Raw genomic sequence first — 163,644 nt, 5'->3', positions numbered from 1 at the left:
TGCTCTCCCAGGCCCCTTACCGCACAACGGACATGACGCCACGTCACTCACGAGACCGGCGAACCGGACCAATCCCAATCACGCAATGCCCCTGGGGACGAACTACCCGAGGGTTTCGTCCACGATCCCGAAGGTGTCGAAATCCATTTCGGCCAGGGCGTCTTCGGTCCATATTTGACCAACTCGCCTGCGCCGTCGGCCCTGACGCGACCCTCACCCGCCTGCACGACCGGCACGGGAGGCTCAGGTCCGAGACCGTAAACGGACGCACACTGACTTACGGCTATGACACGTTGGGGCGACGGATCTCCCGAACAACCCCATCCGGCGTGACAAGCACGTTGGACTACGATGCCGCCGGGCGATGCAGCAGCCTCAGCAGTTCCGGCCGAACCGTTGCGTTCACACGGAACGCCGCCGGACAGGAGAGCGCCCGGCACATCGGGCAATCGATCAGCCTCACCCACGAATTCGACACGGCGGGCCGTCTCGCCAGCGAGCAGGTATGGGCCCAAGGACAGAGCCTGAAGCACCGCGCCTACACCTACCGCGCAGACGGCAACCTCATCGGAATCCACGACAGCGATTCCGGAGCCCGCCACTTCGAGCTGGACGCCGTCGGCCGGGTAACCGCGGTCGACGGCACGCACTGGACCGAGACCTACGCTTATGACCAAGCGGGCAACCAGACACAGGCAGCGTGGCCTGTAGGTCACCCCGGTCACGAGACCACGGGCGAACGTACCTACACAGGCACACGGCTCACCCGCGCCGGCCGCGTCCGCTACGAGCACGACGCCCAGGGTCGCATTGTCCTCCGTCAGAAGACCCGCCTCTCCCGCGCACCGGAAACCTGGCGCTATACCTGGGACTCCGAGGATCGACTCACTCAGTCACCACTCCTGACGGAGCGCACTGGCGCTATCTCTACGACCCTCTCGGCCGCCGCATGGCCAAGCAACGCCTGCAAGCCCAAGGCGACGCAGTGACAGAGGAAGTCTCATTCACCTGGGACGGAACCACTCTGTGCGAACAGATAACCTCCGCCGAAGCTCTGGCCAACCCGGTTGCCCTCACTTGGGACCACGACGGGCTCCGCCCCCTCACCCAGACGGAACGCATCCTCTCGGCCAGCGCCCTGCAAGACACCGTCGACGAGCGATTCTTCGCCGTAGTCACCGACCTCATCGGCACCCCGACCGAGCTCATCGACGAGTCGGGCAGTCTTGCCTGGTATACCCGCAGCACCTTGTGGGGCACTACCACCTGGTCCGCCACCAGCATCGCCTACACACCGCTTCGCTTCCCCGGCCAGTACTTCGATCCGGAAACCGGCCTCCACTACAACTTTCACCGCCACTACGACCCGGAAACCGCCCGATACCTCTCTGTCGACCCACTGGGTATCGCACCGTCACCCAACTCGGATGCCTACGTCGTAAATCCTCACACAGGGGCAGATCCTTTTGGGCTTTCCCCCTGCCCTGAAGTCAACCCGAGAAAGTTGGATTACCTGTTCAATAGGGATGTGAAGCCGGATCCTCACAACACGCCGAGGGCGATACAAAATGCTAATCAACTCAAGAGTGTAGGATTCCATGACACTCCGGCCTCTCGTCAATTCCTGACCGAACACTTGGAGGAAGCAACCGGCAATGGATTCTCAGAACATTTCACCAACGAATGGGGGAATTTCGGGAAAACGAAATCCGTCCTATACGGCCCACATGGAATGCTCGGCGTGGAGAGCACCTGGCAGATCATGCCAGACGGCGGGTACAGGCTATCGACGGTAATATTTCGCAGCTGAGGGACCCGTCGACCGCTTGCAGTTCGAGCAGGAAGTTACACGCGAAATCCAGGAGGAAATTCCTTGCCATCTGAATTCGTCACACCTGACCCCCAGGAAGTCGTCAACGCGCTGGGAGTCGAGCCAGAGATCACTGGGGAGACTCAGAGGACCGTAAATCTCGTCGACGTCACAGGCGAAGACTTGGCATTCTCGTACGACGCGGTCGGACAGTCGGTGGCCGTACGCTGGTGCGCGCCATCCGGCAAGGTCATGTTGAATCTGTTCAGAGAAGGTGCGATTCTACTCCGCGTCCAGGAGGGAGATGGCGGGACTCAACTCATCGTGGAATTCGAAACTAGAGACACCGCAGGAGAGCTCAGATTGCAGGTATTTCCAGAAGTATCTATCACCGAAACATCACTCTTCTCGTGAGTCGCTCGTGAAGAAAATAGGGTTTCCTCTCCGCACTCAAGTCAGGGCGGCTCCACTCTCTTCTGAAGCTCGCCGTTCCTTGACCACTGCGAATCAGCAGAAAAGTCCCAGGGGCTGTCCTGTGATCCTGCCCGAGTAACCCGGCGTTGATTGGATCGTGGAGTTCAACGTGGGCATCCCCGATGAACATCTTTGCAGTTTAGGGGAGTTGGCCGCGTCGCGTCACGTGTCAGCTGACGTGGCCCTGCGGACCCCAGGTCGGCGTCGGGCTCCGACCACCAAGGCCATTTGTGGATGCACCTTGGGATGCGTCAAACGGCGCCCCTCCCGTCACAGTGCCGCGACGCAGTCCGGTTGGAATGTTCTTTCTGGCATGGGGCGGTGCGCCTGACCGCCCGCTCGCGAACAGCTTGATTTCCCGGGCCAGTTCATTGACGTGGCCGAACTCGATGGAGGGCAGTCTGCTGGCCTATCCGCATCCCGCGCCCGGCGTTCCCGTCATGCCGACGTATGGTCGGTGCTGGCCCCTGGACCGGGTGGACGACGGCTACACCGTCACCGACCCGGAAACCGGCCGGGTCCGGCACTTCGTCGACCATGCGGGCGGGGAGCTGGCACTCCTGGCCCAGATCGACGACCGCAACGGCCGCTGGATCACCTTCGAGTACGACGACACGGGTGCTCCGACGTCGATCGTGCACCACGGCGGCTACCACCTGAAACTCACCACGAACGAGGGCAGGATCACCGCCCTGCACCTGGCGGGCGCCGCACCGGACGGCACCGACCAGGAGATCCTCCGCTACGGCCACACCGACGGCCACCTCACCGAAGTCACCAACTCCTCAGGCAAGCCCTTGCACTTCGGCTGCGATGAGCTGGGCCGCATCACGTCCTGGACGGACACCAACGGCAGCCGGTACGAGTACGTCTACGACGAGCACGACCGCTGCGTGTACCAGACAGGCACCAACGGCCACCTCGAAGCCCGCTTCACCTGGGACGACACCGACCCCGACACCGGCCTGCACATGACGTCCATGACCGACGGCTTGGGCCACACAAAGCGCTACGCGGTCAACGACCGCTCCCAGGTCGTCGCCGAGATTGACGCCTTGGGTGCGGTCACCCGCTTCGAGCACGACCGCTACCACCGACTGCTGTCACGCACGGACCCGCTGGGCCACGTCATCCGCTCCACCTATGACGAGCACGGTCGCAGGACGGTGGTGGAGCGCCCGGACGGACGGCAGACGCGAACCGAGTACAACGAACTCGGGCTCCCGATACGCATCATCGGCACAGACGGCAATGTCACGCGCCAGACCTTCGACGAGCGCGGCAACCGCACGTCGGTAACGGAATCATCTGGCGCGACCACCGCGTTCACCTACGACGACACAGGCACGCTCACCTCCGTCACGGATCCACTCGGGCACACCTCGACGGTCGCCTCCGACAGGGCCGACCTCCCCCTCAGCATCACCGATCCGCTGGGGGCGGTCACACGGTACGAGCGCGACGCATTCGGCCGACCCGTATCCACCACCGATCCGTTGAGCGCCGTTACGCGGCTGGAGTGGACAGCCGAAGGCAAGCTCGCCCGCCGTATCGAGCCCGACGGCAGCACACAGGTGTGGACGTACGACGGCGAAGGCAACTGCCTTTCCCACAAGGACGCCATGGGCGGAGCGACCCGCTTCGAGTACGCGGTCTTCGACCTGCTGACGGCCCGCACGGGCCCGGACGGCGTGTGCGGTACGAGTTCACCCACGATACGAATCTCTGCCTGACGGAGGTGACCAACCCGCAGGCGCTGGCGTGGACGTACACGTACGACCCGGCAGACCGCCTGGTCGCAGAGACTGACTTCGACGACCGGACGCTGACCTACGTGTACGACGCGGCCGGGCGCCTGACGTCCCGTACGAACACCCTGGCCCAGACCGTCACGTACGAGCACAACGCACTCGGCCAGGTCGTTCGCAAGGACGCGGCGGGCGCGGTCACGGCGTTTGAATACGACATCTTCGACGAGCTGGCGGCGGCCACCGGCCCGGACGGGACGCTGGTACGGCTACGGGACCGCTTCGGCCGCCTCAAGTCCGATACGGTGAACGGCCGTACGCTCTCCTTCACCCACGACGCACTGGGCAGGCGAACGGGCCGGACGACCCCGGGTGGGGCGGCGAGCAGCTGGTCGTACGACGCGGCGGGCCGCCGGGCCTCACTGACGGCCTCCGGCCGGACACTCACTTTCACGCACGACGCGCTCGGCCGCGAAACATCCCGTACGGTGGGTGGCTTCGCGTCTCTGACCTCCTCGTTCGACGTGATGGGTCGCCTCACGGCCCAAGAGATCACCGCGGGTGGAGGCCGTCGTCTCCAGCACCGCGCGTACGCCTACCGTCCCGACGGCAACCTCGTCGGCGTCGCCGACGCGCTCTGCGGCACCCGCCGCTTCGACCTGGACGCGGCAGGCCGCGTGACGGCCGTACACGCGACCGGGTGGACGGAGCGGTACGCCTACGACGAGGCCGGCAACCAGGCGGAGGCTTCCTGGCCGCCCACCCACCCGTCACACGAGTCGACCGGCCCCCGCACGTACACGGGCACGGGCATCACGCGCGCGGGCTCCGTCCGCTACGAGCACGACGCCCAAGGCCGTACCGTCCTGCGCCAGAAGACCCGCCTCTCGCGAAAGCCGGAAACCTGGCGCTACGCGTGGGACTCCGAGGACCGCCTGGCGTCGGTGGCGACGCCGGACGGCACGGTCTGGCGGTACGCATACGATCCTCTGGGCCGCCGAATATCCAAACAATCCCCCTTGGAGACAGTCCACTTCACCTGGGACGGCGCGACCCTCTGCGAGCAGACGACAGAGGACACGACCCTCACCTGGGACTACGCCGGCTTGCGCCCCCTGACCCAGACGGAACGCCGCCACGGCTCCACCGACGACCGCTTCTTCGCCATCGTCACGGACCTGATCGGCACCCCGACGGAACTCGTCGACGAATCGGGCGCCTTGGCCTGGCGCACGCGCACCACCCCCTGGGGCACCACCACCTGGACCCGCGACGCCACGGCGTACACCCCGCTCCGTTTCCCGGGCCAGTACTTCGACCGCGAATCGGAACTCCACTACAACTTCTTCCGCTACTACGACCCAGAGTTGGCCCGCTACCTCACCCCGGACCCCTTGGGCCTGACCCCAGCCGACAACCCGGTCACGTACGTCCACAACCCACACACGTGGAGTGACCCGCTCGGGCTCGGTCCCTGTCCGCCCCGGATCCAGGGTGGAGGCTGGGACCTCAGTGGGGATGCGAACCCGCTGAGCATCATTCCGAAGGACGCCGTTCAGGAACCTTGGAAGCCGATCCCGGGTGGTGTCGAGCACGGGCGAACAGCGACCTGAGCCGGCTGCTGCACCTGACGATCTACCTCACCGACATCGAGGACCGCGGCATCTTCGACGAGGTCTACGCCGAGGTCGTACCACGGCCTTATCCGGCGCGGTGTTGCGTCGCAGTCGCCGCACTCGCCATCGAGGGAATGCGCGTAGAAGTGACCGCTCTCGCCGCCCAGGCGCACGGGGCCGCAGCCGCTTACGAGGACAGTTCTGCCTCGGCGACATCGCCGACGCGAGAGTGCACAAGCTCTCCGGTGGCCAAGCCCGCCACGTCGCAGCCGGCCGCGCCCTGATGTATCTGCCCGAGGAGTTCTTGCTCGACGAACCGACGGCCGGCGTCCCAGTGCGGCCTCGCGCTGAGAAGGAAGGAGAGTAATTGCCACATGTAGGCGGAGCCCGCACCTGGGAATCGGATGCTCTGGCAACAGTGGCCGCCGCAACCGCAACAGATCCGCCCTGGCTGCAACGTCAAGCAGCTATCAACAACGCGCGCGACCAAGACAAGTGACCACCCGAACGTGAATAGCCACCTTCAGAATGTGGAACAGCAGCCGCTGTCCCGGCGTCGGTCAGCCATCACCAATCGCCGATCTCCTCGACCACGCCTCAGGCCATACAAGTCGGCTGCTACGAAGCGCGGGGGCAGCTCACTGCTCAGATCTTGATCACGGTGGCGCGTGTGCCGCACAGTGTGGCGATGTCCTCCGGGTCGGAGGTGAGGATTGTGATGGGGCCGGGTGCGGCGAGGGCGGTGGCGCTGAGCATGGCGTCGATGGCGTACTTGTGCCCGTGTAGTCCGGCATCGGCGAGTAGTGTGCCGGCGTGGCGGGCGATCGGCTCGGTGACCGGCTCGACCACGAGGCGGGACAGTGTCCATTCCAGGGCCGGGCGGTTAATCCGGGGGTGGACCACCTCGACGAGGGTGGCCGCGGACGTGATCACCCGCAGGTCGTCGGTGCGGGCCAGGGCCAGCCACGCGGTGACCGTGCGGTCACGCAGCACGGCCTTGGCCAGCCCTTCGCTGTCCAGGACGAGGGTGCCGCCCGGCGCTGGGGCGGGGGAGCGGGTCACGCGGCGTTCGCCCCGCCCTGTGCCTGTGCCTGGTGGAGTTGATCGCGCAGAGCCTGGATCTCCTCATCGGTGATGGCGCCATGTTCGGCCTCGGCGACGTTGATGAGTTCGTTGAGGTTGTCGCGTTCGATCTGGCGGGCGACGGCGGCGGCGACGTAGGCGGACAGGCCGGAAGGGCCGCCGCGAGCGCGGGCGGCTTCCGCGATGTCACGGGGCATCGTGATCGAGTACTTCCCGGTAGTCTCACTCATGCTACCTATCCTACCTCTCATCCCACTTCTGGGTGTGTGCCACGTGGGCGCCCTCGAGCTCGGCACCCAGTTTCACTGGCTCGAGAGGCGCTCGCGGTGCCCAGCGCCGGCCGACCACACTGGCGGCCGAGGGCCGACATGACGCGGGAGCGCCGCGAGGGCGCCCGTAGCGCCCACTCTGTACGTAATGCACGGTCGAACCCCGTATTTTCATTTCGAAGGACCAACGGGGCCAGGCGTAATCGAGAAGATCAACGAATGCGGCCGACGGTACGGAATCGAGCCCGTGATCGACGTGAAACCATTGGAGTGAAGTAATGTATGAATTTCACGGTTGGTTCGGGGTCGCTGAATCTACCGAAGAGTCGGACGCCGGTAGTCTCGACTCCGGTATCGCCGAGCTGAGGGCGAGGATCACCGAAATCAATTGGGCAACTGGCGAAGTGGAATTGAAAGTCCACAATGGCGAGTTTTTCGTCCTCGCCAATGGCCTGATGAACCGGCGCCGCGACGAAGCCACGGACCTGGACGATCTTCTGCATCACATCGCGATTCGTTTCCCCGGCTCATGGGGGCTCCTTTATGAGCGATCTTCCGATATGGACGTACCGCCGGGCCAAGGGGCGTTCCGTGTTCGCGTGATGGCCAGGGGCGAGATCAGCGTGCGCTTGGATCCCTTCCTCTCCCCGGTCCGGCCAATCATCGAAGACTGAACTCGCATTGGTGCCGGCATCGAAGGGATCGGGTGTGCGATGCCCTACCGCGTGCCCGCCCTCGGAAACAGGTGTGGTGGGAACTTGACGGATCCGAACGTCGCCCCAAGGTGCTGAATAGTGATTATGGGGACGAGACGACCCTCGCCCGTGGCTGAAGCCGTCCTCGGGTGAAGAACCGCATGGATTCTGGCTGCGCAAGCCTCGTAATCACCCCTGGTAGACCGCAAGCCCGCCTCCTGGTGGGGGAAGAGATCGCCCTGTGGCGTAAGGGACTCACCACGTCCCGTGGAACGTCTCCGCGGAGCCGTCGGCTGGCGGGGACGCTGCCGCGCGTTCGATGCCGAAAACCAAGCGGTAGGCGTCGGGCAGGTCGATCGCAGTGTCGGTGTGCCGCGTCGTCGGTCCCGGTTCGATGAGCTCCCGGAGCAGAGACGCCAGGTTGTCGACCCCCTGGGGGTTGCTGCCCTCGCTCTCGTTCTCGTTCTCGTCTTCCAGCTCTTTCGAGGCGAGTCGTATGACAGCGGTGTCGGAAGGCATGCCCACGCGTGCCGGTGGGCCCGGGCACCCGCGTTCCGGCTCCCGTACAACTGGGCACCGCTGAAATGCTCCAGGCCGGCGACCGTCGATGTCGGTCGGCTCGGCGAACAGGTTCGCAAGCCAGAGCCAGCCGCCGTGAGTGTGGCCGGAGGTTGCAGGTCGACGCTGTGGCAGACGGCGTCGTGGACGACGATGGGTGGTGGGCGAGGAGGGCATCTTCGTGCGGGTGTTTTCCACCGGACGCAGCCCAGGTCCCGTACCTGCGGCGAGCCACTGTGTCACGGGGACACGTCTGTACGCACCGACGGCTACCCGTGCCGACTGCTCGACAACCCCGCAGTGCGGGCATGCTTCGACGGTGGCCGGCGCCCGGGGGTGAGCACCGACCGGTGATACTGCACATCTGACGCCCTTGTTTCCGGCAGTGTGCGGGACTGCCGTCGACACCCGTCGAGCAGGGCCGACCCGTCTCGGCCGTGACGCTCGTTTGACGCTCCGGGCACATGCAGGCCGCGTCTCGGGAGCGGTCACACTGCATCGGACCTCCAGGTTCTCTGAATGTCACTTCCGGTGACGTCTTTCCGATGACGTATCACGTGGAGTGCGTTGTCATCCTTGAACCGGCCGCGAAGGGTGCCTGAGCTGCGGTTTTGTCGATGCGCATTATGTGCGGTGTGGGCGTTACCGGCGATATCTTGACGCTGGAATGACGCTCGTGATGCTCATTTGACGCTCGTTCTGATGGGTCGTCGGCATCCTGTGTCGCTGGTCAGGCGGCCTGCTGGCTGCTCGGACGTGGCCGGTTGCCGGAAATTTCGTGGTATCAAGCGGTCTTGCGCAGCCTCACATTTGGGGTACCCGGCAAGTTCTTGTCTGCTGGTGGTATGCCGGTGTGGAGCTGACCTGCAATGCGTTGCGAGCGCCGCGGCAGGGCCCTGGATTTCGGGCGTCCGCCCGAGCACGACCTGCGCGAGATCCTGGGCGCGATCTTGTACGTGAACCGCACCGGGGTCCAGTGGCGCTACCTGCCGCACGACTTCCCGCCCCGGGAGACCGTTTACGGCTACTTCGCCAAGTGGCAGAAGGGCGGCGTGTTTGCCCAGCTCGACGACCTGCTGCGGGAGTTGCTTCGGCAGAAGGAGGGCAAGCGCGCACAACCGTCGGCCTGCGTGATCGACGCGCAGAGCGTGAAGACCTCCACCAGCGTCCGTGCGGCTTCCGGATGCGGGCTGAGCCGGTCAAAGGCACGACAGGTCAGGGATGATGCGTCGGCAGACACGGGCTTCCCATGGCCACAGAGCGTCGAGAACTCCATGATCACGGACACCCGTGCCTGCTCCGTATCGGATCCCGCCCAACCCCACCGTGCGTCAGCAACCGGGCGTCAGCAACCGGGCGTCAGCCGACTGTGCCGAAGCCCTGGCCCAGGACCTGCGGCACCATCACCGTGGACAGCAGCTGCGGCGGACAACTCGGGCGTCCGTCGGCCGACGGGTACATGTCCGCGAACATCCCCGCCGGGAACAACGTCTCCCGGTGCCCGGCCAGGAGCGCGAATATGTTCCCCTCCGGGATCAACTCCCGAGAGACTTCCTATACATCAGGCCCGCACGGCCCGCTGGCCTCGTTCCCCTGCATACCTACGAGCCCGGCCCCGGCCCAACCGGGCCGGGGCCGAACCCCAAAATTTTCATCAGCCTTCTAGGCGTCGACTACTTCCCCCGACCACCAGGCTCCGGGAACTCGGCTACCAGATCACTGCCGAACTTCCCGCAGCCTGACGATCAGCTGCGGAAGGTTTTCATCTCAGCGTCAGCATGCTCCCGGGCCCCGCCGCCTGGGTCCGGCCTCAGATCGCCGCATCAACGCACACGCGCGGCGGAGCGAGGGGCTACCACCTGGTCGACAAGCCCGAACTCCAGGGCCTGTTCGGCGGTGAGGAGATGGTCTCGCTCGACGTCCTCGTGGATCTGTGAGACGTCCCGCCCGGTGTGCTTGGCGAGGAACCCTTCGATCAACTCCCGCTGGCGCTGCACCTCACGGCCCTGGATCTCCAGGTCGGATATCTGGCCCTGGGCGCCGGGGCTGTGCGGCTGCTGGAGGAGGACCCGGGCGCCTGGCAGGGCCATGCGCTTGCCGGGCGTGCCGGCCGCCAGGATCACGGCGGCCACCGAAATGGCCTGCCCCAGGCAGACCGTCTGGATGTCGGGCCGCACGAACTGCATGGTGTCGTAGACCGCGGTGAGCGCAGTGAGGTCGCCGCCGGGCGAATTGATGTACAGAGATATGTCCCGGTCAGGGTCCTGGGACTCGAGGCACAATAGTTGGGCCATGACGTCGTTCGCCACGACGTCGTCGAGCTCGTTGCCGAGGAAAATCACGCGTTCCTCGAAGAGCTTCGCGTAGGGGTCGTACTCCCTGGTGCCCTGCGACGTGCGTTCCACGAAGCGCGGCACGACATAGCGGTTCTCCGGACGCAAGGTGCCGGATCCGAACGGGGGCGATGCTGAGGTGGGCATGGACGTGCTCACTAGGCGTGGTCCTCCGAGGTGGATGGGTGTGCTGGTCCGTCGGGAAGGAGCGCTAGGCGGCAGCGCCCAGGTTCGGATGATCCGCCGACGACCTCAGGACTTCGTCGATCAGGCCGTACTCCTGGGCCTCCTGGGCGGTGAACCAGCGGTCCCGGTCGGAGTCACGGGTGATCGTCTCGGTGTCCTGGCCGGAGTGGTGCCCGATGAGCTCAGCCATCTCCCGCTTGGTGCGGACCAGCTGGTCCACGTAGATCTTGATGTCCGAGGCCGAGCCGGCGAAGCCGGCCGAGGGCTGGTGCATCAGGATCTTGGTGTGCGGCAGCGCGAAGCGCTTGCCCTTCGCGCCGGCAGTGAGCAGGAACTGGCCCATGGAGGCACAGAACCCCATCGCAATGGTCACGACGTCATTCTTGATGTATTGCATGGTGTCGTAGACCGCCATGCCGGCGGTAACCGAACCGCCCGGTGAGTGGATGTACAGGTAAATGTCACGGGTCGGGTCCGTGGCGAGCATCAGCATCTGCGCGGTAATGCGGTTAGCGATGTCGTCGTCGACTTCCTTGCCGAGGAAAATGATGCGGTCGTCGAGAAGGCGGTTGTAGACCGCATCCACGCTGGCGGCATCACCGGCACTGCCACGGGCGTAAGGCATCGTCTGCCGTGCTTCGAGAGGTAACTGCCGAGGGCTCATGCGATTTCACTCCTCTGTCCTTGCGCGGCCCCCTGGAGGGCCCGGACTCCGTCCGTTCAGCCGGTGTCCAACCAGTCGGAGAAGCGGGAGCATTCACTCCCACCCTCCCACATAGCGAAGCTAACACGCGCTCCGGCCCTCACCAGTGGGAGTTGCGGAGCCGTTCGCTGAGAGCGGAGGATGCGAGTGGCAGTCAAGTGGCTTGAAAATAGACGGCATTCCAGCATGGTGACGGTCATGGGAGTGGTTGCACTCCGACGGCGTCTGCAAAGAATTGGTGCATAAGGAAGTAACGGGCGCTTGAATCCAGCCAAGCACGAAGTGGCCATCCTGGCACCGGGGATGGCAGCACAGGCGGGAGCTGGAAGTACTGGCCCCTGTCGGGGCAGCTGACCGGAGGCCGCCATCCGGGCCCAATGGCAGCATCCTGTCGCCGGACTGGCCGGCGGCCAGCCGACCGGCGGCCAACACGCGGAACTCGAAGGGGCATCGATTGATATTCGGTGTGCTCGAACGTTGGTGGTCCGCGGCCTCGGGGGCGATGCCTTGGTGAGCTCCGGCAAGGATCAGAAGGTCCACTTTTCGAAAATGATCGTGTGGTTCGAGGTTGGTGGGCATGAACTCCGCCTGAAGGCGGGAGAGATGGGGCAGTTCGCCAGCTCGTCTCGTTCGTGGAGGTGGCTGTGCCGTCGGTGCTCGGAATGCTGGAGGCCCGGGAGAGGTGCGGGAAACTGGCGACCTCGCGTAATCATGAATCGCGTATTCCTCAGCTGTTGTGTGCTCGTGGTGGCCGTGAGTGATCGCCAGGGGTGTAGTGCCGCCAGGTTCCTCCGGCCTCTTCGGCGAGGCGGGCGGTGGTGTCGTCGTTGTAGTCGAGCATCCGGGCGACTACCGGGGCCGGGGCTCGGAGGACGAGGTGACGGATCGCTGCGGTGCGTCCTTGCTGGGTGGGGAAGCCCAGGTGGTGGAAGCGGAGTTGCAGAGTTTCCGGGGCCATGGGCTGTCCGGCCGGCGGCCGGGGAAGAGCCATCGGGTGTGGGGGTTGGTTGCGGTCGTGGTGTTTGGTCGCCGGCCCAGGTAGTCCAGCAGCATCCCGGCGAACGGGGCTGGGACGGGTGATGGCGGGTCGCTGAGCCGGACGAGGACTTCGCCGTCCTTGTGCTGGACGTCGTCGACGGCGAGCCGGGTGATCCGGGTGAGCGGTTGCGCATAGAGAAGGACGCGCACTGCGGCGACGCGGGCTTGGAGTGGCACGTCGTCGTGGTTCACGAGCTGGCGCAGCAAGGTAAGCCGCTGGTGCTGGGAGATCGGGGCGGGGTTGCTTGTGGAGCGGTGTGGGACGTCAGCCTTCGGCAGGTGCTTGGACCGCATCGTCCAGCGGAGGAAGGCGTGGGTGAGGCGTCGGGCGGTGTAGCCGCCCGCGTACCAGGCATCGGCATCGGCCTGGGTGCAGAAGTGGGTGGTGTCTGCGCGGGAGCTGGCGGAGGCGTTCACGCCCACCTCGGACGAGGCCGAGTGGGCTCGGTCGAGGACCACGACCGAGCAGCACTTCTTGGCCCGGGTGGTGCTGCTGAAGTGCTACCAGCGGCTGGGATGCTTTCCGAAGCCGGCCGACGTGCCGGCGGTGGTGGTCGACTACGTGCGCGGCAGGCTGGAGCCGGCCGAAACCGTGGAGGCGGTGCACGAGTCGGACCGCACGCTGTGGCGGCACCGGGACTTCGTACGCACGCGGATGAGCGTGACGTACACGCCGGCCAAGGTGCGGGCAGTGGCCGGGGCGGCGATCCGCAAGGCGGTGCAGTCCAAGGACAACCCGGCGGACCTTATTGACGTGGCGTTGGACGAGTGGTGCGGCAGAGCTGCGAGTTGCCCGGCTACACCACGCCGGACGCGATGACCGCCTCGATCCGCACCGAGGTCAACAGTGGCATGTTCGCCACGGTGGCGGCCCGACCGGGCCGGATGCGACGGCTTGTGAGCCTTCGCCGCATTTCAGAGGCACAAATATGCTGTTCTGTCAGCGGTGTACACCGGCCCTACCGGGCTCGACGATCACTACAGTCCAGTCTCATGACGACGGTTACAACGCGCACGGTCGCGTACCCGGCCGACGGCCTGACGATGATCGGGCACCTCGCGCTCCCGGCTGGTGTCGACCGCCGGCCCGCGGTCCTGGTCGGGCCCGAGGGGCCGGGGCTGAACGACTTCCAGCGCCGCCGGGCCGACACCCTGGCTGAACTGGGGTACGTGGCGCTGGCCTTCGACATCAACGGCGGGCGCTGGTTCACCGACCCCGAGGAGATGCTGGCGCGCGTGACCCCCTGCTCGCCGACCCCGACCGGATGCGGGGCATCGGCCACGCGGCGCTCGACGTGTTGCGCGCCGAACCACGGACCGACCGCGACCGGATCGCCGCCGTCGGCTACGGCACCGGGGGCGCAATCGTGCTGGAACTCGGGCGCGACGGCGTCAACCTGCGCGCGATCGGGACAGCCAACGCACTGACCACGGGCCGACCGGGCGAGGCGGCGCGCATTCGCTGCCCGGTGTGGGCCGGGGTCGGGTCGGAAGACCCGATCATGCCGCCCGCGCAACGGGACGCGTTCACCGCCGAGATACTGGCCGCGGGCATCGACTGGCGCCTCGTGGTCCACGGCGGCGCCTTGCACGCCTTCCACCACCCGCCGGTCGACCAGACCGTGGTCCCCGGCGTCGGCTACCACCCACGGCACGCGCAGCGAGCCTGGCGCGACGTCGTCGACCTGCTCGCCGAGTGCCTGCCCGTGACGGAGTGATCTGGTCAGCAACCGCGATTCGGGGCCGCGAACCAGGCCAGTCGACCGCCACCGGCTCCGGTCTGTGGGACATCACCGCACTGTTGCTGGTGGAGGGGCGGGGGAGCGGTGTGGCCGTGCCCAGCTGACTGGCGGGTTCGTCGGTGCCATCTGGAAGCAGGGTGGCAGGGGTGGGGGCGATGATGCCGAGTTCGCAGTTGCCCCCTTGCCCTGGGAAAGCAGCAGTTGCGTATCGCGGCCGACAGCGACGGTTGCGACACGAAGCAGGCGGCCGCCGCCCGGGCGAAGTGCCTCTCCCGGGCGAGGGCGACCGGATACTCCAGCTGACGTAGCAGCACGTTTCGCTCCCCTGCCCTTCGGATGCTCGCTGGTGGCCAGCCGTCCGGTTCGTCTTCGACGGGATCGGCTCAGAGGGCGACGACGGTTGCTTCTGTGGCTTTGACGCTGGTCCAGACGGGAGTGCCTTCGGCGAGGCTCAGTTCGGCGACAGCCTGAGGGGTGATCTCGGCGACGAGGTCCGGTGCTTGGTCCGAGGTGATCAGGACGCGTAGTCGGCTGCCGCTGGTGGTGATCTCCCGTACGGTGCCGGGCCAGACGTTGCGGGGGCTGCCGGCCGGCTTGTCCCGGTGTACGGCGACGGCTTCCGGAGCGATGATCGCGAGGGAGTTCGTGCCGGGCGGGAGCGGGTCCGCGACGACGAGGGTGCCGCCGCCGGTGAGTTGGATGCCTTCTTCGGTGGCGGTGCCGGGCCAGGCGTTGCGGCCGAGCATGCGGGCGACCCAGGGAGAGCGGGGGTGGCGGGTGACCTCGGTGGGCGGGGCGTCCTGCAGGGCCCGTCCGTCGTCGAGGACGAGGACCCGGTCGGCGAGCGCGACGGCTTCGACGGGGTCATGAGTGACGATCAGGCATACGCCGCCGAAGCCGTCGAGATGGCGGCGAAGGGTGTGCCGGACGTGAGCGCGGGTGGTCTGGTCGAGGGCGGCGAGCGGTTCGTCGAGCAGGAGCAGCCGGGGGCGGGCGGCAAGCGCCCGGGCGAGTGCGACACGCTGGGCCTGGCCTCCGGATATCTGAGCCGGTCTGCGGTGCGCGAGATGACCCACGCCGAGGCGGTCCAGCCACTGCTGGGCGCTGTGACGGGCTTCGGCGCGCGGCACACCGTGAGCGCGAAGCCCGTACGCGGTGTTGGCCAGCGCATTCATGTGGGGGAAGAGAGCACCGTCCTGCGGGACCCAGGCAACGCCCCTGCGGTGCGGGGGGAGCGCGGTGACGTCTGTGTCGCCGAGCCGGAGTTCGGCGTGGGCGCGTGGAGTGAGGCCGAGGAGTGCGCGCAGCAGTGTGGTCTTGCCGGCACCGTTGGGGCCGACGACGGCGATGGTCGTTCCGGCAGCCGCGTCGAGGGTGAGGTTGTTGAATCCCGTGACTGTGGCGTGGAGCGGCCAGATGCCCTCAGCGCCGGCGGGGTCGCACGAGACCTCCGGAGCGGCATGTGCGTCCTTCTGCGGAGCGGGCCCGGAATCGTCTGCCGGAGTCCGCGGCTGTGCCGGGGCGGTATTCGGGGTGCCTGTCCAGCGTCCGCGCAGTGCGATGAGTACGACCATGGCGATGACGAGCAGGAGCAGGGAGACCGAGGTGGCGGCTTCCGGGCTGTCCTGGAGCAGCAGGTAGACCTGGAGCGGGAGGGTCTGGGTGGTGCCGGGGAGGTTTCCGGCGAACGTGATGGTCGCCCCGAACTCTCCGAGTGCTCGTGCCCAGGTGAGCGCTGCGCCGGCGGCGAGTCCGGGGGCGACCATGGGCAGGGTGACGGTGAAGAACACCCGTACCGGTGAAGCCCCCAGCGAGGCTGCGGTTTCCTCGTAGCGGGGGCGCAGCCCGCCGAGGGCTCCTTCGAGGGTGATGATCAGAAACGGCATCGCGACGAAGGTCGCGGCGAGGACGGCGCCGGAGGTGTGGAAGGGCAGCGTGATACCGAACGTGTCCTCCATCCACGGTCCCAGCAGGCCGCGTCGGCCGAAGGCCAGGAGGAGTGCGACGCCGCCGACGGTGGGCGGCAGCACCATCGGCAGGAGCACCAGGGAGCGGACGAACGCCTTGCCGGGGAAGTCGACGCGGGCCAGCAGCCATGCCAGTGGCACACCGAGGACGACGGAAAGGCCCAGCGCCCAGGCGGACACGATCAGGGACAACGACAGCGCTTCGGTCGTCCCGGGGCTGGTCAGGTGAGCGCCCAGGTCGCCCCATGAGGTGCGGGCGAGGATCCCGATCAAGGGGAGCAGCAGGAAGGCGATGGCCAGCAGTGCGGGGATCGCCAGGGCGATCGGGGCGCGGGGGCCGACGGCGCGGCGGCGAAGGCGTGTCATCGAACGTCCCTGATGCTGGAAGTGCCGTGGGGGGGGGGCCCGGCCGGGGGGCCGGGCCGCCCCCCCCGGGGGGGGGGCGGTTTAGGGGTTGGGATGGCGCGCGGGGGGGGGTAGTATGGGGGGTTGGGGGGGGGGGGGGCGGGGGGGGGGGGGGGGTGGGGTTTACTGCCCCGGCCCGTTTGGGGGTTGGGGGGGGGGGGGGGGCGGGGGGGGGGGCCGGGGCCCCCCCGCACGGGTCGGTGGCCTGTTACGGCTTCTGGAAGCCGGCGTCGGCGAGGATCTTCTGGGCCTCGGGGGTGGACAGCCACGCCACGAACGCGGTCGCGGCCTCGCTGTTCTTCGAGGCCTTCAGCGTCGCCGCCGGGTAGGAGGCGACGGCGTTCTGGGCATCCGGGATGTCGATGGCGTCGACCTTGTCGGTGGCCGTTGCGGCGTCCGTCTTGTAGACGAGACCAGCGTCGGCCTCGCCGAGTTCGACCTTGCTGAGGACGGCGCGGACGTTGGGCTCCTGGGAGACCGGCTTCACGTCGATCTTCTGTGCGTCCAGGATCTGCTGGCTGTAGCGCCCGACCGGAACCTCAGGTGCGGCGAGTACCACCTTCAGCTTGGAGTCGGCGAGGTCCGTCAGGTTCTCGACCTTCTCCGGGTTGCCCTTGCCCGTGGCGATCACCAGACGGTTCTTCGCGATGACGGTCGGCGCTCCGGTGTCGGACTTCAGGCCGTCCATCGTCCTGGTGTCCGCAGTGACCAGAGCGTCAGCAGGTGCACCCTGCTTGACCTGGGCGGCAAGCTCCTGCGAGCCGGCGAAGGAGAACGTCACCTCGGTACCGGGGTGCTCCTTCTCGTAGGCCGCACCGGCCGTCTTGAAGACATCGGTGAGCGAGGAGGCGGCCAGAACCGTCAGGTCGGCCTTCGGCGCCCCCGAGGCCGAGGCGGTGGACTTGGCGCCCGAGTCCTTCTTGTCGTTGTCGCTGCCACAGGCGGCCAGCGGAACGAGGAGAGCTGCCGTGAGGATCGCGGCAGCGGTACGCCGTCTGGTGAAGGTGAGAGACATGAGGGTGGGACTCCTGGGGGACGCGGTCGGCTTGTGCCGCCCGAGCGGGTGATGGTGAGCCGCGCCGGGGACGGGCGACGCCGCTGGGTGGAGCAGTGGTTCAGGTGCGGTCGATGTGCACGCTGGTCGACTTGACGCGGGCGGTGGCCTGCATGCCGACCTCCAGTCCGAGTTCCTCGACGGCTTCCCGGGTCAGGAGCGAGACGAGCCGGTGCGGACCGGCCTGGATTTCCACCTGGGCCGCGACGTCGCCGAGTTTGACGGCGGTGACGATGCCCGGAAAGGCGTTGCGGGCCGACGTGTAGGACGCGTCGTCCTCACCGGCGCCCCCCTGGGCGACTTCGATGGAGAACGCTGCCAGGTCACGTCCGTCGATGAGGCGGCGACCGCTCTCCTCGCGGTGGGTCGCGACCCGTCCGGCATCGGCCCAGCGGCGGGCTGTGTCGGGGCTGACGCCGAGCAGACGTGCGGCCTGTCCGATGGTGTAGGACTGCATGTGCCACACATTAGAGGAACTGAGCTTGTATTTACACAGTTTAATGCGAAGCTCCATGGTAAATGCGCTACGGCATGGAGGATGGTCCAAAGGTAGGAGTGATCTGGTCGGGGGTGTGGTCGCGAAATCGTCGTCCCTGCTTTACCGGGTGGCGTCCGGGATCGTCCTCGCGTCTGCGACGGGTGGCCGGACGGCTGTGCCGGGGGTGTCTAGAGTGAAAATGCAGACCAGAAAATACCTGGCATTTCGGCATGAATTCGAGGCGCCATTTCATGAGCCTGAGCATCCGCAACCAGATCCCCGGCGCCGTCACCGCCGTCACCCCGGGCGAAGTCATGGCCACCGTGAAGGTCCGCCTCGCGGGTGGTCAGGAGATCACGGCGGCGATCACGCTCGAAGCCGTCAAGGAACTCGGCCTCGTCGAGGGGGCCTCGGTCCGCACGCTGGTCAAGTCCACGGAGGTGTCCCTGGCCACCGGTGCCGTCGAGGGGCTGAGCATCCGCAATCAGATCCCTGGCACGGTCACCGACGTCGCGACCGGCGGCGCCATGGCGAGCGTCAAGGTGTCCGTCGAGGGCGGCGAGCTCACCGCCGCGATCACCAAGGACGCGGTGACCGATCTTGACCTCGCCCCTGGAATGTCCGTCGTCGCCCTGATCAAGTCGACCGAGATCTCCCTGGCAGCCATCTGACCTCCGGTCCGGCCGCGCCGCCTATGCCGCCTGTGGCCACGCACCGACCCATACGCGGGTGATGGCGCTGATGTAGCGCGCTCCGCACCGGTCGACGGGCACCACCAGCTGGCTGCCGGACGCGTCCAGATCCTCGTCGTCCATCCGGGTGGCCAGGAGAACAGGGGCGTTTGCGAAATCGGCATCGATCTCCGCCCAGGCCAGCACCGTGTGGTGCCCGTCCCCACCGGCGACCGACAGAACGAAGCGCGATCGGTCCTTGCGCCGACGGGCGTCGAACAACGGATGCGAGTCCAGGACCACCTCACGCAACAGCGGCCCTTCGAACCGGTGCCGCTGCGGGCCGTTGGTGGCGCAGTCGAAGACCACCTCGGCCCGGTGCTGCTCCCATCCGGTCCGCAGGTCACCCACCGTCAGCGTGGCCGGACGGACGACATCCCCGAGCACGGCCAGCGATGCGAACTGAGCGGGAGACGTGCGGGGTTGCGCACGGAGTCGGCTCATGGTGATCCCCCAGTCGAACGGCCCGCGGGGCGGCTGTCAGAAGGTATGCCCAGCAGCCACCCCGCGAAATCGTGGCTGCGAGGCAATATCCGTTCCTGGCCTGGCGTATGTGAACTCCCGCAAGGGTTTTCTGTCGCATTCGGCGGCCAACGCCCGTCAACGGCCGGCAGATCAGCCGGCTCGGTTCTCCGCGTGCTGGTCCAGGGCGAGCCAGACACGGTCGCGGGTCAGGGGGAGTTCGGTGAACCGGATTCCGGTGGCGTCCCGCAGGGCGTTCGCGAACGCCGGCGCGACCGGGTTGAAGGGGCTCTCGCTCATCGACTTCGCCCCGAGCGGCCCGATCGCGTCGGAGGTCTCCATGAAGTGCACCTCGGTGCGAGGGATGTCGGCGTACTGGGGCAGCCGGTACTGGCGGAACGCGGTAGTGGTGACTTCGCCGCGATCGTTCAGACGGACGTTCTCGAAGAGCGTGGCACCCAGGGCCTGCGCGATGCCGCCCTCGACCTGGCCACGGCACTGCATCGGGTTCATGACCTTGCCCGCATCCGCCGCATGCACACTGCGCAGAACCCTGATCTCACCGGTCCCCGGGTCGACGGCCAGCCGGAACCACTGCGCGTTGAAGGCGACGGAACGCGGCGTACCCCCGAAATGCCCGTCCGCCGCGAGTTCCTGACCGGCTGCTTGCGCCGCCGCGTACAGCTCCTTCAGCAGGACGCGCTGGTGCCGGTGCTCGACCGCATCCTTCATGAGGTGGCACTCCTCGCGGCTTGCCCCGAGGTGCCCGGCCGCGAAGCCCAGGATCTTCTCGGTGAGGGCTTGGGATGCGCGGAGGGTTGCCTTGCCCGCCACCACAGTTCCCGTCGATCCGAAAGCCCCGGTGTCGTGCTTCACCACGTCGGTGTCGGACTGGCGCACGGTGATCCGGTCGACGGTGGTCCCCAGCTCTCCGGCCGCAATCTGCCTGTGGACCGTGGTGGTGCCGTTGCCGAACTCCGCCGTCCCCACGGCCAGATCGTAGGTGCCGTCCGCCAGTAGACCGATCCGGGCATCGGCGATGTGCCCGCCGGGCGGCCCGGTCGCGATCATGGACAGCGCTGCCCCTTCACCCACGAGCCAGCCCTGGGGCGCCACTTCCGCGGGCTTTCTCCGCGCGCTGCGTACGATGGCCAGGCACTGGTCGAGTCCGTAGCTGGCAATGTGCAGGTCCTCCTCCTCACCACCCGGGCTGATCATGGCTTCACCGGGACCGATGATGTTCCGCTCCCGGAGTACCAGAGGATCCATGCCGAGCAGGCGGGCCAGTTCGTCCATCACCGACTCCATGGCGAAGACGACCTGCCCGAGCCCGTATCCGCGGAAAGCCCCCGCCGGCACTGCGTGGGTGTAGACGGAGTACCCGTCGGCCTTCTTGTGCGGAGCGCGGTAGACAGCCATCGACTCACCGACACTGTGGAACATCACCGCCGGACCGTGATTGCCGTACGCCCCTGTGTTGGACACCACCCGTAGCTCGATCGCGGTCAGGGCGCCGTCCTTTCGGGCACCGGCCTTCACGCGGACGGTGAACGGGTGCCGAGTGGTGGCCCCGTAGAACTGCTCGGCCCGCGTGTACTCGAGTTTTACCGGACGGTTCAGGCGCATCGCGGCAAGGACCACGATGTCCTCGACGATCATTTCCTGTTTCCCGCCGAAACCACCGCCCACGCGCCCGGCCAGGACGCGGACCTTCTCCATGGGCAGGTCGAACAGCGCGCACAGGGCCCGCCGGGTGAGGAACGGAGTCTGTGTGCTGGAGCGCACGACGATGCGCTCGGCCCCCTCCTCCGTCTGCTCGAACCAGGCGACGGCGCCGTGCGTCTCCAGGCTTGCGTGCTGGACCCGCTGGGTACGGAATGTCTCCTCGTACACCACGTCAGCCTCGGCGAAGCCCACTTCCACGGACCCGATCTCTCCGTGGACCTCGCCCACGACGTTGTTCTGCGGCCGGGAGATCCGCGCCGTACGTGCGTCCTTGGCGTGCACGACCGGTGCACCGGGAAGCATCGCCTCCTCCGGGTCGAGGACCGCGGGCAGCACCTCGTACGTCACCTCCACACGTCGGCAGCCTTCTTCGGCTGCGGCCTCGCTGTCGGCGACGACCGCGGCCACCCGCTGGCCGACATAGCGCACAGTGCCGTCGAGGAGCCGGGTGTCATCGGGGTCCTCGGTGGGGTGCTCGTGCCGGGCGCTCGAGTAGTGACGCTCCGGTGCGTCGCGGTGCGTGAGGACCAGGTGCACACCCGGCACCCGCAGCGCGGCGGCCGTGTCGATGGCGGTGATGCGGGCGTGCGGGTGCGGGGAGCGCAGCAGCTTCATGTGCAGCAGACCGGGAACGTCGATGTCGAAGGTGTATCGAGCCGCTCCGGTGACCACCTCCGGGCCCGCCGGCGCGGGAAGGTTCCGACCCACCGTGGCACCCGCGCACGGAGCCTCGACGTGCTTCACACCGCGTACGGCGTCTTCGATGGCGCGGTATCCGGTGCAGCGGCAGAGATTTCCCTTGAAAGCGCGCGGCAGGTCACCGAGCTGCTCGTCGTCGAGCGCCGCAGTGGTCATCAGATATCCGGCGGTGCAGAAACCGCACTGGAATCCCTGGGCGTCAAGGAACTTCTGCTGCACCGGGTGGAGTTCGCCATCGGTGGCCAGACCTTCGACGGTGGTCACCGACCGGCCCCCGGCGCGGACGGCGGGGTAGAGGCAGCTATGCACTGGCTTCCCGTCCACATGAACCGTGCAGGCCCCGCAGTCACCTGCGTCGCATCCCTTCTTCACGCCGAACCAGCCGCGCTCGCGCAGATAGGTCCGCAGACACTGCCCCGGCCGAGGTTCGGCGTCGAATGGCTGCTCGTTGACGTGGATCTCGTAACTCATCGGGCACCATCCGTGGTCAGCTCGCGGCGGATCTCTTCGGCCAGGCGGAAGGCCATGTGGCGCCGCCAGGCGGGCAGTCCATGGATGTCGTCGAACCAGTCGGCGGTGCCGATTGTCCCGTCGAGTGCACCCCTCAGCCCCTGCGTATCCGGCGGCAGCGGGAACCAGAGGCGGAAGGGGCGGACCGTGGCCGCGGTCACCGTCACGGCCAGCGAGCCGTCCTGCGGGTCGAGCACCCCGATGACCAGTACGCCGGAGCGGCCCAGCCCGTAGAGGGAAGCCTGACGGAAGGCGGTGCGCGAGGCCATGGACCGGGCGGGCAGCGTGATGGAGCGCAGCAACTCACCCTCGTCCAGGTCCTTGAGGCCGGCACCGATGACGAAGTCGGCCACCCGTACACGACGGAGCGAGCCGTCCTGTGCCTGGAGCAGGCACTCGCCGTCGAGGGCGGCTGTCAGGGAGATCATCGGTCCGGCCGGCAGGCCGTTGCAGAGGTTCCCGCCGACCGTGGCCATGTTCCAGATCTTGAACGAGGCCAGGAACGCCCGGCAGCACTGCTCGAACAGCGGCGCCGCCTGTGCCCCGCTCTGCCGTCCGTAGCGGGACAGCTCTGCGATGGTGCAGGTCGCGGCGATCTCCACGGAACCGTCGGAAGTCTGCTGGACCGGCCCCCAGCCCATCCTGCTGAGATCCACCAGCCGACGCAGGTGTGGCTGGGGCTCGGAGAACAGGTAGGTGCCGCCCGCGAGCCAGGCGTCGCCGGGCTGCCAGGGTGCACGGATGCGGGCATCACGTACTTCCCGCACGGTATTGAGATCCATGTCGCACTCCGCTCCGGCCGCTGCGTTTTCGGCCACCGACGAGCTCAGTGAAGCAACGGGGCGGCTTTGCGCACGACTGGTGCACCACACGAAAAAGCACGAGTCCCTACCTCGCATGCTAGAGGATCAACCAAGAGACATACCGCTTACATCACCTGGCATTTACGATGACTCAACTCGTATTCGCCTCGTGAATGTGAGATGGCGGGTTCAAGGCCGTCAGCCGCGCAAGGAGCAAGACCATGCACGTCGAAAACCTCCTCCAGCTCGAAGCCCTCGACCTCACCCTGGTGTGGGGCGACGGCCGGCTTCTGGCCCGGGAGATCAGCGGGGTCACCGCCACCGACCTGGAGGACCCCACCCGCTTCCTCCAGCGAGGCGAGGTCGTCCTCAGCGGCCTGGTCTGGTGGAACCCCACCGACCACCCCGAGAAAGTGGACCGGTTCGTCGCCGCGCTCCAGTCGACCGGGGCCGCAGCCCTGCTCGCCGGCGAGGAAACGCACGGCACCGTCCCCGACGTCCTCGTCGACTCCTGTCGCGCACGCGATATCGCGCTCATCGCCGTACCCGCGCACACCAGCTTCCGGGCCATCACCGAGGCGGTCTATCTCAGGCAGTGGGGTGACCTCAGCCGCCGCCCCGCCCACCACCATGCGCTGCCCGAGAACGTACGCAACGAACTCAGTCACCTGCTGGCGGGCGGCGCAGACCTGGACAGCCTTCTCGACCGCGCTTTCGCCCACCTGGGAACCCCGGCCACCTACGTCCTCAGCGCGACCGGCCGAACCGTCGCACGCACCTCGTCCACTCCGCCCCTGACCGCGGAACAGGGCGAGAGACGCCTGCGGGGCTCCACCGGAATCACGTTGCGCGTCGAATCGGACGGCTCCCCCTACGACGTCTGGCACCTCCACATGCCCGGCCCCGCCGACGCCCCGCCGCGTGTCCTCCACGAGATAGCCGACGTGCTCGCCCAGCACCAGTACCGCAGCATCCGCAGCGAGAGCGCAGCACGCAACAAGGCCCACACCCTCATCTCGCTGATTGCTGCCCCGGGCACGGGCGGAACGTCACTGGGCCCCGCACTCCATGACTGCGGCCTGCCTGCCCACGGCCCGTACCAGGTCATCACGGCTCGGCTGGCCCACGACGACGACGCCCGCACAGCGGCAGACGCCCTGACCGAGGCGCTGCGCCACAACCCTGACCGCCCCTTCGCCGTAGGCGGACTTGAGGGAGGCGAAGCCGTGGCGGTCATCCAGGGCGAACCCGGCATTCAAGGAGACCGACTCCAGGCCGTTTGGCCCGTACTGCGGTCCTGCCACCCCACCGCGGCACTCCACGGCGGCACGGGGGCGGTCGTCGCAGAGCCCGGGGGCCTTCGTAGCAGTCTCGCGCAAGCCCGCTACGCACAGGCCACGGCCCGTGCGACCGCACCTGTGGCAACCCAGCTGGCCTCCGTGGACGACCTCACCACTCTGCACGCCCTCCTCGCCGGAATCCCTCAAGCCGTACGCGAGGTCTACAGCACCCGCGCCCTGGGTCCACTGATCGAAGGGGACGGCCCCTCGCAGCGAATGCTCCTGGAAACCCTTGAAGTCTTTCTCGCGCACAACGGCTCCTGGGCGCGCACCGCCGAAGCCCTTCACCTGCATGTCAACACCGTCCACTACCGGGTGCGGCGCATCGAGACGCTTACCGGCCGCGACCTTTCGCGCCTCGACCACAAACTTGACCTGCAAGCGGCTCTGCTCTGCCGCTGACCGCGTCAGGCGCGGCTCAGCTCCGGCTTCCTGGGCGGTCGATGTGCACGTTCGTCGACTTGACCCGTGCCGTCGCCAGGACCCCTACCTCCAGGCCGAGTTCCTCTACGGACTCGCGACTGATCAGCGATACCAGCCGGTGCGGACCCGACTGGATCTCCACCTGCGCCACGACGTCGTCGACCGTCACGGCGGTGACGATGCCGGCGAAGGAATTCCGCACCGATGTCAGAACCCCACCGGGCACCGGATGCAGACCTGCCGCGCGCTCCGTGGCGAAGCCCGCCAGGCTGACGCCGTCGATCACCCGATTCCCGGACCCGTCCCGATCCATCGCGAGGTGACCGCCGTCCGCCCATCGGCGAACGGTTTCCGGACTCACAGCCAGCAACTCCGCGGCCTGGCCAATGCTGTACGAAGGCACCCCGGCACTCTAGGCCAACGACAAGGGGCACCACCGCACCGCCTTTGACCCGAAGACCAACACCAGGTACCTCCCTCCCACAGGGCCTACTCCTTCACCTCCCGATAGCCGAACCGGCACCCCAGGCCCGAGCCGATCCGCAGTCCGGCCCCACGAGCGCCCTCGTCATCGACAAGGAGTACGGCAGCCGCGTCCGACGCGCCCGTCGGCGGGGACGCATGCTCCCCTACGCACAGCCTCAGCCCCCGTGAACCGCTGGCCTCGAGATGACCTCGGAGATGCTCCGTGCTCGGTACGCCTGTCCCGGCGCGAGATGGTCGAGTGATCTGCTTCTCGCGTCGCTCCCGCAGGACACGGTGGCCATGCCTGCGTGCACGACCGGGTTGAGCCTCTGAGCGGATCAGTGCACGGTCAGGATGATCTTGCCATGGGCCTGATGGCTGCGCATGCGGTCGGCGGCTTCGTCGGCCCGGCCGAGTGTGTGCACGCTGTCGATGACGGGGTGGATGCGGCCGTCGGCGACGGCGGGGATGACCTCGTCGAAGAGCGCGGCAATGACCTGGCCGAGGGCTTCGGGGCGGCTGAAGCCGAAGGAGACCCCGCGTACGTGCAGGTGCCGGTAGGACAGGGCGTCGAGGTTGATGGTGGATTCGGCCTGGCCCAGGCGTCCGATGTCGACCACGTGGCCGTCGACGCGGGTGGACGGCAGACAGTCGGCGAAGGTCTGTCCGCCGACATGGTCCAGGACCACGTCAACGCCTTCGCCGCCGGTGGCATCCAGTACCGCCTGAGTCAGGTCCTGGTCGTCGGTGGCGACGACTGTGTCGGCTCCGGCCCTCTTCAGCAGTGCTTCCTTCGATCAGCGTTCTCACGGGGCACAGTGCGGCCGTCGGGGCTACGGGGCGGCCCCGCGCAGGGCTCGGGCCCGGCCTCTGGGGGTGAGGCCGGGCCGGGAGTATGCGTGCGGGTCAGCGGGCGTTGATGCGGGGGCCGTTGTACTGCTCTTCGGCGACCGGCTCAAGCCAGGTGGTCTCGGGGGTGCCGTCGCCGCGGCCCTCCCACATGGCGAGGTGCTCCATGAAGAGTTCCGGAGCGGCGCCGTGCCAGTGCTCCTCACCGGGAGGGCACGTGACCGTCTGGCCGGGGTGGGCCTGCAGGATCGTGCCGTCACGGGTGCCGATCAGCGCGATACCGGAGGTGACGTGCAAGGTCTGGCCCAGAGTGTGGGAGTGCCAGTTCGTCCGCGCGCCCGGGGAGAAGCGGACCATGTTGACGCGCATCCGCGACGGCTCCTGACCGGCGTAGATGACGTCGAACCACACGTCGCCCGCGAACCAGTCGGCCGGGGCCTTGGTGGTGGGCTGCTTCTTGACGAGTTCCATGAGGGTGTTTCTCCTTGCTGCACTGCTCGGAAGTTCTTGACGACGCCGTCGGTCGTGCGGGGCTACCTGTTTCAGGCCGTGGTGACATCGTCGTGGGCCAGGTCCTCGCCCAGTTCCCGCGACGCGTCCACCTGTGCCAGGAGTTCCTTGGCCTTGGACTCCGCACCCTGGATGGCGTCGGCGCCGGCGACGAAACGCAACGGCGGCTCCTCCATCGTGGAGACCGTCAGCAGGGCGGCGGCGAGCTTGGCGGGGTCGCCGGCCTGCTGGCCGTTCATGCCCTGCCAGACGGCCTTCGTCGCGGCGGTGCGCTCGGCGTAGTCGTCGACGGACAGCTCTGCCCAGCTGGTGGAGGTGTCCACCAGCAGTTCGGTGCGGAAGAAGCCCGGCTCGACGATCGTGGTGTGGATGCCGAACGGCTCGACGTCGAAGCGCAGGGATTCCATCCAGCCCTCGACGCCGAACTTGGCTGCGGCGTAGGCGACGCAGAACTCCTGCCCGACCAGGCCGGCGATCGAAGAGATCGTGAGGACGTGGCCGGAGCGCTGCTTGCGCATCACCGGCAGGACGGCGCGGGTGACGTTCATCGGGCCGAACAGGTTCGTCTCGATCTGCTGGCGCATCTGCGCCGACGAGATCTCCTCGAAGTAGCCGGCGTAGAAGTTGGCGGCGTTGTTGACCAGGACGTCGATCCGGCCGAACTTCTCCACCGCGGCCGCTGCGGCAGCCCGGGCGTTGTCGAGGTCGGTGATGTCCAGGGCGGTGACCAGCAGGTTGTCCTGCTCGCCGCCGAGTGCCGCGGCGACACTCTCCGGGCGGCGGCCGGTGGCCACGACCTGATGGCCCGCCTTCAGCGCCGCGCGGGCAATGTCGGTGCCCAGGCCACGGCCTGCCCCGGTGATGAAAAAGACCTTGCTCATGTGTGCTTCCTTCGCGGCGCCCGAGGAGGGCGCAAGTGGGGTGCGCGAGGGCGGGTCAGGCGTCCTGGCCTTCCGTCTCCTCGACGATCTTCTGCAGCTGGGTGATGGCGCTCATGGCGTTGGGCCAGCCCGCGTAGAACGCGAGGTGGGTGATCGCCTCGGCCAGCTCCTCCTTGGTGAGACCGTTGTCCAGGGCGGTTTCGAGGTGGTAGCCGATCTGCTCGGTGCGGTAGAGCGCGGCCAGCGTGGTGACGGTGATCAGACTGCGGTCCCGCGGGGAGAGCTCCGGGCGCTCCCACACGTCGGCGAACAGCATGTTGTCCGTCAGCTCCACGAGCTTCGGTGCGATACCCGCCAGGCTCTGCGGTGCACTCTGCTCAGCCATCTCGTACTCCTTGCAACGGGGCCGCAATTCACTCCGGCCGGTGTTTCTTTTCCCTGCTGATATCGAGACTCGCACGGGCCCGCACACGCGAAAAGGGAGGAATTTCTTCCTGGGATAAGAACATCCAGGGATAGATTCCTCCCCCTCACAGCGGGTGCGTCAGGTGTCACACTGGCTGGCATGACTGGAAACGCGCACCTCAACGAATTGGGGGAGTTCCTCAAAGCCCGACGGGCCGAGCTGAGCCCCCGTACCGTGGGCCTGCCCGAGACGGGCGGACCGCGTCGGGTCGAGGGTCTGCGCCGTGAAGAAGTCGCCCAGCTCGCCGCCATCAGCACCGACTACTACACCCGCCTCGAACAGGGCCGCATGCCGGCCTCCGGGCCGGTGCTGACCACCCTGGCGCAGGTACTTCACCTGGATGACGACCAGCGCGACTACCTCTTCGAACTCGCCGGGAAGGATCACGCCCGCCCCCGCCGCCGCACTCTGCAGACGGTCCAGCCGCAGCTGCAGCGCCTCCTTGACGACCTGACCGCGACACCGGCTGTCGTCATGGGCCGCCGCATGGACATTCTTGCCTGGAATTCACTGGCTGCCGCGCTGATGACCGACTTCGCGCACGTCCCGGAGAAGAAGCGAAATTACACGCGGATTCTCTTCACCGACCCTGCGATGCGGACGCTGTACGACGACTGGGAGAACGTCGCCCGCACCGCCGTATCCCAGCTCCGCATGGAAGCCGCAAAATACCCCGACGACTCCCGGCTCACCGCCCTGGTCGGTGAATTGTCCGTGCAGGACGCGGACTTCCGCCAGTGGTGGGCCGCCCACAACGTCGCCGCCCGTACCGTCGGCACCAAAGTCCTCCACCACCCCGTCGCCGGCGAACTCACTCTCGACTGGGACACCCTCACCGCCAGCACCGACCCCGACCAGCAACTCATCGTCTGGACCGCCGAACCCGGCACCCCCACCTACGACGGTCTGCGTATCCTCGCCTCCTGGGCCGCCGGCCGAGAGGAGCCGGCCTCCGGCCTCTCCCAGTGAACTGAGCGCCGTCATCGAACCCTCAGGTACCGCGGCGGTGCCCAAGCAGACGCGAGCCGGGTTGCCGCTCCTCCCGAACTGACCGAGCGCCGACGTAAGCCTCGTCTCAGTCGCGGGTGTCGCCGGCCCCGTTCTTCAGCCATTCCGGGGTGCGGAAGGTGCCGCCGTACATCGGGAGTTCAATGGCTTCTCCGTAGTCGGCGAGCTGGCTCCAGGGGCGGTTGATCCCGGAGGAGCCGTAGCGGCGGACCCGGGTGACGGTGTCCAGGTCCAGGACGTCGACGAGGATCTCCTCGCCGGGGCCCGCCTGAACTATCCGCGCGTCGCGAGTCCGCACATGGCGCACCCAACGCACATCGCTCGCATCGTGTGAGCAAGCCTGCGAAGCTCGGACCTGCTGTTTCTCTCCACCTCTTTTGGCTGCACGTGTTGCGCGCGACGCATCATGCGGAGTGCGTGGCGATTTTGGAGCCGGTGAAGAAGGGCGACTGACCTGAGGTTTTGTGCGTGCGCACTATGTGCGGTGTGGGCGGCTCGGCGCGTGGGAACGTCTGGAGGCTCCGCTGACGATTGCCGCGTGAAGGTAGCTCCGCCCTGTTTTCGACAGGGTGAACGAGAGCCACTCGGGCAACGGGAGTGAGAGCCAGGTTGCTCTGTCCGTGCAGGAGTTGGACTGCAGCAGAGGTCCATGATCGGCAATGAGAATGGGAGCCACCCCTATCGGGTGACATCTGACTGTCCCGTGACAAGGCGGGAGTGTCCGCAGTAGCGACGAGTGCCTGAACCGATAGCTTTGGTGGTCCCGGGCCCTTTTGCTCGCGTCCCTGACAGGCGCGGTTCAGAAGGGCTCAGCCCCGTTGGGTGCGTCCCCGACCGGAGGCAGCAGATAGATCGAAGCCAGGGCCTGGCGCGCGTCAGCTGCCGGATGCTCACGACGATCGAGAGCCCGTTGCGGCTGCAAGTGCTTTCCCATGGATGCCGGATCGGTCCGTCATGGTTGGGAACGACTCTGGATCTTCCGTCGTTTCCCGGCTGTCAGCTGTGCTGAGGATGAAGGGGTGACCGGCCGTGGCGATGTGGGCCATATCCTTCCCAGCGTTCGCGTGTCTACTGGTCCTGTTCGCCCTGGCAGAGAGTGCATGGCGATGGTTTACGGGGCTGGGCCTGATCCCGTGGCTGCGCAGGCGCACGGGCCGGTCGTTATCCAACACGGTTTTCGATGAGTTCACGGCGGTCGTGAACGGAAACAAGACGGTGGAGCTGGAGCAGCGGCGGGTGGAGCTGCTGCGGCGGGACCACGAGGGCGACGGTGCACCGCCCCGCTCCAGTGTCGACCTTGCCAAGGGCACCGCGTTCATAGTGTTGCTGCAGGAAAAGGATGACCCGTGCGCTGACGGGCACGGTGTTCCCGAGGGCCACCGATGAAACGCCAACGAGAAGGAATAGGAATAAAGCAGACCTCGGTATGGGGGCATAGCGCGTGCCTGTGGGCGATCGCCTTTGCCGGGTTGCACTTCTACTGGGCCGTAGGCGGCGACGTGGGGCTGAGCGTCTCCGCCGGCTCACTTGCCACCGATCGCCCGCTCTGGTTCGTCGTGGCCGGTCTGTGGGGTGTGGGGGCCCTCTGCCTCATCGGTGCCCTGCTGGCATGGCTGCTCACCCATTGCCGGCTTCGGGGCGTTCCCGGGCTGCTGGCGAAGTGGCTGGGGTGGGGAGCCGGCTTCCTGCTGCTGGCCCGGGGCATCGGTATCGAGGTGCTACTGCTGACCAATACGACACACCTGGACGCCTCCGTGAGCGCGGGGCAGCGGGCCTGGACGCTGGCCCTTTGGAATCCCTGGTTCATCGTCGGAGGGCTGGCCTTCGTTCTCACCACCCTTCGGTTCAGCAGGCGTACCGTCGCAGAGCCTGCGCCCGCGTCCAGACGCTGAGTTGCCCCGCCGTCACCCGAAGGACGCCAGGAACGGCTGACGGCCGGTTACTGCCGGGCCTGGGCTTGGCGTTCTGCTTCGGTGGCCTGGCATCGGTAGGATTCGGTGCCGGTCTGAATCAGTGTGCAGCGGAAGATGATCCGGTCGGCGATGGCCGCGCACAGCCTCGGGTCGGCGAGGATTCTGTCCCACTCGGCGAACGACGAGTTGGTAGCCACCGCGGTCGCCTTGCACTCCTCGCGCTCGGTGAAGATCTGGAACAGCAGCCGAGCGCCCTTCTTGTCCAGGTCCAGGTAGCCGAACTCGTCCAGGCAGAGAAGATCGACCTTGCTGTAGCGGGCGATCACGGAAGACAGCCGCCGAGCCGCGTCGGCCTCAGCGAGCTCGTTCACAGGGCGGAAGTGGTGGTGTAGCGGACCATGAGACCCGCTTCGGCGATCGCCATACCGACCCCGATCAGCAGGTGCGATTTGCCGGTGCCGGAGTCACCGATCAGCACCAGGGGACGCCCCCTCGCGCACCCAGGACGTGGACTTGAGGCCACCGACCGTCTCGGGCAGCACATTCGGGTTGCGGTCGAAGTCAAAATCCTCCAGCCGCTTGGGCCGCGGGAACCGCGCCGAGCGGACCAGCCGCTGCTGTCGGCGGACATCCCGGTCCGCCCGCTCGACCTGCAACAAGTCGAGCAGGAACCGCTTGTAGGAGGACTGCTCGCGCCGAGCGGTGGCTGACAGCTCCACGAACCGCTCCCGGAAGGCGGGCAGCCGCAGGTCCCGGCATGCCTCATCGATCAATGTGTCCTCTGGGTCGCTCTCGGGCAGCGGCATCCGGGTGGGTGGGATCTGCTCGGCAGTCTGCTTGGCGGCGGCGGTGGCGGTGGGACTCATGCGCTGGTGCCCTTTCTCGTCTTCGTGGTGTCGGTCACCGGCATCAGCAGCCGGTCGTACTTGCTCATGTCCGGCAATGCCGGGCGGGGATCGGGCGGCAGACGCCGGGTGTGCAGCGAAATCACCTTCGCCCCCGCATCACTGCGTGAGTCCTTGATGGCAACGTACTCGTCCTCGTCGTCCAGGGCGGTGTCGTCAACTCCCTACATGCCCAGGTGCGGCACACAGCCCGCACGATGCCGCCGGAGGCCCGCGAGCGGGTGCGGGCGATCACGGAACGCCTGATCGCTGCACTCGCCGACGGCAACCAGCGCTACCTCTTTTGCGAGGGAGCCGACCGTGACACGGCCGTCCGTGACCTGTCCTCGCTCGTTGCTGGCGCTCTACGCCACAGCTGCCGTCCGCGTGCACAGCGCGACAGTCTGGTGATCGTCGATGCCGTACTCCTGGCGGAAGCACCGGAGCCGGACCCGATGGGCACGGCGACCGAGCCGCTCAGGAGCCGGCTGCTCGCGGGGGCGGGGAGGATCGCGGTGGCCGTCGGTCTCCTCGCCGAGGCACCCTCTTCCCCGGTGAGGGAGCCGTTTCGGCGTGACTTCGGGAGCCGTTTTGCGGCGAGCATCAAGATCAATGTCAGTGACTTTTGATCTCAGAAATTTGTTCTGTCTCGCTCTCCGGCTCCACCGCGTCTGGGCCTGACGTCCGTGAGAGGTGCCCTTGGCTTCTGAGGCTCGCCCGATCTGAGCAGAACACCGCGTCATCCGAGGGCGCGCGGCCCCTACCGCGCGCCCGCCGCGGCGGCTGTGAAAATCGCTGTCCGATTGTCGGAACGCGGCGATAGAGAGTCAGTGTGACAACAACACTTGAGTTCGCCGTCCTGCTGCGACTGATCGACGAACGCTCGACCGCCTTCCGCGCCGCGGTCGCCTCCGCGCCCAGCCTCGACGTGCAGGTGCCGACCTGCCCCGAGTGGACGCTGTTCGACCTGGTGCAGCACCTGGGCGAGGGGCGCCGCTCCTGGGCCGCCACCGTCGCCGCAGGGCCTGCCGCCGCCAAGTCCGCATCGGAGGGCGCCCCGGCTGCGCCTCGGGAGCGCGAGGCCCTGCTGGCCTGGTTGGCCGCATCGATGCAGCAGCTACTGGACGCACTGCAGGAGGCCGGCCCGGATCGCGGTTGCTGGACGTGGTGGGGTGACTCGGAGTCACCACAGACCTCCGGTGCCGTCGCTCGGCACCAACTCCAGGAGATCGCGGTGCACACGTACGACGCCCAGATCACCTTGGGTGCCCCGCAGCCGCTGCCGGACGAGGTGGCACTCGATGGTGTCGACGAGTTCCTGTCCACCTGCTGTGCAACGACGAGTGCCTGGCCGCACAAGCCCGCTGCCGTCGACTTCCACGCCACCGAGGGCCGCTCCTGGCGCCTCTCGGTCTCCGCCGACGGCGCACGGATCACCCGTCTCCCCACGCCCGGCACAATGCCCGCCACCGCTGCCGGCGAGGGCCCGGACACGGTCGCCGCCTCTGCCCGGGGCACGGCCGGTGAGCCGGTCCTCACCCTGTACAGCCGTATCCCGATCGACTCCCTGCAGCTCGACGGCGACCGACGTCTCTTCGACCAGCTCAGCGCCTGGGATCCCGATGAGTAGGACGTGACGATGCGCCACCTCGTACGCCCCGAGGCATGCCTTCCGCGAACGGCTACAGCCACGCCGTGGTGGCCTCGGGGCCGCTGAGGGAGCAGACCGCCACGGCGTCGCAGCGGCTGACCAAGGCGACGGCCCACAAGCTGATCGGCGCCCTGGTCGGCACCTGACGCCGTCAGTTCTCCGCGCTGTCCTCGTCGTCATCGAGTCCGGCCGCGTCCGGGTCACGCAGCGGGCGCAGGGTGCCGCCCGTCGGCTGGGTGGCGGTGAAGCTGCAGCGGCCCAGGACGTTGAGGTTGCGGTGCTTGAGCGGGGACAGCCGGGCCATGTCCTCGTCACGGATCTCATGGCCCTCCGCGCGGAGCTGGGCGACGGCGGCGTCGATGTAGCGGGCCGTCCAGAGCACCACGGCGTTCAGGACCAGGCCGAGTGAGCCGAGCTGGTCCTCCATCCCGTCCCGGTAAGCCTGGTGGATGGTGCCCTTCTTGCCGTGGCAGATGTCGCGGGCGAGCTTGTGCCGGGACTCCTGGACGGTGAGCTGCTTGTGCATCTGCCGCCGGTAGGTGTCGTCCACGGGATCTACCACCGCCAGCAGGTGGAGGGTCTTGGCGATCCGCCCGTACTCGGCGAACGCCTGCCCCAGCGGGGTGGGGTGGCCCTCGCGGCCGAACATCCGCAGCAGGTCGTACGCCCTCACCTGGTTGGTGACCAGGGAGCCGGCCACCCGCAGCATGTCCGGCCAGGCCGTGAGCACCTTCTTCACGTTGACCTTGTTGCGGGCCGGCCTGGTACGGACCGTGTCCACCGGCCAGGTCGACGAGGTCATGAACTGCTGCAACTGCTGATGGTCCACACCGAGCCGTTCGGCCATCGGCTGCATCGACTTCCGACGCCCGTCCAGCAACAGGCCCCGCAGATACAGCCCACCCTTCACCCGCTGGTCAGCACGCACCAGCGGCGCGAACACCTCCCCAGCGAAATCCTCCAACCGGCCCCGGAACTCCGCGAGTTCATCCGCCCTCATACCGGCAGGAAACCACCAGAACGACCACCTGCCCAGAGACGTAACAAAGCCCTGCGAGGGCCTGTCCGGCGGATCTTGCCGGACAGGCCCCTGGTCCCGAGGAGGGCTCAGCGCTTGAGCATGAAGGTGAAGTCGCCGGAGAGCTTGCCGCTCAGCCGGACTGCCGAAACGAGTTTCCCCTCCGTGATCAGTCGCTCGACCTCGGCCCGCGAAAGACCGCAACCTTCAGCGATCAGTCGTACCGGCCGGACAGGGATCCGCGCGGCAAAACGGACCGAGACGTCGATCACCTCGCGGTCCAGGTGATCCGATCCGCCGGTGTCGAGGCGCCAGGCGTTGTCCCAGTCGAGGGCGATGCGGTTACGGCGCCGCACGACCGGATCCTGGAGCAGCTCAGCTGTCAGGCCGGCGTCGTTGTCGTGCAGCCGGTCCAGCAGCTCAGGTCGTATGGAGCGCACATTCATCCGCTCCAGGACCGTGAGCTTTGCAGTTTCCCCGCAAGCGGTACAGAGCGCGAGGAGCCAGGCGTCGATGAGCTTGTGGTTTGCGTTGACGCGAAATTTACCGCTTGCCCGGAAGCGCTCGGACGCGCACGCGTGGCATCGGCGGAGAACGAGCGGCAGGCAGGTGGGCACGACCACCCAGTTTTTGAGCACAGAAGTACACCGGTTTCAGTGAGAAGTCCGCAGCAAAAAGGAGCGCGGCGCACATGCGCGACGCGCGACGATTCAGAGCTCGGGAGGTCTCACAGGGTGTACAACGGGACGTCCTTGACTAGACGACTTGGTTCGGCAGCACGGTAATGGCGCACAGCGGCGCTGTTCCACTGGTTTTCGAGCGCCCCACCGCCAGGTTCTGTCCGGCGGATCATGGACGAAGCCGGAGCCGGATCGTGGCGACGGTGACGGTGCCGTGGAAGATGTGGGCCCGCTTGTCGCACCTCGTGGCCACGGCCCGGAAGTTCCTGAGCCTGTTGATCATCCGCTCGACCTCGCTCCTACGCTTGTAGATCGTCTTGTCGAAGCCGGCGGGCCGACCGCCGTCGCTGCCCCGGCGCTTGCGGTTGGCCCGCTGGTCCTTCGGCTCGGGGATGGTGTGCTTGATGTGGCGTCTGCGCAGGCAGCGGCGGTTACGGCGGGAGCTGTACGCCTTGTCGCCGCCGAGGTGATCGGGGCGGGTGCGAGGACGCCCGCCGCCCAGGCGGGCGACGCGGATGCCTTCCATGACTGGAATGAGCTGGCCACGCTGTTCCTGCCGGCCTTCATTCTTCTGACGGCCATCAGCGACAACATCCACCTGGGCGCGGTCATCACCGACGCTCTGCCGTTCCGGGCGTGGACCCGTCTGATCCTGCAGGGCACGATCGACGGCCAGCTCTTTGCCTCCACGATCGGCGGGGCCTGGACGGTCTACGCGGTCTGGACGGCGGTCGCGGTCTTGCCGGTGCCGGCCATCCTGCCGAGGCGGGACCAGTGACAGCCGCGCAGATGACGGCCAATCTCGCCGTTGACCGCTGTATGGCTACTACTCAGGGCCGTCGTTGAGATCCCCAAGAATTCGTACATATGGCGCAATTGTTTCACGGCGTTCGGTGGCTGTTCACTCAAGGCCGGAGACCTTGAAAACTGTCTGGGTGCTCTCGCCGTCGATCCGCCGTGACAACTGTTCCAGTGCGGTCGCCCCGCACAACAGCGTCCCTCGGCCCAGGGAGACGCGGGCGCCCGCGTCCAGCAGGCGCCAAAGCCGCGGGTTGGCGACGAGCACCTGCGGATCCAGCTCAACCCGTCCGCCGTCCAGATCGCGCAGGATCAGGCGCTGCGCGACACCGTCGGACCAGCGGACGGCTACCAACTGGTCGGTCCTTACGCGCCGCTCCCGCAGGAGTCTGTGCGAGGCGAGCCAGCCCTCGCCGGCTGTCACTCGTGGCGGCAGCAGCACCACGAACAGCAGGGCGGCGAGTCCCGTCCACAGGGCCGCCCTCGGGGCGGTGAGGCCGCCGGAAGCGCCGTCGAGCAGCAGCAGCGTCGCGAGGAGCAGCGTGGCGCAGCCGATTGCGGATCGTAGTTCACCGGCTCGCCCGGTGTTGGAAGCGTGCGTTCCGGGGGGCTCCACACGGTCGGCCCCGCGCCCCGGAACGGGTCTCGTGCTCCGTCCCATGCAACCGACGCTAGGCGCGCCGAGGGCTTGCGCCCGGTTCATTGATGAACCGCTGACGTGGTGTCGGCCGACTTTGACGTCCTCATGACGGTGCTCGTCAAGAACGCGTGAAGGTATTGCCGTTTCACGCCAAGAACGCGCCAGCGACGGCCATGGCCGGTCGGATGCGGCACACCCTGAGCGGACCTGGAACAAAGGAGTCCGACCTGATGTCCGTCCAGTCCACCGAGACCTGCGTCGCCCCCGGCGCAGAGGAACCCCCGGATACCGGTGCCCGTCACAAGCTCACCGCCCTGACCGGCCTGGCTGCGCTGTCGCTCGATGCGATGGCCTCGGTCGCGTACGGGCCCGAAGCGATCGTCCTGGTCCTGGCCGCAGCGGGCGGCTACGGGCTCGGCTTCACCCTTCCGGTCACCGTGGCGATCGCCACGCTGCTGGCCGTCCTCGTCGCTTCGTACCGGCAGGTGATCGCCGCCTTCCCGGACGGGGGCGGGAGCTACGCGGTCGCAAAGACGTATCTGGGCGGTCGTACCAGCCTGGTAGCGGCCGCCTCCCTGGTCCTGGACTACGTCCTCAACGTGGCAGTGGCCGTCACCGCGGGAGTGGCCGCGCTGACCTCGGCGTTTCCTGAGCTGTATGGCGACCGGCTGTGGCTGTGTCTCGTCGTGCTGGTCCTGATCACCGCGGTGAACCTGCGCGGGATCGTGGACTCGGCCCGTGCGTTCATCGTGCCGACTATCGTCTTCATCGGCTCGATCCTGGTACTCATCGTGGTCGGCCTGTTCCGCGCCGCTCCGGTGAGTACCGAGACGGCCGCCGGCCATGCCTCCGTCCTCGCCGACAACGCCACCACCGTCGGCGCGCTGCTCCTGCTCAAGGCTTTCGCAGCGGGCTGCTCGGCGCTGACGGGCGTCGAGGCCATAGCCAACGCCGTCCCCTCCTTCCGCGCCCCGGCCGCCCGCCGCGCCCAGCATGCGGAGGTCGCGCTCGGCGCCCTGCTCGGCGTCATGCTGATCGGCCTCTCCGTCCTCATCTCCCGCTTCGGTCTGCAACCGGTCGAGGGCGTGACCGTGCTCGCACAGCTCGCCGATGCGTCCTTCGGCCACAATCTCGCCTTCTACGTGGTCCAGTTCGCCACCATGGTGCTGCTGGCCCTTTCCGCGAACACGTCCTTCGGTGGGCTGCCGGTCCTCCTCAAGCTGCTGGCCCGCGACAACTACCTCCCGCACGTCTTCGGGCTGAAGGCCGACCGGCAGGTCCACCGCCACGGCGTCCTTGCCCTCGCGGGTGTCTCCGCCGCGATGCTGGTCTTCTCCGGCGGCGACACCAACACGCTGGTACCGCTCTTCGCGATCGGTGTCTTCGTCGGCTTCACCATCGCCCAGACCGGCATGGTCCTGCACTGGCGCCGGGTACGCGGCCCGCAGTGGGCGGGCAAGGCACTCCTGAATGGTCTGGGCGCCGTACTCACGGGTGTCAGCGCGGTCGTCGTCACCGCCACCAAATTCCACGACGGCGCCTGGCTGATCGTGGTCGCCCTGCCGCTGCTGGTCGCCGGCTTCGAGTGTGTCCACCGCGCGTACGACCGGATCGGCGAACGTCTCGGGGTCGGCCGCATCCCCGAACCCCCGCACCACGACCGGTCCTTGGTCCTGGTCCCGGTCTCCTCCCTGACCCGGCTCACGAGTGAGGCCCTGACCGCGGCGGTGTCACTCGGCGACGAGGTGCGCGCGGTGACGGTCTGCCACCCCGATCCCGAGGACCGCGCGCAGACCGAGGCCCTGGAACGCGACTGGGCACTGTGGAATCCTGGCGTTCCACTGGTGCGCGTCTCCTCGGCCCGCCGCACCGTCGGCCGCCCGATCGCCGCGTACATACGCGAGCTCTCGGCAGCCGATCGGGACACCCGGATCACTGTGCTCATCCCCGAGATCGAGCCGGCCCGTCTGTGGCAGCGCGCGCTGCAGAACCAGCGTGGCGCAGTCGTCGCACACGCCGTCCGCCGCGACACGAACGCCGTGATCTGCCGACTGCGCTTCCGGCTCTCGGATCTGCCCTGACGGGTTACGGCCGGGGCAGTTTCAAGTCGTACGGGAATTCCTCGCTGCCGCGCAGGAAGGTGATCCGTACGAGCAGGGCGCTCGCCCCGGCCGGGACGGCCGGCCGTCCAGTGAGACTTCCGTCGGTGTGCGTGCCGCCAGGGGCGGCTCCGAAGGCGCCGCCCAGGACCGGAAGGAAGCACGTCGGCGCCTCGACGCAGTTGTCGGCGAACTGCGTCATGAAGGCCGGGGCGCGGTGGGAAACCAGCGGGCGAGGGCGGGGCGGCCGGACGGCTGAAGCTGGATCACGGAAGAGAACATCTGACTTCGGGTGTGGAGCGGCTCCGGTCGGGATGCCGTTGGCGAAGTGCTGCCCGTGAATTGGAGATGCATTTCACCGACACGGAATCAGAACGGCTCGGAAGCCTGCTCGGGGTGGCAAGGTGCAGGAGCCGCACTCGCGATGGGGCTGTGGTCGGCGCGGCGAGGTCGTGCCGTGGCATGGAACAAGGAATGAACTGATGGCAACAGGCACCGTGAAGTGGTTCAACGCCGACAAGGGCTTCGGTTTCATCGCGCAGGACGGGGGTGGCCCAGATGTGTTCGTCCACTTCTCCGCCATCCAGACCCAGGGCTTCAAGGAGCTCTCGGAGGGCGACAAGGTCGAATTCGAGGTCACCCAGGGGCCCAAGGGGCCACAGGCGGAGAACGTCACCGTGAGGTAGCGCTCCTCCGGGCGCCCGGTCCCACCGGATGAACCGATGGGACCGGGCTCAGGCTCCGGCGCGCAAGCGCCCAGCAAGGCCGGACAGCGAGGGCCATCGCTGTCCGGCCTTGCTGGGGAGAGCGACGGCCGTCACCCGCGGGTCGGCGGCGAAGACGGTCAGCGCCGGCTGGGACCGGGTGAAAAAGAAGCGGCCGTCGTCAGGAGGCCGTGGGCGAACGGTGCGTCACCGCACCGGCGGGTGAGCAGCGTCCGTACGCGCTCGGCGCAGGGATTCCGCTTGTGCCTTGCCACGGCCCTCGGCGACGGCCTCGGGGCGAGGTTGGCGAAGATCACCGTCAGCCGGAGCCAGACGCTGATCACCCAGGTGAAGACGGACGGGTGGATCAGCGCCGAGAGGGTCATCAGTACGGATCCCGCCGCGACCACGAACAGCATCGGGTTCCTGACCAGGGCTCGCGGGTGCAGTTTTCGGATGGCCTCCGGGATGGACCTCAGCAGCTGTACGGGATCGAAGAGCCCGCCGTGCCGGGTACGGCGACGGGGTGGCCGGTTGCTCGCGTCACTCCCCGGGTTCCAGCCTTCCGGAGTCGTCTGAGCCTGCTGAGGGGCGGCGGGAAGCATCGCTGAGACCTTCTGATGGGTCCGGCCCTCCGCATGGCAGGGCCGGGCGAGCCGATAAAGGGGGAGCCGATCGAGCCTTGCCGGTGCCGGGATCCCGGCACCGGCAAGGCCGTGTGCGGACGCGGGCGCGGGGAGGCGCCGCCGCGTACCCGCCGCCGAAGACGCGACCCGGGAGGAACCCCGGGGCGCTGTCATGCCACTGACGTCCGCGACCTTGAGCGGCCACAGCAGTCTTCTAGGGGCGGCGATGCCGCCAATTCGCCTATATCCTAAGGTATTTACGGTCCTCTGACAGTTCTCCGATACCCGGCGTCAGGCGGGTCTCAAGAAGTGCTGAAAGAGCGTCAGGTTGATGTCGACGCCCGCCTTCCATGGCCGGAAACCGGCTGAGAGTGACCGGCACGGGGGAACCGGACGACCGGTCCATGACGTCGGCTGGAGGGCGCGTGACCAGCACCGCCGGTATCGCGCACAGTCCGGAGGCGGCGGGCCGGACCGAAGCCGAAACACGTCACATCCCGGTCGTACGACACTTCTGCCCCTGACGGCAGGACTCACGGCCTCCGGAACCCGGGACGCCGCCTACCGCGACGCTCCCCGTACCACCAATGCCGCCGGCCTCGATTTCGCCCTGAACGATATGGACGCACAGGTGGCCAACGCCCTGCTGTCCAGCGGCAACGCCGGTGAGGGCCGCATGTCCGTCCCGTACGACAAGGCCATCGGCTTCTACGACGATGCACGGCATACCGTCTCCGGGCTGCTGCCCGCAGCCGACGGCGCCCTGACCGTGCTCGGGCTGCGCCCGCGGCTGGCCGAATTCCGGGTCTAAAGCGGTCTACGGCAGCTTGGGCCGGCCGGGTGACCGCGTGGTCCTGGCGAGCGCGCGCCGCGGTCCGGACGCCCTTACGGGCGGGGGCCGGCCGCAGCGGACGGACACTCCCCAGTGACCGAAAAACGCCGTGGTCAGTGGGCCGCACTCCCTCGTTCGGTGTAACGCGCACCGGATTCTTCGCAGGTCGGACGGGTGGGCGTAAGAAGGTCGTCAAGAGCGCGCCAATGGCCGTAAGAGGCCCGTCAACGGCGCGAGTATGCGCTTGATGGGGCGCTTTCCTGGTCAGGTCCGTTCACATCCGAATCTCTTCCAGGAGTTCACGATGGCCGATGTGGCCTTCGTCGTCACCACGATCGCGGTGTTCGCGTTGGTGGCTCTCATTGCCAGGGGGGTGGCGAAGCTGTGACTGTCGAGAACGTTGTCGGTCTGATCGTGGCTGTTGCCCTGTTGGGTTATCTCGTCCTCGCCCTTGTTTACCCGGAGAGGTTCTGAGCCCCGATATGAGCCCTGTCCTTGCTGGTGTGCTCCAACTCCTTGCGCTCATAGCGGCGCTCGCGCTGGCGTACCGTCCGCTCGGCGACTACATGGCCGGTGTCTACTCCTCGAAGAAGCATCTTCGGGTCGAGAAGTGGATATACAAGGCCATCGGCGCTGATCCGAACACGGAGATGCGCTGGCCCGCCTACCTGCGCGGTGTCCTGGCCTTCTCCGCCGTGAGTGTCCTGTTCCTCTATCTGCTGCAGCGTGTCCAGGGCGGTCTGCCCGGCTCGCTGGGTTTCTCCTCGATTGATCCGGATCAGGCGTTCAACACGGCGGCGTCGTTCGTGGCGAATACCAACTGGCAGTCGTATTACGGCGAGCAGGCCATGGGTCATGTCGTGCAGACCGGTGGCCTGGCGGTGCAGAACTTCGTTTCGGCCGCGGTGGGTATCGCGGTGGCGGTGGCGCTGGTGCGGGGTTTCGCCCGCTCTCGCACGGGTGAGCTGGGCAACTTCTGGTCCGACCTGGTGCGCGGCACCGTCCGGATCCTGATCCCGATCTCGGTGATCGGTGCGGTCGTCCTGGTCGCCTGCGGTGCCATCCAGAACTTCTCCGGCGTTCATGAGGTCGGGCAGTTCATGGGCGGCTCGCAGCAGTGGAACGGTGGCGCGGTCGCCTCGCAGGAGGCGATCAAGGAGCTGGGTACGAATGGCGGCGGGTACTTCAATGCCAACTCGGCCCACCCCTTCGAGAATCCCAACGGGCTCTCCAACCTTCTTGAGATTTTCCTGATCCTGGTCATCCCGTTCGCGCTGACCCGCACGTTCGGCCGGATGGTCGGCTCCCTCAAGCAGGGTTACGCGATCCTCGCCACCATGGCCACGATCTGGCTCGGGTTCACCGCGCTGATGATGTGGACGGAGTTTGCCCACCATGGGCCTGCTTTCGATATTGCGGGTGGGGCGATGGAGGGTAAGGAGACGCGGTTCGGGATCGGTGGTTCGTCGATCTTCGCGGTGGCCACGACGTTGACGTCGACGGGTGCGGTGAACTCGTTCCACTCCTCGTTCACCGGTTTCGGTGGTGGGATCACGATGCTGGGCATGCAGCTCGGTGAGATCGCGCCGGGTGGTACGGGTTCGGGTCTGTACGGCATGCTGATCATGGCGATCATCGCGGTGTTCATCGCGGGTCTGATGGTCGGCCGTACCCCGGAGTATCTGGGGAAGAAGATCGGTACCCGTGAGATCAAGCTTGCGGCCTGCTACATCCTGATCACCCCGGCGCTGGTGCTCATCTTCACCGCCGCGGCGATGGCTCTGCCGACCCCGGGCAACTCGATGACCAACACCGGTGCGCATGGTTTCTCCGAGATTCTGTATGCGTACACCTCGGGTGCGAACAACAACGGTTCGGCGTTCGCCGGGCTGAATGCGGACACGCAGTGGTTCAACACGACGATCGGGCTCGCGATGCTGCTGGGCCGGTTCCTGCCGATGGTGTTCGTCCTGGCGCTGGCGGGCTCGCTCGCCGAGCAGAAGCCCGTACCGGCCACGGCGGGCACGCTTCGTACCGACAAGCCGCTCTTCAGCGGGCTGCTGGTCGGCACGATCCTGATCATCACCGGGCTGACCTACTTTCCGGCCCTCGCGCTGGGGCCGCTGGCCGAGGGGCTGGCGTCATGACTACTCGTACGAAGCAAGAGGACTCGATGTCCACTGTCATCCCCACCCGGGCGCCGCACCAGGACGTGCCCACGGGTCACCAGAGCGAAGGCCGTGTCGGCGGGGGTCTGTTCGACCCCAAGCAGTTGCTCAGGTCGTTCCCGGACGCTGTCCGCAAGCTCGACCCCCGGGTGATGATCAAGTCGCCTGTGATGTTCGTGGTGCTGGTCGGCTCGGTGGTCACGACTGTGCTGGCGTGTCTGGACCCGGGCGACTGGTTCGGCTGGGCGATCGCGGTCTGGCTGTGGCTGACCACGGTCTTCGCCAATCTGGCGGAGGCGGTCGCCGAGGGGCGTGGCAAGGCGCAGGCCGACACGCTGCGCAGGGCCAAGAGCGACACTGTCGCGCGCCGTCTGTCCAAGGACGGCAGGACCGAGGAGCAGGTGCCCGGCACCGAGCTGCGCATCGGTGATCTGGTGGTCTGTGAGGCGGGTGACATCATTCCTGGTGACGGGGATGTCGTCGAGGGCGTCGCGAGTGTGGATGAGTCGGCGATCACGGGTGAGTCGGCTCCGGTCATCCGTGAGTCGGGCGGTGACCGCAGCGCGGTCACCGGGGGTACGAAGGTGCTTTCCGACCGGGTCGTCATCAAGGTCACGACGAAGCCGGGTGAGACGTTCATCGACCGGATGATCGCTCTGGTGGAGGGTGCGGCCCGGCAGAAGACGCCCAACGAGATCGCGCTGAACATTCTCCTCGCGTCCCTCACGATCGTTTTCCTCCTGGCGGTTGTCACCCTGCAGCCGTTCGCGATCTACGCGGGCGCCAAGCAGTCGATGATCGTGCTGACCGCCCTGCTGGTCTGTCTGATCCCGACGACCATCGGTGCGCTGCTTTCCGCGATCGGTATCGCGGGCATGGACCGGCTGGTGCAGCGCAACGTGCTTGCCATGTCGGGCCGGGCGGTCGAGGCGGCGGGGGATGTCTCGACGCTGCTGCTCGACAAGACCGGCACGATCACGCTGGGCAACCGGCAGGCCGCCGAGTTCGTCCCGGTCAAGGGCACGACCGAGGCCGAACTGGCGGATGCCGCCCAGCTTTCCTCGCTCGCCGACGAGACTCCCGAGGGCCGCTCCATCGTGGTTCTGGCCAAGGAGAAGTACGCACTGCGCGAGCGTCACCGGGGCGAGCTGCGGCACGCCGAGTGGGTGGCCTTCACCGCACAGACCCGCATGTCAGGTGTGGACCTTTCCGAGAACGGCGAGGCCCGCAAGGTCCGCAAGGGCGCGACCGGTTCGGTGATCGCCTGGGTCAAGGAGCGCGGCGGCAGCGTCTCGCAGGACGTGCAGGCACTCACCGATCAGATCTCCCAGGCCGGCGGTACGCCGTTGCTGGTGGCGCTGGAGGATGAGAGGGGTGCCCGTGTGCTGGGTGTCATCCACCTCAAGGATGTTGTCAAGGAGGGCATGCGGGAGCGGTTCGACGAGCTGCGCCGCATGGGTATCCGCACCGTCATGATCACGGGTGACAATCCGCTGACGGCGAAGGCCATCGCCCAGGAGGCGGGGGTGGACGACTTCCTGGCCGAGGCGACGCCCGAGGACAAGATGGCTCTCATCAAGCGGGAGCAGGCGGGCGGCAAGCTCGTCGCGATGACGGGTGACGGCACGAACGACGCACCGGCGCTGGCCCAGGCGGATGTCGGGGTGGCGATGAACACCGGTACCTCGGCCGCGAAGGAGGCCGGGAACATGGTGGACCTGGACTCCAACCCGACCAAGCTGATCGAGATCGTCGAGATCGGCAAGCAGCTCCTGATCACGCGTGGTGCGCTGACGACATTCTCGATCGCCAATGACGTCGCGAAGTACTTCGCGATCATCCCGGCGATGTTCGCGGTGGTCTATCCGGGTCTGGACAAGCTGAACATCATGCAGCTGTCCTCCCCGGAGTCCGCGATCCTGTCCGCGGTCATCTTCAACGCGCTGATCATCATCGCGCTGGTGCCGCTCGCCCTGAAGGGTGTGCGCTACCGGCCCAGCAGTGCCGACTCGATGCTCCGGCGCAACCTCGGGATCTACGGACTGGGCGGCCTGGCCGCCCCGTTCATCGGCATCAAGATCATCGACCTGATCATCTCCCTCATCCCCGGAATCGGCTGACCTGCCATGAACAACTCCGTAGGAAACACCGCCCGGCTGCTGTGGGCCGGACTGCGCGCCCTGCTCGTCCTGACCATTGTGTGCGGCGTGCTCTACCCGCTCGCCGTCACCGGTGTCGCCCAGGGCATCTTCCCCAACAGGGCCAACGGCTCCGAGATCACCGCGAACGGCAAGGTCGTCGGCTCCGAACTCATCGGCCAGCGCTACGACCTGCCACTGAAGAAGGGACAGGAAACCGCGGCCCCGGACCTCAAGTGGTTCCAGCCGCGCCCCTCCAACGGTCTCGGCACCAACAGCGTCAACACCCAGTACAAGCTGATCCTGTCCGGAGCGACCAACCGCTCCGGCGACAACAAGGAACTCATCGACTGGGTCACCGCCGCCAAGGCCGCCGTCGTCAAGGACAACTCTGTCCCCGGCCACCCCGTCAGCCCCGCCGATGTGCCGGCCGACGCCGTCACCTCCTCCGGCTCCGGCCTCGACCCCGCCATCTCCCCGGCATACGCACAGCTCCAGATACACCGCGTCGCCGAGCGCAACCACCTCGACGTCAAGCAGGTCGAGAAACTCGTGGCGGACAGCACCGACGGCCGGATCCTCGGCTTCATAGGAGAACCGAGGGTCAACGTCCTCCAGCTCAACATCGCACTCAAGGAACTCACCGAGAAGTGATCGCCTTACACCGGTGGGCGGGAGTCCGAGGCCCGAGGAGTGTCCTCGGGCCTCGGACTCCCGCCCCAGCCCATGACGAGAGGCTTCTCGGGCACAGCAGAAAGGCGGCACGCCGATGACCCGGGTGCTGGTGGTGGAGGACGAGCCACAGCTCGTACGCGCTCTCGAGATCAATCTCAAGGCACGCAAGTACGAGGTGGACGCCGCGTCCGACGGAGGCACGGCTCTTCGGCTGGCCGCCGCGCGCCCACCGGACGTCGTACTGCTGGATCTCGGCCTGCCCGACATGGACGGCATCGACGTGATCAAGGGGCTTCGCGGCTGGACTCGTGTACCGATCCTGGTGGTCTCCGCCCGTCGGACCTCGGACGAGAAGGTCACAGCACTCGACGCGGGGGCGGACGACTACATCACCAAGCCGTTCAGCATGGCCGAACTCCTGGCCCGGCTCAGGGCCGCATCCCGCCGAACGGCGGCTGCGCCGCCCACTGATGATTCGGTGATGGTCGCGACCGCGGAATTCACGGTCGACCTGCTCGCGAAGAAGGTCAGGCGGGACGGGCGCGACGTCCGCCTCACCCCGACCGAATGGCACCTGCTGGAAGTACTGGTCCACCATCGCGGGCGGCTCGTCAGCCAGAAGCAACTGCTGCAGGAAGTATGGGGCCCCACCTACGGCACACAGGGCAACTACCTCCGTGTCTACATGGCCCAGCTGAGGCGCAAACTCGAACCCGACCCTTCGCACCCCCGGCATCTCATCACTGCCCCCGGTATGGGCTACCGCTTCGAGATGTGAGTCGCTCCGCGGTCCGGCAGGCCGCTGCGGGCGCGGACCTGTAAACCAGCCCCTTGACTGCAAAGATCGGAACCATGGGACGCGGCAAGCTCCGGATCTACCTCGGCGCGGCACCCGGTGTGGGCAAGACATACGCGATGCTTTCCGAGGCGCACCGCCGGATCGAACGTGGCACGGACTGTGTGGTCGCGTTCGTGGAACATCACAACCGGCCCCGTACCGAAGTGATGCTGCACGGCCTCGACCAGATTCAGCGCCGTGAGATCGAGTACCGCGACACCGTCTTCACCGAGATGGACGTCGATGCGGTGCTGGAGCGCCGCCCGGCCGTCGCCCTCGTCGACGAGCTCGCCCACACCAACGTGCCCGGTTCCCGCAACGCCAAGCGCTGGCAGGACGTCGAAGAACTGCTCCAGGCCGGTATCGACGTCGTCTCCACGGTCAATATCCAGCACCTGGAATCGCTCGGTGATGTGGTGGAGTCGATCACGGGCGTACGGCAGCGGGAGACCGTCCCCGACGAGGTCGTTCGCCGCGCGGACCAGATAGAGCTGGTCGACATGTCGCCCCAGGCACTTCGCCGCCGAATGGCTCACGGGAACGTCTACAAGCCGGACAAGGTCGACGCCGCCCTGTCCAATTACTTCCGGCCCGGCAACCTCACCGCGCTGCGCGAGCTGGCGCTGCTGTGGACGGCGGACCGGGTCGACGAATACTTGCAGGAGTACCGCACCGAACACCGGGTCTCCAAGATCTGGGGCTCCCGCGAGCGCATCGTGGTCGGTCTCACCGGCGGCCCCGAGGGACGTACGCTCATCCGCCGCGCCGCCCGGCTCGCCGAGAAGGGCGCCGGCGGCGAGGTGCTTGCGGTCTACATCGCCCGCAGCGACGGCCTGGCCTCCGCCTCGCCCAAGGAGCTCGCGGTCCAGCGGACCCTGGTCGAGGACCTCGGCGGCACCTTCCACCACGTCATAGGCGACAACGTCCCGTCCGCTCTGCTCGACTTCGCGCGTGGGGTGAACGCCACCCAGATCGTGCTCGGCGTCAGCCGCCGCAGGACGTGGCAGTACGCCTTCGGCCCCGGAGTCAGTGCCACCGTCGCCCGTGAGTCGGGACCCGACCTGGACGTCCACATCGTCACCCACGAAGAGGCGGCCAAGGGCCGGGGCCTGCCGGCGGCCCGCGGGGCCCGCCTCGGCAGGGCCCGGATCATCTGGGGCTGGCTCGTCGGCGTGTTGGGCCCCGTCCTGCTGACTCTCCTGCTCAATGGCGTCGCCCCCGACGTCGGCCTGGCCAACGACATGCTGCTGTTTCTGACACTGACGGTGGCTGCGGCGCTGATCGGCGGGCTTCTCCCGGCACTGGCCTCGGTCGCCTGGGGTTCGCTGCTGCTGAACTACTACTTCACGCCTCCGCTGCACAGGCTCACCATCGCGGACCCCAAGAACATCGTCGCCATCGTGATCTTCGTCGGGGTGGCCGTCTCGGTCGCCTCTGTCGTGGACCTGGCCGCCCGCCGTACTCATCAGGCCGCCCGGCTGCGCGCAGAGTCCGAGATCCTGTCCTTCCTCGCGGGCAACGTGCTGCGCGGCGACACGAGCCTGGAACCGCTCCTGGAACAGGTTCGCGAGACCTTCCATATGGATTCCGTGGCGCTGCTGGAGCGCGACAGCGACGTCGATCCCTGGACCTGCACCGCCGCCGCAGGGACGGCCCGTCCGCTCACACGCCCCGAGGACGCGGACGTGGACATGCCGGTCGGCGACCACATGGCGCTGGCCCTCTCCGGCCGCGTACTGCCCGCAGAGAACCGTCGGGTGCTGGCCGCCTTCGCCGCCCAGGCCGCCGTGGTACTGGACCGGCAGCGCCTGGTCGGGGAGGCCGCGCAGGCCCGCGAACTGGCCGAGGGCAACCGCATCCGCACCGCCCTGCTCGCCGCCGTCAGCCATGATCTGCGAACGCCGCTGGCCGGTATCAAGGCCGCCGTCTCCTCCCTCAGGTCCGACGACGTGGAGTGGTCCGATGAGGACGAGGCCGAGCTCCTCGAAGGCATCGAGGAGGGCGCGGACCGGCTCGACCACCTTGTCGGCAACCTCCTCGACATGTCCCGCCTCCAGACCGGCACCGTCACCCCGCTCATCCGTGAGATCGACGTGGACGAAGTCGTCCCGATGGCGCTCGGCGGCGTACCGGCGGACAGCGTCGTCCTCGACATCCCCGAAGACCTTCCGATGGTCGCCGTCGACCCGGGCCTGCTGGAACGCGCCGTTGCCAACATCGTCGAGAACGCGGTCAAGTACGCCCCCGACGGCGAGCCCGTGGTGGTGTCGGCCAGCGCGATCGCCGATCGTGTGGAAGTCCGGGTGACAGACCGCGGCCCCGGCGTCCCCGACGAGGCGAAGGACCGGATCTTCGCACCGTTCCAGCGCTACGGCGACGCCCCGCGCGGCGCCGGGGTCGGCCTCGGGCTCGCGGTCGCCCGCGGGTTCGCAGAGGCGATCGGCGGCACGCTGACCGCCGAGGACACCCCGGCAGGTGGCATGACGATGGTCCTCACGCTGCCCGCCGCGGTCGGCCATCCGCCGGCCCGCCCTGACCTCCCGGCCACAGCCACGTCCTGAAGGGGGAGACGCCAGTGGCTCGTCCCGGAACCGTCACCCGGTGGTCGGCTGAGCGCTGTGAGAGGTTTTGCCGAACGGTCGATCACCTGTTGTTCCTGCTCGGGTAGCTTCCAAGCATCCATTGATCGCGATGTGCGGACTTCTCCCGGCATGACCGGAGGGGCCCGTTGGGAGGCATGTCATGAGTGTGGTCAACCTGTTCCGGACCGCGGCCGCTCTGCCGGACGCCTGGAGATCTCGTCCACTGGGCGAGGTGGGGACGGCCTGCGTCAAGGTGCTGCGCATGGACGAACTGCCGGTTGAGGAGGAGACACACGGCACCGCTGAGGTGCTGCTCGTAGTCGATGGCAGGCTGGAACTGACGGTGGAAGATACCGAAGTGACAGTGGGGCCGGGTGAGATGTACGTGGTGACGGCGGGTGCCCGGCATGCCGTTCGCACAGGGAGCCAGGGCACCCTGGTGATCGTGGAAGTGCCCGAGGGGTGAGGGGTACTGCACGCCGGCGGTCAGGTCCAGGGCGGCGAGCATGTGCATCGCGGTCCGGCTGACCGCGTCCACGCATCGGGATGACGGGCTGGGACCTGGGCGCTGTCCCCCGTTGTCACCGCAGTTCGGCCGCGATCAGGGGGAATCGACGGACTCAGCCGCTGAGTGGGAGCGAGCAGCCGCCGATGCACTTTGGCTCGGTGCACCGGCGGCCGCGTCGGCAGGGCCGTTACGAAAGCTCCCGATCGATCTGGTTCTCGTTGATCTTCTCTTCCCGCATGGTCTTGTCGTTCTGGATGGCATAGCGAGTCTGTGCCCCGCTGCCCTCGGTCTGCCGGATCTCGCCCTGCTGCTTGTGGTTTTGCTGGTCCCGGTACTCCACGCGCTGTCCCTGGCGGTATGACATCGGGAATCTCCAAGTCTCGTGTAGGTCGGTGGAGGGCCCGCCCCGCTCGTTCGGCGGGGGTGCCTCTCCTCTGCGCCCGCGTCTGTCGCTGGGCGCATGTGACAGCCCACCCCCACCTCCGCGCCACAGCAACCACTACGGGGCGAATGGGGTACGCCTCGCCCGCCCGGCCGATGCCGCGCCAGTGGTGATCAGCGTTCGGTGACAACGGCCGCCCTCTTCGGTTCCGTAGCGCGCGACAGCGAAACTCTCACGCTGCACATTCCCAGCGGCGGCAGCATCCCCAACCTGCGGGCCGTCCTGGACGTCCCGGACAACGCATCGGTTCAGGCCTCACGGGGTGCTGGACTCGCGGAATCCCGCCGCTTTCCGACCTTCGCCAAGGTGGTCGGAGCCTTCGACGACGGCTACGACCTGCATCTCGGAGGTCCGCGTCCTCGCCGAACGTGCCGTTGATCCGTGACCAGCGCGGCTCGGTGGCCAGGTCGATCTGCGGGCGCAGCGCGACCCGGATGCCCACCGCCAGGTACTCCTGGCGGGCGATGTCGGCGTGCTGCCACACCGTTTTCTCGCTGCCGATCGCCGCGAGACCGGTGGTCTCCGGCCACTGGGCCCGTCGCCGGGGGCTTGAGCTCGGGCATGTCTCCTCCTGGGCACCGTTGCGCCAGTAGCGACCGCATGTCGCCGGGGTGTGGAGACGTTAACCCGAAAATTGGTTGTCGTGCAGATTTGGCGTGATGGAAATCCGGCAGCCGCCCGCCTCAGTGCGAGGAGGTGGGGCGCGCCGCCCGGTCGAGGAAGGTCTCGATGTCGCCACCCGCGTCGAGGCCGGGTTCGTAGAGCCACTGGAGCTGAAGCCCGTCGGCCAGTGCGAGGGTCGCCCGTGCCAGCCAGGCGGGGTCCGCGTCGGCGTCGATGACGCCGGCGGCCTGCCGCTGCCGGAACTCGTCCGCGAGGGTGTCGCGCAGGCGGGCGTAACGCGCCATGAAGAAGTCGTGCCCGTCGTGCGCCTCGTCCGTGGCCTCGGCGCTGATGTTCACATAGAGCTTGACGAGGCCCGGGATGCGGTGCAGCTGCTGCAGCAGGCGCCGGACGTCCCCGCCGGCGGCCGTGCGGGCCGGTGCGTCCACCATGTCGCGGGCGTCCACGATCGCCGTCATCAGGTTCTGCCGCGAGCCGAAGTAGTGGGTGATCACGCCGGGGCGCACGCCGACCCGCTCGGCGATCTCCTGGAACGTGGACTGGTGGTAGCCGCGCTCGGCGATCGTTTCGAGAGCGGCGCTCAGGATCTCCGCCCGGCGTACGACCCCCTTGGCGTACGGGCCGCGCTTGCGCTCGTCTGCCCCCTGGGCCTCTCCGGCGGCCCCGGTGTCTCCGTTTTCTGCGCGCGTCGAAACGGCTGCGCTTGTTCCGCCGGGCGGCGTCGACCCGGTCGATCGCCCGGCTTGGTCCAGCAACTGGGCCATCAGAACCGGCAGTCGAAGGTTCAGGTGGGCCAATGCCTCACGCGATTCGTCCCCCGCCGGTGAGTCCAGCTGCGAGACGAAGGAGTCGACTTCCTTCCCGATCAGCTCCGCCAGTTCCAGCACTGCGTCGGTCCCCGCGTTCGCCTGCCGGGGCAACCTCTGTGGAGGTGCGGTTTTCGCGTTCCGGGCCCGGAAGGCCTTCGACTGGCAGGCACGGCCGCAGTACACCGGCGGCCGCCCCCGCGCCTTGCTCTCCAGCTGGGCTCCGCATGTCCTGCAGTGCCGCTCGGCCGAGTCGTCCGGAATCTCTCCCATCCGCCAAAGCTACCATTTCGACGCGCGCTGAAAAGTGGGTCAGTGGCGTGGCGGTGGAACATGTACGGCTGCTTCCCGTCGGTGAGGGTGTCCAACCGGGCGCACAAGCAGGGTCGCGCCGCCACGCAGCGTGCAGTCCAACGGCGGGTGTCGGGCGCCTCACGGGCCGTCGGTACGCACCTGGCGGCCATCGCCGGCTGGGTGCGCCGGCACGTGGTCAGTCGAACAGGTCGGGATCGGATGCCGTGATCTGGTCCCACAGCGGACGGGCCTGGAACCAGCCCGCCAGATGGGTGCCGACCTGGCCGCGGGTCAGCAGTGCGGTCTCCCGGTCGATGAGCTTCGGTGTGCCGGCCGCCATCGCCAACAGCTGTGCCTGGCAGGAGCGTTCCATGGTGATGAACCACCACACGGCCTCGGCGACCGAGTGGCCGACGGTCAGCAGGCCGTGATTCTGAAGGATGACGGCCTTGTGTCCGCCGAGGGCCTCGCCGATCCGCTTGCCTTCCTCGAGCTCGTCGACCACGCCCTGGTAGTCGCTGTAGAGGCAGTGGTCCTCGAAGAACGCGCAGGCGTCCTGGGTGATCGGGTCGAGCGGGATGCCGAGGCTGGAGAAGGCCTTGCCGTGCAGGGAATGAGAATGCGCGGCGGCCACGACGTCGGGGCGGGCGGCGTGCACCTGGGAGTGGATGACGAAGGCGGCCTTGTTCACCAGGCGGTTGCCGTGCAGCAGGGTGCCCTCGTGGTCGACCAGGAGCAGGTCGGACGCCTTGATCTGGTTGAAGCTCATGCCGAACGGATTGACCCAGAACCGGTCCGGGTTCTCCGGGTCGCGCACCGTGATGTGACCGGCGACGCCTTCGGAGAAGCCGAACCTGCCGAACAGACGGAATCCCGCAGCGAGTTGTTCCTTCCGGTACTGCCGCTCGGCCTCGACGGAGTCGAACGTCGGTGGCATGGGGATGGTGACGCCATCGGGCAGCGGGCCTGCGGCGGAAGCGATGGCGGAAGGCGTGGTGTCAGTCATGGAGTGCCTCCAGGACGAAAGGGGTGGCAGTGCGGGCCCCAGACGATACGCTTCTGTATCGGATACGTAAATGCATCGGATTCAAGGCCTCCCGCAGCGCCGCGAGCAGGATGCAGACCTGTATCGGATACGTTGGGACATTGGATACGGGCCGGTGCTCTGCCGGATGCCGACGCATGCAACGCGAGGAGGGTCAATGCCCAAGGGTGTGACCAAACGCCGCCCGCGTACCCGGGCCGCGCTGTTGCAAGCGGCGTTGGAGACCTTCGCCGAGCACGGATTCCACGGCACCTCCATCGAGCAGATCTGCGACCGCGCCGGCTACACCCGCGGCGCGTTCTACTCGAACTTCAGCAGCAAGGAAGAGCTCTTCTTCGCGCTCTTCGACGCACACAGCGAGCGAATCATCAGCCGCCTGACGGAACTCGTCGACTCGATCGACGGCGAAGACTTCTCGCTCGACCGCTTCGCCGAACTCCTCCCCGAACTCGAAACCGACGAACGGGACTGGTTCCTGGTCACCACCGAGTTCACGCTCCACGCCATCCGCGACCGCCAGGCCGCCTGGATGCTCGCACGCCACGACGCACGGCTGCGCGCGCAGATCGCCCGCGCTCTGACTGAATGCGTGCGCGGTGCGGGCCTCGCCCTCACCGTGGATCCCGAGGAGCTCGCCCGGCTGCTCATCGCCGTACGGGAAGGCGAACTCGCCCAGAGCTATGTCGAACCCGACCAACTGCCGCCTGGGGAGCTCGGGCGCCGCTACCTCGTCCCGCTCCTGTCCGCCGTGACCGTACCCGCTGTCGAGGGGCCCCTCGCAGGGGAACCCGGACCCGGTGCGAGTTCCGCGAGCGCGCACTCGTAACGGCCCGCTCCGGCAGGCGCCGGAGCCGACTTCCGTAGATCTGCTTCTGGAGATCTACGGTGTGGCGGTGGTGCTCTGTGCCTGGTCGTCGTTCGTGAGCATGCGCCAGACGCGGCGGACACGGTTCGCCATGTCGATGCTGGGGTCGCTCAGCCACTGGAGCTGGATGCCGTCGGACGCCGCGTGACGGCTGAGGCGGTGTGGTGCGGGTCGAGGCCGGGGTTCGCGCGGCCCGCGCGGCAGGGCAGACCCAGGGCCAATACGGCGAAGACCGTTCCAGCGGTGAACGCGCTCGACATGCCGTCGGCCTCGGCGATGTGGGCGTGGACGTGGGCGTGGGCCCGCAGGCTCTGGCCGACGCCCTTCGGCTTCTCAGCCCAGTCGCGGCTCACCGAGCCGAAGACAGTCACCAGTACCGCCAGGCCCACCGGGCCGCCCGTCTTCTGCATCGGCTGGAGCATGCCCGATGCGGCGCCCGAAGTGCCCGTGCGCTGCTCGACCGGTAGGCACGCGACAAATAGGGACATGTTGCGGAGTACTGTGCTGGTCTCGTATCCAGCCCTCTCGTCGCCCGACCCGCCCAAGTGGTCGTGACCATCCGGAATTCGGAGCCCGCCTCCGAGCATTGACCGTGAACGCCCGCCCAGGTTGCGGCTGAGCGACGAGAGCGAAGCCAACATGTATACCCGGCAAGGGAGTTGGTCCGTTCAAAGCGCTGGTCGAAGCACTTCTCGAGCGCCTCGCGGGGCGCTTCTCGGGGCGCTTCTCGGGCGTGAATCTAACAGGCATTCCGGCATCATGTCTAGACCAACTTTGATCGCCGAGTGCGCACGATCGCTCGCGATGAGTGATGGGAATGTGGCCTGGGGCACAAGATCCTTGACAGTCGCCGGGCGGTTGCCGAAAGCTCGTTCATCATTGGTCTGGACCACGATGAATGGGCGGGGTCGATGTTCAAGCCGTCACATGCCTCCGCCATGGATGTGCTGTTTTCGCGAGGCGAACGCTGGTTCAGGGCAAGGCAGTTGCTGCTACGGCGTACCGCGCCCGGAGTGCCGATGCCTGCAGCCGGCAACGCGCTCGGTCTGCTCCCGCCGGGCCGCATCGTCAAGACGGTTGTCCTGGTGTACGGCGGCGGGGAGAACTGATGAACCGACAGCCTCCGGACGTGCGCCTGGCGTTGTGCGAGCTGTGGCAGGCGTTCGGTGGAATCGCCCTGCTGAGTCGATACGGCCCCGACGTGCCCTGGCCGCATTCGTCCTGGTCCCGCGACGCACATGGAGCGCTGACGCCCCGTCTGAGAGCGGTCGTTGCCCTGGCTCGACCGCGAGGGCGCATCCCCTCGTTCCTGACCGCGGGCGTCACTTCGCGCAGGGCGAGCGTCGCCGATGGGCTCGACGAAATGATGCGCACGCCGCCCGGACTCGTCCGCGATGAACTCGCGCGGGAGTACCCCCTGGCGTTCGCCGACCCTCTGATCGCCGCGCTGATCCGTGACCCGGAAGTGCAACTCAACTACCTGGCCGTTGAGTTCGCCAACTTCTGGCGGGCCGCGATCGAACCGCGCGGGGCCGGTCTTGCGCGTTCCCTGGAGGAGGAGATCCTCTTCCGCTCGCGCACCCTGGCGATGAGCGGGGGAGCGGCGCTCCTCCACGACCTCGGGCTCCCGTCCGAGCGCACGGGCGGAGCGGACCGCCTCACCGTTGTGCCGATGCTGTTTGCGGACGGCACCCACTGGTGGTCGGTCGCCGACGGCCGGACCGTGGTCTCCTTCGCGGCGAGGGGAGCGGGCCTCCTGCACCCCGGACCGAAGCGGGACGGCACCGCCCAGCCTCAACGCGCGGACCGTCTGGCGATCCTGCTGGGCAGGGGGCGTGCCTCCGTTGTCCGTGAGCTGGCCGTACCGATCACCACGTCCGCTCTCGCCGACCATCTGGGACTCGCCGCGAGCACGGTCTCCCAGCATCTGGCGGCTCTCGTCTCCGCCGGTGTGGTGCAACGCCACCGGGCCGGCACCCGCGTCCTTTACGAGCTGAATCGTGAGGGCGTGACGCTGACGGAGTGCCTCATGAATCAACAGCCGGCAGACGCCGTGGAGCTGACGCACGGACGCGGCATCCGATAGCGCAGTCTCCTCGGATCCCCGTATCGGATCAGAGCCGTTGGGCCGGCAGGAGCACGCCACCGTGCCACCGGGAGTGACAGCTGACGGACAGCCAATTCATGGAAAATGTGCGCCCTCTCCGGGCCGAGGCTCGATCATGGCCTGACCCGTCGTAGCACTTGCCGGCCAGAAGAGCGGTCCTGCGCCCCTTCACCAGGTCATACACCGGGAATCGCCCGGCGCCGTGGAGCGCAACTGCGACGATTCGGCATACGCCGAAAGGCTTGTTCCATGCCCTGCGGTCGACAAAAGTCTAGGTGGGAACTGCTCGACCGGAGGACCGCAAAGACGTGAGCAAGACACCTGGAACCGTCAACTTCCTGACATCCGAACTCGGCGCCGGTGAACGCGACGGTCGTGGAGCCCCGGCGGTGCGCACCCGCCGGCCCACGACGAAGGCGCGCGAACTCGACACCGTACTGACCTGACACGGCGCCTGCCGCGTGGTCGGCACAGTCGGAGCACTCGGCGTCTGTCCTCGGCCCCGCGGTCGTCGTAGCACTTTCCGTGTCGGCGTTGTGATCCCGGACAACGGGGCGGCACGACCGTCACACGCTGTGGTCCCGCCATCGCCTTGCGACGCGGTGCCACCCTCCCCATGACCTCCCACCCCTTCTGCGGAGTCGGACTCGTGAGGCCGGCGACGACCCGGCCCATGGACCGGGTAACCGAGCCACGTCAGTCACTTGGTCCGGGCGCGCTCCCCGCGTGATGTGCCCCGTACAAGTACCGCTGGGGGAGCGGTCGGTCCGCTTAGCCACTGAGAACTTGAGCCCTGGAGTGATTGCATGCCGACGCCTGACCGATATCTGCATCGAGCCCCTTCGGACCTCCCATATTTCAGCTCGGACGGTGAGGCGTATCTGGCGCAGACGCCGTTGAGGGACATCCGGAAGTCGCGAGCGCTCCGAGTGCTGTCCGAAGAGGACTTCGCCTTCTGGCAGACCTATGGCTACGTCATTGTCAAGGAAGCGATTCCCGCTGCTGCGGCGGAACGTCTGCTCGATTTCACCTGGGATTTCCAGGGGCTGGATCCGGCCCGGCCCGACAGCTGGTACGAGGACGAGCCGTTCCGGTCGGATCTGGACAGAGAACTGCATGTCTATGGATTCGTCGAGGCATACCACCACCAGCTCATATGGGACAGCCGCCAGGCGCAGCGAGTCTATGACGCGTTCGTCGACGTGTGGGACTGCGAAGAGTTATGGGTGACGCTGGACCGGCTCAATCTCAACCCGCCCAACATAAAGAACCGCGATCGCGCGCTCATCGCGCCCACGGACAAGGGTTTTGACATCGAGCTCCACTGGGATGTCGACACCACGCTCAGTGTTCTTCCGCAGCGGGTCCAGGGGATTATCGCGCTGAATGACACCCGGCCGGAGCTGGGTGGTTTCCAGTGCTCGCCCGAGTTGTTCCGTCAGTTCGACCGGTGGAAGGTCGCTCAGCCGGCGGACCGCGATCCGATCAGGCCGGACGTCGACCGGGCGGAGTTCCCCGTGGTCCGACCGGAGCTCAGGGCCGGCGACCTGCTGATCTGGAACGGTCTGCTCGCGCACGGCGTGGCACGCAACACCTCGGAGAACGGTGTCCGTGCGGTTCAGTACCTCTCCATGATGCCCGCCCTGGAGTCTCACGATGAGCTGAGGCAGTCCCGGGTCGAATCGTGGCGCCATCTCAGCACACCGGACTGGAACAAGACGCTGGTCGGCGACGCCACGAAGCATGAATCCCTCAGGTACGGCACTGCCGCACTGAGCGGCCTCGGCGAAAAGCTGCTGGGCCTCACATCCTGGAACGGGCAAGAACTCGAACGGTCAACCGGAGAATCGGCATGCGTAGAATCTGCCTGACCCTTCCCACGAACAGGGCATGCGCCGCAACGATATCGGCCATAGGTGAGGAAGCGGATTACGCGGCCGACCACTTCGATGTAGAGGTGCACCTGCTGATCCTGGACTCCTCCGACGCGCAGGCATTTTCTGAGCATGCCAGAGTCGTCAGCGAGTCGCACCGGGCACCGAATGTGATCGTGCATCATCTCGGCGAGGCGGAGCAGAGGGACTTTCTGCAGCGGCTGATCGAGCGTTCCGGCGTCATCAAGCCGGATCTGATGCTCGACCTCATGCTTCCGGCCGACATTTCCTACGGTGCCTGCACCAATCGCGCATTCCTGATCGGCAGCGCGCTCGGATGCCGGTCGATACATCGCAGGGACTCGGACAGCAACTATCAAGTTCTCAACGGTGAGCCTGTCTTTCCCATTCACCACGAGCTCACCTCACTCGGAAAATCCGCGATCGACGCAGCAAGCGGTGTGTCCGAGACCACGCTGGACCCGGAGCACGCACACAAGCCGGTGGTGATGGTGGGCAGCTCCTTCGTCGGTGAGCTGTCGGTGGACATCAGCGAGATCTCTCGGCTCGACCGAGACATCTACTGCGACGTCGTCAGCCTGTGGGCCCCTCGCCATTGGTCGGACGAGGAGAAGAGGGAACTGGTCGACGAGTCCTTCAGGGGGGCGGGCACCGACTCGTTCGTCCGGGATCACTCGACCCTGACCAATGTCGACCCCATGCGCGTGGACATGTGCAACATCAGTTTCCAGCGCGAGGTGTACGAGCGCGTACCGCTGCCGCCCGCGACCGACACCATCGGCAGCGACTACTTCCTCATGCATCTGGTGTACGACGGCACATTGCCCGGCGTCCTGCACAACCGCAACATCGTCAACTTCTACACGGCCGAACGTAGAACCGACGCCGGGTTCATGTCCTACCAATTGCGGTTGACGAAGTTCTTCCTGTCGATGCTCTACTTCAATTTCATCTACGACAGGATGGCGACGGCCGGTGCATCGCTGCTCGACGACCGGCATCGCGTCCGGCCGGCCACGGTCGTCGAACTCGTCAGGGAAAGCGCCCGGTTGGACCGGGACGAGAACGTACACCGGCTGAACGTCCTCGATCGTTCCTACCGAAAACTGGGCGGCAGATACGCCGAGTTCGCCGACATCCTGGCATCGCGCAGTCGGAGACTGCTCGAAGAAGCCCAGGAGGACATCGAGGACTTCGCTCTGCTGATCGAAGCGTGGGGCCCGCTGATGCAGGCGAGCAAGTCCACCAGCATCCACCAGCCGCGCCGGTAGCCGGACCCGGAACATCATCATGCACCTGAACGCACATATGCGCGCCGCCCTGGCTGCCGCCACCGAGGACCGGATCGTCTTCGATCTCGCAGGAATCGAAGCGCAATACGAATCACTGTTGCTGGAGCTGCCGGACATCTCCGTCCGTTTTGCCATGAAGGCCTGTCCTGTGGACGAGGTCCTTGCCTGTCTGGCGAAGAAGGGGTCCGGTTTCGACGCGGCAAGTCCCAATGAAATTGAGCAAGCCATCAGAACCGGCGTACCGATCGGCAAGATACATTACGGCAACACTATCAAGTCCGACCCGAATATCGTCGATGCGTATCGTCTGGGTGTCCGGGACTTTGCGACCGACAGCCTGGAAGACGTGGCGGCCATAGCGGCCCATGCTCCTGGTGCTCGTGTCTTCTGCAGGCTGGCGACCAGTGGTGACGGAGCACTCTGGGGTCTCAGCCGGAAATTCGGATGTTCGGGAACCGACGCGGTGCTCGTGATGGAGGCCGCGCGGTCGGCCGGCCTGACACCGTCCGGCCTGTCCGTTCATGTCGGCTCACAGCAAATGACATCCGAAGCCTGGCAGGACACCTTCGAATGCCTTGCCGAAGTGATCGCGGCCCTGAACCAGCGAGAGATCTTTCTGGACCACATCAATCTCGGTGGAGGTCTGCCCGCTCTCGGATATATCGACAACCGGGGCAGGCCGTTGGATCCTCCGGTGGACAAGATATTCGCCGTGATCCGAGAGGGCATACAGCAGCTCAGAACGGTGTCGGAATCCCCTCTGGACTTCCTCATGGAACCGGGGCGTCATCTGGTCGCCGACCATGGAGCAATCAGGGCACATGTGTCACGACTGTCATCCAGGCAACTCGTGGACGGTGAACGTCAGCACTGGCTGTACCTGAGCTGTGGAAAGTTCAACGGGCTTTATGAGATGGACCAGTTGCAGTACAGGATGCTGTTTCCCTCTCATATTGACGCGGAATACGTGCCGGCTGTTGTTGCCGGCCCTACTTGCGACAGCGACGACGCCTACACCCATGAGCACAATCTTGTTTCCGTGCCCAAATCGGCTGATTCAGGGGATCCGGTCTGGATACTCTCCTGCGGCGCCTATGCCACCAGCTATATGACGCAAGGGTTCAACGGCTTCAATCCACTTCCGTACACATGCGATGTCGACGAACCCCTGGAAGGGCTGGAGTAGATGGGGCGCGACGTGCGCATACGGCAGATCTCCGACGGCGACTGGGACGGCATCGCGGCGCTGGAAGCCGGTGTGTACACCGCCGACGGGCTGTCGGAAGGACGGGCCGCGCTGCAGTCCAGAGCTCACGCCTCGCCGGCCACATGCTTTGTGCTGGATTTCGAACAGCAGGTAGCGGGCTACCTGCTGGCACTGCCCTACCCGATGTTCGAGTATCCGGATCTGAACCGAATGGAGGACATCATTTTCCATTCGCGTAACCTGCATCTGCATGATCTCGTCATCGCCGAAGAATTTCGCGGAAGGGGCTTGGCGAAGCGTCTCCTGCGTCACTTCACCGCAACGGCCGGATCGAAGGGGTATGACGAGATCTCATTGATCGCCGTTTCAGGCAGCGATACCTTCTGGTCGGCCAACGGTTACAAAGCCCATCACGAGGTCGCACCCCCGAGGAATTACGGCACAGATGCGGTGTATATGTCCAGGTCGGTGCCAGACAGCCGCACCAGGAAAACGAACCTCGCCAATGAGCCATTGCACGGGACACCTCTGGAAGACGAAGTAGGCTGATTTCATATGTTTGGCGTTCGTGATCAATTCCGCCGAGCACAGCTGGCGATCGCAGCGTTGTTCTGTTTTCTTGGGTTTCAGTATGCCACCTGGGCATCGCGGCTCCCCGCACTCAAGGCACGGCTCGACCTGACAGAGGCGGAACTCGGCCTGTTGCTGATGGTCTGTGGTGCGGGCGCGGCAGCGTCGTTCCCCCTGGTGGCGATGCTGATGAAGCGGCTGGGATCCCGGCGCCTCGCCTTTCTCTCAGCCCTCTGTCTGAGCCTGCTCCTGCTTGCGCTGGCTGTGGCACCGAACTATCCGGTCGCTCTTGTGATCATTTGCTGTGACGGTGTCGCTGTCGGGAGCCTGAATGTCGCGATGAATGCGCAAGGGGCCGCTCTCGAAGTCAAATACCAGCGCACTGCCATGGCCAAACTGCATGCGACGTTCAGTGCCGGTTCCTTGTTCGCCGCACTTCTCGCGTCCGGTATGAACATGCTGACCCCGGCCGTTGCGGCACATTTCGGTGTGGCCACCGTCATTCTGTTGCTGCTGGTCGGACTCACTCGGTCGGGATTGCTGACGGAGGATCAGCAGGCTCCGAAGAAGAGCCGTCGCAAGTTGACCATGCCGTCTCGCGTGACGATATGGATGGGTTGCGCAATGGTGTTCGGCACGGTGACCGAAGGCGCCATGAACGACTGGTCCGCGCTCTATATGAAGGATGTCGTCAACGCGGCATCGGAACTGGCGCCCCTGGGCATCGCGGTCGTCTCGGTCATGATGGTGCTGGCCCGCATCTTCGCCGACGGCTGGCGCAGCCGCTGGGGCGACGGACGCATCGTCAGAGTGGGCAGCGCGGTGGCCGGTGCGGGGCTGGCGTTGGCCCTGCTGGTCGGCGGCGTGGTGCCGACGTTGATCGGGTTCGCCTGCGTCGGGCTGGGTGTCGCAGCTGTGACACCGTGCATCTATGTGGCCGCCGCAGGACAGGGCACGGACACACTGGCCCTGGTCGCCGCCATGGGAACAACGGGCTTGCTGGCGGGCCCCGCGGTGATCGGCTTCATAGCGAGCGCCAGCAGCCTGGTGTGGGGCATGGGTGCCGTTGCCGCCTCGGCCGTCCTCGTGTCCCTGTGTGCCACACAGATCCGTTGGCCGAGCCTCGACGAGACGAAACCCGATCCCTCGGTCCTGACGTGACAGTTGCCACACAGGTCCGGTTCGCCACGAGCTGGACCGGTGATGACCGTTCCTCGCCATGAGAACGTTGTCCGAAGCGCAGCCGGCGCGTCAGAAAATTCTTCAGTCTTTGGGCAGGGGCTTCAGAGACGATGCAATGGATGGATCAACAGCCGGTACGAGGGGGGAACATGATCGAGAAGATTCTGCCGTCCCAGGTGGCCGTGGCCGAGGCGCTCTCGGACCCGCCCGACGCTGCTCTCTTCCCCGGCGAGGAAGAGCTGATCCGTAAAGCCGTGGAGGGCCGGCGCAAGGAGTTCACCACCGCACGCTGGTGCGCCCGCCGCGCGCTCGGCGAGCTCGGTATCGCACCCGCCCCCATCCTGAAGGGCGAGCGCGGTGCGCCGATATGGCCGGGAGGAGTCGTCGGGAGCATGACTCACTGCGTCGGCTACCGAGCCGCCGCAATCGCCCGTCGGGCGGATGTGGTCACCGTCGGCATCGACGCCGAACCGCATGAGCCGTTGCCCGACGGGGTGCACGAGACCATCGCGCTCGCGACGGAACAGCAGCGCGAGCTCGATCTGCGCCGGGCGTCTCCCGAGATCCACTGGGACCGGCTGCTGTTCAGCGCGAAGGAGAGCGTCTACAAGGCGTGGTTCCCGCTCACCCACCGCTGGCTCGGCTTCGAAGAGGCCGACATCGTCCTCCATTCGAACGGCAGCTTCACCGCCGCTCTGCTGATCTCCGCCACGGGGCCGGATCCGGCCGCCGGGGCGACGGCAACCCCTACGGCTTTCAGTGGCCGATGGATGGTCGCGGACGGCCTCGTGGTGACCGCGATCGCCGTCGAGAACGCACCGAGCGCGCCCACCGGGTAGCGGGCGCCGCAAGGGGGCACCACGGCAAGGAAGCCCGATACGGCGAAGCGTCTGCTCACACCTCGTCCGACGTGCGGGTGCACCCGTACTCGAGTGGGTGCGCGCCAACCGTCGCGGCAGGGCGCCGAGTGGCTGCTGCCGGTGGTCAGGGAGACCTGGGACGGCCACTTCAACGACATCCATGGTTCGGCCGTGGAGTCCCGCCATGCGGCGGACGCGATCGAGGCGGCGGCCTCCGTCGGTGATCGTGGTCGTGGCGACCGACGCACCCCTGCTGCCGGTGCGGGCGAGGCCCGCCGGGTGACACCGGGCCTCGCCCGCACCGGCACCACCGGAAGCCACTTCTCCGGGGACCTCTTCCTGGTTGCAGCCGAGGGAGACAGGCGCGGGGCGTGGCGGTCACTGGTCTCGTACAGGTTCGTCGGCCATACTGCCCGCCGTGGAGCAGCGCATAGATCCGAAGACTCAGCCCGGGTACGCCGCAGGGACAGACCCGGCGTACATCCCTGGTCTCACGGCCCCCGCTACTGCCGGGAAGCCGGATACGAGCCAGGAACAGACGGACCAGGAACAGACGGACCAGGAAAGGACAGAGGAGCGGGCGCCCGGCGCCGTCGCCCCCGACGATGCCGTTGCGGAGGCCGTATCCGAGGATGCGGCAGCCGACGGGGAGGCAGCCGCCGAAGCCGCGGCTGACGACAAGGAGGCAGAGGACGGTCCGGTATTCGAGGTGAGCGACCGTCGTGGGTCGATCACCGCGGACCGTGACGGCGTCCGGTTCCGGCTGGACGACCAGGAGGCCGAGTTCCGCTGGGACGAGGTCGGTGCGGTTGAGGTGAAGACCCCTCGGCTCGGCCGCCGGTTCACCGTCACGGTCCATATGTCGACCCGTCGATGGTTCAACGCCGAGGTCGAGGCACCGGCCAGGCGCAACCTCAAGCAGTGGGCGGAAGAACTCGACGCGGTCCTGGACGTCTACTTCGAGGAGTCCTGACCACGGCGGTGTCGTCCGAGAGGCCGGGCCGGCGGCCGAAATGACCGCCGGCCCCCTCGCGACCGCAGGTATTGTCCCGCCCCCGACCCGCCGACCGCGTGGATGCCCGGCGGCGGATGACTCCTACCAGCCGTTGCCGAACCGGGTCATCGGCTCGATGAGTTCACGCTCCTCGTAGGCCAGATGCGAGACGAGAGCGTCGGCGAGCAGACCCAGCGCCGAGGGCAGCTCTTGAGCTCCCGCCTCGGCCCCGGCCCCGGTCCGATCCTCGTCGCTGCCCGCGACCCGGGCGACCTGGGCCCGGTCGATGCGCTCGATGACACCGTGAATGGCGTGGTGTTCCTCGACCAGCCGGTCCAGCACCGGGCCCAACCCCGGTCCGGAGCGTCTCAGATACGGGAAGAGATCCTGATCCTCTCGCTCATGATGTGCCGTCGCCAGCCGACAGTACGAGGCACAGTAGGCGCCCAGCCCCCATGAGTTCTGCCGCAGGCTCAACTCCTGCAGCTAGGAACGGGCCGCGCCCGGTGCCAGTGTCTCCCCGAGCACCTGATCCACGATCTCTCGCAACTGCTCCAGATCGGCGCGCAGTTGATCGTGAGCGGCGACAAGATCGCGCGCGGGCTCCTGCTGCTGTCACGTGTAGCGCCGCTCCGGTGGCACTGGAGGTCCGACGGGGCGGGTGGACTCGTCCCACACCTGTATTGCGCCCTGCCGCGTCGCGGGAGCGGGGGTGGGGCGGACGAGGAGCGGCCCGGCGCCGCGCACCGTTCCTCCGGCTCCGTCCGTCGACCGAGGGGCCTGTGGCGCTCTGTCCTGGGTGCGCCCCGCGGCGACCAGTTCGCGGACTGCCGGTGCCACCTCCGCGCCGAACACCAACAGTTGGTCGGGCGAGTGCGCGGGCAACAGGAAGGCGCTCGTGCCGTGTTCCAGAGCGAGGTCCGCCAACTGCTTGGCCCAGCCGTCGGGCGGCCCTTGGGGGAAGCTGCCGGGGGACAGGTTGTAGAGACGGCGTACGGCTGCGGGGGAGCGGCCCGCACCCTCCGCGGCCTCGTCCACGATCCGGTGGCCCGCCGCCAGCTGCCCCGGCGGTACATGCGGCACGCTCGGCAGCCAGCCGTCTCCGACGCGCCCGATCAGCCGCAGCATCCGCGGCCCCACCGCACCGACCCAGATGGCGATGTCATGCGCCGGTACGGGCCCCGGGGCCGCGCTGTACAGGCCGTAATGTCTGCCGTCCAGCCGTGCCTCGCGGCCCGGGCGCCACAGAGCACGCAGGACGTCGATCGCCTCGCGCGTCGCTCCGACCGCCTCGGCAGGGGTGCGCCTGGGCCCGCCCTCGGCGCCGATGAGGTCCCAGTACGCCCCCGCTCCCAGGCCGATCTCGACCCGTCCGCCGCTGAGCAGGTCCAGGCTCGCGGCACTGCGGGCCAGGGCGGCGGGCGGGCGCAGCGGCAGATTGGCGACGTTCGGGAACACCCGGACGCGAGTGGTGGCGGCGGCAACGACCGCGAGCGTCGTCCAGGCGTCCAGCAGACCCGGCCGATACGGATGGTCGGGCACGCTCACCAGTTCGAGTCCGCCCTGCTCGGCCGCGACCGCCAGCTCGATGACCTTCTGCGGGCGGTCGGCCGGAGGCATCAGGATGGCGCCGAAGAGCAGGTCATGTCCGTAGTCCGTCATAGGGAGATGCTCCTCGGATCAGCCGGTTGCCGAGTTGCCGGGCGCCTGACCCGTGCTCGGCCTGCGGGGTTCGGCGCCGGGTGCGGGGACGGGTGCCGGTTGGGGCAGTGGTCCGGCTCCGGGCACGGGTTCAGGTGCCGCCCTGCGTAGACCGCCGGGGCCGGCGAGCGAGGCCAAGGTGGCCACGCCCAGCGCGATCGCGGACATGGTGAACGCCGTCGTGTAGCCGGACTCCGCGGGCACCCGGGTGCCGGTGATCACGTGGGATGCCACGACGGTGGCCGCTATCTGCGCTCCGAGCGAACCGCCGATGGTCCGCATGATCGTGTTGATTCCGGTCGCCTCTCCGGTCTGCCGCGGGTCGACAGCACTCACCACGAGGTTGGCGAGCGCGGCGAAGGCGAAGCCGACACCGATCCCGAGGACCGCGGACCCGACGTACATCGTCCATTCCGTGTCATGTGCCACGGCGTAGATGACAAAGCCCGTCAGGCCGATCAGGCACGCCAGCACGAGCGGCAGCTTCCAGCCGAGGGCCGCGCCGAGCCGTCCCGCCACCGGACTGGCGAACAGCATCGTCACTGCCATGGGCACCATGAACAGGCCCGACTCGGTAACGGATGCGCCGAATCCGTACCCCACTTTCGAGGGCGTCTGGGCCAGCAACGGAACCAGGGTGAACGCGCCGTACATGCCGAAGCCGATGATCAGGGCTGCGACATGCGAGGTGGCGACCGCAGGGCGGCGCAACAGCTCCATGTCGATCAGTGGTTCCTGGAGACGGCCCTCCACGACGGCGAAGACGCCGAGGAGAACCACCGCTGCCGCGAACAGACCGATCACGCCTGTCGAGGCCCAACCCCATGACTTTCCCTGGCTGATGGCCACCAGCAGCGCGACGATGCCACCGCTGAGCAGGACCACGCCCAGCCAGTCGATCCGGCCGGGGGAGCGCGTGGGCGACTCCTCGATGAACACTGCCACGGCGGCGATGCCCACCAGGATCACGATCAGCCCGAGCCAGAACACCCAGTGCCAGCCGAGCGCGTCGATGATCGGTCCGGGGATCACGAGTCCGACGCCGAATCCGATCCCGAAGGTGGAACTGATCATCCCGATCGCGACCGGCACCCGCTCACGCGGGAACTGGTCCCGCACAATGCCGAAGGCGAGCGGGAAGGCGGCGGAGCCCACGCCCTGCACGGCACGGGATGTGATCAGCATGCCCATCGACGTGGACAGGGCGGCGAGCAGTGTCCCGATGGCGAAGACCACCAGGCTGGCGAGCAGAACTCTGCGTTTGCCGAACATGTCGCCGACCCGGCCGAGCAGCGCGGTGGCCACGGAAGCGGTCAGCAGAAAGGCGCTCAGCACCCACGAAATAGTCGTCGTGGAGGTGTGGAACTCCCGCTGGAGGTCGGGCAGCGCCGGCACGACCATCGTCTGCATGAGGGAGAAGGAAAGCACCGCGACGAGCAGAGCCGCGAACGGCGCCGCGGTGGAGCGCGCCCCCGCGGATGCCTGCGCGGGCGCAGACGCGGGGCAGGGGGCCGTTTTTCGGCGGGTCATGAGGCGGTCCTCCCGGGAGCGGTCCTCCCGGGAGCGGTCCTCCCGGAAGTGGGCAGCACGGCACGGCGGACGGGGGCATACCCCGCCGGATTTAATGTCATAAGGGAATCGTTACACAGTGACATCGTTACGTCCAGGGTGAAAAATCGCTATGCTGGCGCCATGAACGAAGCCGAGAAGTGTCGCCCCGACGGGCCCAACGGACCCGAGGGATCCGATGGCCCGGCTGACGGCGAGGCGCTGCGTCCGCCGAGCCTGCTCGCCCTCCCCACCTATCTCGTGAGCCATGTCGCGCGGATCGGACACGACGCGCTGGTCTCGGGCATCGCCGAACACGGCCTGCGGCTCCCGCACTTCGCCGCGCTCACCGCGCTGGCGGACTTCGGCCCGCTGCCCCAGCACGAACTGGCCGACCGGCTCGGTCTCAACCGCAGCCACCTCGTCGGCTATCTCGACACCATTGAGAAGCGGGGTCTGGTGCGCCGCGACCGCGACCCGGCCGACCGTCGCAGGCAGGTCGTCGCGCTCACGCCGAAGGGGGAGCGGCTCCAGCGGATACTTCAGGAAGTCGCCGAGCGCTCGCAGGAGACATTCCTCGCCGACCTGTCCACGGCCGAACGGGCAGTGCTGGCCGCACTGTTGCGCAGGGTGCTGGTATCGGACGACCGAGCGAGCGCCGCAGCGGACGTCTGACGCTCAAGCACCGTCACACGCGCCGCAGCAGACGCCCGACGCGCCCAGGTGCCGTCAGGCGCCGCCCCCACGCGCGCCGCGAAGCGCGTCGAGTATGTGGGGCCAGGCTGCCGCCCCAAGTGCCGCGTCCGCCGCGGGTGAACCTCCGTACAGGAAGTGCGCGGAGGCGGGAGCCGGGCCCTCGCCCGGAAGCCGCGGGCGGTGACCTGCGTCGGGGCTGCTGATCACCCGTACGGGCAGGCCGGCCGCCCTGCGACGGGCGGCCAGTTCCTCGGCGTAGGGCAGCGAAGGCCACATCGCGTCGTCCCCGCCGGCCACAAGCACGAATTCGGCGGTGGACTTCTCCACCGCGATCGTCGCCGCGTCGACGCGGTCGGCGAACGTCTGCCGGCTGTGCTCGTACCAGCCACGGACGGCGACGGGATCGCCCTCCGGCTGTGCGGGCGTCGGTGCCCAGGAGTCGTCATAGGGGACGAACGGCAGCGGCTCGCCCCGCCAGGTCCAGGAAGACCGGCAGGGCCGGGTCCGTCCATCCTGGCCGGGGCCGACGTTCGCCCAGGTCATGGGTGTGGGGGAGACCGCCACCACCGCATCGATAGCGGGCAGCAGCGCGGACAGGTGCAGGGCGGCTTCCGCCCCCTTGGACACGCCCAGGACGCCGATCCGCCGGGCGCCGCCCGCGCGGAGCACCTCGATCGCGGACCCGAACGTCTCCAGCGGGACTTCACAGATGCCGGGCGGCTGCCCGACCCCGCCGAACCAGCGGATCGACAAGGCCGTCATGCCCTCCCGGGCCAGGATCCGGCACCGCTCGTCCTCGATGCGCCCACTGGACCCGGAGAGGACGAGCACCCCGATATCGCCGCCACGTACGCGGCCGCGCGCGGGCATGGCCAGAAACCCCTCGCGAACGCCCGGATGAGGGACTTCGTGAGGGGTTCCGTGGGCAGCCTCACGAGCGCCCCTGCCCGGACCGTTGAACGTGCGCTCGACGATGTCCATCGGTCGGTCAGGCGTCCGCGAGCACCACCGAGCGGGTCAGGTGGCGCGGGCTGTCCGGGTCCAGACCGCGGGCGGCGGCGCGGGCGATCGCCAGGCGCTGGACGCGTACCAGCTCGGCCAGCGGGTCCAGGCCGCTCTCCACCCAGCGGGCGCCGGTCGCGAGCACCTGCTCCGCAAGCCCCTCGGGGGCGGTGCCGAACATCCAGGTCGCGGTGCCGGTGGTGGCGATGCTGATGGGACCGTGGCGGTACTCCATCGCGGGGTACGCCTCCGTCCAGGACAGCGACGCCTCCTTCATCTTGAGTGCGGCCTCGTTGGCGAGACCCGCCGTCCAGCCACGGCCGAGGAAGGTGAACTGGGTGCAGTCCAGCAGGCCTTCGGGCAGCGGCTCGGCCAGTGCGGTCTCCGCGTCGCGGACCACGGCGTCGGTGTGCAGACCGAGGTGGGCGCGGAGCAGCGTGAGCAGGGTGGTGGCGAACCGGGTCTGCACGACGGACTGCTCGTCGGCGAAGTCGAGCACGACAACCTCGTCGGCGGACGTCATGACCGGGGTGTCCGGGTCGGCGGTGATGGCCACTGTGCGGGTGACACCACGAAGCCGGTTGAGCAGTTCCAGTACCTCGGTCGTCGTCCCCGAGCGGGTGAGGGCGACGACCCGGTCGTAGCCGCGGCCGAAGGGGAACTCCGAAGCGGCGAAGGCGTCGGACTCGCCCTGCCCGGACTCCTCGCGGAGCGCGGCGTAAGCCTGAGCCATGTAGAAGGAGGTGCCGCAGCCGACGACCGCGATGCGCTCACCGGTGGCGGGCAGAGCGGCCGCCTGCGTCTGGGCCAGCTCGGCGGCGCGGCGCCAGCACTCCGGCTGACTGGCTGTCTCGATCTCGACAAATGACACTCTTGCACTCCGTACTCGTAGTGTGATGCTCGTTTGCGCACGCTATACGCGATGTACGAGCATTATCAAGCATTCTGCTTGCAGGAGGCTTGACTGGGCGGAGCCTTGTGCGACGCTTGCGCGTGTCCGGTGACCGTACCCAAGGGGATGGGTGCCCGAAGCCCGGGCTCGTAAGGAGAGTTCTCTTGTCCAGGGATGCCCGGTGGAACGCGCTGCTGGAACTTGTCGGTAAGAACGGCCGGGTGGAGGTCGAGGACGCCGCCGCGACGCTGGATGTCTCGGCCGCGACCATCCGCCGTGACCTGGACCAGCTCGCCGAGCAGCAACTGCTCACGCGTACCCGCGGTGGCGCGGTCGCGCACGGTGTCAGTTACGAACTGGCCCTGCGCTACAAGACCGGCCGCCACGCCCCGGAGAAGCAGGCCATCGGCCGCGCCGTCTCCGAACTGGTGGCGGTCGGCGAAGTGGTGGGACTGACCGGCGGTACGACACTGACCGAGGTGGCCCGTTCGCTGGCGGTGCGCCCCGATGTCGTCGGTGACACCGCGGCAGGTATGAGCGGTCAGCCGACCCTGACCGTTGTCACCAACGCCCTCAACATCGCCAACGAGCTGGTCATCCGGCCGCAGATCAAGATCGTGGTGACCGGCGGAGTGGCCAGGCCGCAGTCGTACGAGCTGACGGGCCCGCTGGCCAGTGGGGTGTTGGGCGAAATCACGCTGGATGTCGCCGTGCTGGGCGTCAACGCGATCGACACCGAGCGCGGTGCATACGTACACCACGAGGGTGAGGCCAGCATCAACCGGCTGCTTGCCGAGCAGGCGCAGCGGGTGGTCGTGGCGGCCGATTCCTCGAAGATCGGCAAGCGGGCCTTCGCCCGGGTCTGCGATCTCGGACAGGTCGATTTCCTGGTCACCGACAAGGGGATCACGCCCGAGGCGACCGCCCGCTTCACGGAGGCCGGCGTCACCGTCATCGCCGTCTGAACCGTCTGAACCGTCTGAGCCGTCTGGACCATCTGGACCACCATCCGAACCGTCTGAACCAGTTGTCCGAACGGCGGGTCGCCACCATGGGGTGGCGACCCGCCGTTTCCGTGTCTGCCTGACCGAATCCGGGTGCGGCCGCGCGGGAGGGCGCATGGATGGCGTATGGACGGCACCCCCGGGCCATGCTTGAGAATGTCGGCAGGAGCGATCTTGAACGCATGATCAAGCACGATCGAGCAACGGAGACCGACTCAGGGCTTGCCCGCGAGGCTTCCTGACGGTCTCTTCGTGCCGGTGCCATGCCGCTTCTGTGTCCTTTTCGGGTCTTGGGTAACTCCAGAGGGGTGCTCATGGGGTCCACGTAGAAACTTTTTCTGTGTCAATAGATGTTCGTTACCTCTGCGAAATGAACAAGTCTTGCCATCTGGGTGCACCGTCGTGAACTATGTGCCTGTTGCCGCGAAGGAGCGCAGGCCGCACCCATGGTGGTGCGGGCCGACTCCGTGGATGCGGGACACTCCCTTGCTCCATCAGCCCTGGAGGTGCCTGTGACGATGGCAGATGCGCCGGTCTCGGCCGTGCGGTCGCCTGTGCCGCAGCCCCGTGATCCCGACGACGCGGATCGCTCCGCCGGGAAGAAGCGCAAAGACATACGAACAAAGCAGCCGCTCCGGCACCGCCTCAAGCGGGACAGGGCACTTCTGCTGTTGTGCCTGCCGGGTGTGCTGTACTTCGCGCTCTTCTTCTACCTGCCGCTCGCAGGCAACGTCATCGCCTTCCAGGACTACCAGCCGTTCCTGGGCTTCAAGCAGAGCCCGTTCGTCGGCCTCGCGAACTTCACCGCGCTGCTCGGCGAACCGGACTTCTGGAGCGCGGTCTCCAACACCCTGCAGATCACCGCGATCCAGCTGCTGCTCTACTTCCCCGCACCGATCGCCCTGGCGCTGCTGCTCAACTCACTCATCAGCGAGAAGATCAAGCGGTTCATCCAGACCGTCGTGTACCTCCCACACTTCCTGTCCTGGGTCGTCGTGGTCGCGATGTTCAAGCAGGTGCTCGGCGGCGCGGGTTCAGTCACCACACTCCTGATGGAGCACGGGGTCAGCATCGGCAATGTGATGACGGACCCCGGCACCTTCAAGCTGCTGATCACCGCCCAGGCCATCTGGAAGGACTGCGGCTGGGGGACGATCATCTTCCTGGCGTCCATCGCCTCGATCGACATGGCCCAGTACGAGTCCGCCGCCATGGACGGAGCCGGCTGGCTCCGCAGGATCTGGCACATCACCCTGCCGGGCATCCGGCCGGTGATCCTCATGCTGCTGATCCTCCGGCTCGGCGACATCCTCTCGGTCGGCTTCGAACAGATCATTCTGCAGCGCGACGCCGTCGGCCCGGACGCCTCCGAAGTCATGGACACATACGTCTACTTCCACGGCGTCATCGACGGCGACTGGGGGATGAGCACGGCCGCCGGCCTCATGAAGGGCGTCATCGGATTCGCCCTCATCCTCGCCGCCAACAAGCTGGCCCACCGCTTCGGTGAGCAGGGAGTGTACCGATGAGCCAGCAGACCCTTGCGTCACGGCTGCGAACCGCCCGCTTCGGCCCCCGTGGCGTCGAGCGCCGCCGCGCCTCGTCCGGCCGCCCGCCGTGGATGGAGCGGCCCCACTGGTACGGGCAGGGTGCGAAGGCAGCCGCCCTGGTCGCCCTGACCGTGATCGTGCTCTACCCGTTCGTCCTCGCCATCGGCACCAGCCTCGCCGGACGCGAGGAGCTCAACGCCAACGGCGGCTACGTCCTGCTGCCCAAGCACCCGACGCTTGAGGCGTACCGGGTCATCCTCTCCGGCGGAGTCGTCACCCAGGCGGCCGTGGTCTCCATCTTCATCACGCTGATCGGCACCGCGCTGAGCCTGGCGTGCACGGTGATGATCGCGTACGGCACCTCGCGGCCGGGCACCGTTCTCGGCAAGCCGATCCTGCTGCTGGTACTGGGCACCTTCCTCTTCGCCCCGGGCATCATCCCCACGTACCTGGCCGTCCAGCAGTTCAAGATGCTCGACACCTACGCCGCGCTGATCCTTCCCGTACTGCTCAACGCGTTCAACATCGTGGTCGTGCGCTCGTTCTTCCAGAGCATTCCCGAGGAGCTGTACGACGCCGCGCGGATCGACGGCGCGGGTGAGGTGACCGTCCTCTTCCGGATCGTCCTCCCGCTCTCCAAGGCGGTCCTCGCCGTGGTCGGCCTCTTCTACGCGGTCGGCTACTGGAACAGCTTCTTCAACGCGGTGCTCTACCTCAACGACTCCAGCAAGTTCCCCATCCAGGTGATCCTGCGCAGCTACGTCCTCAACGGCCAGAGCATCAACGCGCAGGCCATGGGCGTTCACGCGGTGCCGCCCGCGACCTCCTTGCAGATGGCCGTGCTGATCATCGCCATCGTGCCCATCTTCTGCGTCTATCCCTTCCTGCAGAAGTTCTTCGTCAAGGGCGTCCTCACCGGGGCGATCAAGGGCTGATCCGCCCGCCCGGACATCGCCCCACGCACTTCACACACTTCAAGGAGCACCCATGTCCACCAACTTGTCCAGGCGCGGTTTCATGGGCGCGGCGGGGATCGCCGGCCTGACCGCGGCCGGTCTGACCTCCCTGACCGCGTGCGGCAGCGGCGCCACCATCAGCAAGGGCGGAGCCAAGGCGTCCGCCAAGCTGAAGCTCCCGACGTACGTCGCCGCGCAGACCGCCCCCGCGGACCTCGCGGGGAACGCGGCCGGGCTGGACGCCACGTATCTGCGCTACCCGAAGAAGCTGACCAGGTCCGTGGCCAAGGCGCCCGGCGACGGCAGCCGGATCACGGCCCTCACCGAGACGTTCACCACGCCCGCCCCGCCGCAGGGCAAGAACGGCTACTGGCAGGAGCTGAACAAGCGTCTCGGGGCGCAGTTCGACATGACGATCGTCGTCGACCAGGGCGTCGACGCCTACCTCACCAAGTTCAACGCCATGATGGCCAGCGGTGACATCCCCGACCTGGTCTGGTTCCCCCCGAACCAGGGCATCCAGCGGGTGCCCGAGCTGCTGGACGCCAAGTTCCACGACCTCACGCCGCACCTGTCCGGCGACGCGGTCAAGCAGTACCCCAACCTGGCGAACCTGCCGACCACCGCGTGGAAGACCGCCGTGATCAACGGCAAGATCCGCGGCGTCACCGTCGCCTACGGCTCCATGGGCCAGGTCTACGTCGTCAACCAGGACTTCTGGAAGCCGGTCGGCGGCGCCGAGTTCACCAGCGCCGAGGACTTCCTCGCCAAGGGCAAGGAGCTCCTCGACGCCAAGCGCAACAAGTACGTTCTGGAGCCGGCGTACGTGAACCACGTCGGCATGTTCGGCCAGTGGTTCGGCGCACCCAGCAGCTGGCGGCTGGAGGGTGGCAAGCTCACCCACATGTACGAGACCGAGGAGTACCAGGAGGCCCTGGCGTTCGGCGTCAAGGTGGCCAAGGCCGGTCTCTTCTGGCCCGACCCCAACCTCTCCACCACCATGGAGAAGATGGCGCAGGGCACGCTGGGCGCCTATGTGCAGTCCTTCCCCAGTTTCCTGGTGGACGTCAAGAACTACGACTTCCCGTTCGGCGTCATCGTGCCGTTCGCTGCCGAGCCCGGCGCGAACCCGCGGTACACCATGGGCTACGGCTCCGTCGGCTACACCGCCATCAGCAAGAAGGCCGACGACAAGCGGGTCAAGATGCTGCTGGGCGTGCTGGACTACCTGGCGGCTCCCTTCGGCACCGAGGAGCGGCTCTTCCTCGACAGCGGCATCGAGGGCAAGCACTTCACCCACGCGTCGAACGGTGACATCGAGCTCACGCCGAAGGGGACCGCGGAGGCGGTCACCACCGCCATGCCGCTCGCCTTCCTGGCCGCCGGCCCCGAGTACATCTACCTGCCGGGCAAGGCGGAGCTGGCAGGCCGGATCCACGGCTGGCAGCAGGAGCTCCTCAAGATCAACCAGACGAACCCGACGAGCGGCCACTTCTCCGACACGTCCACCAGCAAGAGCGCCTCCCTCACCACCGCCATGAGCGACTGCCAGAAGGACATCGTCGCGGGCCGCAAGCCGATCTCCGCCTACAAGGAGGAGCTGCGCAAGTGGCGCTCCGGCGGCGGCGACAAGATGCGCGCCGAGTTCGAGGCCTCGCTCGCCGGCAAGTAGCCTCCGCCGCACCACCCGTACGGACACGCCCGCACCACCCGTACAGACACGCCCGCACCACCAGTACAGACAGAAGGGACCACCGTGTCAGACCTGCGACTCGGCGTCATCGGGCTCGGCCTGCGCCGTTCCATCGCGATGTCCGCCCACCACCCCGGACAGGGTTCGGCGATCACCGCCGTCTGCGACCTCGACCCCGAGGTGCGCCGGCGTGAGGCCGAGCGCTTCGGCACCGATGTCGCGGTCGAGGACTACAAGCTGCTCCTCGACCGGGACGACCTCGACGCGATCATCATCGCCACGCCGGACGACACCCACGAGACCATCGCCATCGATGCGCTCCGGGCCGGCAAGGCCGTCTTCGTCGAGAAGCCGCTCGGCATCACCGTCGAGAGCTGCGACAACGTCCTGCGTGCCGCGTACGAGACCGGGACCAGGCTGTACGTCGGACACAACATGCGCCACATGGGTGTCGTGCGGCTGATGCGCGACATCATCGCCCGCGGCGACATCGGCGAGCCCAAGGCCGTGTGGGTGCGGCACTTCGTCGGCTACGGCGGTGACTACTACTTCAAGGACTGGCACGCCGACCGGACCCGTACCACCGGCCTGCTGCTCCAGAAGGCCGCCCATGACATCGACGTCCTGCACTGGCTGGCCGGTGGCTACACCCGCCGTGTCAACGCGCTCGGCGACCTCCTCGTCTACGGCGACCTGCCACGCCGCGAGCCGGACACCCCGCGCCCGGCGAACTGGCTGCGCGAGTTCGACTGGCCGCCGACGGCCCGCAAGGACCTGCACCACATCGTGGACGTCGAGGACGTCTCGGTGATGAACATGCAGCTCGACAACGGCGTCGTGGCCGCCTACCAGCAGTGCCACTTCACCCCGGACTACTGGCGGAACTACACCGTCATCGGCACCGAGGGCCGTCTGGAGAACTTCGGTGACAGCCCCGGTGACGAGGTCAAGGTCTGGAACACCGGCCCCAGCGGATACCGCAGCGACGCCGACATCACCTACCGGGTGCCGGAGGCCGGCGGTTCGCACGGCGGCGGGGACACCCGGATCATGGAGGAGTTCTGCCGGTTCGTGCGCGACGGGGGCGTCACCGACACCTCGCCGGTCGCCGCCCGGATGAGCGTCGCCGCCGGTGTGCTCGCGACCCGCTCCCTGCGCGAGGGCGGTGCACCGTACGACGTACCGGCCCTCGACCCGGAGCTGATCGCGTACTTCGAACGTGGTCAGGTCCGTTAGGGAACCGGCGCGAGACGTTTCGACGACCTCCGGTGACACCGCTGTCCGGCGCCGTCACCGGAGGCCTTGGTACAGCTATTTTCAGCCATGCTCGGTGGGTAGTCGACTCATTCCGGTTTGGCGACGGCTCAATGGGGGTCGGCCGCGACGCGTGTCCCTGTCGGGTGAATTGTGGGTGATCATCCAGAAGGTGCCGTATGGGGGTGCGGGGCGCCGGTCTCGTAGGGTCACCGAGCCGTCGGCATCGGCGGGTATGAGCGGCGATTTTGCGCCAATGGGATCTCATGGTGGCCGAGTTCGAACGCGTGGCCGGATTGTGGTCGGCATAATCGCGTCCATGTCGATCACGGGTGGAGACGTCGTTGACCTGGGGCGGGGCCTGTACGCATGGCTCCCGCCGAAACGGGGCTGGGGGCTGGCGAACTGCGGTCTCCTCGTTTCGCCCCGTGGCGCGCTCTGGATCGACACCCCGTACGACGCCGTGCTGGCCGGCCAGTTCCTGGCCGAGTCCACGAAGCGGCTGCCCGACGGTGTCTCCATCGACCGGGTGATCGTCACCCACGCGAACGGCGACCACTTCTGGGGCGCGGGCGTACTCCCGGACGCGGAGATCATCGCGACCCGCGAGGCCCGCGAGCACATCCATTACGAACCCACGCCCAAGCAGCAGCACGCGCTCGTCGCCACCGGCGATCCGGCCACCGCGCTCGGGGCGTACCTCGGACGTCACTTCGGCCCCTTCGACTGGTCGCAGACCGAGCCGGTGCAGCCGACGACATACTTCACCGGGGAGCGCGAACTGACCCTGGGGGAGTACCCGGTCCAGCTCTCCGCCCTGCCGTCCGCGCACACCACCGGCGACCTGATGGTCCATCTGCCCGCGCAGCGTGCCGTGTTCAGCGGGGACGTCATCTTCTCCTCCACCCCCGGTCAGCCGGGCGACCACCCGGTGCACTGGGCGGGACCGCTGAGCAATGTGATCGCGGCCTGCGAACGGGTTCTGGCCACCGGCGCCGAGATCATCGTCCCGGGGCACGGACCGGTCCTCGACCAGGCCGGGGTGCGCGATCACATCGTGTATCTGGAGTACGTGCGCGAGCGCGCCCACGCCTTCCACACAGCCGGAATTACCGCCCTTGAGGCGGCCCGTCGGGTCATCGCCGAGGGACGCTACCCGGAGCTCGGCCTCCCCGAGCGGCTGGTGGTGACCATCGGAAGCGAGTACCGGCAGCTCGACGGCTCCGAACTGCCCGGAGTGCTCCAGGTGATGACCGATGTCGCCGTGGTCGCTCAAGAAGTGGAGCAGGCCCGTGAGTCGGCGGGCCCGGCGGAGAAGTAAACAGGCCCGGCGGAGAAGTAAGCGGAGCTTCCGCCGCCGCTTCGGCCGGAAGGCCGATCCGACAACAGAAATGCGGTGACGGCATGGGATGGATCGTGGCGGTGATCGCCGTCGCTGCTGCCGTGGCGGCAGCTGTCCGCGCACAGAACGCGGCGCGCTCGGAGCACTTGGCCCTGGCCCGCGCCGAGCTGGCCGAACGGCAGTCGAAGGCCGCCGAGGCCCGTACCGCCGCCCTCACCGATGAGATCCGGCAGCTGGCCCGCAAGCGGATACCCGCCGCCGCGCTCGCCCTCTCCCACCCCACCGCCCAGGTACCCGGACTGCGGGAGGCGGCCGAGGTCGACGGCGATTCCGCCCGGCTGCTCACCGAGGCCGTGCAAGCCGCCCGCACGGCGGTCGTCGAGGAGCGCGGGCGTGTCGACGCGGCCGCCCGTGCGGCGATGCGCGGCACCTCGGCCAAGATCCAGTCCCTGCTCAACCAGTCCCAGCAGCTGCTGCACGAGCTCCAGCACGAGTACGACGACCCACGGATCCTGCAACTGGACTTCCGTAACGAACTGGCCTTGCGGCGCACCCAGTCCACCGCCGTGCTCTGCGACGCCTGGCCGGGGCTCGCCCGCCAGAACTCGCCGCTCGTCGAGATCGTGCTCGGCGCCCAGTCCCGGGTCGCCGGCTACGAGCGGATCAAGGTCGCCAACCATCTGCGCGACGAACGGCTCGCGCTCGTCGCCCGCGCCGCCGAACCGCTCGCGATAGCGCTCGCCGAACTGCTGGCCAATGCCACGGCCTACTCGCACCCCGACACCGACGTACAGGTGACCATCCAGCAGAGCGGTGGTCGTGGCGCGTTCCTGGTCGTCGACGACGCGGGCATAGGCATGGACGACGATGCGCTCGACCGGGCCCGCGCCCTGCTGGCGGGCCCGTCCGAAGTGCTCCTGACCGAGCTGGGCGACCCACCGCAGACCGGGTTCGCCGTCGTCGGCCGGCTCGTCGTGCAGTACGGCTTCAACTGCCACATCGAGGCATCGCCGTTCGGCGGAATGCGTACGATCCTGCGCGTCCCCGCCCATCTGCTCACCGTGATGGAGGACGACCGCAGGCTCTCCGCCCTCGCCCCGAAGCCGATGCAGGCGCACGCCGCTCCATCCGTTTCCGCCCCCGTCGAGCCGGAGCCCGCCCCGGCACCGCAAGCCGCCGGCGGGCACCCTGCCGAGCTGCCCAGCCGGCGCCGGCGGTCACCCCGCCCGGCCGCCGCCCGGTCCGCATCTGCCGCCGTCACCCGGGACCGGGAACAGGTGTCCCGTACACCCGAGCAGGCCGAGGCTTCCTGGGCGGCACTCCAACAGGGCACCCTCAACGGCAGGAGCGTCGCCGGGCGGCCATCCGCACCGGCAGCGGACGACCACCAGCCGGACGACCAGGACGACCAGGACGACCAAGGAGACGACGAGAAGTGAGCGCCCCCACTCCCACCACCGGTGACCTCGCATGGGTGCTGACCCCCCTGCTGGAGCTGCCCGGAGTCCAGCACGCCGTGGTCGCCACCGGCGACGGCCTCGTCGAGGGCGCGTCGCCCGGCCTGGACCGGGCGTCCGGCGAGCGGGTCGCCGCCATGACCGCCACGCTGCACGCCGCGGCCCGCGCGTTCACGACGGCCTTCACCGACGTCGAGGCGCCGCGCCTGGCCCAGACGGTCGTCGAGTCCGACCAGGGCTTCGCCATCGTCGTACCGGCCGGGAACAACACCACACTCGCCCTGTTCGCGGAACCCGGAGCCAAACTCGGCGACATCGCCTACCAGATGCAGGTTCAGGTCACCGCCCTGACCCGGGCGATGAACGCACCCGCCCGCCAACCGGACACCGCCGCCCGGCCATGACCTCCGGCCCCGGACGCCGTCTGATCCCCGCCTATCTGGTCACCGGCGGCCGGACCCGGCCCGCCGGTCCCGCGCTCGACCGGCTCGCCGTACTCGTACGCACCGACACGGACCTGCCTGCGGACATCGGCTCGGAACAGCGCAGGCTGTGCGAGCTGCTCGAACCGGGAGCGCTCACCGTCGTCGAATCCGCGGCCCATCTGGATCTGCCGGTCAGCGCCACCGTCTTCCTGGCCACGGACCTCGTGGCCGCCGGACATCTGCACACCCGACCGCCCATCCCCAGCGCCGGGGAGATCGACCGGTCGCTCGTCGAGAGGCTGCTCGTTGGACTCCGCTCCCTCCACTGACCGGACCGGCATCGGCTATCTGCCGCCTGCCGCCCGGACCCTGATGAAGCTCGTCGTCACGGGTCCCTTCGGCGTGGGCAAAACCACCCTGATCCGTACGCTGTCGGAGATCGCCACGCTCCACACCGAAGAGGCGATGACCCAGTCCAGCACCCGGCTCGACGACACCGCAGGACTGCCGGACAAGACGACGACCACCGTCGCCATCGACTTCGGTCGGCTCACCGTCCTCGACGACCTGGTGCTCTACATGTTCGGCACGCCGGGCCAGCAGCGGTTCCTCCCGCTCTGGGAGGACATCGCGCGCGGCGCGCTCGGCGCACTCGTCCTGGTCGACACCCGCAGGCTCGCCGACTCCTTCGCGGTCATGGACATGGTCGAGGATCAGGGACTGCCGTACGCCGTCGCCGTCAACCGCTTCCCCGACGCCCCCGCCCACACCGACGAGGTCCTGCGCAAACACCTCGACCTCGCCCCCGAGACTCCGCTGGTGCAGTGCGACGCCCGCGAACGCCGCGGCAGCATCGACGCACTGATCGCGCTCGCCGAGCACGTGCTGACCCGAATGCCCCGGCCCGAGGACCCGTCATGACACCGCCCCTGCAGCCGCCGCAGCCCCTCGCGCTGTACGGTCCGGACTTCGCCGCCGACCCGCAGAGCCACTACCGGCGGCTGCGCGAACACGGCCCTCTCGCTCCCGTACGGCTCGCCCCCGGCATCGACGCCCTGCTGGTCACCGACTACCAGGCCGCCGTCGACCTGCTGCGCGACACCCACACCTTCACCAAGGACCCGCGCGCCTGGCAGGCCACCGTCCCCGACGACTCGCCGGTCCTGCCCATGCTCGGCTACCGGCCCACCGCACTCTTCAGCGACGGCGACGTACATGCCCGTTACCGCGACGCCATCAACGACAGCCTCGCGCTGATCGAGCCGCACATCCTGCGGGCCGAGGTCGCCCGGGTCGCCCAGCGGCTCATCGGCGAATTCGCCGCCACCGGAAGCGGCGACCTGATCGCCCAGTACGCCCGACGACTCCCGTTGCACGTCTTCGTCACCTGGTTCGGCGTACCGCCGGGCGACAGCGGACGCATCGTCAACGGCATCGCCGGCATGTTCAATTCCGCCGAGGACGCCGCCACCGCGTACGCCGACCTCGTCGAGGTCGTCACCGATCTGGTCGCCGACCGGCGCGCCCGGCCGCGCCGCGACCTCACCTCGTACCTCCTCGCCCATCCGGCCAATCTCGACAACGACGAGACTGTGCGTCAGATCACTCTGATCATGAGCGCGGGCCACGATCCGACGACCAATCTGATCGGCAACGCGCTGCTGCACATGCTCACCGACGCGCGTTACGCAGGCTCGCTGCACGGCGGCGCGATGACCGCACACGAGGCGATCAACGAGGTCCTCTGGCAGGACCCGCCGCTGGCCAATTTCGCGGCCCACTACCCGCGCCGCGACACGGAGTTCCACGGTGTCCGGCTGCGCGCCGGACAACTGCTCCTGATCTCCTATGCCGCGGCCAACACCCAGTCCGCGCCCGGCCTTTCGGACCCGGGGGTCCGCTCGGGAGCCAGTGCCCATCTGGCCTGGTCGGCCGGTCCGCACCGGTGCCCGGCGAAGCAGCCGGCGCTGCTCATCGCCATGACCGCGATCGAGCAGCTCACCAGTCAGCTGTGCGACGCAGAACTGGACGTTCCGGTCAGTGGACTGAAGTGGCGGCCGGGACCTTTCCACCGTGCTCTGGTGCGGCTTCCGGTACGTTTCACCCCCGTCGACATGACTGCGGAAACGGACCGGCACGAAGCCGGCGAGGGTGCGCCGGACGCGCCGTCAGCGGTGTCGATCAGCCCGTGAACCGTGTCGGTGGTACGCCGAACGGGTGAGGGGCGAGAGAATTGCCCGATGAACAGCGAGCGCAGCGGGCGCAACGCCGACCGAAGCACAGACGGGGTGGTCCGGTGAGCAGGTACGACAGGTACGACGTCACGGACGAGCAGTGGGAGGGGCTTGCCCAGGTCGTGCCTCTGCGCAGCCGCAACGAGTGGCCGTCCAGGGTCGATCACCGTACGGTCCCCGACGAGAGCGCGGAAGCCGAACAGCGGCGCCTCGTCGTGCTGCGGGTCCAGGTCTTCGCGGACGCGCGGGAGGTGGCGGAGTACCTGGTCGCACAGATCCCGGTGCTGCTCGATCTGACCAGCGCGGAGACGGATGTGGCCAAGCGCATCCTGGACTTCACCAGCGGAGTCGTCTTTGGTCTGGGCAGCGGAATGCACCGGGTCGACCGGAATGTCTTCCTGCTGTCACCGGTCGGCATGGAGGTCGAGGGGGTCACGGCGGCGGGCGTACCCGGTTCGTAGGAGGGCCTGCCCGGGCGGGTGATGGCCGGGTGGGCGTGGCGGTGGTCGTCCCCCGATCGTGGGAATGCGGTTCGGGCGGGGTTGCCGCGGTGGGCGTAGCCCGATCGTAGGAAGGTCGTTCAGGCGGAACGGTTCGCCGCTCCGCGGTCTGCGTACGGTCCGCCCATGAGTGCACTCCGCCCGGGGACCACCCCGCCACTGCCCGCCGGTACGTCCGTGCCTGGTGATGCTCCTGCGTCCGAGTTTGGTGAAGCGTCTGCTGCTGCTGGTACGTCCGTGCTTGGTGAAGCGCCTGCCGCTGCTGGTACGTCTGTGTTCGGTGATGGTCCCGTCGCTGCGGGTACGTCGGCCCGTCCGGAAGCCGCGTGGCGTTCCGGGGGTCCTGTCCGCTTTGCCGGACCCGTCGTCACCGAACTCCGGTTGTCCGCCTTCGCCTCGCACCGGGGTGCCAACTTCCCCATCGGCCCGATCACGCTCTTCGCCGGGCCAGGCGGCAGCGGCAAGTCGAGTGCGTTGCGGGCGTACGAGGCGCTGGCGCGGCTGGGCAGCGGAGACCCGCTCGACGAGGTCTTCCCGGACCCGGCGGGGTGCGTACCGGAAGGCGCCGCGGCCGATGCGCAGGGCCGCCGCGGATTCCGGATCGGCTGCACGACGGACGGTCCGGCAGGACCGGTACGGCTCGACGTGGCCGTCCAGGCGGAGCCCACCCTCCGTATCGTCGGCGAACGGCTCACCGGCGGTGGCGAGACCCTGTTCACCACCGCATTGCGCGACCCGGGGCGCTCGACGGTCCAGGCGGCCTGGCACACCGCGGGCGCGGTCCCGGTGACGCGTGCGCCGCTGCCGGACGACCGTCTCGGAACGGCCCTGCTGCCGTTGCGGGTGGCGGGCAGGACCGAGGGGCAGTTACAGGTCCTTGCCGCCGCCGAACAGATGGTCGTGGCCCTGCGGTCGGTCTTCGCCTGTGAACCGCAGCCGTCGCGGATGCGTGCGCCGGTGCCGGCGGGCGACGGCCGGCTGCGCCGCGGCTGCGACAACCTCGCGGCGGTGCTGGACCGCACGCACACGCAGTGCGCCGGGCGCCACGCCCGGCTGGTCGCGGCCGCTCACGCCGGATGTGCGGGGCCGGTGACCGCGCTCGGTGTCGAGCGGCTCGCGGACGGGTTGCTGCGCGCGACCGTCGGGCGCGGCGGCGGCGGGGGACACGCCACGCCGGTCGGCCGGCTCGGCGACGGTGAGCTGAGGTATCTCGCGCTCGCCCTGGTGCTGCTTACCGGACCCGGGGTGCTGGCGGTGGACACCGCGGGCGAGGTGCCGTCGGCCATGCAGACCCTCACCGTGCTGGCAGACGGACTCGACCGGGACCTGGACGGACGGCAGTTGCGCGAACTGCTGGATCTGGCGGTGTCGATCGGGGCGGCCGGGCACCTCAGGCTGGTGGGGACGGTCACGGAGTCGGGCGCGGTACGGGCCCGGGAGACGGCCGGGGTGACGGTGGTAGACCTGGAGCCGTGACAGAACTTGATGTACGTGCCCTGCAGCAACGGCTCGCCGCGTTCGCGTCCGCACGGGACTGGGAGCAGTACCACACCCCGAAGAACCTGGCGGCGGCCCTGAGCGTCGAGGCGGCCGAACTGGTCGAAATCTTCCAGTGGTTGACGCCGGAGCAGTCGGCGCGGGTGATGGAGACTCCCGAGACGGCGCACCGGGTGGCGGACGAGGTCGCGGATGTTCTCGCGTATCTGCTGCAGTTCTGCGAGGTGTTGGGGATCGACGCGCTGGCGGCGCTGTCGGAGAAGATCGACCGGAATGAGAGCCGATTCCCGGTTCCGGAAGGCCCGGACACCCCTGAACCCCGGGATCGTCACTCTTCGGAGTGATCAACTTATTCACAGTCGACTTCGTGTCCACAGATTTCCGAATTCCCCTGGCTTTTCGGTACCTAAGCCCTCACTGTGGGTAATGGATGAGTTGAGCGGCTTTTCGTACGGACGGGGGTAACGCATGGAAGCGGAGCGGCTTGTAGGAGTCAGTCGGCGTGCTCTGGCACAGAGCCGCGGCACGCCGGACATCATCGCCGAGGCATGGCAGGCCCAGGCGCTCGCTCAGGCGATCGGCAGCCGGCTGGCGGCGGACGGGCCCAAGGAGTTACGGGGAGAGGCGCGCGGGCTCAGCGAGATCGGCGGGAGGAGTGGCGGGGCACTGGACCACCCGGCGGCGCGGGCCTCAGTGGCGCGGGCCGCGCAGCTCTCCGAGCTCGCCGAACCGAGGGCGACGCTGACGCGGCTGGGCACACTGCTCGGGGAGGTGGGGATGGCTCTGGTCGGGGTGGCCTGTGAGACCGACGAGCAGGGGCTCTACTGGCAGTGCATGGAGGCGATCGACGCGGCCGACGAGTCGATGGACCGGGTGCACGGAATGCTCCGGCGCCTCGACGAGCAGGACCGGGAGCGGCGGCAGGATCTGGAGCGCGGGCGGGAGCGGGACGGCCCCTACGGTGCGGTCCGCGGACCGGCGGGCTCGGCGGCGGGCCAGCCGTGACCGCACAGGACTCCGGAAGTGACGAGGGACGAGGAACGGGACGGTGGACTGGACGGCCGTGACCGTAAAGGACTTCGGCAGTGGCGGCGCGTGGGAGGAGGAGGGGAATGACCGGCGTCCAGAGGTGCAGGATGGATGCATGGATCTTCGAATCTTCACCGAGCCCCAGCAAGGGGCGAGCTACGACACCCTGCTCACCGTCGCCAAGGCGGCCGAGGACCTCGGGTTCGACGCCTTCTACCGCTCCGACCACTACCTCCGCATGGGCCCGGGGGACGGGCTGCCCGGCCCGACCGACGCGTGGATCACTCTGGCCGGGCTGGCGCGCGAGACCAAGCGGATCCGGCTCGGCACGCTGATGACCGCGGGGACCTTCCGGCTCCCCGGAGTGCTCGCCATCCAGGTCGCGCAGGTCGACCAGATGTCCGGCGGACGCGTCGAGCTCGGCCTCGGCGCAGGCTGGTTCGAGGAGGAGCACAAGGCCTACGGCATTCCGTTCCCCAAGGAGAAGTTCGGCAGGCTGGAGGAGCAGCTGGAAATCGTCACCGGGCTCTGGGCGACCGAGATCGGCAAGACGTTCAGCTTCGACGGCACGTACTACCAGCTGACCGATTCGCCCGCGCTGCCCAAGCCGGCGCAGGCCAAGGTGCCGGTCCTGATCGGCGGTCACGGTGCGACGCGTACACCGCGGCTGGCCGCGCAGTACGCGGACGAGTTCAATATCCCCTTCGCGTCGCTGGAGGACAGTGAGAAGCAGTTCGGCCGGGTCAGGGAGGCGGCCAAGGCGGCCGGCCGCGGACCGGACGACCTGGTGTACTCCAACGCCCTGGTGGTCTGCGTCGGCAAGAACGACGCCGAGGTGGCGCGGCGCGCCTCCGTCATCGGCCGTGAGGTGGCGGAACTGAAGGCGAACGGGCTCGCGGGCTCGCCCGCCGAGGTGGTCGACAAGATCGGCAGGTACGGCGCGATCGGGTCGTCCCGGATCTACCTCCAGGTCCTGGATCTGGACGACCTGGATCACCTGGAGCTGATCTCCTCCCAGGTCCAGTCCCAGCTCACCTGAGCCGGGATCGGTTCCGGCTCACCTGGACCGGGAGCCCTTCCGCCTCGCCTGAGCCAGGGATCGGTCCAGCTCACCCGGGCCAGGCCCAGCTCGCCCGAGCCAGGCCCCGCTCACGAGGGAGTCGCCCGTGCAACCCGTCCGGTCAGTCAACGGTCCGCCCGCCCGTGCGCTCGATCGCGCCCTCTTGGAGGGGACGGTCCTGCTCGACGGTGGTCTCTCCAACCAGTTGGAGGCGCAGGGCTGCGACCTGTCCGACGCTCTGTGGTCGGCCCGGCTGCTGGCCGAGGGGCCGGGGCAGATCGAGGCTGCGCACGCGGCCTATGTGCGGGCGGGTGCACAGGTGCTCATCACGGCCAGTTACCAGGCGACCTTCGAGGGATTCGAGCGGCGGGGGATCGGACGGGCTCGGGCGGCGGAGCTGTTCGCCCGGAGCGTGCGGCTGGCGCGGCGGGCCACGGGTGCGGTGGAGCGGGAGGTCTGGGTCGCCGCCTCGGTCGGCCCGTATGGGGCGATGCTGGCGGACGGCAGCGAGTACCGGGGCCGCTACGGGCTCTCCGTCCGGGAGCTGGAGCGGTTTCACCGGCCGCGGGTCGAGGCGCTGGCCGCCGCAGGGCCCGATGTGCTGGCGCTGGAGACGGTGCCGGACATCGACGAGGCCGAGGCGTTGCTGAGGGCGGTCGAGGGGTGCGGGCTGCCTGTTTGGCTCTCGTACAGCGTGGCGGGGGACCGGACCAGGGCGGGGCAGCCGCTGGAGACGGCCTTCGCCCTGGCCTCGGGGCACAACAATGTGCTGGCCGTCGGGGTGAACTGCTGTGATCCGGCGGATGCGGACCGGGCGGTGCGGGTGGCGGCGGAGGTGGCGGGGAAACCGGTCGTCGTCTATCCGAACAGCGGTGAGCGGTGGGATGCCGGCGGCCGGCGGTGGGCCGGCGACGCCACGTTCGATCCGGGGAGAGTACGGGCCTGGCAGGACGCCGGCGCCCGGCTGGTGGGCGGCTGCTGCCGGGTCGGCCCGGACATCATCGCGGAGCTGGCCGGGCTGCTCGGCGCAGCGACGGGAGGCGAAGGGGAAGGAGAGTCAACAGCGCTGTAGACACATGAAAATACCTGGTGGGGGGCGAGTGAAGCAGACCATACTCGGACGTGTGTTCCTGACAATCAGCACGACCGGCAACCCGGAACGTCCCGCGACCGATCTCGGCTTTCTGCTGCACAAGCATCCCGAGAAGGCGCAGACGTTCTCCACCTCCCATGGCACCGCGCATGTCTTCTATCCCGAGGCATCCGCCGAGCGCTGCACAGCGGCGCTCCTGCTGGAGGTGGATCCCGTGGCGCTGGTGCGGCGCGGCAAGGGCAAGGGCCGGGGCGGCGCCCCCGATGCGGCGCTCGCGCAGTACGTCAACGACCGCCCGTACGCGGCGTCCTCGCTGCTCTCCGTCGCGATGAGCACGGTCTTCAAGACCGCGCTGAGCGGTGTGTGCCGCGCACTGCCCGAACGCGTACAGGCGCCGCTTCCGCTGCGGATCGAGGTGCCCGCACTGCCGGCGCGCGGTGGTGCGGAACTGGTGCGCAAGCTCTTCGGGCCGCTCGGCTGGACGAGCGTGGACGCCGTGGCCGTACCTCTGGACGAGCAGTTCCCTGAGTGGGGAGACTCGCGGTACGTACGGCTGGTGCTGGAAGGCGAGTTGCGGCTGGCGGAGGCGCTGCGGCAGCTGTACGTCCTGCTGCCGGTGCTCGATGACGCCAAGCACTACTGGGTCGCACCGGACGAGGTGGACAAGCTGTTGCGGGCCGGTGAGGGCTGGCTGGCCGACCACCCCGAGCAGAAGCTGATCACCAGCCGTTATCTGTCCCGGCGCTGGGGGCTGACCCGGCAGGCGATGGAGCGGCTCGAACTGGTGCGGCTCGCCGAGTCGGACGACCTCGATGTCGAGAGCATCGACAACGCGGTGGACGAGACGACCGACACCGAGGAGAAGCCGGTGCCGCTCGCCGAGCAGCGGCGCACCGCGATCCTCGACGCGCTGCGCGCCGCCGGGGCGAGCCGGGTCCTCGACCTGGGCTGCGGCCAGGGCCAGTTGGTGCAGGCGCTGCTCAAGGACGTGGGCTTCACGGAGATCGTCGGCGTCGATGTCTCCATGCGCGCCCTCACCATCGCCTCGCGACGGCTGAAGCTGGACCGGATGGGGGAGCGGCAGGCCGGACGGGTCACGCTTCAGCAGGGCTCGCTCACCTATACCGACAAGCGGCTCAAGGGGTATGACGCGGCCGTGCTCAGCGAGGTCATCGAGCACCTCGACCTGCCGAGGCTGCCCGCGCTGGAGTACGCCGTGTTCGGTTCGGCCCGACCGCGGACCGTGCTCGTGACGACGCCGAACGTCGAGTACAACGTCCGCTGGGAGACCCTGCCGGCCGGGCATGTGCGCCACGGCGACCACCGGTTCGAGTGGACCAGGGCCGAGTTCCGCGACTGGGCCCAGGATGTGGCGCAGCGGCATGGATACGGGGTCGATTTCGTCCCCGTGGGGCCCGACGACCCGGAGGTGGGGCCGCCCACGCAGATGGCGGTGTTCACGATGACCGCAGCCGATGAGACGAAGAACGAGACCGAGACCGCCAACGAGACCGAGAAGGAGGCGAAAGTCGCATGACCAGTACTTCGCGCACGCTGCCGGTGACCGACCTCTCCCTCGTGGTCCTCATCGGAGCCAGCGGTTCCGGCAAGTCCACCTTCGCCCGTAAGCACTTCAAGCCCACGGAGATCATCTCCTCGGACTTCTGCCGCGGCCTGGTCGCCGACGACGAGAACGACCAGAGCGCCAGCAGTGACGCCTTCGACATCCTCCACTTCATCGTGGGCAAGCGGCTCGCTGCCGGCCGGCTGACCGTCGTGGACGCCACCAGCGTCCAGTCCGAGAGCCGCAAGCAGCTGGTCCAACTGGCCCGGAGCCACGACGTGCTGCCGATCGCGATCGTCCTCGACCTGCCCGAAGAGGTCTGCATCGCACGCAACGCGGCCCGCCCCGACCGTGCCGACATGCCGCGGCATGTCATCCAGCGCCACCGCCGTGAACTGCGCCGCTCGCTGCGCGGCCTGGAGCGCGAGGGCTTCCGCAAGGTGCACATCCTGCGCACCGAGGAGGAGGCGGAGCACGCCGAAGTGGTGCTTGAGCGCCGCTACAACGACCTGCGCCACCTCACAGGGCCCTTCGACATCATCGGCGACATCCACGGCTGCAGTTCCGAGCTGGAGGCCCTGCTCGGCAAGCTCGGCTACGTCGACGGCGCGCACCCCGAAGGGCGTACGGCGGTCTTCGTCGGCGACCTCGTGGACCGCGGCCCCGACAGTCCCGGGGTACTGCGCCGCGTCATGTCCATGGTATCGGCGGGCAACGCCCTGTGCGTGCCGGGCAATCACGAGAACAAGCTCGGCCGCTACCTCAAGGGCCGCAAGGTCCAGCACACCCATGGACTCGCCGAGACCATCGAGCAGCTGGACCAGGAGGACGTCAAGGACCCGGCCTTCCGCGAGCAGGCGCGGGAGTTCATCGACGGGCTCGTCAGCCACTACGTGCTCGACGAGGGCAAACTCGTCGTCTGCCACGCCGGACTGCCCGAGAAGTACCACGGGCGCACCTCCGGGCGGGTCCGCTCGCACGCGCTGTACGGGGACACCACCGGCGAGACCGACGAGTTCGGCCTGCCCGTGCGCTACCCGTGGGCGGAGGAGTACCGCGGCCGTGCCGCCGTGGTCTACGGCCACACCCCGGTGCCCAGCACCTCCTGGGTCAACAACACCATCTGCCTGGACACCGGTGCGGTCTTCGGCGGGAAGATGACCGCGCTGCGCTGGCCGGAGCGCGAGCTTGTCGACGTACCCGCCGAGAAGGTCTGGTACGAGCCGGCCAAGCCGCTGACCACCGAGGCGCCCGGGGGCCGGGAGGGCCGGCCGCTGGACCTCGCTGATGTGCACGGCCGCCGGATCGTCGAGACCCGGCACATGGGCCGCATCTCGGTCCGCGAGGAGAACGCCGCGGCGGCGCTCGAAGTCATGAGCCGCTTCGCCGTCGACCCGCGGCTGCTCGGCTACCTCCCGCCGACCATGGCGCCCACCGCCACCTCGCACGAGGACGGCTTCCTGGAGCACCCGGCCGAGGCCTTCGCCCAGTACCGGGCGGACGGTGTCACCAAGGTCGTGTGCGAGGAGAAGCACATGGGCTCGCGTGCGGTGGCGCTGGTCTGCCGGGACGCGAACGCTGCCCGTGAACGGTTCGGCGCAGGGGCCACCTCCCACGCTTCCGGCGGTGGGGGAGGTCCGACCGGGGCGCTGTACACCCGCACCGGAAGGCCGTTCCTCGACGACGTCGCACTCACCGAGGCGATCCTCGGCAGGCTGCGCACAGCCGTCACCGCCGCCGGACTCTGGGAGGAGTGGGACACCGACTGGGTGCTGCTCGACGCCGAGCTGATGCCGTGGTCGTTCAAGGCGGCCGGGCTGCTGCGCTCTCAGTACGCCGCGGTCGGTGCCGCATCCGGGGCCGTCTTCCCGGAGGCCAACGCGGCCCTCGCGGCAGCGGTGGCCCGTGGGGTGGACGTGGGCGCTCTCGCGGACCGCCAGCAGGGACGGGCCGAGGACGCGGCCGCGTTCACCGAGGCGTACCGCCGCTACTGCTGGAGCACCCAGGGCCTGGACGGGGTGCGGCTCGCGCCGTTCCAGATCCTCGCCGTGCAGGGCCGCTCGCTGGCCTCCGTACCGCACGACGAGCAGCTGGCCTGGCTCGACCGGCTGGTCGAGCACGACCCGACCGGGCTGCTCCAGGTCACCCGCCGACTCGTCGTCGACACCGGTGATGAGACGTCGGTGCGCTCCGGTATCGACTGGTGGCTGGAGATGACCGGCCGCGGCGGCGAAGGCATGGTCGTCAAGCCGCTCGCCGCGCTCGTACGGGACGGCAAGGGCAGGCTGGTCCAGCCGGGCATCAAGGTGCGCGGCCGGGAGTACCTCCGGATCATCTACGGCCCCGAGTACACCCGCCCGGAGAATCTGGAGCGGCTGCGCGGCCGGTTCCTCGGCCACAAGCGGTCGTTGGCGCTCCGGGAGTACGCGCTGGGGCTCGAAGCGCTGGACCGGCTGGCCGACGGGGAGCCCCTGTGGCGGGTCCACGAGGCGGTGTTCGCGGTGCTGGCCCTGGAGTCGGAGCCGGTCGACCCGCGGCTGTAGACCGTGGCGTCAGCGGGTTTTCCGGTGAGATCAACGGAAAACCCGCTGGCGATTCGCCGGGTGAACGGCGCTCCGCACGGTGAGGATGGAGACATGGGATTCCATGTCGACTCCGAGGCCGGGCGGCTGCGCCGCGTCATCCTGCACCGCCCCGATCTGGAACTGAAGCGCCTCACCCCCAGCAACAAGGACGCGCTCCTGTTCGACGACGTGTTGTGGGTGCGCCGTGCACGCCAGGAGCACGACGGTTTCGCGGACGTGCTGCGCGACCGTGGAGTGGAGGTGCACCTCTTCGGCGATCTGCTCCGTGAGTCGCTGGACATCCCGGTGGCCAGGCGGCTCGTCCTGGACCGGGTCTTCGAGGAGAAGGAGTACGGCCCGCTCGCCACCGAGCATCTGCGGGCCGCCTTCGAGGAGCTGCCCAGCGCCGAGCTGGCCGAGGCGCTGGTCGGCGGGATGACCAAGCGGGAGTTCCTGGAGCGGCACAGCGAGCCGACCTCCGTCCGCTTCCATGTCATGGACCTGGACGACTTCCTGCTCGGCCCGCTGCCGAACCATCTCTTCACCCGGGACACCTCGGCCTGGATATACGACGGGGTGTCGATCAACGCGATGCGCTGGCCGGCCCGGCAGCGCGAGACCGTCCACTTCGAGGCGATCTACCGCCACCACCCGCTCTTCACCGGCCCCGACGCGGGCGTCTTCCACCACTGGTCGGAGGGGCAGGACGACTACCCCTCCACCATCGAGGGCGGCGACGTACTGGTCATCGGCCACGGCGCCGTACTCATTGGGATGAGCGAGCGCACCACCCCGCAGGCGGTGGAGATGCTGGCCCGCGGACTGTTCGACGCCGGCTCGGCACACACGATCGTGGCGCTCGACATGCCCAAGCGCCGGGCGTTCATGCACCTCGACACGGTGATGACGATGATCGACGGCGACACCTTCACCAAGTACGCGGGCCTGGGCATGCTCCGCTCGTACACCATCGAGCCCGGTGAAGGGCCGAGGGACCTGAAGGTCACCGACCATCCGCCCGAGCACATGCACGACGCGATCGCGCACGCCCTGGGCCTGGACTCGATCCGGGTCCTCACAGCCACCCAGGATGTGCACGCCGCCGAGCGCGAGCAGTGGGACGACGGCTGCAATGTGCTGGCCGTCGAGCCGGGTGTCGTCGTCGCGTACGAGCGCAACGCCACCACCAACACGTATCTGCGCAAGGAAGGCATCGAGGTCATCGAGATCCGCGGCAGCGAACTCGGCCGGGGCAGGGGCGGCCCCCGCTGCATGAGCTGTCCCGTGGTGCGTGATCCGGTGTAGCGCGGTGTGCGACCCGGTGCAGCGACGCGTGGCCCGGTGCAAGGGACGAGCCTCCGTATAGCGATGCAGAGCGTCGTATAGACTTCCAGGGTCACTGTATGCGCGATCCTCGCCCGACCCAGGAGCAGTCCCATGGCCATAGACCTCGCAGGCCGCCACTTCCTCAAGGAGCTGGACTTCACGGCCGAGGAGTTCCGCGGCCTGATCGACCTCGCGGCCGAGCTCAAGGCCGCCAAGAAGTCGGGGACCGAAGTGCAGCGCCTGCGCGGCAAGAACATCGCGCTGATCTTCGAGAAGACCTCGACCCGCACCCGCTGCGCCTTCGAGGTGGCCGCCGCCGACCAGGGCGCGTCCACGACGTACCTCGACCCCTCCGGCTCGCAATTGGGGCACAAGGAGTCGGTGAAGGACACGGCCCGCGTCCTCGGCCGGATGTTCGACGGCATCGAGTACCGCGGTGACAGCCAGGCAGCCGTCGAGGAGCTGGCTGTGTACGGCGGCGTTCCGGTCTTCAACGGACTCACCGACGACTGGCACCCGACCCAGATGCTCGCCGACGTCCTCACCATGGCCGAGCACAGCGAGAAGCCGCTGGAGAGGGTCACCTTCGCCTACCTCGGCGACGCCCGCTTCAACATGGGTAACTCCTACCTGGTCACCGGCGCCCTGCTGGGCATGGACGTGCGGATCGTCGCGCCGAAGTCGTACTGGCCGGCCGAGGAGGTCGTCACCGAGGCCCGCAGGCTGGCCGGGGCCAGTGGCGCGACCGTCACTCTCACCGAGGACATCGCCGAGGGTGTCAAGGGTGCGGACTTTGTCGTCACCGACGTCTGGGTCTCCATGGGTGAGCCCAAGGAGATCTGGGGCGAGCGCATCGAGGCCCTCGCGCCGTACGCCGTGACCATGGATGTCCTGCGCGCCACCGGCAACGCCGACGTGAAGTTCCTGCACTGCCTCCCGGCCTTCCATGACCTAGGCACCAAGGTCGGGCGCGAGATCGAGGCCGCCTACGGGCTGACGGAGCTGGAGGTCACCGACGAGGTCTTCGAGTCCGCGCACTCGGTCGTCTTCGACGAGGCCGAGAACCGGCTGCACACGATCAAGGCCGTTCTGGTGGCAACCCTGGCAACCACGGCGGCCACAAGCTGATAGCCGCATGATCATGCGCCCGATTGGGTGAACATGCGCGAAGGCGACTAATATGTTGTCTCTTGGTGGGGTTCGAGCTCGCACGCTCGAACCCCATTTTCGTGTGTGTCACCAGAGGCCAGAGGCCAGAGGCCAGAGGCCAGAGGCCAGAACCCGGAGCCCAGGCCCAGAGCTCAGAACCCACAGCCCAGAGCCCCCCACAGGCCCCGGGCGCACATTCCCCCCACATGCTCCACCAGAGAAGAGACCATCCCCGTGAGTCCGCTGCGCCCACCGAGCTCCCTGCGTCCCTCCGGGCCACGCATCAAGAATCCCCACCAGCTGATCGCCGAGTCCGGCGCCGACCTGGAGGGGCACGGCCTCAAGCGCACCATGGGGCTCTTCCAGCTGGTGTGTTTCGGTATCGGCGCCGTCGTCGGCACCGGCATCTTCGTCGGCCTCTCCGACAGCGTCGCCGAGGCGGGCCCAGCGGTTGTGCTGTCCTTCGTGCTCGCCGCGATCACCTGCATCTTCACCGCGTTCTCCTTCGCCGAGCTGGGCAGCGCGATCCCGGTGTCCGGCAGCTCGTACTCCTTCGCCTACGCGACCCTCGGCGAACGCATCGCGTTCCTCGTCGGCTGGTGTCTGCTGCTGGAGTACGGAGTCTCGGTCTCCGCGGTTGCCGTCGGCTGGAGCCAGTACGTCAATGAGCTGCTGAACAGCCTGTTCGGCTGGCAGCTGCCCGCGGCCCTCTCGGCGGGGCCCGGCGACGGCGGAGTGATCAATCTGCCCGCGGTCCTGGTGGTCATGATGGCCGCCACCTTGCTGGTGCGCGGCGTACGGGAGAGCGCGGGGGCCACCGCCGCGATGGCGGTCCTCAAGATCGCCATTCTGATCATGTTCTGCGTCATCGCCTTCACGGCCTTCGAGCACGGGAATCTCACGCCGTTCGTCGCCCACGGGGCGGGCGGGGTCACCGCCGGTGCGTCGCTGGCGTTCTTCTCGTACATCGGCTTCGACGCCATCACCACCGCGGGCGAAGAGGTCAAGAACCCGCGGCGGAACATCCCGATCGCGATCATGGTCTGCATCGGCCTGGTCACCCTGCTCTACTGCGCCGTCGCGCTCGCGGCCATCGGCGCCCTCGGCCCGGAGGCCGTCGCCGACAAGCCGGCCGCCCTCTCGATCGTCGTCGACCAGGTCACCGACTCGACCATTGGCGGTGGAATCATCGCCTTCGGAGCGGTCGTCGCGATCGCATCCGTCGTGCTCGCGGTGATGTACGGGCAGACCCGCATCCTGATGTCGATGTCCCGCGACGGTCTGGTCCCGCGGGTCTTCGAGCGGGTCTCGCCGCGGACGGCGACGCCGGTCGCCAACACCTGGATCGTGGCGGTCGTCTTCGCGGTCCCGGCGGCCTTCTCCTCGCTCGACGTGGTGGTGAATCTGACGACCATCGGCACGCTGGGCACCATGGTCGCGGTGAACATCGCGGTGATCGTGCTGCGCCGCCGCAACCCTGAGGTGACGGGCTCGTTCCGGGTGCCGTTCTACCCGGTGAGCCCGATCCTGGGCGTCATCTTCTGCCTCTATCTGATGTACGGGACGGGCTGGGCGACCTGGGTGCAGTTCGCCGTCTTCCTGATCGTCGGCGCGGCGGTGTACACCTTCTACGGCCGCAGCCGCTCCCGGCTGGCCGCTGCCGACGCGGGCTGATGCGGGCGGCGGCCGGTCAGCCCTGAGATGTCCGGTCAGCTCTGAGGCGTACGGGACGGCAGGGTGAACCACACCGCCTTGCCGTGCTCCGTCGTGCGGTGACCGCAGGACGAGCTGAGCGTGCGGATCAGCAGCAGACCCCGGCCGTGTTCCTGCCAGGGGTCCGGCGCGCTGCCGGGCTGCGGATGGGAGAGATCGCCCGGCGGGGCCGGGTCGCGGTCGTGCACCTCCACCTGGCAGCCGGTCGGCAGGAGCTCCACCACCAGCTCGATGGGCTCGTCGCTGCGGGTGTGCTCCACGGCGTTGGCGACCAGTTCGGCGGTGAGGAGCTCGGCGGTGTCGGAATCGGCCGGTGCTTCGATCTCCGCCAGTGCCGTACGGATCAGGGCGCGGGCGACCGGTACGGCCACCGTCGAATGCGGCAGGGCAATCCGCCAGGAGGCAGGGAGGGGGACATCGGAGGGCACGGCACGGTTTCCGTTCCGGAGTTCATGAACTTTCTGGAGGTCAAGACTTCTCGGTTTCAACCTTACGAAGCGCAACGACACAGGCAAGGGATCGCCGACCGGTACGAACGAGACGTTCGGCACTTAGTTCTCACCTTCCACCTATCGCGTGCTCGTGACGGGAGTCACGTACGAGTGATAAGTTCGGTGCAGGTAGCAGCCCGACGGCTGAAGGGGAGCCCCCTCCATGAGCCCGTTTCCCAGCTCCGCCCCCCGTACGGATGACTGGCGCCATCTGCGGCTGACGACGGACGACGGAGTTGCCACCGTCACCCTCGCCCGCCCCGAGAAACTCAACGCGCTCACCTTCGGTGCCTACGCCGACCTGCGCGACCTGCTTGCCGAACTGTCCCGCGAACGCACCGTGCGCGCTCTGGTGCTCGCGGGGGAGGGCCGCGGTTTCTGCTCCGGCGGAGATGTCGACGACATCATCGGCGCGACACTCGCCATGGACACCGCCCAGCTCCTCGATTTCAACCGCATGACCGGGCAGGTGGTGCGGGCCCTACGTGAAACCCCCTTCCCCGTCATCGCCGCCGTACACGGGGTGGCCGCAGGTGCCGGCGCAGTTCTTGCGCTGGCCGCCGACTTCCGGATCGCCGACCCGTCCGCCCGCTTCGCCTTCCTCTTCACCAAGGTCGGCCTCTCCGGCGGCGACATGGGCGCCGCCTATCTGCTGCCGCGCGTCGTCGGCCTCGGTCATGCCACCCGGCTGCTGATGCTCGGCGAACCGGTCCGCGCACCCGAAGCGGAACGGATCGGACTGATCAGCGAGCTGACCGAAGACGGCCAGGCGGATGTACGCGCGGCAGCGCTGGCCCGCCGCCTCGCCGACGGACCGGCCCTTGCCCTCGCCCAGACCAAGGCGCTGCTCACCGCCGAACTCGACATGCCGCTCGCTGCCGCGGTCGAGATGGACGCCGCGACCCAGGCCCTGCTGATGCACGGCGAGGACTACGCCGAATTCCACGCCGCCTTCACCGAGAAGCGGCCACCGAAGTGGCAAGGCCGGTAGCACGATGCCACCCGTGAAGCGGATCGCGGTCATCGGAGGCGGACCCGGCGGGCTTTACGCCGCGGCCCTGCTCAAACGGCTCGATCCGGAACGCGACATCACCGTCTGGGAGCGCAACGCCCCCGACGACACCTTCGGCTTCGGCGTCGTCCTGTCCGACGAGACCCTCGGTGGCATCGAGCACGCCGACCCCGTCGTTTACCGGGCCCTTCAGGACGAGTTCGTACGGTGGGACGACATCGACATCGTCCACCGCGGCGTGACCCAGACCTCCGGCGGCCACGGCTTCGCGGCGCTGGGCCGGCGCAGGCTCCTGGAGATCCTGCACGAACGCTGCGACTCCCTCGGCGTACGGCTCCGCTTCCGCACCGAGGCCCCGCCGGCCGCCGAGCTGACCGCCGCGTACGACCTGGTGATCGCCGCCGACGGCGTGCACAGCCTCACCCGAGCCGCTCACGCCGACACCTTCGGCCCCCGCCTCACCACCCATCGCTGCCGCTACATCTGGCTTGCCGCCGACTTCGCCCTCGACGCCTTCCGCTTCGAGATCGCCGAGACCGCGTACGGGGTGATGCAGCTCCACGGCTACCCCTTCTCGGCCGACGCCTCCACCGTCATCGTCGAGATGCGCGAGGAGGTCTGGCAGGCCGCCGGATTCGACACCTGCGACGTCGAGCACTCGACCGTACGCTGCGCCAAGATCTTCACCGAGGCGCTCGGCGGCCGGCCGCTGCGCTCCAACAACTCCTCCTGGCTCACCTTCCGTACCGTCGTCAACGCCCGCTGGTCGCACGGCAACACGGTCCTCATCGGCGACGCCGCCCACACCGCGCACTTCTCCATCGGCTCCGGCACCAAACTCGCCGTCGAGGACGCACTCGCGCTCGCCGCCTGCATCGAGGAACAGCCCGACCTGCCCGGCGCACTGGCCGCGTACGAGACCGAGCGCCGGCCGGTCGTCGAATCGACCCAGCGGGCCGCCGCGGCCAGCCTGCGCTGGTTCGAGGAACTCGGCACCTATGTCGACCAGCCGCCCCGCCAGTTCGCCTTCAACCTCCTCACCCGCAGCCGCCGCGTCACCCACGAAAATCTGCGACTGCGCGACGCCTCCTTCACCGCCGCAGTCGAGGAGGAGTTCGGCTGCGCACCGGGCACCCCGCCGATGTTCACCCCGCTGCGGCTGCGCGGCCTCGAACTCCGCAACCGCGTCGTCGTCTCGCCCATGGACATGTACTCGGCCGTCGACGGTGTCCCCGGCGACTTCCACCTCGTCCACCTGGGCGCACGCGCACTCGGCGGCGCCGGGCTCGTCATGACGGAGATGGTGTGCGTCAGCGCCGAGGGCCGCATCACCCCCGGCTGCACCGGCCTCTACACGCCCGAGCAGGCCGCCGCCTGGACCCGGATCACCGACTTCGTCCATGCGAGCGCCCCCGGTACGGCCATCGGCATCCAGCTCGGCCACTCCGGGCGCAAGGGCTCCACCAAACTGATGTGGGAGGGCATCGATCAGCCCCTCGACCACGACAACTGGCCCCTCACCGCCGCCTCCCCGATTCCGTACACCGACGGCGTCAACCAGGTACCGCACGCCCTGGACCGGGCCGGACTCGACGCCGTACGCGAACAGTTCGCAGCGGCGGCCCGGCGCGCCGACCTCTGCGGCTTCGACCTGCTCGAACTCCACTGCGCCCACGGCTACTTGCTCTCCGGCTTCCTCTCCCCGCTCACCAACCACCGCACCGACCACTACGGCGGATCGCTGCGCCACCGGCTCCGCTTCCCCCTCGAAGTCTTCGACGCGATCCGCGCCGACTGGCCCGACGACCGGCCCATGACCGTCCGTATCTCCGCCACGGACTGGGCCGAGGGCGGCACGACGGCCGAGGACGCCGTCGAGATCGCACGCGCCTTCGTCGCCCACGGGGCCGATGCCATCGACGTCTCCACCGGTCAGGTTGTCCCCGACGAGCGCCCCGAGTACGGCCGCTCGTACCAGACCCCGTACGCCGACCGGATCCGTAACACGCTGTGCGTGCCCGTCATCGCGGTCGGTGCGATCTCCTCCTGGGACGACGTCAATTCACTGCTGCTCGCGGGCCGGACCGACCTCTGCGCCCTGGCCCGCCCCCATCTCTACGACCCGCACTGGACTCTGCACTCGGCGGCCGACCAGGGCTACAGCGGACCGGGCGCGCCCTGGCCGCTCCCGTACCGCGCGGGCAGCCGCACCCCGCCGACGGGCCGCACGGACGCACCGAAGCCCCGGCTCACCCTGGGATGACGGGACGGAGCTCCTGGCCGAGGTCCCCGTACTGCCGCCACAGCACCACGTTCACCGCGACCAGCGACACAGGTTCCGGCGGTTCGTTCACCGCTCCGCCGCGCTGATCAGCAGCCGGTCCGAGACCGCCCGGTAGCCGATGCGCCGGTACACGCCGTTGCTGGTCGGGTTCGCGAGGTCTGTGAAGAGCAGCACCTCCTGCGCGCCCGCTTCCCGTGCCGCCCGGCTGACCTCCGCCGTCACCGCGGCCGCGTACCCCCGGCCGCGGTGCTCGGGGGGTGTGTAGACCGCCGCGACCCGCACCGTGCCCGCGATCTGCGGGGAGACGCCCGCCATCGACACCGGGACGCCGCCGTCCTCCCAGAGCGTCAGCCCGCCGGACGCCGTGCGCTCGTCCACCACCCGTTCGGCGCGGGTGGTGGGCTGGCCGACCTGCTCGGCGAAGCTGAGATGCCAGCGCAGCAGCAGTTCCCGGTCGGCGGTGGTGGCGGCCCTGGGCCGGCCCGAGGGGGCGGGGGACGGCGGGATCAGCGTCCCCAGCCGGTAGAGCCGCTGCTCCTGGTCGACCCGGTGGCCGGGCCAGGTGGCGGCCAGCGCCTCGGCGGTGGCGCGGTCCGCGTTGATCCCGGTCAGGGGGAGCGCGGCGGCCAGCGGACCGACTGCTTCCGGGGCAACGGCTCCCAGCACCGGCGGATACGGCGGGGTCTGCACCAGCGTCCCCGCGACCTCGCCGTCCGCCCCGCGCCACCAGCCCAGCAGCGGGGCGGCGTCGCTGTAGGCGTGCGGGCCGCTGCGCCGCAGGGTCGCGGTGACGGTCAGAACCAGGGTGTTCTCGGCGGGCCGGGCGGCGAGCGAAGCGCCGGCCGCGTCGAGAAAGACGTCGACGTCATCAGTGAAGGTCCAGGTCATGCCTCATCCTGCCGGGTGCGCGTGGAGCGAGGCACCCGGATGTCCGGGGTCAGTCGTCCCGCAGCCGGAAGCGCTGCAGTTTCCCGGTGGCGGTCCGGGGGAGTGCGGGCAGGAACTCGATGACGCGCGGGCACTTGTGCGGGGCCAGCTCGCTCTTCATGTAGGTGCGCAGCTCGTCGGCCGACAGTTCCGCGCCCTCGCGCAGCACCACGTACGCCGCCACGATCTGGCCGCGCAGCTCGTCCGCCCGTCCCACCACCGCGGCCTCGGCCACCGCGGGGTGGTGCAGCAGGGCGTCCTCGACCTCGGGGCCCGCGATGTTGTAGCCGGAGGAGATGATCATGTCGTCGGCGCGGGCGACGTATCGGAAGTAGCCGTCCGGGTCGCGCACATAGGTGTCGCCGGTGAGATTCCAGCCGTGCGCCACATAGTCCCGCTGGCGTTCGTCGGCGAGATAGCGGCAGCCGACCGGACCGCGTACGGCAAGGAGTCCGGGCTCCCCGTCCGGCACCTGCCTGCCCTCGCGGTCCAGCACCCGGGCCTGCCAGCCGGGCACGGGGACTCCGGTGGTGCCGGGGCGGATCGCGTCGTCGGCGGCGGAGATGAAGATGTGCAGCAGCTCGGTGGCGCCGATGCCGTTGATGATGCGCAGACCCGTCCGCTCGTACCAGGACCGCCAGGTGGCGACCGGAAGGTTCTCACCGGCCGAGACACAGCGCCGCAGCGCGCTCAGATCGTGCACGTCGATGTGGTCGAGCATGACGCGGTAGGCGGTCGGCGCGGTGAACAGCACCGAGACACGGTGGGCGGCGAGCGCGGGCAGCAGCTGCGCCGGGCCGGACTGTTCGAGCAGCAGGGCACTGGCACCGGCCCGCAGCGGGAAGACCACCAGACCGCCGAGCCCGAAGGTGAAGCCGAGCGGCGGACTGCCCGCGAACACATCGTCGGACGTGGGGCGCAGGACATGGCGCGAGAACGTGTCGGCGATGGCGAGCACATCCCGGTGGAAGTGCATACAGCCCTTGGGTCGTCCGGTGGTGCCCGAGGTGAACGCGATCAGTGCGACATCGTCCGCCGCCGTGTCCACGGGACGGTACGGCCCCGTCCTGGCCTCGGCCAGGTGCAGCAGATCGTCCGGGGCGTCACCGCCGTACGCCGTGATCCGCAGCCCCACCACCTCAGCCTTCACCAGGTCGTCGACCGCCCGGACGTCGCACAGCGCGTGGCTCACCCTGGCGATCGAGCAGATGGTGGCGAGCTCGGCGGACCGCTGCTGCGCCAGCACCGTGACGGCGATCGCGCCCGCCTTCAGCACCGCGAGCCAGCAGGCGGCCAGATGGGGTGTGGTGGGGCCGCGCAGCAGGACACGGTTGCCCGGTACGACCCCCAGATCGGAGGTGAGGACATGGGCGATCCGGTCCACCCGGTCCCGCAGCTCCCCGTAGCTCCAGACTCCGCCGTCGGGCGTACGGAAGGCGGGGCGGCCGGGGCCGAAGCGGTCGACCGCACGGTCCAGCAGTTCGGCCGCGCAGTTGAGGCGGGCCGGATAGTGCAGTTCGGGAAGGTCGAAGAGCAGTTCCGGCCACTGGTCCGGGGGTGGCAGATGCTCCCTGGCGAAGGTGTCGAGGTGCGCTGAGGTCTTCGGGTCCATGACGGATCGCCCCCTTGTCGCCTCTGGAGCGTATCGTTTGGGTGACGGTAGTCAACGGTCCGCGATAAGACGGTCGGTCCAAGACGAGAAGAAGAGAAGACAAGACGCGACAAGAGAGGCGCCGGTATGACGGCATTCTCGCTCGATCCGGCACAAACCGCCTGGTGTGAAGAGCTAAGAGCCCTTGCCGAGCAGCAACTGCGCCCCCTCGCCGAAAAAGGCGAACCCGGCCACGTCAACCGCCCCCTGATCGCCGCACTCGGTGAGTCCGGCCTCCTCGACCGTCTGCTGAACTCCGGCGCCCTCGACCTCTGCCTGCTCCGCGAGTCCCTGGCCCGCGGCTGCACGGAGGCCGAAACCGCACTGGCCCTCCAGGGCCTCGGCACCCACCCCGTGCTCCAGGCAGGCACCCCGGCCCACCGCGAACGCTGGCTCCCCGAAGTGCGCGCGGGCCGTGCCGTCGCCGCCTTCGCGCTCAGTGAACCGGGCGCGGGCTCCGACGCGGCGGCCCTCGCCCTGAACGCCGAACACGCCCCTGGCGGCTGGCGGCTGACCGGCGAGAAGTGCTGGATCTCCAACGCGCCCGAGGCCGACTTCTACACCGTCTTCGCCCGTACGACCCAGGGAGCCGGATCCCGTGGCGTCACCGCGTTCCTGGTCCCCGCCGACCGCCCCGGGCTGACGGGCACCGCCCTCGACATGCTCTCGCCGCACCCCATCGGGGCCCTGGTCTTCGACGGCGTCCCGGTCGCGGCCGACGACGTGCTCGGCGAACCTGACCGAGGCTTCCGGGTCGCCATGAACACCCTCAACCTGTTCCGCCCCAGCGTCGGCGCCTTCGCCGTCGGCATGGCCCGCGCAGCCCTCGACGCCACGGTGGCGCACACCGCCGAACGCACCGCGTTCGGCGGCCCGCTGAAGGACCTTCAGGCCGTCTCCCACCAGGTCGCCGAGATGGCCACCCGCACCGAGGCCGCCCGCCTCCTGGTGTACGCGGCCGCCGCCGCGTACGACGCGGGCGAGTCCGGCGTACCGCGCCGCGCGGCCATGGCGAAGCTGTACGCCACCGAGACCGCGCAGTACGTCGTCGACACCGCCGTCCAGCTGCACGGCGCCCGCGCCCTGCGCCGCGGCCACCTTCTCGAACACCTCTACCGGGAGGTCCGCGCCCCACGGATCTACGAGGGCGCCAGCGAGGTCCAGCGCACGATCATCGCCAAGGAGCTGTACGCGAACCGGGAGGCGTCCGCATGAGTCCGGTTTACCGGATCAACCCCGCCGAACTCTCGCCGCCCGCCGGCTTCTCGCACGCGGTCACGGCAACCGGCGGCCAACTGGTCTTCCTGGCCGGGCAGACTGCCCTCGACCGGGACGGCAAGGTCATCGGCACCGCCCTGCCCGAGCAGTTCGCGACGGCGCTCACCAATCTGCTGACCGCCCTGCGCGCGGCGGGCGGCTCCCCGGCGGACCTGGCCCGGGTCACCGTCTACGCCACCGATGTGGCCGACTACCGGGCCCATGCCGGGGAACTGGGACGGATCTGGCGGCAGTTGGCGGGCCGCGACTATCCGGCGATGGCGGTCATCGGCGTGGCGAGGCTCTGGGACGAGCAGGCGCTCGTCGAGATCGACGGGGTGGCGGTGCTGCCGTGAACGCGAAGCCGGACGGGCCGGGCACGCCGAGCCCGTCCGGCAACGCGCGGATCGGCGCGGACGAGGAGCCGGAGGTGCCGCCCCATGTCTCGCTGCACGCCGACGGCGTACTCCATCTGCGCGGAGACCTCGAAGTGGACACCCCCGAGGGGCCGCGCCAGGAGACCCGGGTGATGCCGTGCGGCTGCGGACGCACCGGGAACACGCCGTACTGCGACTACAGCGGGGTCTGCGGCGAGCACAAGTGAACCCACCGCGCCGAGCGGGGCGCGGCGCGCCGGACGGGTGAAGCGCGGTCGGGGATATATCTGTATTTAGTGCTCTTTGCTCGTGACGCATCGCCCAGGCCCCGGACGCCCGACCGGGGCGGGCGCGGGACGCCCCCCGGGGCCGTATGACCGCGCTCATCGTCTGCCACTTCGTGCTGGCCGCCTGCGCGCGCCCGCTGGTACGAGCGCTGGGCAGGCGCGCCTTCGTCGTGCTCGCGCTGCCACCGGCCGCAGCCACTGTCTGGGCGGCCACGCAGTGGGACACGGCCGCGTCCGGTGGCTCGGTCACCTGGACGTGGCAGTGGATGCCGGCGTACGACGTCACCGTCGATCTGCGGCTCGACGCACTCGCCGAGCTGATGGTGCTGCTCGCGGCCGGAATCGGCACACTCGTGCTGCTCTACTGCGCCTCGTACTTCACCGACGAGACCCCGCAGCTGGCCGGCTTCGCCGGGAACCTCCTCGCGTTCGCGGGCGCCATGCTCGCCCTGGTCCTCGCCGACGACCTGATCTCGCTCTATGTGTTCTGGGAGCTGACCACGGTCTTCTCGTACCTGCTGATCGGGTACGACAGCGAGCAGAGACACAGCCGCCGCTCGGCGCTCCAGGCGCTCACCGTGACCACGTTCGGCGGCCTCGCGATGTTCGTCGGCTTCCTGATCATCGGTCAGTCGGCGGGCACGTACCGGATCTCCGCCATCCTCGCCGACCCGCCCGCGGCGAGCCTCGCCGTGTCGGTCGCGGTGGTACTGATCCTGTGCGGGGCCCTGTCGAAGTCGGCCATCTGGCCGTTCAGCCTCTGGCTGCCGAACGCCATGGCCGCACCCACCCCCGTCAGCGCCTATCTGCACGCCGCCGCGATGGTGAAGGCCGGCGTCTACCTGGTCGCCCGGCTCGCGCCCGGCTTCGCCGACGTGCCGGTCTGGCGGCCCGTCGTGATCATCCTCGGTGCCGCGACCATGCTGCTCGGCGGCTGGCGGGCGCTGCGCCTGAACGACCTCAAGCTCGTCCTCGCCTACGGCACCGTCAGCCAGCTCGGCTTCCTCACCCTGCTCGCCGGGGTCGGCAACCGGGAGGCGGCACTGGCCGCCGCCGTCATGATCCTGGGACACGCCCTGTTCAAGGCCCCGCTGTTCCTCGTCACCGGCATTGTCGACCACGCGGCCGGCACCCGTGATCTGCGCAAGCTCTCCGGTGTCGGCCGGGCGCTGCCGCATGTCTGCACGGTCGCGGTGGTGGCCGCGGCGTCCATGGCCGCGCTGCCTCCGCTGCTCGGCTTCGCCGCGAAGGAGGCCGCGTTCGAGGCACTGCTGCACGGAGACACCGCCGACCACTGGGCGCTGGGCATCACGGTCGCGGCCTCGGCGCTGACCGTCGCGTACACCGTGCGGTTCGTCTGGGGCGCCTTCGCCCGAAAACCCGGGGTCGAGGACAGCCCCGTGCACCGGGTCGGCTGGGTGTTCCTCGCGCCGCCCGCCCTGCTCGCGGTCTGCGGTCTGGTGCTGGGACCGGGCGTCGGGTGGACCGACCGGCTGCTCAGCGCGTACGCGGACACCTTCCCCCCGTCCGCGCATCCGTACCATCTCTCGCTCTGGCACGGATTCGGGACCGCTTTCCTGCTCTCGGCCGTCGCCACGGCAGGCGGCGTGGTGCTCTTCGTCGTACGCACCGCCGTGACCCGGCTCTCCCGGCGGATCGCCTGGCCGACCGCCGACAGCGTCTTCGGGCACCTGCTGCTCGGCCTGGAACGGCTCTCCCTCCAGCTCACCGGCTTCGTCCAGCGCGGCTCGCTCTCCGTCTACCTCGCCACCACCCTGCTCGTGATGCTGGCCGGCCAGCTCACCGTTCTCGGCGTGGACCGGCCCTGGCGCGGGGCGGCCGCCCCGAGGGTCTGGGACGTCCCGCTGCAGGGCGCCATCGCCGTGCTGACCTGCGCGGCCGCACTCCTCTGCCTCACCGTCAGCCGCCGGATGAAGGCCGTGGTCCTGGCGGGGCTGACCGGATACGGCGCGGCGCTGCTCTTCGTCGTCCAGGGCGGCCCGGACCTGGCGCTCACCCAGTTCTGCGTCGAGACCGTGTCGATGATTGTGTTCGTGCTGGTGCTGCGGCGGATGCCGGTCCACTTCCAGGAGTCGGTCAGCACCTGGCGCCGTGCCGTACGCATTCCGGTGGCGCTGGCCGCGGCGGCGACGCTCGGCGTGGTGGTGTGGGTCGCGGCGGCCGCCCGCACGGCGGCCCCTGCGGGCGCGGCCATGGTGGAGGAGACCGCCCACCACGGACTCAAGGACGTCGTGGCCACCATCCTGGTCGACCTGCGTGCCTGGGACACGATGGGGGAGTCCGCCGTGCTCGCCGCGGCGGCGATCGGGGTGACGAGCCTGATCTATCTGCACCGCCGCACCGAGGGACCGTCACTGCGGGAAGAGTTGCAGGGACGTACCGCCTGGTCGCTGACGGCCCCCGAGATGACGGGACTTCCACAGGGCGACGAAGGGGCGCCGGAGCGCGGCTGGCTCGCGGCCGGCTCGACGCTCGCCCCCGAGCACCGCTCGATCGTCTTCGAGGTCGTGGCCCGGCTGCTGTTCCACCCGATCCTGGTGCTCTCGGTGTATCTGCTGTTCTGCGCCGAGAACATGCCGGGCGGCGGCTTCGTCGCCGGGCTCGTCGCCGGGCTCGCTCTGATCACCCGCTACCTGGCGGGCGGCCGTTTCGAGCTCGCCGAGGCCGCGCCGCTGCAGCCCGGACTCTTCACCGGCCTCGGACTGTTCATCTCCACCGGCGTCGCCCTGCTCGGCCTCGCCGACGGAACGGTCCTGCACGCCTGGACCCACCACGGCCGGCTGCCCCTGATCGGCGAATACCAGGTGGGCACCCCGGTCCTCTTCGACTTCGGCGTCTATCTGCTGGTCCTGGGCGTGGTGCTGGACATCGTGCGCGCGCTCGGCGCCAAGATCGACCGGCAGATCGAGCGAGCGGCGGTGGAAAAGGCAGCCGCGGCGAGCACCGGCACACCACCGGGGGCGGCACCCGGGACGGGAGGCACTCCAGGATGACGGTCAGCTTCTCGCTCCTGGCCACCGCCGCGGTGCTGTGCGCGGTCGGCGGCATCCTCATGCTCACCCGGCCCCTCACCCGCATCCTGCTCGGCGCGGTGATCGCGGGCAACGGCATCAATCTGCTCGTCCTCGCCGCGAGCGGATCGGCCGGCCGGGAACCGCTCCTCTACGGCGTTCCGCTGGGGCAGGTCACCGACCCGCTGCCGCAGGCCATCGCGCTCACGGCGATCGTCATCACCCTCGCCACCACGGCGTTCCTCCTCGCCATGGCCTACCGCGGCCATCAGCTGACCGGCTCGGACGAGGTCCACGACGACCTGGAGGACCGGCGCATCGCACTGCGCTCCGAGGTACTGGGGGAACGGGACGAACTGCGCGACCGGTACCGGGCCGCCTCGGACATCACGGACGAGGAACGCGCCCGGTACCGCGAGGAGCGCCGCCGCCTGCGGGCCAGGCTGCGCGCCGACCGCGCTCTGCAGGCCCGCGGCCGGTACGCCGCCGGAGACCTCTGGCACGACGTACTGGGCGCGGACCCCGCGGACTACGCCCAGCAGCAGGCCCACTCCGCCGACGCCGACCCAGGAGCCACCGGATGAACGCACTCGTCCCCCTGCCGGTGCTGCTGCCGCTCTGCGCCACCGGCCTGAGCCTCGCCTTCGGCACCCGGCTCAAGCAGGTCCAGCGCCTCATCAGCGTCGCCGTGCTCACCGCCGTACTCGGACTCTCCCTCACTCTGATGATCGTCGCCGACACCCGTGGCCCGCTCTCCGTCCACCTCGGCGACTTCGCACCACCGCTCGGCATCACCCTGGTCGCCGACCGGCTGTCCGGGCTGATGCTGACCGTCTCCTCAGCCATCACGCTCTGCGTGCTGGTCTACTCCCTCGGCCAGGGCATGGCCGACCGGGACGAGGAAACGCCCGTGGCGGTCTTCCACCCCGCGTACCTGATCCTGGTCGCCGGGGTCTCCTGCACCTTCCTCGCCGGTGACCTCGTCAACCTCTATGTCGGCTTCGAGATCATGCTGGTCGCCAGCTTCGTCCTGCTCACCCTCGGCGGCACCGGACCCCGCGTCCGCGCAGGCTCCACCTACGTGATCATCTCGCTGTTCTCGTCGATGCTGTTCCTCACCGCCATCGCCATGACGTACGCGGCGACCGGCACCGCCAACTTCGCCCAGCTGGCCGGACGACTCACCGAACTCCCGCTCGGGGTACAGACCCTGATCCAGGCGATGCTGCTCACGGTCTTCGCCATCAAGGCCGCCGTCTTCCCGCTCGCCGCCTGGCTCCCCGACTCGTATCCGACCGCGCCCGCCCCCGTCACCGCGGTCTTCGCCGGTCTGCTCACCAAGGTCGGTGTCTACTGCATGCTGCGTACGGAGACCCTGCTCTTCCCCGGCAACCGGCTCGGCGACCTGCTGATGGCCGCCGCGCTCGCCTCGATGGTCGTCGGCATCCTCGGAGCCGTCGCCCAGACCGACCTGAAACGGCTGCTTTCCTTCACCCTCATCAGCCACATCGGCTACATGGTCTTCGGTATCGGCCTCGCCACCCGGGACGCGTACGGCGGCGCGATCGTCTACGTCGCCCACCACATCACCGTCCAGACCACGCTGTTCCTGGTGGCAGGGCTGATCGAACGCCGGGGCGGCACCACCGAACTCACCCGGATCGGCGGACTGGCCAAGGCCGCACCGCTGCTCGCCGTCCTCTTCTTCGTACCTGCCATGAACCTGGCCGGCATCCCGCCGCTGTCCGGATTCATCGGCAAGCTCGGGCTGATGCGGGCCGGTGTCGCCGACGGCAGCGTCTGGGCGTGGATCCTCGTCATCGGGTCGGCCGTGACCAGCCTCCTCACGCTGTACGTGATGGCCAAGGTCTGGAACCTGGCCTTCTGGCGGGCCGCGCCCCCCGGTCAGGCCGCGGACGGCACCGTCCTGGAGTCCGACTCCGACGAGGACGACAGCGACGCCGACGAGGACCCCGACCACATCCCGGGCAGCGGCGACGAACCGGTCCGCCCCCGCCATCAGCCCGCCGGGCGCGCGGTCGCGGCCACCCTGCACGGACACGCCGTCACCACCACCACGAAACTGCCGCGGCCGATGACTGCGGCCACCGCGGCAGCCGTCGCCCTCGGACTCGCCTTCACCGTGTTCGCCGGACCACTGACCTCCTACACCGACCGCGCGGCCGCCGAACTCCTCGCACGCGCCCCCTATGTCGAGGCGGTGCTCGGCCGGTGAAACGCCTGATCACGCTGTCCTTCCGGAACAAGGACCTGCCGCCCTTCAGCTGTGAGTTCGGCGGGCGGGGACGCGTGCTCGACCTTCCGCTGATCGCCTGGCTCACCTTCATCTGGGTGCTGCTGTGGTCCAGCCTGAACTGGGCCAACGTACTGACCGGCGTGCTCGTCGCGGTCGCCGTCTGCCTGGCCTTCCCGCTGCCCCGGGTCGACCTCGGACTCCGCCTGCACCCCTGGGGCATCCTGATGCTCGCCGGCTATCTGCTCTACGACATGTACACCTCGGGCGTACGGGTCACCCGGCAGATCTTCATGGACCATCCGCACCGGGCCGCCGTCATCGCCGTACCGCTGCGCTGCCGCTCCGACCTGATGCTCGCGGCCACCGCCGTCGCCGTGTCGAACGTGCCCGGCGGATCGGTCGTCGAGGTACGCCGCGCCACGGCCACCGTCTTCCTGCATGTCCTCGACGCGGACAGACCCGCCGTACTCGACGCGGCGCGGCACTCCGTCTGGCGGCTCGAGGAGCTGACCGTACGGGCCTTCGGCACTCCCGACGAGATCGCCCGCGTCGCCGGACCACCTCCACCGATCAGGCACGACAGGGGGGACGGCGCATGAGTGTGACGGAGACCGTCGACCGGGTGCTGCTCACCGCGGCCGTCGTCGTGATCATCATCGCCGGGGCCGGGCTCCTCACCCGGATCTGGCGAGGCCCCTCCATGCTGGACCGGGCCATCTCGCTGGATGTGTGCGCCGCCCTCATCATCGCCGGCCTCGGCGCCAAATCCGCCTTCGCGCGTGACTCGTTCTACTTCCCGATCATGCTGGTGCTGGCCTTTCTCGGGTTCACGGGGTCGGTCGGCATCGCCCGCTTCATCGCCGCACGCGACCGGCCGGCGCTGCGGCGCGGTGCGGACCGATCCGAAAGCAGCGACAGACGCGACGGCAGCGACGGGACCGAGGGGGAAGCACGGTGAATGTCTGGCTCCAGATCCTCGACACGGCCGGTGCGGTACTGGTCTTCATCGGTGCGGCCATTTGTCTGCTTGGTGTGATCGGGATGCTGCGGCTGCCGGACGTGCTGTCCCGCAGCCACGCCGCCACCAAACCGCAGACCCTCGGCATGCTCCTGGTCCTTGCCGGGGTGGCCCTGCGGCTGCGCAGCGGCATGGATCTCGCCACGCTCGCGCTGATCGGCTTCTTCCAGCTGATGACCGGCCCGGTCGCCGCCCACCTGGTGGCGCGATCCGCCTACCGGACCGGCCAGACCGACCACAGCGAGCTGCTCTTCGACGAACTGGACGAGCAGTTGACCGAGGAGCGCTGACACTCTCCCGTTGCCGGCGTCCTGAACGTGCGGCGGGGGTGACGGTCAGCCCGTCGGGGTTCGCGCGGCCCGGCGGGTGTACTGGTCCGGGGACGTGCCCACGGTGGCGGTGAAGTCGCGGACGAGGTGGGACTGGTCGCTGTAACCGAGTTCGGTGGCCAGCTCCGCCCAGTCGACGGACGCCCGGCGCATGGCCGCTTCCGCGGCCTCGTGGATCCGGCACCGGTTGATGACCCACTTCGGGCTGAGGCCCACATGGTCGGCGAACAGCCGTTGCAGCTTCCGTGTGCTCATTCCCAGCCGCTCGGCGAGATCGCCGACCCTGGTCAGGGACCGGTCGGCGACGATGAGGCCGACCACGGCGTTCAACGGCCCGGTCGCGGGCAGCGGTTGTGCGTCCAGGGAACGGAGAAAGGTCTCGACGACGGCCGTCGACCCGTTCACGTCGTCGGCCCCGGCCAGCACACGTGCCAAGTCGTCGGCCTCGGCGCCGAACACGGCCGACGCCGCGAACCGCTGCCCGGTGACGGCCGACACCCGGTCGCGTAGGAAGGGCCGGAACCCCGCCGGCCGGAATTTGACGCCGAAGACCTGACCACGGCGCTCCAGCCGCCGCACGAACTCGTGCGGCGAAATGGCCTCGATCGTGGCGGCACCGGCCTCGAACACCAGATGTACGGCGGCGTGCTGGATCACGCGCTGCTCGTAGGACTCCCCGTCCGGCATGTCCCAGCGAACGACCCAGTAGCAGTCCACCGCCCAGGCCAGGTCGGGTGAGGGCAGGTGCCGGGTCAGCTCGAAATGCTCGAATCCGGCGCGCGGGTCGACGATGCCGCGGGTGTCCTGATCGGTCGGCCGAGTCACGGAACCATGCTAACGAGGCCGCGGTGTCGTGTTTCTTCAAGACCGCGTCCCCGGCGCGGCAACCGCTTCTCCCGGACACGGCCCATGGCCCTGCGGCAGCGGAACGACAGGGCCAGGCCGGGAGTATCCTGGAGCTACCGAGGACAATTCGTGCACCCGCTTTCAGGTTGGTGCCGCTCTCGGCGATTCACGACACCGGGCCGGTCAAGACCGGCCCGGGGCAGGGTTCGCGTCATGACCGCGACCATTCAGTACACGCCCGCGGTCCAGGACCGGACCCCTTCTTCGTTGCCACTCCGACTCAGGCTCGCGCCTGCCGGTACCCATCCGGCTCTGGTCGACGGTGCATGGTGGCCCCGCTCCCGCGACCTGACGGCGGAACTGCCGTCGCTGACGGCTGTACTCGATCCGCTGTGGGGCCGGATCACCCGCGTCACCGTGAATCCCACGTTCTGGCCGGTCGTCCCGCGCAAGGTGCGCGTCGCCGGGCATCTCGTCCATGTCGGCTGGTTCGAGGCCGAACAGGACCCCCATAAACTCCTGCTGCTCTCCTACACGACCGGTCGCTGGGACCTGCTGGTGATCCCGCCGGAAACCAGCCAGGCCACAGCTGCCCGGCTGATGACGGCAGCCACCGATCCTCTGCGGGTTCTCACCGCCAGCGGTCTGATGCGGGAGGCGGAGCTCTTCCGGTTCGCGGCCGAGGCCGACTGGGACTCGACCCGGGAACTGGTCTGGGACTCCGAGGGCGGCCACGGCGCGGCTCCCTGGACGCCGCCCGCCCGACGAGCCGTTCCCGAGGGAACGGTCCCGGGCGCAGGTGCGTGAAGACCATCGGCATCAAGGGCGGCCGACTCCAGCAGGGGGATCTCCGGACAGGTGGCAACCCATGACTGCCGATGCACGTACTCCGGCGCTTCTCCAGCTCCTCCCGGACACCTCGGACGGCGGCGATCAGCCGGTGGTTCCCGGCAGCGCTGTACTGCGGATGGAGACGACCTCCAGCCGGGCCGGGTTCTTCGACGGCGCATGGTGGCCGCGCTCCCGTGACATCAAAAGCCAGTTGCCCGACCTGATCGACGCCTTGACGGCCAAGCTGGGCCCCATCGCACGGGTCGGCCTGGACGCGAGTGCCTGGGACGAAGCCCCGGGACACCTGGACATCGGCGACCGCAGGATTCGTATCGACTGGTCCGCCGTCGACGACAGCACCATGATCATCACCCGCGGCCATCAGGACCACTTCTCGTTCCTGGTGATCCCGCCGCAGGCCTCCGCCTCGGCCGCACACACCGCGATGATCATGGCGGTACGGGACGGTAACTGCACATCGGCAGAGCAGATTCTCGACGCCGCCGACATCGCCGCCACGTAGCCGGGAGTCCTGCGCCCGTCGCCGCGGTCTGTACGACAACGACCCCGGCAATACGCGCCGGGGCCGCCCTTCCGGGCCGTGCACGTGAGAGTGCACCAACCCAAATCCCATGATACGCCGAGGGGACATTTCTGTCGTAAAGCATCAAATGGTGTGGGCGGGCTGAAGTGGCGCGGGCGCGTCATCCCTGCCCCACGTGCTGCTCCGTGTTTCGCAACACCGCCGCCCCGACCGGTTTCTCCCACGCGCGGGTGTCGCCCGCGACTAGCCTCCGAACATGCTGCGTATCGCCGACACCCGCACCGGTCACCCCGTGGGGATCCCCGCCGCACCGCGCCGCCTGCTGCGCAGCTGCGTCCATCTGCCGGCCATCGGCGCCGGGGTCGGTCCGGTGTACCTGCGTGTGCCGCTGATCGGTGACGTACTGGCGCGCACCGCGGAGCTGAACGGCCTGCAGGTCGTCACGGTCCTCACCACTCCCGACCTGACACACGATCAGGCCCGGGCGCTCGACCGCGTCATGGCGGTGCTCGGCATCCATCCGCCCGTCGTCGTCGCAGGCCACCATCCGGACGGGGCACTCGGCGGCCCCGCCGACGTACACGTGGTCGCCCAGGGCACCGACACGGACGACGCCATGGGCGGAGCCCGGATCGATGTGGGGCAGGTCAGCACGGCGCCGCTGGAAGAGGGCGTCCCCGACCCCGGCCACCTTCTCTCCCCGGATCTTCCGGACGTACTCGTACCGGAGGTCGCCGATCCACTGGCTGTGCGCCTGCTGTTGCTCGGCCGCCCCTACGGCACACCTGTCACGGTCACCGGTGGAGCGCTGGCCGACGCCCGGCGGACACTGCGGCAATGGCGCCGGCAGGTGGCCGACTGGGCGCAGGAGCCGTCCAGGCCGATCCCCGCCGACCTGCTGCGACAGTCACATGCGGCGCTCGTCGACGATCTCGGTGTCGACGCCGTACTGGATCTGCTGGCCGATGTGGCGGGACGGTCCGATGTGCCGGCCGGTGCCAAGTTCGAGACCTTCGCCCATCTCGACCGCGTCCTCGGCCTGGACCTCGTCCGCGACGTCGGCCACCAGAGCCGTCCGTAAGCCGGCCCGGCACCCTCCTGGAGATTCTCCTTGAAGAAGGATTCGAGCCTTCCGAGCGCCTTGTCGACACATTCCGGCTTGTCGTACAGGTCGTAGTGGCTCGCACCTTCGACGACGAAAATGTCCTTCTTATCGGATTGTGCTCGGTCGAAGAGCTCGAATCCGTCCCGGTACGAACCGAATCCGCCCGGCACGCTGCCGACGATGACCTGCAGCGGCTGCGTCAGCAGAACCTCCGCCAGGTGGAAGGCGTCGAAGGCGAACGCCGCCACCACGTGGCCGCCCGGGAAAAGGGCGGCAAGGTGCTGCGCCAGCCCGTCGCCGGCGGACTGACCCTCGACCGGGACGCTCCCGCCTGTGCCGGCGACCCCGACCGGCAACTCGTCGTCTGGTCCGCCGAACCGGCACCCCCAGTCCCACGGACGCCGCCGCACCGCTTCCTGACCCGCTTCCTCGCAGGTCAGGCGGGGTGCGGCGGCGTTGGCTCGTCAGATGTCCCGGAAGATCTCGATCTGCGCGCCCACGGAGTTGAGCCGCTCCGCCAGCTCCTCGTAACCGCGGTTGATGACATACACATTGCGCAGTACGGAGGTGCCCTCCGCCGCCATCATGGCGAGCAGCACCACCACGGCGGGCCGAAGCGCGGGCGGGCACATCATCTCGGCGGCGCGCCATCGGGTCGGGCCCTCGACCAGTACCCGGTGCGGGTCCAGGAGCTGCAGCCTTCCGCCGAGGCGGTTCAGATCGGTGAGGTAGATGGCCCGGTTGTCGTAGACCCAGTCGTGGATGAGGGTCTGGCCCTGGGCCGAGGCGGCGATGGCCGCGAAGAAGGGCACGTTGTCGATGTTGAGCCCGGGGAACGGCATGGGGTGGATCTTGTCGATCGGCGCCTCCAGCTTGGAGGGGCGGACCGTGAGGTCGACCAGCCGGGTACGGCCGTTGTCGGCGGCGTACTCCGTCGTACGGTCGCAGTCGACGCCCATCTCTTCCAGCACCGCGAGCTCGATCTCGAGGAACTCGATCGGTACCCGGCGGATCGTCAGCTCGGATTCCGTCACCACGGCGGCGGCGAGGAGGCTCATCGCCTCGACCGGGTCCTCGGAGGGGGAGTAGTCGACGTCCACGTCTATGTGCGGAACGCCGTGCACGGCCAGTGTGGTCGTACCGATGCCGTCCACGCGTATGCCCAGTGCCTCCAGGAAGAAGCACAGGTCCTGGACCATGTAGTTGGAGGATGCGTTGCGGATGACGGTCGTGCCGTCGTGCCGGGCGGCGGCCAGCAGTGCGTTCTCGGTCACGGTGTCCCCGCGCTCGGTCAGCACTATGGGACGGTCGGGCTTGACCGAGTGGTCTATCTGGGCGTGGTAGAGCCCCTCGGTCGCGGCGATCTCCAGCCCGAACCGGCGCAGCGCGATCATGTGCGGCTCGATGGTCCGCGTACCGAGGTCGCAGCCGCCCGCGTACGGAAGCTTGAACGAGTCCATCCGGTGCAGCAGCGGACCGAGGAACATGATGATGGAACGGGTCCGGCGGGCGGCGTCCGCGTCGATGGCGTCCATGTCGAGCCGGGCGGGCGGGACGATCTCCAGATCGACTCCCTCGTTGATCCACCTGGTCCGCACGCCGATGGAGTTCAGCACCTCCAGAAGCCGGTAGACCTCCTCGATGCGGGCCACCCGGCGCAGCACCGTACGGCCCTTGTTGAGCAGCGAGGCGCAGAGCAGTGCCACGCACGCGTTCTTGCTCGTCTTGACGTCGATGGAGCCCGAGAGCCGGCGCCCCCCGACCACCCGCAGGTGCATGGGCCCGGCGTAGCCGAGCGACACGATCTCGCTGTCGAGTGCCTCACCGATGCGCGCGATCATCTCAAGGCTGATGTTCTGGTTGCCGCGCTCGATGCGATTGACGGCGCTCTGGCTGGTGGCGAGCGCCTCGGCGAGCTGACTCTGTGTCCAGCCCCGGTGCTGGCGGGCGTCACGGATGAGCTTGCCTATGCGTACGAGATAATCGTCTGACATGGCGAAAGGTTATCTCAGATATGAGATGAGACCTGTGGCGGGGTGTGGTGTTCGGGTGACGGCTGCGTGTGGAGGCACGGTTGTTACGCAGCCGGATGCGCGTGAAAGGTGCGGGCTACGGCGCACCGTGCGTTCCATCGTCCGCCCGGATCGCCGCGACGGCGCGCGGTGTACGTCCGTCCGGGGTGGACGACGCCGGCCCCGACCCGGTCCCACTCGCCGAGTGGGCCGAACCGAGGCCGGGGAACAGCGCGGGCCTGACGGACTGCGGCGGTCCCTACGTAGGCACCGCCCGCGAGGGCGGACAACACCCGTCCGGTGAGCAGCACTTCGTATCCGGGGGCGAGCGCGCTGAGCAGGCCGGCCGCCATGAAGAGGGCGACCAGCCAGAGCAGCACCTGCTTGCGGGGGACGTTCGCTCCCAGGACCGTGAGGAGTGGGGCGCCCACCACCATGCCCAGGGCGTAACCCGACACGAGCAGGCCCGCCGTGGGCAGCGAGACCCCGAAGTCCGTGGCCACCTCGGGGAGCAGCCCGGCGATGACCACCTCGGTGATGCCGACGGCGAAGGCTCCCAGGGCGAGGGCCGACAGGGACGCAGTGCCTGCTCTTCGGGCACGGGCGGGCGCTTGGGTACGGGGCGGGGTGGCTGAGAGATGGTTCGTCACGTCCTCAGGCTCGCGCCGCTGCGCGCCGGGAACAGCTCCCGTCTGCGCAACGATCGGTGAGCCCGGCTTACCGATCGGCGGTCGGCGCCGGCCCAGTGGCCTCCAGGCCTGTGTCCTGCGGGTCTGTGGCCTCCAGACCTGTCTCCTTCGGGTCGGTGGCCAGTTCTGTGGCCGCCGCGATGAAGGCCCGCACCCGCGCCGTCTCGCCCGCCGTACGCCACACAAGCCCGTACTCCACCGGTTCCGCGTCGCTGAACGGCACGTACACCACCCCTCTCGGTGTGTGGTGCGCCGCGACATCGGCGCCGACGGGCGAGATGCCCTGCCCCGTGCCGGCCATGGCGAGGGTCTCCTGCAGCGTCGCAGCCGATCTGCCCCGTCGCGCCGGCTGCCCGCTCGGGGTGTGCGGCGGCGCGAGGTGCCTCTGCCAGTAGTCCGGTACGTCGCCGGAGCACGCGAACACCCGGTCTCGCGCCAGGTCCTCCAGCGACACCGAATGCCGCTTGGCGAGCGTGTGATTGGCCGGGACCGCGAGCATCCGGGGCACCCGGAGTACGACAGGACCACGGGTCAGGTCGGACTCCGCGACCGGGAACCGGGTGACCAGGACGTCGACCCGGCCGGTGCGGAGCGGGCCGAGCAGGTCGCTGAGCTGCGTCTCGTGGATCCGCACCTCCGTGTCCGGATGGAGGCGGCCGAGGGCCCGTGTCGCATCCATCACGAACTCCCCGGCCGCGCTTCCCAGGTCCCCGGCCGGCAGCACCCCTGCGACGCCCTGCGCCTCGGCCTGCGCCCGCGCCACACCCTTGCTCGACACGCCGATAGCCGGGCTCCATCTCCTCGTGCAGCCGACGGCCGAGGGGTGTGAGGTGAACGGTGCGCCTGGTCCGCTCGAAGAGGGGAGCGCCGATGCGGCATTCCAGACTCCGGATCGTCTGGCTGCCCCTGGCGCGCGAGACGTGCAGCCGCTCGGTCGTACGGCCGAAGTGCAGCTCGGCGGCGAGTGTCAGGAAGCTCTCGATCTCCAGTCGTTCCAGCAGTCGGCCGACGGTACCTCTCGGGCGGACCGACGCCCGGACCGGTTCGGCGACAGGGGACGGCACTGTCCTGTCTCACTGAAGGTGGAGCTCGTCTCATCGAAGCTGGAGCGATCCGGATCATGATGTGAGCCGGGCCACGATAGGTGGAACCTGGCCAGGCATGTTGGAACTACTAGAGACGTGTCGCAGTCCGGACAAGGTCGGCGACGGCTCTGGACCGGCTGTGCGGGGGCCAGGCGATGACGGTGGTGACTTTCGGCGCGTCCAGCACGGGCACGGCGGCGAGGTCACGGTGTAGTTGGGCTCGGCACGACTCCGGTGAGACCGCGCAGGCCCGGCCGAGCGCGACGAGCTGCAGCAACTGTGCGTGGTCGCGGACCTGCGGGCCGGGGCCGGGCGGATAGGTGCCGTCGGGGTCGGGCCAGCGTGGCAGAGGCAGGCCTGGCAGGCAGGTGATGTCGACCATGTGCACATGGGCGCGGACGGTGAGCGGATGCCCGGCCGGCAGGACCACCACCTGGCTCTCCGTGCTGAGCTCTTCGGTGTGGAACCCGGCCGTCGAGTCGAACGGCCGGTGCAGCAGCGCCACGTCGGCCCGGCCCTCGCGTAGGAGTCGTTCCTGCTCGGCCGGGCCGCACAGGATGACATCGACGGGGACTGCGCCGGGTTCGGCGGCGTACGCGTCGAGCAGTTTCGCCAGCAGTTCGCGGGACGCGCTGGCTTTCGTCACCAGGACCAGGCCGGGATGGCCGGTCGTGGAAAGGGCGGCGCGGCGAGTCCGGCGCTCGGCGGCGTCGACCGCGTCGAGGGCCGCCCGACCCTCGACCAACAGCACTGAGCCGGCCTCGGTCAGCGTGACGGTGCGGCTGGTCCGATCCAGCAGCGCTGCCCCGAGCCGGCGTTCGAGCTGCTGGATGGCCCGTGACAAGGGCGGCTGCGCGATCCCGAGTCGCTGCGCTGCGCGCCCGAAGTGCAGCTCTTCGGCGACGGCGACGAAATACCGCAGTTCCCGGGTCTCCATGCAGCCACGCTACCCCGGATCAATACCCTGCCGGTATCGTTGACCATCGGATCGGTCTTGGACCCCTGGCGGGGTCCGAGGGCAGCATGGTCCCTATGAGTGAACGAACGATTGCGCTGGTCACCGGCGCGAACAAGGGAATTGGCTACGAGATCGCCGCGGGCCTGGGCGCCCTCGGCTGGAGCGTCGGCGTCGGCGCCCGAGACGATCGGCGCCGTGAGGCAGCGGTGGAGCAACTGCGCGCGGCCGGCGTCGACGCGTTCGGCGTACCACTGGACGTGACCGACGACGCGAGCGTGACCGCCGCCGCGCGGCTGATCGAGGAACAGGCGGGGCGCCTTGACGTGCTCGTCAACAACGCCGGCATCACCGGCGGGATGCCGCAGGAGCCCACTCGGGTCGATCCCGCCACCATCCGGACGGTCGTGGAGACCAACGTGATCGGCGTCATCCGCGTCACCAACGTGATGATGCCTTTGCTGCGCCGCTCCGCCTCGCCGCGGATCGTGAACATGTCCAGCAGTGTCGGCTCCCTCACCCGGCAGTCAGGAACCGCCGCTGAGCTGACGGCGGGTCCGGTGGCCGTGGCGTACTCGCCGTCGAAGACGTTCCTGAATGCCGTCACCCTGCAATACGCCCGGGAGCTGAGCGGCACGAACATCCTGATCAACATGGGCTGCCCCGGCTACGTCGCGACCGACCTCAACGGCTTCCGTGGCGTGCGCACCCCCGAACAGGGCGCGGCGATCGCCATCAAGCTGGCGACCCTGCCCGACGACGGCCCGACCGGCAAGTTCTTCGAGGACGCCGGCATCGTGCCCTGGTGAAGTGCACGGCGGTCATCACCCGCCGGGGTGAGGCGGCTTCGCCCGCGCGTCTCGAACAGGTTCATCGACTGTGGCGGCCGTCCCGGCCAACGCTTCGGCGCCCGGGGCAGCGCTGCGTACTGCTAATGGTTCCAACATGAATGGCAATTCACCGCAGGTTGCAAGCAGCGTGACCATGTGGTTCCAACAAGCGTGACCTACGGGATCCGGATCGCAAGGTCACCGCACCCCCATGGTTCCATCTACCGTGTCACGGCACATGATGCCTTTGCGCTGTCAGGGGAGAGCCTGATAGCGGCCAGTTGATGGGGAGTCAACTGGCCGCGGTTGCCACTGGTTGTAATGGCACAATCGGCCCGGCCGATCCGCGCAGGCATGGCGATTGCGATCCGCGCGACAGAGCCAGCGAGCTATGGGGTGGTGATGCTGTCGACGGGGGCTAGGAACCGCCGTACGCATTCGGCGAAGGCGTCGGGCTGGTCGTGGTGAACGACGTGTCCGGCGGGCAGCTCGATGAGACGGATCGATCGATTCGCTGCCATGTCGCGGGCGTGGGGGGCCGACAGTTCATCGCTGCGCGTGCCCCGGATCAGCAGGGTCGGGCATCGCACGCTCAACCAATCGTGCCAATGGTCACCGGACAGTGCTTGCTGGGACCGGACCGTGTCCGCCGCGTCGAAGGAGAAGCCCCAGCCTTCTGCTCGCTCCCTGAAGGTTATCTCCAAGTACGGCGCGGCGGTGCCCAGGGCCCCGAAGAGCCCGTCTCGGGTCGCGACGCGGTCGGGCAGGTTCTTCGCGAAGGTCAGGTCGATGTCGCAGACCGCTCCGATGTCCTCGACGATGAGCGCCGTGACGCGGTCGGGATGCCGGGCGGCGAACTGGTAGGCGTTCACGCCGCCAAGGGAATGACCGAGCAGTGCGACCTCCGCCAGCCCGAGGTGGTCGAGGAAGGCCGTGACGTCGCCGACGTAGCTGCTGCGCTCGTAGTCGGCGGCCTGATCGGACTCGCCATGCCCTCGCTGGTCGAGCGCGATCACACGCCATTGGGAGTCCAGCCGCTCGGCTAGCGGAGCAAAATCCGCGCCCTCGCTGAAATGCCCGTGCAGAGCAATCAGAACCGGGCCGGGCCCGCCGAAATCGAGATAGGAGAGTCTGCGCCCGTTCACCTCGAAGCTGCCCCGCACACGGTCGTCCATGGCCAGCGAGCCTACGTGACTACTCACTCCCCGTAGCTCCGAGTCGGCCCGTACTCGTCACCCGCAGTCACCGAGCTAAGTGGCCGTACACGGGGAAATCACGCTGGCCGCTGTCAGAGCCGCCGCTGCTGGTTCTGAGCCGAGCGGCGTTGCTTGCTGGCCATGATCTGCAGGTTTGCGATCGACACTGAGATGTCGTGGATGTCCATGAGCTCGGTCCAGATCTCCTTGGCGCCCATGCCCTTGTTGATCATTGCGGCGATCAGTCCCTGGGCCTGGTCGTCGAGGGCGGTGCGTCGTCGGCGCGTGCTGCGAGCGGGGAAGAGTGAGGAGTTCAGGACGCGGCGGACCAGCCAGCGGGGGACCTCCCATTCCGCTGAGATGGCGCGGACGGTCATGCTCCCGTCCAGCGCATCGTGCTGGATGAGAACTGTTTGGTCGACCCGGTGACGGGTGAGAGCTTTGTGCTGGTGGAGGCGGAGGGTGCGAGGGCTCGGCTTAGCGCGGCCTCGGGGAGAGCTGGCATCGGAGAGTGCGTGCTGCAGGGCTGCCGTGGAGCGTCCTGAGACAGCAGCGAGCCGTTCGATTTGGGGTTTCCCGACCCAGAAGGGCGGTCCGCAGAGGAAACAGTGCAGGTAGCTGGGCTTGAGGTGGTTAGCTCGGGCCAGCCGTCGGATGTATGGGTCGGTTATCTCGCCGAGCTGCGGGCGGACATTGACGGGGAGCCGGGCGATCCGGTCAGGCAGCTCAGATGTCACCGACTGGTCGCCGTCGACAGAGCTGAAGCGTTCTGGGCGGTGTGGTCCAGTGGAATCGCTTCCAGTGACTTCTTGGTGATCTTCTCGGTGCCGGTGAGGATCGCGTCGATCGCAGCCCCGCGGATGGCATGGGAGAGCGCCCCGATCATGCCGCCAGTCCGGTCGTGCAGGTAGCGGTCGAGCGTGACCAGGGTTCCGGGGCGATGTTGGTGCAGCAACAAGGTGTTCTCCAGGGTTGCGACCAAGCCCTGCCACTCGGTGCCGTAAGGGAACGCGTGGGTGGGGATGAGCGTGAAGCGTCCAGCGATCTGGGCCCCGCGAGTTCCGGAGAGCAGGTTCTCGTGCTCGATGTTGATGCCGGCATAGATGAAGGTCGCGGGTATGCGTTCAGAGAAGTACTTGAGGGTGTCGGCGACTTCGGCGCCGGTGCGGCTGGTCAGCGAGACGTTGTGCAGTTCGTCGACTAGGACCAGGCCGGTCCGAGCGTCGGTGCAGACGCCGACGGCAGCCTTGATGAGGTCGGTGATGTTCGAACGGCGGTGGACTGGAAGGCCGAGGAAGCGGGCGAACTCGGCGGCGACCATGCGGGCGGTCGCGGCGGGCGGGACGGTGATGTAGACGACCGGGATCCGGCCAGGGGCATGTGGGTGGCGGGCGCGGTCCAGGAGTTCGTGGGAGCGTCCGAGCTGGGTGATGGCGATGGTTTTGCCGGTTCCGGCGGGCCCGGAGACGATCAGCCCGCGGCGGGCGCTGATCGCGTGCCGGTTCAGCAGCACCAGACGTCGTCCGCAGGTCACGGTGTGGCGGACGATGGAAGTGGCGACCACGAGCAGCCGGGCGTGGTGATCGAGCCGGGCCTCGTGGTCGATGTCCCGTTCAAGATCCGAGAGTGCGGCGCGCGCATCAGTGGTCAACAGCATTGGCGGGGAGGGTGGTTCGGCGGTGAAGCGGTGCCATCCTTCGCGCGTGGTCAGGTGGAGCCCGGCTTCGTCGTCCGCAGCCTCCAGAGCCGTGCCTGCTGCGGGGCTCGGATCGGTCACTTTCGCCTCCATGGATCTTCCAGCGGATCAAACAACCCAGCGGGATCACCTCGGCGAGTGGTTCGTCCCCGGCCGTGGATGTCTCCGGCTCGGCGGGCGGTGCGGGATCCGGCCGGGGAACGGAGGTACTGGGACCTGCGGCCCGGGTGCGGGCGGCGACCCGCTTCTCCCGGGCAGTACGTTTCGGCTTCGCCGGTTGATCGGGCCCGGCATGGGCCTTGGCCAGGAGGGCGGAAACCGCGTCGGCGATCTCGGCTTCGGTGGCCTTGGGCAAGCCTTGGCTGGCGTGGTCCCAGGCTAGTTCGCCGAAGGGGACGGGAACCCGCCGCAGGTGCTTCCAGGTGGCCTGGATCCACTTGGCGTCGGCGTGATGGTTGCGTACCCAGATCCGGGACACGTCGTAGGGGTCGTGATGGACCTCCCAGAGCCCCTTCTTCGCTGTGACGCCGGAGTGCTGCCGACGGAAGGGGGTCAGCTCGGGGCTGTCGTAGGTGCGGCGCTTGATCTTGATCCCGTAGTCGTTGACCACCCGCCAGACAGCAGGCAGCAGTTCGACGTAGTCGTCACCGCTGAGCGCGACCGGAACGTAGCCGCAGGCCTCGACGAGGGCCGCGTACTTCTCGTTCGGCGTGAACGACCTGCCCGGGTGGGACGGATCGCGCAGCCCATCATGCTGGCGGTTTTGCCACTTGGCGACGAGCCACTCGTCCAGCAGCTCCTGCAGTTCCAGCAGAGGCCACAGCGGCTGCTTGTCCAGGTTCCGGCCGCGGCGATCGGTGTTGTGGCCCGTGAAGCCCGAAAGGAACTGAGTGAACAGAGTGCCCACTGAGTTCAGCATCTTCTCGATGTGCCCCTTCTCGAAGGGGGAACCCTTGTGAGCAGGCTGGATATCGATCTCCAGGAACCGGCAGGAGGCGAGGAAGTTGCGGGAGATGAAGGCCTTGCCGTGATCGCAGACGATCATCTCCGGCACGATCACCGGCCGCGCAGCCGCGTGCTCCAGACGCTCGTCGATACTCAACAGCCGCCGGTGCGGCAGCACAGAACGGGACATCCGCAGGGCATCGATCCAGCCCGGCCGCATCACCTCCGGCGTGACCGTGCGGGCCAGCAGCACGCTTGCATCCACCGACTTCGTCGTGGGCCGCAGCACCGCTGCGGTCACTGTTCGCGTCGCGACATGGATCATGCCGGTGAGCTCGACCTTGCCCGTGACGCCATCGTCGAGGCGGACCAGCACATCCAACGGTGTGGAGTCGATCTGCATCACCTCGCCGGGCGCGAAGGCCGGCAATTCGCCGAACGGAGCTTTCGCCCCGTGCGCCCGTGACCTGCGGGTCACAGCGGAACCGGTGGTGTGGGTGCCGGAAGCGAGTTTGTCCAGCAACCGGTAGAGCGTGGCGCGGGAGGGTAGCTGGGTCCCCCGGTCCTCGTCATTGCTCTTGAGGATTTCGCCGGTCCGCCACAGAAGGAACGTGCCCGTGCGGGTGGAGGCGTCCACGGCCTCGCTGATCGCCTGTCGCATCGCTGCGACCACCGCATCATCCACGGTCCCGTACTTGGGCGTCTTGCGCACTGGACGGTGATCCGCCAGTCCGAGAACCCCGCTCCTCTCGTAGCGACGACGCTTCTTGCCGACGGTGCTTGCACTCACCTTGTACCCGCCGACAGTCAGTTCGGAGGCCTTGGCCCCCTCCCGCGCGGTGAGCGACCGGGTCGGGCTGTACTCCGGTTTCGCCTCCGTGTCCTGAGGGGCATCCGGCGGCAGCCCGTGCAGGACCTCCAGGATGTGGCCCTCCCACCACAAGGCCTTCTCCAACACCGGCTGCGGCAACGTCTCTAGCAGGGACACCGGCGGCAGGGGCATCCGGCCGGAACTGTCGACGACCACGAAGCCGTCATCGGCGAACAGCAAAGCCGGCGGCACCACCCGAGACTCGCCGCACATGTCCGAGAGAGTGATCGAGCGGCCCGACACCGCCAACACCACGCGGATCTGCCCGTCGAACCGCACCCGCTCACCGACCGCGAGACCTTTCGGGCGAAGCAAATGGCCCATCATCGCCCCTTTGTCGTGTGAACCACGCTGTCCGACGCCAACAGCCGCGAGGCCACATCCGCCTCCAGTACGCGGCACCACAGCAGGTGGAACAACACCGGCAGCACCAGGAGAGGGGCGCCGGCCTCCACGGCTCCCGCCAGCAGCGGAGCCGGTTCGTCGAAGACGCAGACCAGCCGGTCGGCAACATCCCGACGGCCGCCACACCGACGCCTGCGATAGCGCGACAGCCATCGCATGTTCGCCATCAGCACCGGATCCGGGACACCGACGTGTACGAACTGCCAGCCCACTGCGCGACAGGCCCGCTCCGTCGCCTCGAAGGCACCCGCGGTTGCCTCGTCGATCCGGTCACCGGCGCGGACATCGACGACCTGGCCACGGCCGTCCGCGAGCCGCACGAAGTAATCCGGGGCATGACGACGCTTGCGCGAGCCGTCATTCCAGTGGAGCCAGAAGGGTTGCGAGGCGATCCCCCTCACACTCGGATCGGCGTCGAGGAGGATCAGCCGGTCTCGCTCCAACCATGACTCGTACCCGATGTGGTCATCCGTCGTCGCCGACCAGTGCCAGCCCGCGAAGCTCTCCCCGCCCTTGGCCCATCGGAACGAACGCACCGGGTCCACCCGCTCGAAGCGCGAGTTCCAGCTGGCCCTCAGAGGACGACGAACCCGCGTGCCGCCCTCGTAGAAGTCCAGGTCAAACGAACCCAATGCCGAATCCGCGTACCTATCCGCGAGCTCTCCCACCAGCCACCCCTGCCGACCCCGTATCCACTCACACTGTGAAGAGTCAGACTCTCCAGTGTTATGGGATCCAGCTAGGTCAGATGCAGTGAAACCCCTCGCGCGAGTGAAGGGCCACTCAAACTTCGGTGAGACGAAACCGTCAGTCATCCGTCTTCGATGAGATCGATCAGCCTTCGATGAGACAGCACAGCGCCGCCCGCGCATGACCGTGCGGCGGTGATGTACTAGAGTTATCTCGACATCGAGATATATGCCGAGGGCGCACCGTAGTCCGCCAGTCGGTAAGGGTTACCTAACTAACCCTTACCTTAGCGGATGGTCGAGGGGCCGTAGGCGGCACCACGCGGCGCCCGCCGTAATGAGGCGCGGCGCGGAGTACGCGCACATTGATGAAGGAGACTGTCGTGTCGGCGAACAGCTTCGACGCCCGCAGCACGCTGCGCGTGGGCGACGAGTCGTACGAGATCTTCAAGCTGGACAAGGTCGAGGGCTCCGCGCGCCTCCCTTACAGCCTGAAGGTGCTGCTGGAGAACCTGCTCCGCACCGAGGACGGCGCGAACATCACCGCCGACCACATCCGGGCGCTCGGCGGCTGGGACTCCCAGGCGCAGCCCAGCCAGGAGATCCAGTTCACGCCGGCCCGCGTGATCATGCAGGACTTCACCGGTGTGCCGTGTGTCGTGGACCTCGCCACCATGCGTGAGGCCGTCAAGGAGCTGGGCGGCGACGCGGCCAAGATCAACCCCCTCGCCCCGGCCGAGCTGGTCATCGACCACTCCGTCATCGCCGACAAGTTCGGCACCAAGGACGCGTTCGCGCAGAACGTCGAGCTGGAGTACGGCCGCAACAAGGAGCGCTACCAGTTCCTGCGCTGGGGCCAGACCGCCTTCGACGAGTTCAAGGTCGTCCCCCCGGGCACCGGCATCGTGCACCAGGTCAACATCGAGCACCTGGCCCGCACCGTCATGGTCCGTAACGGCCAGGCGTACCCCGACACCCTCGTCGGCACCGACTCGCACACCACCATGGTCAACGGCCTCGGTGTGCTGGGCTGGGGCGTCGGCGGCATCGAGGCCGAGGCCGCGATGCTCGGCCAGCCGGTCTCCATGCTCATCCCGCGCGTCGTCGGCTTCAAGCTGACCGGCGAGCTCCCGGCCGGCACCACCGCCACCGACCTCGTGCTGACCATCACCGAGATGCTCCGCAAGCACGGTGTCGTCGGCAAGTTCGTCGAGTTCTACGGTGAGGGCGTCGCCGCCACCTCCCTCGCGAACCGCGCCACCATCGGCAACATGTCGCCGGAGTTCGGCTCCACCGCCGCGATCTTCCCGATCGACGACGAGACGCTGAAGTACCTGCGCCTGACCGGCCGTGACGAGCAGCAGGTCGCGCTCGTCGAGGCGTACGCCAAGGAGCAGGGCCTCTGGCTGGACCCGGCCGCCGAGCCGGACTTCTCCGAGAAGCTGGAGCTCGACCTCTCCACGGTCGTCCCCTCCATCGCCGGCCCGAAGCGCCCGCAGGACCGCATCGTCCTCGCCAACGCCTCGCAGCAGTTCGCGCAGGACGTCCGCAACTACGTCTCCGAGGACGAGGAGTCCGGCAAGGAGTCCTTCCCGGCCTCCGACTCGCCGGCCTCCTCCAACGGCGTGCCGTCGCGTCCGACCACGGTCACGGCCCCCGACGGAACGACGTACGAGATCGATCACGGCGCCGTCACCGTCGCCGCGATCACCTCCTGCACCAACACCTCGAACCCGTACGTCATGGTCGCCGCGGCGCTCGTGGCGAAGAAGGCGGTCGAGAAGGGCCTGACCCGCAAGCCGTGGGTCAAGACCACCCTCGCCCCGGGCTCGAAGGTCGTCACCGACTACTTCGACAAGGCGGGCCTGACCCCGTACCTCGACAAGGTCGGCTTCAACCTCGTCGGCTACGGCTGCACCACCTGCATCGGCAACTCCGGCCCGCTGCCGGAAGAGGTCTCCAAGGCGGTCAACGAGCACGACCTGGCCGTCACCTCGGTGCTCTCCGGCAACCGTAACTTCGAGGGCCGGATCAACCCCGACGTCAAGATGAACTACCTGGCGTCCCCGCCGCTGGTCGTCGCGTACGCCATCGCCGGTTCGATGAAGGTGGACATCACCAAGGACGCCCTGGGCATCGACCAGGACGGCAAGCCCGTCCACCTCGCCGACATCTGGCCGTCCGAGGCCGAGGTGAACGACGTCGTCGCCAACTCCATCGGCGAGGACATGTTCAACAAGTCCTACCAGGACGTCTTCGCGGGCGACGCCCAGTGGCAGGCGCTGCCGATCCCGACCGGCAACACCTTCGAGTGGGACCCGCAGTCCACCTACGTACGGAAGCCCCCGTACTTCGAGGGCATGACGATGGAGACGACCCCGGTCGCCGACATCACCGGCGCCCGCGTGCTCGCCAAGCTGGGCGACTCGGTCACCACCGACCACATCTCCCCGGCCGGTGCGATCAAGGCCGACACCCCGGCCGGCAAGTACCTCACGGAGCACGGCATCGAGCGCCGTGACTTCAACTCCTACGGCTCGCGCCGTGGTAACCACGAGGTCATGATCCGCGGCACCTTCGCCAACATCCGCCTGCGCAACCAGATCGCGCCGGGCACCGAGGGCGGCTACACCCGCGACTTCACCCGGTCCGATGAAGGTGCCCCGGTGTCGTTCATCTACGACGCCTCGCAGAACTACCAGGCCGCCGGCACTCCGCTCGTCATCCTGGCGGGCAAGGAGTACGGCTCCGGCTCGTCCCGCGACTGGGCCGCCAAGGGCACCGCGCTCCTCGGCGTCAAGGCCGTCATCGCCGAGTCCTACGAGCGCATCCACCGCTCGAACCTCATCGGCATGGGCGTCCTCCCGCTCCAGTTCCCGGAGGGCGCGAGCGCCGAGTCCCTCGGCCTGACCGGCGAGGAGACCCTCTCCTTCACCGGCGTGACCGAGCTGAACAACGGCACCACCCCGCGCACGGTCAAGGTCACCACCGACACCGGTGTGGAGTTCGACGGCGTCGTCCGCATCGACACCCCCGGTGAGGCGGACTACTACCGCAACGGCGGCATCCTGCAGTACGTGCTCCGCAGCCTGATCCGCAAGTAAGGTCCGGCAGCACCAGCAGGAAGGGCCGCATCCCGGCGACGGGGTGCGGCCCTTCTGCATGCGGCGGCCCGCGAAAGCCTGCGTCGGGGCGGGCACCGGCACGAGCCGGCCGGCAGTCGGGCCGCGTGGGTGGCACCGCGGAAATGGGTTGACGGTCGGTGTCCGGAAGCGTTCGTATGGCCGTCGGCCGGCAATCGTCGGCCGGTGCTGCGTTCCTGAAGGGTGCTCATGCGCGCGGGCAAGATGCATGCCGACGAGCCGGACATCGACGTATCCCTTGTGCACCGGCTGATCGCCGAGCAGTCCCCGCAGTGGGCCGGTCTGACCGTCGAGCAGGTCGACTCCGCGGGCACCTCCAACGCCATGTACCGGCTCGGCGAGGAGATGGTCGTGCGGCTGCCTCGTACCGCGGGGGCCGCCGGTGATGTGGAGAAGGAGCACCAGTGGCTGCCGCGGCTCGCCCCGTTGCTTCCCGCCGCGATTCCTGTACCGCTGGGCAAGGGAATGCCCGCCGCCGGCTACCCCTGGCACTGGTCGGTCTACCGGTGGCTGGGGGGCGGGAATCCGGCCGTCGGGCGTATCGCCGAACCCGGCCTGCTCGCAGCGGATCTGGCGGAGTTCGTCGCCGCGTTGCACCGGATCGATCCCACCGACGGGCCTGCCTCCTACCGCAGCGAGCCCTTGGGGGCGCGAGATGCCGCAACGCGCGCCGCGATCGAGGCAGTGCACGACATTGTCGACGCCGGCGTGGCAGTCGCAGCATGGGAAGCGGCCCTGCGGGCCCCCGAGCGGAACGGCCCGGCCGTCTGGATCCACGCAGATCTGCAACCGGGGAACGTGCTGATCGCGGACGGGCGGCTCAGCGCCGTCATCGACTTCGGATGCCTGGGCCTGGGTGATCCCGCCGTCGACCTGATCGCGGCGTGGTACCTGCTGCCGGCCGATGCGCGCGGAATCTTCCGTACCGCACTGAACGCCGATGACGCGGCCTGGGCGCGAGGCCGTGGCTGGGCGCTGTCGACCGCGCTCGGCGAACTGAGCTACTACCGGGACACGAACCCGGCCATGGCGGCCATCGCACGGCACGTCATCCGCGAGGTCCTCACCGACGATGAGCAGCACACCGCGTGGCACTGACCTGACACCGGACCGGCACCGACACCGGACCGAATTGGTGCCGGCCTTGCTTGTCAGGGCTCAGGAGTGGGCGCGGATCAGGTCAAGCAGCCCCGGGAAACGCCTGTCCAGCTCGTCCTTGCGCAGGGTCGCCGCACGGCTGTTGCCGCGGTTCACCTGCCGTACCAGTCCCGCTTCGCGCAGGGTCTTGAAATGGTGCGTGGTCGTCGATTTGGAGACCGGCAGGTTGAAGGACGCGCAGGTGCGGGCCGTGCCCTCCGGCTCGTGGAGCAGGGCCACGACGATCCCCCACCGCAGAGGATCGGAGATCGCGCTCAGGACCGCGCGCAGGTCCATTTCCTCCGGTGCCGGATGGCCTTCCTCGTCTGGCATCGCTGCTCTCCTCTCCTGAACTCGTCCGTGGGCTGTCCCCATCCTAGGTACGGCTTGCTTCCTACCTAAGGGGTGTGCCAACTTAAGGTACGACGAAAACCGTACCTGATCGATGACGGCCGGGCCGAGCCTGGAGTTTGTCCTATGAGTACGCAGACCGCGTCGTCCGCCGCACCACCCGCGCCCGTGGCGCAGGAGAAGCCCGGCCGCACCCTGACTCTGATCGCTGTGCTCCTCGCCGTGTTCGTCGTACCCATGTCGATATCGGGCACCGCCGTCGCGCTCCCCGATATCGGCGCCTCCACACACGCCGAACTCGCGCCGCTCCAGTGGGTGGTCAACGCCTTCAACGTGGCCTTCGCCTGCTTCACGCTGGTCTGGGGATCGGTCGCCGACATCATCGGCCGGGTCAAGGCCTTCGCCGCGGGCGCCGCGATCTACGCCGCCGCCTCCCTGGCCAGCGCGTTCGCCGCCGACGTGCTGTGGCTGGACGCCGCCCGCGCCCTCGCCGGAATCGGTGGCGCGGCCATCTTCTCCTGCGGCGCCGCGATCGTCTCCACCATCTTCGAAGGGCCCGCCCGGGCCAAGGCGTTCGCCTACTTCGGCACCGTCGCGGGCATCGGCGTGGCCCTCGGCCCGTCGCTGTCCGGCGCGCTCGTCCAGACCCTCGGCTGGCGCTGGGTGTTCGCCGTGCACGCCGTCGCCCTCGTGGTCGTACTGATCGCCGTTCCCGCCATCTCCAGGGCGATGCCCGCCACCGGCTCCACCGGAGCCCGTATCGACTTCGCGGGCAGCGCCCTCTTCGTCGTCGCCATGGTGCTGCTGACCACCGCGATCGTGCAGGGCTCCCAGTGGGGCTGGGGCAATGTCGGAGTCGTCGCCCTGTTCGCCGGCGCGCTCGTCGTCCTTGCCGTCTTCACATACGTCGAGAACCGGCGCGAGCACCCCATGCTCGACCTCGGCGTGCTGCGCAACCGCCGCTTCGTAGGCCTCTGCCTGGTCCCCGTCGCCGGATCCATCGGCTTCGTCACCATGCTGACCTACCTGCCCAGCTACCTCACGGCAGTCACCGGCCGCGACACCGGGGCCGCGGGCCTGATCATGGTGCTGCTCACCGCACCCGTGCTGGTCTGCCCGATGCTCGCCGCCAAGCTCGTCAACCGCGGCGTCTCCGCCCTCACCCTGATCTACGTCAGCCTCGCCTGCCTGGTCGTCGGCGATGTTGCCCTCACCCTCTTCTCACCGGACGTCGCCGTCGCCGTCGTCGCCCTGCCGATGATCGTCACCGGTACCGGCATGGGTCTGGCCGCCGGGCTCGTCGACGGCCAGGCACTCGAACAGGTCGACCCGGCCAAGGCCGGCATGGCCGCGGGCTTCCTCAACACTCTGCGGCTCGGCAGCGAGGCCATCGCCGTCGCGGTGTACGGCTCGGCGCTCGCCACCGTCCTCGGCTCGGACATCACCGACGGCATCGGCGCCCACGCGGGGGCCGGTCACGCCGACCAGGTGGCAGGCCAGGCGGCGGGCGGCGATCTCGTCCGAGCCGCCGAGCTGTCCGGCGCCATGGACCGGCAGGGATTCCTCGACTTCCTGACCCAGGCGTACGACTCCGCCTTCCACACCGTGCTCCGGGGCCTCGCGGTGGCGTGCCTCGTCCTGTGCGCCGCCGTCTTCGCCCTGCTGCGCGGCAGCAGCCGCCAGGAGCAGCACGCCGCGTGACCGGCCGCGCCCCCTCAACGGCCCGGCACCCGCGAACCCGCGCGGGTGCCGGGCTCTGCTCGCCCGTACGTATGTCTCGCAACCGCACCCGAGGACCGTTCCCCATGACCGACCAGCATCGCCCCGAGGACCGCGCCGACCACGACATCCCGGTCCTGATCGCCGGTGGAGGGCCGGTCGGCATGCTCCTCGCCGCCGAACTCGGCCGCTACGGCGTACCGGTGACCGTCCTGGAGACCAACCCCGTCACAGTCGACCAGCCCAAGGCCGGCACACTGCACGCCCGCACCGTCCAACAGCTGGCCCGCCGCGGCTACTTGGGCACCCGCACCGCGCACCCCGATCAGTCGGCCCGGCCCGTCGCGGGCTCCTTCCACTTCGCCGGTATGTCCGGGCTGACCATCTCCGCGCCCGGCACCGAGGCCGGCCCCATCGTCGGCCGCTCCCAGGCCGATCTGGAGCGGGACTTCGAGGCCCGCGCCCGCGAACACGGCGCCACCGTTGTGCGCGGCCACCGCGTCACCGACGTCCGCCGGGGCCCCGGCACCGTCGAGGTCACCGCCGAAGGGCCGGACGGGGTAAGGGAGTTCACCGCCGCTATCTCGTCGGGGCCGACGGTGCGCGCAGTACCGTACGCGAACGGGTCGGCTTCCGCGCCACGACGCACCCCGCGACCGTCTCCGCGCTGCTCGGTCTCGTACGCCTCACCGAACCGGCCGCCGTCCCGCCGGGCTGGAACCGCACGCCGAACGGCTGGACCGTCGCGGGCGTCAACCCGTACGGACACAGCCGGTTCATCACCATCGACTTCCGCGGACCGCACCCCGACCGGCACACCGGACTCACCCTCGACGAGCTGTGCCACGAGGGCTCCCGCATCCTCGGCCACGACGTACCGATGGCCGACCAGCTGTTCTTCTCCCGGTTCAGCGACTACGCCCGGCTGGTCCGCGACTACCGCGAGGGCCGTGTCCTCCTGGCCGGTGACGCCGCGCATGTGCACTTCCCCGTCGGCGGCCAGGGCCTCAACCTCGGCCTCCAGGATGCCGTCAACCTCGCCTGGAAGCTGGCTCATGTGCTGGCCGGTACCGCGGGCAAGGACCTGCTCGACACCTACGACGCCGAACGGCGCCCGGCCGGACAGCGGGTCATCGACAACACCCGTGCCCAGCTCGCCCTGATGCGGCCCGACCCCGGACTCGACCCGCTGCGCGACCTGTTCACCGAACTGCTCGGCCTGGAGCAGGTCAACCAGCACCTCGGCTCGATGATCAGTGCCCAGGACACCGTCTGCCCGCCGCGCACCGGGCACGGATCGGACTGGGAGGGGCAGTTCCTGCCGTCGGCCGCTGACAGCGGCCGACGGCACGACGACCGATGTCACCGGACTTCTCACCGCCGGCCGCCCGCTGCTCCTGCTGACGCCCGGCAGGGCCGCACCGTACGCCGAACAGGCCGCGGGCTGGGCTCATGTGGTCCGTACGGTCACGGCCGCCCCGCCACGGCCGTTGCCCTGGGACGCCGCGCTCCTGCGTCCCGACGGGTACATCGCCTGGGCGTCCGACGGCGGATCGCTCGACGGAGCGCTGCGGCAGTGGTTCGGCGAACCGCGCTGACGCACGGCGCAGGGGCGCTACGGGAATCCGTGCCCGCCCCTGCGCCGATCGCCCGCCGGCAGCCGGGGCGATAACGATGCCGGCCGCCGCAGCACCATGCCGCGGCACCGCAAGCACCATGCCGTGGCCCCGCGGGGTCACGCCCGGTTCGCTGTCCGGCCCCGGGGTGAGGGCGAATTCGAGGAGGTCCTTCCCCGTCGAGCGGGGACACCGGCGGGCGAGCCGCCCGCGCCGAGCCGCGCGTAATACGATCGTGGTCACCTACGGTGAGCGGGAACGACAGAGGGAGTGGAACGCATCCATGGGCGAGTTGATCCTGATCCGGCACGGCGAGACCGAGTGGTCGCGGTCCGGGCAGCACACGAGCCACACCGACCTGCCCCTGACCCCCTTGGGTGAACGTCAGGCCCGCGCGCTGGCGCCCCTGCTCGCCGACCGGCAGATCGGACTCACCCTGGTCAGTCCTTCGGTACGCGCCCGGCGCACCGCGGAGCTCGCCGGACTCGCCGCACCCCGCATCACACCCGAGCTGCGCGAATGGGACTACGGCGGCTACGAAGGGGTGACCACCGACGAGATCCATCGCACCCGCCCCGAGTGGAACCTCTGGACCGACGGAGTCGCCCCCGGGCCCGAGGCGCACCCCGGCGAAACCCCTGGCGAGGTCGGTGCCCGCGCCGACCGGGTGCTGGCCGAAGTCGCGGAGGCGGCGAACCGGGACGCGGACGAGGACATCGCGCTCGTCGCCCATTCCCATTTCCTGCGCGTACTGACCGCCCGCTATCTCGGCCTGACCCCGGCCGAGGGCGCGCTGTTCCAGCTCGCCACGGGGGCCGTCTCCCGGCTCGGCACCGAGCACGGTCAGACGGTCATGACGGCGTGGAATGTGACATTGCCCGAGAGCCTGTTCCCCCGGGCTGTTCCGGATGCCCCGGAGCGGGACTGAGACCTGCGCGGTCGTGCCGGTGATCCGTCACCCGTCACCCGTTACCGGTCACCGGTCACCCGTTACCGGTCACCCGTCACCCGTCACCCGTCACCCGTCACCCGTCACCCGTCACCCGTCACCCGTCACCCGTCACCCGTCACCCGTCACCCGTTACCGGTCACGCGTCACGCGTCACGGACGGCCGGCACCTCGTGCAGAGGTACCGGCCGTCCCAAGGTGACGCGGCTGACGCCGGATATGGATCAGGAGAGCAACTCCAGCTCCGCGAGCGTCCCTTCACCGGCGAACACCAGTCGGTAGTGCGCGTACGAGCCCGGCGTGCTCACCGAGAACACCCTCGTCTGCTTGTCCCAGGCGAACGACTGGGCCGACCGCTTGTCGAGGTCCTTCCACGTCGTGCCGTCCGACGAGCCCTGGAGGACCCACCCCGTCGGGGCCTTGTCCGCCGCGCTCGATGTCAGCGTGTACTGGGCCGCATCCGTGGCCGATGACACCGGCAGGTCCACCGAGGTGACCGTCGCCGAGGTGGCCGACGTGTTGTCGAACAGGGCGCCCTCGCCCTTCAGCACGTCCGCCTTCGGCGATGCCACCTTGTCGTCCGTGGTGATCGAGGTCGGCGCCGCGTCCTTGCCGGTGCCCCACGACGAGGGCTTGGCGCCCATGTCGAAGTCCAGCACACCGCCCTTGGCCAGCAGGTCGTGCGGCAGTGAAGTCGAGGTCCACTTCTTGCCGTTGACCTTCAGGCCCTGCACATAGATGTTCTTCGAGCTGTTCTTCGGCGCCCTGACGACCAGGTCGTGGCCGTTCTCCAGATGGACCGTGGTCTTCTTGAAGAGCGGGGAGCCGATCGCGTACTCGCCACTGCCCATGACAAGCGGGTAGAAGCCGAGCGAGGAGAAGAGGTACCAGGCCGACTGCTCGCCGTTGTCCTCGTCGCCGTGGTAACCCTGGCCGATCTCGCTGCCCGTGTAGAGGCGGCCCAGGACCTCGCGGACCTTCTCCTGCGTCTTCCAGGGCTGCGAGGCCGCGTCGTACATATAGGTGACATGGTGCGCGACCTGGTTGCTGTGGCCGTACTGCCCCATCCGTACGTCACGCGCCTCCGTCATCTCGTGGATGACACCGCCGTACGAACCGACGAACTCGGGGCCGGCCGTCTCCGGCGTGGCGAAGTACGTGTCGAGCTTCTTCGCCAGGCCGGCGCGCCCGCCGTACAGGTTCGCCAGGCCCCGGCTGTCCTGCGGGGCCGTGAAGGCATAGCCCCAGCCGTTCGTCTCCGTGTAGTCGTAGCCCCAGACCCGCGGGTCGTACTGGTCCGACGGGAGCCGCCAGTCGCCCTTGGCGTCCTTGCCCTGGAAGAAACCGGCCTTGCTGTCGAAGAGGTCGACGTAGTTGCGGGCGCGGTTCAGGAAGTAATCGGACTCCTCCTTGTACCGCTCCTTCTTCGTCTTCTTGTAGAGCGCCCGGCCCATCTGCGCGATGCCGTAATCGTTGAGGTAGCCCTCCAGGGACCAGGACAGGCCCTCGTGCGTGGAGGTGTTCGCGTAGCCGACGAACGGGGACGTCTCCATGCCCTTGCGGCCGACGCCCGAGGACGGCGGGACCACGGTGGCGTTCTTCAGGGCCGCGTCGTACGCCGCCTCGGCGTCGAACTTCACGCCCTTGACATAGGCGTCCGCGAACGCGACATCCGATGAGGTTCCGGTCATCAGATCGGAGTAGCCGGGGGACGACCAGCGGGAGATCCAGCCGCCGTCCTTGTACTGCTGGACGAAGCCGTCCACCATCTCGCCGGCCTTGTCCGGCGTGAGGAGGGAGTACGCGGGCCACGTCGTCCGGTAGGTGTCCCAGAAACCGTTGTTGACGTACACCTTGCCGTCGACGATCTTCGCGCCCGTGTGGGTCGGGGTGTCGGAGCCGACCTGCGGGGAGAAGGGGCTGGCGTACTTGTCCTTGCCGGCGACCTTCTCGAAGCCCGAGTTCGGGTACAGGTACAGCCGGTACAGGCTGGAGTACAGGGTGGTCAGCTGGTCGGCCGTGGCGCCCTCGACCTCCACCTTGCCCAGGATGTCGTCCCAGGCCTGCTGCGCCCGGTCCTCGACCCGGCCGAAGGAGCGGGAGCCGGGGATCTCGGCGGCGAGGTTCTGCTTCGCCTGGTCGATGCTGATCAGTGAGGTCGCCAGGCGCAGGTTGACGGTGCGGTCCTTGCCCGCGTCGAAGCGGAGGTAGCCCGTGACATCGTCGCCACCGCCGCCGGACAGCTTGCCGCTCGCGGTGACCGGCGCGTCGAAGACGCCGTAGACGAAGAGCCGGGTGGCGCCGGTCGATCCGCCGCTCTTCACATCGGAGAAGCCGGTGAAGGATCCGGTCTTCGGGTCGAGCGTGAGCCCGCCGTCGTTGGAGACGTTGTCGAAGACGATGGACGCGTCGTCACCGGGGTACGTGAACCGCATCCGCGCCGCGTGGTCGGTCGGCGTCATCTCGGCCTTGAGGCCGTTGTCAAATGTCACACCGTAGTAGTGCGGCTTCGCCGTCTCGTTCTCGTGGTGGAACGGCAGCGCACGCGCCGTACGGGAGGCGTCCGGGGTGCCGGAGACCGCCGACGGCATCAGCTGGAAGGTCTGCCGGTCGCCCATCCAGGGACTCGGCTCATGGCTGGCGCTGAAGGCCTGGAGGGTGGGCAGGTTGTCGTCGTTGTTGCCGCGCGCGTAGTCGTACAGCCAACTGGTCGATCCGGCGTTGGTGACCGGCGTCCAGAAGTTGAAGCCGTTCGGGACCGCGGTGGCGGGGAAGTTGTTGCCGCGCGAGAAACCACCGCTGGAATTGGTGCCACGGACCGTCGAGGCATAGTCGGACAGGTGCGAGCGGCGCTTCTCGGGTGCCTTCGGGGCGATCTTGATGTCGTCGATCCAGCCCTGGAACTTCGCCGGGCCCTTGGGGGAGTCGTACGCGACCAGGATCCGGTCGACGGTCTTGCCCGCCGCGACCGTGCCGATCGTCGAGTCGACCTTGTTCCACTGGTTGACGTACAGCCGCTTGGCATCGGCCTGGCCCTGCGGGGTCAGCAGACCGCCGTTGCTGTCGGTGGCCCGCAGATCGCTCAGATACGTGCCGTCCGTGAACGCCAGGTCCACCGAGACATGCGTCGCCGGGTAGGAGAGGTCCGTTTCGCCCATCTGGGGGTAGATCAGATAGGAGAGTGAGGTGTCACGGGTGACCGCCGTGTTCACATCGAAGATCTTGTTGTACGAGTAGGCCCGGCCGTCCGCCTTGTGCGTACCGGCGTACCGCAGGGCCTTCTTGCCGGTGAAGCCCGCGCCCGCCTTGGCGGTGGGGGAGCCGGACGGGCCGCGGTCGGTCTGGCTGCGCATCGAGTCGGGCGCCGGGACCGAGGTGTTGCCGTCGGAGAACTGGACGTCGGCGAGCTGGGTCGCGTCGGAGGCGCCGTTGTTCTTCGTGATCTGCAGGCGGTAGTGCTGGTATGCCGTGTCAGATGTGAAATCGTACGACTTCGTCTGGAACCGCTCGGTGAACGTCTGACCGGTCCGGGAGTCGAGGTCCTTCCAGTCCTTGCCGTCGGCGGAGCCCTGCAGGGTCCAGTCCTTCGGGTCGCGCTCGTCGTGATCATTGGCCGACGTCAGCGCGTATGTCACGACCTTCACCGGTTCGGTGAGATCGAACTCGACCCAGGCGGTGGGCTCGAAGGACAGCCACTTGGTGCCGGACTCCCCGTCGATCAGGTTCTCCTTCACCTCCCCGCCGCCGGTGTTCTCGTCACTGGCGCGGACATCTGTCACCTTGTCGGTGACATTGCCCGGTATTCCTGCGGAGAAGCCACCATCGACACCCGATGACCGCTTCTTTCCGTCAGGACCTTCTTCGACGGTGTTACGCCAGTCCGGCTGCTTTTCGTCCGTTTCGAAGGACGAACTGAATGTCCGTTCCCCCAAGGGGCTTTGGCCCTTTTCGCCTGTCCCGGCCGACTGAGCGGCGGCCACGGTGGGGGCTGTCACGACCAGAACCAGTGAAGCCGCGATCAGCGCGGCCGTACGGCTTTGTCTCTTGCGAGAACCATGTCGGGGCTGCATGCCGAGCCATTCCTCCCGAGAAAGTGCGCTTGGACAACGTTGTCATAGAGATACGCAAGGTCCAGTAGGGAGCCAAGTGCCAGGATGTGTCAAGGGTGTTGGGTGTGAATCGCCAGTCGAATCGACCGTAATGCGGAAATCGTTACACCCGGACCGGGGCGCACGGGGCCCAGGTATCCGCGAGGTCTCAACTCGGGAAAGACTGCTGCTCAACCTTGCATTCGATCTTGCTCAGGCGGCTCTGAGTGGACTATACCTGTCGGCGTCTGCACAGCTTTTTCCGGCGACGCGGACAAGGGGGACACGGGGGAACGGTCAAGGAGTGCACAACAAGTGCATCCGGTGCCCGATCTCCCGAAGCCCCCCACTGCACATGGCTAGCCTGAGATCAGCACTACCCAAGCGCAACTGACCGCGGTGGCGGGGCCCTTCGCCTGAGGCGAGTTTCGACGGGCGACCGGTACACACCGCCTGAGTCCTGTAGAAGGCGAGGACTTGAGCATGGGATCCACCTCCGCCCACAAGAATGAGGGCCTTGGCCGTCGCGATGTGATCAAGCGATCTGCCGCACTCGGTCTGATCACCGTTCCGACGATGAGCTTCCTGTCGGCGTGTGCGAGCAGCGACAGCGGCAGCGACAAGAAGGTCGAGAAGGGCAAGACCAGCAAGACGAACCCGCTCGGCGTCAACGAGACGGCCCCCCTTGAGGTGGTCATCTTCGACGGCGGTTTCGGTCAGCAGTACGCGATCGACGCAGAGAAGAAGTACAACGCGGCGTTCCCGAAGGCTCCGAAGGTCAAGCATGCCGCGACCCAGAAGATCCAGTCGCAGCTGCAGCCGCGCTTCAACGGTGGCACCCCGCCGGACCTGATCGACAACTCCGGCGCCGAGCAGATGGACATGGGTGTCCTGGTCGGCAAGAAGCAGCTGCTGGACCTGACGCCGCTGATGGACGCCCCGTCCATCGACGACCCGGCCAAGAAGGTCCGTGACACGCTGCGTCCGGGTGTTCTGGAGATGGGCCAGTTCGACGGCGACCCGGTCTGGATCATGTACTACGCGTACACCGTGTACGGCGTCTGGTACTCGCAGACCGCGCTCGACAACCTCGACGCGCAGTACCCCGAGAACTGGGACGACATGCTCGCCCTCTGCGAGAAGGCGAAGAAGAAGGGCATCGCCGGCTGGACGTACGCCGGTAAGTACCCGTACTACCTGCCGTTCTCGCTCTACCCGTTCATCGCCAAGATCGGCGGCCGGGAGGTTCTCGACAAGATCGACAACCTGGAGCCGAACGCCTGGAAGGACCCCGCGGTCAAGGCGGCGTTCGAGGCGTACTACGAGCTGTACAAGAAGGGGTACATCCTCAAGGGCACCCCTGGCCTGACCCACATCCAGTCGCAGACCGAGTGGACCAAGGGCAAGGCACTCTTCATCCCGAACGGTTCGTGGGTGGAGAACGAGGCGGCGCCGACCACGCCCAAGGACTTCAAGATGATGGTCGCGGCGCCGTCCAGCCTGGACTCGTCCGACAAGATGCCGTTCGGCACCATCTGGGCCTCCGGCGGAGAGCCCTTCGTCGTCCCGGCCAAGGCGAAGAACCCCGAGGGCGGCATGGAGCAGCTGCGCATCATGCTCTCCGAGGAGTCCTCGAAGAACTTCACCAAGCAGGTCAAGTCGCTCAGCGCCTTCAACGGCGGCACCGACGGTCTCACCCTGTCGACCGCCATGCAGTCCGGTGTCGACTCGCTGAAGAAGGCCGGCGACAACGTGGTGAACCCGCGTCTGCAGGACTGGTACGTGAAGCTTCAGAAGGAGCAGATCGGTGTCGCCGGTATCGGCGAGATGATGGCCGGCCGCGCGACCCCGGCGGAAGCCATCAAGAAGATCCAGGCCTTCGCCGACGCGGCGGCCAAGGACCAGTCCATCAAGCACTACAAGCACCAGTGAGCAACCGTCACCAGCGGCGGCACCCGCGGAAAGATCGGGGTCGGTAAACGATGCAGCATGGCAAGTACCGTTTCATTGTGGGGTTCTTGGTAGTCCCACTGGCGTTGTACGCGGTCTTCGTCATTTGGCCGTTCGTCCAGTCCATCTACTACTCGTTCACGGACTGGACCGGTCTGAGCCCGGACTTCAAGATGGTCGGGTTCGACAACTACACGAGGATGCTGAAGGACGACATCTTCTGGAAGTCGTTGCAGCACAGCGTGTTGCTTGTGCTGCTGCTGCCGCTGGTGACGTTGGGCCTGGCGCTGTTCTTCGCCTTCATGCTCAATGTCGGAGGCCGGCGGCGCAAGAACGCCGCGGTCTCCGGCGTGCGCGGATCGGGCTTCTACAAGATCGCCTATTTCTTCCCGCAGGTGCTCTCGATCGTCATTGTCGCCCTGCTCTTCCAGTTCGCTTTCAACCCCCGTGACGGGATGCTGAATGCGACGCTGAAGGGAATCGGTCTGGGTTCCATTCAGCCGGACTGGCTGGGTGACCCGAGTCTCGCGCTCGTCTGTGTCATGTCGGTGCTGGTCTGGTCGACGGTCGGATTCTTCGTCGTCCTCTTCTCGGCCGGAATGGCGTCCATTCCGAAGGACTTCTACGAGGCGGCGCTCCTCGACGGCGCCAACCGCTTCACGACGTTCTTCCGGATCACACTTCCGCTGCTCTGGGACACGGTGCAGTCGGGCTGGGTCTACATGGGGATCCTGGCCCTCGGCGTGGAGGCGTTCACCGCCGTACAGGTCATGACCGTGGGCCCCGGTGGTCCCGACTACTCGACCACGGTCCTTCCGCTGTACGTGTACCAGACGGCCTTCCGCGACGGGCAGGCCGGATACGCAACAACGATCGGTGTCGGACTGCTCATCGTCACCATGGCCTTCGCCGCCATCGTGATGCGGCTGGGCCGGCGTGATCGGCTGGAGTTCTGATGCTGCGATTGCCGGGAGACGACTCCCGGACCCCCAGCAGGCACCACAGGTCGGCCTCCGTGTCCGGCTCGACAGTACGAGGTGAGTACACGTGAAGACCACTGACACCCCTCCCGCGGCCCCGGCGGCGGCCCCGGTCCCCGTGACCAAGGCGCCCGCGCCCGTCGGCAAGGCGAAGAGCAGCGAGGGCCAGGTCCTCAATGTCTTCTCGCACGGTGTGCTGATCATCTGGGCGATCCTGGTCGTCATGCCGCTGCTGTGGGCGGTGATGGCGTCGTTCAAGACCGACGACTCGATCCTGTCGACGCCCTGGGCGCTGCCGGACAAGCTGCACTTCGAGAACTGGTCGCGCGCCTGGAGCCAGGCGCACATGAGCGACTACTTCTTCAACACCGTCGTCGTGGTGGGCTGCTCGCTCGTCGGCACGCTGCTGCTCGGGTCGATGGCGGCGTACGTACTGGCACGGTTCGACTTCCCCGGCAACCGTTTCCTCTACTACCTGTTCATCGGCGGGATGAGCTTCCCGATCATCCTGGCGCTGGTCCCGCTGTTCTTCGTCATGAACAACATGGGTCTGCTGAACACGCGGCACGGACTGATCATGGTCTACATCGCGTACTCGCTGCCGTTCACCGTCTTCTTCCTCACCTCGTTCTTCCGGACGCTGCCGAGCTCGGTGGCGGAAGCGGCGATGCTCGACGGGGCCTCGCACACCCGGACGTTCTTCCAGGTGATGCTGCCGATGGCGAAGCCCGGCCTGATCAGCGTCGGTATCTTCAACTTCCTCGGGCAGTGGAACCAGTACATGCTGCCGACGGTGCTCAACACCGATCCGGGCCACCGGGTGCTCTCCCAGGGGCTGGTCGAACTGGCCAACAGCCAGGGATACAAGGGTGACTGGTCCGGTCTCTTCGCCGGTCTGGTGATGGCGATGCTGCCGGTCCTCGCGGCCTACATCATCTTCCAGCGTCAGGTCGTCGCAGGGCTCACCGCGGGTGCGGTGAAGTAGCACACGTAACTCTTCGTACACAGACGAACCGCCCGTCGGCCATGTGCCGGCGGGCGGTTCGCGTGTGCGGGAGGCTGTCTCAGGTGCGGGCACTGTGCTCATCCGAGGCTTCGCATGCTCAAGGTCTTGACGGGGAGTGCCCCAAAACGCTCAGCTTAGAGTTCACATGTTAGAGAAAACGGTAGGAGTGAGAGAGTCGATGGAGACTCCGGGGTCGCAGACATCTCTGCATCGCGCCAACCTTGAGCGGGTTGTGCGCGCGGTACGCATGGCCGGCTCGCTCACCCAGGCGGAGATTGCACGGAGCACCGGCCTGTCAGCGGCCACCGTCTCCAATATCGTTCGCGAACTGAAGGACGGCGGCACGGTCGAGGTGACCCCCACCTCGGCGGGCGGCCGCCGGGCCCGCAGCGTCTCGCTCAGCGGCGACGCGGGCATTGTGATCGGCGTCGACTTCGGGCATACGCATCTGCGGGTGGCGGTCGGTAATCTCGCCCATCAGGTGCTCGCCGAGGAGTCCGAGCCGATGGATGTCGACGCCTCTGCGGCGGAGGGGTTCGGACGGGCGGAGCGGCTGGTCAAACGGCTGATCGAGACGACCGGGATCAGCCCGGACAAGGTGATCGGGGTAGGCCTCGGTGTTCCCGGCCCGATCGACGTCGAGTCCGGCACGCTGGGCTCCACGTCGATCCTGCCGGGCTGGACGGGCATCAACCCCAGCGAGGAGCTCGCGGGCAGGCTCGGTGTGCCGGTGTACGTCGACAACGACGCCAACCTCGGGGCGCTCGGCGAGCTGGTCTGGGGGAGCGGCCGAGGGGTCAAGGACCTCGCCTACATCAAGGTCGCCAGCGGTGTCGGCGCCGGTCTGGTGATCGACGGGCACATCTACCGGGGGCCGGGCGGCACGGCCGGCGAGATCGGGCACATCACGCTCGACGAATCGGGTCCGGTGTGCCGCTGCGGCAACCGGGGGTGCCTGGAGACGTTCACGGCCGCGCGATACGTCCTGCCGCTGCTCCAGCCCAGTCACGGGCCCGATCTCACCATGGAACGGGTGGTCCAGCTGGCCCGCGGGGGCGATCCGGGCTGCCGTCGGGTGATCGGGGACGTCGGGCGGCACATCGGCAGCGGGGTGGCCAACCTCTGCAATCTGCTCAACCCCAGCCGGGTGGTGCTCGGCGGTTCGCTCGCCGAGGCGGGCGAGCTGGTGCTCGCACCGATCCGCGACTCGGTCTCCCGTTATGCCATTCCCAGCGCCGCCAGGCAGCTTTCGGTGCTGCCCGGGGCGCTCGGCGGGCGGGCCGAGGTGCTGGGTGCGCTGGCCCTGGTGCTGAGCGAGATGGGGGATTCGACTCTTTTGGAGAGCACCGTGTCGACAGCCACCCCTGCCTTCACTTAGATAACGAATGGCACCGTTGTCATCTCGTTAAGGATTTACTCCTTGACGCTGGCGTCGCGGCCGAGTTGACTTCCAGCCACCTCGGCCGCAACGTTGCGGCCTCGTCAGGGAGGCAACCCCGCATGAACGCAACGACGCGACGCATTGTCATAGGCACGGCCGCAGTTTCGATGGCCGTCTCCCTCGCAGCCTGCGGCAAGGCGGGCGATGACAAGGACAGCGGCAGCGGTGGTGACAGCAAGACCATCGGTCTGCTGCTGCCGGAGAACAAGACCACGCGTTACGAGACGTTCGACCGCCCCATCATGGAGGCGAAGATCAAGGCGCTCTGCGCCGACTGCGACGTCAAGTACAACAACGCCGCGCAGGACACCGAGACCCAGAAGAAGCAGTTCGACGCGCTGGTCACTCAGGGTGTGAAGGTCATCATCCTGGACTCCGTCGACTACAAGGCCACCAAGTCCTGGGTCCAGCAGGCGGAGAAGAAGGGCGTCAAGGTCGTCGCGTACGACCGCCTCGCCGAGGGCCCGATCTCCGCCTATGTGTCGTACGACAACGAGAAGATCGGCCGTCTGCAGGGTGAGGCCCTGGTCAAGGCGCTCGGCGACAAGGCCAAGGACAGCAATGTCGTCATGATCAACGGCTCGCCGACCGACCCGAACGCCCCGTTCTTCAAGAAGGGTGCGCACAGCGTCCTGGACACGCAGGTCAAGAAGGTCGTCTACGAGCAGGACATCCCGGACTGGTCGCCGGACGAGGCGAACAAGAAGATGGGCGCGGCCATCGACTCCCTGGGCAAGGACGGCTTCCAGGGCGTCTACTCCGCCAACGACGGCATGGCCGGCGGCATCATCACGGCACTGAAGAAGCAGGGCGTCAAGGTCCCGGTCGGCGGCCAGGACGCCGAGCTCGCCGGTCTGCAGCGCGTCCTCGCGGGCGACCAGGCGTTCTCGATCTACAAGCAGATCAAGCCGGAGGCCGAGACCACCGCCGAGATCGCCGTCAAGCTCCTCAAGGGCGAGAAGTTCGACGGGCTGACCACCACCAAGGTCGACAGCCTCTCGGGCGAGTTCAAGGGCATCCCGTCGCGGCTGTACGACGCGTCGGTCGTGACCAAGGAGAACATCGGCTCCACGATCATCGCGGACAAGGTCTACAAGGCCTCGGACATCTGCACCGCCGAGTTCAAGGCGGCCTGCGACGCCGCCGGCATCAAGTAGGACCCGCAGAAAAGCGCCCCTCGGGCGCCCCTTGCCAGTCCGGCACCCGCCCCGTCAACGCCCCGCAAGCGGGGGCGGGCGCCGGACTCCTTCCCAGGTCCGGTCGTCGGACCGCCGCCGCCCCTTCGGGCGACGACGGCGGCCCGACGACGGGACCTGGGGGCACGCCGTCACACCGCCGTCTGTCGAGCGACGGCCCTGCGGGTCACGACAACGGTCCGACGACGGCCCCACCCCCTGTGCTCAGCAGCACCATCCCCGCCGGTCAGGCGGCGAAGGAGATGATTCACGTGTCCGCTACGCCCGTGCTGGCGTTGCGCGGAATCTCCAAGCGGTTCGGCGCCGTTCAGGCGCTCACCGACGTGGACCTGGAGATTCACCCCGGCGAAGTGGTTGCCCTGGTCGGCGACAACGGCGCCGGCAAGTCGACCCTCGTCAAGACCATTTCGGGCGTCCACCCGATCGACGAAGGCGCCATCGAGTGGGAGGGCGAGACGGTCCGGATCAACCGGCCGAACGAAGCCCAGGAGCTCGGAGTCGCCACCGTCTACCAGGACTTGGCCCTCTGCGACAACCTCGATGTCGTCGCCAACCTTTTCCTCGGCAGCGAACTGCGCAAGGTCTCCGTACTCGATGAGATCGCGATGGAGAAGCGCGCCAAGGAACTGCTGGACACGCTGTCCATCCGGATCCCCAGTGTCCGTATCCCGGTCGCCTCGCTCTCCGGTGGTCAGCGCCAGGTCGTGGCCATCGCCCGCGCCCTGATCGGCGACCCCAAGGTCGTCATCCTGGACGAGCCGACCGCGGCCCTCGGCGTCGAGCAGACCGCCCAGGTCCTCGACCTCGTCGAGCGGCTGCGCGAGCGCGGCCACGGCGTCATCCTCATCAGCCACAACATGGCCGACGTGCGCGCCGTCGCGGACAAGGTCGCGGTGCTCCGTCTGGGCCGCAACAACGGAGTCTTCGACGTGGCCACCACCTCCCACGAAGAGATCATCGCCGCGATCACCGGCGCCACGGACAATGCCGTCACGCGCCGCCAGGCACGCACAGCCACGAAGGAGGACGCGAAGTGAGCGACCTCGCCAAGACCCCCGGGACTTCCACCGAGAAGCCCGCCGCCACGGCACCGGCCGCCGAGCAGTCGGCAGCCCCGATCCCCGCCGTGGACCCGCGGCTCCTCATTCGCGAAGAGGGCTTCAAGGGCTACTGGTCGGAGTTCACCCGCAAGGTGCGCGGTGGTGAGCTGGGCTCCCTGCCGGTCTTCGTCGGCCTGATCGTCATCGCGATCGTCTTCCAATTCCAGAACAGCAACTTCCTCTCCGCCAGCTCCGTCGCCAACATCGCGGTCTACAGCTCCGGCCTCGGCATCATGGCGGTCGGCATCGTGTTCGTCCTGCTGCTCGGCGAGATCGACCTCTCGGTCGGCTCGGTCGCCGGCGTCGGCGCGGCCGTCTGGGCCGTGCTCAACGTCAACGACGGCTGGAACGAGTGGCTCGCGATCATCGCCGCCGTTCTCTCCGGAATGGCTCTCGGTGCGCTGCACGGCTTCTTCTTCGCCAAGATCGGTGTACCGGCGTTCGTCGTCACCCTGGCGGGCTTCCTCGGCTGGAGCGGTCTTCAGGACTGGATGATGGGCGGGGAAGGCTCGATCAACACGCCGTCCGGCAGTACCGTCGAGAACCTGACCAACTACTTCTTCGAGGACAAGGCCGCCGGATACGGTCTCGCCCTGGTCGCCGTCCTCGCGTACGCCGCCTCGCTCCTGGTGGACAGCCGGCGCCGCAAGGCCGCGGGCCTGCCTGCCCGTCCGACCACCGAGATCGTGCTCCGTACGGGCGTCGTCGCGGTCCTGTGCTTCGTCGTCGCGTACGTGCTGAACGAGCCCTCGGGCGCCCGCGGCCTGCCGCTGGCCCTGGTGCTCTTCCTCGCCGTGCTGGTCGTCGCGGACTTCGTGGCCCGCCGGACCACCTTCGGTCGCCAGGTCTTCGCGGTGGGCGGCAACCCGGAAGCGGCGCGCCGCGCCGGTATCAACGTCGACCGGGTCCGGATCACCGTCTTCGCGCTCTCCGGAATGCTGGGCGCCTTCGGCGGTCTCTTCATCGCGAGCCTGTCGGGCGGTGCCACCAAGAGCGTCGGCGGTGGCAACACGCTGATGCTGGTCATCGCGGCCGCCGTCATCGGTGGCACCAGCCTCTTCGGCGGCCGGGGCAAGGTCTGGTCCGCGCTGCTCGGCATGATCGTGATCCAGTCGATCCAGCAGGGTCTGAACATGATCGGTATGGCCAACGCCATTCAGTACATGATCACCGGCGCTGTTCTGCTGGCCGCCGTGGTCATCGACTCGGTCTCCCGTCGCACGCAGAAGACGGCAGGCCGCGCGTAGCATCGCGCTCGCCCGACCAGTGCCCGGCGCCCCGATTCAGGCGCCGGGCACTGTCGTGTGTCCCCGAGGGTGTGACAGCACACCCCCGCCCGATGCCTGCAACAGCAGACGGAACATTAGACTCATCGGATCGGCATGCTCGACCAGCTCAAACGCAAGGAGGAACGGGTGGCTCTGCTGACCCGCATCGGTGGACCGCGTGACCTGGACCGGCTCACTCCCGAGCAGCTGGAACAGCTCGCCGAAGAGATCCGGACCTTCCTCGTCGACGCCGTTTCGAAGACCGGCGGCCACCTCGGCCCCAACCTGGGCGTGGTCGAGCTGACCATCGCCCTGCACCGGGTCTTCGATTCGCCGAAGGACAAGGTGCTGTTCGACACCGGTCACCAGAGCTATGTGCACAAGCTCCTCACCGGTCGCCAGGACTTCTCGAAGCTCAAGAGCAAGGGCGGCCTCTCCGGTTACCCCTCCCGCGCCGAGTCCGAGCACGACATCATCGAGAACTCGCACGCCTCCACCGTGCTCGGCTGGGCCGACGGCCTCGCCAAGGCCAACGAGGTGCTGAAGAAGGACGATCACGTCGTCGCGGTCATCGGTGACGGCGCGCTCACCGGCGGTATGGCCTGGGAGGCGCTGAACAACATCGCCGCCGCCAAGGACCGCCCGCTCGTCATCGTCGTCAATGACAACGAGCGCTCCTACGCCCCCACCATCGGCGGCCTCGCCAACCACCTCGCGACGCTGCGCACCACCGACGGCTACGAGCGATTCCTGGCCCGCGGCAAGGACATCCTGGAGCGCACCCCGGTCGTCGGGAAGCCGCTGTACGAGACGCTGCACGGCGCCAAGAAGGGGCTGAAGGACTTCATCGCCCCGCAGGGCATGTTCGAGGACCTCGGTCTGAAGTACGTCGGCCCGATCGACGGCCATGACATCGAGGCCCTGGAGTCCGCGCTCCAGCGCGCCAAGCGCTTCGGCGGGCCCGTCATCGTGCACTGCCTCACCGAGAAGGGTCGCGGCTACACCCCCGCCCTGCTCGACGAGGCCGACCGCTTCCACGCCGTCGGCAAGATCCACCCCGACACCGGCCTCCCGGTCGCCACCTCGGGCCTCGACTGGACCTCCGTCTTCGGCGAGGAGATGGTCAAGCTCGGCAAGGAGCGCAAGGACATCGTCGCGATCACCGCGGCCATGCTCCAGCCGGTCGGCCTGACCAAGTTCGAGAAGGCGTTCCCGGACCGGATCTACGACGTCGGCATCGCCGAGCAGCACGGCGCGGTCTCCGCGGCCGGCCTCGCCACCGGTGGACTGCACCCCGTCTTCGCGGTGTACGCCACCTTCCTCAACCGCGCCTTCGACCAGGTCCTGATGGATGTCGCGCTGCACAAGTGCGGGGTGACCTTCGTCCTGGACCGGGCCGGTGTCACCGGCACCGACGGCGCCTCGCACAACGGCATGTGGGACATGTCGATCCTGCAGTGCGTGCCCACCCTCCGGATTGCCGCCCCGCGCGATGCCGACCAGGTCCGCGCCCAGCTGCGCGAGGCCGTCGAGGTCGACGACGCACCGACCGTGGTCCGCTTCTCCAAGGGCGCGGTCGGCCCGGCGGTCAAGGCCGTCGGCAGGGTCGGCGGCATGGACGTCCTGCGCGAGCCCGGCACCACCCGGCCGGACGTTCTCCTGGTCTCCGTCGGCGCGCTCGCCCCGATGTGCCTGGAGATCGCCGATCTGCTGGACGCCCAGGGCATCTCGACGACCGTCGTCGACCCGCGCTGGGTCAAGCCGGTCGACGAGGCCATGGCCCCGCTCGCCGAGCAGCACCGGGTCGTCGTCACCGTCGAGGACAACAGCCGGGCCGGCGGCGTCGGCTCCGCTGTCGCCCAGGCGCTGCGCGACGCCGGGGTGGACCTACCGCTGCGTGACTTCGGCATCCCGCCGCGCTTCCTCGACCACGCCTCCCGCAAGGAGGTCATGGCCGAGATCGGGCTGACCGCACCGGACATCGCCCGCCAGGTCACCGGCTTGGTCGCCAGGCTGGACGGCCGCTACGAGACGGGCGCGGACCGCAGCTCCGTGATCGAACCCGCCCGCGACTGACCCGTATGCCCCCGGTCCTCGCGACCGGCACGCGATACGCCAATGGGCCGGTCGGCCACCCTGTACGGGTGGTCCGACCGGCCCATTCGTGTGAAATCGCCCGGGGCGGAGCCCTTTGACGCAGGTGCGGTCCCAATCATGGCGTACACGACGAGTGCGTGGAGGTACGCCGGTGACTGCCCAGCAGGAGACACCACCCAGCAGTGGCGGACTGTTCCGGACCAAGACGGTCGAACAATCCATCCGCGATACCGAGGAGCCGGAGCACGCGCTCAAGAAGTCCCTCTCCGCGCTGGACCTCACGGTCTTCGGAGTGGGCGTCATCATCGGTACCGGCATCTTCGTACTCACCGGCAAGGTCGCCAAGGAGACCGCGGGCCCCGCCACCGCCCTCGCCTTCGTGGCCGCGGCCATCGTCTGTGCCCTGGCCGCGCTCTGCTACGCCGAGTTCGCCTCCACCGTCCCCGTCGCCGGCTCCGCGTACACCTTCTCGTACGCCTCGCTCGGCGAACTGGTCGCCTGGATCATCGGCTGGGACCTGGTGCTGGAGTTCGCACTCGGCACGGCGGTGGTGGCGGTCGGCTGGTCCGGCTATGTCCGCTCGCTGATGGACAACTTCGGCTGGAACATGCCCGAAGTGCTCTCCGGACCCGATGCGGCGAAAGGATTCGGCTTCGACATCCTGGCCTTCGTCCTGGTGCTCGTCCTGACCGTCGTCCTGGTGCTCGGCATGAAGCTCTCCGCCCGGGTCACCACGATCGTGGTCGCCATCAAGATCGCTGTGGTCCTGATCGTCATCATCGCGGGACTGTTCTTCGTCAAGGCCGCCAACTACTCGCCCTTCATCCCCGAGGCACAGCCGCAGACCTCCGGCTCCGGACTGACAGCGCCGCTGATCCAGCTGATGTTCGGCTACGCGCCCACGAACTTCGGCGTCATGGGCATCTTCACCGCCGCCTCCGTCGTCTTCTTCGCCTTCATCGGCTTCGACGTGGTGGCCACCGCCGCCGAGGAGACGAAGGTTCCGCAACGTGACATGCCACGTGGCATCCTCGCTTCGCTTCTCATCTGCACCGTGCTCTATGTCGCCGTGTCACTGGTCGTCACGGGCATGGAGCACTACAGCAAGCTGTCGGTCGAGGCCCCGCTGGCCGACGCCTTCAAGGCCGTCGGCCATCCCGTCTTCGCCGGATTCATCAGCTTCGGCGCCGCGATCGGCCTCACCACGGTCTGCCTGATCCTGCTGCTCGGGCAGACCCGGGTGTTCTTCGCGATGAGCCGAGACGGGCTGCTCCCGCGGTTCTTCTCCGTGACGCACCCCCGCTTCCGCACCCCGTACCGCCCGACCATCCTGCTCGGCGTGATCATCGCGATCGTCGCGGGCTTCACGAGCATCAACGAACTGGCGACGCTGGTGAACATCGGCACGCTCTTCGCATTCGTCGTCGTAGCCCTGGGCGTCATGGTGCTGCGCCGCACCCGCCCCGATCTGCACCGCGCGTTCCGCACCCCGTGGGTGCCGCTGATCCCGGTCCTCTCGGTGGCCGCCTCGGTCTGGCTGATGCTCAATCTGCCGGCCGAGACCTGGCTTCGGTTCGCCATCTGGATGGCCATCGGCGTGGTCATCTACTTCGCGTACGGGCGCAGGCACAGCCGGATCAATCTGCGCTGACCATCGCACCGGATCCGCGCCCATCGTTGCACCGGAGCGGAGTGCCGGTGGCGAGTCGGTGACGATCGAACGGGGATTCTATGATGGGGCCGCCAGACCTATCGCGTGTCGGCGATGCAGGCGGCCGCGGTGTCGGGGTCGGGGTCGGGGAACCATGGGAAGGATGACCTCACATCATGCGGGTCAGGTCAGGGCGTGCCGCCCGGGGGAGAGCCCCGGTCGCGGCCACCAGTGAACAAGTCGTAAGCGGTCACGAGGCCGAGGCTCCGGTCGGCGGACGGTGGCTCACCCTGGGCAAGGACGGCAGGCTCACCGCCTATGCCCGCCACCGGAACGGACTGCTGCGCTGGACGGAGACCCGCCCAGGGGGACCGCGGTGGACGGGGCCCGATCTCATCGAGGTCCCGGATCTGACACACCTCAGCGTGGCACAGGGCGCCGACAGCTATGTGCACTTCGTGGGCCGCCGGTCGGTGCAGAAGGGCGACGGGCCGCCCGTCGTCGACCTCGTGCATGCCATCCAGTACCAGACGGGGCGCCCCTTCAGCCCCTGGAGGTCCGTCGGCAATCCGTACAAGGAGAAGGAACGGGCGGTGAAGGTGGGGCCGCCGGTGATCGCCATCAGCCCGTCCGGCGCGGCGCACATCTTCGTACGGAACGCGGGCGGCGGCATCACGATGCGGCGTGAGGACAAGAACGGGAAGTGGGTGGGCTGGAAGGACCTGAAGGGCAGCCGGGCCCAGGAATCCATGGTGGTGTCGGCCGCCGGATCGGGCGGCATGGAGCTGTTCGTTCCGGGCAGCGGCCAGGCCATGCGGTGGATCCAGGCCGAGGAGGACGGCCCGTTCGAGCAGGTCCAGAGCATCCCGGTGCAGATAGCCCCCGGCGGGGCCGCCGCCCTGGAGACCGCCCCCGGCCGGCACACCTACTACTGGACCGACCCTTCGGGCAACGGGGTCGTCGCGCACCGTCCCGGAACCTGGGTGATCCCCCTCGGCGGCACCCCGGCCGAGGGCCCGGTCACGGTGCTGCACGCGATGCTGGACGGTTACGACTGCACGGTGCTCGCCCACAGGGATCTCGACGGCCAGGTCATGCTCGCGGCCTGCGGTACGGAGAACGAGGGTGCGGGCCTGTGGTGGTCGCCGACCGGTGAACGGACCGCGGCGACACCGGCCCTGGCGCTCGACGCGCACGGACGTGTGGTGCTCGGCATGATCGGCGCGGACGGCGCCCTGTACATCGCGCGGCAGAACCGCGAGCCCGGCCTCGCCATGGCACCCGCCGAGCGGATCCACTGAGCCGCGCAAACCCGGCAGCAGACAGGGAAGGCCCCTCACCCGCGGGTGAGGGGCCTTCCCTGTCTGCTGCGGCGCCCCGGGGCCCGCAGTCGGCAGGCGTCGTCAGGACTTGCTGCCGCCCCCCGTCGCGGGTGACTTCTTCGCCGACTCGGGGATCTCCTCGTCTGCGCGGACGGCCTTCCACAACTGGGTGGCCTGCGGCTCGGCGGCGACCACCCGGTTCGGGTCCTGGGTGTCGTAGCGCACCGGAAGCATGATCGTCTCCATCGTCTCGGGATCGACGCCGTTCATGGAGCGGGCGAACTCCGCGAGCTTGGTGAGCGAGGCGAGATCGGAGTCGGTGGTCAGCGAACCGGTGGCCGAGTCGGCGATCTTGTACGCCTTGGTGGGGCTGCCCAGCAGGTCCTGCTTCTTGACCTCGCTCAGCAACGCGATCATGAACTGCTGCTGCAGGCCGATCCGGCCCAGGTCGCTGCCGTCACCGATGCCGTGGCGGGTCCGCACGAAGGCGAGCGACTCGGTGCCGTTCAGCAGGTGGGTGCCCGCCTCCAGGTCGAGGCCGCTGGACTTGTCGTGGATCGGCTCGTCGATCTCGACCGTGACGCCGCCTATCGCGTCCACCAGGCCCTTGAACCCGGCGAAGTCGATGTCGAGAAAGTGGTCGATGCGCACCTTCGAGATGGACTCGACGGTCTTCACCACGCAGGCCGGACCCGCGTTGGAGTAGACGGAGTTGAACATCACACGGTTCGCGGACGGGAGGTTGCTGCCGTCCGGCTTCAGGCACTCGGGGCGGGTGACCAGCGTGTCGCGCGGAATGCTGATGGCGGTGGCCCGGCTGCGGCCCTCGGGGATGTGGATCACCATCGCGGTGTCGGAGCGCGCTCCGGCGACATGGCCGCCGGTCAGCTCGCCGTTCTCGCCGGCGCGGGAGTCCGAGCCCAGGATCAGCAGGTTCTGTCCGGAGGTGGGGAGCTTCTCCGGCCGGTCGTCGCCGAGCGCCTTGTGGAGGTCGACTCCGCTGATGTTGGAGTTGAGCCGGTGGTACAGCCACCATCCGGTGCCGCCGGCTATCAGCAGCAGAGCCACCAGGCTCCAGCCGACCACCCGGCGTATCCGCTGTCCGCGGGTGCGTTGCCGTCCGCGTCCCCGGCGGTCACCGGAGTTGCGTCGGCTGTGCGTGGCGGTGGCTTCGCTCATTCTGTTCGATTCCTCTGGGCCCGGACGGTCGGGCGCACCACTGCACGATGCACCGCTGGGGACAAATGGTCTCTGCCGCCGGTGCGTAGACGCTACGGCCGGCGTTCGGCCGTGCGTCGAGGGATCGAACCGTGCCGTGGGGTGCGGCGGTCCGGGCTGCGCACGGGCGCACGGCATGGGAGGGGTCACGATCACGGGGATCGGACAGCCGTCGGAGCACTATAGGCAGGTTTTTGGCCACGGAAGGCAGCCTGGTGCCCTGCCGCAGTGTGGTGATCATCACGTGGTTCAAGTTTGAAGTAACCTTTCCGTGCCGTGAAGATTGTGCAAACAGCGAGCGGGTGCAAGGGTGCGCCGTTTGCTGGCAGTTCACCGGACGTTTCTCTCTTGTCGCCTCTGTCGCTCTTTTCTGCGACTCGTGGACTGATTGCGCCATCTTTTATCTTTCATTTAGGCTGTCCCGGCACTCGATGTGTGCAGTTGGTGAACCGGCTGTGTACTTCTTGTGCCCCCTTCGATCGCGAGCTTCGCGCAGGCCGTCGGGGCTGTGCTGGATGACGTCCACGGCTGAGGGGTTATGGGAAAGCTGTCTCTGAGAGCTGTTCAGAAGCTCACGTGCAAGAAGCGTGATGCCTGGTGGACGGTGCTCCTGGTCGACCCGGTCGCAACCCGGGTGCTGATCCGGATCGCACGCTTCGGATTCATCACTCCCAACGGGGTGACCTGGGGCGCTCTCTTCGTCGGCCTCGGCTCGGCGGGCTTCTTCCTCCGCGGTGACACGCAGTCCCTGATCATCGGTGCGGCCCTCTATCACGTCAGCTTCATCCTCGATTGCATCGATGGGAAGCTGGCTCGCCTCAAGGGCAACGGCACCGTCTTCGGTGGATGGCTGGATTACGTCTTTGATCGCATCCGAGTGCTGTTCTGCGCGCTCGCGCTGATGGGCGGTCAGTACCTCCGCACGGAGAACGCCTGGTACCTGATCGCCGCGCTCGTCGTCGTCTTCCTCGACATGCTCCGGTACGTCGACGCCCTCCAGATCTACAAGATGCGCATGTCGATGCGTACGAAGATCGAGAAGGTCAAGGAGGCGGCCCGGCAGGAGGCCGGGACGGAGCAGGCGGAGACGGCCGCTCCGCAGGAGCCGAAGGTGGTCTTCATGGAGGACCTGCTCCGCGAGAACCCCGGTGTCGAGGCCGAGATCCTCAAGCAGCAGGCCGCCGGCGTCGTGGACCTGCACGCCCAGTTCCGCGACCGCTTCCCGTGGTACACGAAGCTGCGCCAGGCACTGCTGCGCAGCCGCGTGCGGCCACACCTCATCAGCGGCATCGAGTTCCAGATGTTCATCTTCATCGTCGGGCCGCTGATCGGGCAGATCCTCTGGACCACCGCAGTCTCCGCGGTCCTGCTCGGTCTCTTCGAACTCGTGATCATGTACAAGTTCTGGCTCTCCACCCGCGACTTCACCCGGGTCATGGAGGAACTGGCGCCCGCCGCCGCCTCCGGGGGCACCGTCGCGAACCATCTGCGCGCCGGCCGGCACCGCCGCGCCGCCGACCTCGACCAACCCGCCGCCCCCGACCGGATACCTGTGGAGCAGCGCTTCCCTGCCCCCGAACCGTACGAGGACCCGGGCTTCCAGCCGTACCCGGAACCCCGCTACGCCACCGGTCACCTCTACGGGAGCCGGAGCGAAAGCGCCCCCGCAGGACCGTCGGCCCCCGTCCTCCACCCGCTCCGCCCACACACTGATGTGCACTGGGCGGAGGCCGAAGGGCCCCTGCGATGAGCACTCCGGTCGACCCCCAGCAGTACCAGGTCTCCCTCGTCATCGGGGCGTTCAACGCGAGTGCCACCCTGGGCCGCGCCCTGGAGTCGGCGCTGCGCCAGACCCATCCGCGGGTCGAGGTGATCGTCGTGGACGACGCCTCCACGGACGGCACGCTTGGCGTCGCCCGGGAGTACGCCGCCCGTGACCCCCGGGTCCGCATCGTCGAACGCGGACACAACAGCGGCGGCGTCGGCGCGCCCCGCAACAACGGCATAGCGGTGGCCACCGGCCAGTTCCTGATGTTCCTCGACGCCGACGACGAACTGCCGCACAAGGCCTGCGAAGCACTCCTGGAGTCGGCGCTCGCCACCGGGGCCGACATCACCGCGGGCCGCGCCCTGCGGGTGAACCTCGCCAAGGACGAGATCACGATCTGGCAGCCGCAGCTGTACGGCACCGATCGCACCGTCGTGGGCGGCCTGCGCGCCATGCCCGAACTCTTCGAGGACCCGATCGCCGCAGCCAAGCTCTACCGGCTCGACTTCCTCCTGAACAACGGCATCCGCTTCCCCGAAGAGGTCTTCTTCGAGGACACCTACTTCTCCACCGTGGCCTGGTACTGCGCACGGTCCGTCACTCTGATCGCCACCCCCGTCTACCGGTGGATCTGGGAACGGGAGACCGACGCCCCCTCCATCACCAACCGCCGCGGTGAACTGCGCAGCATCCGCGACCGGGTGCTGGTGCACCAGTACGCCGACGCCTTCCTGGTCCACAACGGTGCCGAGGACCTGCTGGCGCACAAGGCGGCGAAGTTCCTCTCGCACGATCTGCGGCTGTACACCCCGGAACTGCGCGCGGGCGACGAGGCGTTCCGCAAGGGCTTCGCGGACTTCGTCGCGCCGTATCTGCGCACTCTGCCGCCCGACGTCTACGACCTGTGCGGACCGCTGGAGCGGGTCCGCGCCTTCAGCCTGCTGCACGGCCGAGTCGATCTGGCACTCACCGTCTCGGACTACACCCAGCGACGCAGCGTGCTCAGTTCCGACCTGGTGGAGCGCGACGGCAAGGTCTACTGGTCGGCGGCGCTGCTGGGCCGGCCGCACGCCGAGCGCTTCCTCGACGTCACCGACCTCGATCTGAGCGGCAACAGCCTCTCCGACTCCCGGCTGTTCAACCAGGCCACCCGGGCGGAGATACACGACGGCACGCTCCACGTCAGCGGCTACATCCGCAACCAGTTCGGCCGGGTCGGCCCCAAGGACAAACCGGAACTCACCGCTGTACTGCGCCGCCGCAGCACGAAGGCCGACCACACCTTCGACGTCACCGGCATAGACGTCGACGACGAGTTCATCCGCTATCACACCGCCGTCGACCTCGCCGCGACCCTGGGCGAGGCGGGCCGGGCCGGCAACTGGAACCTCTTCGTACAGATCCGGCACGGCGGGGAGCGGGCCACCACCACCGTCTGCGTGACCGGACTCGACATCGAGGGCGAGCGCTACCGCGGCTCCGACGCGACGTACGAGATCTACGAGACGGTCAGCGGCAACCTGGCCCTGCGCCCCGAGACGGCCGAGCAGCAGACGACCGACCGGCCGCGCGGCACCCCCTGGCTGTGGTGGCAGGACAAGCCCGCCGCCGATGCTGTGATCCGGCGGCCCGACACGTACGCGGCCGCGCTCGTGGTGCACTGCCGCAACGACGAGTACAACCTCTACGAGTTCCTCAGCTCGCTCCTCGCCCAGCGCGAGTTCGCGACGACGCAGGTGATCCTCGTCGACGACGGCTCCACGGACGCGACCGCCGCACAGCTCGCCGACTTCGCCGCGTTCCACGCCAATACCGAGGTGATCAGCCAGATCGGGCTGGGAGCACGCTCCAGTTTCGACAACGGCCTGCGGTACGTGAAGGCGCCGTACGTGGCCTTCGCCCGCGCCCAGGACATCCTGGGCGAGAACTCCATAGGGCGCCTGGTCGCCGCCGCCCGCCGGGCCAAGGCCGATGTGGTGGTCGGGGACCAGGACAACTTCCCCGGACCGCGCAGATTCGCTGACGAACCGTGGAAGCGCTACTTCGAGAAGGACGCCCCCCGGGCGGGGCGGCTCGACGACGCCCCGTATGTGATCTTCTCCACCGAGCTGGGCGGCAAGCTGTTCAAGACCGCGCTGCTGCGCAGGCACGGGCTGCGCAGCGGTCACGGCCCCGGCTTCGAGGGCGCCTGGCTCACCGTGCCGGCGCTGCTGCACGCCCGTAACGTGGTCACCGCACCGACAGCCACCTCCTTCGAACGCGACCCCGAGCGCCGGGACTCGATGTTCGACCTGGCCTGGAACGACCCGGTCAAGACCCAGGAACTGATCAGGCTCTGCCATCACATCGTCCGGATGACGGAACGCCTGAACGCGCGGGCCGCACGCCTCGCGCTGCGCTTCGTGGTCCGTACCATGCAGCCGCATCTGCGCAATATCCACCGGATCATGAGCCGCGCCGAGATCGCCGGGATCTTCCCCGCCCTCGTCGCCATCTACCGGCCGGTCCCCGACGGACTGATCCTTCAGTACGCGGCCGTGCCGATGGCCAGGCTCCAGCACCACGCGGTGCGGACCGGCAACTACGAGCTGTTCTGCGACCCGTATGCCAAACCCGCCTACCGGGACGAGCTGCTCATCGACGACGCGGGCATGCACCGGCGTCTGGAGGAGGACCGCACCGAGACCACGCTGTTGCGCGTCGACCGCCAGAAGGCCGTCCTGGAGACCTTTGTCGTCGACGGCGAACATCTCAGGTTCGAGGGCCTGCTGGTCTTCTCGGGCGTCGACATCAGCCGGCCGTTCAGCAACCGCATCGAACTCGTGCTGAGCGACGGTGTCGAAGAGGCCGCTCTCACCGTCGAGCAGGTCTACCGGCGCGACCGCTGGCGGGCACGCAAGCAGCAGGACTGGTACGCGGGCTGGCGTGCCGTCGCCCGGCCCGGCGACCTGACCCGCCTCTCCAACCGCGACCTGACTCTGCGGATGCGCGTCCACGATGGTGAGCGCCGGCAGGACATGCCGGTCGAGGCCCGCCAGATGCTGCACCGTTTCAAGGGCGTGCAGCGCTCGGGCCGCGCCCGGGTGCGGATGACCATCGCCGACAACGAGACGGTGACCCTGCGCCGGGTCACCGGCCCACTGCGCAAGGCGCGGTACACCCTGGGCCGTTTCCGCGAGGAGTTGCGGAACGCGCTGCCCGGCCGCTCCGGCTGGCGCACCCGGCTGCTCTACTGGCTGATGTATCCGAAGCTGCACGGCAAGGACATCTGGATCATCGGTGAGCGCGAGGACACCGCGCAGGACAACTCGTACCACCTGTTCAAGTGGATCAGGGAGAACGAACCCAGGCGCAAGGTGTACTACGCGATCAACGGCGACGCCGCGGACCGTGAGAAGATCGACCACCTGGGACAGGTCATCGACCGGCTCTCCTGGAAGTACCGCGCCCACCTGCTGCACGCCACCCGGCTCATCAACGCCTACGACCTGGAGGCCTACCTAGGTTTCCCCGGTCTGTCCAAGCGGGCCTTCCTGCGCGGTTACGGCGATCTGCTGCGCTACAAGCGGGTGTTCCTGCAGCACGGAGTCGTCTACAACGATGTCGTCGGCTCCATCCACGCCCAGGTCACCAACGTCGACATGGTCCTCACCACCGGCCGCAGCGAACGCGCCTACTACGCGGAGCACTGCGGCTACGGCTACGACCGGGTGGCCGCCACCGGCCTGCCGCGCTACGACGCGCTCAAGCCGGTGCCGGGGCCGCGCAAGATCCTGGTCATGCCGACCTGGCGACGCGACATCGTGGCCCCCTCCTACAACAAGGCGGCCAAGCCCGAGATCCCCTTCGCGGCCTCCGAGTACTACCGGTTCTTCTCCGCACTGCTGCGCGACGAGCGGCTGCTGAAGGCGCTGCAGTACTACGACGTCGAGCTGGAGTTCATGCCGCACTACGAGATCAGGCCGTATCTGAAGCACTTCAGGATCGACCACCCTTCCATCACGGTCTCCTCGACCGGACGGGACGTACAGCTGGCGATGCGCGAATGCTCGATGCTCGTCACCGACTACTCGTCGGTGTTCTTCGACGTCGCGTACATGGGCAAGCCGATCGTCTACACCAACTTCGACGACGAGGCGTTCTACAGCAAGCACTACAAGCGCGGCTACTTCGACCTGGCCCGCGACGGCTTCGGCCCGGCGTGCGGCCGCGTCGACCAGGCGGTGGACGAGATCGTCGCCTCCCTCACCCGCGGCTTCGAGGTCGAGCCCGAATACCGCCGCCGCGCCGAGGAGTTCTTCGTGCTGCGCGACACGAACAACTGCGAGCGGGCCTTCGACGTGATCGATTCGATGGACGCCACCGCCGGTGGCGACCCGGGCCGGATGTCGGCCCCGCTCGTCATGGGACGGCCCGAGGAGCACCAGGGCGAGAGGGCGTGACGACATGCAGCATCTGAGGGTCTTCCTGGCCGGCGACTCCAGCGTGACCAGCCGTCCGCGGAGCATGGCGCCGATGACCGGCTGGGGCCAAGTGCTCCAGATCTTCATCCGGAACGCCGAGGTCGTGAACGCGGCCCGCGCCGGAGCCAGTTCGCGCAGCTTCGTGGAGCGCGGCCGGCTCGACTGGATCCTGCGGAACATCGCCCCGGGCGACCTGCTGCTCGTCTCGTTCGGCCTGATCGACATGAAGTCCGGCGACGGCCGCTTCACGGAGCCCTTCGGCGACTACCAGTGGTACCTGCGCAAGTATGTGCTGGGCGCGCGGGCGCGGGGGGCGCATCCGGTGCTGGTGACCAGCCAGGAGAGCGGGTCCTTCGACGGCCACGGCAACCTGCGCAGGCCGCTCGGGCTCTACCCGATGGCTGTGCGTGAGCTCGCTGTACGCCTTGCCGTGCCGCTCGTCGATCTGAACGAGTGGACCGTCAACTGGTGGCGGCAGGCCGGTCCGGCAGCGGCCAAGGGGCTCTTCCTGCACCTGGAACCGGGCGAGGACGCGAACTTCCCCGACGGCATCGCCGACAACACCCATATGCGTGGGCGCGGAGCTCTGGAGTGCGCCCGGTTCGTGGCCGGTGAGATGTGCGCCCAGGGACTGCTGACTCCGGACTTCTTCCGCAACCTGGAAGCGAACGTTCCGGAGGCCGCCGTGGAGTATCCCGACGATCACGTCCACGACCAGATGATGAATTCCCGGACAGGCGGCCGTGCCGCGTCCGCACAGATGAGTGAGGCGTTGCTGTGAACGACTGGTATCCACTCGTCCGCGCCACGGTGACGCATCCGCGGATGCCGCAGGTCGGCGGCACTCTCGAACTCTTTGCCGATGTCGACCCGGCGCTGCCCGTCACCCCGGGCCAGGAGATCGGGCTCGGCCTGTCGCTGACGCCGGTCGGCGGCGCCTACCGGACCTACGGCTATCTGCTCGACGACCTGCTCGGCGACATCGCGAAGATGCCCCGCCACCCCGGCATGAGCCACCTGGAGAACGGGCGGTACGCCACCTACGCGAGCGGAACCGATCCGCGCGTGGTGAACTGCCTGGTCCGGGTGAACGACGACGCCCCGGAAGGGGCCGTGCTGCTGCCCCGGGTGAGCGTCGGTCTGATGCTCGGCCAGGGGGACAAACTGGTTTCCTCGGCCACCCTCTCCGACACCGGATTCCGGGTCCGCCGCCAGCTGCTGGCCGGTCAGAGCATGGTGCTGCGCCAGGGAGGCCGTGCGGTCCTGCCGGCCGGTCAGACCCCGGTTGCCGGTCTGCGTTTCGTCGGGGTGGGGATCGCCCGGCACGGCGTGCTCACCTGTGGCGCCGATGGCAGCGTGGTGTACGAAGCGGACCCGGCACACGTGGGCTACGACTCGTTCGAGCTCTGTTACGAGGACAGCCGGGGGCATCGGACCTGGTCCGAGGTGACCGTGCACACCGGAGACTTCGGGTCATCGCCCGGGGCGGTTTCCACACACGGCTGAGAACGGCCGTCTCGCGGAACTCCGGAATGGGCAGAACGTCGAATCCGTGCTGCTCCGGATATCCGCCGACGGAAATTCCCCGGCCCGGATCGATCCCTCATTCGAGGGTGATGCTCCCGGCCGCTGCCGAGAACAGGGAACCCCCGGTGCTCAGCGAGATGCAGACCTCGTACACCCCCGGTGCCGCCCGCTGAAGGTCGACACCGTTGTAGCCGGATGTGGCGAAGTAGGCGAAGTCATAATTACTGAAATCGCCGCGCCGGATGTGCTTGCGGATCGCGCCCGTCTTGCGGGACATGCCGAGCCGGAAAGAATGAGTTGAATCGTTGCCGCGCAGGACCAGGTAGTACTGGCCGTGCCCGCGGTCGCCGGCTTCGACGCCGTTCACGAAGAAGACTCCCTCCACATGGAGAGTCCGGTCCTTGAGCCAGGTCGATTCCAGGGAGAAAGCCGTCTCCGTGGAGAACTGCCCGATAATGGGGCGCCGGATGAGACGTACTCGTTTACCGTCCCCGATCAGCACGGCTTCGTTCCCGCCGGTGGGCCGCCGTATGTCGAAGGGGCGCCGGGTGACCAGAGGCGTACGCCGGTCTATTCCTTCCGCCGGACTGGTCACCCGGACGGACAAGTCGTACGCGCCGACCGGGATGCCCTTCATGGAAATGCCGGATGCCGCCTCGGGCTCGAACCCGCCGTTGGGGTAGTCGCAGGAGAAACGGTCGAAATACTGGCTGTAGAGATACTTCGCCTCCGTCGTCGCCAGCGGAATTTCCAGACGACGCCCGCTCCCTTCCAGGACAAGGCTCTTCGTCGTCAGGTCATGGGAGTAAGGAGATTCTCCGGGGATGAACGCATGCCCGGACAGCAGGATGTTCGCGCCACGGATGTCCTGCTTCTTCAGGACCGCGATCAGCCCGTCCGACTGGCGTAGCCCATTGAGGTAGAACTGTCGCTCTACCTCGTTGACCTGCCGGTTTCCGTTCTCCACGAAGCCGATGTGCGGGTCGGCGCCCTCGGTGAGCGCGGACAGGATGCCGGCGATGAGCGGCATGTTGTATCCGGACACCTCGCCGTGCTGCCGGACCATGGGGGAGTCGGTGCGAATGAAGTTGAAGTTCTCGCACGCCCAGAAGAGCTGGAGATGCGGATTGATTTCCGTCTCGTACTGCTCGTCCGCCTCGGAGGTGAACAGGTAGATGTTGTGACCTTGCCCGCCGCGGGCCTTCAGCATGTCGGGAATGGCACTGTCGAGCATGTCGACGTGCTGCTGCGGCATCATTTCGCCGAGCATGTACCGGCCGGTCACGGGCCGGTCGTACACATAGCTTCCGATCAGGAACTGCGGAACCACGGTGACGATATTGCGGTATCCGTACCTGAGACCGTAGTAAAGAGCCGCACTTCCGCCCTTCGATACACCGAGAAGACTCACCTGATCCCGGCCGAGACCGAGTCGGGCGAGTGTGCTCTCGATGAGTCCGGAGACCGCCGACTCGATGCCGAAGTCCATGTCCCGGCACATGTAGTAGCTGTAGTTGCCGTCGAAATCATCCCGAATCCAGAGGATATTGGCATGCAGATCCATCAGCGATTTACCGGCGAAGTGATAGCCGTTGGGGGCGCCGAGACCGGAGAAGACCACGATCAAATGACGTGCGTCACCGTCCGCCGGGCGGAACCGGTACTCCACAGGGAACGCACCCGAGGTATCGGTCTCGGTCACCACTTTCCGTCGGTCGATTGCCGCAAGATTCGGCACGAGAGGAGGGAGCGCTGTGGTCATCGAGTTACTCTTGCCTGCTCTGCTGTGATTCCGGACACGGCTTCCCGCGGAAGTGCGTTTGAGTGTATCCGTCCACCACTGTGTCAGTCGACCCCGATTTCAAGGCGGCCGCACTGCTCGGACGATGCGCCGGTTGATAACATCCGCACCGTCATAAGGCGGATTTCTCACGGTGAATTCCCGCGCACACGCACGGCCCCGGCCCCAGGGTCATTGCATGATCGAGATCTGTCTGGGTTCGTCACGTGAGACCGAGGGCTCGTAGGGGCCGGTGGTAGTCGCGGCCGGTGTGGCGGAGGGCGGCGGCGATGTTGGTCTGGCCGTCCTGGCGGAAGACGCTGATGGCGAGGTTGCGCAGGGAGGCCATGGCGCGGGGCAGGGTGCCGGTGCGGACCTTGGAGTCGTCCTCGCGGAACGTGCGGTCCCGCACGTGGTGCAGGAGGTTCTCGATACCCCAGTGGCCTCTGATCCAGGTGGCGAGCTCGGTGCAGGTGGCGTCGAAGACGCTCAGGCTGGTGATCAGGTAGACGCGCTCGATGGTCAGCTTCCCGGTGCTCAAGTCGCGTCGCCACCGTACGACTTGGATCGTCTGGCGGGCGCCGGGGTAGTCGAGGTGGCTGAACGCGGCGACCTTGAGCCGGCGGATCTCGTCGCGGTGGTGGGCGTGGTCGCGAGTGCGGTGCCCGAGCGGGATGTCCCGCCAGGGCAGCTTCCTGACCTGGGCATACAGGCCCGGATGGTTCTTCTTCACGACGGCCACGTAGTGCGCGCCGCGACTGGTCAGATAGGTCCCGTGGTCGTGCTGGGTGTGCAGGGCGTCGGCGGTCACCACCGTGTTCTCCAGCTCGAGACCGTCCAGCAACGGCGCGAAGGAGGGGATCTCGTTGCTCTTGGAAGCGACCTGCCGCTGGGCCAGGACCACGCCGTGGTGGTCCATCGCCGCCAGCAGCTGGATCGCCGCGGCCGTTGCGGTTCGCGATCCGCGGACCACCTTGCCGTCGACCGCGATCACCCGTCGCACCGGCCTTTTCTCCGCCTCCGGCTCGACCGGGGG

The 163,644-nt window shown here is 68.2% G+C and carries 141 protein-coding genes and 15 pseudogenes; 98 read left to right on the top strand and 58 right to left on the bottom strand.

The annotated features are described in order from the left end of the window. Positions 1-179 precede the first annotated feature (179 nt). From ACGFU7_RS27650 to ACGFU7_RS27635, 4 genes and pseudogenes are all read left to right on the top strand, one after another. A pseudogene (locus ACGFU7_RS27650) lies at positions 180-1,810 on the top strand (RHS repeat-associated core domain-containing protein); the annotation flags it as partial. 63 nt (positions 1,811-1,873) lie between these two features. Next, entirely contained in the window at positions 1,874-2,224 is a 351-nt protein-coding gene (locus ACGFU7_RS27645; protein WP_393699157.1) for a hypothetical protein, read from the top strand. 452 nt (positions 2,225-2,676) lie between these two features. Next, positions 2,677-5,513, top strand: a pseudogene (locus ACGFU7_RS27640) (RHS repeat-associated core domain-containing protein); the annotation flags it as partial. A gap of 83 nt (positions 5,514-5,596) precedes the next feature. Then, positions 5,597-5,932, top strand: a complete 336-nt coding sequence (locus ACGFU7_RS27635) for a RidA family protein (RefSeq protein WP_393699155.1) — start codon at positions 5,597-5,599, stop codon at positions 5,930-5,932. Positions 5,933-6,293: 361 nt separating this feature from the next. Here ACGFU7_RS27635 and ACGFU7_RS27630 read toward each other — a convergent pair whose 3' ends face one another. Together ACGFU7_RS27630 and ACGFU7_RS27625 are read right to left on the bottom strand one after the other, a co-directional pair. Next, the gene (locus ACGFU7_RS27630; protein ID WP_393699153.1) at positions 6,294-6,710 is read right to left on the bottom strand and encodes a type II toxin-antitoxin system VapC family toxin; all 417 of its coding nucleotides are present in this window, start codon (positions 6,708-6,710) and stop codon (positions 6,294-6,296) included. Continuing rightward, entirely contained in the window at positions 6,707-6,961 is a 255-nt protein-coding gene (locus tag ACGFU7_RS27625; protein ID WP_393699151.1) for a CopG family transcriptional regulator, read from the bottom strand. Before ACGFU7_RS27625 ends, ACGFU7_RS27630 begins: the two co-directional genes overlap by 4 nt. A 317-nt stretch (positions 6,962-7,278) precedes the next feature. On the opposite strand from ACGFU7_RS27625, the gene ACGFU7_RS27620 reads away from it, so the two are divergent. Continuing rightward, entirely contained in the window at positions 7,279-7,674 is a 396-nt protein-coding gene (locus ACGFU7_RS27620) for an Imm7 family immunity protein (protein ID WP_393699149.1), read from the top strand. Positions 7,675-7,950: 276 nt separating this feature from the next. Here ACGFU7_RS27620 and ACGFU7_RS27615 read toward each other — a convergent pair whose 3' ends face one another. Then, on the bottom strand, positions 7,951-8,214 hold the full coding sequence (locus tag ACGFU7_RS27615; protein WP_393699148.1) for a hypothetical protein: 264 nt from the start codon (positions 8,212-8,214) through the stop codon (positions 7,951-7,953). A gap of 908 nt (positions 8,215-9,122) precedes the next feature. On the opposite strand from ACGFU7_RS27615, the pseudogene ACGFU7_RS27610 reads away from it, so the two are divergent. After that, a pseudogene (locus tag ACGFU7_RS27610) lies at positions 9,123-9,458 on the top strand (transposase); the annotation flags it as partial. 154 nt (positions 9,459-9,612) lie between these two features. On the opposite strand, the gene ACGFU7_RS27605 reads toward ACGFU7_RS27610, so the two are convergent. The 4 genes from ACGFU7_RS27605 to ACGFU7_RS27590 all read right to left on the bottom strand — a co-directional run bounded on the left by ACGFU7_RS27605 (position 9,613) and on the right by ACGFU7_RS27590 (position 12,930). Then, positions 9,613-9,792 (bottom strand): hypothetical protein, encoded by a 180-nt coding sequence (locus tag ACGFU7_RS27605; protein ID WP_393699171.1) that lies wholly within the window; start codon positions 9,790-9,792, stop codon positions 9,613-9,615. Between the two features lie 284 nt (positions 9,793-10,076). Then, positions 10,077-10,733: an ATP-dependent Clp protease proteolytic subunit gene (locus tag ACGFU7_RS27600; protein WP_393699146.1), complete on the bottom strand. Its 657-nt coding sequence runs from the start codon at positions 10,731-10,733 to the stop codon at positions 10,077-10,079. A 64-nt stretch (positions 10,734-10,797) separates the two neighbouring features. Then, a complete protein-coding gene (locus ACGFU7_RS27595; RefSeq protein WP_393699167.1) occupies positions 10,798-11,397 on the bottom strand; it encodes an ATP-dependent Clp protease proteolytic subunit in 600 nt (199 codons plus the stop codon). 927 nt (positions 11,398-12,324) lie between these two features. Then, positions 12,325-12,930, bottom strand: coding sequence for a hypothetical protein (locus ACGFU7_RS27590; protein ID WP_393699145.1), 606 nt, complete (start codon positions 12,928-12,930; stop codon positions 12,325-12,327). Between ACGFU7_RS27590 and ACGFU7_RS27585 the strand changes: the two genes are divergently transcribed. The 3 genes and pseudogenes from ACGFU7_RS27585 to ACGFU7_RS27575 all read left to right on the top strand — a co-directional run bounded on the left by ACGFU7_RS27585 (position 12,899) and on the right by ACGFU7_RS27575 (position 14,359). Next, complete coding sequence (locus ACGFU7_RS27585) at positions 12,899-13,333, top strand: DUF4158 domain-containing protein (protein WP_393699143.1); 435 nt, start codon at positions 12,899-12,901, stop codon at positions 13,331-13,333. The genes ACGFU7_RS27590 and ACGFU7_RS27585 overlap by 32 nt on opposite strands. Before the next feature lie 173 nt (positions 13,334-13,506). Next, positions 13,507-14,231 (top strand): annotated as a pseudogene (locus ACGFU7_RS27580) (dienelactone hydrolase family protein). Then, entirely contained in the window at positions 14,228-14,359 is a 132-nt protein-coding gene (locus ACGFU7_RS27575) for a hypothetical protein (RefSeq protein ID WP_393699169.1), read from the top strand. The pseudogene ACGFU7_RS27580 and the gene ACGFU7_RS27575 overlap by 4 nt, the downstream one beginning before the upstream one ends. 99 nt (positions 14,360-14,458) lie before the next feature. Here the strand turns inward: ACGFU7_RS27575 and ACGFU7_RS27570 are convergent. The 4 genes and pseudogenes from ACGFU7_RS27570 to ACGFU7_RS27555 form a co-directional block, all read right to left on the bottom strand. Then, positions 14,459-14,569 (bottom strand): annotated as a pseudogene (locus tag ACGFU7_RS27570) (LysR family transcriptional regulator); the annotation flags it as partial. Between the two features lie 69 nt (positions 14,570-14,638). Continuing rightward, the gene (locus ACGFU7_RS27565) at positions 14,639-16,588 is read right to left on the bottom strand and encodes an ABC transporter permease (RefSeq protein ID WP_393699141.1); all 1,950 of its coding nucleotides are present in this window, start codon (positions 16,586-16,588) and stop codon (positions 14,639-14,641) included. Positions 16,589-16,835: 247 nt separating this feature from the next. Then, entirely contained in the window at positions 16,836-17,642 is an 807-nt protein-coding gene (modA, locus tag ACGFU7_RS27560) for a molybdate ABC transporter substrate-binding protein (RefSeq protein ID WP_393699139.1), read from the bottom strand. A gap of 100 nt (positions 17,643-17,742) precedes the next feature. Then, positions 17,743-18,138, bottom strand: coding sequence for a molybdopterin-binding protein (locus ACGFU7_RS27555; RefSeq protein ID WP_393699137.1), 396 nt, complete (start codon positions 18,136-18,138; stop codon positions 17,743-17,745). 272 nt (positions 18,139-18,410) lie between these two features. On the opposite strand from ACGFU7_RS27555, the gene ACGFU7_RS27550 reads away from it, so the two are divergent. Then, positions 18,411-18,830, top strand: a complete 420-nt coding sequence (locus tag ACGFU7_RS27550; protein WP_393699135.1) for a molybdopterin-binding protein — start codon at positions 18,411-18,413, stop codon at positions 18,828-18,830. A 21-nt stretch (positions 18,831-18,851) separates the two neighbouring features. Here the strand turns inward: ACGFU7_RS27550 and ACGFU7_RS27545 are convergent, their stop codons facing one another. The 3 genes from ACGFU7_RS27545 to ACGFU7_RS27535 form a co-directional block, all read right to left on the bottom strand. Further along, positions 18,852-19,334 carry a molybdopterin-dependent oxidoreductase gene (locus tag ACGFU7_RS27545; RefSeq protein WP_393699134.1) on the bottom strand — a complete coding sequence of 161 codons (483 nt, stop codon included), beginning with the start codon at positions 19,332-19,334 and terminating at the stop codon, positions 18,852-18,854. Between the two features lie 171 nt (positions 19,335-19,505). After that, a complete protein-coding gene (locus ACGFU7_RS27540) occupies positions 19,506-22,247 on the bottom strand; it encodes a molybdopterin-dependent oxidoreductase (protein ID WP_393699132.1) in 2,742 nt (913 codons plus the stop codon). Then, positions 22,244-23,068, bottom strand: a complete 825-nt coding sequence (locus ACGFU7_RS27535) for an FAD binding domain-containing protein (protein ID WP_393699130.1) — start codon at positions 23,066-23,068, stop codon at positions 22,244-22,246. Before ACGFU7_RS27535 ends, ACGFU7_RS27540 begins: the two co-directional genes overlap by 4 nt. Before the next feature lie 242 nt (positions 23,069-23,310). Here ACGFU7_RS27535 and ACGFU7_RS27530 point away from each other — a divergent pair, with 242 nt between their 5' ends. Beyond that, a complete protein-coding gene (locus ACGFU7_RS27530; protein ID WP_393699128.1) occupies positions 23,311-24,831 on the top strand; it encodes a PucR family transcriptional regulator in 1,521 nt (506 codons plus the stop codon). A 16-nt stretch (positions 24,832-24,847) separates the two neighbouring features. On the opposite strand, the gene ACGFU7_RS27525 is transcribed toward ACGFU7_RS27530, so the two are convergent. From ACGFU7_RS27525 to ACGFU7_RS27505, 5 genes are all read right to left on the bottom strand, one after another. Continuing rightward, positions 24,848-25,255, bottom strand: coding sequence for a molybdopterin-binding protein (locus tag ACGFU7_RS27525; protein ID WP_393699126.1), 408 nt, complete (start codon positions 25,253-25,255; stop codon positions 24,848-24,850). A 400-nt stretch (positions 25,256-25,655) separates the two neighbouring features. After that, entirely contained in the window at positions 25,656-26,099 is a 444-nt protein-coding gene (locus ACGFU7_RS27520) for a zinc-binding dehydrogenase (protein WP_393699165.1), read from the bottom strand. A 124-nt stretch (positions 26,100-26,223) separates the two neighbouring features. Beyond that, the gene (locus tag ACGFU7_RS27515) at positions 26,224-26,637 is read right to left on the bottom strand and encodes a cupin domain-containing protein (RefSeq protein ID WP_393699124.1); all 414 of its coding nucleotides are present in this window, start codon (positions 26,635-26,637) and stop codon (positions 26,224-26,226) included. Between the two features lie 71 nt (positions 26,638-26,708). Next, on the bottom strand, positions 26,709-27,557 hold the full coding sequence (locus tag ACGFU7_RS27510; RefSeq protein ID WP_393699122.1) for an SDR family NAD(P)-dependent oxidoreductase: 849 nt from the start codon (positions 27,555-27,557) through the stop codon (positions 26,709-26,711). Between the two features lie 55 nt (positions 27,558-27,612). After that, positions 27,613-27,942, bottom strand: coding sequence for a carboxymuconolactone decarboxylase family protein (locus ACGFU7_RS27505; RefSeq protein ID WP_393699120.1), 330 nt, complete (start codon positions 27,940-27,942; stop codon positions 27,613-27,615). Between the two features lie 180 nt (positions 27,943-28,122). On the opposite strand from ACGFU7_RS27505, the gene ACGFU7_RS27500 reads away from it, so the two are divergent. Beyond that, entirely contained in the window at positions 28,123-28,992 is an 870-nt protein-coding gene (locus ACGFU7_RS27500) for a helix-turn-helix domain-containing protein (protein WP_393699118.1), read from the top strand. 106 nt (positions 28,993-29,098) lie between these two features. Here ACGFU7_RS27500 and ACGFU7_RS27495 read toward each other — a convergent pair whose 3' ends face one another. Then, the gene (locus tag ACGFU7_RS27495) at positions 29,099-29,329 is read right to left on the bottom strand and encodes a hypothetical protein (RefSeq protein ID WP_393699116.1); all 231 of its coding nucleotides are present in this window, start codon (positions 29,327-29,329) and stop codon (positions 29,099-29,101) included. A gap of 737 nt (positions 29,330-30,066) precedes the next feature. Between ACGFU7_RS27495 and ACGFU7_RS27490 the strand changes: the two genes are divergently transcribed. Continuing rightward, the gene (locus ACGFU7_RS27490; RefSeq protein ID WP_393699164.1) at positions 30,067-30,417 is read left to right on the top strand and encodes a DUF6191 domain-containing protein; all 351 of its coding nucleotides are present in this window, start codon (positions 30,067-30,069) and stop codon (positions 30,415-30,417) included. Further along, a complete protein-coding gene (locus ACGFU7_RS27485; RefSeq protein ID WP_393699114.1) occupies positions 30,414-30,923 on the top strand; it encodes a DUF3995 domain-containing protein in 510 nt (169 codons plus the stop codon). The genes ACGFU7_RS27490 and ACGFU7_RS27485 overlap by 4 nt, the downstream gene beginning before the upstream one ends. Before the next feature lie 47 nt (positions 30,924-30,970). On the opposite strand, the pseudogene ACGFU7_RS27480 reads toward ACGFU7_RS27485, so the two are convergent. Both ACGFU7_RS27480 and ACGFU7_RS27475 read right to left on the bottom strand, forming a co-directional pair. After that, positions 30,971-31,750: pseudogene (locus ACGFU7_RS27480) on the bottom strand (ATP-binding protein). Positions 31,751-31,806: 56 nt separating this feature from the next. After that, a complete protein-coding gene (locus tag ACGFU7_RS27475; protein WP_393699112.1) occupies positions 31,807-31,935 on the bottom strand; it encodes a hypothetical protein in 129 nt (42 codons plus the stop codon). A 90-nt stretch (positions 31,936-32,025) separates the two neighbouring features. Here ACGFU7_RS27475 and ACGFU7_RS27470 point away from each other — a divergent pair, with 90 nt between their 5' ends. The 3 genes from ACGFU7_RS27470 to ACGFU7_RS27460 all read left to right on the top strand — a co-directional run bounded on the left by ACGFU7_RS27470 (position 32,026) and on the right by ACGFU7_RS27460 (position 33,625). Continuing rightward, entirely contained in the window at positions 32,026-32,457 is a 432-nt protein-coding gene (locus tag ACGFU7_RS27470; protein ID WP_393699110.1) for a hypothetical protein, read from the top strand. Positions 32,458-32,660: 203 nt separating this feature from the next. Next, positions 32,661-33,458: a maleylpyruvate isomerase family mycothiol-dependent enzyme gene (locus ACGFU7_RS27465; RefSeq protein ID WP_393699108.1), complete on the top strand. Its 798-nt coding sequence runs from the start codon at positions 32,661-32,663 to the stop codon at positions 33,456-33,458. A 35-nt stretch (positions 33,459-33,493) separates the two neighbouring features. Beyond that, entirely contained in the window at positions 33,494-33,625 is a 132-nt protein-coding gene (locus tag ACGFU7_RS27460; RefSeq protein ID WP_393699106.1) for a hypothetical protein, read from the top strand. Between the two features lie 5 nt (positions 33,626-33,630). Here the strand turns inward: ACGFU7_RS27460 and ACGFU7_RS27455 are convergent. The 5 genes and pseudogenes from ACGFU7_RS27455 to ACGFU7_RS27435 form a co-directional block, all read right to left on the bottom strand. Further along, positions 33,631-34,236: pseudogene (locus tag ACGFU7_RS27455) on the bottom strand (Tn3 family transposase); the annotation flags it as partial. Positions 34,237-34,248: 12 nt separating this feature from the next. After that, positions 34,249-34,479: pseudogene (locus tag ACGFU7_RS27450) on the bottom strand (transposase); the annotation flags it as partial. Between the two features lie 107 nt (positions 34,480-34,586). Beyond that, positions 34,587-35,135, bottom strand: a complete 549-nt coding sequence (locus ACGFU7_RS27445; protein ID WP_393699104.1) for a DUF1062 domain-containing protein — start codon at positions 35,133-35,135, stop codon at positions 34,587-34,589. A 211-nt stretch (positions 35,136-35,346) separates the two neighbouring features. Next, positions 35,347-35,718: pseudogene (locus ACGFU7_RS27440) on the bottom strand (transposase); the annotation flags it as partial. A 360-nt stretch (positions 35,719-36,078) separates the two neighbouring features. Beyond that, positions 36,079-36,636 (bottom strand): hypothetical protein, encoded by a 558-nt coding sequence (locus tag ACGFU7_RS27435; RefSeq protein ID WP_393699102.1) that lies wholly within the window; start codon positions 36,634-36,636, stop codon positions 36,079-36,081. Positions 36,637-36,845: 209 nt separating this feature from the next. On the opposite strand from ACGFU7_RS27435, the gene ACGFU7_RS27430 reads away from it, so the two are divergent. Continuing rightward, a complete protein-coding gene (locus tag ACGFU7_RS27430; protein ID WP_393699100.1) occupies positions 36,846-38,696 on the top strand; it encodes an APC family permease in 1,851 nt (616 codons plus the stop codon). Positions 38,697-38,700: 4 nt separating this feature from the next. Here ACGFU7_RS27430 and ACGFU7_RS27425 read toward each other — a convergent pair whose 3' ends face one another. Further along, a complete protein-coding gene (locus ACGFU7_RS27425) occupies positions 38,701-38,916 on the bottom strand; it encodes a hypothetical protein (protein ID WP_393699098.1) in 216 nt (71 codons plus the stop codon). 280 nt (positions 38,917-39,196) lie between these two features. On the opposite strand from ACGFU7_RS27425, the gene ACGFU7_RS27420 reads away from it, so the two are divergent. Next, on the top strand, positions 39,197-39,400 hold the full coding sequence (locus ACGFU7_RS27420; protein WP_393699096.1) for a cold-shock protein: 204 nt from the start codon (positions 39,197-39,199) through the stop codon (positions 39,398-39,400). 249 nt (positions 39,401-39,649) lie between these two features. Here ACGFU7_RS27420 and ACGFU7_RS27415 read toward each other — a convergent pair. After that, positions 39,650-40,023, bottom strand: a pseudogene (locus ACGFU7_RS27415) (potassium-transporting ATPase subunit B); the annotation flags it as partial. Positions 40,024-40,663: 640 nt separating this feature from the next. Here ACGFU7_RS27415 and ACGFU7_RS27410 point away from each other — a divergent pair. From ACGFU7_RS27410 to ACGFU7_RS27370, 9 genes are all read left to right on the top strand, one after another. Next, positions 40,664-40,855, top strand: a complete 192-nt coding sequence (locus ACGFU7_RS27410) for a hypothetical protein (RefSeq protein WP_393699094.1) — start codon at positions 40,664-40,666, stop codon at positions 40,853-40,855. Between the two features lie 268 nt (positions 40,856-41,123). Further along, the gene (locus ACGFU7_RS27405; RefSeq protein ID WP_393699092.1) at positions 41,124-41,264 is read left to right on the top strand and encodes a hypothetical protein; all 141 of its coding nucleotides are present in this window, start codon (positions 41,124-41,126) and stop codon (positions 41,262-41,264) included. Then, the gene (kdpF, locus tag ACGFU7_RS27400) at positions 41,261-41,350 is read left to right on the top strand and encodes a K(+)-transporting ATPase subunit F (protein WP_393699090.1); all 90 of its coding nucleotides are present in this window, start codon (positions 41,261-41,263) and stop codon (positions 41,348-41,350) included. The genes ACGFU7_RS27405 and kdpF overlap by 4 nt, the downstream gene beginning before the upstream one ends. An 8-nt stretch (positions 41,351-41,358) precedes the next feature. Next, positions 41,359-43,023 carry a potassium-transporting ATPase subunit KdpA gene (gene kdpA / locus ACGFU7_RS27395; protein WP_393699088.1) on the top strand — a complete coding sequence of 555 codons (1,665 nt, stop codon included), beginning with the start codon at positions 41,359-41,361 and terminating at the stop codon, positions 43,021-43,023. Next, positions 43,020-45,164, top strand: coding sequence for a potassium-transporting ATPase subunit KdpB (gene kdpB / locus ACGFU7_RS27390; RefSeq protein WP_393699086.1), 2,145 nt, complete (start codon positions 43,020-43,022; stop codon positions 45,162-45,164). The genes kdpA and kdpB overlap by 4 nt, the downstream gene beginning before the upstream one ends. Before the next feature lie 6 nt (positions 45,165-45,170). Further along, positions 45,171-45,836 (top strand): potassium-transporting ATPase subunit C, encoded by a 666-nt coding sequence (locus ACGFU7_RS27385; RefSeq protein ID WP_393699085.1) that lies wholly within the window; start codon positions 45,171-45,173, stop codon positions 45,834-45,836. A 115-nt stretch (positions 45,837-45,951) separates the two neighbouring features. Further along, the gene (locus tag ACGFU7_RS27380; RefSeq protein WP_393699083.1) at positions 45,952-46,635 is read left to right on the top strand and encodes a response regulator; all 684 of its coding nucleotides are present in this window, start codon (positions 45,952-45,954) and stop codon (positions 46,633-46,635) included. Between the two features lie 74 nt (positions 46,636-46,709). Next, the gene (locus ACGFU7_RS27375) at positions 46,710-49,256 is read left to right on the top strand and encodes an ATP-binding protein (RefSeq protein WP_393699163.1); all 2,547 of its coding nucleotides are present in this window, start codon (positions 46,710-46,712) and stop codon (positions 49,254-49,256) included. A 181-nt stretch (positions 49,257-49,437) separates the two neighbouring features. Next, a complete protein-coding gene (locus ACGFU7_RS27370) occupies positions 49,438-49,743 on the top strand; it encodes a cupin domain-containing protein (RefSeq protein WP_393699081.1) in 306 nt (101 codons plus the stop codon). A gap of 229 nt (positions 49,744-49,972) precedes the next feature. Here ACGFU7_RS27370 and ACGFU7_RS27365 read toward each other — a convergent pair whose 3' ends face one another. The 4 genes from ACGFU7_RS27365 to ACGFU7_RS27350 all read right to left on the bottom strand — a co-directional run bounded on the left by ACGFU7_RS27365 (position 49,973) and on the right by ACGFU7_RS27350 (position 52,957). After that, a complete protein-coding gene (locus ACGFU7_RS27365) occupies positions 49,973-50,149 on the bottom strand; it encodes a hypothetical protein (protein ID WP_393699079.1) in 177 nt (58 codons plus the stop codon). 250 nt (positions 50,150-50,399) lie between these two features. Beyond that, positions 50,400-50,711 (bottom strand): hypothetical protein, encoded by a 312-nt coding sequence (locus tag ACGFU7_RS27360; RefSeq protein ID WP_393699078.1) that lies wholly within the window; start codon positions 50,709-50,711, stop codon positions 50,400-50,402. Positions 50,712-50,910: 199 nt separating this feature from the next. Beyond that, entirely contained in the window at positions 50,911-51,930 is a 1,020-nt protein-coding gene (locus ACGFU7_RS27355; protein ID WP_393699077.1) for a TetR/AcrR family transcriptional regulator, read from the bottom strand. A gap of 217 nt (positions 51,931-52,147) precedes the next feature. Further along, entirely contained in the window at positions 52,148-52,957 is an 810-nt protein-coding gene (locus ACGFU7_RS27350) for a class II aldolase/adducin family protein (protein WP_393699075.1), read from the bottom strand. A gap of 196 nt (positions 52,958-53,153) precedes the next feature. On the opposite strand from ACGFU7_RS27350, the gene ACGFU7_RS27345 reads away from it, so the two are divergent. After that, positions 53,154-53,822, top strand: coding sequence for a TetR/AcrR family transcriptional regulator (locus ACGFU7_RS27345; RefSeq protein WP_393699073.1), 669 nt, complete (start codon positions 53,154-53,156; stop codon positions 53,820-53,822). A 149-nt stretch (positions 53,823-53,971) separates the two neighbouring features. On the opposite strand, the gene ACGFU7_RS27340 is transcribed toward ACGFU7_RS27345, so the two are convergent. After that, complete coding sequence (locus tag ACGFU7_RS27340) at positions 53,972-54,349, bottom strand: hypothetical protein (protein WP_393699072.1); 378 nt, start codon at positions 54,347-54,349, stop codon at positions 53,972-53,974. Between the two features lie 620 nt (positions 54,350-54,969). Here ACGFU7_RS27340 and ACGFU7_RS27335 point away from each other — a divergent pair. From ACGFU7_RS27335 to ACGFU7_RS27290, 10 genes and pseudogenes are all read left to right on the top strand, one after another. Next, the gene (locus tag ACGFU7_RS27335) at positions 54,970-55,947 is read left to right on the top strand and encodes an ArsR/SmtB family transcription factor (RefSeq protein ID WP_393699070.1); all 978 of its coding nucleotides are present in this window, start codon (positions 54,970-54,972) and stop codon (positions 55,945-55,947) included. 329 nt (positions 55,948-56,276) lie between these two features. Further along, entirely contained in the window at positions 56,277-56,414 is a 138-nt protein-coding gene (locus ACGFU7_RS27330; RefSeq protein WP_393699068.1) for a hypothetical protein, read from the top strand. A gap of 360 nt (positions 56,415-56,774) precedes the next feature. Then, positions 56,775-57,839: a phytanoyl-CoA dioxygenase family protein gene (locus tag ACGFU7_RS27325; protein ID WP_393699067.1), complete on the top strand. Its 1,065-nt coding sequence runs from the start codon at positions 56,775-56,777 to the stop codon at positions 57,837-57,839. After that, on the top strand, positions 57,821-59,134 hold the full coding sequence (locus ACGFU7_RS27320; protein ID WP_393699065.1) for a DUF6271 family protein: 1,314 nt from the start codon (positions 57,821-57,823) through the stop codon (positions 59,132-59,134). Before ACGFU7_RS27325 ends, ACGFU7_RS27320 begins: the two co-directional genes overlap by 19 nt. Before the next feature lie 19 nt (positions 59,135-59,153). Then, on the top strand, positions 59,154-60,341 hold the full coding sequence (locus tag ACGFU7_RS27315) for a type III PLP-dependent enzyme (protein ID WP_393699064.1): 1,188 nt from the start codon (positions 59,154-59,156) through the stop codon (positions 60,339-60,341). Further along, entirely contained in the window at positions 60,342-60,911 is a 570-nt protein-coding gene (locus tag ACGFU7_RS27310; RefSeq protein ID WP_393699062.1) for a GNAT family N-acetyltransferase, read from the top strand. It abuts the gene before it with no gap. Between the two features lie 6 nt (positions 60,912-60,917). After that, positions 60,918-62,093, top strand: a complete 1,176-nt coding sequence (locus tag ACGFU7_RS27305) for an MFS transporter (protein ID WP_393699061.1) — start codon at positions 60,918-60,920, stop codon at positions 62,091-62,093. A gap of 170 nt (positions 62,094-62,263) precedes the next feature. Then, positions 62,264-62,953 carry a 4'-phosphopantetheinyl transferase gene (locus tag ACGFU7_RS27300; RefSeq protein WP_393699059.1) on the top strand — a complete coding sequence of 230 codons (690 nt, stop codon included), beginning with the start codon at positions 62,264-62,266 and terminating at the stop codon, positions 62,951-62,953. 93 nt (positions 62,954-63,046) lie between these two features. Next, positions 63,047-63,133: pseudogene (locus ACGFU7_RS27295) on the top strand (hypothetical protein); the annotation flags it as partial. Between the two features lie 259 nt (positions 63,134-63,392). Continuing rightward, positions 63,393-63,947 (top strand): hypothetical protein, encoded by a 555-nt coding sequence (locus tag ACGFU7_RS27290; protein ID WP_393699057.1) that lies wholly within the window; start codon positions 63,393-63,395, stop codon positions 63,945-63,947. Between the two features lie 123 nt (positions 63,948-64,070). Here the strand turns inward: ACGFU7_RS27290 and ACGFU7_RS27285 are convergent, their stop codons facing one another. From ACGFU7_RS27285 to ACGFU7_RS27275, 3 genes are all read right to left on the bottom strand, one after another. After that, positions 64,071-64,445 (bottom strand): hemerythrin domain-containing protein, encoded by a 375-nt coding sequence (locus ACGFU7_RS27285; RefSeq protein WP_393699055.1) that lies wholly within the window; start codon positions 64,443-64,445, stop codon positions 64,071-64,073. Between the two features lie 138 nt (positions 64,446-64,583). Next, a complete protein-coding gene (locus ACGFU7_RS27280) occupies positions 64,584-65,630 on the bottom strand; it encodes an LLM class flavin-dependent oxidoreductase (RefSeq protein WP_393699053.1) in 1,047 nt (348 codons plus the stop codon). An 18-nt stretch (positions 65,631-65,648) separates the two neighbouring features. Then, positions 65,649-67,199: an MFS transporter gene (locus ACGFU7_RS27275; protein WP_393699052.1), complete on the bottom strand. Its 1,551-nt coding sequence runs from the start codon at positions 67,197-67,199 to the stop codon at positions 65,649-65,651. A 162-nt stretch (positions 67,200-67,361) separates the two neighbouring features. Between ACGFU7_RS27275 and ACGFU7_RS27270 the strand changes: the two genes are divergently transcribed. Further along, entirely contained in the window at positions 67,362-67,892 is a 531-nt protein-coding gene (locus tag ACGFU7_RS27270; RefSeq protein ID WP_393699050.1) for a MarR family winged helix-turn-helix transcriptional regulator, read from the top strand. A gap of 54 nt (positions 67,893-67,946) precedes the next feature. On the opposite strand, the gene ACGFU7_RS27265 is transcribed toward ACGFU7_RS27270, so the two are convergent. Continuing rightward, entirely contained in the window at positions 67,947-68,783 is an 837-nt protein-coding gene (locus ACGFU7_RS27265; protein ID WP_393699048.1) for an acyl-CoA thioester hydrolase/BAAT C-terminal domain-containing protein, read from the bottom strand. 118 nt (positions 68,784-68,901) lie between these two features. Then, entirely contained in the window at positions 68,902-69,786 is an 885-nt protein-coding gene (locus ACGFU7_RS27260; RefSeq protein ID WP_393699047.1) for an SIS domain-containing protein, read from the bottom strand. Positions 69,787-69,971: 185 nt separating this feature from the next. On the opposite strand from ACGFU7_RS27260, the gene ACGFU7_RS27255 reads away from it, so the two are divergent. The 22 genes from ACGFU7_RS27255 to ACGFU7_RS27150 all read left to right on the top strand — a co-directional run bounded on the left by ACGFU7_RS27255 (position 69,972) and on the right by ACGFU7_RS27150 (position 95,178). Next, complete coding sequence (locus ACGFU7_RS27255) at positions 69,972-70,772, top strand: DeoR/GlpR family DNA-binding transcription regulator (protein ID WP_393699046.1); 801 nt, start codon at positions 69,972-69,974, stop codon at positions 70,770-70,772. A 557-nt stretch (positions 70,773-71,329) separates the two neighbouring features. Next, complete coding sequence (locus tag ACGFU7_RS27250) at positions 71,330-72,340, top strand: ABC transporter permease (RefSeq protein ID WP_393699044.1); 1,011 nt, start codon at positions 71,330-71,332, stop codon at positions 72,338-72,340. Then, complete coding sequence (locus ACGFU7_RS27245) at positions 72,337-73,296, top strand: carbohydrate ABC transporter permease (protein WP_393699042.1); 960 nt, start codon at positions 72,337-72,339, stop codon at positions 73,294-73,296. Before ACGFU7_RS27250 ends, ACGFU7_RS27245 begins: the two co-directional genes overlap by 4 nt. Before the next feature lie 52 nt (positions 73,297-73,348). After that, positions 73,349-74,989: a hypothetical protein gene (locus ACGFU7_RS27240; protein ID WP_393699040.1), complete on the top strand. Its 1,641-nt coding sequence runs from the start codon at positions 73,349-73,351 to the stop codon at positions 74,987-74,989. Between the two features lie 84 nt (positions 74,990-75,073). Continuing rightward, entirely contained in the window at positions 75,074-76,246 is a 1,173-nt protein-coding gene (locus tag ACGFU7_RS27235) for a Gfo/Idh/MocA family protein (RefSeq protein ID WP_393699038.1), read from the top strand. 337 nt (positions 76,247-76,583) lie between these two features. After that, positions 76,584-77,585: an MBL fold metallo-hydrolase gene (locus ACGFU7_RS27230; protein ID WP_393699036.1), complete on the top strand. Its 1,002-nt coding sequence runs from the start codon at positions 76,584-76,586 to the stop codon at positions 77,583-77,585. Positions 77,586-77,668: 83 nt separating this feature from the next. Beyond that, positions 77,669-79,045 carry an ATP-binding protein gene (locus ACGFU7_RS27225; protein WP_393699035.1) on the top strand — a complete coding sequence of 459 codons (1,377 nt, stop codon included), beginning with the start codon at positions 77,669-77,671 and terminating at the stop codon, positions 79,043-79,045. Next, entirely contained in the window at positions 79,042-79,467 is a 426-nt protein-coding gene (locus tag ACGFU7_RS27220; protein WP_114247178.1) for a roadblock/LC7 domain-containing protein, read from the top strand. Before ACGFU7_RS27225 ends, ACGFU7_RS27220 begins: the two co-directional genes overlap by 4 nt. Continuing rightward, entirely contained in the window at positions 79,464-79,817 is a 354-nt protein-coding gene (locus ACGFU7_RS27215; protein WP_393699034.1) for a DUF742 domain-containing protein, read from the top strand. Before ACGFU7_RS27220 ends, ACGFU7_RS27215 begins: the two co-directional genes overlap by 4 nt. After that, complete coding sequence (locus tag ACGFU7_RS27210) at positions 79,795-80,409, top strand: ATP/GTP-binding protein (protein ID WP_385546936.1); 615 nt, start codon at positions 79,795-79,797, stop codon at positions 80,407-80,409. The genes ACGFU7_RS27215 and ACGFU7_RS27210 overlap by 23 nt, the downstream gene beginning before the upstream one ends. After that, positions 80,406-81,680: a cytochrome P450 gene (locus ACGFU7_RS27205; RefSeq protein ID WP_393699033.1), complete on the top strand. Its 1,275-nt coding sequence runs from the start codon at positions 80,406-80,408 to the stop codon at positions 81,678-81,680. The genes ACGFU7_RS27210 and ACGFU7_RS27205 overlap by 4 nt, the downstream gene beginning before the upstream one ends. Positions 81,681-81,784: 104 nt before the next feature. Continuing rightward, on the top strand, positions 81,785-82,183 hold the full coding sequence (locus ACGFU7_RS27200; RefSeq protein ID WP_362201958.1) for a cell division protein SepF: 399 nt from the start codon (positions 81,785-81,787) through the stop codon (positions 82,181-82,183). Between the two features lie 165 nt (positions 82,184-82,348). Beyond that, a complete protein-coding gene (locus ACGFU7_RS27195; protein ID WP_393699032.1) occupies positions 82,349-83,698 on the top strand; it encodes an ATP-binding protein in 1,350 nt (449 codons plus the stop codon). After that, the gene (locus tag ACGFU7_RS27190; RefSeq protein WP_393699031.1) at positions 83,695-84,063 is read left to right on the top strand and encodes a nucleotide pyrophosphohydrolase; all 369 of its coding nucleotides are present in this window, start codon (positions 83,695-83,697) and stop codon (positions 84,061-84,063) included. Before ACGFU7_RS27195 ends, ACGFU7_RS27190 begins: the two co-directional genes overlap by 4 nt. A gap of 124 nt (positions 84,064-84,187) precedes the next feature. Next, complete coding sequence (locus ACGFU7_RS27185) at positions 84,188-84,724, top strand: DUF6099 family protein (RefSeq protein ID WP_393699030.1); 537 nt, start codon at positions 84,188-84,190, stop codon at positions 84,722-84,724. Between the two features lie 139 nt (positions 84,725-84,863). Then, the gene (locus ACGFU7_RS27180) at positions 84,864-85,787 is read left to right on the top strand and encodes an LLM class F420-dependent oxidoreductase (RefSeq protein WP_393699029.1); all 924 of its coding nucleotides are present in this window, start codon (positions 84,864-84,866) and stop codon (positions 85,785-85,787) included. 127 nt (positions 85,788-85,914) lie between these two features. After that, a complete protein-coding gene (mmuM, locus tag ACGFU7_RS27175; RefSeq protein ID WP_393699028.1) occupies positions 85,915-86,880 on the top strand; it encodes a homocysteine S-methyltransferase in 966 nt (321 codons plus the stop codon). Positions 86,881-86,932: 52 nt separating this feature from the next. Beyond that, a complete protein-coding gene (locus tag ACGFU7_RS27170) occupies positions 86,933-88,438 on the top strand; it encodes a 3' terminal RNA ribose 2'-O-methyltransferase Hen1 (protein WP_393699027.1) in 1,506 nt (501 codons plus the stop codon). Next, positions 88,435-91,008, top strand: a complete 2,574-nt coding sequence (locus ACGFU7_RS27165; RefSeq protein WP_393699025.1) for a polynucleotide kinase-phosphatase — start codon at positions 88,435-88,437, stop codon at positions 91,006-91,008. Before ACGFU7_RS27170 ends, ACGFU7_RS27165 begins: the two co-directional genes overlap by 4 nt. A gap of 93 nt (positions 91,009-91,101) precedes the next feature. After that, entirely contained in the window at positions 91,102-92,334 is a 1,233-nt protein-coding gene (locus ACGFU7_RS27160; protein WP_393699023.1) for an arginine deiminase, read from the top strand. A 132-nt stretch (positions 92,335-92,466) separates the two neighbouring features. After that, complete coding sequence (gene argF, locus ACGFU7_RS27155; protein ID WP_393699021.1) at positions 92,467-93,483, top strand: ornithine carbamoyltransferase; 1,017 nt, start codon at positions 92,467-92,469, stop codon at positions 93,481-93,483. 255 nt (positions 93,484-93,738) lie between these two features. Beyond that, positions 93,739-95,178 (top strand): amino acid permease, encoded by a 1,440-nt coding sequence (locus ACGFU7_RS27150; protein ID WP_393699019.1) that lies wholly within the window; start codon positions 93,739-93,741, stop codon positions 95,176-95,178. A 35-nt stretch (positions 95,179-95,213) separates the two neighbouring features. Here ACGFU7_RS27150 and ACGFU7_RS27145 read toward each other — a convergent pair whose 3' ends face one another. After that, on the bottom strand, positions 95,214-95,645 hold the full coding sequence (locus ACGFU7_RS27145; protein ID WP_393699017.1) for an ATP-binding protein: 432 nt from the start codon (positions 95,643-95,645) through the stop codon (positions 95,214-95,216). 226 nt (positions 95,646-95,871) lie between these two features. Here ACGFU7_RS27145 and ACGFU7_RS27140 point away from each other — a divergent pair, with 226 nt between their 5' ends. Beyond that, complete coding sequence (locus tag ACGFU7_RS27140) at positions 95,872-96,699, top strand: enoyl-CoA hydratase family protein (RefSeq protein ID WP_393699015.1); 828 nt, start codon at positions 95,872-95,874, stop codon at positions 96,697-96,699. Positions 96,700-96,703: 4 nt separating this feature from the next. Further along, complete coding sequence (locus ACGFU7_RS27135; protein ID WP_393699013.1) at positions 96,704-98,983, top strand: bifunctional salicylyl-CoA 5-hydroxylase/oxidoreductase; 2,280 nt, start codon at positions 96,704-96,706, stop codon at positions 98,981-98,983. An 87-nt stretch (positions 98,984-99,070) separates the two neighbouring features. Here ACGFU7_RS27135 and ACGFU7_RS27130 read toward each other — a convergent pair whose 3' ends face one another. Together ACGFU7_RS27130 and ACGFU7_RS27125 are read right to left on the bottom strand one after the other, a co-directional pair. Next, on the bottom strand, positions 99,071-99,892 hold the full coding sequence (locus ACGFU7_RS27130; RefSeq protein ID WP_393699012.1) for a GNAT family N-acetyltransferase: 822 nt from the start codon (positions 99,890-99,892) through the stop codon (positions 99,071-99,073). Positions 99,893-99,941: 49 nt separating this feature from the next. Next, entirely contained in the window at positions 99,942-101,543 is a 1,602-nt protein-coding gene (locus ACGFU7_RS27125) for an AMP-binding protein (protein ID WP_393699010.1), read from the bottom strand. Between the two features lie 126 nt (positions 101,544-101,669). Between ACGFU7_RS27125 and ACGFU7_RS27120 the strand changes: the two genes are divergently transcribed. The 9 genes from ACGFU7_RS27120 to mnhG all read left to right on the top strand — a co-directional run bounded on the left by ACGFU7_RS27120 (position 101,670) and on the right by mnhG (position 110,100). After that, positions 101,670-102,797 (top strand): acyl-CoA dehydrogenase family protein, encoded by a 1,128-nt coding sequence (locus ACGFU7_RS27120; protein WP_393699008.1) that lies wholly within the window; start codon positions 101,670-101,672, stop codon positions 102,795-102,797. Beyond that, positions 102,794-103,195, top strand: a complete 402-nt coding sequence (locus ACGFU7_RS27115; protein ID WP_393699006.1) for a RidA family protein — start codon at positions 102,794-102,796, stop codon at positions 103,193-103,195. The genes ACGFU7_RS27120 and ACGFU7_RS27115 overlap by 4 nt, the downstream gene beginning before the upstream one ends. After that, positions 103,192-103,443, top strand: coding sequence for a hypothetical protein (locus ACGFU7_RS27110; RefSeq protein ID WP_393699005.1), 252 nt, complete (start codon positions 103,192-103,194; stop codon positions 103,441-103,443). The genes ACGFU7_RS27115 and ACGFU7_RS27110 overlap by 4 nt, the downstream gene beginning before the upstream one ends. A 146-nt stretch (positions 103,444-103,589) precedes the next feature. Beyond that, entirely contained in the window at positions 103,590-106,517 is a 2,928-nt protein-coding gene (locus ACGFU7_RS27105) for a Na+/H+ antiporter subunit A (RefSeq protein WP_393699003.1), read from the top strand. Continuing rightward, a complete protein-coding gene (locus ACGFU7_RS27100) occupies positions 106,514-107,119 on the top strand; it encodes a Na(+)/H(+) antiporter subunit C (protein ID WP_393699002.1) in 606 nt (201 codons plus the stop codon). The genes ACGFU7_RS27105 and ACGFU7_RS27100 overlap by 4 nt, the downstream gene beginning before the upstream one ends. Next, entirely contained in the window at positions 107,116-108,771 is a 1,656-nt protein-coding gene (locus tag ACGFU7_RS27095) for a Na+/H+ antiporter subunit D (protein ID WP_393699000.1), read from the top strand. The genes ACGFU7_RS27100 and ACGFU7_RS27095 overlap by 4 nt, the downstream gene beginning before the upstream one ends. Next, positions 108,768-109,391, top strand: coding sequence for a Na+/H+ antiporter subunit E (locus ACGFU7_RS27090; RefSeq protein WP_393698998.1), 624 nt, complete (start codon positions 108,768-108,770; stop codon positions 109,389-109,391). The genes ACGFU7_RS27095 and ACGFU7_RS27090 overlap by 4 nt, the downstream gene beginning before the upstream one ends. Next, the gene (locus ACGFU7_RS27085) at positions 109,388-109,750 is read left to right on the top strand and encodes a monovalent cation/H+ antiporter complex subunit F (RefSeq protein ID WP_393698997.1); all 363 of its coding nucleotides are present in this window, start codon (positions 109,388-109,390) and stop codon (positions 109,748-109,750) included. Before ACGFU7_RS27090 ends, ACGFU7_RS27085 begins: the two co-directional genes overlap by 4 nt. Further along, complete coding sequence (gene mnhG, locus ACGFU7_RS27080) at positions 109,747-110,100, top strand: monovalent cation/H(+) antiporter subunit G (RefSeq protein ID WP_393698995.1); 354 nt, start codon at positions 109,747-109,749, stop codon at positions 110,098-110,100. Before ACGFU7_RS27085 ends, mnhG begins: the two co-directional genes overlap by 4 nt. Positions 110,101-110,145: 45 nt before the next feature. Here the strand turns inward: mnhG and ACGFU7_RS27075 are convergent, their stop codons facing one another. Further along, complete coding sequence (locus ACGFU7_RS27075) at positions 110,146-110,964, bottom strand: helix-turn-helix domain-containing protein (RefSeq protein ID WP_393698993.1); 819 nt, start codon at positions 110,962-110,964, stop codon at positions 110,146-110,148. Positions 110,965-111,198: 234 nt separating this feature from the next. Here ACGFU7_RS27075 and ACGFU7_RS27070 point away from each other — a divergent pair, with 234 nt between their 5' ends. The 4 genes and pseudogenes from ACGFU7_RS27070 to ACGFU7_RS27055 form a co-directional block, all read left to right on the top strand. Next, positions 111,199-111,792: a DUF5994 family protein gene (locus ACGFU7_RS27070; protein ID WP_393698992.1), complete on the top strand. Its 594-nt coding sequence runs from the start codon at positions 111,199-111,201 to the stop codon at positions 111,790-111,792. A gap of 61 nt (positions 111,793-111,853) precedes the next feature. Next, complete coding sequence (locus ACGFU7_RS27065) at positions 111,854-112,339, top strand: DUF5994 family protein (RefSeq protein WP_393698990.1); 486 nt, start codon at positions 111,854-111,856, stop codon at positions 112,337-112,339. 277 nt (positions 112,340-112,616) lie between these two features. Further along, complete coding sequence (locus ACGFU7_RS27060; RefSeq protein ID WP_393698989.1) at positions 112,617-113,441, top strand: hypothetical protein; 825 nt, start codon at positions 112,617-112,619, stop codon at positions 113,439-113,441. A gap of 95 nt (positions 113,442-113,536) precedes the next feature. Beyond that, positions 113,537-113,791: pseudogene (locus ACGFU7_RS27055) on the top strand (hypothetical protein); the annotation flags it as partial. Positions 113,792-113,929: 138 nt separating this feature from the next. Here ACGFU7_RS27055 and ACGFU7_RS27050 read toward each other — a convergent pair. The 5 genes and pseudogenes from ACGFU7_RS27050 to ACGFU7_RS27030 all read right to left on the bottom strand — a co-directional run bounded on the left by ACGFU7_RS27050 (position 113,930) and on the right by ACGFU7_RS27030 (position 118,188). After that, entirely contained in the window at positions 113,930-115,459 is a 1,530-nt protein-coding gene (locus tag ACGFU7_RS27050; protein WP_393698987.1) for a helix-turn-helix domain-containing protein, read from the bottom strand. Positions 115,460-115,542: 83 nt separating this feature from the next. Further along, positions 115,543-116,127 (bottom strand): MFS transporter, encoded by a 585-nt coding sequence (locus ACGFU7_RS27045; protein ID WP_393698985.1) that lies wholly within the window; start codon positions 116,125-116,127, stop codon positions 115,543-115,545. 67 nt (positions 116,128-116,194) lie between these two features. Continuing rightward, positions 116,195-116,944: a LysR family substrate-binding domain-containing protein gene (locus tag ACGFU7_RS27040; protein ID WP_393698983.1), complete on the bottom strand. Its 750-nt coding sequence runs from the start codon at positions 116,942-116,944 to the stop codon at positions 116,195-116,197. Between the two features lie 94 nt (positions 116,945-117,038). Next, positions 117,039-117,230, bottom strand: a pseudogene (locus tag ACGFU7_RS27035) (hypothetical protein); the annotation flags it as partial. Between the two features lie 109 nt (positions 117,231-117,339). Next, the gene (locus ACGFU7_RS27030; protein WP_393698981.1) at positions 117,340-118,188 is read right to left on the bottom strand and encodes a LysR family transcriptional regulator; all 849 of its coding nucleotides are present in this window, start codon (positions 118,186-118,188) and stop codon (positions 117,340-117,342) included. Between the two features lie 95 nt (positions 118,189-118,283). Here ACGFU7_RS27030 and ACGFU7_RS27025 point away from each other — a divergent pair, with 95 nt between their 5' ends. Beyond that, positions 118,284-119,015 carry an SDR family oxidoreductase gene (locus ACGFU7_RS27025; RefSeq protein ID WP_393698979.1) on the top strand — a complete coding sequence of 244 codons (732 nt, stop codon included), beginning with the start codon at positions 118,284-118,286 and terminating at the stop codon, positions 119,013-119,015. Between the two features lie 410 nt (positions 119,016-119,425). Here ACGFU7_RS27025 and ACGFU7_RS27020 read toward each other — a convergent pair whose 3' ends face one another. The 5 genes and pseudogenes from ACGFU7_RS27020 to ACGFU7_RS27000 all read right to left on the bottom strand — a co-directional run bounded on the left by ACGFU7_RS27020 (position 119,426) and on the right by ACGFU7_RS27000 (position 124,817). Then, on the bottom strand, positions 119,426-120,211 hold the full coding sequence (locus ACGFU7_RS27020) for an alpha/beta fold hydrolase (protein ID WP_393698977.1): 786 nt from the start codon (positions 120,209-120,211) through the stop codon (positions 119,426-119,428). Between the two features lie 113 nt (positions 120,212-120,324). Beyond that, on the bottom strand, positions 120,325-120,609 hold the full coding sequence (locus ACGFU7_RS27015; RefSeq protein ID WP_393698975.1) for a hypothetical protein: 285 nt from the start codon (positions 120,607-120,609) through the stop codon (positions 120,325-120,327). Positions 120,610-120,965: 356 nt separating this feature from the next. Further along, complete coding sequence (locus tag ACGFU7_RS27010) at positions 120,966-122,021, bottom strand: AAA family ATPase (protein WP_393698973.1); 1,056 nt, start codon at positions 122,019-122,021, stop codon at positions 120,966-120,968. Further along, positions 122,006-124,068, bottom strand: a pseudogene (locus tag ACGFU7_RS27005) (Mu transposase C-terminal domain-containing protein). Before ACGFU7_RS27005 ends, ACGFU7_RS27010 begins: the two are co-directional and overlap by 16 nt. Next, positions 124,068-124,817, bottom strand: a complete 750-nt coding sequence (locus ACGFU7_RS27000) for a TnsA-like heteromeric transposase endonuclease subunit (protein WP_393698972.1) — start codon at positions 124,815-124,817, stop codon at positions 124,068-124,070. The pseudogene ACGFU7_RS27005 and the gene ACGFU7_RS27000 overlap by 1 nt, the downstream one beginning before the upstream one ends. 404 nt (positions 124,818-125,221) lie before the next feature. Here ACGFU7_RS27000 and acnA point away from each other — a divergent pair, with 404 nt between their 5' ends. Both acnA and ACGFU7_RS26990 read left to right on the top strand, forming a co-directional pair. Further along, positions 125,222-127,942 (top strand): aconitate hydratase AcnA, encoded by a 2,721-nt coding sequence (acnA, locus tag ACGFU7_RS26995; RefSeq protein ID WP_393698970.1) that lies wholly within the window; start codon positions 125,222-125,224, stop codon positions 127,940-127,942. A gap of 228 nt (positions 127,943-128,170) precedes the next feature. Beyond that, a complete protein-coding gene (locus tag ACGFU7_RS26990) occupies positions 128,171-129,079 on the top strand; it encodes an aminoglycoside phosphotransferase family protein (RefSeq protein ID WP_393698968.1) in 909 nt (302 codons plus the stop codon). 60 nt (positions 129,080-129,139) lie between these two features. On the opposite strand, the gene ACGFU7_RS26985 is transcribed toward ACGFU7_RS26990, so the two are convergent. Then, positions 129,140-129,451, bottom strand: a complete 312-nt coding sequence (locus ACGFU7_RS26985) for an ArsR/SmtB family transcription factor (RefSeq protein ID WP_393698966.1) — start codon at positions 129,449-129,451, stop codon at positions 129,140-129,142. Between the two features lie 144 nt (positions 129,452-129,595). On the opposite strand from ACGFU7_RS26985, the gene ACGFU7_RS26980 reads away from it, so the two are divergent. From ACGFU7_RS26980 to ACGFU7_RS26965, 4 genes and pseudogenes are all read left to right on the top strand, one after another. Then, on the top strand, positions 129,596-131,170 hold the full coding sequence (locus tag ACGFU7_RS26980) for an MFS transporter (RefSeq protein WP_393698964.1): 1,575 nt from the start codon (positions 129,596-129,598) through the stop codon (positions 131,168-131,170). Between the two features lie 71 nt (positions 131,171-131,241). Beyond that, positions 131,242-132,272: pseudogene (locus ACGFU7_RS26975) on the top strand (FAD-dependent monooxygenase); the annotation flags it as partial. Positions 132,273-132,444: 172 nt separating this feature from the next. Next, positions 132,445-132,786 carry a hypothetical protein gene (locus ACGFU7_RS26970; RefSeq protein ID WP_393699162.1) on the top strand — a complete coding sequence of 114 codons (342 nt, stop codon included), beginning with the start codon at positions 132,445-132,447 and terminating at the stop codon, positions 132,784-132,786. 301 nt (positions 132,787-133,087) lie between these two features. After that, positions 133,088-133,732 (top strand): histidine phosphatase family protein, encoded by a 645-nt coding sequence (locus ACGFU7_RS26965; RefSeq protein ID WP_393698962.1) that lies wholly within the window; start codon positions 133,088-133,090, stop codon positions 133,730-133,732. Between the two features lie 245 nt (positions 133,733-133,977). Here ACGFU7_RS26965 and ACGFU7_RS26960 read toward each other — a convergent pair whose 3' ends face one another. After that, positions 133,978-137,823 carry a GH92 family glycosyl hydrolase gene (locus ACGFU7_RS26960; protein ID WP_393698960.1) on the bottom strand — a complete coding sequence of 1,282 codons (3,846 nt, stop codon included), beginning with the start codon at positions 137,821-137,823 and terminating at the stop codon, positions 133,978-133,980. Between the two features lie 501 nt (positions 137,824-138,324). Here ACGFU7_RS26960 and ngcE point away from each other — a divergent pair. From ngcE to ACGFU7_RS26910, 10 genes are all read left to right on the top strand, one after another. Further along, positions 138,325-139,773, top strand: coding sequence for an N-acetylglucosamine/diacetylchitobiose ABC transporter substrate-binding protein (ngcE, locus tag ACGFU7_RS26955; RefSeq protein ID WP_393698958.1), 1,449 nt, complete (start codon positions 138,325-138,327; stop codon positions 139,771-139,773). A gap of 50 nt (positions 139,774-139,823) precedes the next feature. Then, complete coding sequence (locus tag ACGFU7_RS26950; RefSeq protein WP_393698956.1) at positions 139,824-140,747, top strand: carbohydrate ABC transporter permease; 924 nt, start codon at positions 139,824-139,826, stop codon at positions 140,745-140,747. A 91-nt stretch (positions 140,748-140,838) separates the two neighbouring features. Then, positions 140,839-141,756, top strand: a complete 918-nt coding sequence (locus ACGFU7_RS26945) for a carbohydrate ABC transporter permease (RefSeq protein ID WP_393698954.1) — start codon at positions 140,839-140,841, stop codon at positions 141,754-141,756. 199 nt (positions 141,757-141,955) lie between these two features. Beyond that, positions 141,956-143,155: an ROK family protein gene (locus ACGFU7_RS26940; RefSeq protein WP_393698953.1), complete on the top strand. Its 1,200-nt coding sequence runs from the start codon at positions 141,956-141,958 to the stop codon at positions 143,153-143,155. 122 nt (positions 143,156-143,277) lie between these two features. Next, positions 143,278-144,375 carry a substrate-binding domain-containing protein gene (locus ACGFU7_RS26935; RefSeq protein ID WP_393698952.1) on the top strand — a complete coding sequence of 366 codons (1,098 nt, stop codon included), beginning with the start codon at positions 143,278-143,280 and terminating at the stop codon, positions 144,373-144,375. Between the two features lie 281 nt (positions 144,376-144,656). Next, entirely contained in the window at positions 144,657-145,451 is a 795-nt protein-coding gene (locus tag ACGFU7_RS26930; protein ID WP_393698951.1) for an ATP-binding cassette domain-containing protein, read from the top strand. Continuing rightward, positions 145,448-146,761, top strand: a complete 1,314-nt coding sequence (locus ACGFU7_RS26925) for a sugar ABC transporter permease (protein ID WP_393698949.1) — start codon at positions 145,448-145,450, stop codon at positions 146,759-146,761. Before ACGFU7_RS26930 ends, ACGFU7_RS26925 begins: the two co-directional genes overlap by 4 nt. A 168-nt stretch (positions 146,762-146,929) precedes the next feature. Then, positions 146,930-148,858: a 1-deoxy-D-xylulose-5-phosphate synthase gene (gene dxs, locus ACGFU7_RS26920; RefSeq protein WP_393699160.1), complete on the top strand. Its 1,929-nt coding sequence runs from the start codon at positions 146,930-146,932 to the stop codon at positions 148,856-148,858. Positions 148,859-149,069: 211 nt separating this feature from the next. Then, positions 149,070-150,530, top strand: a complete 1,461-nt coding sequence (locus tag ACGFU7_RS26915) for an amino acid permease (protein WP_393699159.1) — start codon at positions 149,070-149,072, stop codon at positions 150,528-150,530. Between the two features lie 176 nt (positions 150,531-150,706). Further along, positions 150,707-151,831 (top strand): hypothetical protein, encoded by a 1,125-nt coding sequence (locus tag ACGFU7_RS26910; protein ID WP_393698947.1) that lies wholly within the window; start codon positions 150,707-150,709, stop codon positions 151,829-151,831. A 102-nt stretch (positions 151,832-151,933) separates the two neighbouring features. Here the strand turns inward: ACGFU7_RS26910 and ACGFU7_RS26905 are convergent, their stop codons facing one another. Further along, on the bottom strand, positions 151,934-153,031 hold the full coding sequence (locus ACGFU7_RS26905) for an LCP family protein (RefSeq protein WP_393698945.1): 1,098 nt from the start codon (positions 153,029-153,031) through the stop codon (positions 151,934-151,936). A gap of 577 nt (positions 153,032-153,608) precedes the next feature. Between ACGFU7_RS26905 and ACGFU7_RS26900 the strand changes: the two genes are divergently transcribed. Genes ACGFU7_RS26900 through ACGFU7_RS26885 form a run of 4 tightly spaced genes read left to right on the top strand, consistent with a single transcriptional unit; the run spans position 153,609 to position 160,807 of the window. Further along, positions 153,609-154,820 (top strand): CDP-alcohol phosphatidyltransferase family protein, encoded by a 1,212-nt coding sequence (locus ACGFU7_RS26900; RefSeq protein ID WP_393698943.1) that lies wholly within the window; start codon positions 153,609-153,611, stop codon positions 154,818-154,820. Beyond that, positions 154,817-159,280 (top strand): glycosyltransferase, encoded by a 4,464-nt coding sequence (locus ACGFU7_RS26895; protein ID WP_393698941.1) that lies wholly within the window; start codon positions 154,817-154,819, stop codon positions 159,278-159,280. The genes ACGFU7_RS26900 and ACGFU7_RS26895 overlap by 4 nt, the downstream gene beginning before the upstream one ends. 4 nt (positions 159,281-159,284) lie before the next feature. Next, positions 159,285-160,082 (top strand): rhamnogalacturonan acetylesterase, encoded by a 798-nt coding sequence (locus ACGFU7_RS26890; RefSeq protein WP_393698939.1) that lies wholly within the window; start codon positions 159,285-159,287, stop codon positions 160,080-160,082. Beyond that, positions 160,079-160,807, top strand: coding sequence for a hypothetical protein (locus ACGFU7_RS26885; protein WP_393698937.1), 729 nt, complete (start codon positions 160,079-160,081; stop codon positions 160,805-160,807). Before ACGFU7_RS26890 ends, ACGFU7_RS26885 begins: the two co-directional genes overlap by 4 nt. Before the next feature lie 97 nt (positions 160,808-160,904). Here ACGFU7_RS26885 and ACGFU7_RS26880 read toward each other — a convergent pair whose 3' ends face one another. Next, positions 160,905-162,530: a hypothetical protein gene (locus ACGFU7_RS26880; RefSeq protein ID WP_393698935.1), complete on the bottom strand. Its 1,626-nt coding sequence runs from the start codon at positions 162,528-162,530 to the stop codon at positions 160,905-160,907. 301 nt (positions 162,531-162,831) lie between these two features. Further along, positions 162,832-163,644: ISAs1 family transposase (locus ACGFU7_RS26875; protein ID WP_393698933.1), on the bottom strand; the 813-nt coding region annotated here is incomplete at its 5' end.

Source organism: Streptomyces sp. NPDC048473 (genome assembly GCF_043200155.1).
Classification (GTDB): Bacteria; Actinomycetota; Actinomycetes; order Streptomycetales; family Streptomycetaceae; genus Streptomyces.
The sequence above is the reverse complement of the archived record's forward strand: the minus strand, read 5'-3'. Positions and strand labels throughout refer to the sequence as shown.

Excerpts from the sequence above, each read along its gene's own strand:
- ACGFU7_RS27625 (WP_393699151.1), bottom strand. The coding sequence starts at position 6,961 with ATGAGTGAGACTACCGGGAAGTACTCGATCACGATGCCCCGTGACATC.
- ACGFU7_RS27620 (WP_393699149.1), top strand. The coding sequence starts at position 7,279 with ATGTATGAATTTCACGGTTGGTTCGGGGTCGCTGAATCTACCGAAGAG.
- ACGFU7_RS27615 (WP_393699148.1), bottom strand. The coding sequence starts at position 8,214 with ATGCCTTCCGACACCGCTGTCATACGACTCGCCTCGAAAGAGCTGGAA.
- ACGFU7_RS27600 (WP_393699146.1), bottom strand. The coding sequence starts at position 10,733 with ATGCCCACCTCAGCATCGCCCCCGTTCGGATCCGGCACCTTGCGTCCG.
- ACGFU7_RS27595 (WP_393699167.1), bottom strand. The coding sequence starts at position 11,397 with ATGCCTTACGCCCGTGGCAGTGCCGGTGATGCCGCCAGCGTGGATGCG.
- ACGFU7_RS27565 (WP_393699141.1), bottom strand. The coding sequence starts at position 16,588 with ATGACACGCCTTCGCCGCCGCGCCGTCGGCCCCCGCGCCCCGATCGCC.
- modA (WP_393699139.1), bottom strand. The coding sequence starts at position 17,642 with ATGTCTCTCACCTTCACCAGACGGCGTACCGCTGCCGCGATCCTCACG.
- ACGFU7_RS27555 (WP_393699137.1), bottom strand. The coding sequence starts at position 18,138 with ATGCAGTCCTACACCATCGGACAGGCCGCACGTCTGCTCGGCGTCAGC.
- ACGFU7_RS27550 (WP_393699135.1), top strand. The coding sequence starts at position 18,411 with ATGAGCCTGAGCATCCGCAACCAGATCCCCGGCGCCGTCACCGCCGTC.
- ACGFU7_RS27545 (WP_393699134.1), bottom strand. The coding sequence starts at position 19,334 with ATGAGCCGACTCCGTGCGCAACCCCGCACGTCTCCCGCTCAGTTCGCA.
- ACGFU7_RS27540 (WP_393699132.1), bottom strand. The coding sequence starts at position 22,247 with ATGAGTTACGAGATCCACGTCAACGAGCAGCCATTCGACGCCGAACCT.
- ACGFU7_RS27535 (WP_393699130.1), bottom strand. The coding sequence starts at position 23,068 with ATGGATCTCAATACCGTGCGGGAAGTACGTGATGCCCGCATCCGTGCA.
- ACGFU7_RS27530 (WP_393699128.1), top strand. The coding sequence starts at position 23,311 with ATGCACGTCGAAAACCTCCTCCAGCTCGAAGCCCTCGACCTCACCCTG.
- ACGFU7_RS27515 (WP_393699124.1), bottom strand. The coding sequence starts at position 26,637 with ATGGAACTCGTCAAGAAGCAGCCCACCACCAAGGCCCCGGCCGACTGG.
- ACGFU7_RS27510 (WP_393699122.1), bottom strand. The coding sequence starts at position 27,557 with ATGAGCAAGGTCTTTTTCATCACCGGGGCAGGCCGTGGCCTGGGCACC.
- ACGFU7_RS27505 (WP_393699120.1), bottom strand. The coding sequence starts at position 27,942 with ATGGCTGAGCAGAGTGCACCGCAGAGCCTGGCGGGTATCGCACCGAAG.
- ACGFU7_RS27500 (WP_393699118.1), top strand. The coding sequence starts at position 28,123 with ATGACTGGAAACGCGCACCTCAACGAATTGGGGGAGTTCCTCAAAGCC.
- ACGFU7_RS27490 (WP_393699164.1), top strand. The coding sequence starts at position 30,067 with ATGTGGGCCATATCCTTCCCAGCGTTCGCGTGTCTACTGGTCCTGTTC.
- ACGFU7_RS27485 (WP_393699114.1), top strand. The coding sequence starts at position 30,414 with ATGAAACGCCAACGAGAAGGAATAGGAATAAAGCAGACCTCGGTATGG.
- ACGFU7_RS27460 (WP_393699106.1), top strand. The coding sequence starts at position 33,494 with ATGCCTTCCGCGAACGGCTACAGCCACGCCGTGGTGGCCTCGGGGCCG.
- ACGFU7_RS27435 (WP_393699102.1), bottom strand. The coding sequence starts at position 36,636 with ATGGGACGGAGCACGAGACCCGTTCCGGGGCGCGGGGCCGACCGTGTG.
- ACGFU7_RS27430 (WP_393699100.1), top strand. The coding sequence starts at position 36,846 with ATGTCCGTCCAGTCCACCGAGACCTGCGTCGCCCCCGGCGCAGAGGAA.
- ACGFU7_RS27425 (WP_393699098.1), bottom strand. The coding sequence starts at position 38,916 with ATGACGCAGTTCGCCGACAACTGCGTCGAGGCGCCGACGTGCTTCCTT.
- ACGFU7_RS27420 (WP_393699096.1), top strand. The coding sequence starts at position 39,197 with ATGGCAACAGGCACCGTGAAGTGGTTCAACGCCGACAAGGGCTTCGGT.
- ACGFU7_RS27410 (WP_393699094.1), top strand. The coding sequence starts at position 40,664 with ATGGACGCACAGGTGGCCAACGCCCTGCTGTCCAGCGGCAACGCCGGT.
- ACGFU7_RS27405 (WP_393699092.1), top strand. The coding sequence starts at position 41,124 with ATGGGGCGCTTTCCTGGTCAGGTCCGTTCACATCCGAATCTCTTCCAG.
- kdpA (WP_393699088.1), top strand. The coding sequence starts at position 41,359 with ATGAGCCCTGTCCTTGCTGGTGTGCTCCAACTCCTTGCGCTCATAGCG.
- kdpB (WP_393699086.1), top strand. The coding sequence starts at position 43,020 with ATGACTACTCGTACGAAGCAAGAGGACTCGATGTCCACTGTCATCCCC.
- ACGFU7_RS27385 (WP_393699085.1), top strand. The coding sequence starts at position 45,171 with ATGAACAACTCCGTAGGAAACACCGCCCGGCTGCTGTGGGCCGGACTG.
- ACGFU7_RS27380 (WP_393699083.1), top strand. The coding sequence starts at position 45,952 with ATGACCCGGGTGCTGGTGGTGGAGGACGAGCCACAGCTCGTACGCGCT.
- ACGFU7_RS27375 (WP_393699163.1), top strand. The coding sequence starts at position 46,710 with ATGGGACGCGGCAAGCTCCGGATCTACCTCGGCGCGGCACCCGGTGTG.
- ACGFU7_RS27370 (WP_393699081.1), top strand. The coding sequence starts at position 49,438 with ATGAGTGTGGTCAACCTGTTCCGGACCGCGGCCGCTCTGCCGGACGCC.
- ACGFU7_RS27365 (WP_393699079.1), bottom strand. The coding sequence starts at position 50,149 with ATGTCATACCGCCAGGGACAGCGCGTGGAGTACCGGGACCAGCAAAAC.
- ACGFU7_RS27355 (WP_393699077.1), bottom strand. The coding sequence starts at position 51,930 with ATGGGAGAGATTCCGGACGACTCGGCCGAGCGGCACTGCAGGACATGC.
- ACGFU7_RS27350 (WP_393699075.1), bottom strand. The coding sequence starts at position 52,957 with ATGACTGACACCACGCCTTCCGCCATCGCTTCCGCCGCAGGCCCGCTG.
- ACGFU7_RS27345 (WP_393699073.1), top strand. The coding sequence starts at position 53,154 with ATGCCCAAGGGTGTGACCAAACGCCGCCCGCGTACCCGGGCCGCGCTG.
- ACGFU7_RS27340 (WP_393699072.1), bottom strand. The coding sequence starts at position 54,349 with ATGTCCCTATTTGTCGCGTGCCTACCGGTCGAGCAGCGCACGGGCACT.
- ACGFU7_RS27335 (WP_393699070.1), top strand. The coding sequence starts at position 54,970 with ATGAACCGACAGCCTCCGGACGTGCGCCTGGCGTTGTGCGAGCTGTGG.
- ACGFU7_RS27325 (WP_393699067.1), top strand. The coding sequence starts at position 56,775 with ATGCCGACGCCTGACCGATATCTGCATCGAGCCCCTTCGGACCTCCCA.
- ACGFU7_RS27320 (WP_393699065.1), top strand. The coding sequence starts at position 57,821 with ATGCGTAGAATCTGCCTGACCCTTCCCACGAACAGGGCATGCGCCGCA.
- ACGFU7_RS27315 (WP_393699064.1), top strand. The coding sequence starts at position 59,154 with ATGCACCTGAACGCACATATGCGCGCCGCCCTGGCTGCCGCCACCGAG.
- ACGFU7_RS27310 (WP_393699062.1), top strand. The coding sequence starts at position 60,342 with ATGGGGCGCGACGTGCGCATACGGCAGATCTCCGACGGCGACTGGGAC.
- ACGFU7_RS27305 (WP_393699061.1), top strand. The coding sequence starts at position 60,918 with ATGTTTGGCGTTCGTGATCAATTCCGCCGAGCACAGCTGGCGATCGCA.
- ACGFU7_RS27300 (WP_393699059.1), top strand. The coding sequence starts at position 62,264 with ATGATCGAGAAGATTCTGCCGTCCCAGGTGGCCGTGGCCGAGGCGCTC.
- ACGFU7_RS27280 (WP_393699053.1), bottom strand. The coding sequence starts at position 65,630 with ATGACGGACTACGGACATGACCTGCTCTTCGGCGCCATCCTGATGCCT.
- ACGFU7_RS27275 (WP_393699052.1), bottom strand. The coding sequence starts at position 67,199 with ATGACCCGCCGAAAAACGGCCCCCTGCCCCGCGTCTGCGCCCGCGCAG.
- ACGFU7_RS27270 (WP_393699050.1), top strand. The coding sequence starts at position 67,362 with ATGAACGAAGCCGAGAAGTGTCGCCCCGACGGGCCCAACGGACCCGAG.
- ACGFU7_RS27265 (WP_393699048.1), bottom strand. The coding sequence starts at position 68,783 with ATGCCCGCGCGCGGCCGCGTACGTGGCGGCGATATCGGGGTGCTCGTC.
- ACGFU7_RS27250 (WP_393699044.1), top strand. The coding sequence starts at position 71,330 with ATGGCAGATGCGCCGGTCTCGGCCGTGCGGTCGCCTGTGCCGCAGCCC.
- ACGFU7_RS27245 (WP_393699042.1), top strand. The coding sequence starts at position 72,337 with ATGAGCCAGCAGACCCTTGCGTCACGGCTGCGAACCGCCCGCTTCGGC.
- ACGFU7_RS27240 (WP_393699040.1), top strand. The coding sequence starts at position 73,349 with ATGTCCACCAACTTGTCCAGGCGCGGTTTCATGGGCGCGGCGGGGATC.
- ACGFU7_RS27230 (WP_393699036.1), top strand. The coding sequence starts at position 76,584 with ATGTCGATCACGGGTGGAGACGTCGTTGACCTGGGGCGGGGCCTGTAC.
- ACGFU7_RS27225 (WP_393699035.1), top strand. The coding sequence starts at position 77,669 with ATGGGATGGATCGTGGCGGTGATCGCCGTCGCTGCTGCCGTGGCGGCA.
- ACGFU7_RS27215 (WP_393699034.1), top strand. The coding sequence starts at position 79,464 with ATGACCTCCGGCCCCGGACGCCGTCTGATCCCCGCCTATCTGGTCACC.
- ACGFU7_RS27205 (WP_393699033.1), top strand. The coding sequence starts at position 80,406 with ATGACACCGCCCCTGCAGCCGCCGCAGCCCCTCGCGCTGTACGGTCCG.
- ACGFU7_RS27195 (WP_393699032.1), top strand. The coding sequence starts at position 82,349 with ATGAGTGCACTCCGCCCGGGGACCACCCCGCCACTGCCCGCCGGTACG.
- ACGFU7_RS27185 (WP_393699030.1), top strand. The coding sequence starts at position 84,188 with ATGGAAGCGGAGCGGCTTGTAGGAGTCAGTCGGCGTGCTCTGGCACAG.
- ACGFU7_RS27180 (WP_393699029.1), top strand. The coding sequence starts at position 84,864 with ATGGATCTTCGAATCTTCACCGAGCCCCAGCAAGGGGCGAGCTACGAC.
- ACGFU7_RS27165 (WP_393699025.1), top strand. The coding sequence starts at position 88,435 with ATGACCAGTACTTCGCGCACGCTGCCGGTGACCGACCTCTCCCTCGTG.
- ACGFU7_RS27160 (WP_393699023.1), top strand. The coding sequence starts at position 91,102 with ATGGGATTCCATGTCGACTCCGAGGCCGGGCGGCTGCGCCGCGTCATC.
- argF (WP_393699021.1), top strand. The coding sequence starts at position 92,467 with ATGGCCATAGACCTCGCAGGCCGCCACTTCCTCAAGGAGCTGGACTTC.
- ACGFU7_RS27140 (WP_393699015.1), top strand. The coding sequence starts at position 95,872 with ATGAGCCCGTTTCCCAGCTCCGCCCCCCGTACGGATGACTGGCGCCAT.
- ACGFU7_RS27135 (WP_393699013.1), top strand. The coding sequence starts at position 96,704 with ATGCCACCCGTGAAGCGGATCGCGGTCATCGGAGGCGGACCCGGCGGG.
- ACGFU7_RS27130 (WP_393699012.1), bottom strand. The coding sequence starts at position 99,892 with ATGACCTGGACCTTCACTGATGACGTCGACGTCTTTCTCGACGCGGCC.
- ACGFU7_RS27125 (WP_393699010.1), bottom strand. The coding sequence starts at position 101,543 with ATGGACCCGAAGACCTCAGCGCACCTCGACACCTTCGCCAGGGAGCAT.
- ACGFU7_RS27120 (WP_393699008.1), top strand. The coding sequence starts at position 101,670 with ATGACGGCATTCTCGCTCGATCCGGCACAAACCGCCTGGTGTGAAGAG.
- ACGFU7_RS27115 (WP_393699006.1), top strand. The coding sequence starts at position 102,794 with ATGAGTCCGGTTTACCGGATCAACCCCGCCGAACTCTCGCCGCCCGCC.
- ACGFU7_RS27105 (WP_393699003.1), top strand. The coding sequence starts at position 103,590 with ATGACCGCGCTCATCGTCTGCCACTTCGTGCTGGCCGCCTGCGCGCGC.
- ACGFU7_RS27100 (WP_393699002.1), top strand. The coding sequence starts at position 106,514 with ATGACGGTCAGCTTCTCGCTCCTGGCCACCGCCGCGGTGCTGTGCGCG.
- ACGFU7_RS27095 (WP_393699000.1), top strand. The coding sequence starts at position 107,116 with ATGAACGCACTCGTCCCCCTGCCGGTGCTGCTGCCGCTCTGCGCCACC.
- ACGFU7_RS27085 (WP_393698997.1), top strand. The coding sequence starts at position 109,388 with ATGAGTGTGACGGAGACCGTCGACCGGGTGCTGCTCACCGCGGCCGTC.
- ACGFU7_RS27070 (WP_393698992.1), top strand. The coding sequence starts at position 111,199 with ATGACCGCGACCATTCAGTACACGCCCGCGGTCCAGGACCGGACCCCT.
- ACGFU7_RS27065 (WP_393698990.1), top strand. The coding sequence starts at position 111,854 with ATGACTGCCGATGCACGTACTCCGGCGCTTCTCCAGCTCCTCCCGGAC.
- ACGFU7_RS27060 (WP_393698989.1), top strand. The coding sequence starts at position 112,617 with ATGCTGCGTATCGCCGACACCCGCACCGGTCACCCCGTGGGGATCCCC.
- ACGFU7_RS27050 (WP_393698987.1), bottom strand. The coding sequence starts at position 115,459 with ATGTCAGACGATTATCTCGTACGCATAGGCAAGCTCATCCGTGACGCC.
- ACGFU7_RS27030 (WP_393698981.1), bottom strand. The coding sequence starts at position 118,188 with ATGGAGACCCGGGAACTGCGGTATTTCGTCGCCGTCGCCGAAGAGCTG.
- ACGFU7_RS27025 (WP_393698979.1), top strand. The coding sequence starts at position 118,284 with ATGAGTGAACGAACGATTGCGCTGGTCACCGGCGCGAACAAGGGAATT.
- ACGFU7_RS27020 (WP_393698977.1), bottom strand. The coding sequence starts at position 120,211 with ATGGACGACCGTGTGCGGGGCAGCTTCGAGGTGAACGGGCGCAGACTC.
- ACGFU7_RS27015 (WP_393698975.1), bottom strand. The coding sequence starts at position 120,609 with ATGACCGTCCGCGCCATCTCAGCGGAATGGGAGGTCCCCCGCTGGCTG.
- ACGFU7_RS27010 (WP_393698973.1), bottom strand. The coding sequence starts at position 122,021 with ATGGAGGCGAAAGTGACCGATCCGAGCCCCGCAGCAGGCACGGCTCTG.
- ACGFU7_RS26990 (WP_393698968.1), top strand. The coding sequence starts at position 128,171 with ATGCGCGCGGGCAAGATGCATGCCGACGAGCCGGACATCGACGTATCC.
- ACGFU7_RS26985 (WP_393698966.1), bottom strand. The coding sequence starts at position 129,451 with ATGCCAGACGAGGAAGGCCATCCGGCACCGGAGGAAATGGACCTGCGC.
- ACGFU7_RS26980 (WP_393698964.1), top strand. The coding sequence starts at position 129,596 with ATGAGTACGCAGACCGCGTCGTCCGCCGCACCACCCGCGCCCGTGGCG.
- ACGFU7_RS26965 (WP_393698962.1), top strand. The coding sequence starts at position 133,088 with ATGGGCGAGTTGATCCTGATCCGGCACGGCGAGACCGAGTGGTCGCGG.
- ACGFU7_RS26960 (WP_393698960.1), bottom strand. The coding sequence starts at position 137,823 with ATGCAGCCCCGACATGGTTCTCGCAAGAGACAAAGCCGTACGGCCGCG.
- ngcE (WP_393698958.1), top strand. The coding sequence starts at position 138,325 with ATGGGATCCACCTCCGCCCACAAGAATGAGGGCCTTGGCCGTCGCGAT.
- ACGFU7_RS26950 (WP_393698956.1), top strand. The coding sequence starts at position 139,824 with ATGCAGCATGGCAAGTACCGTTTCATTGTGGGGTTCTTGGTAGTCCCA.
- ACGFU7_RS26940 (WP_393698953.1), top strand. The coding sequence starts at position 141,956 with ATGGAGACTCCGGGGTCGCAGACATCTCTGCATCGCGCCAACCTTGAG.
- ACGFU7_RS26935 (WP_393698952.1), top strand. The coding sequence starts at position 143,278 with ATGAACGCAACGACGCGACGCATTGTCATAGGCACGGCCGCAGTTTCG.
- ACGFU7_RS26930 (WP_393698951.1), top strand. The coding sequence starts at position 144,657 with ATGATTCACGTGTCCGCTACGCCCGTGCTGGCGTTGCGCGGAATCTCC.
- ACGFU7_RS26910 (WP_393698947.1), top strand. The coding sequence starts at position 150,707 with ATGCGGGTCAGGTCAGGGCGTGCCGCCCGGGGGAGAGCCCCGGTCGCG.
- ACGFU7_RS26905 (WP_393698945.1), bottom strand. The coding sequence starts at position 153,031 with ATGAGCGAAGCCACCGCCACGCACAGCCGACGCAACTCCGGTGACCGC.
- ACGFU7_RS26900 (WP_393698943.1), top strand. The coding sequence starts at position 153,609 with ATGGGAAAGCTGTCTCTGAGAGCTGTTCAGAAGCTCACGTGCAAGAAG.
- ACGFU7_RS26895 (WP_393698941.1), top strand. The coding sequence starts at position 154,817 with ATGAGCACTCCGGTCGACCCCCAGCAGTACCAGGTCTCCCTCGTCATC.
- ACGFU7_RS26890 (WP_393698939.1), top strand. The coding sequence starts at position 159,285 with ATGCAGCATCTGAGGGTCTTCCTGGCCGGCGACTCCAGCGTGACCAGC.